Consider the following 230,686-nt stretch of genomic DNA (forward strand, 5'->3'; position numbering starts at 1 on the left):
TGTTAAAGAGTTACTCGACATTGGCTTTACTGAGACAACGCAAAATTTAAAATTCGTCATTTTTGAAACAACACATCCAACGAACTGGCTTACAAAAGGTAAGTATGATGAAGAGTGGAAACAAGTTGTTATCTATAAAGATCAATTAAAGAATGATGAAGAAATCAATCTAACACTTACACATGAGTTCTTTCACTTTGTTCAAAAAGAAAATCCAAAGCTATATCAAGATTTCATCAGCTCTGTTGGTTGGTCTTTAAATGAAAGATACTTTACATATCAGCATAATAACGACCAACATTATCCAGAAATTAATCTTTCTGAAGCCAAACTAAGATTAACAAATACTAATGATTTATTAGTGTATGATAACTTCCCTTCTGCATACTCAACAGTATCACCTGAAGAAATGTTTGCAGAAGCTGCAACAGCTTACCTGTATCAAGAAAATTCAAAAGAAAAAAGTTTTGAAAAGAGATTTACTAACTTTGAAGCATTCACAAAAAGTTATGCTTTCAAAATTTTTAATGATTTATTCTCTATTTTTTAAAATCACTATTTAAAACAAAACGCTCCCATTTATTCTTAATGAACCATTCAGTTACACTTTTAAATGGGGGTAAATACTCTCGTTTTCGTGCAGCATTTAGCTTTCTTAGATCTGGCCTATAATAGGTACCGATGACCTTTCCAGAGCGCTCGATAACTTGAAACTCGTTTGAAACTGGATTGTAGCGATAAATATCATTCTTACTTCTAAATGAGATGATGTTATCATCACTAGAGCGAGCAAACTTCTCTGCATTTTTTAAGTATTGCTTATCACTTACAAAGTTAAATTCATCACCGTGCTTCTTTGCGTGCCCCACAAGAAGGCCTTTGTCTTTAAAGCCACTTGTTTTGAACCCTTTACGATAAATCATCTGTTGAAAAAACATTGGATCGATCTCAACACCTCGATCAAGAAGACTTGTCATCTCCTGTCTAATCTCGCCTTTAATTCCTCTTTGACTCATTATCTTTTGAGACTCGATCGCTCTTGTAACCTTTTCATCTAGGTCCTTGCACTTCTTTCCTGAAGCAGCAATATTGAAACTAGAAGTGATGAGTATTGATATAATTAAAGCGCGCATGCTGCATACTCCACTGTAAGGTTTACGTAATTAGCTGATGAAAGAGAATTTACCTTATCAAGACCCTCTTTATTATTTGTCGTAAGAACTTTATTAATCAATTCCCCGACTTTATCCTTTCCTAACTTTCCAACATTCTTTAACTGATCAAGAAGTTGGAGAAATTTTGCTGATGATGTCACCCTTTTTGATAAGTCCGCTAACGAAGTCATAGCATTAGCAAGACCTAGTGGACCTTTCATAATAACATTAAGAAGAACGTTAGATCCTAAATTCCCCACAAGTGCACAAACTAATTGAACTTGCGACTCAACTGACATAGCACCAAGGGCATCCCCAAGAGCGGCTAATTTCTCATCTATTTGCGTAATGAATTCTTTTGTTGTCTCATAAGTATCGACTGCACTATTCCAAAATTTCTTTGCTGACTTAACTGGAGATTTTATAAAATTCCAAACCCCACTTCCAACATCTTGAACAAGCCCGCCAGTCCTTGCCCATGCAGCACTAAGCGCCTTCTGTACACAGCCACTTGCTTGTGACATCAGATAGTCTTTATTGAACTTATCAATTGGAGCTTGGAGATCATTGATATTAACAATCTCTTCAAGCTGATTTTCACACTCTAATGCGTGGGCCTTTGGAATAATTAGATCTAAGAGAGTGTACTTCTTAAAGCTACCTTTCTTAATCTGTTTTGCAACAAAGCCCTTTACACTTTTTACGATCTTATATTTTTCAACTTTTGAGATATTTTCAAAATAGATAGATACTGGAGTGCTATTAACATTGAAGTTTACAACCTCTCCTCTTTCAAGTTCTATAAATTTATTTAAATGATTAGAATCTGCCTCTAGTCCAAGCTTAATTAAGAACCTTTCACTTCCTTTAGTAAAAACTTGATTGGCCAAGAAGTGCTCTGAGTAGTTTTGATAAAAGCCACTGAAGTCCTGATACTCATATTCAGCAATAAGGGACTTAGCTAACCCTTTAAAATCATTCGAACGATCTTGGTATTTAAAGTCATTTGATGAATATGCACATAGGCCGTAAATAGTTAAAATTAGAATTAAAATTCCCCTCATTCAACTATTTTAACTTAATTTTATCTGTAAAAATTGAGGAAATATATTACCGCCATCTAACTGTCTAAAATTTGTAGCCCCTATGTAAATACAACAAAAACACACTAGTGATTTACCTATCAAGATATAATGGCACAAATATAATTTTGTTTAGGGAGAATTTATGAGAGGACGTAAGTTTTTAAGAATATTGGCATGCCTAGTATTCGTAATTAATGCTCAAGCCGAATGCTTAGTAGAAGATTTCTTAAGAGATGGTCACTGCCCAGGAATGGGAGAAGATAGTGTATTTCAACCTCGCTACGCCGAAGATGGAATTATTAACCGTTACGGTGAATATACTTTCGCTCCTTCTTATCAAACGCTTCCTGTTGGCCTTACAAATGGCGAGCTTGCACTGATTGGAGCAACTGCTGGTACGGCAATTTTACTATTTAATAACGATGAAGAGTTAATGCAATTTGCTCAAGACAATCGTACAGAAGTTTCAGAAGAAATTGCTTTTTGGGGTGAAAAAGCTGGAAGTTACCCTATCCAACTTTCTGCCGCAGGTTACGCTCTGGGTGTTGTTATTCAAAATGATGAGATCAAAAGAATCTCAAAAGTTGCACTTAAGGCAACTGTATTATCGGGACTAATCACAAGAGCTGCTAAGATGACTTTTAGCCGTGTTAGACCAAACAAAACAGAAGATAAGAATGATTTTACTGGATTTAATTGGGATAACGATAACGTTTCATTTCCTTCGGGACATACTACGACAGCTTTTACATTTGCGACAGTAATTGCAGAACACTACAAAGATGAATCAAAATTCATCCCTGTTCTTGCGTATACAGCAGCAGCTATTGGTGGTTGGTCACGTGTTCACGACCGTGCACACTGGGCAAGTGATGTTGCTATTGGTGCTCTTGTAGGTCACATAACAGGTAAACTAATTTATGCAAGTGAGTACAACCCAGAAAGAAACGAAAAGTGGGATATGTCGATTCACCCAGTTGTTGCTCCTGATTACGTTGGTTTTCACTTTGAATTTCGCGGAAGAAAAAAGAAAGATACTTATGCTCAAGACTTCATGAAAAAGTGTAAGGATTTCTATCAAGAGAACCCAGCTGGTGTTGATCCAGTTAGAGAATGTACAAGACTATATTTTAACAGCGTATTTGATAAATAAAAAAAGGCCCTTTTAAAGGGCCTTTCTTTTTTTAGTAATTTAATTCGAAAACAAGTGGAAAGTGATCAGAATATCCAGCCTTAGCTTTCTTAGTTGCTAAGTGATCATAACGATTCGGTGCTGTTTGCACTTTCTTTGTCTCTACTTTAAATCCGCGATCTCTCATCTCTTCAATGTCTTCTTCATAAACACTTTGAGGTTGAGGTTGGCGAATAAAATCTGGTGCATAAATCTTGTAAGATTTTAAATCAACTCTAATAGGATGCTTATCACCTAGCATAACCTTTGGTACAAAGACGCGGTCTAAGTGATTCCACTGAGAATTTTTAGCATAGTAGTAAGTCCCCGGTGGCATTTCTTGCACTTTCTTTGCATTTGATTTTTCTGAGCGAAATACCTTTTCAACATCCACTATCGTTCCATCCTTTAAAAGAACGTCACGCATTGGGTGCTTATTGCCAGCTTCCTTTAGCTCTGGAATCGTATTGAAGTCACCGACAGCAAGAACTGATGCCTTAGCATTTTTCTTCATGATTTCATCAATTCTAGATTTTAAAGTTGTTGCCGCTGTTACTCTTGCCTCATCAGGGTTTCCTAAACTTGGCCAGTGGTTAGCAAAAACATATAAGTCATTATTTCCTAACTTAAATTGTACTTCAAAGATATTACGAGAAGGTCTCTTCTTTAAGTAATCACTCTTTAGAACATGCTCTCTTTTTGAAACATACTTGAAATCTTTTGTTTCATTAAAAAGAACAGCAAGGTCAACTCCACGGTAGTCCGGTGAATTAGATGTATAGAATTTCTTATAACCTAAAACTTTCGCAAGTTGTCCGATTACGTTTTCATTTTCAATTTCTGAAACTACTAATAAATCTGGAAGTTTTTTTCTTTCTTTAAGAACAACGTCTTTAATTTGAGATAGCTTAAGATCAAGTTTCTCTTGAGTCCAATCTGCAGAATAACATTCTTCACGACGGTACTTAGATGAAACCTTCTTACAAGCTTCAACTTTTCCTTTAGTATTCTTTGGAAGGTATGACCAGTCGTTCTTTCCTTCATCTTTTTGCGTATCGAATAAGTTTTCAACGTTATAAGACATCACTTCAATTGTTGCTGCATAAGTCGTTGAAAATAATAAAAATAAAATTAGGGCCTTCATATACTTCCTCTTCTAAAAATTCAAAGACAGAGTCTATAGATTCTCTTTAATCCAGTTAAGTACGTCTTCATGGTGTGACTTAGTTTTCACTTTATCCATTACATATTTCAGACGACCGTCTTTGCCAATAATAAAAGTCGTTCTGATAACACCCATGTATTCTTTACCCATGAATTTCTTAAGTCCCCAAACACCATACTTATCCATCGACTTGTGCTCTGGATCTGATAGAAGGTCAAAATTCAGTTTTTGTTTTTCAATAAATTTCACAAGACGTGCTGGCTCGTCTGGAGACACACCCAAAACAACTGTATCGGCCTTTGCGAACTCTTTCTTATAATCACGAATACCGCAAGCTTGTGTTGTACATCCTGGTGTCATCGCCTTTGGATAGAAATAAAGAACAACGTTCTTCTCACCTTTAAAATCTTTAAGGCTTACTTTTTGCTCATCTTGGTTAAGCATTGTAAATGCTGGCGCCATATTTCCAACTTTTGGAAAACTCATATCAACTCCTTTAATTGTTTTTAATTTACCAATTATCTCTTTTCTTTCTTAAGTCTTTAATTCTTTCTTTATCACTCGTCATCAAGAAGAGGTTAACTCTCCTTTCTGTTTCAAAATTGGTTTGAAATCCAATACTACCTTCAGATTGCACTCGCTCAAGTAACTCTTTAGCTGCCTCATTCTCTGGGTCATTGGCCAAGGTAAAGTTTAGATTGTTAATAATGTAATCATGGCCAGGCCATAAAATAACCTGATCCTCGACTCTTTCATTAAGTGCTAAAATAGTCTTAACGAAGACTTCAAGATTGCCGCCATTTTTACAATTTCCAATGCCTGCATTAAAAATCGTATCCATTGTAATGATCTCAACCTGCTTAGCTGATTCAAAAAATAGAAAGCATAAGTGGTCCATCGTGTGTCCTGGAGTCTCGATGACTTCCATTTCCCCTAATGCGGTTGAAATTCTTTCTCCATCAACGAGTATGCGGTCAATTGTTTCAAAACTATCTTTATGGCCCCAAATCTGAGCGCCATGCTCTTTTACTAATGCCTCAACACCTGCCACGTGATCATAGTGTCCATGCGAGAGTAAAATCACTGCAAGTTGACGATCATTATTGGCCAACCATTCGTTGATTAATTCGGGATAGATAGGATCAACTACAGCAACTTCTGCATTGCCCATTTCGACAATGTAGTTGTAATTGCGTAGAGGTGAATCGGTATAAATTTGGTGAACATTCATAGGCAAATACCTTTTTTTTTGTCATGATATAGAGGTCATAACAAATATAGAAGTTAAAAAAAAGGAAGCATATGGTCAATCTTACGATCGCATCAAAAGTATTTATTTCAGTCCTTTGTATCAAAGGATTAATTGAGGCTTACCTAGATAAGAGAAATATTAAACATATCGGTAAACACTTTAATGCTGTACCGGAAGAATTCGCTGACAAGATCTCACTAGAAGAGCATCAGAAAGCTGCTCGCTACACTATGGAGAAGCTTAATAAGGGACAACTGTTCAACTTCCTGGGCTATATTACTCTTGTTGTTTGGACTCTAGGTGGTGGACTTGACGCACTTAATAAATCAATTCTGACACTTGGATTATCACCGCTATTAACTGGAACGGTTTTCATTTTGGCATTCAGTTTCATTAATTCAATACTTGGCCTACCAGAGGCCCTTTACTCAACTTTCGTTATCGAAGAAAAGTATGGATTTAACAAAACAACTTTTAAAACTTTCGTAATGGATATGATTAAAGGCTCACTGCTAGGACTAATTATCGGAACTCCACTAATCTATGGAATTCTTTGGATCATGGAATCTTTAGGACAGTATTGGTGGGCATATGCATGGGCATTTCTAAGTGTGTTCCAACTATTACTTATGTGGATTTACCCAACTTTTATCGCACCAATTTTCAATAAATTTACAGAACTTGAAGAAGGAGAGGTAAAAGAGCGAATTCTTGATCTTCTAAAGCGTGTCGATTTTGAAAGTAAGGGGCTTTTTGTGATGGATGCTTCACGTAGGAGTGGACATGGAAACGCTTATTTTACAGGCTTTGGAAAGAATAAGCGTATCGTCTTCTTTGATACTCTGATTAATACATTAAGCGCTTCAGAAGTAGAGGCCGTACTTGCTCACGAGCTAGGTCACTTCAAGCGTAAGCATATCCTTAAAATGATGATTAAAGCTTTTGTCTTCAGCTTCATTGGTCTTTTTATCCTAGGTCAGCTGATGCAAACATCATGGTTCTTCGAAATGCATGGAGTACATACAACTCAAACTTACATGGCCCTAACTCTATTTTTACTTGTTAGTGGTATCTATACTTTCTTTATTACTCCAATCTCATCTTGGGCATCGAGAAAGTATGAATTTGAAGCTGATGAATTTGCATCAATTCATTCAAATCCTCAGGAGCTTATTAACGCTCTAGTGAAGATGTATAAGGATAACGCTAGTACATTGACTCCAGATCCAGTTTACAGCTCATTTTACCACTCTCACCCACCAGCACTGACAAGGGTGAAGTTTCTAGAAACATTTATCAAAAAATAATAAATATTCAGGGTAAGTTTGGCACCGCTTAAACTTACCCTCACTCTTAAAAATGTCCTCTCCATTGTAAGAATCCCATCTCAATCTTACATGTTTAAAAAAATTACTACACCGGACCGATTCTCTTTGTCTAAGGCCTAAATCCTTCCTATTCTAAGCATAATTCTATACGTGAGGAAATTATGAAACTTTTACTAGCAATGGCCGTAATCGCATGTCTTGGTATTAACATGAATGTATCTGCAACTGAGATCTTAAAGAGTATTCCAGTTGAAGACCAAGGGCCTGAAAAAGATGAAAAAGATTCTAAAAAAGAGGGTGACTCAAAGAAGACAAAAGAAGATAAGCTACTTCAAATAGCAAGTCGCTAATTCCAGCTTATTTTACGGACCTGGCCTTCTCAAGAATCTTTTCAATATTAGAAAAGTCTTTAACAACTTTCCTCATTTGAAGAAGATACTTCTTAGACTGTGGGCTTTGTTTGTGAATTGCATGAATATACTTATTCAGCTCGCCCTCAAGTAGTCTGGCCTCAGATACAAAAAGGGCGATTAACTTCACCTGTGCCTCAAGCACATCCACTTCAGTTGAACTTTTTGCTAAATTTAAGATTTGTGTATGAGTGATATCGCCTACTGGCTTAGCACTTAGATCAAGATTATTTAAACTACCAGTGCTCTCTTCAGAACTTTCACCTAACTTTGATAAATCAACACTTTTGATCTGATTCGTAATCGAAAACTCTAGAACATTAGATGGATTTTCATCTTTAGAAGAAGCTGAAACCTTTGACACTTCTGCAGAAGTTGCTGGCTTCTCAATATTGTCTTGATCTAATTTCTTGGCAGTTGACAAGATATCCCCCCGAATTAATCTTAATTTATTTATCGGTTAACTCTTAGCTTAACTTTAACCTGTTTTTAGTTAGATTCTATATAAAATTAGCCCTTTAACTCATATCAACAAAGTATTTTTTTTTTAGATTCGAGACAAAATTGAAAGGTATTGAATTCACATTTAGGCTCTACCAAGTCTTGGTAAGTTATAAATTTCAAATGTTTTTCATTGTATTTAAATATTTGGCCTTTAAAAATACTGATTTTTCAAACTTTAATTTGAAAAGTGCCAAAAGTTTGAGGTGTAACGGAACTTATTAAAGTGTCAATTTTCATAAGAAGTAATTTCTTTTTTCGACAAACTTCTTTTAGCTTTTTAACAATTTTGTTAGATTATGCCCTCATTAATTAACGCATTTTTATTCGAGCTTAGAAGGTGAAATAATGAAGAAGCCTATTGCTATCATTGACTGTGCTATCAACAATCCGTCTTACAATTGTATGAATCAAATGATTCAAAATTTTAATATACCGACGACATATCATTGGGTATCTCAATTTGGATGTGACTCACTAGATAAAATTGAAGAGGCCAGTGGCTATATCATTTTCGGCTCAGACTCAAACGTATACCAAAGACTTGATTGGCAAGTCGATCTTGCTAAACGTATGAAAGAAAAATTAGAACAAGATATCCCTGTTATGGGAATTTGCTTTGGCCATCAACTCATTGCCGACATCTTTGGCTCAACAGTTGATATGGTTAAACCTGATAATCAGCTTTTTGAAGGGACCAGAAAAACAAAAATTCTCATGGATAAATTTGGTTTTAATAAGGGTGAAGAATTTAGTCTCTTTATTACCCATCACTACGAAGTGAAAGAGCTTCCAAAAGGTTTTGTTCACCTAGCAACTTCAAATGATTGCTTCCTTGATGGGATCGCTCATGAGACTCTTCCATTCTTTAGCTTCCAAGGCCACCCTGAGGCATCGCAAGATTTTGTCGATAGTCATATTGAGATGACTCTTTCAGATGAAGAGCTAAAGTCAGGTTACGAAGGTGGACGTAAAGTAATCAAAAATTTTATCGACTATATTCAAACTCGTTAGAAAATTAGTTTTTTAACTATTTCCCTAAGATAGTTAAAATAAGGTGTACGATACTTTTCAATTTCTTGATATTGTTCGTGTCGTGCGCCTTCTATCTTTGTAATCGTAAAACTTGTGTCTACTTCCTTTAAGTACCTTTCAAGTTCAGGAACACTAACTAGCTCATCAGCAGTTCCATAAGAAATATATTTCTCCACTTCATCATTAATAGGCTTTGAAAATACCTTCTTACTACAGGAAACCATTTCAAGTAGAAGTTTAGTGTGAAGCTTTTGAAGATTAAACGGATCGTTCTTAAATTCTTCAACAACTTGATTACGGTGAGATAATGTATTTAAGTCAACAAGGCCACCAAGTGGTATCGACATTTTAATCGAGGCCAGCTTGCTAAAGTACTTGCCTTTCACTTTATTAACAAACTTTGCGAAGGGACCACCTACTCCAACAGGAGGAGCGTTTACAATTATAGCTCTAGGTTTTGGGCCATCTTTTAAGTTATTCTGAGTGAAGCCACAAGTGATTAGAGCACCCATCGAATGCCCATAGAGAATATAATCTTCCATTTTATAATTCTCTCTTAAATGCTTAAGGCAATCTTCAAGGTCTAACATATACTGCTCAAATGGATCGATATATGCTTTTTCTCCACCACTTCGGCCATGACCACGAAGATCATATTGAAAAACGTTTACATCAAAGCCAAAAATTTCTTGTAGGTATTTATGTCGACCTAAATGCTCACCTATTCCATGAGTCGCTATTAGCCAGTACTTAGCACCGTGCTCAACGACTTCGGTATACAATTTGACACCGTCACGCATAGGAATCGCTCTTTTAATTGGCTCCATATTTTACCCTTTGATTAATTTTTATTTAGCTTTTATAATTATACTTAAATTTAAGGAAAAGTAATGTTTTGTCCAAAGTGTTTAAGTAACAGTGTACATCTAAAAGAAAAAGGCGTCATTCATATATTAGTTAATGGCCGCCAAAAAGATACTGGCCGCTTTCTATACAACTTAGAAAGACGTAGTGAAATAGCTCAGAATATTTCAAATAAGATTCTTGAGCATTTCAAATGGATGGCAAGCTTTCAAAATACGAAGCCAGTGGAACATGTGAACATCATCACTTCTGATGCTAAATGCGACAATGGTTGTGCGATTCCTCTAACGCAGAAGTTTTCGCTTCTTGACCATTTAGTTTCAACAAAAGAAGTGAGGAATATGGTTCAGCTCCACGCTAAAGAATGTGGCCTAGACGTCGACCTCGACATTTAAAAAGTAACCACCATGCTTTCGCATATTCACACAACCTGTATCTAAAATAAGATACTGACCTTTTATTCCCATTAAAGTCCCCTCAATAACAGGATTCTTATCGAAACCAAGAGACTTAACCTTCTTTGGAAATTCAATTACTGGATATTCAATATGAGTCACCTCTTCTTCAATATCATCAAGACCAAAACTATCAATTAAGTCTGCAAAGTCATCATAGATCTGATCGCGAAGCATTTCTAAATCTTCATCTGCAACTTCATTCATAAGCATTTTGCGCCAATTAGTCTTATCCGAAAATGCCTTTGCAATCTCAACCTCGATCTCTCCAGAAGTTTTTCTATCAGGTACCTCTAAAATAGGTAGAGCATACGATGCTCCTTGATCAATCCAACGAGTAGGAATTTGCGTGTGACGTGTGATCCCTACTTTCACATGAGATGATACAGCAAGATAAACATAGTGAGGAATCATACAATTCTTCTCTCCCCACTCTGGCTCGCGACATGTTCCTTTATGAAAATGGCATAGCTCAGGCTTTACGATACACGTGTCACATTGTGCAAGTGTAATCATTTCTTTATAAGAGTAGCCTTGGGAATATGATTTCTTAATTAACTCACCAGAATAGACAGAGTTTATCTGACCATCAAAACTTAGCTTGATCTTCTTTTCAAGAAGATCATTCATATAAAGAAGCTCATCACCTAAAGGTAAATGATAGTGAGCTAGTCCGTCCTCAAGAGACGTTTTCATTTTGCGAATATTTCCACTTAACATATTTCTACTTTCCTAAAAAATCTTTTAACTTTTGAATAACTGGCATTGGTATTTCATGGCCACCTTGGAATGGGTGGAATTCATATTCATTAACCTTCTCAAGATAACTCTTAAGCTTCTCACTCAGAAAATATGGAAGAATAGGATCAACACTTCCATGCGATTGAAAAATTGGAATATGCTTAATATGCTTTGTATTTTCTGCAATATGCGCTTCATCAAATAAAGTAGATGAAAGTAAGAAGAGACGCTCAATTAAATGAGGTTCTTTATATGCAACGGCAAGACTTAGCATTGAGCCTTGTGAGAATCCCCCTAGGAATACTTCTGTGCTATTCTTTTTAATCTCTTTGATCAAATGAACTAAGCGATCACGCATATCTTCGATTCCATCAGGAACACTCTGAGAGAAGAAATCTTCGATTCGTCCTTCCATCGAAGCTTGTTGAAGTCCCATCATATCGATTGGAAACCAGGCACTTCCCTTCATTCCCATTCCAATATCAACTTTCATCGGTCCATCGACAAAATACCAATTGAATTCATCCTTTGGATCTAGATACTGATATAGAGGAGCTAAATCTTGAAAACTTGCTCCATATCCATGAAGTACTACGATTGACTTATTTGTACTTCCTTCTTGTAGTAAAATATCAAAATCATTAATTCTTGTTACTCTCATTTCTTTGTCTCTACTTTTGATTTACGATTTGGATATACATAGCGACAGATTGGACATTCGAGTCCAAAACATGATCTCGCCTTACAATATTCGCGGCCATAGAAGATAATTTGCAAGTGAAGTTTATTCCAAAGATCTCTTGGAAAGAGTTTCTTACAATCCTCTTCTGTTTGTTCGACATTCTTTCCCTTTGTTAGGCCCCAACGCTGAGCAAGCCTGTGAATATGAGTGTCCACAGGAAAAGCTGGTACATCAAAGGCCTGGGCCATAACGACAGAGGCCGTTTTATGACCGACACCAGGAAGCTTTTCAAGATCTTCAAAACTTGCTGGAACTTCTCCATCATGTTCATTAACAAGAATTCTTGAGAGATCATAAATGGCCTTAGACTTTCTTGGAGAAAGTCCACAAGGTTTAATGATTTCTTTAATTTCTTCTTGTGTTAACTTCATCATGTCGCGTGCGTTATCGGCCTTTGCAAAAAGTGCCGGCGTCACCTGATTAACTCGTTCATCTGTACATTGTGCTGATAATAAGACAGCTATCAGTAAGGTGAACTCATTCGTATGATCTAGAGGCGTTGGAGTCTCTGGATAAAGCTCCTCAAGTGCCTCGACAATATAGTCTGCTCTTTCTTGTTTTAACATCTTCTTTCCTATTAATTTGAACCATAAAAATTTAGCAAATTATCCATGAAAATGCTAAAATAACGCGTAATGAGATACATTTTCATCAAATTAATCCGCTTTTACCAAATAGCAATCTCCCCATTTCTCGGGGCAAATTGTCGCTATACTCCAACATGCTCTCAATATGGCATTGAGGCCTTTTCCAAACTGCCATTTCACATAGCATTTTGGAAAACAACAAAACGTATTGCGAGTTGCCACCCATGGTCAAAAGGCGGATATGATCCTGTAACTCTAGACTGTTGCCATAAGGATAAGCACAAATGAAGTTTTTATTTTTAATATTTTTTTCTCTAGCATCTCTTGCCACAACATCAATCGACAATTTAAAGAAAGAATTTTTAGATAAGGGTGACGAATTAAGTTACTTCTTACAATGGGATAGTGGTAAATCAAGATCCCTCGATTCAAAAAACTCTTTTATCCCCGCTTCGATTTTTAAAATATTTTCGGCTTATTACATCCTCGATAAATTAGGTACAGACTATCGTTTTAAAACATCGATTGCCTCAAGAGGACATATTTCAAACGGGACACTAAAGGGAGACCTTATCCTAAGTACTTCAGGTGACCCCTACTTTCTAACAGCACAAGCCTATGATCTCATTGATGCAGTAAAGGCAGCTGGAATAAAGAAAGTTGAAGGAAAACTCATTGTTGTTAATAATTTTGTCGATCTAAATCGTATAGGAAATGTTGGACTAGATGACCAACCATATAACCAAAGTATTTCAGGCCTTAACATAAATTTTAACCGTTTCAAGTCGATCGGACGTGACGATAAAAATATTTTCCCAAATCACAATGGCCTAGAAATTAAAAAGTCACCTAAGCCACTAGGACCTGGAGAAGTTTTTCGTCATATCAAAAATAATGAAAAGGAATCATGGGTTTATACAAATTCCAAAGATTACTTTCTAGAAGTACCTATAAGAGACTCTCTACAGTTTAATGCTAATTATTTTAATCATCACTTAAAGATTGCGGGCATTGAAACAAAAGGCGTGGCGTTTGAAGAAAGTTTTACTAAGTCTAAAATTTTAAACACTGTCTACTCTGTGCCTTCTCTAGATATGGTAAAATTATCTCTCGAGTACTCAAATAACTTATTTATTGAAACACTAGTCTTAAAAGCGACAAAAAAAGATAATTTGAAAGATGCTGCTCAAAAAATGGTTAGCGACTTAAAGCTACCTGTTAAAGGCGAGCTTACTAATAGTTCTGGACTGAGTGTTAACATAGAAATGTTAGCTCAAGATATTGTCAATTTCATCAATAAGAACGCATATAAGAAATTTGGCAATAACTACTTCATTAACCTACTTTCAATTACTGGTCACAGTGGTTCTCTACATCGCAAGTATTTAACTAATGAAGGGTTTGAAAAGTACCGCTATAAAACAGGAAGCCTCGACTTCGTTTATAATATTTGCGGAAGAAGCTTTGAAGCCGATCCTGTTACTTTTTGTGTTATGATCAATAATCCAAAAAAGAGACAACTTTTAATGGGTCCAAACTCTGCAAAGAATGAGAAGTTAAGACAAGAAGCAAAGGCTTGGAGACGCTCTAAAGAACGCTTCAGTGAGCTTTTAATGTATGAGTTAAACTAAAAATTTGAAAACTGTCGACAACAAGGTCTATCTTTAATTAGCTTTAAGAAATGATAAAATTTTTCGTTTGTGATAATAGAGTCTTGAGTGACTAATGCTCGGTGAGAATACTCTTGATCGTAGTGAGTAGAGATAATGAGTTTATCTTTTAAATTTTTATTATCTTCCAAAAACTGAGTTAGGTAAGACTCTGTTACGACGGCAATATCTCCACGTCCCTTTAAGATACTTAAAATATTTCCTTCATGTGAGTTGGTATAGATTAATTTCGCATCGTATTTCTGATCAATATCAAAATCAAGAAATCCATAGTGATAACCATCATACAGCAGAATGTTCTTCTTTTTTAAATCCTTTAAGTAAGCATGAGTTCTATTCTTATCTTTTTTAGCGATAAATTTTTCGCCACCTTTTAAAAAAGAAGGAGTCATATCATATTTTATGCCACGTTCTTCCCATCCCCACCTAGGGCTTTCAAATAAAATTAAATCAAAGCGCTTCGTTGTAAAGTCTCGATAGCGTCGCCTTGCAGATGTTTCCACAATCTTAAATCGATATTCACTCTGAACTTTATTAAGCTCTTTTATAACTTCATAAACGAGTCCAGACTTCTTTCCATTTTTAGAAATATAAAATGGTGGGAATTGATAAGCACCAACCTGAACTTCCTTGGCAGCAAAGAGAGAAGTAGAGAAAGCAAATATTAAAGCGTACTTAGTGAAGTAATTCACTAGCTTCTCCACTATATCTAGGTAACGATAAGATAAATTTCGTATTTTCAGACTTCGAATCATATCTAAGATAGCCATCATTATTTAACATCATCTCATAAGATAAACTAAGTCCTAATCCTGTTCCCTTATTTACATCTTTAGTCGTGTAAAAAGGCTCCATAATACGGCTTTCGATTCTTGGATCAATCCCTTTTCCACTATCAATGACTTCGATATAAAGATTTTCGAAATCTTGTTTTATAGAAACGATAATTAATCGTTCGTCTAATTCCTCAATCGCATCAATCGAGTTATTAATTAAATTAACAAGAACTTGGCTAATCTGAGTTTTATTAGCATAAATTAAATTATCAATAGAAGATTTATCGTAAGAGAATTCTAAACGAATATCTTTTTCCGCTAAACGTCCTCGACAAATAGATGAAACAATTGATTCTAATTCTTCACACCTAATAATTGTTTTTAAATCCTTTTGACCATCACGAGACATTGTCGACATACTCTTAACAATATCGGTAATTCGATCTGCAGCAAGCTCAACCTTTTCAAGAATGTATTCACACTTCTCGCCGTTAACACATTTCTTTAATCGATTTAGATTTCCAAGAATAACAAATAATGGGTTATTAATCTCGTGAGCGATCCCAGCGGCCATTTGCCCTAGGGCAGCGAGTCTCTCTGATTCGTGACTTCTTTCTCTTTGCTCATATAATTCCTGAGTTCTTGTCGTAACTATCGCCTCAAGCTCTTCATTATATCTCTTTAGCTTTACGTCTCTTAAAATAATTTCGGTTAGAGTTTTATTAAGTGTTTTTGCAAAGAATGATAATTCATTAAGAACAAATTTTTCACGTATTGGGCGGAAGTCACCACTGGCAATACGGCTTGTTCTATTTACAAAGTGTTTTAGAGGATTAAAGAATAAATAATAGTAAGCAATTGATGTCACAATCAAAGATAGAACAAGTCCTGATATAAACCATACCCCAATCATCTTCATGATATTGTGAACATAGATAGCATTTAATTGATTCGAAAATCTAATTTCAACACTTCCTATCTTTTTGCCCTCATATATAACTTCAAAATTTTCAATGACTATTTCAGGGCTTACATATTTTGGGGCCGCTGCTTCAACTAATGAAATCTGACTCAAAAGACTTTCATTCTCATCTCTAACAGTAATAGCAGTAACGGCCTGGTCGCTTGAGTTAACAAAGACATTAGAAATTTTCTGAATATATTCTTTATTTAAGTTCCAGATAGGAAGTTTTAGAGAATTTACAATCTGTCTTGAAATGATTTCTCTATCATTCTCAAAACGAACCCTTTCCTGATTACTATGAATACTGTAAGTAGCTGCGCCCATGACAAAGAAGCTTATTGTTAGTACTACCCCCATAACAATCGGAATAATAAATGAAAAGCGAACAGGAGACTTGTGCATGTCCAATATCTACATGCGTTATTTAGATTTAGCAAGTACTTTGTAAATAGAAATCGTTTTAAGACAATTAGGTTAGACTAATACAGCTAGTAATATTAACTACTTAGAGATAGAAGTTGAAATCATCCAAATCCCTACTGCGATTAATAGGATACTAAAAAAGTACTGGGCCTTCTTCCCGCCTAAAACGTGGGCCAGACGATTGCCCATAAAAAACCAGAGCAGATGAGCACTAGCTCCACCAAAAAAAATCACGGCACTAAAAAGTGTTAGAAAGAGTTTCCCCTCATTTAAAAATGGTGAGTAAACACTAATTGTGAAAACTAGGAATTTGGGATTTAGGGCCTGAAAAATAGCCCCTTCTAGAAATGAAGGACCTTTATTATTTTCTTCCTCATTCTTCACCTCTACTTTCTTCACATTAGTAAGGCTTTTATAGGCCATAAAGAATAAGTATAAAGCTCCAAAAACAGGAAGGTATCTCATGAGCTTCTCATGTTTCATGATGAAGTCTGTTGCACCATATAGACAAAGTAGAAGTCCTGAAATAGTTGAAAGCCATAACCCAAGTATGAAAGGTAGAGTTTTCTTAAAACTATAAGTTCCCCCAAGGCCGGCCAAAGTTATATTTGCAGGGCCAGGTGAATAACAAAGAGGGGCCACGATAAAGAAGAAGCTAGTAATTATTTTTGAAAGCATAAATTAAGTATCCATTGGATCGACATCGATTTTTACAGAGAAAGAATAGTCGATCTTATTTTGAGCGCGAAAAATCTGCAATACTTGATTGAGCTCGCCCCCATTCTTACACATTAAAGACATGCTCCATGTGAACATATTCGCACGCCTTTCAATCATAGCAGGAGTAGGGCCCCATACTTGGCCATCGATTCCCAACTGTTCCATTAACCCACGAAGCTTTTGAATTTCACTTGAGAGATTGGCAATTATTTTGTCGCGATCTCTACCAGAGACATGAATATTTGCCATCTTTGTATAAGGAGGAAATAGACCAAACTCACGCGTTGTTAATTCGAAATCATAAAAACCAGAAAAACTATGTGATTTGATAAAATCGAACATTGTATTATCTGGAAGCATCGTTTGAATTGCAACCTTAGCGTGATTTGAATATCGCCCTGCTCGTCCTAAAATTTGGACAATCATTTGATAAGCTTTTTCCATGGCCCTAAAGTCAGGGAAGTTTAGCATTGAATCAGTTCCTAAAATTAAAACGAGATTAACTTTTTTAAAGTTGTGACCTTTAGAAAGCATTTGTGTTCCGACAAAGATATCAATATCACCTTTATGGAAACGCTCAAGTTTATCTTCTAGCTTATCAAGATTTGTGATCTCATCGCGATCAAAGCGCTCAATCTTCTTAGTAGGATAAAACTCTTGTAAAACTTCTTGCAGTCTTTCTGTACCGAATCCCTTTTGTAGCAGATTCATATTTCCACATTCAGGACAAATTTCTGGTCTTGGAATTTGATAGTCTGAATGAGAGCTTGAAAGAATATTTTTATTTTTAAAATACCTTAGTGGTACACCAGTATTAGGATCTTCGAATTTATAACCACAACCTCGACACTGAAGATAATTTGAAAAACCTAGGCGATTTACAAAAACGAGAACTTGCTCGTCTCTATCTAAAGCTTCACTAATCATATCTAAAGACTTCTTTTCAAATGGCCAAATCGATAAGGCATCCATATCTTTCTTAGCACCATGAGAGCGAGAGTCTAATAATTCAATCTCCGGAAAGCCGCCGGCAACTCTCTTTTCCAATGAAAAGTAATTCTCTGGTTTAAGCTTTGAAAAAGTGAAGTAATTTTCTAATGAAGGCGTCGCACTACCAAGAACGACAGGTGCATTGAATAGCTGTGCTTTCTTAATGGCAACATCGCGCCCATTATAAGGACAACGATCTGTTTGCTTAAATGAGCTATCATGTTCTTCGTCAACGATCACAAGGCCTAGGTTTTCAACAGGCAAGAAAACACTAGAGCGCACTCCCATTAAAAGAACTGGCCGATCAGATTTCTTTAAAAACTTCCAAATAGCATTCTTGTGAGAAGGTGTTACACCCGAGTGATACGGAAGAATTGGACAATCCAAATATTTTTTAAACGTCTCCATAAACTGAGGCGTCAGGTTAATTTCAGGTAGCAAGAAAAGTACACTCTTTCCCTTCTTTAATACATTCTTTATCAAGTGAAGATAAATTAATGTTTTTCCTGATCCTGTAACACCATGAACGAGAAAGCGATCAAATCCATTATCAAGCTTAGCATTGATACTTTCATATATGGGCTTTTGTAGCGGAGATAGTTCATGTTCAAAATCTTGGTTATCACCAAATTGAGTTTCAACTTCGCGAGGACGTTTTAAAATTTTTGGCAAGCAGTCCCAAGCAAGTTGCCCAAGATTGTAGTGATAGTAACGAGACATCCAATCGTAGAGCTTCATCTCACTTTGTGATAATGAAAACTCTGGCGCGAGAACTTCGTTGATTGGCCTAAGCTTATACTTAGTAATCGTTTCTTCTAATTCTTTTTGCGTAATTGTAAATGGTACGACAACACCTTTAGCCTTCCTTCTACCAAGAGGGACTTCCACAAGGCTACCAACAGGTATTTCCTCTCCTAACGTCTTATAAGTAAGAACACTTGGTAGTTTTGGATAATCAACCGCGACTTGGCAATAATGTTGAGCGTTTAGTGTATTAACGTCTTGCATAAGATTTAAAAGTAAAAAGTAAGTGTAAAACCTACACTATCATCATACAATAAGTATATGATTACATGGAATGTTGATCCAGAAATATTTAGAATCGGACCTATTGCCGTTCGTTATTACTCACTAATGTTTATCGTTGGTTTCTTTATTGGTGAGCGCTATTGTCGCCGCTACCTAATCAAAGAAAAAAACTTTACTAAAGACGAAGTAAGCTCATTATTAAACTACATGATTGTAGGTTGTGTCGTTGGTGCACGTCTAGGTCATTGTCTCTTCTATGAGCCAGGTTATTACTTAAGTAATCCCCTTGAGATTCTCTATGTATGGAAAGGTGGACTTGCAAGTCACGGTGGATTCCTTGGTGTTATCGTTTCAATATACGCCTTTAAGAAAAGAGTTAAAGATGTCCCACTGATGTGGCTTCTTGATCTTGTTGCAGCACCGGCCCTTATGACAGGTGGATTTATTAGACTTGGAAACCTAATGAATTCTGAGATCTTTGGTCATCCAACAAATCTTCCATGGGCGTTTAAATTTGTTCGTGCAGATAATATTGCTCGCCACCCTACTCAGCTCTACGAAGCACTTGGCTTCTTTGCAGTTTCAGGACTTGTTTACTACCTCTATTCAAAATTTCACAATAAGTGGCAATCTGGACGCTTTTTAGGAATTATCTTTATTGGTGGTTTTGCATGGCGATTCTTTGTGGAATTCTTTAAAGAAAACCAAGTGGCATTTGAACAAGGTATGGCCCTAAATATGGGACAAATTCTAAGTATCCCACTTATTATCGTTGGTATTATCTTAGTTCTTTATAAACCTGTTACTAAAGGTTAAGCCCAAGTTCTAAACCAGTACCAATTTCTTTATTTTCTGTTGCATGAATGTAGTGAACAAATGGCTTAATACGTACTTTTTCATATAAGGTAAAAAGTGGATAGAATTGGCCATAAACTCCAGAACAAGATTTAAAATTTGCACGGAAGCTACTACATTCGACAGAGCCATACTTATCGGTACTAGAAAACATATAGCCTCCTCGTACACCTAGGCTTATTTGTAAACTCTCATCAGACCAGCTAAGCATTGTCTTTTCAATTCCAATATTAGGAATAAAAACATTGTCATCATCTTTAGATTCTTGAAAGTCCATAACAGAATTTAGCATCAATCCAACACCCCAGCGCCAACTCTTTATCGATCTTGAAAAGTCGTCAATTGCACGAGTGTACGAAATTTCTGCAAGAGTTCCTAAATCAATTGAGAAGTACGACTCATAAGGAATGTAGTAAATAGAATCAAGATAGGCTTTTGAACCTAATTTTGCGACAAATTTTTCGGTAGCGTTGAGTTTATCAGTATAAGACTCAATAGATGTATGTAGTTTGTTTATAACCAAATATGGCGCATCACTTCGATTTATTCTCTTCTCTGTTTTATGAAGCTCATTAAAGAGAAAGTCTTCATCCTTTAGTTTTCTAAGTGTGTATTGAGTTATATTTTCTTTTTCTTTGAATCTAAATTCCTCATATCGATTTTCATATAAACGACTCTTTTTAAATGATTCCGTTCGATGACACAATTTTAGCTCTAGCTCTTGCTCACAGTTTTCAATAACCTTTGCTACAGAGATTTTTAAAATTGTCTTTAAATTCTTATTAAGCCCTTCAAGACAGATATGATTAAAGTCCTTTCTTTCAACAACTTCAACAATACAAGCTTCATCTTGATCAAATTGGATTCTTTTAGGCATCTTAAATTTTCGTCCCGAGTGATTCTTTGCAATATAGTCACTAGTAAACTTTTTAGAATCCGCATAACCAACTAAGAAATCAAAACGTCTAAAATCTTCTTCAAAGAAACCAAAGAAGGCATACATCGGAGAAGAGGCCAGAGGCAGTGATACAGTTGAGCTCATAGAATTAGAAAAACTAGGAGACTCATAAAAAGCAATTGTTTCACGAGAGCGGGCCGTTCCTATAAAGCTATCAAAAATATCAAGAACATACTTTGCGACTTCCTTTCCATTCTCTTGAAACTCACGAGTTTCATAAAGTAAGTGTTCATCGCTTGGGTCAATAATTAAAAGCAAATTATCCTTAGCGACTTTGTGCCTAGATACCTTATTAACGATTGTTAATGGAATATTATTAAACATACCACCATCGATAAATGTTCTTTTTGTAATTGAACTCAATGGACACTTTTTCTTCGATTTAAAGTCCTCGTACTTACAATACTCAATATCAACCGGTTTAAAGGCCAAAGGAAAGGCTCCAGAAGCCTCGATTACCTGTAAGAGTTTTGTTAAGTTATCATTTTGATTCTTAGTGAATGGTAAGTAGATTTGTCTCGTCGAATTTGTGGCAATTGGATAGTTTTCGATGATAGGTGGCTTCCCCTCACCTTGGCCACGGATTCTAAAAATGGCCTCATTTAGCATTTGAGGAAATTTTCTTCCACCTTTGTATACTTCAATAATCTCAGGCTTCTTTTGAGTAAGAGTGATTCCAAAAACAATATCGATATCAGCTCGTAAGCCTTCATTCCAGATTTGGCGTGCATCTTTATACATTGATTGAATCGGCTTTTTAGATAAAAAGTTAGTCATGGACATTTGCTTATTATCCGCTAGTCGATCAATTCCTAAAGGCACCCAAAGTCGCCAAAAGAGTGAGTCCTTTACAATATACTCTCCACCATGAACTCTTCCGGCTTCAAGAAAAGTAATCAAAGCATTCATACTACCAGCAGATGCTCCAGCATAAATTTGTGGCGTACGCTGTACTTGATAATTTAATTTTTCAAATTCAGTTAGATAACTTAAGAATCCGCCCTCATAAGAGCCTAGTGAAACACCACCACTTACAACAAGGGCCGTATTGACTTGTTTTGCGAAAGGTTGAAAACAAAAGAGGAAGCTCAATAGTAGGATAAAACGTTTCATTCTAGTATTGTATTTGCTTCCTCTATTTGTGCCAAGTAAAGCTTAAGCTTACTTGCAATATGATAGATCTAAGTCATTCAAATTTTTGTAAATACTTGGACTAAATGCTTTATCCCAAAGATCTTGGCCGGCCATTTTATCCAGCGCCAGATCTGTTAATTTTAAGTTTTTATTATAAGCAAATGTATTTGCCAGAGCTCCAAATAGAGATCCGCCTTGTCCTTCGACTGCGTTACCATAGCAATTCATATCATCTTTAATATAGTCGTAGATATCGATCATACGCTCTTTACCCATACTATCCGCTGAGTAATACTTAAGTTCTCCACCTTCAATTACAGTGAACTTTTCAATTAGGCGATCGACCATCTCTTGCGAGAGCTCTTTACAAAGCCTCTTCTTCTTACTCTTTGACCCATTCACATGAAGGTCTGCAATCACTTCATTTGTGGCCTTAACAAAGCAGTCTACAAATTGTTTTGAGTTAATTTGGGCCATTGAACTTGATGAAATAAGTACTAAAGCTGTTGAAATTACTAGATTTTTCATGAAAATCTCTCCTCGTGTCAATTGCGTATATAAATAAAATTACCACAAGGAGAGAATATAAAGGTCTTTTAAGAAACAATTACAATAGGTGTTCGGTCATTAGACACGAACAGACCACGTCACTTCATCACCACTTTCTTGGAAATCAATTCCTAAAGCATTTAATTCGTCACGGGCCGCATCTGCTGCATCCCAATCCTTAGCAGCACGTGCATCCGCTCGCTTTGCCAGAAGCTCATTAACTTTATCAAGGGCAATCCCCTTTCTTCTGATTTGAACTTCCTTAATTTCATTTAAGAATATCTCAGGATCCATTGCAAAAAGAGCACTCATCTTTCCATACTTTGCAATCCACTGTGAAAATGCAATTGCAGTAGGTGCAGAGTTTACATCCTTTGCTTTCTTTTCAAGATTTAATGTATTGAAAGTTTTAACTGCTTCATAAACCGCAGACATCATCTCACTTGTATTGAAATCGTCATTACATGCTTTCTCAATCTTTGCATCTAAACGCTTTAGGTCTTCTGCAAGTTTCTTATTAACTTTTGCACTTTCATTAGTTTCAAAAGTAGCTGCATGTTTGGCCACTTGAAGTGCGCGGTAAACACGAATTGCACCACCAAAAGCCTGATCAATTTTTTCATCAGTCACATCAAGCATTGAACGGTAGTGAGTTGAAAGCATAATATATTTTAAAATTTCTGGATGATACTCATCCATGAAAGCGCGAGCAGTGATGATATTGCCAAGGGACTTACTCATCTTCTCTCCACTCATATTGATGAAGTTATTATGCATCCAGTAGTTTACGTATTTACAAGAATTACATCCTACACCTTGAGCTATTTCGTTTTCATGATGTGGGAAAATTAAATCAATTCCACCGCCGTGGATATCAATAGATTTTCCAAGAATCGACTTGATCATCGCCGAACATTCAATGTGCCAACCTGGACGACCCTTCCCCCATGGAGAATCCCAAGACGGCTCACCTGGTTTAGCAGGTTTCCAAAGAACAAAGTCCTTAGGATCTTTTTTGCGCTCATCAACTTCGACTCGCTCTCCCGAATTGAGTTCCTCTAGATTTACACCTGAAAGCTCACCATATGATTCAAGCTTTGTTGTTTCGTAGAAAACTTCTCCGTCCACAACATAGGCCATACCATTATCGATGATACCTTGAACGTATTCTATAATTTCAGGAATATAATCCGTTACTTTTGGATTATGTGTATGAGGACGAAGTCCTAGGCGGCCAAAGTCTTCTTGAAAGTATTTAATATAGCGCTCTGAGATTTCAAGGGAATCAACACCTTCCTCATTTGCTTTATTAATAATCTTATCATCAACGTCAGTGTAATTATAAACGAAGTTCACATCGTAACCGATATGCTCCATCCAATTTCTTGCGAAGTTAAAAAAGATAGGCCCACGAAAGTTTCCAATATGAAGCGGTCCATAAACAGTTGGTCCACAAAGATAAAGCTTAACTTTGCCTTCTTCTAATGGCGTAAAAGTTTCTTTCTTCTTTGTTAAAGTATTGTAAACTACTAGTGACACTATCAACTCCTCTATTTTTTTATGCAGATAGAATAACCGAAAAAGGGAAAACTGTCATGAATATCCGTGAATTCGACCTAATCATCAAAAACGGCACTCTACACTCTTCACAAAAAAGCTGGCAAGAAGATATCGGAATAAAGGACGGTAAGATAGTAAAATTAGCTAAATTTAATGATTCTGATCTAAAAAGCGCTGCCGAAGTTATTGACGCACAGGGACTCGATATTCTTCCAGGACTTATCGATACACAAGTCCACTTCCGCGAGCCAGGTCTAACACATAAAGAAGATATCGCTCATGGCTCAAAGGCCGCCGTTCTTGGCGGAATTTGTACTTTCTTTGAAATGCCAAATACAAAACCTGCAACAACAACTGTTGAGGCAACCCAAGTTAAAGTTGATATTGCAAAAGAAACTTCATATGCAAATTTTGGCTTCTTCATTGGAGCAAGTGGAAAGAATCTCGACGAGCTTGTAAAGTCACAGGATATGGTTGGATGCTCGGGAGTAAAAATCTTTCTAGGTAGCTCAACAGGTGACCTTCTCCTTTATGATACTGACAAACTAGTTGAAATCTTCAAGACTTTAGACTGCCATATTTCAGTTCATAGTGAGAGTGAGGAAAGGCTTCATGCCAATGTTGCCATCCGTGATAATGCAAATGGAGACGTTCACGCTCATTATAAGTGGCGTGATGCTCAGACGGCCCTTGAATCGACAAAGATGATTATCGAAGTTGCAAAGAAAGCAGGACGTAAGGTTCACATCCTTCACTTAACAACAAAAGATGAAATTGAATTTTTAAAGGATCAAAAAGAGCATTGTACAATTGAGGTCACTCCTCAACACTTAACTCTCTTTGCTCCAGATATCTATGACAAGATCGGAACTCTTGCGCAGATGAATCCACCAATTCGCACAAAGGATCACACAGATGGACTTTGGGAAGGACTTAAAAGTGGTGTGATTGATGTTTTTGGAAGTGATCACGCTCCTCACACTCTAGAAGAAAAAGCTCAACCCTACCCAGCTTCTCCTTCGGGAATGCCTGGTGTGCAAACAATGCTTCCAGTAATGCTTACTCACGTTGAAGCTGGACGACTAACTCTAGAAGATATTGTTAAGTATTTAGCAGAGAATCCGGCCAAACTTTTCAAGCTTAACAAAGGCTTTATTCAAGAAGGAATGGATGGTGATCTGACAATCCTTGATATGAACAAGCGCTTTACTATCAGAAACGAAGACCAGGCATCCAAAGTCGGTTGGACACCTTTTGATGGAATGGAAGTAAAAGGATGCCCTACTTATACAATCGTTAGCGGACAAGTTGCTATGGAGCATGGAAAGGCCATTAAAGTTCAGGCCCAGCCGATTGTAAGGACAAAGTAAGCGATAACCAAATCTTAACAATTAAGAACTACTCGATTCATTACGAAGTTTGTCATAATAGGATATTATTTAAAATATAGGAATGTAATGAAGAAGAATATCCTCTTTCTATGTACAGGAAACTCGTGTCGCTCGCAAATGGCCGAAGGCTGGGGTAAGGCCCTAAAAGGCGACAAGTTTAACTTCTACTCTGCTGGCACAAAGAAGCATGGGCTTAATCCTTATGCCGTGGCCGTTATGAAAGAAGTTGGTGTCGATATCTCAAATCACGAATCAAATACAACGGACGAAATTGAAGCAAAGATGGATATTGTCATCACAGTTTGTAGTGACGCCAATGAGAACTGTCCCTACTTTCCTGGAGGTAAGATCATTCATATTGGTTTCGATGATCCTCCTCGTCTCACTAAAGACTTTAGCGATGAAGAAGAAATACTTCAGGTTTATCGCCGAGTAAGAGATGAAATTAAATCGATGATAATAAATTTAGAAGAGAGAATATAAGATGGGATTTTTTGAGCGCTACTTAAGTATTTGGGTAACGATTTGTATCGTCGCAGGAATCGTTTTAGGAAAAGTTCTTGGAACATCGATCACAGTTCTAAGTGAGATGAATATTGCCACAGTTAATATCCCTGTTGCTATTCTTGTTTGGCTTATGATCTTTCCAATGATGGTACAAATTGATTTTAATTCCATTGCTGACGTTGGAAAGAATCCAAAAGGTCTAAGCCTTACGGTTATTATCAACTGGTTAATAAAACCTTTTACCATGGCCTTCTTTGCTTGGATTTTCTTTTCTAAAATCTATGCAGGTTTTTTATCACCAGAGCTCGCACAAGAGTATATTGCAGGAGCAATTCTCTTAGGTGCTGCTCCTTGTACCGCCATGGTCTTTGTTTGGTCTTACTTAACAAAAGGTGATCCGGAGTACACACTTGTTCAAGTGGCCATTAATGACTTAATTCTTTTAGTGGCCTTCATCCCTATCGTTCAATTCCTACTTGGAGTCACAAGTATCGCAATTCCATACGATACACTCATAAGTTCAGTTGTGATCTTCGTGGTGATACCTTTACTTGCAGGCTATATCGCAAATAAAGTCTTAATCAAGAGATTTGGATTGAAGTGGTTTCAAGAGGTCTTTATGGCAAGACTAAAGCCAATTTCAATTGTTGCCCTTCTTACAACTCTTGTTCTTCTCTTTGCTTTTCAAGGCGAGAAGATTTTAGCTAATCCACTTCACATTATCCTGATAGCAATTCCTCTTACAATACAGACTTACTTTATCTTCTTTGTCAGTTGGGGAATTGGCCGCAAGATGTGCTTACCACATAATATTTTATCACCTGGTTCAATGATTGGTGCCAGTAACTTTTTTGAACTTGCCGTGGCCGTTGCCATCGCTCTTTTTGGATTAAATTCTGGAGCGGCCCTAACAACTGTTGTGGGGGTTCTTATTGAAGTTCCGGTTATGCTTAGTCTTGTTAAGATTGCAAATAAATGGCGCTATTAATTCAAGAAAGTAGAGAATTTATTTCTACTTTCACTTCAGTTAAGTCAAGATCATCAATATTAGTCGTATTAACAGTGAGGCTTTTACAATCTAATTCTAACTTTTCAATCTTACCTTTTGAAAGTGAGTCTTTGAATTCATCGAAGTTTAAGTGATCTTGATGCCCTGGATGTCTTTTCCCAGACAAGGCCCTAGTCTTAAAACGTTCAAATAAGACGGAGCCATCACACTCACAATAAATCGCAAGCACCCTTGCATCATACTTTGAGATAAAGTCTTTTAAAATTGGTGTATCGAATTGATTCGAAAAATTACTTTCTACCAACAAGCTTTTATTGGCATTAAGCTGTGCTTTAATAAAAGAATATAAAATTGGGTAACTTGCTTTTCCAAGTTCTTTTGACCAGGCCCTATCCTTCACTCCCAAGCTATTAAATAGGCTTTCTTTGATTATATCTTTTCCAATCAATGGTAATGAGAACTCTTTTGCGAGTTCTTTTGAAATCATCGTCTTTCCTGTTGCAGGTAAGCCAGATACGATAATGAGAAGAGGACTATTCATTTTAATTCTCAACAAGCTTGGCAACTCCTACGAGCTTTCCATCATCGTAGTAATTTGCCATCTTCATTCCACGATCAATAATGAAGTGAAGGAATGTATTATCGACGATACGAATAACAAATGAACCATCGCTACCTTCTAATATATTGCGATTGCCACCGGTACCGCGAGAGTGAGAGTAATTCTTTCCATCTTCATCATACAAAAGAATCTCTGACTGGCCATCTGTTCCCTTTCCTTCACTATCTTTGAAATATTCAATATTGATGACAATACGGTGGGTTTGACCTTTGTACTTGCCTTCTAAAATTTTAATATTTCCTGCATATGAACCATTCATACGTTTGAATCTTTTTTCATCTTCAATGACTTTAGTTCGCGCTAAATAGACAAGGGGCTCTTTAATGGCCGGGATCGGAGAGAATTTTACATTCTTATATATTGAATCAGCGACTTTTGGTTTTACCTCAGCTTTTTCTTTTTCTCTTCTCCAACGTGATTCATTCTGAAACACAGGCTTATTTTTTTTAGGTGCTAATTTTTCTTTTATTGAATTTCGAGCAATAAAGCCCGTTGGATCTTTCATGATCTCATTTACTTCATCTTTATCTACCTTAATTTTTTCAAGACCAAGGGCCGCTAAGAATAAAGTAAAGGCTTGTGCCAAGGCTTCATCCCCGGCCTTATCAATGACAGGAACTTCCTTAATGACTTCAACTTTCTTTTCTTTGATGACTTCGACTTCTTTGATTTGAATTTCAGGATTTTGTCTTTGGGATTTTCCAACAAAAAAACCAACCGTAAGGCTGGCGATGACAGCAATAATTAATGTGTACTTCACTTAATCTTCCTTAATTAAATTAGTTCAGTATGTGGAGTGTTTCCTCAGTTCCATAAGTGCAGTTTTCACAAGTCACCTCTTCATGGATATAGAGGTTGTCGTGATCGGCCAAATGAGTAACAGTGAACTTGGCCCCACATTTAGGGCAACACTCAATCTGTTTTTTGACGTCCTCAATCTCACCAAAGTATCTGATGAAATTTTCGACTCTTAGGGATCTTTCCTTCATATCAAGCTCCTCGTCATATTCCATTTTACCTTATTTAAAAAAAATAAGCTTATTAAATGAGGTTATTTCCCAGAAATCAGTAACTTACGTTCATAAAGAACCTATACAAGTAGTGTATAGCCTTATAATTACTACGGAGTTCGTTTGCCAAAAGTGCTTGAACACGTTAAAACGTGCTATTATTAATGAAACCAAGGGTTGGACCACACCTACCTCTGTATAAGGAACAAAAGGACTCACATGAAAAATATTGAAGCACTTAGAAATAGCCGCGAAGATATCCTTAATTGCCAAATCAAAGATGAAACAGGTTTAAATGACTTTCAAAAGACAGCTAATGAAGTTCATATCGCCATTCCAAAAGTTGGTATTGAAAGATTTCGCATCCCTCTAAATTTTGAACACAGAGATGGAACTGTTAGATCAACAGATGCACAAGCGTCGATGTTCGTATTTCTAGAAGCACATAAGACAGGTGCAAACATGTCTCGCTTCTGTAATATTCTTCAAGCGGAAGGCTTAGAGAAAAATGTTAACAATGAATTCTTTGCGACAGTACTTAGAAGATACCGTACAGATCTTCGCGACTACGATACTGAACCACTAATTCCACAGGCCCACCTAACTCTAGACTTTAACTACCCTGTTAAACAACAGTCACTAAAGTCAGGAAACTGGGGATGGCAATACTATAAAGTATCAATGGAAGGTGTTGAAGGACGTGATGGTATTCCTCTAATCAACCTAACAATGGAATACGAATACTCATCAACTTGTCCATGTTCTCTTTCAATGTCGAAGCAGTACGAAGAACAGTATAGAAATGGAGAGACAACTGAAGGAAGTGGTATTGCTTCTGCTCACTCACAAAGATCTGTAGCGACGATTACTGTAACTTATAAGGCAGAGTCAAAGTTTCACTTAGAAGATTTAGTAGATCTAATGAGAATTGCTCTTCCAACTGAAACTCAGTCTCTTGTTAAGAGACTTGATGAGCAAGCATTTGCTATTCTCAATGGCGATAATCCAATGTTTGTTGAGCACTCAACAAGACGTATCTCGGAAGTTCTAAACTCAGCAGAAGAGATTCTAGACTGGCAAGCAAAGGTTGAGCACTTAGAAAGTCTTCACAGCCACAATGCTGTTGGTTATATCAGAAAAGAAAATCCAAAAATTTAATCATAAAAACAAAGGCCTCTAAATAAGAGGCCTTTATATTTCAAAAAAAAATTAATTTTTTTTTAAACTTTTTAAATTTTAGTATTGACAAGTGAGAGTGAAATCCTTATTCTAACTCCACTTCAAATCGGAGGGCGATTAGCTCAGCTGGGAGAGCGCTACCCTTACAAGGTAGATGTCGGCAGTTCGATCCTGTCATCGCCCACCACTTTTTTTGTGGTACATTCAAAAGAAAAAAATCGGAACTCTACAGAGTTCTTTTTTTTTGCCTTTTTTCTTCCTTAAATATCCAGCCTCGAAAAATAGATAACCTCATTACTATCGACTTAGTATTTTTACAAAAACAAACTCAATACAATCCATTTGTCTTCTTTCGAGCCAATTTGTCATAAAGAATTTGTCACAATTGGACATTGTCGAACGAAATAACATTCAAACAGAGAAAAAATTTACGGCCAATAATAACTATTTTAATTTTTCCTCATCAAAACAACTAAAAAATATAGAAATTGATAAATCAATTTTTGATAACAAACTAACGGAGGAATTTATGAAAAAAATTATCGCACTTGCTGCTGCACTACTAAGCGTTTCATCTTTTGCACTATCTGCAAACGATTCATGGGATACAATCAGAGCTGAGGTAAAAGCTAACCCAAGCCTAGAAATCTCTTCAGGATACTCAGTATTTGTTGGTCGTATCGTAACTGCGTTTGATGTATGTGTTGACGGTGACAACTTTGTTACACTAAGCCAATACCCAATTTACGAAAGAAAGTGGATCGGTGGAAGTAAAGAAGGTGACAGATATAAAGACATCGTAGTTGGTTACGAAACACTAACTTTCCCAATCTCAAGAGAAGTAACAAGAAAAGTATGTCGTGGTAAAGAAGATAGAAACTGTAAAACAGTTACTTCAACTGAAACTCAACAAGTTGTTAGAGATATCACTGTTTCAAAAATCACTCGTGTTGCGGGACGTGACAGAGATGACAAGAAAGTTGAGCTTTTCTCAAAAACTTTCGAAATCCCAGCTTGTCTATAATTTCAAGTATATATAAAGTTTGAGGCCGAGTTTATGCTCGGCCTTTTTTATTTTCTACTGACATCCTCCTTGCATGACAGTTAAAAACCCTACTTCTACTGCCGTTGTCACAAAAAAAATAAATATCCTTTGTGTTTTTTAGACATCTTATTTCATCAAAAATATAACCTCTACATCAAAACAACTTAATTAATTAAAGGCTTCAAACTAAAACTGAATGTCTAATAAACCGGAGGAATTTATGAAAAAAATTATCGCACTTGCTGCTGCACTACTAAGCGTTTCATCTTTTGCACTATCTGCAAACGATTCATGGGATACAATCAAAGCTGAAGTATCTGCTGATTGGGATCTTTCATTCACTGGAACAGCTGTATTCGTTGGACGTCCAGTTAGCGCATTTGACGTATGTCTAGATGGTGACCAATTTGTTACTACTAGAGAATTCCCAATTTACGAAATCGTAAAAGTTGGTAAAGGTCACCCAGAAGCTGATGAAGATGGATATGCATCTGTAATCGTTGGTTACGAAATCCTTTCTTTCCCAACTACTTACACTTCATACAAAGAAGTTTGTAGAAATGATGACAAAAACTGTAAAAGAGTTGCTTATACTGTAAACCAAGATCTTGTTAAGAACGTATCTGTAAAAGAAGTTGTTAGAAGAAACGTTGGTAAAAACGATCGTACGATCGAGAAAACACTATTCTCTAAAGAATATGTAATCCCAGCTTGTAACTAATAAATTCAATAGCTTAAGTATTTCCCTAAGGTACTTAAGCTATACTTTTTATAGTATGAGTAGATAACGGCATCTACTCATGCTATTCAAGCCATCTATGGATAAAATGAACACTCCACAACTATCTCAAGCGCCTCTTGGGCCTATTGAGCAAGTAAGCTTAGACCTAGCTAAAAAGCTAGATGAGTATAAGAGCGTAAAAATTGGAGTTCGTCTTTTATCTGAAAAAACAGGAGTTAGTGAAAGAACACTCTATCGAATCCTGGCCAAAGAGAATAAGCCTACATATCAAACACTTTATAAAATCTATCGAGTCATTCACAACACAAGTAACGAGTCTCTCCTCTTAAATCTTGTTCCAGATGTTATTCGAAAGGAAATTGAAAAGTGTAATCCGAATAAAGTCTCAGAAAAAATACAGTATCACCAAGATATCGAAACTCAAATGAGTTACGATCGTACTTTTGCAGAGATTTATATACTGGCGGCATGTGCACCTATAACAAACGAATTAATTCAATATCGTTACGGAATGAGTGGCATGTTAACAGTGGAAAAGATGCTTGAAATGAAGGCCCTTAGAGTCACAAAGAGTGGTCACTATAGTCTAGGGGAAAACCAAGCTAATTTTAGTGCTAAGACCCTAAAGCGTATGGGTCTATCACTAGTAGAAAAATATAGTAAGGTACAGAATGCAGAATCATATGGTGAAAATATCATCGCATTCTTTGCAGAAGGCTTAAGTGAAGAAGCTTATGATCGATGGCTACAAGTAGATGCAAAGGCATTCGAAGAAAAAGTTGCAATTGCAAATGAAGACAAATCAAAAGGAACAAAGAGGGCCTTTACCTTTATGGTAACGGACACTTTGAATGAAAAATGAAAAATAATATGAAGAACAATATTAAGAAATTTATAGTAATAGTTTCGACTCTTTCGATTTACGCAGGAGTTGGAGGTGTTTCAGGTGGCCCTAAACCAACTAAAGACGACTTCTCAAAGCTTGGACCACAAACTTCGTGGCAAAAAATTATCGATGTCACAAAGAGAAATGATGACGTTAAGCTTGAAGGAACAACTGTTTTTGTATCAAGACCAGTTAGCGCTTTTGAGACATGTATTAATGGAGACGAAATTCAAACAACTAGAAAATTTCCTATCTATAAGACAAAATACGTTGGTAAAAATCAGATGGGAGCCGATAAAGATGGCTTTAAAACTGAACTAGTAGGAAGCAAGTACCTAACATATCCAATTAACTACAAAACACGCGAAAAGGTATGTAATAACCATGGTAAGCGCTGTCGTGAAGTAATGAAAGATGTATCTACTGAGACAATCAAAAACGTTAAAGTAAAGAAAGTAGTTGTCTATAAACCAAATAGTGATCGACCAAGAGAGGTCGAGCAAGACTCTTTTAACAAGGAATACATCATTCCATATTGCCAGTAAAATTCAGATTAAATAAATAAGAGGGCCGCTAATGCGGCCTTTCTTGTTTTATAAGAGATAGCTAAATCTCAACAAATTTGTCCATTTGTCATGATTAAGGCCACTAATTTGGACAATGTCGGACAAAATCCTCATGTGAATTAGAAAAAATTGTCACCTCATATCAATCAAATTAATTTCAATCCATCAAAACAACATAAAAAAGTATTGAAATTGATAAATCAATTTTTTGATAAGAAACAAACGGAGGAATTTATGAAAAAAATTATCGCACTTGCTGCTGCACTACTAAGCGTTTCATCTTTTGCACTATCTGCAAATGATTCATGGGATACAATCAGAGCTGAAGTAAAAGCTAACCCAAGCCTAGAAATCTCTTCAGGATACTCAGTATTTGTTGGTCGTATCGTTACAGCATTTGATGTATGTGTTGACGGTGATAACTTCAATACACTAAGCCAGTACCCAATCTACGAAAGAAAGTGGATCGGTGGAAGCAAAGAAAGTGACAGATACGAAGATATCGTAGTTGGTTACGAGTACCTATCATTCCCAATCTCAAGAGAAGTAACAAGAAAAGTATGTCGTGGTAAAGAAGACAGAAACTGTAAAACAGTTACTTCAACTGAAACTCAACAAGTTGTTAGAGATATCACTGTTTCAAAAATCACTCGTGTTGCGGGACGTGATAGAGATGACAAGAAAGTTGAGCTTTTCTCAAAAACTTTCGAAATCCCAGCTTGTAACTAATTATAAGCCAGGGACTTGGTAAGCGTCTTTCCCTAAGGGACGCTTACTTTATAGAACGATTGGCCGAGGCATTGCTTCGGCCTTTGTAATTTTTACTGCTTAACTGCATAAAATTATGAATAGTGCTAAACTCGCCAAAAAATACTGAGGCATAATGAGAGAAGAGAACTCCAATATAATCAATGAGTTACCAAAGAAGGCATCCCCTACACTTGGTCTCAAAGAGCAAGTAGCTCTAGATTTAGAATCGCATCTAAAGCAATTTAGAAGTGAATCTATTGGTCTTCGTAAACTTTCTGAAAAATCTGGTATTCACCAAAGAACACTTAAGCGTCTTTTGGCCCAAGAAAATAGACCTGGTTATCAAACTCTTGTAAGACTTTATTCATGCTTAGTTGATAGTCCAAATGGTGGCCTTCTCTTAAAGAACCTTCCTGAAAAAGTTGCTAACGAAATTCAAAAGAAATCTCCTACTTCAACAGCAGGAAAACTTGAATATAGTGAAGAAGCTAACAAGGAAATGCTTTACGATAAAGTTTTTGCTGAAATCTATTGTCTGGCCTCAATGTCTCCTATAACTAGCGAATATATTCAATATCGTTATGGTTTAAGTGGAGCTGAAACTGCAGATCGTATGTTAGACCTTGGCGTTCTCAAGCTTACAAAGACAAATATGTTCACTACTGGTGACAAACAAATTGAATTCTCTCCGAAACTTGTAAAAAGACTTGGACTTAATTTAGTTGAAAAATATGTAAAAACTCAAGATGTCGATCTTGCAGAAAAGAACCTTATTGCATTCTATGCAGAAGGACTAAGTCCTGAAGGATATCGTGCATGGTTAAAAATCGATCAAGAAGCTTTTTACAAGAAGATTGAAGTAACAAAAAAAGAAGGCATGTTAGGTGATATAAAAACATTCACTTTCATGGCCACAGACACAATGAGAAAGGAATAAGGTTTTATAATGAAATCAATAATGACTATATTATTTCTGGCCCTTGCAATTAATGCATTCGCAGGAACAGGCGGAATTAGCGCATTTACTGGAAATAATGGTGGCGTTGATGCTGGTACAGGTGGAATTGTTGGCGGAGTTGATGATTTAAAAGAGTTAAAACAATACGACTGGAAAACGATTAGAAAGTACGTTAAGAAAAACTACGATCTAGAGTTATATGGAGATATTGCTTATGTAGGAAGAAATATTTCTGTATTCGATGTTTGTATTAACAATGATCAAATTCAATCGATTTCAAAGTATCCAGTTTATAAAAGAGTTTGGCTTGGTGGAAGTAAAGAGTCTGATCGCTACAAAGATATCGTTGTAGGAAAAGAAATTCTAACTTACCCTCTAGAAGTCGAAAAAGAAGAGAAGATCTGTTACGGGCGTAAGGATAGAAACTGTCGCATGGTAAAGACTGTTCATAGGCAAAATCCTACTCCAGAGATCGCTCTTAAAAAAGAAGTTAGCCGCAACGGAAGACGCGGTGACAGAGAATACAAAGAGATATTCACAAAAAAATATGACATCCCATATTGTCAGTAGTGTGTGTTAAGCCTAGGCCCTTGCGCCTAGGCTTTTTTCCTGAGTAAGAATCTCTACTTTTATTTGCCCATTAGAAATTTTAAAACGAAGTCCTTTCTTAAACTTCCCTTTAACATTATCTCTTAACAATTCTTTTGTTAGCTCCGTATCACAGCGAAGATCACCAAGAGTACTAATTCCAATAGCATTTTCTGAAGTTACATTTATTTTAACTTCATTAATTTTCGAGAAAACAAATGGTAGTGATTCTATATAAGCAGCAACTTTAACAAGAATATTCTCATCACGAATTAAAATCAAAGCATCATCTTCAGCAAATAGATTTGCATCAAATTCAACACGAGTAAGGGCCATCTCTAATTTATTTAAAAGATTTCCTGCTTCAACTTGTCTTTCAACATATGCCAATTCATCAACAGCTGGCTTAATATTCTCTTTTAAATTCTCTAGCTGTTGTTGCTCATTTAATTGTCTAGTTTTTAAGTCTCTCGCCTGACTTCTAAGAATATCAATTGAACTAACAATCGACTTAGACTTCTCCAGTTCTTCATTATAGCTGATCTCAAGTTGGCTGCACTCATTCTTAAGACTTGAAATTTCTAGAGATAAACCTGTTAGTGTATTACGACTTTCTCTATTTGCATCTCGGATCTTAGAGATTTCCTCAGACAATTGATCTTTCTTTAGTAACAGTTCACCTTTAAACTTAGTTGAGTTCTCAATTCCCTCTTCAAGCATCTCTTTTTCAGATATAGCACTACTCAGTTTACTCTCAACTTCACCTAAAAGTGTTTTAGCTACATTTAGCTTATTTTGACGAGTTGAGTGTTCTTTAGTGACAAGCTCTTTTTCAGCTAATTCTTTCTGTAATATGTCTTGTTTTACTTTATGTTCTTCTTCAACAAGCTTAAGTTCATTAACACTTTGCTCGATTTCTGAGTTAAGCTTTACAATATCTGCTTTAGCAATTCGAGTATCATTTTCAAGCTTCTTTGCTTCCTCACTTAGCTGGACTTTGCGTAAGATATTTGATTCTAAATTCTCTTCAATTGTATTAATTTCTTTTTCTAAATCAGACAGTGATACTCTTAAAGAGTAGCAATCATTTTCAACTTTTGTTAATTCCTCATTGCTTACAATTTGCTGATTATTTAAGTCTTTATGTTGTTCCAATAGACTTAATCTAGACTTTTCTAATCTATCTAAAACTATGCCTTGGTCAACAATTGAACTCTCTAACTGCTTAATTGTTTTTTCATCACTTTCAATCATTGCTTCTATCGAAGAGATTTCAGCTTGAAGTTTAGTAGATTTTTCTTGTCTCTGAGATACTTCCAAATTTAATGAAGATAGCTCATCATCAAGCTCTCTCTTTCTTGATAGGGCATTATTGTAAAGATTCGTTTCAGTTTCGATACCTGAATTAAGTTCACTCAACTCAATTTTCATATTCTCTACTAATGATACTTTCTTATTGGCCAATCGCTCATATTTCTTTCGTGAAGATGAGATGGCCTTAAGTCTATCCGTTTTACGAATAACACTGTCCTTAAGGTCTAAAGTTATGGCATCCATCTCTTTTATTTTCAATAGAGCATCGTCGTATGATGTTTGATTAGTTTTTATCTGAAAGTCTAACGCTTTAATCTGACTTTCAAATGTTGATATTTTCGAATCCAATGACTCAATCATTCTTACAGTTTTATTCAATTTATCACATAGACTCTCTGAAATATTATTTAGGCGTTGGTTTTCTTTAGCGAGCTCTTCAATTTCAAGTCCCTTGGCTTCAATTCGATTCTCACCAATTTGAATGCGCCCTTTAAGACTTCCAATTTTTAAAAGTAATTCATTATTAGTATCACTTAATGAATTCTCATCATCAGCAAGTTCTTTAATAAGATTATTTTGGGCTTCACAGTCAGAGTTTAATAACTCATATGCTGCTTGAGACTTTTCAATTTTCACATTTAAAAGTTCAATACTTTTTCTTAAATTATCGGCCTGATCTTGAAGTACTTGCTTTTGGTACTCTACATTTTTTTGCTCTAGACCAAGATCAATTAAAGTTTGTCTTGCTTCAACATCACGTCCATTTAATTCTTGAATCTCAAGACGAATCTCACTTAATTGAGAACTCCCCTCTTCAATTTGTTTTTGAAGCGTGATAATTTTCATCTCACGATTTTCATTATTAAGAATTGCTTTTTGTTTTTTAGTTAAAAGTTCTTCAACACTCGCATCTAAGCGGTCAACTTCGCTCTGATAATTTTGAACACTTTTTTCAAGCGCAAGAGATTGAGTAAGAACAGCATCATGTTCTTTCTTAGTTTTTTTATACTCTCTATCAAGACGATCTATTTCAATTAATGAAATACTTTCTTTTTCTCTAAGCTCATTTATCTGAGCTTCTAATTTCTCAGACTTTGTCGTATTTTCTTCGATCTTATCTTTAAAGTTTTGTGATTCAATTTTAAGAAGTTGAATATCCTGAATTAATTCTTGCTTCTTCTTTTCTCGAGAAGCTATTTCTGATTCGAGGCTAGCAACTATCTCGAGCTCACTCATCTCTTGTGTGCGTAGTGTTTCAGATTCTCTTTCTAGCTTTTTAATACTAGTTTCAACTGCAATAATATCTTGATTTATCTTTGCTTGCTTAGAAGAGATCATTTTAAGATCAAGAATCTGTAATTCTAAATCCTTTTCTAAATTTTGCTTATCTTGTCGAACATCTTTAACTTTAACTGATAATTCTTCTAGTCTTTGAGTTTCCTTATGCTTCTTTTCGACAACCTCTTGAGTTTTTTCAATAAGCTTACTAATTTCAGTATCTAGTTTTATTCTTTCTGATTCTAATTCTGAAATATTCATATCACATTTTTTAATTGTGTTACTATCTTCTTCAATGGACTGTCTTAATTTTGAAATACGCTTATTAGCTTCTTCAATCTCCACCTTCAAGTGAGTACGAGAATCTAGATGATAGGCTTTATCACCGTTAATAACTGATGCCTTATTCTTCAGTGCAAGCTCTTCACCTCTTAAATTACCTAACTCTACTCTAATGCGACCAAGTTCATCTAAGTTTAAGGAATGTGATTTATTAAGATCTGTAATCTTCTTTTTCAACTGAACAATTGAACTTAAAATGAGTTGTTTCTCTTCAACTAGTTCTTTTAAGTTCGATTCCTGGTTATCATTCAATTGTTGAATTTTTACAATTCTCTTTTCTAGGATTTCCTTATCAGCGTGCTCATCAGTTAAAGCACTCTGTAATCTCTTAAGCTCTACTTCAGTTTTTTGAAGCTTTATCTTTTGTAATTCAACTTCTTTTCTTAGAGATTTATTAATCTCTTCATACTCTCCAATTAGCTTCTTCTCTTCACTAACTTGAATATCTAAATTGGCCTGTGTTGTTTTAATATCAACAATAGAGTTTATTTGAGATTGGTTATTTTTAGTTTTACTTTTAAATAGATTCATAAGGTCCTCACTAACCTCTATTTTCTCATTAAAAGCCTTTAAAATAAGCATGTGGCAACTTTTGCGTTGACGCAGACCTAAGTAAAAATATGTTTCGAAGAATCAATAATTTCCCCTCAATCTCTGACAATAATGAACAAGTATACTTCTTGTCTTACCCAATATATGAGTGCATATTGATAGCATGATTTTCTTACTATACTTACTTGTTGGTGCATTTGTTGGAACTCTTTCTGGCCTTTTTGGTATCGGAGGAGGTGTTGTTATTGTCCCTACTCTCTTATTCTTATTTCAAAAACAAGGTTTCTCACCAGATATTAGAATGTATATGGCCCTAGGAACATCGCTTGCGACAATTGTTATCACTGCCGCCTCTTCAACACTTAGACACTATAATATGGGAAATCTACTTACTGATGTAACAAAGAGATTTATTTTACCAATTGTTGTCGGTATCAGTACTGGAGCTTATTTGGTCAATATAGTCGAGGCCCAAACACTTGAGCTCATCTTTATCTGCTACCTTTATCTTGTTTCATTAAAGATGATTTTTTATAAATCTAAAGTGGAAGAGCCAAAAGAAACTTCTAATATGCTTTTTAACTTTACTGGCTTTATTATTGGTCTCAAATCAGCAATCCTTGGAATTGGTGGTGGTACGATAAGTGTTCCATTTCTAACTTGGAGAGGCTACCAAATGAAAAATGCAGTTGCTATCTCGGCTTCAATTGGGGTTCCGATCGCTCTTTTTAGTACTTCATTTTATATTTATAACGGTCTTAGTAAACCTACTCCACAATACTCACTTGGCTATGTTTACTTACCCGCCTTCCTTGGGATCTCAATCGCAAGCTTCTTTTTTACTAAGCTTGGAGCAAGAATATCAAGTGTTGCCAACCAATCAATACTAAAAAAGCTCTTTGCTCTTCTCTTAATCGGAATAGCCCTGAAGAAGACATTGACTTATTTAGGTCACTAAACGTTTAAGCTCTTGTTAATCACTTGTTTTAAACTAATGAAAGATTCTGTTGATTGAATTTCTTTAATCATTTGAATCTTACCGATAAGAAACTCGTGAAAATGATTTATATCCTTAACGATGATCTTCACAATTAGAGCATAATCCCCTGTCGTATAATAAGCTTCAACGATTTCATCCATCTTCTCTAGCTTCTCAATAACCTTGTGAATATCACGTGCATTCACTAGGTGAAGGCCAAGTAAAACAACTACATTATGTCCAAATTTTGTATAATCGACCTTAATTGTACTTCCGACGATTACACCGGCCTCTCTTAGTTTTTCAACTCGTTGATGAATTGTACCGCCGGAAACCCCTATTTTCCTGGCCATTTCAAGAAATGGCATACGGGCATCCTTTTCCATCAATTTGATTATCTTCTTATCAATACTATCAATTTCATAATTATTGGCCATATCTCACCTCTAAAACTATCAATTTATCACCATTTTATAGTATTTATTAAATAACTCATAGTTTTACATGTTCAATATTGAGAATTTATTAAAAAAAGCCGAATATTACTAAAAATATGGAGGTTTTCATGTGCGGATTTAGTGTATTTACGGGAAAAGTTGAAGAAAAAGAATTTGAAGAGAAATTTGATCTAATCTCTCACCGAGGGCCAGATCAAAGAGCAATCCACAAATTAACAGAAGGAACAATGGGCTTTCATCGTCTAGCAATTATGGACTTAAGTGAAGCCGGCTCACAACCTTTTATCTCAAAATCTAAAACACACCTTGTTTGTAATGGAGAAATCTACAATCACCGCACTTTAAGAACTGACTATATTGACCGCTATGACTTTAAGTCTGATTCAGACTGCGAAGTTATAATTCCAATATTTGAGGAGTATGGCATTGAAAAGCTTCTCACATCACTTGATGGGGAGTTTGCATTTGCAATTGAACAAGATGGTAAATTCTATGCTGGCCGTGATCCAATTGGTATCCGTCCCCTCTTCTATGGATATGGCCTTGAAGATGGAAAGATAGCATTTGCTAGTGAAGTAAAAGCACTACAAGGTCTATGTAAGGATATTAAACCTTTTCCTCCAGGACACTACTATGCTGATGGTGAATTTACACCATACTTTGATGTTCGAAAAATTAAGTCTCGTGCAAAAGAAGATTTAGAACTTGTGTATCAAGGTATTCATGATCACTTAGTTGAAGGAGTAAAAAAACGCCTTGATGCAGATGCACCAGTAGGTTTCCTTCTTTCAGGCGGACTTGATTCGTCACTAGTATGTGCCATTGCGGCCAAACTTAGTGATCGACCTATTAAAACATTTGCCGTTGGAATTGACACAAACCCAATTGATTTAAAGTATGCACGAATTGTTGCAGACTACCTTGGCAGTGAACACCACGAAGTCATCTTTACAAAAGAAGAAGCCTTTGAGCATCTTGGAGAACTTGTTCACAAGCTTGAAACATGGGATATCACGACAATTAGAGCATCAATGGGAATGTCTCTAGTTTGTAAATACATCAAAGAAAAAACTGATGTTAAGGTTGTCCTAACAGGAGAAGTTAGTGATGAGCTCTTTGGCTATAAGTATACTGACTTTGCACCAAGCCCATTAGAGTTTCAAAAAGAAGCACAAAAACGAGTTCACGAATTATATATTTACGATGTTTTAAGAGCTGATCGCTCGATTAGTTCTCACTCACTTGAGGCCCGTGTTCCCTTCAGTGATAAGGCCTTTATCGAGTACGTCATGGGAATCGCTCCTGAGCTTAAAATGAACTGGTCAGGAGAGGGTAAATACCTTCTAAGAAAAGCATTTGACCACAGTGGCTACCTTCCTGATGAAATCCTATGGCGTGAAAAAGCGGCCTTCTCAGACGCTGTTGGGCACGATATGGTGGATTGGCTTAAGGCGCTTGCTGAAGAAAAATATAGTGAAGAAGAGCTATCTAAAGCTAGTGAAAAATACCCATATGCAACTCCATTTACAAAAGAGTCTCTTATGTATCGTGACCTCTTTGAAGGGCACTTTCCAGGGCTTTGCGGCCTTATTACAGACTTTTGGATGCCTAATAAGGAATGGGAGAACTGCCAGGTTGATGATCCATCAGCGCGAGTTTTACCTAACTATGGTGCATCTGGAGAATAAAAAAACACCTCAAAAGAGGTGTTTTTTATTTATTAAGTTTTTCTAAGCTAACACAAATTAATCGATCGCCTTTTTTTGCCTCTTGGCATTCTCCACTTATAGATTTTTCTTTTACTTGATAAGTACAGGCTGAGTTCACTGACTTATCAAGGCAAGCTTTTAACCTAGAACGATAACCGAAATTCTTAGGTAAGCTAAAAGCATTACTAGTGGTCACTAGAGAAATAATAATTAAAAGCTTCTTATTCATATCAACTCCTATTCCACCTATTATACGCGATATTTCGCTATTTCTATAACTTCTTGAAATAAAAAAGGCCCCGCATAAGCAGGGCCAAATTTAACAAGTATTAATTTTTTTAATAGGAGGCAAGCAGCTTAGTTAGCTACTTCCATCCCTTTCCCAGAGTCAATAACCTTCAGCCCTACATGCTGCATGAACTTTTCTGGCTCAGATAGATTTAGAGCAAGCTTTAGTACATCCTCAACATGTGAAACAGGGTGAATTGATAGTCCTTGCTTGATTTCCGGTGGAATCTCAAGAAGGTCTTTCTTATTCTTTTCAGGAATAACAACTGTTTTTACTCCTGCTTGCTTAGCAGCTAGCATCTTCTCTTTTAGGCCACCAATTGGAAGAACACGTCCTCTAATTGTCACCTCACCTGTCATTGCAACATCTTGCCTTACAGGAATTCCAGAGATTGCTGAAGTAATCGCTGTAACCATTGTAATCCCCGCAGAAGGACCATCTTTAGGTGTTGCTCCTTCTGGTGCATGAATATGGATATCATGCTTATCAAACCACTCAGAATCAATTCCTAAGCGACCTGAAATTGAACGAACGTAGCTCATTGCTGCCTTCGCTGATTCAGTCATAACCTCACCTAGCTTACCAGTGATTTGGATACCACCTTTACCAGGAACTGCAATAACTTCGATATGTAGAAGACAGCCACCAACTGAAGTATAAGCTAGACCATTTACTAAACCTACTTCTGGTTGTTCTTCAATTACATTATCATCAAATTTAACTGGACCTAGATACTTTTGAACTAGTTTCGAAGTGATTGAGAACTTCTTACCTTTCTCAACATCTTTCGTAACAACGTCTGTAGCAATCTTTCTAGCAATTGTATTGAACTGTCTTTCAAGCCCACGTACACCAGCTTCTTTTGTATAACCACGAACAACTTCCATGATTGTGTTATCAGTAATTGTGTATTCGTAATCTTTAAGTCCGTTATCTTTCCATGCACGTGGTGCAAGGTACTTCTTAGCGATCTGAGTTTTTTCAATTGGAGTATAACCTGCAAGGTTAATGATCTCCATTCTATCTCTAAGTGGCCCAGGGATTTGTCCTAGATCATTTGCAGTCATAACAAACATTACTTTTGATAGATCGTACTCAACTTCAATATAGTGATCACCAAAGTTTTTATTTTGAGCTGGGTCTAGAACTTCTAGCATTGCTGCAGCTGGATCCCCTCTCATATCAGATGTCATTTTATCAATTTCATCTAAAAGAATAACTGGATTTGATGTTCCTGCTTTCTTAAGTGCAGAGATGATTTTACCTGGCATTGCACCTACGTAAGTACGACGGTGTCCGCGAATTTCAGATTCATCTCTTACACCACCAAGTGAAACTCTTTCAAACTTTCTACCTAGTGATTCTGCAAGTGACTGACAAATTGATGTCTTACCAACACCTGGAGGACCTGCTAAACAAAGGATCGTTCCCTTTCCTTCTGCACCAACAAGACTTCTTACTGCAAGATATTCAAGAATTCTTTCTTTAACATCTTTCATTCCAAAGTGATGATCATCAAGAACAGTTCTTGCATGAGTTACATCATTGTTATCTTCTGTATACTCTCCCCATGGTAGAGAAAGCATCCAGTCAATATAGTTTCTCACAACCGCAGATTCTGCTGACATTGGAGACATTGACTTAAGTTTCTTAATCTCTTTTTGTACTTTAGTAACAGCTTCTTCAGGCATTACTTTCTTAGCTAGGCGCTCTTCCATTTCTTGAACTTCAGATTTCTCATCTTTTTGTCCAAGCTCTTTTTGAATAGCGTTCATTTGCTCATTTAGGTAGTACTCTTTCTGAGACTTTTCCATTTGAGACTTAACGCGAGTTCTGATTCTTCTCTCAACGTTAATGATCTCGATCTCTCCTTGCATTTTTTCAAGAAGAAGTTGAAGACGTGCTTCAATATCTACAGCTTCAAGAATTTCCTGCTTTTCAGGAATCTTCATTGAAAGGTGCGCAACGATAATATCAGCTAATCTTGATGGATCAGTGATCGATGAAATGCTCATAAGTAATTCTGGTGGAATTCTCTTATTAAGTTTCACGTACTGTTCAAATACATTTTTGATTGATCTTACTGTTGCTTCAATTTTTACTTGTTCAGGAACAGCTGGAACACACTTAGTTACATCTGCCCAGTAACCTTCAGTTCTTGCTTCAAATTCCTCGATTGTTGCTCTGTACTTCCCTTCAATAAGTACCTTTACAGTATTATCTGGGAGTCTAAGCATTTGAATGATATTTACAACAGTTCCTACGTTATAAACATCTTCACGATCTGGGTTTAGGATACTAGCATCCTTTTGCGTAACTAGAAAAAGCTCGTTACCATTTTTTGATGCTTCCTCAAGGGCGTTGATTGACTTCTCTCTTCCTACAAATAGTGGAACAACCATGTGTGGAAAAATAATCATGTCTCTTAGTGGAAGTAACGGTAGGCTCTTCGACTCAGTTGACTTCTTGTCTGACATAGCACCTCCTGCACTATTAATACTTGTCAAAAAAATTCTGGGAAAAGGAAAGATTGGAAGACTTCATGTCTAATCTCTAACCCTTTTATAAATTGTATCAAGAACCTATAAATATTTTGAAACTTTTTTTGGTCGGAATCTTATGCCCCTCAATAAATTCACAGTGCATAGGCCTATATTTACAACCACTTAAGTTATCCGACAAGAGAAGACCGGTTAGCTAAAATATTCTGACATTTGAAAACTAGTGTAATTTCTACACCGCTTAAACGAACAAGGGCCAGACAAAATGCCTGGCCCTCTTTACTTATTTATTAATTTTTAAATAATTAACTATTAAGCTGATTCGATATCTTTCTTAGCTTCTAAAGTTGAGCTAGCAGTTGATTTCGTGTCTTTTCTTGGACCCTCTTCAACGCGTGGTGATTCCTTACCTGCAATAGATGCAGCAGTAATCACAACTTTATTGGCCTTATCATTTGCTGGAACATCATACATTACTTCAAGCATTGTTTGCTCGATGATGGCACGAAGTCCACGCGCACCAGTTTTTCTCGTAAGAGCTGTTTGAGCAATTGCTTTCAGAGCTTCTTCTTCGAATTCTAGTTCGATTCCATCAAATTCAAATAGTTTTTGATATTGCTTAGTAATCGCATTCTTTGGTTCAGTTAGAATTGAAACAAGTGCTTCTTCATCTAGCTCTTCAAGAAGTGCGTTTACAGGAAGACGTCCAATAAATTCAGGAATAAGACCAAACTTTGTTAAGTCTTCTGCTTCAATACCACCAAGCTTTTGAATTACTGATTCTTCGGCTTCAACAGTTTGTTTTGCAACAAGCCCCATTGGTCTCTTCGTCATACGTTTTTCAATAATCTTATCAAGACCTACGAATGCACCAGCTACAACGAAAAGGATATTTTTCGTATTAACTTGGATGAACTCTTGTTGAGGGTGCTTACGTCCACCTTTAGGTGGAACAGATGCGACAGTCCCTTCAACGAGCTTAAGTAGTGCTTGCTGAACACCTTCACCAGATACGTCTCTAGTGATTGATGGGTTTTCAGACTTACGTGCAATCTTATCGATTTCGTCAATATAAACAATTCCACGCTCTGCTCTTTCTACATCGTAGTCACATGCTTGAAGAAGGTTAAGAATAATATTCTCAACGTCTTCCCCTACGTAACCAGCTTCAGTAAGTGAAGTTGCATCAGCAATAGCAAATGGTACGTTTAGAAACTTTGCTAGTGATTGAGCGATAAGAGTTTTACCAGAACCAGTTGGACCAGCAAGTAGAATATTCGACTTTGCAAGTTCTACTGAGTCGTCTTTTCTTTTCGTATCACCGTGAGCAATTCTCTTATAGTGATTATGAACGGCTACAGAGATAATCTTTTTTGCACGATCTTGTCCAATTACATATTGGTCAAGGTGTAGCTTAATCTCGTGTGGCTTTGGAACATTATCAAGAGCGGCTTTAGAAACAGACTTAACCGTATCTTCGTAAATGATTTCATTACACAATTCAATACACTCATCACAGATATAAACACCAGGTCCTGCAATTAGCTTTTTAACTTCTTTTTGAGATTTCCCACAGAAGTTACAAGAAAGTGAACTATTGTATGATCCATCTTTTTTAGTCATTCATTGTCCTTTAGTTTTAATTCTAAAATAGAATTATATCTTACTTCTTATTTGATTCAATAACACCATCAATAATACCTAGCTCAATTGCATCTTGTGGAGATAGGTAATTGTCGCGGTCAGTTGCTGCAACAATTTTTTCCATCGTCATATCAACTGACGAGTGCTTAATATAGATACCATTTAGTTGGTCTTTTAGTGTTTGGATTTCATTTGCCTGGATCTGAATATCAGAACACTGCCCTTGAGCTCCACCTAGTGGTTGGTGAATCATAATACGAGAGTGTGGAAGTGAGTAACGGTGTCCCTTCTCTCCAGCAGTAAGAAGAAGTGATCCCATTGAAGCAGCAAGCCCTACACAGTAAGTATAAACTGGGCAAGATACGTGTTGCATAATATCGTAAATACCAAGTCCAGCATAAACGCTTCCACCTGGTGAATTGATATAGAAATGGATTGGATCTTCTGGATTACTCTGCTCTAGAAACATCATCTGAGCAATAAGTAGGTTGGCAACTGTATCATTAACTTGTGTACCTAAGAAAACAATTCGATCAAGAAGTAGTCTTGAATAAATGTCGTATTGTCTCTCACCTCTTGCCGTTTGCTCAATAACAATTGGGTTAGGTATATGTGCCTTTGGATCCATCATTTTTTCTCCCTAGATATATATTTGGACTCTTTTCCAATTAATTTGTCTAATGCATTCAGCATTTCGGTGGGTTGGGACTATTTCTTTAGATAAATATTTGCGATTTTCTGATTAAATTCCAGCTTAAGCAACTGAAATTATTTACCCTACTATTTCTATATTTAACAAAAAGATGAACAGATTTTAACATTGCAGGTCTTGAATTTCCCCCACCCCTGCGGTTTAATTTAGCGCAAGAATTTATAAACTATTCAATAGTTATACGCGCAGAAAACAGGAGAATATTATGACTGAAACAGTTTACCCAACATCATTAGTTTCAAAAGCAGCACCAGAATTCAAAGGTAATGCAGTAGTAAATGGTGAAATCAAAGAAATTTCACTTTCAGACTTCAAAGGAAAGTGGAAAGTTCTTTTCTTTTACCCACTAGACTTCACATTTGTATGTCCAACAGAAATCACAGCATTTTCTGACAAGATTCAACTTTTCAAAGACCTTAACACTGAAGTTATCGCTTGTTCTGTTGATTCAGCTTTCTCTCACCTAGCGTGGACTAAGCAATCAAGAAATGAAGGTGGACTTGGTGATATCAACTTCCCAATCCTTGAAGACCTTACAAAAGAAGTAGCTAGATCATACGGTGCACTTATGCCATCTGGTGACGTTGCGTTTAGAGCAACTTATATCATTGATGACAACAACATCGTTCAACACGTTTCAATCAACAACCTATCAGTTGGTAGAAATGTTGAAGAAGTTGCAAGACTTGTAGACGGTTACCAATTTACAGCTAAGCACGGAGAAGTTTGTCCGGCAGGTTGGACTAAAGGTGCTGATACAATGAAGCCAGATCCAAAAGGATCACAAGAATATTTCAACAAGCTATAATTTTAGCTCGAAATATGAAGGCCCTCAAATGAGGGCCTTTTTTAATAATAAAATCCTACTCCGATTCCCAAGCGAGTGATACTCAATTGTCGATAATCATTTTTCAATTCATGACGTTTGGCAAAGATGTTGTACCACATATTCTCACTATACTTCTGACTGTAATTGATCTGATAACGTTGACCGCTTAAGCCTCTTTGCGAATTCACAGATTGAGAAAAGCTCAAATTAAGTACAAAAGGTGTAATTATCTTTTGAGCAAATGTTAGTCCTAAGGTGCCATAATAGATGCGCTTAACCTCAGTATCTAGAGATTCACCATCCAAGAATTTACTTGAGTTATAAAGATTGAAGACTTCGTAATCAACACCACCAAAAAAACCTGTCGAATTGCGATATGTATAAGACTTATGAGCATAAAAACTTGCTCCAAGCTCTGGTTTAAGCTTTAAATTATTTGAAAAGCTACTTCCACTATCACTCTCAATTTCTGAGGCAACAAGATATGAAATACTACCAAGGGCGACAAGAGAGAGCTTCTCAATTGATACAGGAAAATACGAAATCCCTGCTGTTAATGTCATTGGTGAATTCTTTTGTGTTTTTAAAACTCGATTAGATGTTTTTTCTTTAAACATTCCAAGAGAAGCAGAGGTTTGAATAAAGTAGTTATGGTTGTCCCCTTTAGACTTTAAGAAGAAGTCCAAGCTCTTTCCATATACTTGGTTCGTATTTAAACCAATGTAAAAAATAATGAGTGATCTAAAAATTCTCTTTTTCACGGCCCTAATATTACCAGAGAAACATCTTAAATTTGAGAGAGGAAAAATACGCTGATAACTAATGCATATTGAATCAAATTAGGATATTCTTAACGTAATTTTTTTACAGTTATGCTAGGAGATAAAATGGAATTCATTGATCAGATCATGCTCTATATCAACACTCACGTGCACATGGCGCCATTTATAATTTTTGGACTACTCCTCTTAGCAGGCTTTAACATTCCAATTTCTGAAGATGTAATGTTATTTACTTCGGCCATTTTAGCGGCCAAGAACCCAGACTACCTATACCCACTTTTCTTTGGGGTATTTCTTGGAGCATATCTTTCAGATTTAATTTGTTACGGATTTATTGGACGCTACTTAGGCCCGAAAATTTTTAAAATTAAATTCTTTGCCTCAATGGTTACGCCAGAGCGCCTTGATATGGTTAATGCCTTCTTTAAAAAGTATGGTGTATTCACATTAATTTTTGGTCGTTTTGTTCCATTTGGATTTAGAAATGCACTCTTCCTATCAGCGGGTCTAGGACGCATGAATGCTTGGAAATTTGCCCTGTCAGACCTGCTGGCAGCAACAGTATCATGTGTTGTTTACTTCACTGTTTATTATAAATTTGGTGAGACAGCTATTGAGTATATCAAGAAGAGCAATTACGTTATCGGTGCAGTAGCACTTGCTGTAATTCTTGGTGTAATCGTCTCAAAATGGAAGAAAAAGAACGTAAACGCCTAAAATCATTAAAGTCAGAAAAAATTACAAGGCCCGTCAATTACAGTTTACAGCACGGGCCTCTTCCTCCATAATCCCGCTTGTTCACAAAAGTTGTGAAAAAAAATGAACAGTATTTGATTATTGGAGTACCGTTAAATGTTAAATTCAATCACGCAAAATAAAGTTATCAGTTTCAACGCATTTAAAAGCGAAAGAGCTAGCCGTTGTGAAAGTACTGTTCAAAGAGATTATTTCTCTAAGCTAGACTTCTCTGCCCTAATCAATGAGACAAACTCTCTTGTTGCAGAAATCAACAGTGACGACGTTATTAATAACGAATTATTAATTAAAGTAGATCAGCTAACAGCTGAATTTAAAAGCCGCATCCTTGATAATGAATCGCCTATCGACAAATATCTTTTAGCGACAATCAAGGATCTTAAGTATTCGATAAAAGCAAAACTATAGTTTTGTTCTTTATATTCTTCTCTTTTTATTTTTTGTTTTTTTGTTTTAAGGCCCGTCATAAGATGGGCCTTATTTTTTTGCTTCCAGCAGACTTTAGAGGGATTCTAGCGATTGATAATCGTGTAGAACTTTGGCCCTAAGAAGTGGCAACTTCATTTCAGAATCATATCCTAGCAATGATGCCGTCTTTCTAAGATGTACGATATTCCCATTTTTCTTAGAAGAATTCTCAAATTGAGTTAGTAAGTAAATCATATTCTTTGAAAAGGTTGTCACGTATGAGCGTATCAGGGCCATATTTCCTGAAGTTACATGTGAAAACTTAGCACCGATAGATGGTAATAAGATTTTTTCTACTTCCGACAATCCTTCAAATGAACGAACAATATCAACTTCACAACGAATAACTTCAATATCAAAAGCGCTGTGGTCGATACTAATAAGTTTTTGAGAACTTAACTTTGAAAATTCTGGATATTGAATAAGAGATACCATGGTATGAAAGCGTGTACTTGAAGGTACACGCCCCATATCGGTAATTAACATTCCACCTTCGGAAATATTAGAACAGCGGCCCTTTAAAACATAGTCATCACAAAGATAGAGCATCTCTTGATTTACAGGTGCTCTTAAATGTTGACGATTAGCTCTCGACACTCGCTATTCCTCTATTAAAGTAATTTTGAAGCTGTTTCAGAAAGCGCAGAACGCTCACCAACAGTTAACTTCGTATGAGAGATGATCTCTTCTGTTTTCAGTCTTTCGACAACATAGCTTAGACCGTTATTAATCTCATCAAGGTATGGACTATCAATCTGCTGAGGGTCACCTGTTAAGATGATCTTAGTTCCCTCACCTGCACGAGTTACAATTGTTTTAACTTCGTGTGGAGAAAGGTTTTGGGCTTCATCAACAATTAAGTACTGACCAGGAATAGAACGACCACGAATATAAGTTAGTGGTTCGATATGTAGTAGTCCATGATCCATTAGATCAACATATGAAGAACTTGTTCCAGCTCTTCTTTGATCAAATAGGAAGTCCATATTATCAAAGATTGGTTGCATCCAAGGACCTAACTTATCGTTTACATCACCTGGAAGATAACCAAGGTCTTTCCCCATTGGCTGAATTGGACGAGAAACAAGAAGTCTTGAATATTTTTCTTGATTAATTGTCATCTCAAGTCCTGCTGCAATTGCAAGAAGAGTCTTACCTGTACCGGCCTTACCAACAAGTGATACTAACTTGATATCGTCATTTAAAAGAGCATCAAGAGCAAATTGCTGTTCCATATTTTTTGGATAAATTCCCCAAACACCTTCTCTCATTGGAATTAAAGGTACAACTCCAAGTTTACTTTTAGAGAAACGTCCCAGAAGTCTTCTTCTATCATTTCCTTCTTCATGAACAACTAAGTATTCATTTGGAAAAATTTCAAGTTCTTCCCAGTTTTCAAGCTGTAAGAAGCGATTCTTTTCATATTCTTCAAGCTTATCTTTTGGAAGTGGTAGAAAGCGATAACCTGAGTAAATTTCCTCAAGCTTAATATCTTTCATTCCGTAGTCTTCAGCATTGATACCTAAGATATCAGATTTAATTCTTAAGTTGATGTCCTTAGTGATAAGAACAACATCTTCTCCCTGCTCCTTTAAGAAGATAGCTGAGGCAAGAATTAAGTTATCATTAATAGTAAGATCAATTGTGTCGTGTTGATTTTCAATTGTCTTATCAACAGAGATGATCAGGGTTCCACCATTGTCTAACTCAACACCATCCATAAGTGATCCCTTCTTACGAAGATCATCGATGATTCTTGAGAAATAACGAGCGTTACGCCCATTCTCATTCTGATCTTTCTTAAAACGATCTACTTCTTCAACTACAACTAGTGGGATGAAGACGTCGTTAGGACCAAATTTGTTAATAGCGTTAGGATCAAATAATAATACGTTCGTATCGAGTACAAAGGTTTTTCTTGTCAAAATGCCCTCCATGACATTTAGATTGATGCGAGGAAGCCTCTCTTAATTAAATTTTAAGTTATGGTAAAAAGGGATGTCAAAGAAAAAGGGCCGTTCACCTTTGTGCGTCATGAAACTCACACAAAAGCCTAAAAAATATCCATGGATGTATCAAATAAAGAGATAAAAACAAAAAGGCGATCACCTTTTGTTTCTTGATACTCAGAACCTATTTCTACATTATTAAATCCAGCAGTAATCGTAACTGGCCATAGGCGAATCTCAGCTCCATAATTCAGATAGCCTTCGCCAAGTCCTGCAAAGAAACCAAAAAAAGGGATATTGAGCTGGGCCCCAAAGTGAATCATTCGACCAAAGCTCAAACCTTGATTGATTGGCTTAACATCAAGAGCAAGAGAATAATCAAATGCCTTCCAGTCTTGTTTTACAGCAATTCCAGTGTTAACGGCCATATTGATGCGAGGAACTTCCCCATCCCCTTGAGTCTTTTTAAAGTATGTATCACCAATATCAAGAACTGCCATTGATGCGACAAACTCTGTATTTCCCCATCCATTGGCATATTCAATACCAATATCGTGACCTGCACCTGAACCTTTGGAATAGCCAAATGTATTTTTAATATCATCAATTGAGCCTAGGCCATTTTCAATTTTTGTAATGATATTTGTCGAGAAAATATCAAATTTATCTCGCGTCCCTTCTCTTGTTAAATATTTGAAAGAGTATCCTAGCGAAAGACGCTTACCTTTCATAATTTTCTTTTTCTGCTTATTGCGACTGCCACCAATTAGATTGAAAGCAAAACCAGCTATAAATCCACGATCATAAGAGTAATCAACATTAAAGGCCGGATTTACACGGTTCTTCAAAACGATATTGGCACGATTCTTAGTAAAATAAGAAAATGAAAAATGATGGGCCTTAATCGTTGAAAAGTTAGAAGCTTCTAAATAAAGAGGGTAACCCATTAGCTGATCAGCAATACCAGCAGCATCACTTGGAAGATTATTAAAGCGATCCATATCATCGATCGCATTTGGCCCAGCTAGAATAAAATTAACAGGAGATATATCAACATCATAATTTGCACCTAAGCTAGCAGGATTGTAAAAAACAGTAAATGAATCCTGATTAGCAAGCCCCATCCATGCATTTCCCATTAACATGGCACGAGGACTCTGACCTAAAAAGAATTTCTCAAAGGCCAAAACATTGATGCTCAAAAGAGTAATGAATAGGAGCTTTAGCGTCTTTCCCATTACCTACCTTGAATGAAGTGTTTCAAAAAGTGCTGCCATATAGTAAGCAATTTGAAGTTCACTACCTGTAAAATCTGTTACACATTGAGTTTGATTTTTTATTGTCACAAGACTATTTGAAAAGCCTTTAGGTGTAATCACATTGTCGACAAAGTCTTGCCTAACAGTACTAATGTCGGCCAGAAATGTTGTTAAATCAACATCAGTAATATCACCAAGAGTGATATTTTCAAGAACATCTAATAAGTTATTAAAGTCAGTAACCAATGCGCAAGCACGTTCTAGATGTAGGCTTGAATCACCATTAGTTAAATCAATACTACCTGTATCAGCACCATCATCACATGCACCTGTCACGCCACCTGCTTGAATATATGCATCAAGATCGCCATCTCCGAAGTAAGAGTATGCGAAGAGACATTCATTAGTTCCTACTGTCCCCGCTCCTTTCGAACCAAGCGCATCAGAATTTCCAAAGAAGGCCATGCTCATACCGTTTCGAACAAAGAGCATATACATTAGAAAAGAATTTATATCGGCCGCTCCATAACTTCCAAATGTTGCTTTACGAAGCGTAGCAGACGGATCTTTTGTTGCTGGGCCAACTCCTCCAGAATAAGTTAAAACATCGATTGCTTTGCCAAGATAGTAGTAAGAAAGATCATCAATGTCAGTCATGGCCTGGGCCAATGTAAATGTTGACATTGAACTTAGGAGATCTCCACCTGTTGTAATTTTTGTGATTTCATTTAAGAAGAACTCTGTTACAGAAAAGCCTGCTTTACATGCATAAGAAGAAGCAAGTAACTTATAATAAGTTGCATCTCCACTCTGCTCTTTCATCGCAAGCATTTTACTGAGGGCCTTATCACAATCCCCAGTCGATAAATGATCTTCAACAGAAAGATAACTTCTTTCAAGTTCGATATCTTCATCGACACCACAAGAGGTGAAAAGAATTGATGTTAAGAGATAAATACTGAAAACAATTAGTTTATTCACAGCTTAATTATCTCTTAACTTAACCTTTAATTCATAGTGGGAATGAGATACCAATCTTAAATAGCTTATTCCTGAGTTAAATACTCGGCGACACTAACAATTGCGTCTTTAAAATCATCTTTTGGTAGAACAAGAGAAATTCTGGCACAATTTGGAAGACCAAAATCCCCACTCGGGACCATTGCCACACCTTTTTGCTCAAGAACTTGTTCGCAGATCTCAACAGAGTAATCCGACTGATCAGTATCCGATTTTTTAAATCGGCCAATGACAGGAGCGCTTGAGAAATCAAAGAGAAAATAAAAAGCTGACGTTACCTGATACCAGCACTTTTCTAACTTATACTCTCTTAGAACTTCTCTTAATATAAGAGCATTCTCACGTAAGTGTTTTTTAACTGGAGTTAGATACTCATCAACATGATTCATATTATAGCGAAGTAGCGCACGCTGAATTAATGAACAAGAACCTGAAGCTGTATGGCCTTGAATCTTTTTAACAGCATCAATCACATCTTCGTGTGCAATACAGTAGCCAAGTCTTAGGCCAGTTGCTGCAAGACTTTTTGAAATACCGTCGACAATGATTGTACGTGACAATAACTCACGATCATATTGATAATAATATGTAGGTTTTGGGTCGTAATAATTTAATTCGTAATATATTTCATCAGAAATAATAAAAGTATTTTCATATGGCTTCACAATTTCAGCAAATTGCTTCATCCACTTTTCATTATAGAAAATCCCCGATGGATTATTTGGGCTATTTAAAACAATTGCTTTCGTTTTATCACTAATCAATTCTTTTAATTCCTCTAGGTCTGGTTCAAACGCATTAAAAACGGAAGCCTTAACTTCTTTTAAGACACCACCATTAAGAGAGATCATTTGTGGATATGAAATCCAGTATGGAGCAAAAACTATTACTTCATCACCTGGATCAACAATACTTGCAAAAATATTTGCAAGAACATGCTTTCCACCATTACCTACAACGGCCTTGAAATTATGGTCAAACTCATCAAAGCTAATGCCTCGAGAAGTTTCAACATATTCGATAATTTTTTCTAGTAACTCACTATCGCCTGCAACTGGGCTGTATTGAAAACTTTTTAGAAAGTCTAACTCTCCCCTTATCGATTCGACTAACTCTCTTGGTGGTCGATAAGGTAGTTGTCCTGCTGTAAGGTTGTAAACTTTCTTACCTTCTTGTGCCATAGCTACTGCTTTGGCATTAAGCTTTAAAGTAATACTCTCATTAATTTCTTGTGAACGCTTCGAAACATTCATTAGATCTTCCCTTTTTTAGCAATCCAGTTATAAATTGTATCTGGAACGAATTCCTTAATTACTTTTCCATGCTTATGAATTTCTTTAACAAGCGAGCTTGAAACATAGTAGTTATCTCTTTCAGTAATAAAGAAAACTGTTTCAATTTCTGGGTATAGTCTCTTATTCATTGAGGCCATCTGAAACTCTGCTTCGAAATCCCCTGTAGGTCTAAGTCCTCTAATAATTGAGCCAATGTCGTTTGCTTTTGCATAATCGACAATTAGTCCTTCCCACTTATCTGCTTTAATACGAGGCTCATCTTTAAATGTTTCATTTAACATCTCAACTCGCTCTTCAGCTGTGAAAAGAGGTTTCTTATTGCGATTGTGGGCAACAAGTATAATCACCTCATCAAAGACTGTTAGTGACCTCATTAAAATATCCTTGTGGCCATTTGTGAATGGGTCAAACGTTCCTGGGTAAATTGCTCTTTTCATTGAGTACCTAATTCCTATTATAAATTTAAATCAATTTTATACGACACCGGATTACAATGCAATTTTTGCAATATAACTTGTGCCTTGCTTGTAGACTTTAGAGAAAGTAAGAGAATGTTTTTTTAAATCTGCTTCAAGGATTCCCTTTTGACGATCGGATTCAATCCAAATCTCTCCAGAGAATGAAGATTCTTTAAGTAATTTGAGACATTCTAAGTAGACATCCTTTAATTCATATGGCGGGTCGATGAAGATGAAACTCTCATCGTATTCATCTGATGTTGACTCCAAATAACTTATACTTGTTTTTAGATAAGCTTGAGCTTTTTGCTTAATAATTGATAAATCTTCTGTGTCTACTTTTTTAGAAATCTCTATCTTATTCTTTTTTAAGACATTAAGAACTTTTGGATGGTCATCAACAAGTACGACTTTCTTCGCCCCTCTTGAAAGCGCTTCAAACCCCATAGCACCACTACCTGCGAACAAATCCACAAACAGACAATTCGTTAAGTCTTGATGAGCATCAAAGAATTTTCGTCGAAGCATAACACTCGTTGGACGAGTAATTGATTCAGGGGGAACAAAAAGGGCATGCCCTTTAGCATGCCCACCAAGTATATTTATGGCCATTTATAACCTTTTTAGTTTAAACAACATCAAATAATGTTAAGCGACTTTCTTCGCTTCTTCGGCCGAAGGAAGTGGAATATTAAAATTAGCTCCACCTTCAATACATGCCTTAAAGCCTTCTTCAGTTATTGAAACGTCTACACCATTCATTGTCAGAGTAAAGCGTCCATCAACTACACTTAATGTTGCTTGCGACCCAGCGATCGTCAAGTTTACATTAAAATTCATATTACCTGCTGCACTAAAAGTAACGTCACCACTTTCGCTAGTTGTTGGCGCAACATGCGTGAAAGAAGGCGCAGGAGTTTCTTTAGGCGCTTGATTTATCACAAGTATATTTTCATTGTCTTCATCTTTTATCACTGTTGATTGTGCATTCGCTGCCGGCTCTTCTTCCATTTCGAGAGTTGTCGTAGGTGATGCTGCGTCAATTTCTTCAAGATCTTTCATTATGGCATCCATTTCAGCTTCATCAAAGCCTTCAGTAAATGCTTCTTCGAGTGATGGAGATGAATCCCCAGCAACTGCTTCTTCAATATCTTCTTGAGCAACGATTTGTGTTGTCTCTTCTTCGAATACTTCTTCCACTTCTGCAACAACCTCATCAAGAGGATTTGATTCCACAACCATTTCATCAAGAGGATTTGATTCCGCAACCATTTCATCAAGAGGATTTGATTCCGCAACCATTTCATCAAGAGGATTAGCTTGCGCCTCTAGGGCATCTAGCGGGTTTACTTCTACAGCAAACTCTTCTACTGGTGCAGATTCTGCAACGCTTTCTTCGATGACCTCTGCTACTGGCGCGCTATCAAGTTGTCCTGACAGTTCTTTATCCAGACTTGCAAATTCTGCCATGATGTCATCTAGTTCATTCTCAGAAAATCCACTTTCTACACTTTTTGCTGCTGCATCTTGAGGTTTATTTCCACCCATATAAACTCCGTCTATTGATCCAATATCACTTGTGCTTTTCGACACAGATGACAGAAACTTTAAGAAATAAACATTGTTATAAAATCAACAACTTACAAAGCTTAAGTCGAGAATATCTATTTTTAAGCATGACAATATGAGTGGCCATCGTTATATTTTACTACCAATTTAAAAGACGCAACACACGACTTTCCTTACATAGTTTAGAATGTTAACCATCTTAAAGTTTTGAGGACTGTCGATTATTATACGGAACAACAGGCGAAGTGAAAGATTCATCGTTTTCAGCTAAGAATTGGCTGATTAACAATATTCCTGGTCCTAGTACCGAGGCAGATAGCCTTGAGGAGCCTAAGCATGCAGTAAATGCAAGCGGACCTACTCCTGTTCCTTCAATTCAAAGCGGACAATTTCTTGTTAGTGACCACATTATTCCGAAGTGGCGTGGTGAAAGCTTACTAACTAAAGGAAGCATGAAGTTCAAAAAAATTGTATTTGAACTTTTCAATGAAGCAAAAACTCAGGTTAAGTCTTTCAAGCACCGCAACCGCAGTCTTAAGCAATCTTTATTTCAAGAATTTATTGAATATACAACTCACAACGGTATTCACCCTGAGGGAGTTAGCGACTTTAACCAATTTTGGGCACAACTTGATGACAAGAACGGCCCAAGTTACGAATGTATCCAAGACTTTTTAAAAGTTTACTGCCTTCGTTCTATTAGCGTCTATATCTTAAAGGTTCGCTTTCTAACTCAACTGAGCTCTTTCTATTCAAAGACTCTTACTAAGAATGAGATTTTGAATCCAAACTCAACGCTAAGTAAGATCTTTAAAGTATCAAGCTCACGTGAATTATCGAGTCGTGCACTAGGAACTAATGAATACAGCTGGTTTAGACCAAATGAAAATTTTGGTGACAGCATTTTAGAACTTAGCTCTATCCTTAAAGACCTTAATCCTATTGAGTTCTTTAAAGTTCTAAATCATGAAATTCCGAATGAGTTATCAGTAGTTTTATTCCACAACGAAACTGATAAGTATTCTCATGCTTTCAGTAATCGTAACTTTGGACTAATGACTAATAATCTTTTAATCAACTTTCCAAAGTGGATTGAAAATCATGGTGGGTATTTCAATTTTAATACTCAACCACAATGTTTAAGTACCCTATTTACAGGTAACTTTCTAAACTCACTAACGATCTCTCACTGGATTGCTCAAGAGAATAATTCAACAGAGGCTTGGCAAGAAATTATCTGCCCAGAGTTTAGAGGTGATAATTATGTTAACGGACAATACTTAAAGATATTCCAAGAAATTCAATTCATGACTTTCTTAGTATATCTAGCTCCAAGACAGAATAAAGACCCTATCTCTTTAATCGTTTCTCTTTTTAAGCAGAAGTCGAATAAATCGAGAATTACGGCCAGCGGTCAATTTGCCCTGCTTGATGCTACAGAGGTACAGCAAAGTATCTACGATAGGATTCTGGTTAACTTAGTAAATATTCCTAAGAAGAACCCACACCACTACCTCATTACAAATATAATGCAAAATGGGGAGCATCTATCTAATAGTGGTTATATGTATGTCTTCTCTAATCAGAAGCTCTTTGTTCCTTCTCATGCAGCAAAGAACGAAGCACTATTTAAGCAGTACAAACTACTGATGCGCTTTAATCTTGAAGGCCTTAAAGGTAAGGGTGAAATCCCACGCTACTTCTATATCTTCTCGAAGCGTGTGGTAGAAAATAAATTAGATATTTTTGGTAACCCAGATGTTAACTCAACTCTTCTTAAGGAGTCGTGTCTTTCTGTAAATATGAATGGTGATCTGACTCACTTTTCGAAATTTGATTTCTTCGTTGAAGAAATTGATAAGCTATTTGCAAATAAGAAGGCCATTGATGCTCCACTTTTTTCAAATGAAACAAAGTGTGGATTATCATTTGAGTTTCACCAAGATGCTATCCTTAACGGAAAGCTTCTAAGTAACAACAGTGAAAGTGATAAGATCACTCACCCACAATATTTTAGAAACCTAACAAAGAGTTGTATCCCATTTGATCAATTCTTTAGTGTTGAGTCTCTTTCAAATTACCGTGAAGATGACAACTACGACCTACTAGGCTTCAACCTTAACCCTCAAGAGAGATATCCATATCTTCTGATTGTGGACTTCACTAATGAGAACGATATTAAGCTTGAGCTGACGACAATTGATTCACTTAAGGCGAAGATTGAGGAGTATGGTAACGCTTACTTCCAATACTTTGGATTACTACCAAAGATCTCAAATCTAAATATCAATCTATTTAGAGAGTTCTTTAAGACGACAATTGGTAAGCAGATTACTCAGCTTACTTTTAATGGTGGACTGAAGAAAACGAAGGCAAAACTAAATGCCATGTTAATTCCAAAATTCCTTGAGAAGACGGAATTCTTACCTTCACACCATATTGAGTCTCTACAAGATATCACTCTTTCGAAAGAAGATGTCCAGACAACAGATTTTTGCATGTACACGCAAAAACTTGCTTCTAAGATCGATACTATCAACTTACTTGCTAAGCGCTGGCCATGGCATACAAGTTGTATCCTTTCTCACCTAAAAATTATCATTGGTAATTACCGTGATCAGGTAAATAGTGGAAAGGTTCAAATGAAGTATGATTACTCTTCAAGTGCACTCATTGGAAAGATTGTTGGTCTGCCAAAGACACCTATCTATCCAAACAACCAAGATATTTATCTTGAAACACTTATCACTGAAAGAAATGATATTCACCTTCCGCTAACAAGTGCAATCTTTGAAAAGTCTGAACACACAACAAAGCTTAGACTTATTTCAAATGATAGAGAAGTTCTTAACCTACATGGTGAATTACAATTACTTCAATTCATCCAGTTCATTCTGACAAGTGCAGTTGGAACTCCTATTTCAACTATTGTTCAATCTCTTGAAGTACCTGCTGCTAAAGAGCTTAACTCTCTACTTGCTGAGCAAGATCAGGTAGCACATAACGTGAATGAAACGTTTGCACTAATTAATAACACTCTAAACAATATCATTATTGGTCAAATAAATAATTAGTGATATCATAGACTTATGCAATTGAAAGTCGATGAGACTCACTGGAGTATCTACCGCTATTTTAAAAATAAGGCCAACTCTCTTGAAGGAGAGCCATCAGCTTTACTAAAAAAATATCGTCAAGATCAACAGCGCTACGCTCGCCGAGACTTTCAAACTTCAAGCGTCAGTCAACTTTATGATTCAATTGATACCTCTGATATCATCTACCTTGGAGACTTCCATACTTTTGACCAGAGTACGAGAAACCTCGAACGTATCATTCGCATCCTAGCAAAGAGTGATTATCAATTTTCAATTGGTGTCGAATTCATTCATATCAATCATCAATTCTACATTGATTCATATCTTAAAGGGGCCATTACCGAGCTCGAATTTCTAGAATCAATCAACTATAAGAATTCATGGCGCTTCCCTTGGACCTTTTATAAGATCTTCTTTGATCTTGCTAAGGATCACAATATTTCAATAATTGCTCTTAATACTAAGGGAAACCTGGAGCAAAGAGACAAGAAGGCCGCAAAGAAAATTGCGACTTATCATAAAGAAAACCCAGAACAAAAGTTACTTATTTTATTTGGAGAACTTCACATTGTTCCAAATAAACTGCCACAAAAAGTTTTTGATCTGGCAAATAAGGATATTGTTCAAACAATCATTCATCAAAATACTGATGAAGTTTACTGGAATTTAGTTAAAACCAATAAGCTAAGATCTGATCAAATTGTTAAGTACAATATGAGAGAATTTGTTCTGGTAAACTCTCCTCCTTGGTTAAAATATGAATCTCAAATTTACTGGTATGAGCACTTAGCTGATGATCCTGACTTTGACATTCACGAGTATATTATAGAGACAGGTGCACTTAAGTTTTCAGACAATATCTTGGATAACTTTGCTTACTTTTGTCATGAAATTAATAATACCCTTAATCTTGATATACCAATTGGTGAGATTGAAGATTTTAGAATCTTTGATCAGCAAAACCTAAAAAAAGTAAAAACAACAATCAATAAACTAAAGTCAAAGAAGGCCATTAGTTTTTACAATAAGCTCATCGAACATGGTAAGACGTTTAAACTTCCATGTAAGAAAGCTTATTACTGTTCAAGTTATTCAATTAATCGCATCTCGTACCTAGCAGGGATTCATATTCATCAATCAAAGTTAAAGATTCCGGAAAAAGAGATTGTTGGCTTCTTTAATAAGAGAGATCGTACGAATTTATTTGTTTATCTTATTCATAATTATATTAGTGCTTACTTCTGTTCGAAGCTTTTTAACCCCTATCGAAAGTGTAATATGTATAAAGACTTTCAATACATGGCACGTAATAATAAACAACTTAAGAAGACTGATAAGATGGTCTTTAAAGCATGTTTAAAGCTTTGTAATAAACGAGCTAATGTTAATGAAGAACTAAAAGGACTAAATCTCTACCAGCTTCATAAAGCTTCACGTAAAGTATCACACATGCTTGCAGATATTATTTTTGACTACTTCTTCGCTGCTAATCGAGTTGAGTATAAAGATGTATACAGGCTTGTAGCATCAGATGATTACTCAAATGAAAACTATCAAAGCCTGTTGAATGAAATTGGAAATTTAGTAGATATTAAAAAGCTAAAAAAACGCGAATTCTAATTACATTAGTCTTTGCATAATCTCGCGCTTAGTACCTTTTTCAATACGAGTAACTTTCTTAGATGTATCTTCCTTCACCTCTTCAGTCACTTTATTAGCACTTTCTACTTCAGCTACTGGAGCAGCAGTAACAACATCTTTTGTTTTAAAGATTATCTTGTACTTACGTCCAACTGGTTGTAGATCGTCATTGTAAAGGTTTGCAAGCTCTAGACGTCCCGAAATGTCTTTTAAAAGCTCTCTTACGATTTGAACTGAAGTTTCAAGTTCAGTTGAATTCTTACTCTCACCGTACGAAGAAATACTTAGATAGTAGATTGCTCCAAGTGTCTTACCTTGAACTTCAATCGTTCTCTTATCTTCATCAGCATTAATTGAGTTCTTAGCTGCATCTAAGAGAATATTATATTGAATTTGCTCAATCGTTTCTCTCTCACCGATGATTTCTTTTTCATTAGTATCAATTTTAAATTCGATCCCCTGCTCTTTGTACTGATCTTGTACTTTACAAGCAATAAAGCGGTTTACCGAAGAAATCTCACAACTTTGTACCATTGGTACATTAGTTTCATTTTCACTACTTTCATTTGATTCACTCATAGACCAAATTTGATCCGCAACTTGTTTTGCATCTTGATCATCATTAGAAAGAACCATTCCGAAAGTTTTATTTTCATTAGAAGAGATCGTCGCTTTTCTCTTCTCTTTTCTGAAGTTTTGCTTTTGTGCAGAGTAAAGCTTTGAGCAATGCTTCATCTCATTAAGCTCAAGTGCATTAATGATAACGCTTTCAATCTCATCGAAGTTATCTTCTTGATTAAGCATAAGAAGACTTAACGCCTCATCTTCAAGTTCTTTTCTTCTTTGCATAACAATCTTCTTGAAAATTAATTCCCATGCAAAAGTAAATAAGAACACTCCTGCAACAAGAGCAAGAGAGATTTTAATATTTGAAAGTGAACTTGAAATCGTTTCGAAGTGATTTTCAATAAGAATTGAGCCAGCATCTGCAGCATCTTCAAACTGAGAGAACTTTTCGTCGATATTGCTAGAGAAATTCTTGTCAGTTACAGAAAATCCCTTCCCTGTACTTCTAAGACTCTCATGAAACCAGTGAACATTTGAACTTACTGTATTAAATTTTTTAACAATTGCTGAAGAGAATTTTCCATACTCAGTCATTAGGTCAGAGACTTGAGCAAAGCATTCTCCTGTTTGCGCCGTAAAATTACTATCTAAATATGTTGAATTCATATCCCCTGCAACTGCAGCAGTGTAGGTTTGCTGAACTCTTGTACTACAAATTTGAATTCCGTTTTGAATTGTTGAGACCAGTTTATAACTATTCGATACACCACTTAGCATATAAGCAATGACTAAAATTGAGACAGAAGATAGACCTAATATTCCTAATCTCACCTTTGAAAATTTGTATTGAACTGGTTTACTCATCCATAAGTCCTTAAAATTGCGTAATTCATTTACTTTTGCGCCAATTAGCACACTTTAATTCTACCTATTGATTCAACTAGAAGAAAGAGTAGACAAATTTTACCAGTTTAAAGGAGATTCCTTTGTCCCAAACCAAGTAAAATGGTACAATTTTTATAGATAAATCCGGCCGGAGAAAAATGATCAACTATATTACAATCCTATTTTCCCTCGTTTTACATGCATTGGTACTAAGTTTAGTACTCGATGCTGACAATTCGAAGAAACTGGCCCAGGAAGAACCAATTAAGCTCAAGTTCAAACAAATTGAAGTTAGAAAGATTGGACTCGATAAGGCCCAGGATAACCAAAACCTTTTTGGTCAACTTGCCTATGGAAAACCTTCTTATACTGAAAAAGAAATCAAACGCGTTGATCAGGAAGTAAAAAGTCGATCTTCTGCCCTATCAAAGAAAGAAGAAAAAAGAATTGTTGAAACAGTTAAAAAGGAATCCGTTCAAAAGAATCAGATTACCCAAAGAAGGATTTCAAAAGAAAGCTTCAAAGAAGCTAATTGGACTAATGAACTATCACACGTTCAAGAAGCAACTGTAAGTTTTCTACCGCCTAAAGGTATTAGCCCCGACAAACTGAATGAGTTCGAGAAGGTTTTCTATGCTTTCTATAAGCGTGTTGCTGTTCAGTATATCAACTCTGTTCAAATTTCGGTGAGAAATCGAGTAACAGAAAGGCCTTATGTTCAAGAGAGTCTACGCTCAGCTTCAGCTCAAGAATTAAGGGCCGTTGTACGTTACGATGAAGAAGGAAATGCTGAAATTGTAAAAATTCTTAAGTCATCAGAAGATGATGATATCCATAAAATCTTTGAAACAGCTTTAGGGAAAATGAATAAGATTCCTAATATTGTAAAAGATCTAAAAGACGAAGATGGAAAGTACTATGCTATCTTCACTCTATCAGTAAATACACGCCGCTAAGATTATCGTTGCCACGATAATCAATTGTAATTTTCTTGGAATACCAAAAGTAAGAAAGATAAAGAAGTCTTTTACTGAGAGTTTGTACTGACGCTTTTTTAAGACAGGACTCCCCTTTATTTGTTCTTCTTCTAAATCAGGTATCAATTCATCTAACTCTCTAAAAAGCAGCTCCTCAACCTCAGAGTTAGCTTTATAAGAATTAAAATCATTGATCATATCTTGTTTTTTTAAATCGTACTCAAGAAGTTTTTGGCGACAGTCTAGACATTGAGAAAGATGTTGTTCATTTTTCACAAAGTCACGACTTTCTAAATAAGTCATTTGCTTTGAGAAGAAGCACTTTTTAAAATTATTATTAATTAATTGTTCTTCCATCAAAGCTCTCATTTAAATGTATTCTATTATGGGATAATTGATCAATATAAGATAGAACCTCTTGTTGAGATATCTTAAGAGTTTGTGCAATACTCTCAACACTCTCCCCTTTGAACTCAAAAAGATAAACACAGGCCCTTTTCTCAACACTATCGATTTCGCTATTCTTTTTATTTAAGATTTGCTCACTTCGTTGTTTAGCTAGACCAATTAATTTTATTAGAAATTGATGTTCAAAATATTCGTTATCTATCTTGTATAGAACTTGATTACCTTGTTGAACATGGCCAGTGGCCACATCAATAATAAGTTGCATTGCCTGCAATTGATCTTGAATCAAGTAATTTGCCACTTGATAAAATTCATCCACTAATTTTCGAATAAGTTCTTTTTTAACTAACACATAATAATTTTAGCAAGCTTTAGAAAAAATGCTACTGCGATTTTAAACACTTAAGTGAAGATTAAAGTATATTCAATAGATTACCGATAAAATAGTGAGGAAATGTAAGAACGAGGATTACATGAGAAAATTTATATTATTGGGAACTTTAGTACTCATGACATTAACGAGTTGTACTCAACCGACTAATTCTAGAGCTAATTATAATAACTCTAACGGAAATGGTTGGGATAACGGTAACTCAGGAAGCGGCGGAAATGGCGGCTGGGACTGGGGTAACGGTGGAAGTGACGGCGATGATAGTGGCAATAATGAACAAACCGATAGTGGTGATGGTTATGGAGACGGTAACGAAGAAGGAACAGCTGATGGCGATGGCCAGACGACAAACTTCTACACTGTAGGTACTATTGTTCTTCGTGGTAGCTCACGTGTATCTTCTGGATCAAATGTGATGTGGTCTTCGACTTCTCTTGGAAATGGTCAGGCCATGCTCTATACAGACTCTCGATTTAATATTCGTGTACGTCCAAGAACAGCTCCTACACAGGGAACGACAGATGCTTATGGAGAAAAATGTCACTATAATCCACAACAATATAAGAAATTAAGAATTAAGTTATGTATTCGCGCTCAAGGTGAAAGCTGTGAATCAAATATGATTAGAAGTGTAACTTTTGGTGATATCGCAAACGAAGAAGTTTCGAAAGTTAAAGAGTTTTCTAGCTACTCACTTCCAACAACAACAGGCCCAATCATTGTGGATGTTCTTGATGTTCAATGGGACTGGTCTTGTCAGTTCTATTTAAATCAAGGTTATAGTCAAAGTAGCGCTGAAGTGAATGGTTACTGCCCAATGGCCCGAGTATGGGATAATGACTGTGTAGGCTTCGATCTTCAATTTTCAACTGACTATACAAAAGACTTTCCGGCTTCAGCTCCAAGAATGTAATTATCTAAATAATTCAAGTGCGAGGTTTCTTTTCATAGCAGAAGAAACCTCCACCATTAATCCCGGACACGTTACGTTTACTTCCGAAATCTTTCCACCAAGAATATCAAAAGCAATTAAATCAACTCCGTCGGCCATAAGCTTTTCGCAAATATGCTGACATTCTGCTTTTACTTCAGGATCTAATTCGACGGCAGAATACTTTGCTCCTTGAGCAATATTGGCAAGGAACTCGCCTTCTTTTGGGACCTTTAGAATTGTTCCCAGTTCGTTAGCACGATAGAAAATTGTGCGAATTTCACCTTCAATAACAGAAGCATCAAACTCTTGTACAACAACTGGCCCTTTAAACTCATCGCATTTGGCCTTAAAATGCCCTTCAAATCCGTCCAAGCCTATTTTTTGCACACCAATACCCTGATAAAGATCAAGAGGCTTTAAAATCAATTCTTGGACCCCACGAGAAGCAAGAGTTGCAACAAACTTTTTAGCACCAGCAAGAGAAGTTCCTACATAGCTATCAAGGCTAAGCTCTCTTGTATAGGCCGAAAGCTTTTCATTATGTTTCATAATTCCTAATGGATTATTTAAAACCTGAACACCATACATCTCAGTTAAGAAATTAAGCATCCAAAGGTAGCGCTGATAGCGCGAATCATATGGTGGATCAATTCTCATATGAATTGCTGTATTTGAATCAATTGAAACAACTTGTGAATCATCTTCTACTTCGAAATCTTCAACATAGAAACTTTCATTGATCTTTCCACTAATGCGGTAACAGTCAAACTGAATGCCATTAGCATTTTGGACAAAGAAGTCTTTTTCAAAAAGAACATAAACATCCTCGCCTCTTTCTTGCATCGTTAGAGCAATTAAGATTGTCGAATCTTTCTTTGTGACAAGTTTTTCAATTGGATCAATAAAGAATAAGTGTTTCTTGTTTTTCATATCAAGAAAGATAACATTAATTCAGCGATTTGAAATTAAAAAGATAGTCCTCAAAGCTACCTTCCACGTCATCTTCAAGGTACTTTTGATAGCGTTGTTCAATATTTGCAAAGAGTGCTTTTAGATCACCATTAAATCTCTTAGCATATTCGCCAATTTGAGACTGACTTTTCTCATAAGTCATAAAAGCTGCCAAAGATGCTGTGTTCCACTCCATTTTTGCAGGCCAACAATTTGTGACCTCAAGACTAGAACAAAGCATACTTAGTTCTTTGGGCATTGTTATCGTAAGATAATCTTTCTTCTTACTCTCCCAGGCATCTTGTTTAAGAATTTCCTTGAGGTTTTTAGCGTGAATCGTAACGGCCTTCTTGAGCTTTGCATTTAACTCGAGATTCTTGAAATATTTGACCAGTTCTTTATCATTCTTGTAATACTCAATAAGCATTTGCTCACCAAAGTAGTTGGCAAGGTTTTCATTTAGGTCGACTTCATTCTTAGCAAAGAAGATTGTATGAAATAGTTCATGAAAGACTGTTTCAGTTAAGCTGTACTTTCCATATTCAAAAAAAGAAGAAAGTATTGGGTCATTGAAATTTCCAAGTGTCGAATAGGCCAGTACATCTCTTGTATAAGTTTCATAACCGTCTCTTTCAAGCTCCTTTGCAAACTCCATTGCAGATTCCTCTTTGAAAAATCCAAGATAAGGAAAGCATCCATAGAAAGTGAAGCACTCTTTGCGGGCCTTTATCTCATTAGGTCTAGAAGCTATAACGAGATAAGTAACTGCACGAGATTTTAAAAGTGTCGTCTTAGAATAAATATCTGTAGTAGGCCTTTTCCAGTATTCATAGAAATACTTTTTATAGGTTTCGATTTGTTTAATTTTATTCTTATATTCTTCACTAACCTTCGGGTCTTTTAAGACATCCTGATTAGCTCGAGCACTCCAAAGAATATCAACTTGTCCTATGCCCTGCTCAGTTAGATAACTTATTTTGGCACAAGATAAACTCGTGAATAAAATAGAGAGAAGAAAAAGTCTGTTTAGAACAACCATGAGATCCCAGCATTGTAACTTAACTGATCTCTCGCTTGTTCAAATTCAAAAGCACGAAAGACCGTTCTTACTGAGCCCTTTATTGAGAAAGTTCTTGTTAGCATGACCTTTAAAGCAAATGCCCCAAACATTGCATCGTAACTAGACTTCTCTTTTCCGGACTTGATGAGATATTCGGTCGAAGTATCTAAGTCCTTAACTAAAGTTGTTGAATAAAGAGTATACTGCTGGCGACTCCAACCAAGAGAGATTAGCGGTTGAAGAAATGATTTACGACTTGAAAGAGCTTGTCTTATCCCGATACCAAAGCTTTGAGTTTTAATATTGGTGTATTCATTTTCAATTACAAGTCCTGTTGAAAGACCTGAGTTATCATATTTTCCGATAATTTCATTTTCTGACTGAGAAATATTAAGTTCGATACCTGTCTTTGAAAGAAAGTAGAAAGTAACAGAGCCTGCATACATACGAGTCGTTTCGTAAGACTCACGATCGAGACCAAAAATATTCTTCTTGTAATTAAAGTCGAGATCAAGTTCTGTTAAGGCCTGTGAATTAATCGTTAACAAAGCTAAGAACGTCATTTTGCAAAGTAAAAGTAAGCGTAATTTCATAATATCCCCAAAAAATACTCAAGGATATTTTACAACTTAGGAAGTTACTAATGCTTATTTAGGCAAAGAACTCCATTTCACTTCGTAATTACAACTACTTACTTAAGCGACGGCCATGATCTTGAAGTAGTTCACCCTGACAAGAAAGTGCAGTAGTCGACGTACACTTAACATCAACCCAGTGCCACTTAAGGTTTAACTCTTCATTTTCCATAGGACCTTTAAAGTGAATCAGACGATTACAATTCGTTCTTCCCTTCCATTTAGTCTCGCCTTTCATTGTATTTGAGCCTTCGACTAATACGCGGTACTCATTACCAACCATCTTAGCGCGAATCTTTTCTTGAATAGCAAGTTGAAAAGCTTGTACTTCGTGAAGACGTGACTTACGAATCTCTTGAGTTAGGAAATCTTCCATCTTAGCTGCACGAGTTTTACTTCTTTGAGAGTAAACATATGAGTAAATGAAATCAAATTGTGCTCTTTCTAAAAGATCTAAAGTCTCTTTGTGTTCTTCATCAGTTTCATTTACGAAACCACAGATAATATCTGTCGAAAGAACGATATCTGGTTGAGCGGTACGTAGTTTTTCTAAAAGACCTAGGTAATGCTCTTTTGTGTACTCACGATTCATTCTTTGAAGAACTGTATTTGAACCAGATTGAACTGGAAGGTGTAAATGTTTTGATAATTTCTTTGCCGCCCCATGAGCTGCGATTAGATCATCAGATACATCGTAAGGATGTGATGTTGTATATCTTAAAATCTCTAGGCCATTGATTTGATCTAGATCCATAATTAAATCAGACAGACGCTCCCCATTTTCCTTTCCAAACGAGTTTACGTTTTGGCCAAGAAGCATCACCTCTTGAACACCTTGATATTCAACAAGTCTTCTTACATCCTCAACAATCTCGGCCTGCTTTCTTGAGCGTTCGCGTCCACGAGTATAAGGAACAATACAATAAGTACAATATTTATCACAACCCTTGATGATATTAACGAATGCTTGTGGAGTTCCATGATTAATTTTTGTTTCAATTGAAAAGTTACTAGAACGATCCCAAGTATTTACTGAAAATTTATCATCACCTGCATAAGTGCGATAAACCATATCGTTAATTGTATCAATTGTATCTGGACCAAAGGCGAAGTTCAGGTGCTTGAATTTTTTTACAAGATCTTTTCCCTCTGTTTGGGCAACACATCCACCAACTCCAATAACCAGGTCATCACCTTTTTGCTGCTTTAGATGTTTAAGTTCACCTAATTGTGAATAAAATTTATTATTTGCTAGTTCTCTAACTGCACAAGTATTGAAAAGAACCAGACTGGCCTCTTCTAATTCTTCAGTATGAGAGAAATTTAAGTTTTTTAAGTGAGAAAGAATACGTTCAGTATCATGATAATTCATCTGACAACCGTAAGTTTTCATCCAAACCTTACGTGGAGGAAACGATACATCCCCTAGTTGAACAATGCGATCACCTGACTTTTCATCTATAAATGATGAAGCTACGTGATTTTGCTTACTTACGCCTAAACCAGTTGGAGAAATATCTGTTGTCATGAATTTTCCTTCTATCGCCTTTCTTTTCATTTTCCCTGCCCTACCTACGGGCAAAATGAGGAGATGAAATACATATAAGTAGCTGAAATAACGACAAAACCAAGGAAAATACTACAACGTTAAAAGTTGTAACATGTTGAAATCATTGAGTTCTTTTTATCGTAACAGCTGTAAAATCTGGCGATAATATGGTCTTTTTTTAGATGTTTTTAGGTGGAATGTAAATAGATTTGAAAATAAGAAGGCCCGCTATAAGCGGGCCCACTCATTATTGAATTAAGAAAAGTGCTTCTTACTTCTTTTTAGCAACTTTTTTTGTAGCTTTCTTAGCAGCTACTTTTTTAGTCGCTTTTTTTGCAGTTGCTTTCTTAGCTACTTTTTTTGTAGCTTTCTTTGCAACTTTTTTCGTAGCTTTCTTAGCAGTTGCTTTCTTAGCTACTTTTTTTGTAGCTTTTTTAGCTACTTTTTTTGTAGCTTTCTTAGCAGTTTTCTTTGCTGCTTTCTTTGCTACTTTCTTAGTTGCTTTCTTTGCTACTTTTTTAGTAGCTTTCTTTGCAACTTTCTTAGTTGCTTTCTTTGCTACTTTCTTTGTAGCTTTCTTAGCAACTTTTTTCTTAGTAGCTTTTTTAGCTACTTTTTTTGTAGCTTTCTTTGCAGTTTTCTTTGCTGCTTTCTTAGCTACTTTTTTTGTAGCTTTTTTAGCTACTTTTTTCTTAGTTGTCTTTTTAGTAGTTTTCTTAACTGCCATTGACATCCTCCTGGTTTTTTCAATACTTATGTTTATGGTAAACATAATTTTATTTGTGTGCAAATAAAAAATTACTTTTTGATAAGCATAAGCATCTTTTTTATTTCCCTATGTTCTTTTTTAACTTCGGATTAAATTTGAAATTACTTTACATTATTTTTAAAGAAAACGTCGAAACGAGCCGACAGCACGGCTTTTCATAAAAAGATAAAACATTCAAATCTTCCTGATAGACGTTAGTTTCGAGCTTACTCTTATAAAAAAATTAAGCGAAATTTTTTTTCATTTTTTTTTCAAAGAATAAGCAAAAACTGCCCTTTCAGGGCAGTTTCATCATTTAAAAAATGTAAGTTTGATTGTTTTTAGAATGTTAAAAAGATTAGAATTTCAATTTTAAGTCATCATTTTCAACGACGACTTCTATTTTTCCACCTTGAGTTAGACTTCCGAATAAAACCTCAGTAGAAATTGGCTTCTTAAGCTTCTGATCGATGATTCGAGCGATTGGTCTAGCACCCATTTTCTCATCAAAACCATTTTCTGCTAGCCAAATTTTTGCATCTTCACTTAAAACGATCTCAATATTCTTGGCCGCTAACTTAATTTCCAGTTGTGAAACGAATTTTTCAACAATTTTAACAATGTATTCTGTAGAAAGTTTCTCAAAATGGACAATTCCATCCAAACGGTTACGAAATTCTGGGCTAAAAAAGTTCTTAATGGTCTGATCTCTCTTTCCAATATTCTTTGAAGATGTCTTGGCAAGGCCAATAGAGCCACTATCCATCTCCTTTGCACCAGCATTTGTAGTCATAATAATGACTGTATTAGTAAAGTCTGTTGTTCTACCTTGTGAATCTGTTAGTGATCCATGGTCCATAACTTGTAAAAGAATATTATAAATATCGACATGGGCCTTCTCAATTTCATCAAGTAAAAGGACAGAATGTGGGTTTTTCTTAACAGCATCTGTTAATAATCCACCTTGATCATGACCAACATAGCCCGGAGGAGAACCAATTAACTTACTGACAGAATGTTTTTCCATATATTCTGACATATCAAAGCGTTCAAGATGACAACCAAGCTGAATTGAGAGCTGCTTCGCTAGTTCTGTCTTCCCCACTCCAGTCGGCCCTGCAAAAAGGAAACTCGCAATAGGTTTGCCTTCATCACCAAGACCTGACTTAGACATATAGATGGCCTGTGATACTTCATCAACTGCATGATCTTGTCCGAAGATAAGCATCTTAAGATTTTTATTTAGATCCTTTAGCTTATCTTTTTCAGTAGTTTCAACTGTTATTTTTGGAATATTGGCCATTTTAGCGACAACATCCTCAATATCCTTCTTTGTAATTGAAGACTTCTTTTTATTTTCAGGTCTAATTTGGTTTAAAGCACCTGCTTCATCAATGGCATCAATCGATTTATCAGGATTTTTACGATCCATAAGATAGCGCGATGTTAAAGCAACGGCTTCTTTAATGACACTGTCTGAGATTTTAACTCCGTGATAAGACTCGAACTTTGGACGCAATCCTTTTAAGATAGCAATTGTGTCTTCATTTGAAGGCTCATCCACATCAATTTTTTGAAAACGACGATTAAAAGCAGGATCTTTTTCAATAAACTTTCTATGTTCTGCGTAAGTAGTGGAACCAATAATTCTAACAACTCCACGACTTAAGGCCGGCTTTAACAAGTTAGATGCATCCATACTACCACCAGAGGTAGCACCTGCACCCATCACGGTATGCATTTCATCGATAAAAAGTATGGCCTTCTTACCATCTTTATCTAAATTCTCTAGATCTTTGATGACACCTTTTACTCTTTGCTCAAAATCACCTCTAAATTTTGCACCTGCAACCAAGGCGGCCATATCAAGATTAAAGATAGTTGTTCCCTTTAAAATATCTGGAACTTTTTCTTCTACAATCCTCTGGGCCAGTCCTTCAACAATTGCTGTTTTCCCAACACCAGCTTCACCAACTAAAAGAGGATTATTTTTACGACGACGACAAAGAATTTGAACAATTCTTAAAGCTTCTTCTTCTCTACCAACAAGAGGATCTATTCGATTTTCTCTGGCAAGTTCATTCAAATTCACAGTGAACTTAGCTAAGAAAGAGTCGCCTTTCTTATTTCGTGATTGAGGCTCCTCGCCTTCAACATATTCAATGCGAGGAACTTCTTCTTCATCCTCAGGGCCAAGACCGTGTGAGATGGCCTTAACAATATCAAATCTTTCAATACCCTGCTTTTGAAGAGAGTAAAGTGCGAAACTTTCTTTCTCTTGGAACAGAGAAACTAATAAATTAATTCCTAATATCTGACTTTTTCCGCTTGATTGCACATGAATCGCGGCCCTTTGAATCACTCTTTGAAGTGACATTGATATTTCTGGTTGATAGACAATACCATTTTCTCGTGCCAACTCTCTTAACTCATCGTTAACGAATTGTTGTTTAGAAAGTGTTTCAATTTGATCATCTGATAGAATACTAAAATTTGAATCATCGTGGATAAATTCATTTAGCTCACTTTCAATTTCTTCAAGATCACCACCACAATATTCAATTACTTCTCTTACATTTTCATCTGCAAGAAGAGATAAAAGAACATTCTCTAGAGTCAAATATTCATGCTTCAAAGAATTTGCTCTTTGAATTGACTCATTAATGATGGTTTCTAGCTTTTTTGACATCATTTATATTTCTCCTGTGCCTATTCAGGCTCAACAGTACAAAGCAGTGGGTGACCCTCTTTCTTTGCTTCTGACATAACCTTATTCATCTTTGTCTCAGCAACCTCGTATGAGTAGGTTCCACATACTCCTCGACCATTATTGTGGACATCTAACATTATCTTCATGGCCTCTTCTTGACTCCTGTTAAAGACATGCATCAATACCCAAATGACAAACTCCATTGTCGTATAGTCATCATTATGTAGGATGACATGATATTTTGAAGGCTTCTTTACCTTTACTTTATCTTCTAGTGCTACATCACCATCCTCTTGTGTACTAAAGATGGTATTCATTTTTCTAATGTCAATATCGCCAACTTCAAACTTATTCAAATTACTTCCTCGACTTTGCTAAATTTATTTTCTTTTTTTCCATTATCGCCTATCTGTGTTACTCTTTACAAGGTATATACGACTGAAAATCTCTAAAAAAGGTCCATAATGAACTTCTTCGAATTTTTCAAATCTCTGAAGGCCGATCACGAATCAAATTCGATTAATCAGATACATTCCTATTTAAATAAGAAATTTCCTACAATGAACGATGAAAGGAAAGTTATTATATCTTGTATTTGTGGATTACTTGCTCGTATTGCCTACTCTGATTTTCACGTTAGTCAGAGTGAGAAAACGAAAATGCAAAAGATCATTACAGGAATGACTCAATTAAACTCGCAAGAAGCTGAGTTAATAACTGAATACTCAATTGAAAAAATGAAAGAGCTCTCGGGCCTTGATACGAGAAGTTACTGTAAGCCTCTTGTGGATATCATGTCTCAACAAGAGCGCTACCAAGTCCTAAAGGCCCTCTTTGCAATTGCTGCAGCTGACGGTGAAGTTGATAATGTTGAATCAAATGAGATTAGCTATATTGCCAATGCACTCGTTCTAGAAAAGAAATATTTCTTAAGCGCGCAAGCGGATGTGAAAGAGTATTTAAAAACTTTTCAAGTTTAAAACTATTCTCTACACTCTTTAAGTAATTAAAATTTATGACAAGGAAGTTTAATGAAAGAGAGTGTTGATTCTAAGAGAAATCTAGAAAACTCGTTAAAAAAAGCCGCACAATTTATGAATGATGATTTTCAAGGGAATTTCAACTTTTCAAGCCTGCTTGAAAAGAATGAGAAGAAAGCATCAAGTGGCCCTATTTCTAATCTATTACAATCCACAACACAAACGGTAATCGCTTCAGATGTTGAAACTCATGTAGCTAATATAAATAGAGAAGATAAGAAAGATAATCTCTATAAAAAGATCGAAGACCTAGAAAGAAGATTCGAAACAAAAGAAGTAAATGAAAAATTTGAAAGACTTGAGTCGCTTCTTCAATCTATTATCATTAATCAAAAGAATGTTCGTGAGCAAATTGAGATGAAGCCAGCTCAAGAAGCTGATTCTTCAAATCGCCAAAAAGATCAAAAGCCCCTTTATATAGCGGCTTCAATCATTGCGACTTCGCTATTGGTTAGTGCAATGATCTTTAAGTCTGAACCAAAGACACAAGTTATTACCAAAGAGATAGTTAAGCCAGTAGTAGCAGCTGTTGAAAAAAAATATCATACGCCAGTTAAGTATCTTAACCTTAGAGCAATCCCAAGCACAAAAGGTGAAAAACTAGAGGTTGTCGCACCAAATACACGCGTAGAAATCATAAAAACTGATGGTGATTGGGTTCAAATTGAATTCAAAAATTATCTTAAAGGCTCAACTCATAAAGGTTGGGTTTACGATTCAAAAAACTTAAAATCTATTTAATTTCAATAAGATAACAAGGGAATTTCGAGCTTTCGAAATTCCCAACCTTGACAATAATTTCTTTCATCCCATCTTATAGGTACACAAAAATAAATGAGGTACCATGTTTCCAATATTAGTAATGTTATTCACAGTTATTCCAGCAATTGAGATTTACCTACTCTTTTCGATAGGTGGTCAAATTGGTGGAGGAAATACTTTTCTACTCGTTCTGATTACAGGTGTAATTGGAGCAGCACTAGCGAAGTCACAAGGAGCGGCCCTTCTCGCAAAAATTCAAGGAGAACTTTCTCAGGGGCGAGTTCCAGCAAATAGTTTTATCCATGGACTACTTGTTTTTGGAGGTGGACTACTGCTCTTAACTCCGGGTTTTTTAACAGATGTTCTAGGTCTTTCAATGGTACTTCCGTTAACTCGCCATCTTTGGCTGATCTACCTAAAGAAGTTCTTTATGAGTTCAATCGAAAGTGGCAATGTTCAATTCTATTCATTTAAAAATGGTGGTGGTTTCTCGTCATATTCTGGCAACGCCTATAATGCTCAGGCCCGTCATGAGGGGACTAAAAATGGCCCTATTCAAATTGATGAGAACACATTTGAAGTTGATTACGAAAAGAAGTAAGATCTCCTTATGACAACAACCAATGTAACGCTAAGTGATATTCAAGATGCAAGACTTGCAATTGAAAATCGTATTATAAAAACACCACTAACCTACTCGACAACTTTAAGTGAGAAGTTTGATTGCCGGGTTTATTTAAAGCTAGAAAATCTACAGTTAACTGGAGCCTATAAAATCAGAGGGGCCCTTAATCGTCTTTCTAAGCTTACAAAAGAGGAAAAAGATAAGGGAGTCATCGCATCTTCAGCAGGAAATCATGCTCAAGGTGTTGCTCTTGCGGCAAAGCAGCTTGGGATTCAAGCAACAATTGTTATGCCAGAGTCCACTCCTCTTGCAAAAATTCAAGGAACAAAGAAATTTGGTGCTGAGGTTATCTTACACGGAAATTTCTATGATGATGCTTATCAAAAAGCCTTGGAGATTCAAAGAGAATCCGGCCAGGTCTTCATCCACCCTTTCAATGATAAAGATATTATCGCAGGTCAAGGAACTATCGGTTTAGAGATTTTTGATGAACTACCAGATGTTGATCTTGTAGCCATTCCAATTGGTGGAGGTGGCCTTATCTCGGGAATCTCAACCGCCCTTAAAGAAAGTGGTAGCCGAGCAAAAATTGTGGGCGTTGAAGCAGTTGAAATGCCAGCAATGAAAACATCAATTGAACAAGATAAAATTGTTACAATTGATAAGAGAAAAACAATTGCTGATGGTATTGCTGTAACGACAGTTCTTGAAAATACATTTAATACTGTAAAAAAATATGTAGATGAAATTGTAACGGTTAAAGAAACCGAAATTTCACATGCTATTGTTACACTCCTTGAGTATGAGAAGGTTCTTTGCGAAGGTGCTGGTGCAACTTCAGTAGCGGCTCTTTTATATGATCAATTCAAGGATATTAAAGGTAAAACAGTTGTCCTCGTCGTAAGCGGCGGAAATATTGATTTAAATATCTTAGATCGAATTATCGAAAGAGGTCTTATAACTTCTGGACGCTCATGTTCGATTATTGTCAATGTTCCAGATACGCCAGGAACAATTGCTAAAATTTCTAATATTATTGGTTCTAAACAAGCTAATATTCTTGAAATTCACCACAATAGAGCATTTACGACTAGTGTACTTGGAGAAACAGAAGTTGAGTTTTCACTAGAAACCAGAGGGCATCTTCATATAAAAGAAATTGTTGATGAACTAACCTCAATGGGCTTTAGTGCAAAGAGAGTCTAGGAATTCTAATGAATGAATTAAATTTCTTAAAGCTTACTCGAAAAAATGAAAATGGACTTGCGCCAAAATCATTTAATTCTAAATTTAGTGAATTTGAAATTCATGACACGGGTATTATTGAAGTTACACCAAAGTCTATTGAGACAGATGATACTTATATTATTTCATGTGGAATTCACGGAAATGAAACGGCCCCTATCGAATTTACGAATGAGATATTAGAGAAAATATACAATGACGAGCTCGTACTTACTTCCCCTACTCTTATTATCTTTGGTAATCCGAGAGCAATGAATATTGGTGAGCGTTTTAGTGAATATAATCTAAATCGCTGCTTTAACGGAGCCTATAAGAAATTATCTGATAATTATGAAGTAAGAAGAGCCAATGTGATTGAGCAACGTTGCTATCAATTTGTAGCCAAGTATAAACAAAAACAGCTCTTTCACTTTGACTTACATTGCGCCTTAAAGAAGAGTGAAATGGAGCGCTTTGCATTAGTGCCAAAGTCTAAAGATCGTAAACGAGATGAAGAGTTTAATCTGGCCCTGGCCAATATGGAAGTTGAAGCATCTCTATTTTCACATAAAGAGTCGACGGTCTTTAGTTCGTTTACTTTCGAAAAATTCAATGCTTTTAGTGCAACAGTTGAACTTGGAAAAGTGTATCCTTTTGGCAAAAATCCAGCAGGTAAATTTAAAGCAGCACAAGAAACTATTGAAAAGCTCTTAAGTTCAAAAGAACTCGTGCAGAAACCTTTTCCTAAAGCTTTTTCAATCTATGAATCAATCAATAAAGAATATGATGACTTTAGATTCACATTTGATGAAGAAGAGAGCGCAAATTTTACGCCTTTTAAAAAAGGACATCATATTTTTACCCAAAATAACGAAGAGTACAAAGCTCCGGAAGACAATTTACGAATGATTTTTCCAAACTCTAAGGTTATCTTAGGGCAAAGAGCATTATTACTTATAAAAGAATTAGAATAACGAATCAGGAGAGAAAATGAGTGATTTTTTAATCGTCACTTCAAGTGACGGAATGAACCTTAAGATGGCAGATAAGATTCTTGAGCTAGCACAAGAAACGGGGAAGTCATTTGAAATCGTAAAACTAAGTGACTATAAGTTACCTCTATATACAGCTGAAGAAGAAAAGAATGGAATCCCGGCCGACGGTGTAAAGCTTACTGATAAATTTATCGCTGCAAAAGGATTTGTTTTCTTAACTCCGGAGTACAATGGATCAGTTACTCCTTCATTTATTAATGCAATTGCATGGATATCTCGCTCAGGTGGTGAATCTTGGCGTGAGGCATTTGTTGATAAGCCAGCAGTATTAGGAACTCACTCTGGTGGCGGTGGTCAATACGTTATTCAGGCAATGCAAAATCAACTGTCATTTATTGGTCTACATATTGTTGGACGTAAACTTCTAACAAACTACAGTAAACAATTAAATGAAGATGGTGCAAGAGATGCACTAGCTAGCCTAGTAAAGCTTGCTTAAATTTCTGATAAACAAAAAGCTCCGAAAGGAGCTTTTTATTTCTTACATGATTTTAATAAAATTAGTTTCTTTGCAGGCTCTATGACTGACGCACAACCATCACCTTGCTGTGCTCTTTTTGAGACATTAATGTAGAAGCGAATGCTATCTTTCACGACACTCTTCTTCCCTTTTAAATCTTCCACATTAACAGAGTAATTTGCTTCATATGCATGAACATCTTTATCAATAAGCTTCACATCTGAAATCTTTATTGCTTTTTCTGACGTGGCCAAATATTGTAATGATTTTGGCGCATCGTAATCAGGGTCTTTATTGAAACGATAATATTTTTGATACTTTGATTTCAGACAATCATCTTTAGCACCATCTATTAACCTGATACCGCTCATCTCAATCTCTACTAATTGCGCTGCGACCTTTTTAACATCCTTATTAGATGGACAAATATCGTTAGCAAAAGCAAATTGAGCTAATATAAATGTAGCAAATAATAACCTAAACATTTTTTGCCTCTTTTAATTTGTCTTGAAGACACTGATTAATACAGCTCTCACCTTTAAGTTTTGCCGGTTCATCATAGTAGCATGCAGCGTCTTCAGAATTATGTCTTAAAATACTAAAACGTCCAGACATCATCTCATTTGAATATTCTTGTTCAGATAAAATCGCCTTACATGAGGCAACTGCTTGTGCTCTTAAATTAGCAAACATAGTCGAACGATGAGTTGCATGAGTTCTTGCATCAACTCTTGCCGGGCCATAATTCTTTAAGGCCCCACTATGAATATAAGTGAAATTAAAGTCACTGATTGTAATATCATCACATCGACCGAGTTCAGAAAACTTTCTAATGGCCAGAGGGTCTTCCCCAATCGTATCAACCATAATTACGTGGCTCCCCTTCACATTAATGATATCACCTGATCGAATTGAATATGGTAATTTAAACTTAACCGGCTTAATACATGAGTTCTTACTTCTAACAGTATCATGCAAAGAAGTTGTCGTTAGTGAACGATAGTCTCTATCGTTACTAGTAAACTTAAGCCCCTCTGCTGCATATGCTGCTGAGATGAATTCTGAACAATCAATTCCTGATGCCCTAGCACCTTCTCTTGATACCCCTTGGCCTCGAGTGAACAGGTTAATCTCATTACTGCGCAGTCCTTTACGTGAGCCATAACCGTAAACAGGTGGAACCTTAGTTGCATCAATACAACCCTCACCAGGATAGCCTGGGTCTTCATCAAGTTTTCTTAAAACCTCATGAGAACGAACCATTGCTCCTACATCATGAACAACTCTTTGCTTAAAATCTGTTCCATCGCTGAAAGTCGCTTCTTGAGTTGAAACACCACTTAAGCTAGGAGTGCGCGAATCAATAACTGTATCAATTGGCTCACATGACTGATAAATCGTTGCCAAGACTTTACGTGCTCCAATAGATCCTGTTCCAACACTTTTAACAAATGACCACTCTCGCTCATGATCAGTCATTGCACACTGTGTTCCTAGTGCACTGACATTGCCATTGATGTAATCTGTAATATCGTAAGAAGTTGGAAAGTTTGTATAATTATCAGTGAGGCCACGTAGGTCTTCATTAACACCCTGGCCTTCTTCTTCACGCACGACATCGTCTACAACATCAAGGATATCACTTTCACGTGAGACTCTCTTTGCCATTCCCTGTGCCTTTCCACTTAAAAAATCACCACTCGTTAACTGACATGATGTATTTAAGGTAGCTAAAAATATAAAAGTTAAAATTGTATTTTTCTTCATAAGTCTCTCATCTCAAGGACTTATCGGCTTCTCGTCCATTGAACTTTAGACGTAATTTTAAATAGTTATAAGCAAGCATAAATAATTTACATATAATGTAAGGATTTGTAATTTTTTATTGAGGGCCCTTTTCTGTACTTTTTAATGTGTCATTGATTTAATGCGCCACTCACATAATAAGGATAAATAAATGAACTTTTCACTTGCCCTGCTAGCTGCTGTTTTTACTGTTAACTTTTCAACGATGGCCATTGATAAAGTTGTTTACGGTGAAGATAATCGCCTTGATCAATTCGAAGTAACGGATCAAAACAAATTAGATGCTCAAATGTCTACTTTAGCGATGATCCCTAAGTCTAAATTAACAAAAAAGACTGAAAACACTTACCTTGCTGATGATTCAAAAATTGAATTATGTGATGGTGAGAGATTTAATAAGCAAGTTGATGTTGCTGACTGTTCAGGCTTTCTAGTAGAAAAAGATAATAAGCAATATGTTGTAACTGCTGGTCACTGTATGACTTCAAAAGCAGACTGTTATGATAACTTTTGGGTATTCGATTATTCAAAAAAATCTCCAAAAGATGATGCTAGAACAATTCTAGAAAAAAATGTTTATAGCTGTAAGAGAATTGTTGCTCAAAGACTTGGACGCACAAGTGGTGAAGACTTTGCTGTTATCGAACTTAATCGTGAAGTAACTGATCGCAAGCCTCTTGAATATCGTAAAAGAGATGAAATCCAAAAAGGTGAACAAGTATATGTTATCGGTCACCCTTCTGGTCTACCATCAAAAGTTGCTGATGGTGCATTTGTTCGCAAGGCAAATGAATGGTTTAGCTTTTCAACTAACCTAGATACTTTTTCTGGAAACTCTGGTTCAGCAGTATTCAATGAAAAGACAGGTCTTGTTGAAGGAATCCTTGTTCGTGGTGATCAAGATTATAACTATAATCCAAGAAAACAGTGCTACGAAGCAAACAACTGTCACATGAACGGTTGCGGTGGAGAAGACGTTTTCAGAATCACAAGAATTCTATTCTTAAGAGATCCAGTTCAAGACTAATTTTAAAAACTAAATTTACCATCCAAGCAAGAGTTCACTCGTTCTTTTGCTTGGTTGATATCTTCGTTAAAGACTGCCCCAACTTCCACAGTTAAATTCTCTAAAAGCATTTCTAAATACTTTGATTCGGCCGAGCCTTTGTCCGTTATCTGAAGTAATTGTTGGATATTATCAATGAACGTTTCAATATCTTGCTTTTGAATATTTGATTTAAAGAAATTAATTCGATCCTTTTTAGAATCAAACTGCCTAATCTCTCTGTCTTGCGAAAGCTTATCGAGAGTTTCTTCTAATTCTGTTGGACTACTCAATGGTCTAAACGCATCCTTCTTAACAGTTGGAATCATTGTTGTTGAACGACCTTGAGATGATTCAATAATATAAAATTCTGAACCGCTCATATCCTTGATTTCAGTAATTACGCCAACTCCAAAGTTAATCGATACTACCTCTTGTCCTATTTCTAATTTTGGCATAAATCCCCTTTCGTTAGATATGTATTATAGCACAAGTAAGTTAGAATTTCTTGAAGGCAATCTATTCGTTAATAAGCAGCGTCAATTGACGCTCAATCCTTTTTACTTCATTACATTGGTGGTATAAACCTTCTAAAATACTTTATTTAAAGGGGATTTAAGAATGAGTACTAATAGTTTTAAAGAAGCTATATTAGAGGGTATTCCTAAGACTTTACCAAAATATAAGAAATATGAAGAGGATATTAACCACGCTCCAAAACGTAAACAAATTCTATCTCAAGAAGAAGAAAAGCTAGCGTTAAGAAATGCACTTCGCTATTTTCCAAGTGAGCTTCATGCTGAACTACTTCCAGAATTTAAAGAAGAATTAGAAAAATACGGCCGTATCTATATGTATCGATACCGCCCTGATTATAAAATTCACGCACGCTCAATTGAAGAATATCCACATAAGTCAAAACAAGCAGCGGCCATTATGCTGATGCTTTCAAATAACCTTGATTACGCTGTTGCTCAACACCCGCACGAGTTAATTACTTATGGTGGAAACGGCGGCGTTTTTTCAAACTGGGCACAATATCTATTAACGATGCAATACCTTGCAACAATGACTGATGAACAAACGCTTGTTCTCTACTCTGGTCATCCAGCAGGATTATTTCCATCGCACAAAGATGCACCAAGAGTTGTTGTCACAAACGGGATGATGATTCCTAATTACTCTAAGCCAGATGACTGGGAAAAGTTTAATGCATTAGGAGTAACTCAATACGGACAAATGACTGCTGGGTCATTCATGTATATTGGGCCACAAGGAATTGTTCACGGAACAACAATTACTGTACTCAATGCTCTAAGAAAAATTTCCAAAGAAGCTATTACTGAAACGGCCGGAAAAGTTTTTGTTACAGCAGGACTTGGTGGAATGTCGGGAGCACAACCAAAAGCTGCGGTTATTGCAGGTTGTATTGGTGTCGTTGCTGAAGTAAATCCAAAAGCAGTTAAAACAAGACATGAGCAAGGATGGGTTGATGAAGTTTTCACTGACCTAGACGAAATCATTGCTCGCATTAAGAAAGCTCAAGAAAATAAAGAAGCTGTCTCTCTTGCTTACCAGGGTAATATTATTAACCTATGGGAGAAGATTGCAGAAAGTGATCTGCATATTGACATTGGTTCTGACCAAACTTCTCTTCACAATCCATGGGCCGGTGGTTACTACCCAGCGGATCTTTCATTTGAAGAATCAAATGAGATGATGGCAAGTAACCCTGAACAATTTAAGAAAGAGGTTCAAAAAAGTTTAGTGAGACACGTAAACGCTGTTAACAAACTTGCGGATAAAGGAATGTACTTCTTCGATTATGGAAATGCATTCTTACTAGAAGCATCTCGCGCAGGTGCTGATATTATGAAAGAAGGAAGCACTGAAGACTTCAAGTATCCATCATATGTTCAAGATATTATGGGGCCAATGTGCTTTGATTACGGCTTTGGACCATTTAGATGGGTTTGTACATCAAGCACACAAGAAGATCTTGATCTAACTGATGAACTTGCAACACAAGTTCTAGAAAAACTAATGCAAGAGTCTCCAAGTGAAATCACGCAACAGATGCAAGACAATATCACGTGGATTAAAGGTGCAAAAGAGAACGACCTAGTTGTTGGCTCAAAAGCACGTATTCTTTATGCTGATAGTGATGGAAGAATTGAAATCGCTCTTGCTTTCAACAAAGCACTTCGCGAAGGAAAACTAAAAGCACCTGTTGTTCTAGGTCGTGACCACCACGATGTTTCAGGAACAGACTCTCCTTTTAGAGAAACTTCTAATATCTACGACGGCTCACGTTTTACAGCAGATATGGCCGTTCAAAACTTTGTTGGTGACTCTTTTAGAGGAGCTACTTGGATCTCACTACACAACGGCGGCGGCGTTGGATGGGGAGAAGTAATCAATGGTGGTTTTGGAATGGTTCTAGATGGTAGTGAAGATTGCGATCGTCGAATCAAGTCAATGCTCTTTTGGGATGTAAACAATGGGATTAATCGTAGAAGTTGGGCCCGTAATGAAGGAGCGACTTTTGCAATTAAGAGAGCTATGGAAAAAGAGCCTCTTTTAAAAGTTACGCTTCCAAATTTAGTTGATGATTCTTTATTATAAGAAAAAGAAAAGCTCCCACTATGGGAGCTTACTCTTATGCCGCAGTTTTGTAGTTTAAACTAAAGGGGTAGTAAATTTCCTGGGCATCTTTATTAATAATATCCTCGACCAAGGATATAAATTCAAATTCGTCTAGGCCATTTAATGAAGCCGCTGTCCAAATTGGCGATAATTTTTCAGAAAAAAGGTCTGCATTGAAATCTCCGTCTGATGTTGTTTCTAAATAAATCCCTTGCACCTCATTTCTTGTTTCATTTAAAAAAGTTTGTTTAAAATTGTCTTTTTGCATTCGAACGTCCCCCGTAAAGGTAAGTAACAAAGAAAAGTAACGTGTACTTTATTACTACTCGTCCATTTTGCAGCAATTTTGAATTTCTAAGAAATAATTCATGCAATTCAATAAATTCAACGACTTAATTTAACTCAGATGAATAAAAATACATGATATTATCGTGAATTATTGTCAGCTTTCCTTGGCAATAAATAAAAACTAATGAACTCGTCCATCTGTCGAAACTCTTCATTGTGTTCTTTTTAAAAGCGAACTATATTGAGGCCATGAAAGGTATCATTTTATTAAGTATTGCTTGTGCAATCTGGGGTCTTGGCTTTGCCGGAACTCGATTTACACTAACTGACTATTCTCCTGTTTGGTCAAATTCGCTACGCTATATCTTTGCTGGTTCATTTGCCTTCGTGATTTTATTTTTTAGAAATGATTTCAAAAAACTAGCGGGTAATAAAAAAGAAGTTATGGGTGGTCTAATTTGCTCTGCACTTCTTATGATGGCCCTTCAGCTCCAAACTGTTGGTATTGCCATGACAACAATGGCAAAGGCCGGCTTCTTTACTGTTTTCTACGCTATTATTACGCCAATTATCTCCGTTCTCTTTCTTGGTCAAAGAGTTCGTAAAACATTCTGGCTTCTACTATCAACTTCTATGCTTGGAATTATGATGATGAACGGAATGGACTTTAGTAATTTTAATATGGGAGATATTTTTGTTATTGCTTCGGCAGTCTTCTTCTCTCTTCATATTATTGCTACAGATCGCTACGCTAATGATGTTGAAGCTGTTCGCTTCAATTTTCTGCAGTGTATTTTTATGGGACTTATGGGCCTAGTATTTGCTCTGATCTATGAAGGGCCGACTAGCTTATCTGTTCTTTATACAAACTCACCATTTAACTTCCCATCACCACTATGGGGATTCTTAATACTTTCGATCTTTTCTTCTTTGATTGCATTCTCGCTGCAAATAACGGCCCAAAGAAGTATCCCTGCTCACATTGTAGGATTAGTCTTCTTAAGTGAATCAATCTTTGCAGCTTTATTTGGTTATATTTTATTTGGGGAAACGCTAGATCCTACAGCGATTGCTGGATCGGTGGTTATTGTTATATCTGTCGCACTTGTTCCAAAATTTACTAATATTAAAAAAGATGAAAGTGAATCTGAAGAATTATTAGAAAATACCGGGGCATCGTCTGTTGTCAACGATACCCGAGCATAAGTAATAACGACCTTAAGCCGCTAATGGAATATCGTTTGAAAATGGAAAAATAACGTTATCTATTTGAGTTGGGATTACTTCTTCAACGATAGTTGCGAACTCGTCCTCTGTGAGGCCATTGATTTGTGCCTCTGACCAAATGATTTCTAATTTTTCATTAAAGACATTACAATTAAACTCGCCTTTAATTTTCGATTGAGAAACGATTGATTTAATCTCATCTCTTGCATGGGCAATAAACGTCTCTCTAAAGTTTTCAATATTCATTTGTGTTCTCCTCGTCATTTAACCAAGGGGCAACCCTCTCTGGAACCCTTTTGGCTATTTAGCTATTATGCAAAGGTTTCGCTAAACTCTAACGAGAAAAATAATTTGATCTAATTTCAGATAGTTAAAATATGAACAAAGAGGTCAATCGTAGTGATTTTATTGAATTAGGTAATTTAAAAGTGCCATAGTAATATGCCAGCTTCAATAAAAACATAGACTTATAAATTCACGTAAATTTATAGCGAACAACTCGTAAGTCCTTTCTTTTTCAAGTACTTTTGGTGGTACTCTTCGGCAACGACATAATTATTCAACAATTCGAGTTTAGTAACAATTGGATTTTTAAAGCAACCACTTTCTTCAAGCTCTTTAATGGCCTTTGCTCCAGCTTCTTTTTGTGCTTCGTTACTATAAAAAATCACACTACGGTATTGAGATCCAACATCAACGCCCTGACGATTTAGAGTTGTTGGATTGTGATTGTTAAAAAAGATATCTAATAGGTTTTCAAACTTTATTATTGATGGATCATAAGTAATTTTAACTACTTCAGCGTGACCAGTTGTATCAGTACAGACTTCTTCATAAGTCGTTTGGTCGCTTTTTCCACCTGCGTAGCCAACTTCAGTTTCAATGACTCCCGCAAGCTTTCTAAAGGTTTCTTCGACACCCCAAAAACACCCTGCTCCAAAAACTGCGACTTCGATATTGTTCATTGCAAACCTCCGATTTATTTCGTAATTTAACCGACATATGAGCAAGAAAACAAGAAAATTCTTAGAAAAGAAATTTGAAAAAGAACTAGAAATAGCAAAAGAAAAGGCCGTTCACGGACGACATGAGATCATCATTATTTTAGATCATCTAAAGGGTGGCTTTAATATTGGAAAGATACTCAGGTCATGTGAGATCTATAGTGTTCACGAAGTTCACATTGTTGGAACAAAGTTCTTCGATGTAACCATTGCCAAAGGTGCACTCAAAAGAGTAAAGACATTCTTCTATGATAATATTGAAGATTCGATTGAGCGAATTAATGAACTTGGCTACACTCCTCTTACTCTCGATTCAAATGCACAGACATTTTTGAATGAAAGTGAACTTCCTAAGAAGTCTGCCTTTATCTTTGGCCATGAAGAATTTGGTCCACTAAAAGAAATGCCTGGAATTGAAAGACTAAAGATCAAGCAATATGGAATGACAGAATCTTTAAACGTCTCTATTGCTGCAAGTATTGTCATGTACGAATACACTAACCAACACGCTAGCGAGTAAAGTAAAAATGATTGAAACAAATAACCTCACAAAGAAATTTACTAGTTATAAAAAAGAAGAAGGATTTAAAGGAAGTATTAAATCGTTCTTTAATCGTAACCCTATAACAAAATATGCCGTTAATGACTTTAGCTTCAAAGTTGAAAAAGGTGAAATTAAAGGCTTACTTGGTCCTAACGGAGCAGGAAAAACAACACTTATGAAAATGCTTACGGGAATTATTGTTCCCTCAAGCGGAGAAGTTACAATTGCAGGCTACAAACCTTGGCAACGTGACAAAGAGTTCAGAAAGAAGATAGCTCTAGTTATGGGGCAAAAATCTCAACTTTGGTGGGACATTCCGGCCATGGACTCTTTTCAATTACTTCAAAAGTATTATGAAATCCCAGATGACCAATTCAAAAAGAAGCTTGGTTACATGGGTGAGCTTTTAGATGTAACAGAATTATTTCATATTCACGTAAGAAAGCTTTCTCTTGGGGAAAGAATGAAGCTTGAGTTAATGGCATCTCTACTCCATGAACCAGAAGTATTATTCTTAGATGAGCCAACGATTGGACTAGATTTAGTAGCACAAGAGAATATGAGAAATTTCTTAAAAGAATATCACGCAAAAAATGAGCTATCGATTATTCTAACATCACACTACATGGCCGATGTTCAGGCGCTTTGCAAAGACCTCGTTCTAATCTCAAAAGGTCAAAAATCATATGATGGCCCTCTTCAGAATCTTGAAAAGATCCTTGGAGATAAGAAATCAGTATACTTCAGCTTTGATAGGGCCATTGATACAAAAGAAGAGTTCTGGTCAAAGCTTGATTGCGACTTCTTAGATAATGCTTCAAGTGTAGAGTTAAGAGTTGATAAGGAAGAGCTTTCAGAGATTTCTGCGGCAATTCTTTCAAAATATCCAGTTGTTGATTTTCATACGGAAAAACTTCCAATTGAGAAAGTAATGAAGAAGATCATGGAGAATCCGGAGATTCTAAGTAATGTCTAATCTTATAAAATGGTGGCAAACCATTAAGATCTCCATTGTAAAGTACACGGCATACCGCCTAAATTTCTTCCTCCAAATAATTGGACCGGCACTGGTGTTTCTCTTTATCAAATACAACTTGTGGACGGCAATTTTTGAAAGTACAGGAAGTGATACAATTAAGGGCTATACGCTTAAGGCGATGCTTACGTACCACGTCTGGGCCTTTGTGGTTTCACAACTTGCCCAAGGTCATACTGCACTTAATTTGGCCCTTGATATTCGAATGGGAAGGATTTCAACATATCTAATCTACCCTTTTAATTTTTGGGAGTTTCATACCGCTTCATTTATTGGCTTTCAAATTATTCAATTATTTGTAACAGGTTTTGCAATATTCTTGTTTTCGGTAATTGGTATTTTACCAAGTGTCGACTTACCGACACTACTAAATGGTGTTGGAGTTTGTCTTTTTGTAAGCCTCTTTTGGTTCTCGCTACAATACTTAACGGGTGTTATGGCATTTTGGTTAGAAGAAACATGGATATTGAGAGTTATGCTTCAGATGATCACAGTTTTCTTATCAGGTGCAATTATTCCGCTAGAACTATATCCGGACTTCTTTAGAGAAATCCTTATGTATACACCATTTCCCTATCTAACTTACTATCCAATTAAGGTTTTCATGGGAGAGGCCGTAAGCTATGCAACTTTTTTTAGTGTCCTATCTCCATGGCTAATCCTTGTTAGTGTTATCAGTGCATTAACGTGGCGTCGTGGGATTAAACTTTACACAGCGGCGGGGATGTAATGAGTTTTAGTTCGGAAATTAAACACTATCTTTCAGTATATAAGAAATTTATTTCTACAAGTACTGCCGTGGCCATGAGCTTTCGTACGAGCTTTGTTCTTATGGTTATGATGGATCTTATGTTCTTTGGTTCGGCTTACTTCACTGTTGATTTTATTTTTGATCACGTGGATATGGTCATGGGTTGGAATCGAAACCAATTCATGCTCTTTCTCTCATATGTCTTATTAGTTGATGGCTTCCACATGATTATTTTAAGTCAGAATTTTTGGCGCTTTAGCGATGATTTAAAATCAGGTCAGCTAGACTACACAATCTTAAGGCCACTAAGTTCTATCTTTAGTGTCTTCTTTAGGAATGTAAGGCCTTCCTCAATTCCGACTTTAATTCCTGCAATTGTAGTATTTAGTTATTATGCAAATATAAACAATTTCTCTCTTTTTCAGTGGTTATTAGTTCCTCTGCTGTTAATCCTATCTTTGGCCCTACTGGCAGTTGTCGAGTTTGTCATAAGCTGTGCAATGTTTTGGTTGGTAGAGGGTGTAGGTATTAACTTCTTTAGAATGCAGATGCAGCAACTTTCGCGTTGGCCAGATCTGATATATGGTGCCGCAACGAAGAGAGTCTTTTCAACTCTTGTTCCAATTTTACTTGTAGGCTCGGCCCCTATTCATTTCTTACTAGATATGAGTAAGTGGCACTACCTACTTTTAATGGTAGTTGCCACTGGTGTATTTTGGTTTATCTTGTTAAAGCTTTGGGAACGTGGACTTCAAGTCTACGACTCGGCTTCTTCATAGGCCATATTTAAGCAGCTTGTCTTCTTTCACTTTCTTCACCCAAGAAGACAAGCTCGATCTCTCCAATTGAACGATTCACAAAGCTAACTTCATTTAAAAGCTGATCTGCGATATTTGATGCTCCTTTAGCAATTCCAGTATTTGACTTAGAAGAGACATCGATATTTGAAATTGAATTTTGTAACTCAGAAATCCCCTTTGATTGCTCATATGTTGCAGTAGTAATTTCCGTAATTGAGTTAGTAACATTCTCAACACTATCGACAATTTCTTCAAGAATTTGCCCACACTGATTTGCTACCTCAGAGCCAGAAGTCACACTATTTCTAACTTTTTGAACAAGATCAGTAAGCCTCATATTAGACTCTTCAACAATTGAGTTTACTTCATTAACACTTGTGCTAACCATATCTGAGATTTCAATTGAAGCATTTCCACTCATTTGGGCCAATTTACCAACTTCTTCAGCAACTACGGCAAACCCTTTTCCAGCTTCTCCTGCCCTTGCAGCTTCAACTGAAGCATTAAAAGATAAAAGCTTTGTTTGAAAAACGATATCATTAATAATTTGAGTTCTTTCCTCAATGCGATTAATTAACTCAACGATATGAAGCATCTTCTTATTGTTATCCGTAAATTCACCAACCATCACATCAATATCACTATCAATACCATTCATAGAATGAATCATTTTCTTAACAATTTTCTTACCGACTGCTGCCTTACCTAAACTCTCCTGTGCTAAATTATTTGAAACCTTAGCATTATCAGCAGTCATCCTGACCATAGAACTAATCTCTTCTAGAGAGCTTGAAGATTCTTGTAATGATGAATCTTGTCTTTCACTAGATAGCGATAGTTCATTAGATGTCGATGCAATACTCTTTGCACTCTTTGTCAGTGATCGAGATGTATTAGTTAGAGCAGTGATCGTTGCCTTTATTTTTTGCGATATATTAGATGCATAAGCAACACCGATAGAGAAGCCAAGGATAATTCCAATAAAAGAAACGACGACTAATGTAATTTGTAAGCTACGAGCTGTTGAACTAACCACTGATGCGGAAGTGAGAACTTCTTTAGACAGTCGTTCATTGTATTTATCTAAAACTCTTTGGTAATTTTCAGCAGCTTCTGGACAGTGAATTAAGAAAATTTCTTGAAGTTCAGATCTCGCCTTCTCGTTATTAATCTTTGCAAGTTCAACTGCTCTACCACCAACTTTCTTGAAGTCATTCCACTGCACTTGAAGTTCATTAAATATTTTTTGTTCTTCTGCATTAGAAATAAGACGACTTAGTTTATTAGCTGCTAATTCATAATTATCAATCATCTTTAAAGTGTTAGAAATAGCGCTTTCTCTATTTCTTCGATCCAAGTCCTCAAGCCCAAGAGTTCTAACTTGAATTCGCGTTTTCTGATAACTAACGTCCATTTCACTTAGTAATGAATTTCGAGGAATAATATTCTCGCTAAAGAAGCTTGATTGCTCACTCAATTCACTTACACCGAAGTAAGAAACAGTACTTATAACAATACTGACAACTGATAAAAAGAAACATAGTAGAATTAACTTAACTTTAAAATTCTTATTCTTCATTTATCCTCCATAACCACTTGAAGTATCGTACAGAGGCAAGTTTAATTAAAGTTTAGCATTTAAACTAAACCTATACAGAATAAAAATAAATAGAATTGGATATGTTGAATTCTAACTATTTAGACAATAAAAAAAAATTAAAAAAAACAAAAGTAAAATTAGTGGGACTCAATTTTTTCGCACGCGCCTTGATGTTTTATTTGCACTTTTTGGCAATTTGCGTTGCAAGCACTACCGTAAGTCTTTCCATCAACTCCACACACTGGCATCCAAATCATCGGACAGATACATGGTGCTTTCCCCTGTGGATGATGAGGCTTCATCGGAGAAGTAGCGTCGGGCCTTAGTTGTTTTTTATTTGTAGTCTTATTTTCTTTATTATCACATGCACCGTCAGAGATTTCAGTGGCCCCTGATGCTTGTGCCATACAACGATTTGAGTAAGTCTTCCCATTCCCGCAAACAGGACTAAATTCTTTTGTACACTTAAACGCGTAACTATTAATTGTTAGAACAATCGCTAAAAAGAATTTCATATCTACCTACTTTTTTCGAAGTTTACACATATACAAAGGACCTATTTCTCCCTTCGCATCCGGTAGAAATATTGTACCATATTCAGTTTTTTCTCCAAAACCGAAAGTATTTAGTTCTTGAACAAGCTCAACTTGGTCAGCTCTTTTTTTAAGAACCTTAGCTATAACTTCATCATTTTCAAGACTAGATATAGAACATGTTGAATACAGAACTTCACCACCACTTTTAAGGGTCAAAAGGGCCGAACACAGAAGCGAGTATTGAGTGGCCGCAAGATTCTTTGTTCTCTTCTTAGACCACATATTGAGATATTTTTGATCATTTAAAGTATGACGCTCTCCGGAGCATGGTGCATCGAGAAGAACAAAATCGAATTCATCTTTTAGGTTTAGGCCATACTTATTGCCATCAAAGCCGCGAATATCAATGACATCCCTCATCTCTTCTGGCACATACTCTGAAATAACACGGCGTAGGCGCTCTTTTCGATTTCGAGAAAGCTCATTTAAAACAAGATGTCCCTTTCCTTGCATTTCTTCAAAAAGAACTAAACTCTTACCTCCAGGGGCCGCACACATATCAAGAACTTTGGATCCCGGAGTTGGATTTAGATTACGAGCAACGATAACGCTAGCAGCATCCATGATATAGTGGGATTTAATTTGCTGATTTTCACTCACTTCGCCATTAGCATAAACACCTGCAATGATTTCATCGGAATCAATAAAATCACCTTCAAACCAAATATTACGACGATAGGCCTTTTCCTCTTTCTTTGTGAAAGAGTCCTTTAATGAAGGCCATCTCTGGCCCCACATTTGTGAGTAAAAATATTCAAAGCCCTCTGGGCCTTTCGTTGGTGCAGCTTGGTTTTTCATGCGCATCATGTTACTAAATAAGGCCTAAACAGCAAAGTAAAGGATCGTGAAATGGAAAAATTTATTGATCAAATTATCAAAAATTTAAGTGCCAATGGCTTCCCTGAAAAGAAAGTCTCACTTCCAACTGAAAAAATGTATGAAGTTGCAGATAATAAAGGTTTAAGCCTTAATAAAGTTCTCGAAGAATTAAGAGAAAAGAAAATGATCGACAGTGAAATCGGTCCAGAAAAGATCGTCTTTTCAATGCAAAAATTTGAAAATCAACAAGATATGTACGCTAAGGCACAAGAGATGATGTCTCAAATGTCACCAGAAGAGCTACAAAAAATGCAAGATATGATTCAAAACATGTCTCCAGAGCAGCGTGAACAAATGATGGAACAAGCAAAGAAAATGGGGATGATCTAATAGAATCATTTTTTTCTACTCCACTTTCAAGTCTAGAAGACTTCATCACAGAGCATGGATTCACAAAAGTTCATGCTCAAACGATCTATACTCAGATCTATAAGCACGGTGCAAAATCCTTTGAAGAAATTTCTGGATTACCACAAAAGCTTTATTCGTTATTAGAAAAAAAGTACTGCTTTGATTTTCTTGAGATCGCCAAAATTCAAGAATCAGTTGATGATAAAACAGTTAAGCTCTTATTCAAGTTAAGCGATGGGCGCACAGTTGAAACAGTCTGTGTCCCTTTTCAAAAGAAGTATACTCTTTGCCTCTCTTCACAAGTTGGTTGTGCAATGAAGTGTTCATTCTGCTTTACTGGAACTCAAGGACTAACACGCTCTTTAGAAAAGAAAGAAATTATTCTGCAATACATACAAGCATATGCCTATATCAAAGAGAAATTTGAGGGCCACCAAGCAGCTCCTAATATTGTTTTTATGGGTCAAGGAGAGCCTCTTCATAATATTGATAATGTTGCAGATGCCATTGAGATTCTAAAAACCACAGAGGGCATGGGACTAGGTCCAAGGCAAATTACTCTTTCAACGGCCGGCTATCTTCCGGGAATTAAAAGATTTAGTGAATTAGGAAGTGTTAACTTTGCCCTAAGCTTTCACTCTCCATTTAATGAAGAAAGAAATGAGCTTATTCCATTAAATAAAGCCTACCCTATTGCGGACCTCATCAAAGAGCTTAAGTCTATAAAGCTCATGAAGCGACAATTTCTAACTTTTGAATATTTAATTATTCGCGACTTAAATCATACGAGAAAACACGTTGAAGAAATTGGAAGGCTATTAAAAGATATGCCTGTAATTTTCAATCTAATTCCTTTTAATGAATTTCCAGGTGCACCCTATAAGAGGCCAGAGATGGCAGCAGTCGAAGAATTTAAAGCTGGGCTTATGGAGTTGGGGTTTCATGCAATGATTCGCACAACTAAGGGCGATGATATTCTAGCAGCTTGTGGCCAATTAACATCACAAGAAACGCTTAGCTAATTCAATATCAGGAATTGGACAAGTATCCATTTCCTCACCAATTCGATATCGATTTTTAGCAACTAGTTCATATAGCCAATTTCTTATCACCTTGGGAACGATCTTAAATAGATTGAAATACCCATGGCCAAGCACATCCATCACAGCAATGACCGCATCCGACTTAGTAGAAAGCTTACCATTTTGATAAAAAACTACTGTCGACAGATTCTTAACAAAATCTTGTTGAAGATAATTCAAGGCCTTTGGGTCCTGTAAATTACAGAATTTGACCTTTTTCTTGTGGTCAATTCGATAAATAAACTTGACGAGCCTATTACATATTAAGCACTTACCGTCGATGAAGATGATATTCATACTATCCATTCTACACCATCTGCCAAATTGTAAAAATTATATTTGCTGAGTTAGAACTACATTGTTCATATTAAGTATGTTAGATTTTGCCAACTTTTACCCTATTATCGAGAGAGCAATCTATGAAGAAAATTCTACTTCTTGGTGTTAGTGCCATTACCCTTTTAAATCTTACGTCATGTGGGAATCGTTCAAGTATTTATGACGACAAGGGACCAACTATTAACAGTCAAGGCCTAAAAGGTGATGCTGTTGCTTCAGAAGTTTCAAATGCAAACTTTGTTTGTGACAGATTTTCAAAAAATGGATGTATTGATCAAGTCCTACTTATGGGTAAATTAAATCGTGGAAAACTTCAAACATGTGCAGCTTTCTTTGTTGGTGAAAACTTAATTGCGACAGCAAAGAAATGTCTTCCAAGCAAGCAAAAAGATCAGTCGTACTCTGACTGGCTTGACTCAGCTTGTTCGGCAGTTGCTTTCAAAGACCTTAAAGGTTTCACATATACTTGCTCATCAATTGAAAATCAAAAATATTCTGAAATTGCTCTAATCTCAACAAAGCAAAAGTCAAAAGTTGGATTTCTTGAAACAACTAATGAAGGTATTAACTTTGGTGGAAAGAACCAAATCTTTGAACTTACAAGCTTTAAAAAAGGTTTTGAAATTAACTATGCTTTATCAGAAGGTAAATACACGAGAGCAAAGAAAGAGTGTAATGGACTTACAGATTCACTTCTAACAACAATTAACGGATCAAAAGATTCTAAGAACTTTGTCCTTTCAAATTGTGCAATTGATTGGAACTCAACTGGTTCTCCAGTTCTAGTTGATGGAAAAGTTGCTGGTATGCTTCATGGTAAAATCGAAGGTGATGCAGATTTTGGAACAAAAGTGAGTGATAGAGATGGTGTTGCAGTTGCTGAAAACTTTGCATGTCAAACTAAGTTTAACGCTAATACTCCAGCTGCTTGTGATCTTCATAAGCTTGGAGATAAAATTAACAGCCTAAAAAAGACTCTAAAAAATGCCCTTGTTAATAATGGGACAGCTTTTGATGCAAATACTCAAGATATTACAATCTTTAGAAAAGATTCAAATCTAATGGTTCTAGCAACTGAAAAAGCAACGACTTGTGCAACAGAAGGTGAAAAAGGAAGCTTCCAAGCTTGTAAGGTAAACTTACCACTTAAGAACAAATTCCTTTCAACTCTTGATCTTGCAAATGTCGCACTTGATTGTGACAACGCCGTGACAACAAATTGGAAAACAATCAAAATTGATGAGAAGCTAACAAGACAATTTAGCTTTGAAGACTATACTTTGGATGGATACCACGCTGATAGATTTTGGATAGAAATTCCAGCTTGTGAATAAGTAGTAAAAAGAAAAAAATATAAAGGCCGCTCAATCAGCGGCCTTTTTTATTTAAAGTGTATTTTGTAGAAACTCTCTCATTAATTCCCAAGACTCTTTATCTGCTTTTTCATTATAGGCCAATGGAAGATTAAATTTCTTCCCATTCTCAGTGGCCTTAGGATTCGTGAAGGCATGAGTCGCACCTGGTAGGTTCACAAATCTCATAGGAAGCTGCGATCTTCTTATAACCTTCTTAAAATTAGCGATATCGTCTTTTGACACTAACGGATCATCTGCACCATTTATTACAAGTAGCTTTGCCTTTGAGTTCTTTGTGACTTTTTTAATCCCACCTAACGAGCCGTGAAAAGAGACAACTCCCTTCAAGTCTGCCCCTTGGGTAGCATTGAAAAGAACCACAGCACCACCAAAGCAGTAACCGATCGCTCCAATTCGTTCAGCATCGACACTTGGCTGCTCTTTTAAAAGCTCCATGGCCTTATTAAATTTGGCCTTTAGAAGAGTTGGATCTTTAAAAGCTTCAGTAGCAAATTTCATTGCATCCTTAGGATGATTTGCCTGTTTTCCATCTCCATACATATCCAGTGCAATAGCATTGTAGCCAAGCTCAGCAAGTTGATCTGCTCGCTTACGAGCATATTCATTATGTCCCCACCATTCATGAACAACGACTATTCCAGGTCTCTTATCATTCTCATTTCCAGTCAGGGCCATATAGCCCTTAAAAGTCTTATCCCCTACTGTGTAATCAACATTCTCCGTTGTAACAGATGAACAGCTTACAAAGCCCATCATCATAAAAATTGGCAGTAAAATTCTCATTTTTCCTCCTAAAATATTGACTGCCACAACGCAATCAGATAATTATGCATTATGACAAAAACAAGCCTATATAATTTAACTTTAGAAAGTTTCCCATATGATGAAGCAAAAATCATGGGAAAGTGGGTCTATAAAAAGTTAAATTTTAATCCTGACACCTGGGAGAATGCTCCACGTGTAGTTAGAGAAAAGGCAAAAGAATATGACCTATCACTGCTAAAAATTCTTTGGCAGGGACTTTCGAAGGACGGAACACGTAAGTTTCTTCTTGGTTTAGGTGATAAGAACTCAATTGAAGCGGTTCTTATTGAGAGTGAAAACGACAAGCGTCTTAGATCGACTCTGTGTATTTCTTCTCAAGTTGGTTGTGCCATTGGTTGTACATTTTGTCATACGGCCACACAAGGCCTAACAAGACATCTGCAAACATCTGAAATAGTCGGACAATTTTTAACTGTCTCTAAATGGATGCAAGAGAATGTCGATCCAAAATATCAGATTTCTAATATTGTTTTTATGGGTCAAGGTGAACCACTTCATAACTTCGAGAATGTGAAGAAGGCCTGCTATCTATTAACTGATCCACTAGGTATTGCACTAAGTAAACATAAGGTGACAATTTCGACATCTGGGCTTGTACCAAAGATCAAACAATGGGAAGAACTACCAGATGTAAACGTTGCTATCTCACTACATGCTATTAGAAATAATCTACGTAGTGAGCTGATGCCAATTAATAAACGCTACCAAGTTGATGATCTTCTTGAGGCACTAAGATCAATTCCAGTTAAGAACTCTCGTCGTATAATGTATGAGTACCTCTTAATTAAAGATCTTAATGATACGCAAGAAGATATTGATGGGTTGATAGAAAACCTTCCGAAGAAGGAATCAAAGATTAATATTATTCCATTTAATGAATATCCTGAAAGTAAGTTTAAACGCCCAAGTGATGAACATATTGAATGGTTTCAAAGATCACTTCAAGCTGCAGGTCTTACTTGTACAGTTAGAGAAACTAAGGGTGATGATATTCTAGCGGCTTGTGGCCAACTGAAAACACAATACGAAAAACTTAATCTTCCATCGTAATTAGATTAGCGAGTCTTTAACAAGTGCAAGAATATCCTTAACAAGCAAAGAGTTCTTCTTCTCTACTCGATAAACTAACGCAATTTGGTCCTTAACTATCGGTGAGTTATTTACAGGAACGAGGTTCTTATAATTAGAGGCGACACGACTTGGAAGAAGACCAATACCAAACCCTTCATTTGTGAGCTTAGCGATAACTTCTAAGTTATCGCTTTCAACATGACCATCGATTTCAATCGAGTCATTTTTAAGCTTTCTTAGTAAGTCCTGACTTTGTGCTAATTGAGGATTAAAAATTAATTTATTATTTTTTCTTTTTGGTCGGCTCGACTCAAAAAGCTTAACCTCATCGAGACCCATCTCATTAATAATAAGGTCTGGATGTTTAATAGGATTAACGACAATTCCAAAATCAACTTCAAAATCAATAACTTTTCCAGTAATGATGCGTGAAGAATCGTGAATTAAATTGAAATTTAAACGAGGATACTTCTCGTATATCGATGGGAGAATATGAGGGAGAGAATATATTGCAACTGAAGGATGAATACCAACCTTGAACTCTCCAATAATTTCTCCACCTTCTTGATTAAAGATATTCTTAGCATCTTGCCAGTCTTGTAAAAGCTTATTTGCACGATGATGAAATTCTTCACCAAATTTAGTAAGTTCAATTCCGCTTTTAAGTCGAATAAAAACAGGAGCACCAAGTTCCTCTTCTAATCTTTTAATTGAATAACTTAATGCCGGTTGTGTTAACCCAAGTTGTTCTGAAGCTCTAGTGACATTCTTAAGCTTGGAAACAATAAGAAAATTTCTTAAGTCATCTAATTTCAAAGACATTCGATACCTACTTTATTAATTCATTAATTAATTTTTTATAATCCATTCCTGCTAATTTTGCGGCCATGGCAAATTCATCTTTTGTTGCGACATTTGGATTGGGGTTGGCCTCAATTATATAAGGAATACCTTCTGGACATACTCGCAAATCAATTCGTGCATAACCTGTTAGCTCTAATACTTTATAAGTTCTTTTACAAATTTTTATAATCTTATCTTCCAGCTCTTTTGTTATCTTAGCTTTTCCAGTCTCAATACCTTTATCCTGCCTATATTTAAGACTCCATTTAGCTTTTTCAGAGTAAAGCTTAGCAAGTGGATTATCGATATTATTAAAAGCAAGCTCTAAGATGGGAAGAACCTTCAGTCTTTTTGCTCCCATTACTCCAACGAAGAACTCACGACCTTCGATAAATTCTTCAATAATTACATCTTCCTCATATTTATCCATAAGATAAATAATGCGCTCAATTGCCTTTTCAGGAGATTTAACTATAGATGCCGAACTAATTCCAAGAGATGCATCTTGATAGAGGCATTTTACAATTAATGGATACTTTAATTTCTTCGATATTTTCGTAACTTTGGCTTTTGAGCGGCTTGTGAAAACCTGAAACCCAGGTGTCTTAATCCTGTGGTACGAAAGAAGTTTTTTGGCCAACGCCTTATCTCTTGCTATCATGAGCCCGCGTGGATTGGCCCCTGTATATTTAACTTTCAGTAATTCAAGGTAAGAAACAACGTTTTGATCAAAGAGTACTTTTCCATCAAATTCCTCTAAGAGATTAAACACAACGTGTGGCCTAAACTCTTCAATGGCCTCTCTTAATGGCATAAGATCAGAGTAGACACCAACGATATTAACTTCATGACCTATTTCTTTTAGTGTTGAAATAACATTATATTCCGTAATCCACGGTTTAAATTCAAAGTCGTCTTTTTTCTTATCTTCTTTAGATATATCAGCTGGAGGAATGAGATCAGAATGAACAAGAACTAACACTCTTTTCTTTCTTTTATGACTTTTTTCTTTCTGGCTCACATGACTATCCTGTCGCGCCCCTCTCTAAAGTATTTATCAGCATGCGATAACACAATATTTTGTATGATTTGAGGGCCATACTTATTTGGAATCATAAGCTTTTTAGAACTTGAGATACTTTCCAAATCATTTACAACAGATTCTATTTTATATTGATATTCTTTTGTCAGCAAGGATATATCCCTAACGAGCTCTCTCCTTAAACCACCGATTACTTTATCTAGCTCTATTCCTGTCGTTTCATTATGGATAAGGTACTTTTGAATATGATGTATACTACGACGTGCTTGAGAGCTTTTACGTAATTTCTTTCTTTTAAGCTTAAGATACTCTCTTACTGTTAATTCACTTTCTTCAATACTATCAATCTCTTTATAACAAATGACGTTTGGCTTTTTATTACTTAAGGCCTTCATCATATTATCAACATACTTTAATTTTTTAAGAGCAGGCCAATTTTCATAGACTCGTTTCCAATTAGAACGTGGAGTTAGCCATACTGAAAATGTTTCAGCAAAATCTTCTTCTGGATGAGCTTGCGCATAGTTGTCTTCGAGATGGTACACAAACTTCTTTGAGAACTTCTTGGGTTCATAAAAAGAAGGATATGCGATTTCATGATCGCCAAAGATTGATTTTCTCTGTTTGTCGTCTTTTAGAAAATAAGCATTATCCATGACATGGCCACATTCATGTCTCAAAAGCTTCATGAACCAGTCATGAGTCTCCCCCTCACAAGCACCTGTAAATTCTTTTTCTAATTCAATTAGTTTTGGATGCATGAGGGTGAAAGGAACGGCAATACCAGAGATTGAATCTGGACAAAACCACTCGTCACTTAGCCAAACTTTTGGCTTTACGAGTAATTTCTTTGCCGAGAGCTCGCCAGTAAGTTGATCTAAACAAGGAGCAAATTTACTTTTTTCAAAGCAAATATCAAGCTCCCACAACTGAGCGTTGAGAATGTCTTCACGACAAGCGAGGTCCAAATTCAATTTAATCATATTAATCTCTTCAAAGTAGTGGCGATTATAGCCCTAACCAGAAGAAATTAAAGAGATTTTAGCGACCTATGAATTATTTATCAGTTCATAAGTCGTTAATACAAACTTGGCCGTTGCGATTGATTTTTATTTTAAAATCAACGCCTTTAATCTTTGCACGAATATGGGATAAATGCGTGTTAATTGTCTTGTTTGTAACAACAACAGGGCCCCATGTACCAAGAACTAGCTCTTCTAATGTATAGATTCGCTTTTGACTTGAAATTAAGAAATTTAAAACTTTGAATTCTGTCTTAGTTAATGAAACCTCTCCATCATCAACAAAGACTGTCTTTGTGTTGGTGTTGATTCGTAAATTACGAAATCCGATCCACTCATTTTGAAAAACAAATGACATATTTCTTTTCTCCTCCCCCCTCATTTATTTACCTTAAGGGCAAGTGAGATATTACACAAGCTGTAAAATCAACAAGTTACGAATCTTATCGCTACTAATTAAAATAAGTTTGTTTAGGCTAACAATTTTAGCCATTTGACGCTTTATTCTTTAGAGATCGTGCAAACAGATTTGATTATTTCGATTAATTCTTATTCTAAAGTCAACGCCTTTTGTTTTATGACGAAGATGAGTTAAGTGAGTATTGACAGTTTTATTTGCCACTTCCACATCACCCCAAATATATTCAACTAGTTGCTCACGCGGATAGATTCTTTTTCCGCCGCTTAATAAGAAATATAGAATTTTATATTCCGTCTTTGTTAATTCGATTTTGCGATCATCCACAAGAGCAAAACGATTTTGTGGATCGAGAGTTAAATTTCGAAAACTAAGTTGCTTTTCACCCGTAGCCTTGTCATTGTCATAAGCGTGCATATTCATTCTCCTCTAAAACTGTAGTTGAGAGAATTTTATTCCATTGAACAAGTCCATGTTTTTGAGGTAAAAAAAGACACGTAAAGAATATTCAGTTATTAATTTATATTAAATATTATTAATCAAAAGATAAGAGAGTTTGATGGAAAACAAGAAGGCACTTTTTTGGAGTGGAGGGCTTAGCTCACTAAGCTGCTTAAAACTTTTAATAAAAGAAGGTACAAGTAAAAGTGATATTGTTCTCATTACTCTACTTTCAAAAGAAGGTAATGAAGTTGGCCATACTGGTATACCAGAGGAAATTATATCTCTTCAGGCCAGGTATATGGGCATTAAGCTTGTCAGGCTCTACAATGATGAAATAAGTTCTAAGGTCTTAAATAAATTGAGTGAACAGGGTTACAATTTTTATAGTGGCCAAAGAAATGATAAATTTTCAAAAAATCCTATTATTGCAAATCTAAAAATAAATACACCATTACTCGGTATATCTTATACAAAGCTTCTTGAAGATCAAATTAATCGAGCAATTTTAACAAGTGTGGATAGAGAGGATCATCAACGTTTTCTAGGAAAAGAACTTAAAGACATTGAGATAAATTTTGATGAGATGGATATTGATACCTTTGTTATTTTTGATCCACTCATGAGAATTCGTATTCCTTTTTCTAAAAATATTATTATCGAAAAAGATAACCACTTTATTTGTAAAATAAGAAATGTCTAATGCCAAAGTATCATCAGAGACTTTGAAATTTCTTTAACATTACTATCATACTTGCTTGCCCCTTCAGTCATATAATCGTTAGTGATCATATTTGGAGGTCATATGAAGAATAAAAGAAAATTCTTATTTGTAGGTGCGCGAATACTTATGGGTGCCACCCTACTTTTGGGAGGAGTTACTCCAGGACTTGGCTTACTTACAGAATCTCAATACACACCTGAAGCGTTAGCTTTCATTAATTCGCTTCAAGACACCGGATATTTATACTACATGATTAAAACACTTGAGATTGTCTTAGGTACAATGTTCTTGTTAAACTTATTTGTTCCGCTAACAGCTGTTATCGCTGCACCATTAGTAATTAACATTTTATTCTTTGAGCTTTTTCTTTGTAATTCATATTTAATTGCACCGATTATTCTCATCGCTTGCGAACTTATTGTTTACCGCGAACATCGAAAATTATTTAATTGGCTATTTAAATACCAGATTCATACACATACGAATGATCTCGATGCACCAGATATGATAATTCTATCTGACTTAAAAGAGAAAGATCCAAAGGTGTACCAGAACGTTGTTGATTCTCAGTATTATCATAATATTTAAAACAAATATTGAGTTGGCCCGTTATCTGTTTAATTGACAGATAATGGGCTTCTTGTAACTATCTTCCTAAATAATTTATAAAGATAAAGGTGAACTCTGTGAAATTCAGAGACTGTCCCGCAACGGTTAGAGTCCGAGCCCTTCAATTTTATTATGTCTCGGAGGAAGATCATAAAAACACTACTTTATTACGCCACTGCATTCTTACCATTAACATCAATTGCACAGATTACAATTAAGGCCACAAAGCTCGACACAAGTTCAGAAAGAATAACTAGTGCTGTCACTGTAATCACTCGTGAAGAAATTGAAAACACTGATGCCACAACACTTCAACAGCTCTTACAAAGTAAAGCAGCTATCTTTATTGGCCAGACAGGTCAAATTGGATCGGCTTCTAGTCTTCGACTACGTGGACTGCCTAGCGGTTTCTCAAAAGTTCTCATCGACAATATTGAACTAACTGATCCTACTGATATCAATAATTCATATCAGATTAATCATCTTAATCTGGATAATATTGAGAGTATTGAGATTCTAAAAGGTAGTCAGTCAATTCTATACGGATCAAATGCCATTGGTGGTGTTTTAAAGATCAATACAAAGAAAGGTATAAAGAGCTCTAGTGTTAGAGCTGAGTATGGAAGTTATAATACGGCAAAGCTTGCGGCCCAATCGAGTGGTCACATGGAAAGGCTTAGTTACGGTGTTAATTTTTCATATCTTCAATCAGATGGATATTCTTCAGTAAATGAAGATCGATTAACAAATGCTGAAGATGACTCTTATAAGAACCTAAGCTTCTCATTAAACACGAGCTATCTAATAAGTAATCAGATGGAACTAAACTACCAAGGTCAGTTCATTGATTCAGAAATCGAAATTGATGGCTTCAATTTTGTTCCACCATTTAACCCTATTGATGTGGCAGACAATGATCTAAATAAGTACAAGCAGTACAATAACTATCTGGGGCTTCGCTATAATAGCTCAGATGAGAGATTCAGCCTTACTCCAAGCATTAGGTATTCGACAATTAGAAGAGAGGATCCTCAAGGCTTCACTCCACTATTTCGCGGTGAAGAAACTGATGTAAAGCTAGATGCCACTTATGAATTCTCTAAGAGCTTAAATTCATTCTACGGTATCCAATATCTCAAACAAGATGACTTAACACTTGGAAACTATAGTGAGCTCTTCTCTGTTTATACAACTTTCAATTACGCTTACAAGAACTGGTTTTCAGATCTAGGTGTACGCTTTGATAAATTCTCAACTTTTGATTTAAATACTATCGCTAGTATTGGCCTTGGTTATAACTTCACAAGAGAACTTTCTCTAAAGGGTCATTTCTCTGGTGGATATAAACTTCCAACTCTTTATCAGATAGCAAATCAACTAGAAAATTTAGATCCAACAGACAGTATTAATAGCGAACTAACGCTCACTTATAAGAAAATCACATATCAACTTGAACTTACACTATTCAACTATGATTTAAAGAACCAAATTGACTACGATGCAATCAATATGGGTTATCTAAATATTGCAAAATCTGAGATTCAGGGTATTGAATTTAACTTTAATCAAGAGTTTCAAAACTCATTTACACTCGCAACTTCTTTAACAATTCAGAAAGCGACAAATAAGGTTACTAATTTGGATCTTGCTAGAACACCAAAGGCACTTGCAAGTGTAGAGTTAGGATACAGAATAAACGATTCTCAAAGAATTACAAACTGGTGGCAATATGTAGGAAAACGAGAAGACTTTGGAAGTATGCCTTCTTATGTAATCGGAAATCTTAACTATGAATATCAGAACTTTAATTTCAAAATCATTAATATCCTCGACAAGGATTATGAAAATATTCGTTACTACGGAACGATGGCACGTAGTTATTTCCTGGGCTACAAGCTCGACTTCTGATGATATTTCTTTACCATCGCAATAGCGATGGTAAAGAATATTATTGATCCAATATTTAAAAAGTAGAAGAAATTAATCGCATCCTTTGCACCAAAATTGTCAGCAATAACACCAAAAACAAAGTGCATAATAGCAATACTTACTCCGATATAACTCATCGTCTGGGCCAATACCACGTGATTCTTTTTTGGAAAGTTATTTGAAACCCAATCAACGATAACAGGAAAACAAAAAGACATGAACAAGGCCGTCATTGGATAAAAGATATGGTGAAATTGTCCTAAACTAAAACATATCAAGCTTGTTAATAATGAAATGTAGATTAACTTATTCGATGATAATTTAATATTTAAGAAGGCAAAGCCTAGCCTTCCTAACATAAGAAATAAAAAGAAGTAAGACAGATAATTATTAGCGTTAATATCTGAATAATTATGAGCTTCAACAAGATAGAATTTCAATCGAGAAGAGAGCATGATTTCAGATGCAACATAGAAACCAGCAAATAAACCAATCATCAAATTCATTAAAAAAGCATTTGGCATTGAACCATCATTCTCTTTTATTTCGTCATGATGAGTGTCTTCAATAAAGAAAGAATAAATAAATACTAATGCACATGGTATTAATAAGAATTTAAAGAAGTGAATCCAATCAGAATTTAAGAAATAAAATAGGGAAAGAATTTGTGGGGCCAATAAAGAGGCTACACCGTAGACACCGTGAAGTCCTGATAAGTAGCGCCTTTTATGTTCTGAAGGTGCACCATTATCAACCATGAAATTCATGGTGATACCAGTAATACCGAAACCGAATCCGGCCCACGCACCAAAGAAGAGACTCAAGTCAAAATTTAAAAAGTCTCCACCTAGTCCAATTCCAAACGTTCCTATCCCCATCATAACCATGGCCATTCGAGTTGCTCTCACAGGGCCAAAACTCGGAAGCCAAAATGAAGTAGTAAGGTATGCTATGAAAGAAGTTATGGACATCAAAGAGAATATCAATGAACCTTTATCAGGTCTGATTTGAAAATATTGTAAAAGCTCAGGATAAACACTACCGCGTCCATTATCAATAAGGCTTAAGGCCACAAGTGATAAGTATCCTAAAGAGACATAACCAAAATTTTTCAAATCAACTTCCTTCTAAATCAATTAAGCAATTAGTGACTTATCTTTGAATAGAATCCAAAGCTGATGAATTGCTCTAGTTGCAGCAAGGTGCAGTCTTTTTCTTGCAGTATTATTAACTGGATAAACATCCTTATCACAGTCAGGAATAATAACGTAATCAAACTCAAGACCTCTAATTTGCTCAACTGTTGTCACATCTACACCTGGTCTCAACGAAAAGTTCTCATCAAGTACAAGTCTAATACTTCCAACTTCTTCAATCTCTGAGTATAGCTCTCTTGCAATACTTTCTTTCGAACAAATAATAGCAATTGAAGCTTTCGGTTCACGGTTCATTAGTTCTACAAGTGCACTACTGATGAGCATTGAAGCATGCTCAAGGTGCTGCACAGACGTTTCAATGATCGGTCCTCCATCTCTTTTCGATTCAGGAAGCTCTTTTGGAGCCAATGGCCCAAGAACATTATGTGCAAAAGAAACAATTTCTTTTGGAGAACGATATGAAACATTAAGTTCTTCAACTTGCATATCATCCACATCAAGCTCAAGTGTATGACAAACATCGTGCCATGAAGTGAATTCAAAAGTGCTATCAATTTGTTGAACACTATCTCCTGCAATCGTGAAGTTTCCTTCTTGATGTTTAATTTGCCCAAGCATAATTAGTTCTGATTTTGAAAGCTCTTGTGCCTCGTCTAAGAAGATATGGCGATACGATTTAAACTCACGTCCAAAGTAGCGAAGGTGACCAAATTGCTTAACAATTAAGTAATTAAATAGTGGAAGATCATACTTATCAACAAATCCTGAAACATCTTGTCCATGATTTGCATAATCCGAATCTTTATCTAGTCCTTGAATTTGTTTGGCCGTATAAAATTTTAAATCATTTAACATGTGAGTCGTTACCATACGATTTGTCATCTCAGGTAGCCTCTCCATACGCTTTGAATCAGAAAAGATATTAAGTAATTCTTCTCTTACATTTTTAAAGCCATTTAAAATCTTTTTCACTTCAACTTTTAAAACAGAGTCACGTGTATTTTCATAAAGGTTCTTAACACGAACATAAAGTGGACGAGTGCGATCTTTAGTAAAAAACTCAAGGTCTGTCCCTTTAAGCTTCTTTTCAATACTTAATTCTTTTTCTGCTAAGTACTCATCAATAAGCTTTAGTAGCTTTGGATTTCTTTTTATTGTAACGATTGAATCAAGAGGATTATCTTCGATCTTCTTAGGAACCGAGCGCATATTTTGGAAGACAATCTTTTTAATTAGATCATCAAGAGTCGATACACGTACTTTTTCAAGTTGTGATTCAATTAAGAGTTTCTTTGATAATTTCACAAGTCCGTTATTTGGAACGATTACCATAACTTCTTCTTGGCGAATTCCATCTTCACGACAAAGCTTTGCAATTCGATATAAAGCAACTGTCGTCTTACCACTACCAGCACCACCTGTAATAAGAAGAGGTTTTTTTGCACTTTGATTAACGAGGTCGTACTGAGTCTTATCAAGTAGAGAAATAACTTCTGGCCCATCAAATCCAGTGCGTCCACTACCAAGACTCTGGTTAGCACTCCCTTCTCCACCAGCAAGTTTTTGTGTTGATTCACTTAAAGAAATCCATTCTCTATCTCTTAGAACATTTGTGTTTCCTTCTCGATCAATTCGCACAAGTTGCTTGTCTCTAACAGTTAGGATTGATTTTTCTAATATATGCCCTTCAATAATTCGATCATCTAAGTCGAAATCAAAATCATCCCCCTCACCAAATTGATAGAAGATTCTCGCCATCGGTGACTTTTTCCAGTCAATAATTTTAAACTTTAACTCTTTATGTGAAAAAGGCGTATGCCCAATAAGAAAGTCTTTTAACTTTCCATTTTGTTCAATCTTAAAATGACCAAAGAACGGCGACTCTGCATTAGGTAAACTCTGGTGTTGCTCATAACGATCTGCTAGTTGATTAAGAAGGTTCATTTGCTGGATAATTCCAGGAAGGTCATCTTCCTTACAATTAAGAGATTCATCTCTAAGGGCCTTAATATTCGCTGCAATATCGGCTAATGCTGCAGCATTTAAATCTGGAACTCTATTAATTAAATCAACAGTTTGCGCAAGGAAATCATTGATCTTTTGGATATATTCTTGATTTACTAATTCACTCATTCTTTATTTGCCTTTAATCATCTAGCTTGTTAGTGTTGACCTTTAATTTTTTATATTAATAATCAACAATTAGAGGGCCCTATTATGCCAAAAGTTATCGGATTTCACTACACATTAACGAACTCAAAGAACGAAGTTTTAGACAATTCTGCTGAACATGGTCCACTAGTTTTCTTAGAAGGTGTTGGTCAGATCATCCCAGGTCTTGAAAAAGAAATCGTAGCAATGAATGTTGGTGATAAGAAAGTTATCAATGTACCTGCTGCTGACGCATACGGTAATATAAATGATGAACTAGTTATTACTGTGCAACGCTCACAATTCCCAGAGGATGCACAACTTAATATTGGTGACGTATTCCAAGTTAACCAAGACCAAGGACTTCCTCCATTTGCAGTTATTGCAATTGAAGGCGATGAAATTACTTTAGATGGTAACCACCCACTTGCAGGTGAAGACCTAAACTTTGATATTGAAATCACTGAAGTAAGAGAAGCAACAGAAACAGAACTTGCTCATGGACATGCTCATGGACAAGGTGGATGTGGCCACTAATCAATCTTTACCTTTTTTAAGTTAGAATATCGCATAGAACCTTACTAAAATTAATTTATCGATTATTGATTTGAGTGAGGATTCTATGTGGGTTAATAATTTAAGAAGGTCTCTCGCATTTTCTATATGCGCGAGTTCATTTCTTTATTCAAGTACAATCACAGCTAAGAACCTCGGCGATGACTTCAGTCTCTACGGTAAAATATCCATGGCGGCCATTGGTCAAGATGGAGCTCAATCATTAAATAATAACTCTTCTCGATTTGGTTTTAAATATAAGAGAGATGGCCTAATCGAGAAATTCACCACTGGTCTTCGTGCTGAGTTTGGAATCAATACCAGCAATACGAGCCAGAGCATACAAAGCATCCCCAACACCACGGGACGCTTTCAAGTTGACAATACTAGCGACCGGCCCTTTTCTACTAGGCTAGCTTATCTTTGGATTGAAAACGGAGATTTCAATGCCACAATAGGAAAGAACTGGTCTGTCTGGTATGACGTAACAGAAATGACTGATATCTTTATGGTCACTGGTGCCTTTGCCTCCTCTACTTTTACTGCTAATAGTGAAGTCATTGGAACTTCTCGTGGTGTAGATCTTTTGGAATTTCGCTACAAAATTGGTGACCTACATTTTGGGGCCCAAACAAAGTTTACAGGAGATGAAACGGCCGAATACGATTCTGATGGCGATGGAATTGACGATGCAGTCCTCACTCTTGAGCATTCAATTGCAGCCTCTCTAAGAATTGTTAAAAAAAATTACAAAGTTGGAATTGCAGCGATTAATTTAAATTCAAATAATAATGGAGTTGAAATTGCGAAACTTTCAGTTACCGTTGGAGCAAATTATTATTTTAAAAACCTTTTTATCGCCGCAGTCTACGGTGACACAAAAGACCTCGAATTAATTGATGGCAGATTCGTAAGAACTGATAATGTCGAGGCAATTATGGGTTGGCGCTTCAACCCATTTCACCAGATAATGATTGGATACAATTGGCAAACTTCTGATGACGATGGACTGGATGATTATGAAATGTCTAAAATTCTTGGATCATATATGTATACAAATGATCAGTATGAATTAGGTATTGAGTATGTATTTGATGATAGTGTCGATGTCAGTGGAATGCGCCCAAAGAACAATCAGCTCATTTTAGGCGCAACCATGTATTTCTAATAATTTTCAGGTGGAACTTTTTTAAACATAAAGGCCGGTATTACACTTGAAACAAGAGTGTAGATAACAAGACCTGAAATAATCTCTAAAGGAACTTCAAAGCGCTCCTTAGCAATCTGGGCCATTACTAAACCAAAGATAAGTGTCGGTAGTAATGAAACAGTAATCTCTTTACGGTCTGGCCAGAAATCCTGCATAAAGAATTTCATATTTGAGTATGTGTTGAAGATTCTTAGAGGAATGAAAATTCCTAAGAAAGCTAATCCAATATATAGTCCATCCATTGTAAATAGATCTTCAGTAAAGCCTACACCGGCCTTAAAGAAGTAGAATGGAATGAAGAAAGAAAAGAACATCTGTAGGTTCTTTAAAATTTCTTCTGACTTCTCAGATTTTCCAAAGTGCTTAAATTCTGAAGCAATAAATCCAACAAGGAATGCCCCTACTAGATAGTAAGTTCCGATTTTCTTTGTGATAACACCACAAATAAGTGCAGTAAGAATTAAGAAACCAACTTCTGAATCCTTTGCATATGGAGCGATATATTTGAAAAATAATTTGTAAGAAAGGGGTAAAAAGACACTAAGGGCAACTAAAATAAAGGTAGAACTACCAAGGTTAACTAAGCTCTCCGACTGAAGAGTAATAAATAGCAGTAAGATGGCAGAGATCTCCTTAGAAATTGCTTTTGATCTAATCCAGTACTCCTGCCCTTCACTAAATCCATAATTCTTTAGTGAGTTTAAGATGAAGCCTGTTGAAGGAGTCATGATACCAAGTGCAATTAAAGTTGCTGCACGGAAACTAATTGAAAAGAAGAAGTGAATCCCAAAAGCAACTATAAGTGTGATGGAGATAGTCTGGGTAACCCCGGATAGGAGCTCTTTCCAATTCTGCTTCAGTTCTTCAAATTCAACTTCAAAACCAGCGAATAAGAATAAAGAAGTGATCCCCAAGCGAGAAAGCATTAGTAGTAGATCATCATTTTGAAACCATCCAAGCCCAAGACCAGCAGCAATCCCTAAGAAGATTGATGAGATACCAATTGGGATTTGGAATCGAAGTAAAAGTTTTGGAAGAATGAGAAGAATTGTAAACAGTAATAAGTACTGTACTTCCGTATTCTGCAAGTTAATCATTATTGTCTCTCCATGTATTCAACGTATGATCCCGGGAAGATGCGTACTTCCCCCTTATCCACTTCGTAAACATTTTCAGCTAATTCACTAAGAAAGTGTCTATCGTGGGATACAAACATTACCGTTCCCTCATAACGTTTAAGTGCATCCAGTAGAACCTCTCTTGATTTAATATCAAGGTGGTTTGTCGGCTCATCTAGAACTAAGAAATTATTATTTTGCGAAAGTAGTACGGCCATAACAAGACGAGACTTCTCTCCCCCTGAAAGGTACTTAACTTTCTTATCAACGTCTTGGCCTCTAAATAAGAAGGCCGCAAGTAGGTTTCTAACATACCCATCACTTGCCATTGGTAGATCTTTTCTAACTTCATCAAAAACACTTGATTCTGGATTTAGAACTTCCAGTGAGTATTGAGAGAAGTATCCGATCTTGATACTAGGGCCAATCGCTACTGTTCCAGCAGTTGGTTCAGTATGAGCAGTAATACACTTTAAAAGCGTTGACTTACCCGCACCATTTACACCAACTACGGCGATTTTATTTGTTCTTTTAACTGTTGTTGATAGTCCATGAAAGACTTCATGCGCACTTCCGTCAGACAGTGGCCATGATTTTGAAAGATCTTTAATGATAACAACATCATCCCCACCTCTTGGAGGCGTTGGGAATTGAAAGTTAATTGTTTCTTCCTCAGCAGGAACTTCAATACGATCAATTTTTTCAAGCTTCTTCACTCGAGATTGAACTTGAGCAGCATGTGAAGCACGTGCCTTAAATTTTGCAATGAACTCTTCTTCTTTTGCTAGCATATCAGCTTGACGAGAAGCTTGAGCAATTAATTGTTCACGACGAAGGTCTCTTTCTTTCTCGTAGAAGTCGTAATTACCTGTATAAGTCGTAATTCTCTTATGAGCAATTTCCACAATCTTATTACAAACATTATTCATGAAATCACGATCGTGGGTCGTCATAAAGATTCCGCCCTTAAAATTCTTTAGCCAGTCTTCAAGCCAAAGAATCGATTCCATATCGAGGTAGTTGGTAGGCTCATCCATTAGGATAAGTTCAGGATTAATTACAAGAACACGAGCAAGAGCAATACGCATCTTCCATCCACCAGAGAAGTCTTCAATCATCTTATTATGATCAACAGGCATAATCCCTAGTCCTGTTAGAACTTCCTCAGCGCGTGTTTCAAGATCATAGCCACCACGCTTTTCAAACTCTGACTGAACGTCTCCCATTTTCATCAGGACATCATTCATCTCATCGTCACTCATATTGGCACAATCAGCTAACTTGTCTTCAAATTCTTTAAGCTGTTGTGCTAGCTCAGCAACTTTTACGTCTCCAGACATAACGACTTCTTTTGCCGTCTGCCCTGCCATCTCCCCTACTTTTTGAGAGAAATAGGCCCAACGCAATTTATCAGGAAAAGAGATTTGGCCTTCATCAGGTTTCTCCTCACCAATAATCATACGAAATAAAGTTGTTTTCCCAGCTCCGTTTGGACCAACTAGCCCAACCTTTTCGCCAGGATTTATTTGAAAGCTTCCACCGCTATATAAGGTTTCACTACTTTGGATTTTTGAAATATTGGAAACATTTAACATATGCTGTAAATCCCACTCAACTTTTAATATTTATTTAGCTGCTATTTAATCTGAATATACGAATAAGTTCAGTCTAGCATGGCACTTCTAAATATGTCTTTAAGATTCGACACTTTTAACGCATTTAATCGTTTGGAAATCAGCTATTTAGCCTTATAATTTGCCTATGACTTTAGAAAATATATTCGTTGATACACAAGGTGAAATTAAAAAATCAGTTTATGTCACATTAGTACTGATTCTTTTCTATTTAACTAACCATATCTTTTCTTTCATTTTGAAAAAGACTAGTAGCATAAATATTGAAACGAAAAGACGCTATGTTGTTAACACAAATATTTCGTTAACGATTATCTTCGTCTTTATTACTCTTTATATTTATTCAACTGAGTTGAAAAACCTGGCCTTCTCACTTGCCGCCCTAATGGTTGCCATAGTCCTCATCACAAAAGAGCTCTCTCTTAATATTATGGGTGGTATCTATAAGACGTTTTCTGGTGGATTTATTATTGGGGATACTATTGAGATTGATGGCAAGCGCGGAAGTGTTATTGACCGAGATCTATTCACGACAACTCTATTAGAAGTTGGACCAAATAAAACATCACACAACTATACAGGACGCTCTGTTATTATTCCAAACTCAATATTCTTAACAAATCGAGTAACGAATGAATCATTTTTAAAGAGTTTTGTTCTTCATACTTTTAAAGTTGTTCTCTCTCCAGATTGTGATTGGGAAAAAGCGGAGAGAATTCTTCTTGAGAAATCAGAATTCTATTGTTCTGAATATTTTGAGCAGGCCCAAGTTGTTTTAAACAAACTATTCACAAAGTCTCACTTAGAAACACCTATTCTAAAACCACGTGTTCAAATCAATTTTACTAGTAAAGATGAGATCGAACTCAATGTTAGAATAACGGCTCCAGCAAGAACGAAAGGCTCTGTAGAACAGAAGATTCTTAAAGATTTCTTGCGAGAATTTTATAAGTAAGAGACTGGTGCCAAACTGTCTCTAGACAGCGACTTTCAATATAAGATATTTAACCCCTACAATTTCAGTAGGGAGAAATTATGAAAAATATCTTAAGAATATTCTTATTCACACTAATCTCAATTACGTGTATTCAGGCCAATGGAGCTCCTACAGAGCTGGCCCCATTTGATCAAGCTGGTTCATATTTTGATGAAGACCAAGGGCTTATCATCGGAAGTGATGGACTTAGATACTGGCACCAATCTAACAATACAATGAAGAATGAGAATGGTGTTATTTTCAAATTCAGACTTTTCTCGATTAAAGCATCCGATGGTAAAAGATATAGGAAAGCATCAAAAACTCATATCAAAGAAAATTGGGAAGCTAAGCGCTATCCAGTAAAACTTAGTCAACGTATGCTAACAATTAGAGAAGATGCTGGAGTTGATTTTAAAGAGCTAGCTAATGCCATTGAAAATGGAGATAGCATCTATCTTTCTAAGCAAGAAAGAGATTCACTATCGGCTTACTTAAGGGTTAGACAACATGAGCAAGATAGCTGGGATGGTAGCTTTAGAACGAATCGTACAGGTAGAACGACATGTACAACTCATGGAATGAATACAGTTTGCACAACAACTTCATATTAAAAAAAAGCCTTCTTACGAAGGCTTTTTTATTTTTTAATTTAAATCTTTATTTAATTTTTTAAATTCTTCACCAATTCGTATTTCAAGTTTTTTATCTGATTCGTTAAACTCTTTTACGATAGCATCAGTTGTCGTTAGACGATAGGCAAAGACAGCAAGCTTATTCGCTTTATTATTCTTATACTCTTTATCCATACTCTTCATATGCTTTAGACGATCATCTAAGAAGAAGACTGCTTTATACTTCTTGTTAATCCCTGGACGATTAATTAAGTGAGTAAGCATTTGGCCCTTATTAAGTCCTGAAGTCATAAAGATACCATCAGCATAACGTACTTCTCTTCCTTGTAACTTTGTCATAAATGGAAGTCTTGGGGCATTTACTTTATTAAGATTAATTCCATTCTTATTCATTTCTCGAACTGTTGCAGGATAATTAACAGGACCTCTAGAAGTGATAGAAGTTACTCCGTAACCTGTCTCTTGTAGTTTTTCGATCAGTCTTGGAATTTCTTTTTCAACTAGAATCATATCAGAAATAAATGTTGCTTTATAAGAGTACTCAAGCATTTCATTAACTGACTTGGCAATACAATGAACCGGACAACCATTGTTAATTTGTTCCTTCTGCCAGTTATACCACTGATCACTACCAAAGCTTGTTTTGAACCTTAAAAGAGTGTTATCGATATCATAGACAACAAGAACATCACTTGTTTTTAATTTATTCTTCTTAGTATACTCAACAATCTTCTTATAAAAGTCAGAGTGAGAAGCTATCTCCTGATAAGATAGGGCGCTAAAAGCGATTAAAATAGAAATTATATATTTCATCATGTCTCCTTTTCTTGACCAGCAAGCATACCAGTAAAGGAGGCAAAATAAAAGCCTTCCATAACGGAAGGCTTTATATGCAAAATATACAGAAAGTATGTTTATATTGACTGATTAAGACGCCATATCATCATAGTCCATCCACGCATCGTTTGGCTCGAGGATTTCCATGTCTTTGTGAGGCATCTTTTTCTTATTAAGCATTTTTTCTTTCTTTCTTTGTACCTGTTTTTCAATCTTAGCAACAACAAGATCAATGGTCTTATATAGGCTATCAGAGTGAGCTTTCGCATGGTAATCGAACTTCGGTCCAATTACTTCGACTTCGGCATAGTGTTCGCGACCATCCCTAACCTCACAACTCCATTTTAGATGTAGATTTCCATCAAGGTATTTTGCGATTTTTTCTGACTTTTCTTGGATTCTCTCATCAAGTGCTGGCGTATGATCTAGGTGTCTAAAACTTACTGTTACTTTCATAAAATACGTTCTCCTCTATGTGTATAGTATCTTGGCTAAACCTATCGGCAGTTTCTCCAAAATATCGAGCTATTTTACTTTTCTTTTTGACGACGACAAAATCCCAAGCATTTCTCTATACTTAGCGACTGTACGTCTCGCAACCTTCACATCTTCTTGGCTCAAAAGGTCGGCAATCTTTTGATCCGATAAAGGTTTCTTCTCATTTTCATTGTCGATAAGTTCCTTAATTTTTAATTTTAGAACTTCACCTGCAACGTCGATTCCACCTTTGTCTCCACCGATTCCCGCATTGAAAAAATACTTCAATTCAAATAGGCCAATTGGTGTATGCATATACTTATTTGAAGTAGCACGAGACACTGTTGACTCGTGAACTCCCAGCTCATTAGCAACATCTTTTAGAACCATAGGCTTTAAATGTTTTGGCCCCTTCTTAAAAAATTGCTGCTGCTTTTTCACAATTGATTTTGCCACTTGATCAATTGTACGCTGTCTCTTATTTATAGACTTTATTAGCCATAAAGCCGACTTAAGTTTTTCTTCTACGAATTCTTTAGCTTCTTTATTTTTCAGGGATTCTGCTTGATTAAGCATATCCTGATACATTTTAGAAATTCTTAATCTTGGTACACCATCGTCATTAACCTGAACAACGAACTCTCCCCCTACTTCAACAACAAATACATCAGGTGTTACGTAATGAGTGTCTCCACCACCTACAAGACGTCCTGGTTTAGGGTGAAAATTATGAAGCAGTTTTGCAGTTTCAATAATCTGTTCTTCTGATACTCCAGTGTCTGCAGTGATTTTCTTATAATCTCTATTTTTTAGATTTGTTAAATGAAAACGAATTAGCTTCTCTAAAAGCGGTGAACGCTCTTCTGCAATTCTTGCTTGAGCTAGCAGACAGTCAACAAGGTCTTGAGCACCACAGCCAACTGGATCAAGACGTTGAACAATTTCTAAAATATCTAGACAGTGCTCACGCTCTAATTTTGTTTTTTCAATAAGCTCATCAAATGGACATGACAGATAGCCATCATCATTGATATTTCCAATAACCTCAATGGCAAAATCAATTTCGACATCGTTTAAAGCTTCCATACGAAGCTGCCACTCAAGGTGTTCAGCAAGGGACTCTCCCTTTGAAACCATATTCTCATAATTAGGCATATCGTCTGGACTAAGAGAAGGTGCGGCCATATTTGGCTCGTATGTCGTCGAGTTATAACTATCGACATACTTTTGCCAATCCATATCATCGCCACTACTCATCATGGCCTCTTCTTTAAAATCGTCGGCCTTGGCTTCTTTAGTTTGACTCTCTAATTTATCAAGTTTGTAATCACTTTCACCAGGTGAAAACTCTTCCAGCATTGGATTTTCTACCATCTCCTTAGCGATGACATCTGTCATTTCTAAATGGCTTAATGTCAGTAATTTAATCGCCTGCTGAAGCTGCGGCGTCATCACGAGCTGCTGAGTTTGACTGAGATTCTGCGAAAGTTTTGTGGCCATATTGGTTCCTTATTCTTAGTAACCAGACCAGCTTATTTGCTTGGTCTAGCTACATTCTAAATTCTTCACCAAGATAGAACTTCCTTGCTCTTTCATTGTTTACAATTTCATCCGGTGTCCCACTTACAAGTAATTCTCCACTACTCATAATAAACGCGCGATCAACTACTCCTAATGTTTCTCTCACGTTGTGGTCGGTGATTAGTACACCGATATTCCTTCTCTTTAGACTGTTAATAACACTTTGAATGTCATTAACTGCTAACGGGTCAACTCCAGCAAAAGGCTCGTCGAGAAGAACAAACTTAGGCTCAAGTGCCAGAGTTCGTGCAATCTCAACTCTTCTTCTTTCACCACCGGAAAGAGCTGAACCAAGAGATTTTCTAATATGTCCAAGTCCAAAGTCTGCTATCAAGTTATCAAGAAGTGTCTTCTTCTTGGCCCTTGGTAGTTCTCGATTTTCTAGTACCGAGAAGATATTGGCCTCAACTGTTAAATCTCTAAAGATGCTGGCTTCTTGTGGAAGATAACCAACTCCCTTTAATGCCCTAATATGAATTGGTTGCTCTGTTAAGTCTTCGCCAGATAAATCTATTGTTCCTTCATCTGCCTTAACTAGCCCTACCATCATATAAAACGATGTTGTCTTACCAGCACCGTTTGGGCCGAGTAGTCCTACGACTTCTCCTTGCTTAACATCGATTGAAACGCCTTTTACGACTTCTCTGCCGCCGTAGACTTTCTTTAAACCATGAGCTGATAATTGTGCGATTTCTTCAACCATGCTGCTATTACCTTATTTTAAAGTTCGTATTAGCATCATCAACTTCTATGGTCTCGATGTCACGCCTAAGAACAATTGTATTTCCTTTTAAAACGTCTTTCTTTTGATAAACCCGTGGGAGACCAAGCAGAACAATTTTATCCTCTGCCATATATCCCTCAAGTCGCTCACTAAAAGCCTTTCTTTTAAAAGGAACTTGTCCCTTAGGAGAAACAGTTTCCTCAATGACCACATCGTCATATAGTGCATAATACTTGAGTTTTTTATTGTAGTTATCTAGATAGATTTCGCCATTTCGGGCACTTGCAAGTAGTTGAGATTTCTGAAATTTTACATTTCCACTCATGTTGGCATTGCGATTGCTCTTATCAACAATAATTGAGTCTGCAAAAAACTTAACCGAGTCCTCATAGGCCCTCACTCTTTGAACCCTTCCCTCAACATTTCCGTCATAAGTTCCAACTTCTGTCACAAGATTATAACTTAGCTCATCTGCATTTACCGCGACTTCATAAGCCGAATCAAAATCTTTTGAAATCGATTCTGTCTTGCCACGGAAATTCACAACCTGAGAATTATCTGAATAATTCATACTCTCTGACTTAATACTCATATTGCGATTTCTAAGAACGACCTTTCCTCTAAGAGAAAGATATTTTTCCTTCGCGTTCAAGACACCAGTGTAAGCATCGTAATACATTGGCTCTGCTTGATGATCGTTAATAAGAACCCCATTAGGCTCTGTTAGAATAAGAACATCTGTTGTTAAATTTTGAGAAACCTCTGCCGCTTCAAGGTGATAGCGAGCATCTTTATCTGTCTTTTTAAAGTACTTAACATTTTTAAAATACGAATAAATATCTTGGTTCAAAAGATCCGTCATCGACTGTTCTAAGTCCTCGTCTTCGTAACGGCTAAAGAGTCCAAATAATGTTGATGTCATGATGCCAATAAGAAATAACCAGATTGACAAACGTTGTCCAACGCTTAGCAAAAACAACTTCCTTCAGTTTATGTAAATAATCAGCTATTTACGTCCTTCTATTTTACGACAAATAAGTGCGTCATGCCAATTGTAAGTATTGAAGTCTTTTCCATTGGTGGTGTATTTGGTAGACTTAATCGCTCAAGAATACACAACACTTAAGGGAATCAATAACATGACTTTAGAGATTGAAAAAATCGTTGCCGAAGGCGTAAAGCTTACACCAATGATGGCCCAATATCACGAAATCAAAGTGAACTATCGTGACCATATGCTAATGTTTCGCATGGGTGACTTTTACGAAGTCTTCTTTGAAGATGCAATCAATGCATCTAAAATTCTAAATATTGCACTCACTCACAGAGGAAAACTTGGTGAACACAAAATTCCTATGGCAGGAATTCCACACCATGCAGCTGCAACTTATATCGATCGCTTCTCAAGCGAGGGACTTAAAGTCGCAATTTGTGAACAAGTCGAAAACCCAAAAGAAGCAAAGGGGATTGTTAAAAGAGCTGTTACTCAAGTTGTCTCTCCAGGGATGCCTTACGATCTCGATAAAACAGATTCAAAAGAAGACCAATTCATTCTTGCCTGTAATGAAGTAAATGGCCGCTTTGAAATTGTTGCCATTGATTTTACAACTGGATTCTTCAAAGGTTTTATTCTTGATAGCTTTGAAGACTTTATTGAAAAAATTCGCGTCCTTCATCCTAAAGAGTTCATTACATACTTAGGACAGTGGGATAAGTATGAGAGTGTCGCTACTCTTAATGAGCACAATGGAACTCTTGTCACTCACCTTTCAAAAGAATATTTTAATGAAAAGTACTCAAGTGTTTATCTTGAAAAGTTAATTCCAACTTATAAACGTGATCAACTTTTAAATGAAAACCAAAGTGTTCTCGGCCCAATTGGAGCGCTTTCATATTATATTTGTTCGACTCAAAATCATGAAGAGTTCACTCACCTCCACGCTTTCAGTCTATCTGATCGCACGGGTAGCATGAAGGTTACAATCCCTACTCTTACAGGATTAGAGATACTTCCAAAGTCACGTGAAACTTATAAAGACTCACTTCTTGGCTTTATGGATAAGACAAAAACATCAATGGGTTCAAGAAAACTAAAAACTGTTTTCACAAACCCACTAACAGATCGAAAAGAAATCACAAATCGTCTTGATACAATTGAGTTCTTTTTAAAACATGATGATCTTTTACAAGATACTCGCGAGGCTTTAAATAACGTTCGCGATCTTGAAAGAATCCTAGCGAAGGCCGCGACAAACCGTGCAAATGCTGGGGACCTTTTAAATATTTCAAGTGCAGTCGATGTATACGAAGAATTAACAAATTCGCTAAGCGAGCTTCCAACAAATGTCTTTAAAGAAATGAAAACGGAAGACAAAACGAATTTATTCAAGCTTCGTGATGATATTAAAAAGACAATTAACGATGAAATAGGTGCAAATCTCGATAAGGGTAACTTAATCAGAGAAGGCGCAAATGAGACACGTGACCACCTTGCAAAGATTTCTCAAAATACGGCCCAAGCTCTAGTCGAACTAGAAAATCGCTACCGCGAAGAAACAGGAATTCAAAAGCTACGTATTAAATCAAATAATGTTGCTGGCTACTTCATTGAAGTTTCTAAAACTCATTCAGATAAAGTTCCTGCAAATTTTATTCGCAGGCAAACTCTTGTTAACTCTGAGAGGTACGCAACTGAAGAGCTAACTCAATTTGAAAAAGAAGTTGTTGTTGCACGCGAAAAGCTAGAAAAACTTGAAAGAGAAATCTTTAAAGGGCTAATTAAGCAGATCACGGATTTAAGCCATGCAATTCAAATGCTAGCAAATATCCTATCTGCAACAGATACTCTTCAATCACTTTCTTGGATTGCACGAAACGAAGAATTCTCAAGACCAACTATTTCTGAAAAGTCTCGTGACATGGATATTCGCGGAGCATGGCACCCACTAATTAAAGCTGCCATCAAAGATCAATTCATTCCGCACGACCTTAAACTTAATGATGAAACATACTTCGGTCTTATTACTGGTCCCAACATGGCCGGTAAAACAACAGTTATGCGTGAGATTGCGATCATCCAACTTCTAACACAAATTGGATCATTCGTTCCTGCAGATAATGCCAAAGTTAGCATTTGCGACTTCCTATTCAGTCGTCTTGGTGCAAGTGATGACATCCTAAAAGGACAATCGACTTTTATGGTGGAAATGGCCGAAACAGCTGAGATCCTAAGACACGCAACAGATAAGTCACTTATCATTCTTGATGAAGTGGGACGTGGTACTTCAACTTATGATGGCCTTTCAATCGCTTGGGCCCTAGTTGAACACTTCATTGAGAACACAAAAGCACTTTGTCTATTTGCAACTCACTACCATGAGCTAATTGATCTTGCGGATCGCTACCCTGAGGCAAAAAACCTTACAGTAGAAACGCAAAACCATAGAGGAAATGTTAAATTCCTATATCGTCTCGTTGAACAAGCCGCTTCACAATCATTTGGTATCTACGTTGCCAAACTTGCAGGCCTTCCTCCAACTGTACTTAAGCGTTCACAATCAATTCTTAAGAGCATGGAAAAGGAATCAAGCGTATCTCAAGCCTTACTTGATAGTGATCATAGCGAACAATTAGATTTCTTCAGTGTACAAACACCAGCAGAAATACCTGAGTACTTGAAACAAGTTGAGGATCACTTATCAAAAGTCGATATCAACAACTTAACTCCTATTCAGGCCCTAAATAAGCTCAATGAATTAGTTGATCAAATTACTTTAAACTAGAAATAATTTCCAAGGGCGCTTTCTAAAGCGCCCTTTCTTTTAATCTTCAGCGTTCATACCGATAAATACAGTATGAGCACGAATAATAAGCTATCTGAAATTTACGATTACTACAAAAAAAGCAAAGCCGCTAAGAAGATAAGACAAGATCGTCTTAGAAAGAGATTCTACGCTTTTATCCTAGATATTTATCTTGTGGTTTTTGCCAATAAGGCACTAACTTTTATTTGGCTTTCATTTGTAAATAATTTCATTTCAAATATTTCGACTTCGCCAAAGGTTTCATCAATGGCATTTCAGAGTCAGACAACACAGCTATCACTTGCAATCATGTTCTTTAGCTACTTCTTCTTTTCTTACTACTTAGGAAATGGACAGACTTTAGGGAAAGCATTTTTCAAGTTAAAGGTTGTGAAGTCACACGATGTAACTGAGCCATTAAGTGCCCTTGATTGCTTTGGACGCTCAATCGGCTATGTTTTCGCTAACCTACTTTTCTTTTTACCACTTGTGATCAACTTCTTAAGACATGATCAAAAAGGTGTGCAGGACTTCATCTCTCAAACTCATGTGATCAGTACAGAAGAATTCGCTTATGCACTAGCAGAGATCCAAGCAGATACCGAGCCAGTTGAAGAAGTTGAACAAATCAGCCTATTCGGTTAGGGGCGCGGGTACCAATCGAGAATTCGGATACTTAACTAAGAATTATTTCTTAAATTCACAAAAATACAATAACGAACACTCCATAAAGCGATGCTTCGAGGCTAATTCATTAAAAATTTCATGGAAAAGTGAGAATTAGATATGATTCTCTCTTCTATATAATTGAATTCTCGATTGGTACCCGCGCCCCTAAAGTTCGAGATTGGCGAAGATCTCGCTGGCACGGCCCACGACACGTGACTTTAGTTTTTCGTCACAGCTCACAGACTTACTCGGACGACTCCCCTCACACTCTTTTTGATATGGCTTCATAACTGTCTTATTAGCAACCTTAGACTTGTTATAGCCTTCACTACTTCCATTAAAGAGATCACGCTGAGAACTATCACTTGAATCCCACGGTCTTTTCACACAGGCCTTATGCTCACCTTTTTGCGTACGACGAGAACGCTCCTCTTTATGATCGAGTATAATCTCAAGTAAAGATTCATCAGAATTTTCAATACGATTTTTAATCTTATTCTTTGTCGTTTTAACAAAAGTTTTTTCTAAACTAAGGGCCATAATATTCTATTTTATCTGCCCCTATGATTTCGTGCAACAAAGAACTTACTGGTCTCCGTAAAGGCTATTAATACTGGCCTTTAGCTTCTCCATGCTCTTGGTTCTTAAAATTACTTCATCACTATTTAAGAGAACTTCAACTTCTCGATCAACTGTCTTTCCACCTTTTCTCACAATATTATCTAGAACAGAAATGCTACAACCATTTCTCCCCTCAATATAATTGTGTTTTACATTTGAGTTTTCTGTACGCTCAGACATTTGAAGATTTCGCCTGGTCTGTCTTTCAAGAATATATGCAATTGAAGCAGCATCACATAACTTCGCTAACTCAAGACGAGAAACATCTTTGTAGCAATCATCCTGAACAAGTCCAAGGATGATGAGCTCTTCTTTCGCAAAATTATCAAGAAGCCCTTCTCTATGAGCAACTTCGAGGTAATCCCTTGGATACATACCATCAGCACAAACCGTATCAATACTTCCACCTAGGGCCTGGTAATGAAGAAGATTATTCATATTATTAAAAATGGCAGAGCTTTTGAGATCTTCCATGATGGCCTGCTGTTCATAAGAGCCAAATAAATTACTAGAAGTGGCGATTGCTGGATATGTAGAACTTATCGTTTCTTTCATATGATTAGTATTGAGATAAATCCCTTTAGCAAATTCACATGCCAGATTATCTCCTAACCCATTTCGATAAGACTCTGCCACATCAATATGCTTTGATATTAAATCAGAAATCGGAGATGGTTTCCCTCCAAGTGATCTTGAAAGAATCTCTTGTCTAATTAACTCCATAACCTTTGTATCATCAAGTCCCCCAGATTCGAGAGAAAGCTTTAATAATTTATAATAGTCGTCTGAAAGGTTTCCATTGGCATCCATACCTATATAACGAGGATATTGATTTGCTGCCTTTGCAAGTTTGGCCCCTTTGTAATTTTCTTTAAGATAACTAATTAGTCCATCCACATCACCTTCGAAAGTAATATAGGCCTTTGCTAACTCAAGATCTTTATAAGACTCATTATCGACAATATAGCCAGAAGCTTGGGCCGAACGAATAAGACGTTCGATAGCGGGATTTACTTTATAGAAACCAGTATTTGTTTCTACATTATATTCATAGTATGGAGCTGTGGAATTACTTATAATCTCAGTTACCAATTTTTCACGCTCACTACGACTTAACTCATTCTTTGGATCAACACTTGCGAAATAACTTTCTAAGTCCACTGTATCATTAGCTGAATGGGATATATGATACTGTAATTGATTTTTTGCAAATGCAGATGCAATCGCTTTTTTATCTGGCATTTTCAGATTAACACCGTAATTCGTAAAGCTGCCCCCCATGCCCATTCCCATACCAGGATAGCCACCCCCAGAAGAGTTCATATTTTGATTCTGTTCTTGAACCATGACACATTCAACACATGCATCCATCTCGGCAAAGTCTTCGAACTTATCATCAAAGGCAAAGGTTAAAAGAGAACAAATTGATATCGTGGCGATTTTAAGTGCTTTCATACTCGACTATTCGGAGTGAGTAATTTGTACGCTTAAATAATTAATGAACTAAATAAAATTAGGAAAAATCATCCAAGCTAAGACATTATCACAATTAGGGACAAACTAATAAATGCCACAATATTGAGAATAACGCCAAAGCTAATCATACGATTCATAGGGACGAGACCTGTTCCATAGACAATTGCATTTGGTGGTGTGGCAACTGGTAACATAAAGGCCATATTACAACTAAAGGCTACGATAAAAGCCGCAGTAATACTTGAATAATTTGCTTGAGTTGCTGCTGCAATCAGAATTGGAACTAAAACATTGGCCGCAGCAGTATTGCTTACAAGCTCAGTGAGTAATATTGAAATTCCAACAACAAGAACAAGAAGAGCAGCAAAGCTCCAGTTACTAAAAATACTAATCAAGTTATTTGCCACAAAATCGGCAATTCCTGTTTTAAAAAGTGTCGATCCTAGAGAAAGACCAGAGCCAAAGAGTAACAGTGTTCCCCAATCAATCGTCTTAATATCATCTTGATCTAATAATTTTGTACGACTATAAATTGGTGCCATAAAGAGAGTACAAGCAGCAATGATAGCAACCATCCCCGCTGTTAAATATTTTTGAACATATATTGAAACGATATGCCCCTTACCTAATATGAGTGAGCATAAACTTGGAGCAAACCATAAGAAAATTGTAATCGTAAAAATGAGCATTAAGCGTATTTCGTTATTTGTAATTTTATTATTCTTACCTAAGCTCATCATGAGATCATTCTTATCAACTTTCTTAATATCTTCAGTAATTTTTCTCTTTGCATAGAAGAATAAAATTATTGAAAAGAAGATTGTCAGGGGAAAGCCAAACTTACACCAATCCCAAAAAGTTAAAACTTGATTTGTATGCTGCTCAAGTAGTCCCATTGTAATAAGGTTTGGAGGAGAACCAATTGGAGTGGCCATTCCACCAACGGATGCAGCATAGGCAACAATTAATAAAAAATACTGCTTTGTCTTTTCTTCTTTCACTTTAAAAGACTTAAGTAAGCCAAAACCGATTGGCAGCATCATTGCAGTTGTAGCGGAATTTGAAACCCACATCGAAAATAGACAAGTGACACCAATAACGACGGCCAGAGTACGATTGAAGTCACCATCAATGAAGCGAGTATTTAGAATCGTCACCGATAATTTTCGATCAAGGCCAAGCTTCTCCATCGCACGCGCTAAAAGAAATCCTCCCATAAACAGAAAGATAATCTGAGAGCTAAAACTACTGAAGGCTTCTTCAAAAGAAACCACACCAAATAGAACAGTCAGAGCAACTCCCATCATTCCTGAAATAAATAAAGGAGTACTTGAAAGAAGCCATTGAATAACAACATAAGAAAATATTGCTAAGAATGTTTTTGCATTAGTTTCGAGCTGTAAATCTGAAGTATAGACTAAGAAGAAAGCGACGATTCCAAGAAATTGAAAAACCACCGACATTGTCGAGCTATGTTTCCACTCATGTAAGAATTCACGGTACAAGCTTTTAAACATAGATCAATATTCCAAAAAAGAGGCCCTCCTAATAAGAGGGCCTTCTACAATTATTTTAAGAAACCAAAGTGTAGTTCATCAGTCTGCTCTTTTGAAGGAACAGATGGTGCATTCGACATCATATCACTTGCTGTCGTTGTCTTAGGGAACGCGATTACATCACGAATATTATCAGTTCCGGCCTTAACCATTGTGATACGGTCTAGACCTAGAGCAATACCACCATGTGGAGGTGTTCCGTACTTAAGCGCATTTACAAAGAACCCAAATTGATTAGCAACTTCTTCTTCACTCATACCAAGAACTTCAAACATTCTTTCCTGAACTGCACCGTTGTGAATTCTAATTGATCCACCACCAAGCTCGTACCCGTTACAAACGAGGTCGTATGCTTGAGCAGGAAGGTCGCGAAGAGTTTTATTGCTAACATTGATCTCTTCGTTCATAAATTTATCCATTTCACTAATCTTAGGAGAAGTGAATGGGTGGTGTTTTGCATAGAATCTTGATTCATCAGTTTCAAAACATGGGAAGTCATTTACCCATAGGAATGCGTAACCGTCTTTGATAAGACCAAGCTCGCGCCCTAGGTGGCGACGAAGAGCATCTGCACTATCGTGTACAATTCCCTCTTGATCTGCAAAGAATAACCAAGTTCCATTTTTTGCATCTCCATCTAAATCAGAAAGACTTGATAAACTTGCAAGAACCTCTTCAGTAATGAATTTAGAGATACCACCAGAAACTGCACCATCTTCAACTTTAAAGAATGCAACACCTTTTCCACCGTGAGGTTTTACAACATCAACGAATCCATCAAGAATCTTACGAGAAAATGTTCCCATTGAAGCTGGTACGAACATCGTCTTAACCATTCCACCACTTTCAATTGCTGATTTGAAAACACCAAATTCAGTATCTTTAAAAATGTCTGAAACAATATGTTGCTTTAATCCAAAACGTACGTCTGGTTTATCTGAACCGTAGTCTCTCATTGCATCGTTGTAATGCATAACTGGAATTTCAAAATCAGCGCCTAATTCAAAGATATTTCTCATAAGATCAGTTGCGATATTTTTCATATACTCTTCAGTAGCAAATGAAACCTCAATATCGATTTGAGTAAACTCTGGCTGACGGTCAGCTCTTAAGTCCTCGTCACGGAAGCACTTACAGATTTGGAAGTACTTATCAGTTCCACCAATCATAAGAAGTTGTTTAAGTGTCTGTGGCGACTGTGGAAGAGCGTAAACGTGACCAGGATGAACACGAGATGGAACAACGTAGTCACGAGCACCTTCTGGTGTCGACTTATAAAGAATTGGTGTTTCAACTTCGATGAAGTCGTTTACACTCATTGTATTTCTTACGTCTAGAGTAATTTTAGAACGAAGCTTTAGAATATCTTGAAGCTTCTTTGTTCTTAAATCTAGGTAGCGGTACTTAAGCTTGTTATCTTCTGTCGCTTCAGTTGCACCATATGGAAGAAATGGAATATTATTAATATCACACTCTGATAGAACTTCTAGTTCAGTTACGTGAACTTCAACTTCTCCTGTGGCCATATTCTTATTTAGCGCTTCTTCAGGACGTCCTGCAACAGTCCCAATAACCTTGATAACTGATTCAAGATGACATTTTTTAAGAAGATCAGCGTCGCCCTTGAAGTTTGTGAAGTTAAGTTGAGTTACACCAAATTTATCTCGTAAATCGATAAAAGTTAGACCACCTAGGTCGCGGTTCTTATTTACCCAACCGCATAGTGTTACTACATTACCGATGTGCTCGGCCCTTAATTCTCCTAAATTGTGAGTTCTCATCAAACCCTTAATCTGTGACATGCTAATCCTCTTGATATATAGTTTTTTGGTATGAAATTTATAACAAATTCTTCACATATTCTCAGTACATTTTTTGTATTTCTACTATTAACGCTAGGCACACATTCACATGCCCAATTTATTAATCCGAAGTGGGCCGAGAAGATCATGATTACGCCAAAGAATAATGAGATTAAAGTCTCTTGGGCAGTATCAGAAGAGGAAAAGCAACAAGGCCTAAGTGGACTAAAGGCCAACAAGATGAAGAAAAGTGAAGGCCTCGTTTTTGTCTATCAACAAGAGATGCCACTAAAGTTTTGGATGCCTGATACTTACTTTGATCTCGATATTATTTTTTTAGATAAGAACTTTAAAGTTATTGCTATTGAAACACTACCTCATTATCCAAGTCGCAATGAACCGCAAAAGATTCCAACAACTAAGGTTTATCAAGGTCAATTTGTTTTAGAATTGCATGCCGGTATGGCAAAGAAGTACGGAATTACTAAGGGCTCCCAACTTAAATGGAAGAAAGCCCTCGATCAGAAGTTTCAGAAGTCTCTGGGAATAAAATAAGATACTCATCACGAGCGATATAACCTAAGTGATCACGGACAAGTTTCTTTTTATAGCGGTGATTATTTCTGATTAAATCAAGCTCTTTCATTAGGCCATCATTCTCTGCTTTTAATAGAGTCACTTCATGGTAAGCCTGATCAAGCGTCGATTTCTTATCAAAGTATTCAATTACCCCACCCTGAGAAAAAACTAAGCGGCCTAGAAGGAATAAGCAAAATCCCCAACATAACTTCACACCCCAGTGCGTAAGCTCACCTTTCTTTTTAGATTTAGATTTTACTTTTCTCTTAGCGCTTACCGCAGTCTTGGCCTTAGCAATTGCCTTTACTGGTGTTTGGTCAGCATAATTAACAGCTGCAGGAGCTGTTGTCTTCTTTCTAAGAGGTGAAGACATTTCAATATTATCTGCTTGAGTAATTGGTTTTCTTGTTGGAGCTGCACTTGGTGAAGCTGAAACTGATGGTTTTGGTGCTGCACTTGCTTCACGTTGAGCTCGTTGTGCTCTAAGTTTCGCCAATACAGACGATCCGGATTCACTTGATGCTCCTTCATCACGAGATGGAGCAGACATTGGTCTTGGACGAGCACTTGTTGCAGATGCCCTAGGCATTGGAGGCGGCGTTCCCATTGGGGCAGAAGCACGACTCGGTGCACTTGCAGGAGTCCCTCTTTGATCTTGTCTCGAGGCCATCTTTGCACGATTTCTTTCAATCGCTTTTTGCATTGCTGCACTTCTTGAATTTTGCTCTGAACTACTATTAGTCGTCGATGCAGACCCTGACGCAGAAGGTCCACGATTTCTTCCTAGTGAAAACTGCAAACTTACATCCTGTTTTTTGCGAAGTATTCCTCATGAATACTTTTTTTCCCAATATCAATATTTTAATGCGTTTCAAAATTTCACACAAGTAGTTTTCTCACGGAAAACTTATCGTGACAAAGCGCACAAAGGCGATTCGAAGTTTTTTTATTCGTTTACGAAAGAAGATTTTGAGAAGTCGAATAATCAAAATTTGTGTTTAAAGACTCGATTTGAAGCCAAAACTTTCTGATAGTTGCCAACTCAATTAGATATAATTTCAAAGTCTCATCAAGTCCTCTTAGAATCTGAGCATCACTATCAAGCTCTCCTTCTTCAAAAACTAAAGATAATTCTTCAAATATTCGGTGAAAGCGATCTTTCGGCTTTAGAATGAAATGCTTTTCTGAAATACTAAACTCTAAAAGATTCATTTTCTCTTCTAGGGCCTTTTCCAGACGTGTGAAAAGAATACTTGCGATACACACATCGCCAATTGGACCTAGTTTCAGTCTTTGTCCGCTCCCCTCAAGCTTATGGCTTTTAAAGTTAATGCGAATGGCATCGTCACTTCTTTGATACCACCAGCTAAAGCCCGGGTCAGAGATATTGCAAATTAAATCTTCCTCTAAAGGAAAGCGCTTATTAAAAATTTGATCATAAATAACTTGAGCAAGATCTAAGTTAGGAATTTCGTAGTAAAGAGATTCGGCCACTTCACTCTTTTCAATTCGTAGTGACTTAAGTGTCGATACATCGCCAGAGCTAGCTAATTCGAATGTTTCACTAATATTATCTGTAATTACACCACGAATACTAAAAGTCGAACTACTTTTAACGATATTGTATACGAAACCAGAGGTTTGAGGATATTCAACACACGATTCTGATTCAGACTCTAAACTTTGTGAGCCAAAAAGAAATTCATTGCGAAAATCTTCATCAGCTAAAAATTGTTCTTGTGTATTAAGATTAAAAGTCTCTTGTGTAAGAAAATCAAACTCGTTGTGCACTAACCCCTCCATAGGCAATACATATAATTATAATTTAATAACTTTTGATACGTATTGGCAAGAATTTGAAATTACAAAGAAACTAAAAAACTGCGACGAAAATCTTTAAAAATAAAATCACAATCATCGGAGAGATATCAAATGGAATATCCATTTCTGGCAACATACGACGAACAGGGCCACATGTGTAATCAGAGAGCTGCTTTATTCTTACACAAATTGGATGTGATTTATATTGAGGGATATAAGAAATAATCACATCAATAATGAGAATAAAAATATAAATATCAATTAGTGTTCGAATCAAAATACAACCCCTTTGAACTGCTAAATAGGATATATAAGAAGCCTAAAAAGTTCAAGGGATGGTTAGCAAATAAAAGCTTACCTATTTCACGATACTGGCCGGAATGCCCCTTCCAAGCTTGTTGCAGGCGATTTCATATTTATTCTGACAAGATAGCTCAAGATACTTTTGTGCCTTAGCATACTCCCCATCTTCCTGATAAATATCAGATAATAAGAAACAGGCCGGAGCATTATTTTCTTGTTCACAAACATATAAGTAGAAATCGCGTTTGAAAAGAATGTAAAAGATTGCCATGATAAAAAAAACAGAACCCATGAAGGCCCAGTTCTTCTTATAGCTTCTTTTTGGTGCTGTATATTCTTGATCGCTCATTCAAATAAACTCATTTGTGAACCCATGACAATATCGTCAAAGGAGATACCCATAAATTTTAGCACATCAGTTGCAACTGGTGATAACTGTTTATCAATATAATGCTGATAATCGATGTCCTTAGGCGCAAAAACAAGAGGAACAGGGCCATGAAGCGTCATTAAGTAATCGATTTTTCTGATGTTCTTATCAGGTTCTCTCTCCTGCAATAACCTTGCGGCCTTTACATGAGGAGGATTTGTTTTTGTGTATTCGCTGATATCTTTTGATAATCGTTTTGAATAAACCAATTGCCTATCAAAAAAACCATTCTTTAAATCATTAACGTAATTCTTAATATATTCATTTAAAGACTCTGAATTAAAAAACCTCTTATAGATTTCATACTGAAAGCTTTTAGCGGCTTTCGTCCAATCAGAACGAACAAACTCCATTCCAGAAAAATATAATTCACCATTTTCAAAAATTCCGGCATAGCGCTTCTTTGCACCCATTTCAGAACTTCGAGATTCAGGGATAAACAACTTCTTAAAGCATTTCTCATATTCCATTTCAAGATGAGATTCGAGGTCGTAATCTCTTTCGATTAACTCCGTTAAGTGAGTTGTTATTTTACGAGCTAGATCTGTACCGGCCTTATCCTTTTGAGATGATTCTAAGAACTTTAATTTTATGAAAACAGAATCAGTATCACCATAGACAACTTCGTAGCCAAGAGAGCGTGCATAATTCATGGATTCATTAAGAAGCCACTGACCTGTTGATGTTATCGATGTCGCTAGATCCGCGTGATAAAAGCGGCAACCACCAGAGCCCATTACACCATAGAAAGAATTCATGAGAATTTTAACGGCTTGAGATAAGTTCTTATCCTGCCTTGTTTTTGCTATTTCACGCTGTTTTAAAAGAAAGTCAATTTGTTCTGGAAGAATATGCTCTGTCTTAGAGAAAGCAACTCCATTTTTAAGTATTGTTGAATTCACATCCCCTTTTAAGCGCGAAAGTGGATCAATCTTAAAAGTTTTAATAATTGTTGGGTAGAGAGATTTAAAATCTAAGACCACAACATTTTCATGAAGGCCTTTCGTTCCCTCAATAACAAGTCCACCCAGAGATGCACTTTCCTTATCAATATCTAAGGTATTTCCCGCAATAAAACCTTTACGGTGTAGGCGTGGTAAATAAATATGATCAAAAGCACGTGTTGAACTTGATAAACGATCAATTAACATTCCACTTAATTGTACGCGACGATAGAGATGTTCAATAATTTCTAACTTTTTATAAATATCTAAAACAAGAGTACAGTCGAGAATATTATACTTTGCAAGAGCATGCTTTTCTTCTAAGAAACGTCTTGTAATTTCTTCAACTTTATCCATTCCTGTTTCGGTAATATCTTTATTTGCACCAAGAACTTCAGTTGCAACAGTATCAAGTTTAAAATTTTCAAATTGATAAAATGCTGCTCTTAAAGTTGGAGGGCCATCAATAACCTGACGACCAGCTATTGTTGAAAACCAACCGGCTCCCTTTCTTTCTCTAAGACGTACTTGCGAGCCATCACGGCCAAGATTAAATTTAATGCCAAATTGTTGGCACTTGCGCTCTAAAAATTTTAAGTCAAATCCGATAACATGCCATCCGACAATGAAGTCAGGGTCATAATCAGAAAAATCATTAATGAATGCAATCATTAACTCTTTTTCACTTCGATAAAAAGTTGTTAACTCATCATTAGTATATTGGCCGCTTTCATCAACCATATAAACTTTCTTAATATCGCGATCACCTATTTGATGTATCGCAATCGAATACAGATCATTGCCCATACTCGTTTCAATATCTAAGGACATGATATTAAAATTAGGCGTTGGTTTTTGGGCGGACTCATGAATTCCCAAAGCCTTCATTTGAGGATTGTGGAAGACACGCATATTGCCAATCATTTGAACTTGACCTTGAATAAGTACTTCTCCATTTATGAATCTCTCCATAAGGAAGCGCTCATTTGGCCTAACGTCACTTTCATAGGTACGAATCCCATTTTTATGAAAGTGCTCTCTCGTATCCATAAGATCTTTATGACGATTAAAATAGATACCATCTAAAGTTCTGCCATTAAAGGCCTTAAGGTTTAACTTCTTTCTTTCTCCTTGAAAGCTAAGATTTAAATTAGCATCACTTTCAATAAAAAAAAGTGGTCTTTCATTAGAGATAATTACTTTTACGACATCTTCAGATGTTTTAATCCAAAAGATTAAATCCATATGATTTGCCTGATCAACGACCTGATCGTGAATGATAAAACCTTGTGTACTCGTGATATTCGTCATAGACAGAGCGTAGCTTATTTAAAGCAATTTGTTAAAGAGGATTTAGCCTTTTTTAGCATTTTCTTAAGTTTAGACATTGGTAAAAGCCCCGATATGCAGGGCATGACAATAACAATCGTATTCACAGTATTCAATTTAGTTTTTTTAGTGGATTTCTTTTCGGAGAAAGATGACAAGGGCAAGAAGTATCGCTTACTAAGCTATATGTTCTTTGGTGTCTTGGCACTCTTATCCATTCAAGTTTTCCAAAACCCTGTAATGAGCGTGGTATTTACAGCACTATCACTTCTATCCCTAGGATTCGCTCTTTTAAATGAATTCTTAAATCCCCCTAAGAGTTCGAAAGAGAGGGTCTACAATGGCCTAGTGAATATGCTCTTACCAGTTGCGATTTACTTTATTGCCCTAAGATGGTTCCCTTCACAAGGAAATCTCGTGGCAGCAGAAGGAGGACAAGATATTAATCGCAATATCTTCATTATCCAAACTCTTCTTGTTCTGGGCGTAGCTTTCAAGTATTCCCCTACCCTCATCTTTACCAAAAAAGCTACCAAAGAACTTAATGAAGATATCAAAACTATCAAGTTATAGTCCCATCTGGGGCTAGATCATGTGGCCATGATTACCCTATCTATGCTAGTGTGTAGATACTTAAACGGAGATAATTATGGCCACTTTTAAATCAACAAAACACTTCTATGGCTTCCCATGTACACACCGTCAATGGAAAGCAGATTCACATTGTCGATTCGTTCACGGATACTCACGCTCATTCCACTTTGAATTTGAATGTTCACAGCTGACTAAGGAAATGTGGGTAATGGACTTTGGTGATCTTAAAGACGTTAAAGCTTGGCTTGATGATATGTTTGATCACACTTTCCTTGCATCACAAGACGATCCATTTATGGAAGAATTTAAAAAACTTGATGAAGCTGGTGTTGTTCAACTTCGAGTGCTTCCAAATGCAGGAATGGAAGGAACGGCCGAATTTGTTTATGAGAAAATGTCTGAACTAATTAAAAAGAAGACAGACGGTCGCGTTTGGATTTCACGTCTAGAAGTGAAAGAAAACGAGAAAAACTCAGCTATTTATATTCCATAATTCTTGTCGTGGGTTCATTATATTTCGAGTATATTGGGCCCATAACTATCCCTAAGCAAATAATTCCATTTAGAACAAATAAACACTGAATAAATTAAGAAAATTTAAGTCAATTTCGATGAGTTAAAGACTTGAATAGTATTGTATTGAGTAATATAAATTTATCTTAATACTTGACCAAAAAGAAAGCCTAAAGGATGTCACATGAAAATAGCGCCACTAAACTCTTGGATAAAAATTGATGAAAAACCACTTGTTATCGCAGGCCCGTGTTCTGCGGAAAGTGAAGAGCAAGTATATCAAATTGCAAAAGAGCTCGTGGAGAATGGCAAAGTGGACGCCTTTCGTGCAGGAATTTGGAAGCCAAGAACTCGCCCTAATACATTTGAAGGTGTAGGTCTTGTTGGTCTTCCTTGGATGGAACAAGTTAGAAAAGATTTTAATATTCCAATTACAACTGAAGTTGCCAATGCTTCTCACGTCGAATTAGCTCTTAAGCACAATGTTGATATTCTTTGGATTGGGGCACGTACTACTGTTTCACCTTTTGCTGTTCAAGAAATTGCAGAAGCTCTTAAAGGTGTCGATATTCCTGTTATGGTGAAGAACCCAATCAATTTAGACCTTGCTCTTTGGATGGGTGCTATCGAAAGGTTCTCAAATGTAGGTCTTGATAAACTTGCTGCAATTCACAGAGGTTTTTCAAGTGCAGAAAAAACGAAATATAGAAATAAGCCTTACTGGGCAATTCCAATTGAATTAAAAAGACTTATGCCTGAGCTTCCAATTATCTGTGACCCTTCACACATTGCAGGGAATCGCAACCTAATTGGAGAAGTATGTCAGAAGGCCATGGATATGAATATGGATGGTGTGATGGTTGAAACTCATATCACTCCAGAAAAAGCATTAAGTGATGCCGCTCAACAGGTAACTCCAAAAATGCTTCACGATATCATCACTCACCTACAAGTAAGAGATGCTATTGGACACAATGATGGCTTTGAAGACGAACTTAATAAACTTAGAAATAAAATCGATCAAATTGATAATGATATTCTAGAATTTATGCATATGCGTATGAATATCGTTAAGCAAATTGGTGCTCTTAAGAGTGCAAATAACGTAACTCCACTTCAAGTAGGAAGAATGGATACGCTAATGAATGATCGTATTGCTAAGGGTGAAAAGCTATCTCTTGATCGCAGATTTGTTGAAGAGCTATACCACGCAATTCACACTGAATCAGTTAGAGAGCAAACTCGAATGATGAATGATTTTAAGAAAGAATCTTAAAAAGTGATATAATTAAATTATGAAAGTATCTGAAAGAGTGGAAGGAATTGCTCCGTCTGGAAGTATCCAGATATCGGCACAAATTACAAACCTTAGAAATCAAGGAAAGGATATCATCGGTTTAAATATCGGTGAGCCTGATTTCTTACCAAAAGAAAGTATTCTTGAAGCAATCTATGAGGCCCTCAAGAAAGGGAAAACTAAGTATTCTTCAGTAAGTGGTGAGCCAGAGTTAAGGCAAGCTATTGCAAGTTACTTTAACAAACGTTGCAATACTCAGATTGGCCCTCAAAATATTCTCGTAGGTAATGGCTCAAAGCAAATTATTTTCAACTCTTTTCAATCAATTCTAGATGAAGGTGATGAAGTTATCGTCCCTATCCCATATTGGGTAACTATTCCTGAAAGTATCAAGCTAGCTGGAGGAAAGTCTGTTTTTGTTAATTCACAAGAAGATTTTCACCTTGATCTTGATGCAATTAAGAACGCTATTACACCTAAGACAAAAGCAATCTATATCAATACACCAAATAATCCATCAGGAGCTGTGTATACAAGAAAAGAATTAACGGAGCTTGGAGAGCTTGCTATTGCTCATGATTTAATTATCGTAAGTGATGAAGCCTACGAGTCTCTGACTTATGACTGTGAATTCGTCTCACCTCTTATGCTTGGTAAAGAAATCGCAGATCGTTCAATTTCAATTCAAAGCTTTTCAAAATCATTTTGTATGACAGGCTTTCGTGTCGGTTACATGATTGCCAAGGAAGAATTCATTAAGAAAGTTGATAGTTTTCAAGGTCATCTTTGTGGAAATATTCCACCTTTTACTCAATATGGTGCAATCAATGCCATTGAGCATAGTGATGAAATTATTGGCGATATGCTTAAGACCATGCATGAGCGCAAAACTCGTGCTTATGAATTATTTTCTCAACTCTTTAAAGTCTCTAAGCCTCAAGGAGCATTTTATCTATTCTTAGATATAAAACCATTTATTGAAAAAGGTATCGTAAAGGATTCTATTGAGATGGTTCAAAAGCTAATTGAAGAAGCTGGTGTTGCTCTTGTTCCAGGAAAGTTTTTTGGTCAAGATGATTATATTCGCCTAGCTTTTACAGATTCTGTTGAACGTATTGAACAAGCTTATGAAAATATAAAAAAGGTTCTTTGTTAATGAAAGTTGGAATAATTGGTTTCGGACGACTTGGTAAGTTAATTTCAAAATACCTAGAAGAAGATTTTACAGTTGAGGTTTATGACATCAACGAAAGTGTAAAAACGGAAGTTGAGGCCATGGGTTGTCACTTCAAGTCTCTTAAAGAAGTTGCAAGTAATCCAATCGTCATCCCTTTTGTTCCAATGAATAAATTTGAATCAGTCATTAAAGAAATAGCACCAATGTTATCAAAGGATGCACTCGTTGCTGATGTTTGTTCTGTCAAAGAAATGCCTGTTGAGGTGATGAAGAAATACTTACCTGAATCAGTAAGTATCCTTGCAACTCACCCAATGTTTGGACCGGACTCAGCAGGTGAAACATTATTTGGAACAAAGATAGCGGTTTGCCCTGTTCGCATTGAAGATAAGTATTATCAAAAGATCTGTGCCTTTATGCGTTTTCATGGGATTAAAGTTATTGAAACAACTGCCGCAGAACACGACAAACAAATCTCACACTCTCTTCTACTCACTCACATGATTGGTAGAACCCTTATGGATATGGATGCGAAAAAACTTCCTATCGATACTAAAGGTTACCGAAGACTTTTAAAAATTCTCAAGACTGTCGAAAATGATTCATGGGAATTATTCGCGGATATGAATGAGCATAATCAATATGCCAAACAAACCCGTGAGGACTTTATTGAATCATTTAATAAAGTAGTTAAAAGGCTTGAGAATTGAATAAAGGCATGAAGGTAGCATTTCAAGGCACCAAAGGTTCTTACTCAGAAGAAGCACTCTATAAATATTTTGGTAAAGACGTTAAGGCCGTGGGCATTGCCCTAAGTGAAGACGTATGTAGCGCCCTTGAAAATGAGGAAGTCGCTTGTGCCATCTTACCTATCGAAAATAGCATCGTCGGAAACGTCGATATCAATATGGATTTAATTTTTAAACATGACTTCTTTGCCATTGGCGAACTCTACCTAGAAATTAACCATTGCCTTATGGCCAATCAGGGTGTTGATGTAGCGGACATTAAGGCCGTCTACTCTCACCCGATTGCCTTGGCCCAATGCCATGGCTTTTTTAAAGATCAAGGCCTAAAACCTGTTGCTGAATTCGACACTGCAGGTTCTGCCAAAATTATCTCAGAGTCGAAGTCTTTGAATGAAGCCTGTGTTGGATCTCGTCTATGCGCTGACTACTACGGCCTTAATATCATTCAAGAAAAGATTCAAGATGAAGCGGCAAACTACACGCGCTTTCTAATTTTCGTCAAAGAAAAGAATATTCCAACAGGAATTGGGAAAGAAAAAACAAGTATCGCTTTCACAACAAAGCACCACCCAGGAGCTCTTCTTGGTTGCCTACAAGTTTTCGCTGACTACAGCATCAACTTAACAAAACTAGAATCCCGCCCTATTCCACACGAGCCGTTTAAATATATCTTCTACGTGGATTTCATGGGTGCCCTTCACAATGACAAGGTTCAAGAATGCCTTAAAGAGTTAAAGCGCGATGCTAATGATATTAAGATTCTTGGAAGTTATCCTGCGGGTCAGTTCTAAGCCTTAACCTTTCGAATCGCGATAAATGAAATGTCATCGTACTTAAGCCAAGCATCTTCGTTTTGAATTTTACAAAACTCAGCGAGGTTTTCAAATGACTTATCAAAAATCCCCTGTCCAATAAGTTCAGTAAGGGAGTCATGAGGGATATTGTCGAATAAACCATCACTTCCAATGAGAATGGTGTGACCTTTTTTAATATTGGCCCCAGAAGTTGATTCAATCTTAATGACGTCATCACCCATGAGGTTATTAACATAATTTCTTTCAGGGTGAGCAAGGGATTCTTCCTGACCTAGAACTCCGGCCTTAACCATATGGCCAACTCCAGAGTGTGGAGTGGAAGTATAGATTTCATTGCCGTGGGCATTCCAATAAAGAATTTCCGAATCCCCAACGTGGTAAAAGCGAACCATATCATCTTTGATCTGGGCAAAGGCAAGAGTTGATCTTGCTCCGGCCTTAAGGTCAGAGACGTGTTGATTGGCCGTTTCAATAAGTTCAATACAATTACTTCCATCTTTATACTGGGCCACAGCTTCAACGATAGCAACGGCCGCATCTCGGCCACGTGGATGTCCTCCAGCACCGTCAGAAACTCCAACAACAAAAGATTTCTCTTCACCACTAATAAAGAGTGCATCTTCGTTATTGTCATTAGTTTCTTTTAGTTTGTGTTTAGCTATGAAGTAACCAATTCGATAATCACCAAAATCGAAAATTTCATGTTCAAATTCTTGTATATCGGAAACAATTTTCTTAAACGGCATCTGACCAATCCATGGTTTCTAGGTGATAGCGAAGCATACTAATATTCTTAAAACGATTTAAGATCATCCCACGTTTAAGTCCACAAATAATGTACTTAATCGATGGTGATAGCTTTTTATAATGCTTCTGTCCTCCTAGGATATCATAGAAAATTCTGATGATTTTGATAATATCTTCATCGCGATTATCTTTTTTCGAATCGCCCCAGTGGTGAAGATCGATAATCTTTAAATCAAACTCTAATCCAAAGCGACGAATAATAATATTTTCAGTATGAAGGTCACCATGATACTCACCTTCTAAGTGGATTGATTCAACACCGACAACAATCGAATAAAGTAAGTGGATGGCAGAAAAGATTTCCAGACGCTTATTCTTTTGTTTTTGAATAAACTCTCCAAGCATCTCCCCTTCAATAAACTCAGATGTTAGGCAGGCAACTTTTTGACCTTTAAGAGTAATTAATTCATGCGATAGGCAGTCCATAACAATTGGACTATGTTTAAGCTTTTCAAGCTTCAATGAATATCTAGTGCTTACCTTGAATTTCTTATTTCTTTGCGGGAAGTAAATTTTTACGGCCCTTTCAATATTGGTGTGTTTTTCTCTTACGCGGTAAACTTCACCTTCGTAACCAGAACCAAGTTTCTCAATGACAACATAACGCCCGGCAAGGGTGCGCCCAGGAACAATATCAAACTCTTCAATCTCAACTATATCGCCTGTTTTAGTCAAATGGTCCTCCACGGTGTGTATGTAGCATATCGGCTTGAGAGTGCATTTGCTCAAGCATAATCTTCTTAACCTCACGTCTTATTATAATAATTTCTAAAACAAGAAAGACGGCAAAAACGATATAGAAACCGATGGATTTAAAGAAGGCCCAACGTGAAGTTGATTCATAAATAGCAAGGTAGCCCATAAAGATTCCATTAAAGAGTAAGAAGTAAGCCAAGTGGTACTCGATCTTTGTCATGATCTCTTCGGGAATATTTGCTTTCTTTTCCATATCTTCCATCATGGTAAGCATTAAGCTTTTTCCTTGCCTAAGATTAAAGATCAGAAAGCCACTTAGAAAGAGGCCAGTAAAAAATGGCTGAAGCTTAAACCACACACCATCGTGTCCAATTAAAGAGATTGGTCCAAGAACTAGAATGATAATGAAATTTAATTTAGAAATTGAATGAATATGCTTAAAGAAGATCTTTTCAAATATGATTTCTATAATCGCCAGTGAAAGACCACCAATAATGGCAATCTCCACTGTCTGTGTTTCTTCCAGATACCAATAAAGAAGCGCTGGGAGAAACGATATTAGAAATAAGTTATTCTTTTTCATCTCATATCGGATTATGCAGCATTTCTTCTTTTCTGGCAAAACTCCTCAAATTCTTCTTTAATACAACTTGGTTCAAGAATTTCAATTTGATCACGCATTGAATATAGCCAGTCAAATAAGTATAGCGACTTTTCAACTGAGGCCGCCCAAATGATTTCTCCATACTGATTTGTTGTTGAGTATGGATGACCAAGAAAGATTAAATTACTAATTGGAGGTAACTCAAAGCCATAATTTAACTTTAGGACTAAGCGCTGGTCACTTCCATCAATATGTCTTAAGGCATTGATATATTCTTCAATTTCAAATCGTGAATACATGGAAGAGTAGTCGAATTCTTGAAATTCAATATCATCGACTTCGTTCATATCAATAGTGATTAATTTCTTAGTCACAACATCTTCACTAATGACTTTATATAGATTTTGAGAAAGAACGACTCGCCAAGGTCTAACTTTCTTTTTTGATTGATCTAAGAAAGTAAACTCACACACTCTTCCTTCTTTACAAGCGGCCTGGATATCTTTGATCAATTCACGATGTGAAGTATTCTCCAGTAATACATCTCCATAATCTCTACGCCAAGAAAGTGGCATTAATAAGAATTCATCATCCTTAGGGCGCAGATCAATCGACAACCCATAAAAGTGAGACTTCTCATAGAACATATAGAATTCATCTCGATTAATGTGATTTTTTCTTAGGAAAGTAACCAAACTGATTGGCTTTCTAATTTCTTCTAAATTAAACAAAATATTCCAAAAATTTTGATCTTCCATAGACGAAAATGACGTCATTACAGCTCCTTAAATAACCTACTATATTTATCGGATATGGCCATCATTTCCTTTAGTGATTTTTATAAAATTTAGTGCGATAATATTGCTATGGTATTGAAATCACTACTTAGAAATCCAGTACTAGGATTCGGAATATTAATATTTATTATCTTTATCTTTCAGTTAAGAGAAAACGGTGCCTTTCAAAAAAGAGCGGATAGTATGCTTGCAACTTCATGTCGTTCAGTAAAAGTGCGTCTTGATAAGTATATGCACCCTTCTTGGAAAATTGAATGTAATAAAAATAATCTCGAAGTGACAATTCCTGTTGATGAAAAGATCGTACCAGAAGGCACTGACAAAGAAATCCTTCGCCAAGAAATGTATAAGGCGTTGGCCAATTCTTATATTTCAATTTCACGCTATGCTATGGATGAAAGTCTTGAGCGTACGATGATGGTCGTTGTGAAACTTGTTCACCCAAAAATGATTCTCTCTTCTCTTTCAGAAGGGAAATATGTCGTGAAGTTAAAGACTCTTAAGAATAAGAATAACCTAGCTCGCCACATCCATCAGACTATCCAAGTCCAAGAGGTCGCAGAATAAGTCTGCCTTCTCTGCTTTAAAACAAGTCGTGTGTCCATTAACGTCTAAGCAATACTGAAATGCGTGTAAATAAAGACGCTTATCTTGTTCTTTATTATATTCTTCGTTATAAAGCGGATCCCCGATAATTGGAAGGCCAGCATTAGAAAGTTGAACACGTATCTGATGGCGATGTCCTTCGTTGAGTGTAACCCTAACTAACGTAAGATTCTTTCTTTCGTGATAGTAGAGAGAATCTACCTTTAAAGTCGCTTCCACTCCAACATCATTCACAATCATCTTCTCACCTTTAATTCCACTTGAAACGAGACGATCTATTAGATGTAAACTCTCTTCAAGCTTGCCACTTACGACGGCCAAGTAAGTCTTCTCTTTTGCAATTTGAGAAAAAGAATTACGAAGATTCTCATGGATGAGCTCATCTTTAATATAGATAAGCACACCACTCGTTAACTTATCAAGGCGATATAAAAGTCCTTTCTCATAATCAGATCGAGGGTTTCCAAGACTTGGAAGATTAAAGTGATCACGCATGAAATTAAGAACAGTATTTGTTTCACTATACTCCATAGGGTGTCCGTGGATCCCCTGTGGCTTATTTAAAACGATAAAAATATCATCCTCATAAATCACTTCAATAGCAACTCCTGTGTAGATAGGATTGACGTGATAGCGATTTAAAAGGTCTCTTGGCAGATATAGCTCACTCTTAGGAGCAAGATGCGACTGAAGCGCAACCTTTGATATATAAGAGGTCTTGATTGCTTTATTGGAAAAATGGAGCTCCCCTTTAAGGAACTCCTTTAATGTATCTTTTTCAGTGAGATTACAGAAATTATTATTGTGCTTCAACTTTGTGGCCATTATCTTCTAGATCACGTTTTCTAATCATAAATTCAACTTTACGATTTTCATTATCAATCTCCATTTGAGATCGACCAGGAAGATCAGTTAAACGAGTATCACCATAAAATACCGTTGAAATTCTTTCTGGATTGATCCCTCTTCTAATGAGAGATTTTGTGGCCGCAGTGGCACGGGCCGATGATAACTCAAGAGCATCACTCTTACCATCATTAGAAACTTCACCGCGAGCAGCATAACCCATAACAAAGACTTTCCAATTTCGCTTTTTAAGAAGATCAATCATTCGCTGATAAGAAGATACCGCAATCTTTGTTGATTCAATTTCAACAGAGCCGCGTTTAAAATAGATTTTATCTTTTATACGAACAACGATCCCTTCAGATTGTTCATATACTGTCACATTTTCGCTTAAGTTAAATTCCTTAAGGTCGTGGCGCATATTTTTTAAAACTTCTTCAGAGCCACGATTAATTTCGTGTTTATCAAGTAACCCTTCCATTGTAAGAAATTCAATTGGAAATGGTTTGATTGGAGTTTGTGATTCCATCATTGTTGGAAAGTTATCAGGAGACTTCCCCTTTTGAATAACTTCACCCTGCTGAAGAACGTTACCACCAAAGGCATTGCGAATTGAACCAAGGGCCGCTTCATACTTAGCAGTCTCAGTCTTTGCAAAAGAAAGAAGTAGTACGAAGAATGTTAGTAGAAGTGTTACAAGGTCAGAGAATGTAGCCATCCACCCCGGAAGGCCAGGAACACACTCAGGACACTTTGCTTTACCACCATCATCTACTACTGCAGCACTATCATCTGCCATTTCTTACTCCTTGATTACCTTTAGTATTTATTCCTCAAATACTGGTTTTTTTATTGGTTTTAAGCCTATTCTTCACCTTCATCCGAAGCAGATCTTTCACTTGGCGGAAGGAATGAATTAAGTTTTTCAATAATCATACGAGGGTTTTCACCTGCAACAATTCCAAGTGTTCCCGCTACTACGATACTCATGGACATAAGTTCCATTTGTGATCGGTATGAAATTTTATTTTTAACAGGTCCTGCAAAAACGTTGGCAATAATCGCACCATAGAACGTTGTCAGAAGGGCAACGGCCATGGCCGGACCAATCGCCGACGGATCTGAAAGGTTCTGAAGCATCTGTACCAGACCGATTAGGGTCCCGATCATTCCCATAGCAGGGCCATCTGCCGCAACACCATCAAAAACATCTGCCCCAGTCTTGTGACGAGACTCCATTGAATCAATATCCATTTGGAGAATCGAAGCAATAACTTCAGGAGGTCTGTTATCCGCTGCAAGAGTCATCGCCTTCTTCATAAACGGATCATCAATTTCAGCTTTCTCTAAAGCAAAAACTGACTCACGTCTGGCAAGCTCTGCTAGTTCTTTAATTTTGTTAATTTTGTCTTTAGGATCAACTGGCGTGAAGAAGATCGATTTCATTGCAATTGCAACAAGACCTTTTACAACCTCCATTGGCCAACGATAAAGAGTTACTCCGATTAGACCTAGACCAACAACAAGTACTGAAGGGACATCAATGAAAATTGAGATCGCCCCACCTGACATAATGGAACCCATGATTCCACCTACTGCTAATACTAATCCAATGACTGATGCTATATCCATACAACATTCCTATGAAAATTTTCCTATTTCATTCTAAGTATCGGAAATGAGAAGTCTTACCTTAATAAAATTTTAGTAAGCACTTTAAATTGCATAGTTGTGGAAATTTCTACCGATTGAAGATGTTCAGTAAGGAGAATAAAAAAATGCCCCTCTCACTAAACCTAAGCTTAATAAGAAGGGCATTAAGGAGATTATTGAGAAACAAGTCCTATGTTTCCAAAAGATTAACTGACTATTTTACTTTAGAAGTATCGACACCATTCTCTTGAAATGTTGTGTCGAGAAACTTAAGCATTTTTGATCTCAATTCATCCATTGAAACAGTATCATCAAGCATTAACTCTTTCTTAATGAAATCAGTTGGTACACCTGAGATTTCAACTAAATCATTTAATTGCACCATAACGTCCTTGTTGTGAGTATCTTTGTTCTGTGTTGTCTGTGTTGTGTTGTTTGTCATATCCATTGACTTCCCTCTCCTGCGACAAATTTTCAACGATCCATGTTGGAGCAATCCTTTGCTTCACTTTGTCACAAAAAAATCATATCTAGCGTGATATTTGAATGTCAAAACTAACAAAACAGATGTAAGAATTTATTAGATTTTTACATCCTTAAAGAAAACCTTAAGAAAGCTATTAGCTTTGGCTTTTAGTTCGAAGAATTCGCTCTCAGCGTCACTTAGTAGAGTGATTCCTCCTCCTGCCCCGTATAGAGCGAGGTTAGAAGATGATGCAATATCTAAAGAACGGATATTTATAGATGATTTATAAATATTGTCAAAATTTAAAATGGTAGAACCTGTGTAAATTCCTCGGTCTTTATTTTCGATATTTTTTATCAATTCCACGACTCTTTTCTTCGGTGCACCAGTGATACTTCCTCCTGGAAACAGGGAGGTAACTAAAGAGAGGTTGTTGCACTCTTCTAGCTCTACACTTATTTTAGAGTACTGATGAATAAGTCCTGGCACATAAAAAAATTCGCGCATTGATTCAACTTTTGAAAAGTTTTTTCCAATGGCAGACAGATCATGTCTTAAGAGGTCTGTAATTATATTGAGTTCACTTGTATTTTTGACATCGTTAATTAAGAAGTCTTTGCCAAGATGATCGGCCACAGTTCCCTTGATTGGTCTTGTTGTGAGCTTTTTTCTTTCGTGGTCATACTCGTATAAGCATTCTGGAGAATTACTAATAACGAGACGCTCTTCAAATGGAAGACTTAGGATATGTGCAAATTCACCGAGCTTGGGATAAAGCTCTATACTTAAAAATGTATTAATCAGATCATCTGTATTTGAAATTTTTAACTCGATAAGAGAAGTTAGATTTAGCTGGTAACAATTTCCGGCCAATAAATTTTCATATGTCTTATGAAATAGATTTTCATACTCATCTTTAGTAATAATTTTTTCTACTGTAGCTGTCGTTTTCTTATGGGCTTCTGTAGGCCTTATAATGCTTTTCTCTTCAAAGTTTATAAGTGTTGCAAGGCTTAGCTCTTCTTCAAAGTAAGGGGCATCAGACAAAAAGTAATGGCCTAATTCATAATGCAGAGATTGCACATGCCAGCAGTGTCCTAATAAGTCTTTTAAAGCAGCAACAGAGAAGTCCTGTTCAGTTTGACGGAGTCGATCGTAAATTTTCTTATTTGTTATATGAAGGTATTTTGAAGGCCTCTCAAGTTTTAAGAAGCCTTCTTCATGTTTAAAGAGAGCGTAAGTCGATTGACTAGTTTCTGCCATCGTCTTGTGCATAGGCGATATTTTCGAAACTTGTATGCGCACCAACGAATGTTAGCTTTGCAGTTCCAACTTCACCACCACGGTTTTTACCAACGATAACTTCTGCAATCCCCTGATCTTTTGTATCAGGGTTATAATATTCATCACGATATACGAACATAATAATATCCGCATCCTGCTCAATTGATCCAGATTCACGAAGATCCGAAGTCATTGGACGTTTGTTAGGACGTGATTCAACCCCACGGTTAAGCTGTGAAAGTGCGATTACCGGACACTCAAGTTCCTTGGCCATATTCTTTAGGCCCCTTGAAATTTCCGCAATCTGCTGTTCACGAGGAAGCATCTTATTGTGTGAACTCATTAGCTGAAGGTAGTCGATAACCACAAGTCCCAGACCTTCAGATGCTTTGATCTTACGACAAGCAGACTGAATATCGAGAAGGTTTGTCCCAGCATTATCATTAATATAAATTGGCATATCAGCAAGTTGCTGAATCCCCTGCCCAATTTTTCTTAAATCTGTTTCAAGGAACTCTTTTGTACGAATTCTTTTTGAATCGATCTTCGCACGTTGAGTTAGAAGTCTCATTGAAAGTTCCTTGGCCATCATCTCCAGAGAGAAAAGAGCAACTGGAAGTTTTGAGAACTCACAAGCATTCTGTGCAACGTTTAGAGCAAGAGCAGTCTTCCCCATGGCAGGACGGGCAGCTAGAATAATTAACTGACCAGGTTGCATACCAAGTAATAACTTATCAAGGGCACCATAACCAGTCGGTACACCATGAATCTCACCGGCAACGCGCGATGTATCTTCAATTTCTTTAATGTTTTCTTTTAGACACTCATTAAGCTTAATCATACTTCCTTGCTTGGCCTCGTTTGTAAGACCAAAGAAGATTGATTCTACTTCCTGAATGAAGTCTTGTGCATTTCCAGAGAAAGTTGCACCTTTGTCCGCTACCTTTCTAGCTTGGCGAACGAGGTCTCTAAGAGACGCCTTGTCTTTTACAGTCTTTGCATAGTGACGAAGGTTTGCACTTGATACCTGATCTTCTGTAATATCAAGAATGAAGTTCTGACCACCAATTTCATCAAGGCGATTGTGGTCTGAAAGATATGAACAAATTGTTACGTAATCAACAGGGTTATTCGAGTGAACCATATCTTTAATGGCATCGAATACAATTCCATATTTCGGATTATAAAAATCCTTTCCCTCTAATTTTAAATCAGAGATTTCATCAAATGACATACTATCTAAAATTAAGCATGAAAGTAGAGATTTCTCAGAAAGAGTATCGTTTGGAAGTGTTCTTGCGTTGTTCGAGTTGTTTTGCTCAACCATATTCTGCCCCATAATATGATTAGAAAAAAGAAGGGAGGCTTAAAGCCCCCCTCTTTAATATAAGAAAAAAATTAGCTTCTTAGGATTCTATTAGCTTCCATCTTAAGCTTTTCTTCTTCAGACATCTCACCTGAGTTGTCACCAGAAGCAGCAGCTTCAGCAGCTTCTTTAGCAAGAAGTTCTTGAGCAGCTTTCATTGCAGCAAGTTCTTCAGCTTTTTTCTTGTTTTCTTCTTCTTGAGCTGGATCCATTTTTACAGTTACTGTAAAAGTAGCATCTACACCTGCGAAAACTTTAGCTTTAACTTCGTAGCTACCAATCGCACGGATTGGGTTTTCTAGAAGAAGGTGTCTTCTTTCTACATCGTGACCTAGTTTACCTAGCTCAAGAGAAAGTTCGTGAGTAGTAACAGAACCAAATAGTTTACCGTTAGTACCAACTCTTTTGATAAGTTCAATGTTTAGTCCATTGATTGCACCAGCAACTTTTGTTGCAGATGCTTTATCAGCTTCAACTTGCTTAGCAAGTAGTTTCTCAAAGTGCTTAACCTGAGCTGTGTTTGATTCATCAGCTAGAACTGCAGCACCATTTGGAATTAGGAAGTTTCTTGCATAACCAGCTGAAACGTTAACGATCTCACCAACGTTACCAAGAGACTTTACAGTTTCTTTAAGAATAACTTTCATTTTATATCTCCTTATTATTTTTAAAAAATCTTCTAAAGTTGACCCAATAGTCTAATAGGCCAACAATCGCAATAAAACGATGAGCAAAGAAAATAGTCATAATCGCAAGAATTGAGCGAACAAACCCAGTCACCTTAATATATTTTAAGAAGTCTAAGTAAACACCCATTCCTTGAAAGAAATAGAATATTCCTAAGCAAAGTAAGATATTAAGGCCAATAACCTCAACAATCTCACCACCAATATACTCTCCACCTAAGAAGAGAGCTAGCCCAATAACTACGATAAGGGCAAAGTACTCTGGCACTTGAAAGCGCACAAAGTGCTTTAGACCAAATTTGTAGCCATGAAGCATTTTCCATAACTTTGCATTTCTTAAAAGCATGAAAACTGTTAACCATAAAATAAAGAACGTACTTACAAAAATAACAGAGAAGCCCCATTGATAGATTCTCTTAATGATATCTTCTGGGTTTTCAAAAACACTTTGGTAAGTTGCTGCGACTTCACCACCGCGAGCAATTAATTCTTTATAATCTGGTGAATTCTTTAATTGTGACAAACCTTCATTTACTGAAGTTGTAATCGTCGTCGAGATTGTTGAAGGAAAAATCACTTCAATTGTTCCCAAAAGTCCGAAGATCACAAGTAGGAGTATAAATCCTCTCTTTAATAATCCTTTTACAGGATCTTCATTGCGTAAAATCGTAGCGGCACTCAAGTAACCAATGATAACAGCGTAGAATAAAACGTACGCCGAGTTAGCAAGGATTAAAAAAGAGTCGTTCGATTGTGCAGCAATAAAGCAAAGAACGATCATTACACCGAAAGTCACAAGCGTCTTTAAGTTTCCATAGATTAAGAAAGCGAATGCCACTGGAAGTGGTGAAAATACACCTAGTGGATAAGCAACACTTAAGATCAAACTCACTACACATAAGAAAAGTAACTTCCCAATTGTGAAGTTATCTTTTGAGATAAGTGTAAATGTGTTTGGTTTCTTATCGTTCATTATCTTTTTCTAATTCCCTTAAGACTAAGTTCTCAACGCTCTTAGTGAGCGAAGTCACCTCTAACGTGAGATACTAGACCAATATTTCTTGCTCTCTTAATTGCAGATTGTGCCCATCTGTGGTGCTTAGTAGAAACACCTGTAACTCTTGCTGGTTGAATTTTACCAAACTCGTTGATAAGCCAGTTGTAAGTTTTTGGATCTTTCCAGTCTGCAGTGATGCTGTTTGCTTTGAACCAACAGTTCTTTCTCTTAGCAAATCTTCTCTTATCTTTTTCTGCACCTTTTTCTAGTTCATCAGTTTGTGAACCTGGGTGAGCTTTTGAGAATGGAGTTTTGTAAGCTTTAACAACAGCTTCTGCGTCTGCGTTGTTGTCTGCTAGTTTAATGATTAGATACTTGTGAACGTCTTCGTTGATTTTGAAACGTCTTTGAAGTTCTGTGTTTAGGTCTTTGTTACCTGAAACGATGAAATAGATGTAGTTACCTGTTTTAGCACCGTTCTTGGCAGTTTGAGCAAATGTTCTCATTCCCCAATCATCAGTTAAAAGGACTTCACCTTCGTAATTTTTTACAACTTCTGCTACTAGGTTTTTAAGGCTAGTTTGTTGCTCTTCAGTTGCGCCCGCGTGAGCTACTAATGCTAACTCATAAATCATACTTTATCTCCTGGACAATAGTTATTATTGGCCTCCCTACCACAGGGAAGCGAGTAAATTAACGGTCAAATGTGGTGCTAATCTATCAGCAACAGCGCTTTGTGTAAAGCGACTTCGGGTACGCGCCACCTTTACGTGATTACAATACGTTGGACAATAAAAGGAGGGGCAGAGCTATGTAGTTTCGGATACTTAGGTGATAGCTACGGTAATAATATCCCTCTAATGAGCGTAAAATAGCCTAAATATGCGAATTTTTTTCAATTTATTCAAAAGAGAACAACCTAAACTACTGAATTCTCGATAAGGTGGCGCGTACTACTTTAGTCGAGCCATTCAAGGAGGACGTCGATCTTAGCGTTGATATCATCGATTTCAAGAATTCCCTGCTTTAGATCTGGCGAAGTAACCACAAATTCAGTAATGGCCCCGATTAAAACAACAGGATCTTTTGTTGCTTCCATGAGGGCATCGTACTCAACTTGATTTTTAAAAAATGATTTTGCCCAATGACGAAAAACGAGACCAAGCCTTTGCAGTGAAATCATGTGCTCAGGCATCACTGTTAAAAACTCTGTAATCGGGTCGACTTCAATTGTATTAAATGGAAGCTCTTCATTATAGACGTCCATGATGAGACCTTTAAAAAGAGGCTCAAGGACAACAAGCATTGTTCCATCTTTTGATTTTTGAAGAATTTGTACGCGGCCAAGCCCCACCACTCTCTTTACCGCATGATACTTTTCATGGTCAATTCCAATGGTATCAGCTTCTTCATCAGCATCTTGCAAAGTCGCATAGGCCAAAGCGACAGGTGTATTAGTTTTCTCTGCTTCATGAATCATATGAATGTAGCGTGGTTCAAAAATATTGAGGGGCTTTTTTAAGATCGCCTGATATGAAACTTTATGTAATGGGAATAGAAGTGCTCTCATATCAGTAAAACCTTAAAAGCAAGTAAGGGTGCCTTAGGCACCCATGCAGCTAGAATATTTCGTATTGTTCAACGTGATAAGAGTTCTCCGAGCGAATCTGAAGATTAACGCTGAATACCTCTTCCATCGTTTCGATAATATCAAGCTCTTCACCACAAAGAGATGCCGTCACTTCTGGGTGAGCATAAATTGATATCTTCTTTGACTCTGGATTGTTGCGAATTTTCTTTCCAAGTTCACGAACAATCTCATAGCAAATCGTATTTACTGTTTTTACAATTCCATTTCCTTCACAGTATGGACAAGGCTCACACATGATACGTGTAAGAGTGTCACGAGTTCTCTTTCGAGTCATCTCAACAAGCCCTAGTTCGGAAATAGGAAGGACTTTTGTTTTTGAACGATCTTTCTTAAGAGCGTCTACTAGTGAGTTATAAACAGCTTCGCGGTTTTCAACTTTTTCCATATCGATAAAGTCGATAATAATAATCCCACCACAGTTTCTAAGTCTTAGCTGATAAGCGATCTCTTTAACTGCTTCAAGATTAGTGCGAAGAATTGTTTCTTCTAATGTTTTTCGTCCGACAAATTTACCCGTGTTAACGTCAATTGAAACAAGGGCCTCTGTTTGATCGATATTTAGTGAACCACCTGAACGAAGGTAAACCTTATTGCTTAGTCCCCTTTCAATTTCAATATCAACACCAAATTTTTCAAAGATCGGATTTGTTTCATCAAAGAATTTTGCCTTCCCCTTAATTTGTGGAAGATACTTTGTTGCAAATTTTTCAACTTCTTTCACACCGTCTTTATCGTCGATAATAATATTATCAACATCTTCATCTGTAATATCTCTTAAAACTCGTTGAATAAAAGTTAAGTCTTCATAACAAAGCGCAGGTGCTTTTTCTTTTTCAGATTTCTTTTGCACCTCTTTCCAAATTTTTGTCAGCATATCGTAGTCAGACTTAAGAGTTTTATATGAGCTTCCTTCCGCAACAGTACGAGCAATAACACCCTTACCTTCTGGACGAATTGTCTCAAGCATCTCTTTTAGACGATCACGCTCTTCCTCATTTTCAATACGGCGAGAAACACCAGTGTGCTCAATAAAAGGCATATAAACAACATAGCGCCCAGGGATTGTTACATGACGAGTAACACGTGGACCTTTAGTTGAAATAGGCTCTTTTGCAACTTGAACAATGATCTCATCCCCTTCTTTTAAGAATGATTCAATCGTTGCAGACTCTGGACGCATTTTCATATCCATCGATTCTGAAAGAGTTGCTAACTCATCAGGAATCACAAGACCATTTTCTTTCTTCTCTTTCTTAATTTCCTCGGCCTTCTTTGCCATCTCTCTTTGCTCATCAAGAGTCGGAAGATAAGCATCATCAACGTAGAGGAAAGCTGCTTTTGAATAGCCGATGTCAACGAATGCAGACTGCATTCCTGGTAAAACTCTTAATACTTTTCCTCGGTAGATATTCCCAAGGCGTGGATGCGGCGTTGTCGTTGGCTTAGTTCTCTCCATTAGGAAGTCGAGAATTTCACCATTCTCCATCAAAACAGCACGCCACTCGTTAACTGTTTTGTTAATAATTAAATCTTTAGACATATATATTCCTTTTAAACTCAAATCGAAATATGCAATAAAAACACGAGGCAAGTCGGCGAGCATAGCTCAAGCCAAAGACTTTAACCTACTAATAATTGTACGTCTGGGCAAGGTTTTGCGCTAGAAGATATAATATTCCGCGTTACCCTACTCAACTAATCAATCATTAAAATAAATTAGAATTAAATGAAGATACCAGCGATACAGGCCGTCATGAAACATGCAAGTGTCCCTGCAATTAGAGACTTCACACCTAGCTTTGCAAGGTCTTGCTTACGGTTTTCAGCGATCCCACCGATTCCACCAATTTGAATCCCAATTGATGAGAAATTGGCAAAACCACAAAGGGCATACGTTGCAATAGTAATTGAGCGCTCTGATAGGTTACCCATATTCGCCTTAAGGTCTAAGTAGGCCACGAACTCATTTAGTACTAACTTCTTACCAAGAAGCATTCCCACGATTTCCGCATCCTTCCACTCAACACCTAATAACCAAGCAAATGGAGCAAATAATTTACCCATGATTAGCTCAAGAGTAATTCCTTCAAAACCAAACCAACCTGTGATTAGGCCAAGAGCACCGTTGAACATTGCTACAAGAGCAATGATTGCAATCAACATTGCACCAACATTAATGGCAAGCTTTACACCTTCACTTGCACCATTGGCCGCAGCATCGATTAAATTTACACTGTTATCTTTTAAATCTAATTTTAAGTCACCTTGAGTTAGAGACTCTTGTGTCTCTGGCACCATAAGCTTGGCACAAACAAGTGCCGCTGGAGCCGACATAACTGATGCCGAAAGTAAGTGTGCAGCATCAATTCCAAAACCAACATATGAAGCAAGAACCCCACCTGCAACAGTGGCCATTCCACCAGTCATTAGCGCCATAAGTTCCGATTGTGTCATTTTTGAAACCAGTGGCTTTACCACAAGTGGTGCCTCAGTTTGCCCAGCAAAGATATTGGCAGCGGCCGCTAGAGACTCAGCTCCCGATGTCCCCATCACAACTGACATGACTTTAGCAAAAGCCTTAATAACAACCTGCATGATACCTAAGTGATAAAATACACTCATTAATGAAGACATAAAAATAATTGTCGGAAGAACCATGACAAAGAAAATAAAGCCGAATTTTGGAACATTTGAAAGTGGACCAAAGATAAAGCCTGAACCTTCGTTAGTATAATTTAGAATTGCAGTGAAAAAACCACGTGCACCTTCAAAGAAGTTTTGCCCTACATCAGTTTTTAGAATGATGAGACCAAAGAAGATCTGAAGAGCTAAGCCAGAAAGAACAAGTCGCCAATTAATTTTCTTACGGTTATTTGATAATGCAAAAGCAACACCAACCATAACGATCAAACCAAATGCCGAAATAACTCTTTCCATGGAATACCCTATTACTAAATTAAATTAATTCTAAAATTAGCCTTAGAGTATAGGTTTGAGCATAAATGGACAATAAAAAAGAATAATTAGAAGTTAAACGACCAACCAACTTTTGGATTTACAGCATTAAACTCTTTGATATCTTGTGCCGTATTTGACGCATGCCAATTAAGACGACTAGTCGTATCAAAGTCACGGTAACCTGTTTGACGAATTGTCGCCTGCGACTTTGCAGCTTGATTGTAGGCTACAACACCAACACCAACAACAATCCCTACAGCAGCACCAACGAGAATATTTTTAAGGTGATCCTTAGGCTCCTCAACAAAAGATAATGTCGACAGACCAAGAATAGCACCACCAAGGCCAAGACCAGCAACAGTTGTTAAGTCACGTAATCCTTCTTCCTTAAAATTTGTTTGTGCAAATGAAGAGAATGAAAATGTAAGAGCTAAACATATAATGATAATTTTTTTGAACATTTCTAAAACCTTAAAATCCCTGCGCTACGCATTAAGTTTCATCATTGCCACCTCTAATGGCCGTGTCTATAATGACCCTTTTACTATTCTATACGCATAAGTAATTTGATGCAATAAATGCACAGGAATTATTAGGGAATTAAATTTTTAAAAGGAATACTATGTCGGAAAATTTTAGCGCATATCAGATCATCTCAAAAAAAAGAGATGGTAAAAAATTAACAGATGAAGAAATTAAGTGGTTCATAAATGGGATTACAAATGGTGACGTTGCTGACTATCAAATGTCTGCACTACTAATGGCCATTTACTTAAATGGTATGAGCGTAAAAGAAACTGCCGCTCTTACAGATGCCATGCTTTACTCTGGAAAGACGCTAAAGTTCTCAGGAGTGAACGTGATCGACAAACACTCAACTGGTGGTGTTGGAGACAAGGCATCGTTCATTCTTGGCCCAATCGCTACGGCATGCGGAGTTAAGGTTCCAATGATGGCCGGACGTGGTTTAGGCCATACAGGTGGAACAGTTGATAAAGTTGAATCGATTAAAGGATTCAAAACTGAACTAACTCTTGAACAATTCAAAAAGCAACTTAATAAAGAGAAGATCGTTCTTATTGGTCAAACAAAGGATATCGCTCCTGCTGACAAAATCATCTACGGTCTAAGAGATGTAACGGGAACAGTTGAATCAATCCCATTAATTACAGCATCAATCATGAGTAAGAAATTAGCAGAAGGTGCTAATGGTATCGTAATGGATATTAAAGTTGGTGACGGTGCATTCATGGATAATATCAAGGATGCAAAAGCACTAGCAAAAAGTCTTCGTGATACAGCAAAGCGCTTTGATAAGCGTATGATCACAATGATTACAGATATGAATCAACCACTAGGTCAGTATATTGGTAACTCTCTAGAGATCATCGAATCAATTGAGACACTAAAAGGTAACGGTCCAAAAGACTTAACTGATATCAGTGTTAAGCTTGCAGGTGCAATGATCTATATTGCAGGAAAAGCTGATTCACTTAAAGAAGGTGAAAAGAAAGCGCAAGCAGTAATTGATAATGGAAAAGCACTTAAAGTTTTCAAAAACCTTATTAAGGTTCAAGGCGGAGATGAGAAAGTTTGTGACGACTACTCTCGCCTACCTCTAGCAAAAGAGAAGACTGTATTTAGCGCAACTAAGAATGGTTACGTTTCTGCGATTGCTTGTAAGAACATGGGTCTACACTGTGTAAGCCTTGGTGGTGGACGTGCAAAAGCAACTGATAAGATCGACTTTGGAGTTGGTTTTATTCTTAATAAGAAAGTTGGTGACAAGGTTTCTAAAGGTGAAGCACTTGTTGAGATCTACCATAACAAAGATCAGAAGAAACAAGTTGAAGCTATCCTTGCAGACTTAAAGAAAGATATTAAAGTTACAACTGCTAAGCCTAAAGCAAGTAAGTTAATCTTTGAAGTGAAGGAAATCTAGAGGTACGTATGCACGCAATTTTTAAAAGACTAGAAGAGACAAAAAGTTATATCCAAAGCAAATATGACAAGGCACCTGATATTGGAGTTATCCTAGGTTCAGGACTTGGTGAATTTGCTAACCTTTTAGAAAACAAAGTTGAAATCAGCTACGAAGAAATCCCAGGTTTTAAAAAGACAAAAGTTAAGGGCCACAAAGGTCAACTTGTTATGGGTGAGCTAGGTGGAAAAGTTGTAGCTGTTATGCAAGGACGTATTCACCGCTATGAAGGCCACTCTCTTGATGAAGTTGTTTTTCCTGTCCGCGTTTTAAAAACACTTGGTATTAAGAATCTAATCATCACAAATGCTGCTGGTGGAATTAATTTAGATTACAGCTCTGGTTCACTTGTTCTAATTACAGATCACCTAAACTTAACTGGTGAAAACTGTCTTGTGGGAGAAAATATTGAAGAGCTAGGAACTCGTTTTCCAGATATGACTTATGCATGGTCACCTGCTCTTAAAGAAATTGCACATGCTTCGGCAAAGAATATTTCATATGATCTTAAAGAAGGTGTTTACGTTGGTGTAATGGGACCAACTTATGAAACTCCGGCGGAAATTCGTATGTATCGTAATTTTGGTGGAGACCTTGTTGGAATGTCGACAGTACAAGAGTGTATTGCTGCTAACCACATGGGACTTGATGTTCTTGGTATCTCTTGTGTGACAAATATGGCCGCAGGGATTGAGAATACTAAACTAAATCACGATGATATTAAGCACGAGGCCGCTCGTGTAATGAAGAAATTTCTAGAGCTTCTTGAAGAAGTTATCTCAAATATCAAATAAAAAAATCATAATTTCTCCCTACCTCGGTGGGGAGAACTTTGCTATAATCTATTCAATACCTAACCACGAGTGAATACTCGGCTTTCATGGATTATTGATGGAAACACATTCTTCAAAGAAAATGCTAGCAGACATGAGCTTCTGCGTCTTCGATTTAGAAACGACTGGTGGAAACCAGAAAAAAGATAAAATCATTGAAATTGGACTTGTCCAAATCGATAACCTGGAAGTAGGAGCTCAAAAAAGCTTTCTTATCAATCCAGAAAGAAAAATCCCAGACTTCATTCAAAAGCTAACTTCCATCACACAAGATGAAGTTGAGGGCGCACCAATAATTGATGCCGTTATTGATGAAGTTCTAGAGTTTATTGGTGACCGAGTTCTTATCGCTCACAACTCTTCATTTGATATTCCATTTTTAAATTCAGTTTTAGAAAGGCTTGGAAGAAAGCAACTTGAGAATAAGGGTTTGTGTACAAACCTTATGACGAAGTATCTTATTCCAACTCTCATGAACTCGAATCTAAACTATATGTCGCGTATTTTTAATATTTCTCACCAAAAGGCACACCGTGCCCTTGATGATGCTATCGCGACGGCCCAACTCTTCTTAAACTATCTCAATATCTTTATTGAAAAAGATATTAAGAAGATCAATCATCTTTACTACCCAAAAAATCGCTACGAGCTCGATCTTTGTAACTTTAAAAAAGATACAAGTGAGCACGAAGAAATCGTAGCAAAGATGAAAAAGATTTTTGCTCCTTTTGTTATTACAGTAAAAGGACAAAACGGAGTGATCCTCTTCTCTTTCCCATGTACGAACAAAGATAATGAAATTCAATTCATTAGTGAGCGTATTAAAGATCTCGAATGGCAAACAATTTCGATAAAACTTAGTGGACCAATTCTAGAGGCCCTTATTCGCTTTAATCATTCATTTAATAAAATGGATGAAGCCGATCAAGAAGAGGCCATCACAATGCTTCGTCAAAACCTGATTGGCGATGGTACGAAAGAAGAACTAAACGCCGAGTACAAAGAAGAGCTTCAAAAAATCAAGCAAGCTGACTTCGTTCTTATGAATCACCTTGTGCCAGAACAATATACAATCTACCCTCTTGGCGCCCTAGGGATTAGACAAGGTTTAATCTTTCGCTACCCTGGTCACGACAAGAAGCTAATTCAATATATCAACTCAAAGTCTAATCGCAAGAAAGCGCAGAAGCTTAAAGAAATTCACTTCCCTGAAATGCTGCAGGAACTTGTTAATCTTTATATGGCAAAGAACCTACGCCAAGAACGCGAGCTTATGATCTTTAAGGATTCATTTGCCCTAAAGAATAAGGACTTCTTCTTTACTCAACTTGATAAGTTCATTGAAGTGAATCCGAATAAGTATAATTATCCGGAAGCGTTTATTTAATCAGACCAAATTATAAATCACAATATCCTGCCCATGAATTTCAACCCGTGAATTTTCAAGAGCAAGTAAGTGGATGATTAAGCGGTTTAAGATCTTACTCTTTTGTCCTTCGATATTGAGATTCTTTACCGTAAGAATGATGTCATGTTCACTACGATAGAAGTTACAATCGATTGAGTTTGAGCTAGCATCAATTAAGAGTTCGTGATTTTTAAGCGTCATCATCTCACTTAGGATTAAGTAGAGAATGATTGGAAGACTCGCACCACTGATGGCATATTCTTTGAGATCATTTGAAATATTTGTATGAATCGATATTCCCGATTCTATTTTTCGATTACTTAGTAGCGAGATTGCCTGTTGCAGAATGCTAGAGAAAGTACTTTGGCGACTTAGTTGATCGTTAACCTTGGCGAAACCGAGGAAGGTATTAATCAGATTTTTACAACGATTTGCTGACGCCTTCATTTCATTTAGGATTGTTAAATCGTCTTCTTCCCACTCTTCAAGTTCTAACATATTAATGGCCGCAAGAATTCCCGCAAGAGGATTATTGAGTTCGTGGGCAATCGAGCTTGTAATAATACCAAGTTCAGAGTGAGACTTTGTATAATTGAATTCCTGTTTAACAAGACAAATTGTTTTTAAATTAGAAGTTGTACTTGAAAGAATTTTATACTTTTGATCTCCAATATCTAACCATCCTGAATCAATATTCTTAATAAGATTATTTGGTGTGATACCAAGCTTTAGAAAATGATCATTATGATAGTGAACGATACCATCATCACTCAAAATAACAACAGGATATGACAATTTGTTAATTAGGTCTGTAACACCTAACTGCTCACTTGAAAGCTCTTCTTGGTTAACATTAATTAATTGAATAACATTGGCGATCGCTTGTGCGGCCAAAAAAGCTTCTTCCCTATCCCCTTTTACAGTAAGTAGATAATAAGAAGTACTATCTTCAAAACAATAGTCTTCTTTAACAGGGTAAAGATGTGAATCGGCTTTATCGATTACCTTAATATTAAATTCATTTTTGACTTCAGAGATCTTAAAAAGTTCAGCTATAAAATTCTCATCATTATCTTGATATACCTTTTCAAGATAAAGACCTGCGATTTCCATTTCATCTAGATTGGCACTGGCCATACTAGAGTTTAATTTAAAGACTCTTGCAAGCTCTCTTTTGAAATGAAGAAGCTCTTTAAGATTCTCTATTGTTTCAATCTCAATAATGTGGTCTTCTAACTTAACAATTAGAGGGATACTAGATTCAATTGAAAAATCAAATTCATAATCACTAGAGCTAAATCCAGAATAGTTTAGATTGCGCTCCAGCTCTTCATCAATCTCTATATTTGAGTGGTAGTAAAAATTTTGTTTAGGCGAATTAACTTCACTATCTTGAAAGCCAAGAGATGCACTCACTAGTTAACTCCTTTATGAAGAGTCACCTTACCGTCAGCGTAGTGAATATCCACATCGACATTTTCAAGCTTTGCCATGTCCTTGGCAGAGCTAATGACCTTGTCACCAATTTGCGTGTAAGCATATCCACGAGTTAGAACATTTTTAGGATTTAAGGCACCAAGAATTTTTTCAAATTCCATATTCTTATTTTTATAATTCACAATTTTATTTTGGATTGCTTTTACGAGCTGACGACTAAGGCGATCAAGCTCAAAAGTATATTCATAAAGAGATAGGATCTGTTCTTTTCTCTTAATAAGATTTAGCTTCTCAAGCTCATGCTTATAATCTGAAATTTTCGATTTAAGAGCAATGAGGAAACTCTTCGGTGACGTTTCAGAAAGAACATCATAGCGACGACGAAGTTCCATATTCATGGCACCTTTTAAATCCTTACGAATGCGATTCATATCAGAATCTAAGGCCATAAATTTTTGAGTTAAAACTTCTGCAGCAGCTGAAGGCGTCTCCATCCTAAGATCGGCCACATAATCAGAGATGGTAAAGTCCACTTGGTGACCAACGGCACTAATCGTTGGGATTGGGCAATTATAAATATCCCAAGCAAGTGCTTCGTCATTAAACGCCCAGAGGTCTTCCATCGACCCACCACCACGAGTGAGAACGATAACATCTAACATATCTTTAGTACGCCCCTCTTCTTTTGCCTTTAAATGATAAGCAATGAGTTTTTCAAGGGCCTTACGAATTGAGGCAGGAGCATTTACTCCTTGAACCAGGGCCGGTGAAAGAAGAACCTGATGATACTCAGATCTTCTTTGAGATACATTTAAAAAGTCTTGCAGGGCCGCGGCTCCTTTTGCCGTAATTACACCGATGCGTTTTGGCATCGTCGGTATCGGCTGCTTTGAACTCATATCAAAAAGACCTTCTGCTTGAAGTTTCTTTTTTAATAATTCAAATTGTTCCTGAAGATCACCCTTACCCGCCGGCACAATACGCTTAACAATTAACTGAAAAGTTCCACGACTCGGATAAACAGAGACAGAACCAGAGACAATAACCTTATCTCCTGCACGAATATTTTTAATGACTGGATTTCTCATGGCATCCATTTTAAAGAGGGCCATTTGCATGAGGGCACTGCCATCACCAAGAGAGAAATACCAATGTCCTGCACCAGAGGAGCTAAGGTTTGAAACCTCTCCTGTTACACTAATATTTTGATAATTAGACTCGAGATTTTTCTTAATGTGATTTACGAGTTGTGAGACTGATGGGACTTTATTATTCATCCCTTAATGATGTTAAAAAAGGCACAAAGTGGGAAGACAAAGAGCGTCATCCCACTGTGATTTCAACTAGATATTTTGAAATTTATTGACTGCGTTTAAAAATTTAATTGCCTGAAGAACTTGGTAGTCTTTGTCGGCCGAATACTTTCTAGCTACCGATGATTCATCTTTCTTTTGATTGATTTCTTTTGCTCTTTCAATTCTTTTTAAACGTGCTGCTTTTTCACGCTTAAGACGAGCTTCCTTTTCTTCTTCAGTTTCAACAGTGGCCGTTAAGTGATTTCTAAGATCGACTTCTCTTACTCCACCATCATCATACATATGCTCTTCAACAAATTCACCTTCGACTTGTGAAACTTGAACATCAGGCTTAATACCAAGGGCCTGAATTTTTCTTCCTTTTGGTGTCATATACTGGGCAATTGTAAGTTTAATCCCCTGCTCTTCTGAAACTTGAGAAACGGTTTGTACACTTCCTTTTCCAAAAGAATTTGTCCCAACAATTAGAGCACGCTTGTGATCTTGGAGAGCACCTGCCACAATTTCAGAAGCAGAAGCACTTGAGCCGTTAATTAATACAGCAACAGGTATCTCTAGTTCTTTATGGCCACTCTTTTTAACATAACGAATTTCTTTATTCTTTGGATCACGACCTTCAGTCGAAACAACTACTCCATCATTTAAAAAGATTGAAGCAAGATTTACTGCTTCATTTAAAAGTCCACCTGGGTTCGAGCGAAGATCTAAAACAACTCCTCTAAAATTCTTTCCAAGTTTCTTTTTTTCCTTTTTAAGTGCCTTTACTACATATTCAGCTGCATCTTTTTGAAATTGGCTTAAACGAATAACAGCATAGTTATTTACTGCAAATGACTTAACTGGCTTAGTCTTGATCTTTTGGCGCTTTACCTTGAAGTTACGAATATCTTTTTCACCAGCTCTTAGGATTCCTAGGTTAATAACAGTTCCAAGCTCACCTTTCATACGATCAACGGCTTCATCAAGAGTGATACCAATTGTTGACTCATTATTAATTTCAACAATTTTATCTCCTGGCAGAAGGCCCGCTTTTTCAGCAGGAGAATCCTCGATTGGAGTTGTAATGACAAGAACACCATCTTTTTGCGTAACTTCTATTCCAAGTCCACCATACTCGCCACTTGTGTCTTCTTGCATCTTCTTGAATACTTCTTCATCTAAAAATGCAGAGTGAGGGTCTAATGTTTGAAACATTCCCTTTAGTGCTCCATCAATGAGCTTATCAATATCTACCTTTCGGTAATAATTTGTTTCGATGATATGAATAACTTTATTGAAGAGTTCGAGCTTTTCAAAACGCGACCTCTCAGTTTGCTTTGCCTGAGCAGGTGCTACAAATGCCGTAAGCATAAGAGCAACAAATAGCTTTTTCATTATTATTCCTAATTTTAAATATTAATTTTATTATTAATTAGTTGTGCTGTATTTTGTGCTGTATTTTTCTTTCTAATTTCAAAATAAACTTTACTTAGATTCCCCTTCTTAATTGAGAATCTTGTTTTTGCAACAGATGAGCCAAGATCAACAGCTTGTCCCTTTTTTACGCTTGCTGCGAAGTCACCAAGATAGATACTACGAATATCATTTCCATGATCCACCATAATCACATTACCTACGTTGGCCAGTGAACCTACATATTCAACTTTTCCAGCTTTGGTCGCAAAAATTTCTTGTCCACTCTTAACAGTATAAGTAATTCCTTTCTTGCCATTTTCTGTCGAAATAAATTTTTTAACAGGAACAGCAAAATTAGCAACTAACTTAGTCGAAGAGCTACTTGCTTTGTTTTTACTTACTTTTAGTTTTGCTTGAGCTTTCTTTTTAGCAAGTTGTTGTGATTTTCTTAACTTACTATATTCTGATTTTAATTTTTCGTGATTTTCTTTTTCAGTTAAGAATTCTTGAACAGTTGAGCTTTTACGAGTTTCAAGCTCTTGTAAAAGAGTATAAAGCTCTCTTTCTATTTTTACTGTTTCACTCAAACGAGTTCTAAGTTCAAATGTCTTCTTTTTTAGGTCTGTACAATAATCAATTTTTGATTGAATCTCTTTCTTTTCATTCTTTAGAGACTTTAAAAGAAGCTGACTTTTCACAAGGTCTTCGTGCGTCGAGTTTTCCATGTAACTTAAGGCAACATGACGAATCGTCTTTTTTACACGAACTTTATCTGATTCCAGGTCAAATAAAGATTGATTAAGATTTTTTTCTAATTCAAAAATTTGATAATCAAGATCTTGTCTTGATTTCATGGCCTGAAGATAGTCTTCATTCTTTGTCTGTAATTGAGTTTCGATTGATTGAATCGACTTTTTGTAATTGTCGATCTTGCTGCGAGAATCAGTTACCTGCCCTTTAATCGCATTCAAGTTTGGTGCCGCCTCGGCCCTCATTGAAGCTGAAGTAATTAATAGAACTGTGAAAAGAACTAAGCTTTTTGCCATTCAAGTTTCCCGATTGTGTACCACGCAGAAGTTGTTAATAATGCTGCACTTACTATTAATGTAAATACTTCATCCGGAGAGAAGAAGGCAAATGATAGAGCGCAACCAATAAGAGTTGATGCGATAATATTCACTGTGTACATTTTGAAAGCGACATTCTTCTTTCTTTGAAACTTTTCAATAAGGTAAGAAACCTGCTTTAAGTTGCGCTTAATAGTCATAAAAGCAACAACCCAAAAAAGAGCTAGAACAGTGATTAAAACTTGAAGCGGTCTTCTCTTTAGTTCATTCATTACATTTTTCCAAGATTGTGAATTTGAAATTTTCTTTCTCACACTTCCTAGAACAACATTGTCCTTACCTGTTAAACGAACTAAGTATTCTCTAATAAGGTTAGTCGAACTCTCCGAAACTTTCTCATCTAAAATAATTTTTAAACCCTTCATTGAGATAATTGAAGTAATTTCATCTTTTCCAAGTTCTAGAACATCTTTAAGTTGGTTTGTTACGGCCATGCTCTTTGTTGCACTGATCGCTTCAACACCCTTTACTCCAGGTAGTCCCTTAATCTTTCTAGAAATACTTGATGTGTTTAAATCCCCATCAACGAGAGCATTAAAGTAATACTCATTTTGAATTGCAGGAAGCGCATTTGAAATCTTCTTTTTAAAACTGTCATAGTTAGAAACAGAAATAACAAGAGAGATTGTTAAAAGAGAAAAAAGCGCTTGCCCAAAAAGATTATTTTTTGTGAAACGAGCTAATTCTTTTAAATAAAACATGCATGCCCCGAGTGGATTAGACGAGAGTTATCTAGGTGGATAATTCGTCCCGTGAAACGTTGTACTAATTCGCGATTATGAGAGGCCCAAATAATTGTTGTCCCTCTTTTCGCATTATAGATATTTAATAAATCAAAAAGTCTTTTTGTATTATCAAAGTCTAGTGAACTTGATGGCTCATCCGCAATAAATACGTCAGGCTTTGCAAGTAGCGCGCGAATGATGGCAACTTTTTGTCTTAGTCCCCCATTAGCATCCTTGGCCTTAAGTTTTACGCGATTTTTAATTCCTAGAATTTTAATTAGCTCGTTTAAGTCGCTCTCAAATTCTTTGCGAGAACGATACACACTTGGATCAAATGCAAATTGTAAATTATCGATTAGACTCATATTTTCAATCAGTCTTAAATCTTGAAAAACTTGTGTTGTAAAAACTCGATCATCAATTTTAATCGTTCCGCTCGTCGGTGAAACGTTTCCTGCAAGAACATTTAGAAGTGTTGTTTTCCCCGCTCCAGAAGCCCCGGTAACAAAGACAATTTCACCTTTTCTAATTTGCAAATTGATATTGGAAATGGCCTTGATTCCGTCGAAATCAACAGTGACATTCTCCAGCGTAAAATACATATTCGTATTTAAATTCTGGTTTCCAAATAAATTACTTGCTTGATTCGCGTAACTGCTTGAGATCATTGATATGAGTCCTTCATTTAAATATTCAAATCTTCCTAACTTGAATTGGGCAAAAATCCTCTTTGCCACTCTATAATTTTATAACAAAATCAAATTTTAAGCAAAGGTAGATAAAAAGACCGACCATGCGCGTCAAATAAGTAAATCTTTATCTTTCACCTGTTGAAGGAAACAAATTTTATACGTAGAATCAGGTGCAAATCAGTTAAAGCGAGGTCAAAGTGCTTGAAAAAATTAATGGAAAGCAAGTCGATGCCCATCTACTGTCTTCCCTCTTACAAGACAGTAGTGTTGATGGAGATTATGAAATTCGAAATCTTTCATTTTATGACATCATCTATGTTATCGACACAGCTGTTGATATTGGCCCGCGATTTAGAACGAAGCGAATTGATGAGGTCGGGATTAATGTGACCCTGGCCTTTACAGATAAAACACTTTGCAATGAATATCTTGATCAAAACAGTCGAATACGTGCAATCACTGTTGGAATGTTATGTGCAGAAGTTGAATCTAATTTTATTGAGGTCATCGCTCTTAACCCAAATTCATCTGGCCGATTCGAAGAGTTTATCTTTGTTCCACCTTACGACAAGCTAACTTGCCAATACATTCTCTCGCCTCGTGATGAAACAATTTCTCTGTTATCAATTGATAATGAATCTCATCGCTTTATGGGTGTTGAGGCAACTTTCTTTTCAATCACAAATAAGACGATGGTCACTTTTGGGCAAGAACAGAGAGAAGAATATCTAAATAATCTCATTGAGAATTTAAGTTTTATCATTCCTCGTATTCCACAAAGAAAAGGAAGTGCTAATATCATTTGCTTACTTTTAAATTTAGAGAATTCTATTGAAGAAAAAGCCTTTGTAAGGGATTACCCAACTTTTGAAGGGTATACTGAAGTACTTTTTGTGAACTCGAATCTTGAGCTACTAACTGGGAAGCTATCAAAAATCGAATACGATGGGGCAAGTCTTGAAGGTATCTACTTACCCCTAATCGAAAGGGCAAAAAAACTTAAATCACACCTTGTTCTTTAAGTAATTTATACGCACCGTCTGAGCAGAAGCAATTCGGTGTATAGCTCATAGTATTTGAAAGCTTTGAGATTATTGAGTTTTCAACATCAGCAAGTAGCTTAACCTGGCCATCATCCAATCTTATTTTTACTGGATCACGCTCTAGTAATAAGTTTGTTAATGTTGTCTTCTTTGCGAGCTCTCTTGGACTCTTAACAAAGATAATCTTCTTTTTAGGAATATCTGGAATAACCCAATCAGCATCACTTCCATTTTCTTTTACGAAGTTAACGATATCAGTGGCCTTATTACCAGTCTTCTTAAAGAGCTTATCATTGAATCCAATATTATCTTGTTCAAGCAAGCTTTGTGAAAAGTCACTTGTATCGATATTCTTAGCGCCATGTCTTAGAAGAAGGATACGTGCCATATCTTTAATATCTGCATACTTATCAAATTGTCCATCTACAAGAAGCTTATGAATTGTATTCATAAAGTATGAATCATTGAATCCGTAAAAACGCATAGGATCGTTACTGATAATATCGAGAAGATCACTGTAGCGATAAATATGACCTTTTTCTAGCATGTGATAGCAAAGGGCATCTGCAATTGCATCATACTTTGATCCACGTGGAGAGCGAATAACTTGCGAGTACCAAGCAAAGCGTGCACTTAAAAAGTCTTCCACACAGTGAAGTGCATTTTCTTTAATTGCAAGAATATCGTGACCTGCTACCTTCTCTGTTGTGAAGTGATGAAGTAGATATTCCCTATCATAAGTTCCATACTTAAGACCTGTGTAGTGAGCATCTCTTAAAAGATAATCCATGCGGTCACAATCAATTTCAGAGTGAAGAATTTGATTAGCAAGGATTGACGAGTGTGTTCCTTTAACAAGATCTGAAACTTCTTGTGGATCAATTCCATGATCTTTTAGAATTCGTGTTAGGCCACCTTCATAGTCAGTATTCTTGATAATGAATGAGCCTAGGTTTTCGTGATCGTCTTGTAATCCCTTTCCACCTTTCTTATTTGTTGTCTCCCCTATCTTGATATAGGCCATCTCAGTTGTATGAGAAAAACAAAATGTTCCAATATCGTGAAGAAGAGCTGAGACTCGAATGGCCTGATGATACTTGGCCTCTTTTGATTTCTGCTCTTTTACAAAGAGTTCATTATCTTCAACACCACGGCCTACTGACCTTAGAATAAGATGAGCATTATTAAGTACGCCAATACAATGTCCATAGCGAGAATGCTCGGCACCGTGAAAAACGTAGAATGAAAATCCTAATTGTTTAATCCAACGCAGCCTTTGAAAAAATGGGCTGTGGATAATCTCCATCTCAAGTGGAGTTAAGTCGATGAATCCATATAATGGATCATAAACTTTTAGACCTAATTTAGCGTTTGAGACAACTTCCATGTTGATCCTTTAATATAAATGTACTTGGTTCACTCTCGGCTCCTGCCTCCGTGGACATACCGTACATCCTGTACATAAAAAGCCCGTTAATTAACGGGCATCTTATATTTTATAATGAATTTGTTGATAGATACAAGGATTAAGACTTTTTCTTTCTTCCTCTTTTCTTTACAGGAGTTGTAGCGACTTTTAACGCTTCAAAAATTTTCTTCGCTTCACTTCTTAAGTTATTTTCATAGATAAAGCGGTAGAAATTCTCTAAATCTGGTGAATTTCTGAAGTTCTTTGGTAGTCTATTGTCTTCTGTTGACATGGGCTCTCCTTATTAGACTGACATATTAACTTCAAAAGTACGCTTTATCAATTCTCTTTAAGCTTCTTTAAAGCTTGATTAAGCTTCTTTTGCTTCAATCATACCGTAGCTGTGCAGCTTGTTATAAAGAGTCTTAACTGTAATTCCAAGAACCTTAGCTGTTTTAGTCTTGTTACCACCTAGGTGATCTAGAGTTTGACAGATATGTTCTCTCTCAATTTCTCCTAGCGTCATTTCTCTAAAAATTCTAATTTCTTCTTTTTCTTCATTAATTTCAGCTTGCTCAACTTTAATGCTATCTGCAAGGTGATCTCTTTCAACAATCATTCCCGGAGATAGAACATATGCTCTTTCCATGATTGAGTGAAGTTCTCTTACGTTTCCTGGCCAGTTGTAGTCTTCAAGAAGCTTAACAACACCTGGAGACATAGACTTTTGAGCTTCTGGTAACTTTCCTAGGTTTAGGAAGTGGTTAGCTAGAATTTCAATATCTGACTTTCTCTCTCTTAGTGAAGGAATTCTTAAACCAATTGTTGATAGGTTGTAGAATAGGTCTTCTCTAAAAGTTCCTAGTGCAACACTTTCTTTCATGTTTAGAGAAGAAGCTGCAATAATTCTTACGTTTGATCTTAGTTTTTCATGAGTTCCAACTCTTGAGTAAGCAAGGTCGTTGATAAAGCTCATTAGTCTTGCCTGTACTTTAACTGGCATTTTATCAATATTGTTAATGAAGATTGTTCCACCATTCGCTGCTTCTAGAGCACCTTTTTTAATTCTGAAACCTCTTACAGCATCAACTTCTTCTTTTCCGAAGATTTCTGATTCTAGGTACTCATCGTTACCCATTGAACAGTCAACTACGATGAAAGCGTGATTCTTTCTCTCTGAACGACAGTGAATTCTTCTAGCGATCATCTCTTTACCAACACCAGTCTCACCTGCCATGTAAGAGTTAACATCTGATGCAGCTACACGATCAACTGCAACTAGAAGCTCTTGCATAATTTCAGACTTACCGATGATCTCTTTCTCCTGAGTTGTTGAGCGAGATAGAGTAACACCTGGTACAGAGTTCTTTAGTTCAATTTCTTTTTCTTCGATCTTCTGCTTTAGTGATTCGTTAAGGAACTTAGCAGATAGATACATTTTCATATTCTTAAGTGGCTTTTGGATAGAGTTTAGGCTATCGATAACCATGTTAATGTCTTCTTTCTTAAAGTTAACTTCTTCGCTATTTCCTTTGAAAGAAATAGTACCGATGATTACACCATCGATGATCATTGGAACACACAGTTCAGAGTGAGATACTTCTGTTTTTGTCGAAGCAAATAGAGGATCTCTTTGTACGTTGTTTGAGAAGTAAGCACGCTTAGTTTTGATTACGTGTCCTACTGCACCAAGACCTTTTGAAATTCTTTGTGCGTTCTTTACAGCGCGAGCATCTTTAGCAACCATGCGACAGCTTCCGTCTTCGTGTGCAAGGTTTACGATGATTTCATCACAAACGATTTCTGATTTAAAGAATTTTGATAGTTCAGAAAAGAAAACCTGCTCATCTAAAGTTGTAAGAAGTGTAGACAGTAGATTTTCAATTTTTGTTGATTCTTTTTTCATTTCGATTGTCATGTATAAACTCCCGTGTAATTTTTAGTGTGTGTTTTGCGAAGCGTTAATCTAAATTCATGATACAGCGCGTCTGAATTTTTTACAAGACTAAAATACTCGGTTGTTCAAAAAAAATATAGATATACTGTGATTATAATGACTTAAGCCATCTACCACTTGTACACTTTCCGAAATTTGAGGTCAGTGGCCCTAGGATTTTACCCCAAGTGTCCATAATATAGACACTTTGAGTGGCCTTAGACTGTGAAAGAACCCTCAAACTTGTAAAAATAATGAACTGTCCATCTTTTGAATACTCTGGATCCTCATTTGAACCGAAATCTTTTGTTAATCTAACGAGATTTTGGCCATCAGAACCAACCTTAAAGAGGTCAAAACGATTATCTAACCAGCTTGAGAAAACAATTTCTGAAGCACTTGGGTGAAAACGTGGAGTTGCATTGTATTTACCGACATAACTAATACGCTTCACATTCTTCTCTAGTCCACCTGGATCCATTGTATAGATCATTGGCTTCCCAGGTCTTCCCGATAAGAACGTTAGGATTGAACCATCCGCACTTAGTGATGGATCAACGTCAGGAGCATAGCTTTTCGTTAGGCGTGTGATCGCACGAGTATTTAAGTTCATACGGTAAAGCTCAGCATTACCTTGATGTGATAGCGTAAGAATAATTTCATCACCATTATTCGTAAAGATTGCACCAGAGTTAATCCCCTGCCTCTTTGATAGAATACTAGTTTTCTTAGTTGCTACATCATAGAGCATTAGGTTGACGTTCTTCTTTGCTCCTTTAACTGACTCATCAATCAAACTGTAAACGATTTTAGATCCATCGTGTGAAACCGCAGGAGAAAGTACAACACCATTGTGCCATGTTAATCTCTTTGGATTGGCACCATCAAAATCCATCATGAATAGTTCTTTCTTACCATCTGGCATTTTATAATCAGAAACGAAAACAATCTTATCTTTGAAGATAGAAGGCTTGCCTACTATTGCACGATAAATCTCATCTGAAACAGCGTGAATGGCAGCTCGATCATTGGCATCATAAGGAATCGACTTTGATATAAGCTCTTGTTCCGCAGCGATATTCCAAAGCTTATACGATAATGTCGTTTGCGTTGCACTTCTAATAATCTTAAATCGAACTAAGAAGTTCGTTTCTTTCGTTTTATAATTTGTAAATCGTACATTATCAAAAGATGTCTGAGAGATACGACGTGGCAGAACGTTGAAATAATTCTGATAAAACTTAAAGTCATTTCTTACTATATTGATGTAATTCTCTGACTGCTCGACTTCATTAGGTGTAAAAACTCCTTCAGAGAATATTTTTTCAACTAATAAGCTTTCTTTAACAACTTCAGCATCTCCTACAGAGACGACAGTCAGTCCACCATCAGCAATAACGTTAAAACATATAAGTAAAAAAACTAAATACTTCATAAAAACTCCTATATAGGAAAGGCAAGAACGAGTTCACCTGCCACTAGCCTATTAGTAATTTCTTTCTTCGGACGAGGAAATGAGCCTACCGCGCGTACTGATCCCACGGCCTTGCTATCATATTCCGCATTCCCACTCGATTTTATAATTTTATATTCTAATAATTTACCCTGTGAATTGATGAAAACCTGAACGTGACAAGATAATTCAAGATTCGCTAGATACGCTGGAAGTCTCCAGTGCTTTCTAACGGCTTCCATTACAGAGATAACATAATTGTCAAAGTCACCTTGTGCCTGGGCGCTACCAGTTCCTGTATAAGAGGACCCCTCACTTAACTTATTTCCAGCTGCAATAATGTTGCTATAGTCAGTTGTATCTTCAACGACCTTTTGCTTAGGCTTTACTTTTGATTTCGCTTTCGTATCTGTTTTTACGTTACGATTCGCAAATTTTGACAGCATATCTTTTAAAGACTTCTGCTTTGCCGCTTTTTCAAGAACGGCCTTATCGCTTCCACCTGTCTCCTTTGCCTTTTCCTTAATCACTTCAACTTTTTCTTGAGGCGGAGGAACCATTTTTTTTAGCTCTTGATAAGTCATTTTTGGCATGGCCACAACATCAACCTTAATGGCCTTTCCAATTACACGCACCTTATCTAGGTTGGCCCTCTTTGGATCAAAAGGTGTTCCTAATTTGAAGATCGATAGAAGATACAGTCCTAGTATTAGGATTGCATGGGCCCCTAATGAGATAGAAATGTATTTATTAAAACTCTTTTCGATACTACTTATCCTCTAACTCTGTTACCAGAGCAATATCATTTATATTATTTGATTTTAAATAAGACATAAGCTTTGCTACCTTACCGTATTCAAGCTGATAGTCAGCTCTGAGAAAAAGAGTCTGTGATTTAGTCTCCTTTAACTTATTTGAAAGTACTGCAATTAGCTCACTTAATAGGATTTTATCCTTTCCAACATAATACTCTTCTGAATTTGTAAAACTTAAAACAACCTGAGAAGAGTTTAAGCTCATGACATTTACTTCTTTCGTTTTTGGTAAAGTAAGTTCAATCCCATTTAACATCAAGGGCGCTGTAATCATGAAGATAACAAGTAGAACTAACATAACATCAACAAGTGGCGTTACGTTGATCTCTGATACCGGTCCATCTCCATTACCACCAGAATTCATACCCATTGCTTACCCCTAAATTATGATTTTGAAGAAATATATCTTTCAACTTCGTTGATAAATTGATTACCAAAAATATGAAGTTGTTCTTTTAACTTATTTCTTCTTTGTCCAAATTTATTAAAATACCAAGTTGCAGGAATTGCAGCAACGAGACCAACTGCAGTTGCAACAAGTGCTTCTGCAATACCTGGAGCAACTGTTTCAAGAGTTGCACCACCGCTTGCAAGTCCAGAGAATGAATCAATGATCCCCCAAACTGTTCCAAATAACCCAACAAATGGTGTAATCGAGCCAATTGAAGCAAGAGTTGTTAGCCCATTGCTCATTTGCTGATCAACTTCAACTGCCTCGTTTGATAGAGCACGCTCCATTGATTGGTTCGCAATAGACGAATAATGTTCTTTAATAAGTCCATAGTTTTCACCTAAAGCAATTTCTGTTTTTTTAAGTTCTCTATAACCTGAAAGAAATAGTCTCCTTAAAGGACTATCTTCAATTGTTTGAGCATCATGATAAGCCTCCTCTAACGAGTTAACACCACTAAAGAATGTTTTGAACTCACGATTGGCCTTTTCTGTTTTATTAAAGAGTGATCTCTTTTGAAAAATAATAGTCCAAGAAAGCACAGATGCCGCGATTAAAAGAAGTAAGTCTAACTTAACAACAATGCTTGAATCTAAAAGGATTTGGAAAATATCTAAATTATGACCTTCCACTATACTTCTCCTTGCTTTTTTAAAATATATGAATATGCGGATGTAACAATTAATAAACTAATAGCTGGTACTATTAGGTTGCTTAGTTTTGAAAAGAATATCGAATAATATGTACCCCATAATGGGTCATGACCCAAGAAGGCAAAAAGAGGTACAAAGACAATTGATATAAATATCATTCCCTTAAGAACTGAATAATTAAATAAATAAAGATGAGCATAAGCTAAGAAAAATAAGAACATATGCCCAATTTCGAGACTTGTATTTCTTGGGAATAAAACAAAAAGAGATAGATATAAGAAAGATCCCTCAGTTAGAATATGAAATCCCTTACCTACTCTTCTAGACTTTAAAAAGATTTTTGAATTTAAGAACTCAAAGAAGAAAAATACGAAGATTAAGATATTATGAACAACTAATTGCCAAAAACTAAATTGAACATTCTCCATATGCGAAGGTCGACTAAAAAATACAAAGACAATCAAAGTTGCGATCGAAATTAAATAAGTTGGAACATTTACACTATTGTACCAATCGAAAGATAGCTGACTCTTGATATCTTTAAATTTCATATCTGAGAAAAAATAGATTGAAACGAGATATCCAAGAACTCTGGCCGTTACTAAAACTTGCCATGAAAAATCATAAAGCCAATTCTCTACAATTATAAGCTTATGCCCAAGCCTAAAGTGGAAGAACGTAATAATTGAGACAAGAATAAAGTAAATAATCCAGTATATTATTGTCGATGTGGCGTACTTTGCCAGATAAATAGATTTTTCTTTGGCGAATAACTTCATACTAATTCGTCGTTGGGTTTATCCAATTCAATTGCAGCTCAGGCGCTGGATAAATCTTTGAATAATTCTTATAAAGTAAATTCCCTTTTGTTAAAGAATCGATTTTCTCTAATAAGTGATAATAGTTTTTCCAATACTTTGGATTATTTTTTAAAATAATATCCATTTTCTTAGTTGTCTTGAACTGATCTTTGAAAGTAAAACCAGTGTTAAAAACAATATCACTGAATCGAGCCAATACCTTATGAAATTCTTCTTTTGGAAATTGCTTCTTATAAAAATTATTATTCATTAATTTCAATAGTGTTTCATCATCAAATTTTTTAATAAATTGTTGATCCTCTAATCTAAGTAAATCCTCAAATAGTAATAGAGATATTTGTAGTTTCGATAAATCCATTGCCCTAATAAATGGGACACTAATAACAAATAAATAGTGATTAGTTGATAGAGGAAAACCAAAGTGTGTCACATTAGGTGAGTTTAAATATAAAATATCAAACTTAATACCAAAATAGCCTACTTCCTTGAGAAACTTTGCATAATATTCACGAACACCAAAATCCGGCTTATGGAAATCCCATTTAAGAACACCAACATTTTTTACTAACCAATATTGTGTCATGATATGCCAAAAATCTTTTCCAGCAGGTGTATTATAAAAGGCCTTCTTTTGAGCATCGACATCAACTTGCTTTTTCTTTGCTTGCTTGGCCTTCTCTTTTGCAGCTTTTTCAAGCCCGTCTTTTTTTAGAACTTTTTGAATTTTATTAAAATTCACAAATTCATTTTCAACAGGAAGGTTATCTTGTGCATTTACGTTAAATAAAAGGAGAAATGATAAGAAGTATTTCATTACTTACTCTCCCCTTTAATAAGAAGGTCTTGAAGCCTTCCCCAGTAATGTATTTCAGTAACACCGATATCAATTTGATCAAAGAAACGTCGATACATATCTTGCCAGCAGCTACTTGGTTTTGTCTGCGCCAAAACATTAGTACTCATAAAGCCTTTATAATTCGAATACTCTACTTGATAGAACTCTGAGATTGGTGAACTTAATACGTAAAAAGGTTGTCCACACTCAAATGTAGAAAGAACTCGTGAGAACTTTGAAGGGTTTTGATGCAGTTGAGAATAAACTGACTGCACGTAGTAAATCGTCTTCTTCTGCTCACTAGTAGACTGAGCCTTAGTTTGAGCAAAGGCCGGTAGAAGAAGAAAAAATACTACAAATATTCTCATTAAACTTTCCATCTAAATTGAATTGTTTCCCATTCGTGACATTGAGGACAACGCCAGAAAATTTCATCTGAGTTGTATCCACATTCACGACAGTAGTGCTTCGTAAGAGTTTGGTGCATATTTTCCAGAAGATCCTTTGTCTGAGTTACAGCCTCTTCCTTCTTCCCAAGCTCAATTAAAATTTTAATATATTCTGATTTTAAAGCTTGTGAAGTTGCATTTGATTTCTTATCCCACTCACTTAGCAACTCGTATGCTTTATGTAGTTTACTTTGTTGTTTATAAAGTCTGATTTTAGTAAGAATGATAGATTCATTAGAAAGTAATTCTTCATCATTCATTTCTAAAAAGTATTCAATCAGTAAATTCAATCTTTTAAAGTATTTCTCTTTTTCCTCTTCACTTCCCTTAAAACCTTCTTCAAGTGATTCAAATGCAAATGAAGCATACATTGGTTGCTCTTTTAATAGCTCAACAAGATAAAACTTCGCCTCATCTATATTTCCTTCATGAAGAAGAATTCTAAGTTTTAAAATCTTTGCTGAAACAGAAGGAGCAAAACGAAAACCATCTTCTAAATCCTCAATAGCTTTTGATAGTTGCCCATTTTCAAAGAACTTCTTGGCCTTTTGAACTAGAATATGTGAAATCGTTTCTGATTGATTCTCATGCCCTACTTTTGAAAGCATTATGCGGTAATTATAAGCTTGATCCCAGTCCCCAATATCTTCATAGATACGGCAAAGAGATTGGATTACATCATATTCATCGCGGTTAATTTTTAAGACATCTTTATAAGTTTCGATGGCCTTATCAACAAATCCACCCTTATCAAAATCAATTGCTAATTCCTTTAGGGCACGAATACGATGAGATTCGGAAATATTATCTCTGGCAATAAGGGAGCGGTGAATACTGATTGCTTTTTCAATTTCACCATTACTTCTAAATAGACCACCAAGTGCAAAATAAGTATCTATTGTTTCTCTATTAATATCGACTGCACTTAGAAACTCTTTAATCGCAAGGTCGCGATTTCCAGAAATTAAGTACTGAGTTGCATTTAGGAATACTTTTGATTGGGCTTCAAAAATCGAGTTACGATATCTTTTCGATAGTTTTACACCTGTGTCCTTCTCACTAAAATAGTGATAGATCAGAATAAGTGTAAATACGAATGCTACAACTGCTAGGATATGATCTTGTAGCCAATTTAAGTATATATGCATTATGCCTCTATTATTTGTACATTAATGTTGTCGAGCTGTTAGCCTTAACAAAGTTTTTAACGGCCCCTTTAACATCTTCTAAATCTTCTATAATTGAAAAGAAATTAGCTTTCTTTTTAATCTTCATTTCTGAAAGGTTTAAGTCCCCTTCTAGTTCAAGTTTTGCATGAAGTTGGCGAGCACATGGCCAAAGTCCAACAAGATCATCAACAAGTCCAAGCTTCTTAGCTTGTGCACCTGAGAAAACTTGACCTTGAGCAACCTCATCTATTTCTACTGTGATTCTTTCACTACGCTGTGCTGCTACATCGTCTTTAAATTGCTTATGAACATCAAGAGTCATCTCAGTCATAAGAGCTCTTTCTTCCTTTGTCATTGAGCGATTTGGTTGACCAATATCTTTGTAGCGTCCGGCCTTAATTGTTTGTGGGTTAACCATGGCGAATTTATATAATTCAGAAAGGTCAACAAATTGCATGATCACACCAATTGAACCAGTAAGAGTTCCTGGTGATGAACAAATCTTCTCTGTTGCCGCACCAATATAGTAACCACCACTTGCAGCAATCGAAGAGAAAGAAGCATAGATTGGCTTTGGATTCTTTGTTACTTCAGCGTAACTTCCCGCTCCTCTAATTCTTAAAATTTCTTGATAGATTTCTTGAGTAGGTGCAACAGCTCCACCTGGTGAGTTAACTCTTAGGATAATTCCCTTTACCGATTCATCAGCTTCTGCACGATGAAGAAGTTGAATAGTCTTCTTCGCGTCCATGATGACACCTTCTACCTCAATCAGAGCAATCTTATCCTTAGACTTCTTACTCGACGAAGCAAGATCATTATTTCCTTTGAAAATTGTTACCGTATAAGCGGAAAATAAAATTAATACGACAAAGAAAACTGCAACCATTGCCATAAGGCCTATGACCGCACGATCTTTTGATTTTGATTTCGACAAAGCATCCTCCCTGAGCTTATAAATCCTACCCCTCTATCTTCCCAAAAATATTGGATTTCGTAAACTTTTTAACAAGTTACAAACTTGCCGATTAAAGTAAATTTGTCCCTATCCGAAAAGGTATAGGAATCAAACCGCAAATGCGAAGTGAGGGATATATGAAAGGTTTCAGCATTAAGACAATTGCCATAATTACTCTAGTAATTCAGTCTAGCATTGTATTTGCTGAGAAGTATGAAACACCCGCATTTTATCAAGAAGCGCAAAAGCCAATTTCATTCAAAAAGAAAGTAGTTCACCATAAGAGTCAAGAATCTTGGGAAGACTCTTATCAAGTGGAAGATGACTCTAAATCAGAGAAGTCAAAGCGTCTTCCATCTTCAAAGAATACAAAAGTTAAGTATTGGGATTACGAGAATAAGAAGTAATCTTACTTCCAAAGATTTAGATCTTTTTCAAGCTCACTCTTAAGCTGGCCGCAGGCAGCTAAGATATCACTCCCCTTTGTCGTACGAATTGTCGTCGTGATTCCACCATTATCGAGTTGATTTTTAAACCAATTGATACGACTTACACTCGGGCGTTTAAAGTTAGACTCGGGATACTCATTAAAAGGAATCAAATTCACTTTTGATACTTTCTTAGGAAGTAGCTTTAAAAGTGCATCGACATCTTCGGCACGATCATTATATTGATCGATTAAAAGATACTCATATGTAATATAACGATGGGCCTTAAGAGGAATCTCTTTAATGGCCGTTAGAAGTCTATCGAGATCATACGCCTTATTGATTGGCATAAGTTCTGTACGAATTTCATTGTGAGCTGCATGAAGTGAGATTGCGATATTAACAGGTGGAAACTCTTCTAATTTCTTGATAGCCGGTACTAGTCCAGATGTTGAGATCGTCACTCGTCTTTGAGAAAGACCTAATGCCTTTTCATCAACCATAAGCTCTGTTGCGGCCTTTACTTGTTCAAAGTTATGAAGAGGCTCTCCTTGACCCATGAATACAACATTTGAAAGTCTTTCTTCAGGTCCAACGTTTTCTCTTAGGAACTTAGTTACGGCAAGGAATTGTCCAATGATCTCCCCTGCTTCAAGGTGGCGCATAAGTCCCATTGTACCAGTATGACAAAATGTACAACCAATAGCACAACCAACTTGTGATGATACACAAAGTGTCTTGCGATTTGAGCGAGCTGGGATCATAACTGTTTCAACAGTTTTCCCATCTCTCATGGCCACAAGAAACTTTCTCGTTCCATCTTTAGATAGTCCATTCCAAACAATTTTAGGAAGTGTGAAATCAAAGTTTTCCTCTAAGAGCTCTTTAAGATTCTTAGAAATATTTGACCATCCCTCAGGATTATATTCGTGTTTTTCATAGACCCATTGAAGAATTTGATTTGCTACAAAAGCCTTCTGACCATTCTCAACGAGGAATGATTTCAAAGACTTAGGTGAAAGCGAGTAAAAAAGCTGCTTTTGCATATGATTCTCCAATATTAGGTGACATTTATATGGTCAGGGACTAAATATTACAAGCTCCTCTGTAGAATTTTTGCTATTTAGCCTATTCTTTGGTCTATTAAGGTTGAAATACAACAAAATCTGATGACATCAGGACAGATAGGAACTGAGATGAAAAAAATTAGCCTATTAATAACTTCCCTACTTTTACTTCAAGGCCATGCTCTGGCCGGAAATAATATGGCCAACCTGGTTTATAAAGTTCCGGCAAAAAATAAAATACTTTCAACAAAAGGCTCTCTTAACTGTTTCGATTGTAAAATGCCCTCTAAATTTACAGTCACCATTTGGAATATGTATAAAGGTAAAGAAGATTCTTGGTCAGCAGATTATTTAAAATTAGCTAGTGAGAGTGAAATCATCCTTGGGCAGGAGTTCTTACTTCAAGGTGAAATGAAGGACGTCTTATCTAATGCTAATCGCGAAAATATTTTGGCAACTTCATTTTATGATACGAATGGACAAGCAACTGGAGTTTTTACAAGCTCAACAGTAAAGGCCGTAAGTAAACAAGCCTTTCAAAGTAGCGACCGTGAGCCTATAGTTAATACACCAAAACTAGCGCTAATTTCAAAATACCCTGCTGATAATGGACAAATCATTACATTTATAAATATCCATGCTCTTAACTTTGTGGGAATCCAACCTTTCACAATTCAAATTGCAACACTTCTTAGTGCAATTAAAGATAATGCAGGACCAGTTATATTTGCAGGAGATTTCAACACAAATGCTCCGACAAAAACTCTCATAATGAATATGTTATTTAAGAAAGAAGGCTTCAAACAGGCCCGATATACTGGCAGAGATGATCGCATGACTTTTCTAGGACAACCTCTTGATCATATTTGGTATCGAGGGCTAAATCTTATTGAAGCAAGAGTTCTTGGTGAAATCGAAGGCTCCGATCACAAACCTATGCAGGCAGAGTTCGAGCTAATTGATTAAGTATTAGCTTTGACAGTTTAGCTGATAAAAAGAAAAATTCAGCTGCATTTCTTTGCACATTTGTGCTCACTTATAGATAATTAAGATTAAGTATATTCAAACAAAAGGATTTGTTATGAAAAAGCTTATGATAAGCTTAGCCGTTGCTTTATTTGCAACTCCATCATTTGCCCAAGAAAAGCTCGTACACAAAATACCAAGCGAAGATAAAATCATTCAAGTTAAACAAGGACTTTCTTGTCATGATTGCCCATTTCCTAATGAATTCAAACTGACGGTTTGGAATATGTATAAAGGCAAGAAAGATAGTTGGCAAATAGACTTTGAAGAATTAATGAATGAAAGTGATATTCTTCTAGGACAAGAATTTAGCTTTAAAGGAAAAATGAAAGAGCGTCTCTTTAATCCGGAAGATGAAGAGATTATTCTTGCAACTTCATTTATTAGTTGGGGTAAGCACAATACTGGTGTAACTAATATTTCTAAATATCCAACGATTCAGATAACTCCTCTACGAAGTAAAGTGAGAGAACCATTTATTCGCACACCAAAACTATCTCTTGCGAGTCAGTATAAACTTGAAGACGGTAGGAGTATTACTTTTATCAATATTCACGCTATTAATTTTGTAAAAAAGAAGTCTTTAAAAAAACAAATCAATCAAGTCGTTAATTACATTAGAACAACAAACGGTCCAGTCGTCTTTGCCGGTGACTTCAATACCAACTCTAAATCTAAAATAAAAATGATGAGAAATATTCTAAGCAGTGAAGGCTTTCAGGAAGTTAAATATACTGGTGAAGATGATCGTATGAAATGGCTTGGTAATAAACTTGATTATATATGGTATCGCGACCTTGAGCTAATTAGCGCTAAGGTTCGCGGAGATGTAGAAGGCTCAGATCATAAGCCTTTACAAGCAAGTTTCAGAATTCCTATCGAATAAAACTCGATAGGAATCCTTTCTTTGTTCTTTCTGGATTTTCTAAGACATTGCCATGTTCAATGAATGCTTCTAATAGCCCACCTATTTTCTTAGTAACTTCTAATACTTTGTTGAAACACTCTGGGGAAATAAGACAAACCTTGTCTTGCTTTATTCGATCACTTAAATCATAAGCAAATTTCGTAAGCTCCTCTTCATCGAAGAAACCACTTAAGTAGCCATCAGAAGTAATTTCCATACGGGGACCAAGCTCAACTTCATTAAAATCAATTGATGACTTTGCAGTAAATATTGATCGGATAAAGAAAAGACTGTGCTCTTCACTATAGACATAACTTACATATAAAACTTTATCACTTCCACCCATCTCTACTCCGAAATTATCCCAAAATCTAATGAAATACTTCCCTTAGGCATAAAGCTTAGCTCGATCTCATGTGGAGTATTATTAATCTCAACATGATTTTGATCGATCATTTTTTGGAAAACGTATTCCGATGGATATTTAATATTAAGTTTCTGTTTATAACTTGAAGGATTAAAAAAGCTGATGCGCTTTACCTTATCATACTTAAGGTCTGAAGACGCAACCGCCCTCTCCTGCCACTTGTATCTAACTTCACCACTTTGAGAAATATCACATCCAACATAACCTATGCTCTTTGTAACTTTTGACCAAAATGTATTTAACTCATCATCACTACATTCTTGAAAGTCATTTGAATTAAAAATAAGAAGTCTTCCCTCACCCATTGTGACAGTATTGATCTCAGTTAGAAAGCGAATCTTTTCAACACTTAATTCATTTTCTAAGTAGAATGACTCCAGTCTTCTTCTTAAATTCTTTTCAAGGTATGCGATATCAATAAGTACTTTTCCACCGCTCATGAAGAGTTTCAACACTTTACCTAAAAGTTCAGCGTTGATTTCTTTTCCATTGAAGTAGAAAAATTGAAATGGGCTTTCAACAAAATCTTCCCAGTGGAACTCATTTATATCGCTATAGCTATAATTCCAACTAAATTGACTTTTACAAAAATCAATAAAGCCAGAAAATGCAATGATCTCTTTGCTCTTAAAGTCTTTCACATTATGAAAGATATTAACCGCATTTGAAGTTTTAAAAATAAATTCATTATCTGAAAGTATCGTCTTATCGTTATAGAATTCGTCCAAACGAGAAGAATTAATGACTTGTTTCTTTAAATCAGAATAGATCCCATTCTTATTTCGATTTGGAAGAAGAATTGATGAAGGAAGAATTCCATTATCCAAACTCTTAAGGGCATCATCAATAATCTTCGTATCACTTACTTGATCAAGCATTCGGTTTTCAATTGAATTCATCGATCCTTCTAAGAAGGAAAAGTTCTTAACACCTTGCCAGTTCTTGTCTAAAGAATGCTTAACGATATCAATATAGATATGAGAGATTGTTTCATTATATTCAATAATAAACTCATGCTCTTGTTCAGCAGTTATTTTCTCAAGCTTAAGTTCCGCCTTCTTCATTTCCACAAAACGACTAAATCCACTTTGGAATGCGATTGAGCGATCAAAAATATAAGAATGAAAGTGTCCATGAGAATAATGACCACAATTAGCACCCCATAAAGGAGCATTAATTCCACTTTCTTGAAAATATGAGTTTAGCTCAGAACAAAAGCGAGTAAATCCCTTATAAACACGTGGATCATAGAAGCTATAAAAGTTATGAATTGTTCCGTCACTATCAGCACTTGCGCGATTAAGGCCATATTGATCACAGCTAGCTGTTCTTGCTAAAAGATATGGAATTCCACCATTTGGTAAATAAGGTACTGGCGAAACAGGTAAAAGAAAGATAATTTCCTTATCTAGCTCTTTGCAAATATCATAAAGGCGCTTGAAGTCCGTCTCGGGCTTTTGCTTTGCAAAATCAATCTTATCCCCCGTATCAGTATGGAAGCTCCAATTAATCGGTACGATAATCTTGTCCGTTAAAGACGTTTGTTCAATTTTAGATTTCCAAAGAGAAGCTGAAGTTTTCCAGTAGAAAAACCAATTCTCTCCTGGAAATACCGTGTCCTCATCCTTGACTACAGGTGTTGTAAGCATCAATCGACTCCTTAAAAAAAATTGTAGGTCATGTAAAACACTTTGACAATTTCAAGGACTTACAATTTTTATCTTAAGCCTAAATATTGGATATTGTCTAAAAACATCTTTGGGATTATTGCCATAGGATGTAAGACACGGTAAGTTATTTTGATTAAAATAGACAGAGGGGATCATATATATGTGGTATTTCACAGAGGAAGAAAAACAAATCCAAAAAATGTGTCGTGACTTTGCAAGACAAGAACTAGCTCCTGTTGCAGAAAAGCATGATACTGAAGAAAGTTTCAATATGGATGCTTTCAAAAAAATGGGTGAAATCGGAGTTCTTGGAATAACTGCTGATCCTGAATATGGTGGTGCTGGAATGGGTGCACTTGCCGCAACTATCGTTATGGAAGAATTTGGAAAAGCATGTGCTTCTTCAACTCTTTCTTACCTTGCCCACTCTATCCTTTGTGTTAATAATATTGAAAATAACGCGTCTAAAGAACAAAAAGAAAAATACCTTCCAAAACTAATCACTGGTGAGCACATCGGTTGTATGGGTATGTCTGAACCAGAATATGGATCAGATGCTGTTGGTATTCAAACAAAAGCTGAGAAAAAAGATGACCACTACCTTCTAAATGGAACGAAGATGTGGATCACAAATGCACAATATGCAGATATTGCTTACGTATACACAAGAACAGGTAAAGAGAGAAAAAATCTTTCAACATTCATTCTTGAAAAAGACAAAGGTCACTTTGACTTTGGAAGCCCAATTCACAAGATGGGTATGCGTGCATCGCCTACAGGTGAGCTAATCTTTGACAACGCTAAAGTTGGTCTAGAGCAACTTGTTGGCAACGAAGGTGATTCAATTTACCACATGATGAAAAACCTTGAGATTGAAAGAATCACTATTGCAGGTATCTCACTTGGTATCGCACAAGCTTGTGTTGATCAGTGTATTAAATATGCAAACGAAAGATCACAATTTGGAAAAACTATTGGTGAGTACCAAATGATCCAAAAAATGATTGCGGAAATGGCAACTGAAACCGAGATGATGAGAAACTTCCTATACAACGTAGCTTACCGTTACGATCAAGGAGAAAAAGGTCCAGTAGTTGCTGCACAAGTAAAATTAGCTATTCCTAAGATGGCAACTAAAATTGCACTTGATGCGATCCAACTTCACGGTGGATATGGTTATTCAAGAGAGTTCCCGGTAGAGCGTATGATGAGAGATAATAAGCTTAACGAAATCGGAGCGGGAACAAATGAGGTAATGATTATGATTATTGCCAAAAATCTTCTAGCACAAGCAAGAATGTAAATAATAAAAAAGCAGCTCTAAGAGCTGCTTTTTTTATGCTACTTTTAATTCAGTTTGTGTTTCACCTGAACCATATAAATCAAGGGCCCAAGTATGGACGAGATTTTCAATCTCTGTCTTTTCATCTTTCTCTTTAGTAATACGTGTACGAACAAACTTAACAAAATCACGCCAGCTATCATCTCTACCAGCAAGGATTTTACTCTTTCTCATCTCATCGCGTTCAACAGATTCAAATTCAATCTGCATTAGATCACGGGCCTTCGTTCCATCAGGAGCAAAAAGATCAAGATAATACATTCTCTCATTCTCATCCATTGCAAAAAGAAGTGAAACCTTCTTCCCTAGATCATAAGTAGCTAGAGACTCTTTTAAGAACTTTGTCGGTAACTCTCGTACTAGCTCGGAAGGAAAGTTCTTCTGGCTAAGTTGAGTGAACTCTTCAACATTAATATTCTGCTTAAGTGTATTGAAAATACTTCTTTCAACAGCAGAAGAAACATTTGGAAGAATATCATAAAGCTTCTCAACAAATGGTAGCTTTGACTTCGATTCAACATACTGTGAAAGAACTTCTTTAATACGAGCCTGGTTATCCCTAACCTCACTCTCTTGAATAATTACTGAAGACATTAAAATCTGATCAACAGTTTCTGGTTCACAACTAGAAAGAACTTCAGCGATAAAACTCTCACTTAAAGCATTAAGTACAAGTGAAACAATATATGGATCTTTTTCATAGATCTGATTGATCATATCAGCATTAAGCTTTAGTAATAAATCGTAAGTGTTAGGATCTTCAATAACTGAAGGTAGGATTACACTTTGTACGATTTGGTTACTAATAAAGTCATTTGCAATAGAAAGCTCATTTGCAGTAAGAGGCTTATTTAGTAAGTCTCTCCACGTTGCTTTTTCTGGCTCACTTAACATCTTGAAAACATCTGCTAGTGCACTATTATCAATTTGTTGTACAAGTGCTCTAAGAGCAGCATGTCCACTTTTAGAATCTTGAGCTATCCATTTTTTCACAAGAAGGATAGCTTCTTGTGGTGTATTATTAGCAAAAACTTTAAATCTCTCGATACCATTAAGAGAGTGAACACCTGCAAGGCCATCTCCACTACCACCACCGGCAGAGATCATCTCGCCCGCACCTGACTCATCATCAGATTCAGACTTGTCACTTTGCATAGTAAAATTACCACCAGCTTGTGAAGCACTATTTAATTCAAAGAATCTTGAAATTAGACGGTTACCAACAAATCCAATAAGTAACACACCAAGGACGATTGCAATGATATTTGAAACACTACTTAATGCTTTTAAGAAGTCACCTTTTGAAATGACATCTTCTTTTTGAGGAACATTAATAGTGTAAGAAAATTTAAAGTTAGGAGTAATATCATTCACACCAAGTTTAATAGACTTGATAAGACCCTCAATTCTAACTCTTTCGTCCTTAGCAATATCATTTGGAAGACGTACTGAAATATTAATTTCAGAGATATTTTTAAAAATATCTATTGAAGTATTATACTTCCACATCTGTTCGATCATACTAGGCTTTGCCTTAGTAGCGTCTTTTAGCTTTTTAATTTGCTCAACAAGTTTCTCTTTCTCTTTAGAGAAATCTTCTTTCATTTGATTCATTTTATCTTTAGAGCTATCCCCCATCGTTAGAAGGATTTTTCCTGAAGGAGAGAAATCGTTGAAATCATCAATAAGAGGTGCCTCCATACCAAGGCGAGAAAATACAATACTCTCTCCGTAGTCTGTTTCAGGAACATCATTTGTAAACTTGATTTCAGCATCAGATTTTGTTTTCTTCTCTTCATCAGACTTTGCCATTTCAGCATCATCAGACATATCAAGAGTATTTCCATCTTTCCCGTTTACTCCACCATTGCTTCCTTGAGGAGCGGGATTGAGTGGAATACTAAAATTTGGAGTTTCAGGTGTATTCGTTACAATTTCTACATCAACGAAAAAATGTTCATGGCCCAGAATAACTCCGGTACCTCTTTGTAACTTATCGTGAACCTTCATTTCTAGTTCATTCTTTTGCCACTCAAGACTTGGTAAAACATTCATCTTCGGATTTGAAATTGCTGCAGAAGAAAGTAATAGTAATGAGATAAAAGCTAACTTCTTCATTATTTACCTCCTTCATTCTTAGAAACATTAAATTTCTTTTCTAAGTAAATCTTCATTTTATAGGCTTCTCTATTCTTTGGATTAATCCCAAATGCTTTACGATAAAAAGCAAGAGAGTTTTTAAAGTCTTTCTTCATATAAGAAATAGAGCCCTTCATTTCGTGAATAATTGAAAAATGAGGAAATTTTGCTTCTAGCTTTTCTAATTTTGCAAAAGCTAGGTCGAAGTTCTTACCTCTCATAAGTCTTAGTACGTCAAATAAATCACCTACTAGGAAATCGAAGTCTTGTGCTAGTTCGATATCTTTTTCAACTTTTAAATTAGCACTAATATCAATATCTGATTTCGCAAGCATTGGAACTGACAAACTGTAAGGCTCGAAGCCTGGCTTGAATACTTCAATTTGTACTGGACCATTTGCTCCATAATTGGTTTGCATTGTTTCGACATCAGTTTCATAAGGAGTTTTCCCAAGAGAAACTCTTTTTCCATTTTTATCAATAACATAGACATCACAATCACTAGGATCAGACTTAACATTAAACTTAGCAGCAAATACAGATGTAGATAGTAGTAGTAATAATAAGTACTTCATTAAAAAATTATTTATAGATATTGGCTAATACCTACAAATACCCCCATTTTAATTCCAGTTGTTTTAATTCCAGTTGCACGACTAACTGCCGCTTCAGCTTTAATTGTTCTATTCTTCCCCCAGCGCCATCCGCCACCAAGGTTAACTCCCAAATCAAAGAAAATATCTGAGTATTTAGCAGATTCGGTATTGTAAATAACATAACCAGGACCAACAAAAGCACCCCAATAGTACTTACTAGTCGGTGTAATCGTTAGATTCTGTCCATTACTTGTATAAGTGTACTTAGTTCCAATATCACCAAAGTACCAGTTCATTCCAATCGTCGTTGAGTAAACACCTGTTCCTTCCGCCGACATCATTGGAAGAACTCCACTAATGTAGTAACTCTTTTTTAATTCTGACTTAAATTCCCAATTCACTTGAATAGAAATTGCAGAAACAGCAGCTGCAGCAGCATCTGCATTTTCCCCACCAGTTGAACTACCGTCAGTATTCTGTAAAGTACTCTCATTTGGTGTTACCGAATAGTTCATCATTCCCAGTGATATACTTGCAGAATTAAAGAACTTTTCATTTGCAAAGATACTTGTACTCAAGAGAGTAAGTATCAATAGTTTCTTAAATGTCACTCACTGTTCCTTTTGAAACATGCCATCGAACACCATCGATATCGTTTACATTTAATGTGATTTTGAGTTTTGATTGATGATCAGCTCTAAAGTTTTTCACATAAATTGATGTATAAAGATCAGGAAGACGAGATTCCATCACCTTGCAAATATCGTTTAATCTCATCTTTCGACCATGCCAACTTACATTTGCTTGAAAGTCACCGTCTGAGAAATTGAAATTTGTAAAAACACCAGTTAACTGAAGTCCATTCTTCCCACGACTAAACTCAACCGAACATTTTGTATCTTCAGTTTTTAGATTAAGCACCCCATAAAGTAGCTCAACAAAATCTTTTAAAAGCATTTTTGCTTCATTTGTATTTGCATATAGAAGACAATCATCCGCATATTGAAAATCATTTAGTGTTAGATTATTGTTAATCCAGTTTAATCTTTTTCCAAAAACTTCATCTTCAATGAAATTATAAGCATCAAGCTTCTTTGACTCCATTAGAGCTGTTCTTTTAAGTGAGATCTTATTCATTACATCAACAGGAATCTTATAGATCCAACCATAACGATAACCAGTCGACTGATCCATTGAAGTATGGATGATATAGTCATTTAAAATATCATTACAGTTCTTAAAAAGATTACTTGTATCTGCTAATCCCTTCTCTTTGCGAAAAGTTTTTTTGAAGAAATCGTCCCAATTCCCACCTTTTAGATTAACGTTATTAAACATCTTTCTAAATTCAGAATTCACTTTGATAACTTGGTCATTTTCATCAATAACTACTAAAGCAATACCTGGAAGATTTTTAAAAACCTTAGTCTTCTTAGCTGTTTTTTCTAAATCAACCTTATGATTTGTATTATCTGCCACATCAAAGAACTTCATTCATTACCTCGCGATTTCTAAACTGTAGAAAATCTTTTTCATCAATATTCTTATATTTTACTTTTAAAACTAGATTAGTTTTCTTCCCACTTCGTGTAAGTCTAATTGCAACTAGATTAGAGAATCCACGACGGCCAAAGATATCCCTTTGCATATTCGCCACAGTAGTACGAACATTACCAATATTACAAAGTTGTATAGTCATAAAACTTGGCGTTACGTAAAGCTTTACGGCTCCAATATCACCAATAACTCTCTTTAGTAGCTTCATTTCTTCGATTAGTAACTTTTGAACGAGATAAGCATTAATCAGTTCTTTCTCTAAACTATTTTGTAGAATTTTAACTTCCACATTTTTAATCTTAAGAGCCTTTACACATTGATCTCTAAACGACTTACTAAAAATTGAAAAATCTTTAACTTGTTGCCTTTGGTTATCACCAAAATAAATTAGTGTTTCCTCATGCGTTGGTCTCACTTCTGGAGATGCATTAGAGAATAGGCTTTCAATTTTTTCCTTAAAATCCATAATCATTATTCCTAATTATAAACTAGCCTTACGCCAAATATTTGATGAGATGTATCGAATGCCGATGATGCTGCAGATGCAAGATTTACAATTTCAACATACCCACCAAGACCAAATTTCTTATATAAATTAACTGAAAAATCGAGAACATATTTATCACCATCAAGTGGTGCAGAGTCTCCATTTGTACTTAAATCAGAGGATCCAATTAATGCCTTTTTATAAAAACCTTCGATAACAGTTTTTTTGGCGAAATGCTCGCTAATGTACTTAAATCCAAATCCAAACCAAAAGACATTATTGGCAAAACCAGAAACCCCGGCCCCTCTATCTTTAATATTGGCAAAACTAATACGCTCATATTCAGCATCAACTGAAGCAAAGAAAGAATCTCCTATAAGAAGTTTGTTATATGCTCCAAAAACAGACATACGAGGAGATATCCCATAAGGATTTTCACTAAGAATATTTGAAAAAGCACCACCAATAGAAAAGTATTCTTGCCACTCTTCTACTTTGTAATTACTTAGATATGTTAAATTAATACTCGTAAGATTTGTTCTTGTATCTACTGTTTCATTTGTACTTAGAGTGTTAGATGCTAAAGTTGTCTCTTTAAGATATCCAATCGCATAAAAGCTATCTGGTACAAGAGTAAGAGTAGAAGGTTCTACTTTTTCTGGTTTTACATTCATTCTTAAGTCTAGATCTGGTGATTTAAACTCACTAATTTTAACCTTATCTTCTTTTTTCTTTTTCTTTTTCTCTAATTTTTTGTTTTTTAGCTTCTTTACATCGGCACCAACAATAATTTCTTCAACAGCTGCAGACTCTTCAACTGAAAAAATACTAACGGCATTAGCATTTACAACTTGTGAATTTCTTTGTGAGTTAATTGCAGAAACTATATCAGAATTTAATTTCTTCTTTATTTTCTTCTTCTCTGGAGTTTCTTTTGAAGGACGTAAGCTTGAAGACCCATCTCCGTAGAATAGTTCATACAATAGTTTTCTTACTTCTAAGTGAAATCTCTTTCTTGGAACGTTATTCTTTGAAACTTCTGTAACAATCTTTCCATTTTGGATATCTTGAATTTTAAAATTTAAAACATAAGAGTTTTCACGTTCTCTTTTCGTTGAAATATCTAGAGAGAATGTATTTTGATAGATGGCCTCAGCACTATCCCCCATTAAAATTTCAAATGAAGATGTTCCTAGAACGATTTCCATTGCTGACTTACGAATAAGTGAAAGGTCTTGCCTTTCTATTCCCTTTGCCTGAACAACTCGAATCATCATGTAAGGAGTAATCTCTTCATCTTGAACAGTCGTCACTGAAGCTGCCTTAACATCGGCTGTTACAGCGTTTCCATCCGTTGCGAATGAAAGAGATGATAAGAGAAATGTTAGAATATAAATGTAAAACGAGTTCATCACCTATATATTCTAAATTAATAAAATATCAATTAATACAGGGCAAAAATCTCTTAAACCATCTGATTTTATTGAGTTTTTTATGAAGATTTTGTTAAGAATTAAACTAAAAAGAGGGTTTGTATTACCCAACTAATTCATTGTGGATAATACTTCCCTCTTTTCTTAATAATCATCTTGAGAAACACGACATCTAGCTGCACCACTAAAGTCATCATAAGCATAAATAATTGTATCTAGTGGAAAGTCTTCCCCACCAACAATCTTAGACAAACTATTACAAGTACAATTATCACAGCTCTTAATAAACATAATGCTATCAGCTTCATTGTGCATATTTGTTAAATCACAACTAAAGCCAGGAAATAATGGTGCAATATCCTCTGGTGCGTCGGCCAACCAGTGTGGGAATGCAAAGAAAGGATAATCACTATTAGTATCGTCAGCATTAATTAAGTAATAGTCATTTAAGTCAATAAGCTCTTTTGCTCTAGTTCTGTTACCACCCTCTTTTCTAATTGTGCGAGTTGATCCCTCACAATTTTCAATGGCCTCTGATTTTGTAATAAAAGTAGGAGAACCAGATCCTTCAGGAAGAGCAAATTTATCTATAATTAATCTTCTCGAGTAATCATAAATTGCAGTCTCGTTAGGTATGACTACTTCTTTCGTCGTAAATCCATTAGGCATAGAAAGATATTGTTTACCTGATGAAGTTTCTCTAACAGCAACAACTCTTAAATAATAAAATCTATTTTGTAGCAGTCCTGTGATTTCAACATTCGGTGTAACACCTGCAGTTTCAACAAAAGTTAAACCAGTTGAGTTATATAAATCATTTAAACTACTTTCAAACTCACTATAGTAAACGCGATAAGAGATAATTGGTCCCCAGTCATTATTGATTGGTGAAAAATCAACCCATTCTAAATAAACTCTTCCTGTATCATCTGTTTCAACATTAAAGATTTCATTTGTCATTGCATTTGAACGGTTTGGTTCAATAAAACCTTTTACATAAATCGGCAGTGTCGAAACTGATGCCCTCTTACTATCGTAGTATTTTAAAATAGCATAGTTTTGACTTTCATCGACGTATTCACCAAGGTATGTTTCATCGAACGTGAATGTTACTCTCATCGTACAAGTACTAGTCGTATTGACATTGAAACCCCACTCTTCCTCTGGAAGACCTCCCCCTTCATCATCACCAAAGAAACAAGGTCGATTTAACTCAACCTGAATGAAGCCTTGGTTATAGACTGTATGAAAGTCACCTGCAGGAATTGTCGCACTTTGATTACCAACATACTCTCTATACTCTTTCAAGAAACTTGCTTTCTCATCACTTGGATTATTAAGATTAATATTCTTAATCAGTGATCCACTTGGATAAGAAGAAAGAATCGGGTGCGCAGGATTCGCATAAGTTCCAATATCAATAAAGTAAGCATTAGGAATTGTTCCACCTGATCCGTCACTAATATTATTTGTAATTAAATTCCCTGCCGCAACTTTGGCCGGATCAACTGCAGTAAATTGAATTCTAAACGATTCTGCATAGTACTGATCTGTACCAATATCATAAGAGAGAATACCGTAGCGAGTAGTCAAAGGTAACTCAGCAATACTGGCCTTATGCTTAACATCTGCAAAACAAGATGCCCCAGGAGCTAAGGTTGCTCCACAATTTACTGACTCAAGAGAATATCCCACACCTGCACCATTATTATCATGGATGGCCCCAAGAAGAGATGTCTTTAAGTTAAATTTCACATTATTAACTGTCGTAGTTCCTTCGTTTGTGAAAACGAGACGAGTTTTTGCATAAACATTTGAACCTCTAACGGCTTCCACCCCTACGGTTGTTGCAACATCATAGCCATTCATTTCAAGGTTATGAGTTGTTTCAGTGACATCTAGGGTTTCAGTATGTGAATTAGTCAGCTCATCATATTCAACAGTATACTTTTGAGACTTCATAGAAAGTCTTCCTGTATTTGCAGCTACTGCTTCTGCAACAACTAGAATACGTAGAGACTTAATATTATTTGTGTAAGCATAAGTGTCACGATTAGTAAGAGTTTGAGATCCATCTCTATATTGAATTTCTAATTCAGTCTGAAATGTTCCTTGTACAGTAGGAGCAAATCCTAGTTCAATATTTGCCAAAGATGCTTGTCCAACATTCCCAGGCATTGACGTAACAGAGAATTCACTGTCACCATTTAACATTTGAGATAATGAAGAAGCTTGTTTTTCTCCAGCATTATAAAGTTGAAATGGTAATGTTACTATATCTCCAGCATAGAAAGTTCCTGCATAATAAACATAGTCATAAGTTGTATCACGATACGGAGCAATTCTATTAACAGACTTTGTAGGTGCATAAGTAATAGGCTCTACAGCAGTACCTTTTGCAAGATCTCGATACATAGCTGGAATTGTGTAACTTCCAAAGCTTTGTCCCCATTCTCCGGCCAAAGGAGAATGAGAAGGGATGTTTACTTGTTGACGCCATAAAACCGCACTAATCATCGGTTGCGCCCCTTCTGGTACAAGTGCTGCTGATCTTCTTGAGTTTATAGCAACAGGATAATCTTGAGTCATATAGTATCCACCGTGCCCATCTAATTCAGGAGTGTATCCAGTACCGGCATCCGCAATCCCATCTCCATCGAAATACCCAAAATTGAAGAAATCTTGAACCATCATTCCACTACTATATTCTCTTAGCGCATGTGATCCATTTAAAGGCGCAGAAAAGTGACGTTGCCACCTGCGGTCGTTCGTAGTGTAATAGCTATCTTCTCTTTTATCATTTGAAAGCTTTTCCAATTCAATTGTTAAACTACAAACCTCTCCAGGAGCAAGAAGTGAAGGTGCATTTGTCCCTGGTGAAGTTGATACTGGCCCCATCGCGCCACCAAAGTCCATAACGTCATAGCAATCCTTATCAACACCTGCCACAAGTGCAGAGCTTGGGTTATTAACAATTTCACCTCCAAATAAAGGTGTACTTGCATCAGGGGCCCAAAAGAAAGTCCCTGGAAAAACTAGAGGAGTGTTCAAATTAATGTATGTAATACCACCTGTACCAACATTTTCTAATTTTAAATGGAAGTAACGTGTTTCATTAGCTGTAACAGGAGGAGTTGTAATCCCTTCTGTCATTGTAAAATCAGAATAAGAGAGGAATCCTTTTCTAACGAGAAGGCCACGCATCTTCATTTCAATTTCACGATCAGTGCGGGGAGACATATCATCATTATAAGTTGTCCCATCTTTGTATTTGATTCTGAAAATTTTGTAACGATTTGGATAAGCTTCTAGTACATCGTACATTGCTGAGTTTTCTTCATTCTCAGCCGCTGTACTATCTGGGTTTGTTGATACAATTGGATTTAGATCAAATAAGATATCACATTGCCCATTATATGGATTTAGGTAGTCACACCCAGAGTTTTTCACGTTTTGGTAATAGTTATTAATATTATAACTTGTTTCTGTAATAACATTAGCAGTAGGTTGAGCTCCGTCTGTAATACTTACGACCTCACCAGAAGTTGATCCACTATTATTCACTCTGATTCTAAGTCTTTCTTTATAATTTGAATTTGCAATTAGAGAGATTCGACCTAAGTCATAATCAAATAGATCGTTATCAACGGTATCTGTATTAGTATATGTTGTATTCTTATACTCAATTACATTAAAGCTTAATTTAGCCGCAGCTAAGTAGTTAGCATCTTCAACAATATAGTTATTTTCGTCAGCATCTAAGTCATTTTTAATAACGACATTATCTTTCCATGTTGAATCATAGCGAACATTAAAGCGGTAGTTATTAAAATTACCATCAGCTTCAAACTGCACACTAGGATGAAAAGTAACATTAAAGAAACAAGATCCACCTGGATCAGCAATCGTTCTACCAGCAACTTGCTTTAATGCTGTATTTGTAATTCGACCATCTTCACCACGAATATAGTTAAAATCATTTACATCAATAAAACACTTACTTGAATCGAAGAATTTAAAAGGAATTGTTGTCAGTGGAAGATCACTTGCACTACTCGTTAAATCTCCTGAAGGATCGCGACATACGAGATTATCGCCACCAGTACTTTCGTCTCTTAAACAACGTGCAACGAGCGTATTTGCAGCATTTCTTACGTCAATACTTAGAACAATCGCCTCTTTATATCCCTTATTTGATACTTTTAATGTTTGAGTATCGATATTTCCTACAACAAGATCATCAAAACTTAAGTTAGGAAGACCACCGATTTGAATATCACCTTCAATTCGAATTGACTTAGCATCAAAGTAAACGTTAAGGGCATTAACACCACCCTCAGGGTCACGGCCATAGTCAAATCTAATATTTGAATTGTAATCAACATCAACATTGCCATCAGGTGCACCAACACCATAATTCTTTGCCTCAAATTCAACAAGAAGTTCACAAGTTTCATTTTGTAAGAGTACAGTTCCACATGTATTTGAAACAATACTGATCGCATTTGAAGTCGTGTTATCAAGCTTTGTCATTGTGATATTACGGGCCCTTAATTCTCCCGTGTTTACGACAACAAGTCTTTGGGAGAATACTTTTGGCTCTGTTCTTTCAACAACACCGAATGAATAATTAATCGTCTCCTCTTCAAAGACTAATGATGCTGGAGTTCCTGTTAAGAACTTTAACTGAGTTGACTTCGAAAAATTATCGATTAGAGTTTTGTAGTTAAATTGAAGATCTTGCGTGTGAATACCTGAAGTACGAGCTTCATATCTTAGCTTATAATAACAAGTTGCTTTAGAAGCAATAACGAGACCACAATCTCCACCAAAGCCTGGACTTTCTGATTCCCCTGCTTCGTCAGGAAAGAATTTAACACCAGCAGATGAAGTTTGATCAATAAGCAATTGAGCATCACTTAAGTTATAACCAGTATTATTCTTAACTCTTATAAGAATTTCGTCACCAAGTCCGCCAAGTAGGAACTCTCCTCTATCAAGATCTCCCACGACTGAAAATTCAACCGTACCGTCAACACCATCATTTAAAATTTCAGCTGTCTCATCTGCCTTCTCCACCGGAGTACACGAGATAATTGTTATAAAGAATAAGATCAACCAAACGTACTTCTTCATTTATTCTACCTTATTGATAAGACTCATCTTCGATGCGCACAACACACCTTACTGCTGCATACTCACTTCTCATCTGATCATATTCGTTTCTAGCATTAAATCTTGCTGAATAACGACCACTGCTCTTAGTGTTCGATTCTCCAAAATTCAGCATATAGATAGGAGTTGTACGCGAAAGACTCCATCTAACATAGTCAACCGCCGTTCCATCATTATCAAGAGATGACTTTAGCGCTCCACCGTGTGTACTTGAATATGTGGCATATGTATCCATTGCAGGGTCAACAGACTCAATAAAGTCATAGAAATACTCTCTACTTGCAGGAGAAATATAACGATTACGATTAACTGTAATTTCAGACATCCCATCAGAAAAAATCTGACTATCGCCAACTGGAAAATTTGGTATATCCATTGACGATGGATCAAGACTAAAGTCCGTTACAAAAGTTTCAAGAGAAATCGACATATTATCCAAACTTTCTGAACATAAACTTCCTTGACACTCTAGTGGTAAGCCTAGAATTGGATTAAAGTAGCGGCCACGACGTGGGTCTGTTGAGATATCTTGTGCACGATTAATAACATCCTGATCCCACTTAATGGCCAAGGTGTCATTAATTGAAAGCTTAGGAGCAAAGTTATCTTGCCCAAAGTCTAAGAAGAACCCGTCACCATTTCTATAATAACTAACACTTCCTGGATCCAATGAGTTTACAGATTCAGCAACTCCCGTATTTACATTTCCAAAGAGGTCAAAGATAGGTGTAAAAGCACCATTTACAAGGTAGTTACCACCTCTTGCTCCACCTGGTTCAACAAAAGAACAACGCCCAGTATCTGTATCAGACATAACCCAAGAGATTAAAGTATTTAAATAGAAAGCACCATTTGGTGCCTCAACTGAGTTTGAAGCAAGTCCTGCTCCCAGCATTAGCTTTTCACTATCAAAACCACAAAAGATTTGCTCTGATGAAATTTCCGCCTTATTTCCAATAATATCTTGGACACCAAAGCGAGATGTACAAGCTTGAGTCGTAAATTGTGCCCCACCATTATCATAGAAACTTGAGCCAGTAATAAATGGTACACGACGCGGAGTCGTCACTGTTCCCTGATAACTACTTGGCATATTGATCATTAGGCGATCACCTGACCTTTGCTGATTTGTCGCTGCTCCACTGATAACATCTCTATCGTAGACGTTACATGAATTTTGAAAATTCACACCACTTGTTACAGGAGCATCATTTCTTGTTCCTGTCTCAACTTCAGCTACAGCTGCTTCATCAAAGTCTTTAGGATAACGACTTGCCGTAATCCCTTCTCCACGACGCATAAGCCTCTTTTCTCTTACCGGGCCAATTTGCTTAAATTCTTCTGCGTCATCATCATATGTTCCAATCTTTACTTCATATGAATTACAAACACGATTGGCCTGCGTCTGACTAAGCCCCGTTAATGGAGGAAGCTTTGAATCATTAGAAGAGAAAACACGAGATAGTTTTGTATCTCCACGATAGCGTGGTGATGTATCAACATTTGTATAAGCAGGACTAGGAGTTGCATTAATTCCTGAATCAAATAACTTATTATTAGTAAGAATATCATTCATCGACATATCAAGAATGTCGACATCATCTACCCCATGAGCAAGTGTTGAAAGATTATTAACAGCAAGCCATCTCGGCTTAAGCTTATCACCGTCAGTTGAATCCGAAACAGGAATATTAATCATACAACGAGATGGTCCAAGTGTGTTTTTATTTCTCAGGTTATTACCATCAGCAAGGGCGGCACCACCAGCTCCTCTGTAGTAACCATGACTAATACGATCCTCATAAGTCTTTAAAGCATTACGAGAGTAGTAAACTGCCGCAAACTCACTTTGCACATTATAAGAAGCATAACTTCCATTTCCTCCATAAGGATTAAAGAAGTTTGTCGCAATATTGGCCGGATCAGTACAATCAGTAAAATCACCACTAACTCCTGGTGCAACAAAATCTCTACGATCAGCAGTATCCGGATCGCTACATGTAGTACTTGTAATTGCAATTGAAGCTGTATCTTCACCAAAGCAATCACCTACACGAAGTTGACTACGATCTGTATAAGACTCGCCAGTATTTGGGTGATTAACACCAGAAGTGTACCCCGGAGAATTTCCGTTAAAGCAACCCACAAAACCAGAACCTAGATCATTAGAACCTGTAAAATTAGGAATTGTTCCAGAGAAATTACTTCTTTCATATGCGTAATCCCCTCTCGTAAAATTACAACCTAGCTCAAAACGGTCAATTAGCATACTTGGACCAAAATCATAAACTGTTGAACCTTTAATCCATGGAGATGTTAGACCTCTGGCCCCAACCCCATTCCAAGAACAAGTATATTTCTGGCTAATATCTCTTGAATGAACCTTTCCAAGTTCACGACATTGCTGACGGTTTGCCATAAAACGGTGAACAAGTGCCATATTCTCAGGAGGAAGGACAACCTTAATAATATGCTGAGGGTTAGTTGTCTCTCTTTCATACTCGAGCTCAACTCCTCTAAAAACTGGAACGACTTTATAGTAGTAAACACGAGCGTGATTAAAGTCATCACCCGCTTGAATATGCTTTACAGAATAGTCTGTAAACATCACGGCACGATATGTTTCAAGTACCTCATTAGTACGACTTCTTTCCGTGTAATCAACTGGGTGAAGTAAACCTTTATTCGTCAGAGTTTGGTAATCAAAGTCACCACTTGTGATATCTTTCCAAGTGATTTTATTATCATCAGAGCGATAAACACGATATCCAATTTTATGATCTTTCTTTTGTAAACCAGTTTCATAGGCATCTATGAAAGTTTGCATCGAAAGTGTTCCACTTGTAAACGTTACATCCTTCCAAGCGATACGAATGATACCAGAGTTCGAGTATTGATGTAGTGAGTTTGTTGTCACTCCATCTTTAGATCCATAAGCACCACTAAATTGAGTACTACCATTTGCAATACCAAATTGATCTTCAAAACCACTTGTAGGAGCTAGTGTAGCAGGATCTACTTCTACTTCAATTGGTTGTCCACTATCATTTAAAGTTTCTAAAATATAGTCTTTTTTACGATCAGGTCCCGTTGGAGTAACCATTCCATTTGCTTTAGGACCAATGGCAAAAATATCAACCCACTCTTCAAATCTTGGCTTAGGTACTTCAATCTTACACTCACCTAATCCAGTATTGATATCTGCATAAATCGGAGATGCTCCGTCAATATAAGGAAGAACACCAAATTGATAAATCTTACCTGGAACAAGAGATGGAATTGTATATGTATAAGTTGTCGCAACAATATTATCAACTCTAGTATAGGCAGGGTCATTTGCTAGAGCATCTGTATACTTAAATACTTTCCCATCTTTTTCTTTATAGAAAACAGCATACTTGTCATAGATACCACCAGTAGGAGCATCCCAGCTTACTGTAATGTAATCGGCACCAGTGTTACATGCATTAATTACACCAGGAAATTGTTCCACAGTAGGAACCTTAACAATTGGAGTAATACACTTTACGATCGCGTTATCAACATCATTAAGTGAAAAGTTATTTCCTGTAACACTAGGAACGGCCGCAAAACAATATTCTTTATCAGCAACAGTATCCCCGGCCCCAAAAAAGTTTCCTTGAATACGTACACTTGTATATGCACCAAATCCTGCATAGTCTCCTGGGTTATCATCTAATCTGATAAGTCCATCACACGATGCCTTACCACTTGCATTTGCAACATTAAAATTCAAAAGCGTTGGACTAGCATCACCTTCACCCTCATAACAGTAAATATCAAATCCATTAAGAAACCCTGTTTCAATAACAGGTGGATCAAAATTAATTGTAATTTGATTAAGGTTGTTAATATCTTGTGGACTCTGAATCCCTAAAATTCCAGAAAAAGAAGCAAGCTTTGGAATTGCACGGTAGAAAACAGGTTTTCCAATTATTCTTTCACCATCACCACATGTTAGAGTTCGACAAGCGATCGCAAAAGTTAGGTAGTAATCATACTCTTCTAAACTCCCTATCCTTTTTGAAAATTCTTCTGCATTAGCTGTTCTATAATCACCGGCCAAGTTAAGAGGATCAATAATTGAAGCATCAATTTCTTCAGGAATTCTTGCTCTTACAAGATCAACGTCTTCCTCGGCTTCACCAAGTTTATAATTATAAATTCTATAATTTTCAAATGGCCCTACTGCAGGGGCCCAAGTTAAATCAATTGAAGTTAGACCTAGATTCTTGTCTGGTGTTGTTGCTCTTAGAGATAGGGTATCCCAGTCAAAAAGCCCTCCTGAACCTAAAGTAGTAACAGAAATAATTTTATTATTTTCTTCAAAACGATAACCTTGTGTATCTTGATAAATACCGTAACTCTTATGAATAGATCTAACTCTGAAATAATACTGCTTGCCAGGCATTAACCCAGTAACTTGTCTTTCTCTTTCAGTTGTTCCACCTGTTGAAGCCGTTACTTCACCAGGCTTTAGATCTCTTTGAATTGCAGGATGTGTATTATTAAATAAGTCCGAAATTGTTCCATCATCAGCAGCGATGTATGAAACCTCATAAGCGATTGGATCGTTAGGCATAGGATTATAAGTTGACCCTAGAGTCACAGCTGGTACCCATTTTACAAGAACAGTATTTTGGCCAGCAGCACCTACCAATGGCTCAACACTCGAAATACCAGCGAAGTCAGCAGTAAAATTTGAAAATGTTTTAGCACTTAATGTTGCATCGTTCTCACTCTGACTTCCAGTACTTCCGTCTCTTACACCAACAGAAAATGTATATTCAGTGTTTACATTTAAGTTTCTTACAGTGAAACGATACATCCCTTCATCATTAACTGATAAAGAGTCGGCTTTAACTTCAATAGGAATCGTCGCATCGTTAACTTTAATAAGATAAGTTAACTCAGAAGCAGGTCCAGTCGCAGGAAAGAAATAAACTTCAATCTTATCATTTGAAATTGGTATGACTTTTGAAATACCGGCAAATTGAAATGTCTGCCTACCACTTTCAGCGTTTCTTGCTTTTTCAAGATTAGCGTCTTCTACTTTTCCAACACAACCAGCAAGTAATAATAAACTTAGTACAATAGATAGAAATTTCATAAATTACTCAACCACCAGTGTTTGAATACTATTGTTATATTCAGAGTATTTGTCTTCTTGGTACAGATAAGTTAGTGCACCAAAGTAATATGTCCCAGGCGGAATAAAAGGAATTGTTATACCAACAGCATTCTCTTCGGCCTCAAATCTTAAGTAATCATTATTCCCATTTACAGCATCACTAAAACTAAAAGTTCCAGTGGTTGTCTTCATAAAGACAACATATCGGTCGTAGACACCCTCTTCAGGAGGAGTCCATGAAATTGCTGCGGAATTATTTGAACTATCAAAATATAAAGAACTGATTCCAGTAAAGTCTTCATATGTAGGAGTCATTACCTGCGGAACAATACAGCTAACTACTTCTGAGTCACGGTTAGGTGTAACAACGTCACCAACGTAAACGAATGGTAATAAAGCAAAGCAGTACTCTTCAGTCGAGTTAATGTCGATCCCTCTAATTGAAACTTCTGTTCCATTAGTAAAATCGAGAGTTGATGGATTTAGCGATGTAGGGTTATTACCATCTGGAAAGTTAATGAATGTATCAATAAATGGCTCACCAGTACTTCTCCCTTTTACTTCAATTAACATCCCATCAATTACACCACTAGCTAGATCTACAGGTTCAAAGCTTAAGTAGATTTCGTTAAGGGCCCAATGGTATCGTGGATTATTAATTTCAGTAATTCCTGAAAAGCTTACAAGCGGAGGGCTTGTACGATAAACGTTCGGAGAATTATATATAATTGACTTCCCCGGAGAACATAAAGAATCTAAACACATAATAAGATATACTTCATAAGAAGTATAAGGCTCTAGCTCAACAAGCTTTGACTTACTATCCTCGTATGTAACTTGCTTACAAAAGTAAGCCGGATCTGTCGTTTCCTGACCATTACAAATATCATCGCGACTATTCTTATATGTCGACCACGCCTCACCTGTTCCATTTTCTTTATAGTAGATTCGGTAATGATCGATTGCTCCGATCCCTGTTGCCCAACTTAAATCAAGAGAGGTTTTTCCAGTACTATTACTAGGAGTTGTTACTTCAAAAGAATCTAGATCAACTTGTATGTCCCCCACGCTATCACTTAGTGTAGTAGCTGATAGGTAGTTATTATTCTTTTCATAATAATAACTTGGATCAGAACTAAATTTACTAAATCCGTGGTGAATACCTCTAACTCTCACATAATAAGTTGTACCTGGAAGAAGACCATTTACCTGTTGAGAAATCTTTTTTCCATCAACATAGTTTACAATACGAGTTGGTGCTGTAAATGAAGTGTCGTCGAACGCAACTGGTGTTGCTGTATCAGAATTAATTAAAACAACTTCATACTTTGAAACATCCGAATCTTCAGGAATGTATCCACCAGTTCTCTCTGCCGCTGGCCATTCAATTAATAGAGAGTTTTTCGAAGCTCCACCTGAGAGATTTTTAATGCTACCAATACCAGTAAAGTTAGCTGTTTGATTTGAATAAGTTGCTACAGACTTAAAAGCGTCATTAACTGACTGTTGCCCTTTATCGTCTTTAGCCTGAACGTTAAAAACATATTGTTCATTAATATTTAAACCAGTAACTGTGTAACGAAGAAAACCACGATAATCAGGAACAAGAGTACGCCCAGGTACTGTAATTGGAGCAATCGCACCATCGTAGTTAATGATATAAGTAACTTTTAAAGGATCAAGATTTGAAGGTGGAAAATATATTTCAACTTTATCATGTGCAACGGCCATTGCATCCTGAATACCAGTGTAATTAATGACTGTTTCTCCGTCATTAATCCCCTTTGTTAATTCAGAATTTGCATCCTCAACCTTTCCAACACAACTAAAAAGTAAAAAACATCCTAACAGAAAGTAAATTCTATTCATTCGATAACCCATTTTATTTACATTAATTAAAAATAACGCTACGCTTCTCACTCAAAATTGTAGTTTAAAAAGAGAATTATTTTAAGTGCCTAAAATTAAAGGAAAATATTACCGAACGCATATTTAGTTTAGTATTTGTTCAACCTTACCGCTCCCCAACCGATGCCATGACAAACTTAAAGTTAAGAAATCTGAGGCCGCATAATTTCAGGCGGAAAAAAGTGTCGACCTGAGAAGAAATTAACCTAAGTAGTTAAAAATAGTAAAATTTTGGTAATCAATATTTACAAAGGTGAATAAATGAACATTTTTTCTTTAATTGGTTTGGTCCTCTCTGCGGTAATTCTCTTTGCAGGTTTAAGGATGTCATCAAGTGACTTAAAACTTTTCTTCGATGGCCCTTCCCTCTTCATTGTACTTGGAGGAACTTTTGCTGCGACTTCAGTAGCATTTCAACTTAATAAAATTGGAGCTCTCCTTAAGATTTTCATCAAACAATTCCTTGGTGGGAAAATGGTGGACTCTCCAGGTGTTATTAAAGAGATCATGCAAATTTGTGAAGCTTATCGTTCAGGCGAAGCTGCTGAAAACCTTCCTGGTAAAGCATCCGATGAATTTCTAAAAGAAGGACTTGAGTTAATTGCAGATGGATTTCTTCAAAAGGAAAAAATTATTGAGATCCTTGAGCAAAGAGCTGTCAATATGAATCAGCTTAGAAGTGAAGATACTAGAAAGATTAAAACTCTTGGAAAATTTCCACCGGCTTTTGGGATGATGGGGACAACAATTGGGATGATCGTACTTCTTGCAAACCTTGGTGGAGCAGATGCTATGAAGATGATTGGACCGGCCATGGGTGTTTGTCTTATTACAACTCTTTATGGAGTTATCATTGCAAACCTTGGATTTATCCCAATTAGTGAAAACCTTGAAGAGATTCAAAGACAAATGGAAGCTAAAGACAATATCGTTCTTGAAGGTATTAAACATATTCTAGAAAAGTCTAATCCAGTACTAGTTGCAGAAGAGCTTAACTCTTTCCTTGCACCTAATGAAAGATTAGACTGGAAATCTGCGAGTTAATAATGGCAATTAAAAAGAAAGTTCAAAATCAGGGCGGCGGAGATGACGAGAGTGGTTGGCTAGTATCGTATGCAGATATGATGACTCTAATTGCTTGTTTCTTCATTCTGATGATGGCATTTGCAAATTATGATCCTGTCGGTTTCAACAAAAAGGCCAAGGATCTTTCGACTTCTTTTCAAAAGGGAAAGTTTAAAAGCTCGGAAGTTAAGCTTAATGAGCTTACAGAAGAAATTTCAAAGCACCCTGAATTAGAGAAGAATAGTAAGATTTCCATTGTAGATAATGAACTCATCATATCATTTTCAAGTAGTATTCTTTTCCCTGAAGGAAGTACAGAGCTTAATAAGAGTAGTATGCAATCACTTGATACAATGATTGATATTATCAGAACTAAGAATCCTAATTATCGAATTATGATTGAGGGGCACACTGACTCTGATGAGAGAAGTATTGCTCCGGGTATCGAAGGTCCTTGGCAATTAGGAGCAGTAAGAGCAGCTAAAGTTCTTTCTCGTTTTGAGTACTTTGGTTTCCCTCCTAGCACGCTAGCAGCAACGACAAAGGGTGACTCTGAGCCACTTATAACTCCAGAAGAGTTAGAGAAACTAAAAGAAAAAAATAAGAATAAAATTTTCTTTAACCCAAACAGAAGAGTTATTATTAAAGTTGTAGAACCTAAAGATCCAAAATCGAAAATCAAATTTGGATTCGGAATATATTTTAATGACAAAAAATAAACTTAGAGACTTTATAAAATTTATCGTTGTATTTGTCGTATTCTTAGGAGTGACAATTCCAACTTACCTATTCCTTAACCCTTCGGTGGCACAAGAGAGAATAGATAAAATGGATTACGACAAATGCATTCAACAAGATAAAATAACAAAGTATCAATCATGTCTTCGACGTGATCTTACACAAATTGTTTCTGTTGCTAGGCCAATAGATATTAATTCGATTGAAAGCTTCATTCACTCTCTCTATGATCGTGACTTAAAAAATAGTTCAACAAATGAAGATCAAAGTATTGCTGCTCTACTCTATTTAGAAAATATGGCGATTTACTTCAATAGTATGAGAGAGATTGAAATTGCACGTAATAATATCACGTTCCTTGACGTGTTCTTTATTGGTAAAGCAAGAGAAGATCTGTCTAAGCGATATAAGAAGTTTATGGGTACGATTGATAATCTGGATTTTAGGGCCCTTCCTGTTGATATTGCTTACCGTAAGGATATGGCCCTGAAGCTATTAGCTAAGTTTGAAAGTAATTAGAACTCCATATTATTTGAGCTCCATTCATCAGACTCAACAGCTCTTTTCTGATTACTAAGTACTTTTGCATTCACTGGCTGATTTCCTTTAAATTGAACAACATGACGTGTAGCACTTGCTGGTGCTCGCGTCTTAGCATTATCAACTTCTGCCATCATCTTACGACCCATTCGTGTAATCGTTTCAGTACTTGCTCTATTGTGCTCATCTAAACGCTTCTGGTATTCATTTTCAATTTGGGCCAGCTTCGTTTTATATTCTAGTGCAGACATTTTTAAATTTTTAAGACTTTCAATTTCTAAATTAGCTTTTGCTAGATCTGTTTTACTTTTTGCAATAATGGCATTCAAGGAATCCACATGAGCGACTTTACTCTTAAGAGTTTCTTTTGAAATCTCTTGAATCTTCTTGTCTGCCATATATTTCATCGAGTCCATTTGCAGATTAGCAACCTTTTGAGTTAATGAAGCATTCGCTTCTTTTAACTTTGCTACTTCTGAAGACTTTTTATATTGCCCAACACCCATAAGAACTGCACAAACAGCAAGGGCCACGTTCGTCAGATTAAAAGAAGAGCTCCCCTTTTTAGCCTTCTTTGACTTACGAGACGTGCCGGCTTTCTTGGCCTTACCGTTGTTAATTACATTTTTGTGAGTTGGTCTAAATTCTTGTAGTGTTTTCATAATCAAATTATAAAAGTGATATGAGACTTAACGAAGAACTTCATTGGGACATCAATCAAATCAGATACTTAGTGTAGAAAACACTAGTTTTAAGGCGGCTAAATTCTGTGGCATTTATACCTAATAGCCGATGAATCTCGCTGCAAACTGCTTGGCCAGAGGATATAAAATTAAATGCATGATTGTAATTACGGCCATTGAAGCAATGAGAAGCATATAAGGAAACGAATTAGTTAACTCAATCTCTTCCGCATTCCCGTTTGCATTCTCAGAATGAACTAGGTTGAAGTCGTTTCTCATTGTATTCTCCTTGCATGCGCTTAGGAAGGGGCTTTCACCCTTTGTTCTATTGTATCGCACAAATCCATTAAATAAAACCTAGTTAATCACTGCATCATCTAAGATACTGTAATTACGTTTAAGAATTCAAGAAAGCGGCATTAAATTTCATAAAATTTAACCATTTATGATTTATTTGGTACTGTAGGTAGATTTTATAATTAATTGAACAATTCTAAGGGTTTAGATATGAATGAAATGCAAAAAGAGATTGTAGAGGGACTTAAGCGCTTTCGCCTAGAGAAAATCGAGCCACATATGGAGCACGATGATTTCGAAGGAAAGTTTCGCATGGAAATCTTCAATGAACTTGGAGAGCTAGGTTTTACAGGAATGACTGTTTCTGAAGAATACGGTGGACTTGATCTTCCAGTTCAAGACTATAGTTATGCACTTGAAGAAATTGCAAAGTCATCAGTGGCCTATGCTGTGACAATTTCTGTTTCATCAATGGTTCAATCAATTCTAAATACTTTTGGAAATGAAGAACAAAAACAAAAATACCTTCCAGAACTAACTAGTGGTCAGGCCATTGGAGCTTTTGCTCTTTCAGAGTCTGGTGCAGGTTCAGATGCTGCAGGTCTTAAGACGACAGCAAAGAAAGTTGAAGGTGGCTATATTTTAAATGGTTCTAAACTTTGGATCACTTCAGGTGGAATTGCGAAAACATATATTGTAATGGCAAGAACAGGTGGAGAAGGAGCAAAAGGTGTTTCTGCATTTATCGTAGAAGACGGAATGGAAGGATTCTCATACGGTAAAAAAGAAAGAAAAATGGGATGGAATATCTCACCTACTCGTGAACTTCTATTTGAGAACTGTTTTGTTCCTGACGCTAACCTTCTTCAAAAAGAAGGTGAAGGTTTCAAAGTTGCAATGAGTGGGCTTGATAAAGGTCGAATCGCAATTGGTTCAATCTCTGTCGGTTGTGCTCAACGTGCACTAGATGAAGCAATTAAATACTCACTAGAAAGACAACAATTTAAACAAGCAATCTTTGACTTCCAAGGACTACAATTCATGATGGCCGATATGGCCTGTGATGTCGAAGCTGCAAGACTACTTGTTCAAGCTGCTGCAAAATCAATTGATGACGGAGCTTCAAATCAAAAGCTTGCTTCAATGGCAAAGATGCGTGCAAGTGATACAGCAATGAAAGTTACGACTGATGCTGTTCAAATCCTTGGTGGTGTTGGTTATACAAAAGAGTATCCAGTCGAGAGATTTATGAGAGATGCAAAAGTTCTTCAAATTGTTGAAGGAACAAACCAAATTCAAAAAGTGGTTATCTCTCGTCTTCTAAAGAAGGAATACGGAGCCTAATGAAAGTTTCAATTAATTCCTTTATTCAACATAAAGACAAGTCAGAGCAAATTCTAGAGGAAATTGAAAACTTTCAATCAAACCCTCGTTTTGAATTTGTTTCAAAATTAAGTGAAGAATATTATCAACAACAGTGTGTTGATATCTTTTCTAAATTTAATTCTCGACGTGACTTTGTCCAAGTAGGAATTGGTGGAAGTGCACTTGGGCCTGAGATGCTAGTAAGCGCACTTAGAAAAGATATGAAACGTCGTTTTCATTTCTTTAATAATATTGATCCAGACGATACAAAGGAACTACTAGATAGTATCGATTTAAAGAACTCTCTAATCTATGTTGTATCAAAGTCTGGTGGTACTGCTGAAACACTTGCTTCTTTTGCAATTCTTGCAAATGAATTAGTACAGTCAGGAGTCGCCGAAGAAGATTTAAAAAATTATTTTGTATTTGCAAGTGACCCAGATAACTCACAACTAAGAGATCTTGGAGATGAGCTAGGTATTACAACTTTGGCAATCCCATCAAATATTGGTGGGCGTTTTAGTGTTTTAACTCCTGTTGGCTTATTACCTGCTCTCTTTGCTGGAATTGATATTCAAGCTCTTTGCAAAAGCGGTTTCGAATATGGACAGTCACTAAAAGAATCATCAGAACTAAAAGAAGTAACTTCAACATTTCTAAATCATCTTGAACAAGGCTATGACCAAACTGTTATTATGCCTTATTCGAGTAAGATGAGAGACTTTGCATTTTGGTTTGTACAACTATGGGCAGAGAGTCTTGGGAAGAAGAAAGAAGATGGAACAAGAATTGGCATAACTCCAATTCCTTCTTATGGTGCTACTGATCAACATTCACAAATGCAATTATTCATGGAAGGCCCGTTAAATAAAGTAATGATCCTCGTCCATGTAAAAGAGTTCGCAAACAATTTTGAATTAAGAAATTCATTCAATCATCCGAAATTACAAAAACTCGGAAAGTACACACTGAAGAATTTAATCGATTCAGAATTCTACGGAACTCAAAAAGCTTTAACAGAACAAAGAGTTCCACATATTACTTTTGAAATAGAAAAACTAAATGAAGTAAATTTGGCCAAGTTGATTGTATTCTTCGAGTACCTGACAGCTATCACAGGTTATTGCCTAAATATTGATCCGTTTAACCAACCAGGAGTTGAGGCCGGAAAAATATATAGCTTTGAATGGCTTGATAACCTATGAGAAATACACGATTTAGACAGATAGAAATGTTTTCCAATCTTGATTAAAATCGGGGCGCTAGTTAAAATCAACAGGGAAAACAATCTATTATAAAGTACTGAAAGGACGAATATGAGTGATGACGCTACTCTAGTATTGACTGACATTAAAGCTGCCCTAGCATCAGCGAATAAAGAAGCCGAAGATAAACCTGCGGCCCTTCTTGTTGTTGGTGGTGATTTAAACGGCACTCTTTTTGATTTAAAAGCAGAAGAGATTACTGTTGGCCGAAGTGCAAAATGTGATATTCCATTAGAGTTTAATGGTATCTCAAGAGAGCACTTCAAGTTAGTTTCATCTGCGGATGGATATCAGGTAGTTGATCTTGGTTCTAGAAATGGAACTTTTTTAAATAATAGTAAAGTTGAAGCTCCTACTGATCTTCAAAAAGGTGACATCATTAAGATGGGTGCAATGGCACTTAAATACCTTCCAAAAGGTGATCCAGAGAGACTTACTTATGATAAGCTTCAACTAGAAGCAAATACAGATGGACTAACTGGTTGTTACAATAAGTCTTTCTTCAACAAGAAACTTGATCTTGAAGTGAAGAAGTCAAAAGTGACAGGTACTCCACTCTCTCTTATTGTTTTCGATCTAGATCACTTTAAGAAACTTAATGATAACTACGGACACGATGCTGGTGACTACGTACTAAAAGAGCTAGCTGAAGTTATCCGTTCAAACGGAATTAGAGAAACTGATATTTTCGCACGTTATGGTGGAGAAGAGTTTGTTGTTCTACTTCCTAAAACAAATATTAAACAATCATACGAAATCGCTGAGCGCCTAAGAAAGGCGGTAGAAACTCACGATTTCATTTACGACGATAATAAGTTACCGGTAACTGCATCGATTGGCGTTTCTGACTACAGACAGGGAGTTAGTAGTGGAACAGACCTATTTAAAAGGGCCGACTCTGCAGTATACAAATCCAAGGAAGGTGGAAGAAACCAGGTTAATTTCTATCGCGACTAGTTCGTATAATGGAAATATCAGAGAATACACAAAATAGAATTAACCTTCTTCCCGAACACTTAATTGATCAAATCAAGGCCGGTGAGGTTGTTGAACGCCCGGCCAATGTTCTTAAAGAATTACTTGAAAATTCAATTGATGCAAACTCGACTAAAATTCGAGTCACGATTATTAATGCAGGTTTAGATCTTATCGCAATTGAAGATAATGGTGATGGAATGTTCTTTGATGAACTTCCCTACGCCTTTTGCCGTCACGCAACTTCAAAGATCAATAACTTCGAAGATATCTACCGCCTAAATACTTTTGGCTTTCGTGGAGAGGCACTTGCCTCAATCTCATCAGTGGCACGAATATCATGTCACTCAGCTCCTCGTTCAAATCCTGAAGAAGGTGCAAAGTATGTTATTCACGGAGCTAGAACGGTTGAGCATTCAAAGTATTCGACACATAAGTGTGGAACTTCTACTTACGTCAAAGACCTTTTCTTTAATACTCCAGTTCGATTGAAATTTGTGAAGTCAGGACAGAGTGAGAAGAATGCCCTAAAGCGTGTTATTAACTCGTTCTTAATTAACTACCCTCAAGTTGAGTTCTCAATCACATGGGATGACCAAGATCCTGAAATTTATCGTGCTCAAGAACATACAGTGAATCGAGTTGGGGAAATCTTTAAAAAGAAATCACGCAAGAATATTCCAGAGATTATGCAATCTTATGGTGAATACCTTGGTTCAAGTTGTAAATTCTACGTCTCTAAAGATGCCTCAAAGGGATACAGCGGAAAGCAACAGTTTCTCTTTGTAAACAACCGTCTCTTTACTGACAAAAAGATACATCAGATCATCATTAGAAATATGGAAAAGTTTTGGCTTCAAGGCTTAACTGGCGACTACATCATGCAATTCAGAGTGCCTGAGCATGAAATTGATGTAAACGTTCATCCAAATAAAACAATTATTAAATTTTTAAAGAGCAATGAGATATTCTCTCTAACAAGTGCTACAGCGAAAAAGCTCATTTCAGAAAATCAAGATCATATCAATGAGAACCACTCTCTTGAAATGAATGAAGATGAAGCAAATTTCAACTCTCTATCAAGTGCCCTATTCAACCAGGGTGGAGATAATATTATTGCTAATAACTTTGGCGGTGGTTTAAATCTACAAAGATTTCAAAATGAACTTAATCAAGGTACAGACTTTCATGGCCAAAGCTCTCTTTTTGGAGAAAATACAAGTGGCCAACAAAGCGAGTTAACGATATCGGCACTTGGTGAAAATATTTTTCTCTTTAATCACATCGAGAGAGGTCCATACTTTGTTGATGCTCAAGTATATTTAGATGAAGCTTGTGGGCAAATTGATATCGACAATATGACTCCTCTACTAATTTCAGAGCCAATTTCAAAAGATATGACGGATATGGAAAACCTATCGCAATACATGGCAATGGGAATTGAGATTGAACGTCTTGATGCACACACTTGTGTTCTAAGGTCAGTGTCTCACGTATTCGAAGATCTTCCATACGCAAAAATATCTGCAAATATTATTAACGGTAATGATCTGCTTGAAGATTTAGAGCTTCAAGTAAGTGAAGTAAGAAGACTTCTTTCATTTATTTCTTTCTACGATTTAGTAGAAAAGAAAATTGCAAAAAGAATCTCGCCTAAGAAATTAAAAAAATTACTAAAATGACAAAGAAATTAATTCTTCTATTAGGGCCAACTGCATCGGGCAAAACAGGTATTAGCATTGATCTTGCCAAACGTATTGGTATTGAAAAATGTCACGTTATCAACTTCGATAGTGTTCTCTTTTACAATGAATTAAATATTGGAAGTGCAAAGCCAGACGAAGTTGAAATGGACGGTGTCACTCATCATCTCGTTAGCATCTCCCCTATTACGAAAGAATTAAATGCATCTGACTTTGTCGAATTAGCTATAAATAAAATCAATGAGCTTCATTCAAAAGGAATTGTTCCAATTCTAGTTGGAGGTAGCGCCTTCTATCTTCGAAGCCTTATTCGCGGCATGTATGAATCAGAATCAACCGATGAGGTCATTCAGCAAGAAGCCCGTGATCTTTATGAAAAAGAAGGTATGGCCCCAATTGTGGCTTATCTTAAGGTTCATGATCCTGAATCACTTGAGAATCTTCATGAGAACGATCACTATCGTCGTACTCGTGCTTATGAGTACCACCGCATGACGGGGAAGAAGATTTCTGATCAAAAAAAGCAAGCCGATGATCATGGGGCGTATGATTTCTCAACAAATATTCATGGCTGGGACACGCTTAATATTTGCCTTGAGCTTCCAAAAGAAGAGCATTGGGAAATTATACTGAAGCGAACAAAACAGATGCTAGAACAGGGACTGCTTAAAGAGGTTGAAGATATTATGGCCAATGATGATCACTCCCCAGAGCTTAAGGCCCTAAAAACCATTGGCTATAAAGAAACGATTCAATATCTAAATGGTGAGATTACATCTGAAGAAGAACTTATCGAAAAGATTTATTTTGCAACTCGCAGGCTTGCGAAGTCTCAAAAAACTTTCCTAAAGAAAGTGACTCCTTTATCTCGCTTTCACCCATTAAGTCAGCGAAATGACATCTATAACCTTGTCGAAGACTTCATTCTTGAATAAAGTAGTTATAACGATTTTATTAGAGGTTAATTTTGAAAAAGATGAAAATAATTATTATTTCTGACGGAACAGGTTCTACTGCAAAGGCAATCAGTCGCGCGGCCATGACACAATTCCCAGAAAGTGAAGTCTTCTATACAGGATTTAAAAATGTTCGTACCAAAGAACAGATTAAATCAATCTTTGATGAAGCAGCAATTCATCACGACCTCGTTATCTACACAATCGTATCAGCAGAGCTTAGAGAGTATACAAAAGAAATTTCGATGCAAAAGCACGTACGCTCCCTTGATTTAATGGGGCCAGTACTAACGACTTTCTCTAATTACTTTCACCAAGAACCAAAGAGTGAGCCAGGCCTTCTACACGCTGTGAACTCAGAATACTTTGATCGAGTTGCTGCAATGGAGTTCACTCTTAACCATGATGATGGAAGAAACGTTGAAACTCTCCATCTAGCAGATGTTATTCTTGTGGGAATTTCTCGTACATCAAAAACACCTCTTTCAGTGTACCTATCTCAACACGGAATCAAGGTTGTAAATATCCCTATTATCAATGGACAAGATCTTCCAAAAGAACTCTTTGAAATAGACCAAAGAAAAATCTTTGCCCTAACGATTGACCCTGAAGCACTTTATTCAATTCGCAAGAATCGCCTTAATAAACTTGGTGCTACTGAGCACACAGGTGATTATGCGGATACGAATAAGGTTATCGAAGAGTTAGAATGGGCCAATGAAATCTTTGGCAAGAACAAGAGATGGCCGGTATTTGACGTTACTGACCGCGCCCTAGAAGAGACGGCCACAGATATCATGAAATTGCTTCAAATGAGAAAAAATAATATTTTCAAGCAGTTAATGAGTGAGTCTGACGACTAAATTCGACGATAATTAGTTAAATTTCAAATTTATAGCAAATTTACTTAATTAAATACCCAATCGTTCCGATTAACTAAATAACATTATCAATTTAGTAACTACGAGGTTCGTTGTGTCTAAGGTCTTATTTTCTGGAAAAATCAAAGTTAAAGGTGCTGGGGCCGACGTTGTATACAAATTCGATACTCAAGAGCCCACTTTTGATGAAGTAATGATGACGAATTTTACTCATCTAAATTTCTCCGAAAATGAGAAGAGACTTCTAACGGCAAAAAACAGAAAAGACATCTTTAAATTTGAAAACTTGAATACAAAAGAACTTGAAAGATATGCTGGCGACCTACTCTCACTTATTAAAAAAGTAAAAAGCGACAGAATTCAAATTGAAACTTGTAATGCGGGAACTTTTATTTGCTTAGCACTCATCTATTCAGGAAAGATTCCATCTCACCTTGATGTTCACTTCAAGCTACATGGCTCACCACTAAGACTTTTTCCAAGAATCTTAGCAAAACACAAAATTCCTAAACACAATATTTCTATATCTCTATGTAACACAGACAGCTGGGTTCAGGAGTTTCGTTCACTTCAAATGAAGCCAAAATATATTGAACTAAGTCACATTGCCCCTCAAGAAGATCTTGATCTCGTTGGCTAATTTGACTTTTTATTAAGCTAATTGACATTTTGCACCACCTCTTCAATCATTTAAGAAGTGAAAAAAATAATCTTTGCCATTCTTCTTACCCTTTCTAGTTTTGCGGAATACCCGTACTTTAATTTTGATTCTTCAAAACTAAAATTAAATGACTATAGCTATCGTCGCTATGTTCGTCCGCAACTGCGCTCACTTAAGAATGACTTCTATTATATCGTTAAGAGAATTACTTACACATCACAAGACTTTATCAACTTAAGAGAAAATACTCTTAAATTAGTACTGCAATTTGATGGAGCTTATGACGAGTGTAAAAAAAATCAAAAGACTTGTTATCAAGAAATAAAAAAAGTCGTTCCACTTATTCAGGCAACTGAGCGAAACATTAAAAAGCTTCGCGAAGACTTCATCTCTCTTCCAACGCAACAATATGGAAATGTTGACGACTATATTAATCTTATCTCTCTACTTGATAATATTGATAACCTGAATCTTCGTGTTCAATCCTATATACAGCTTCTACATCTAACAGAAGGAACAAATTTCTCAACCTATGTTCCTCATATTGAAAGTTATAAGAATTACGTTGGAAAAATGTATAACTACTCAAATGATGCCTTTATCTACATTATACCTAATGAACTAAAGCCATCCTTTGAACAATTCCTTGATAACTTCCTTTCGCCACTTGAATTAAGAATGATGGCAGAGTTAGATAAGCGCTGGTTTATCGATCGTTTGGGTGATCTCAATATGCAATGGAATGTATTTCACATGGACCTAGAAAAAGGTCAGACAGGATTTCCAAGAGAATATGTTCGTAACGTTAAAGTTATGCACGCTCGTTGGAATAGTATTTTAAAATTAATGTTCTACTAACATCGTGCCATTTAAGACATGCGTCCGCTTTCGGCTTCTGCCTCCGCGGACATACCGTCCATCCTGAACATGCGTCCGCTCTCGGCTCCTGCCTCCGCGGACATACCGTCCATCCTGGACATAAAAAAGGGCTCCCGTCGGGAGCCCTTAAAGTATATAAGAAATTTAAATCAAATTAGATTTTAGAACCTCTACTGTACTTCGTCTGAGTTTTCTTTCTTCTCTTCTCAGCCGCTTGTAGCTTTTCTTTATTTCTAATAGAAGGCTTCTTATACTCTTGTCTCTTTCTGTATTCTCTAATAACACCGAAAGCTTCGCAGTATCTCTTGAATTTCTTAAGAGCTCTTTCCGCACTTAATCTTTCATCGATCTCGATTTTGATTGAGTAATCTTTAGACATAACATTCACCTCCTTCTATTTTTTTTTCTCACTACCTTTAACGACAGCTTTATGAGATTTATTCAGAGCTTTAACGCTCTAAATTTTGTCTAGCTTTAATTGGTATGTTAAATTACACGACGGCCCCACAATGTGTCAATGGCCAACTTACTTTAGGTAATATATGCAACAAGGTTTATTCAGCGCAAAAGATTCATCCGTCACACCACTTGCTCATCAAGTAAGACCAAGTAGCAAGCAGGATTATGAGGGCTTTGATGCCCTAGCTAGACGCTTCCCTTTTCTTAAGGGTGAAAATATACCTTCACTTATTGTCTGGGGTCCTCCAGGGAGTGGAAAAACCACGCTGGCCAAGGTACTAGGTAGTGAAATTCACGCAAATTTCTACGAATTTAGCGCAGTTTTATCTGGCGTAGCAGAACTTAAGAAGCTTATCCAAAAGGCACAAGACGAAGCCCGAGACTTTCAAAGAAAATCTATTATATTTATTGATGAGATCCACCGCTTTAATAAGGCCCAACAAGATGCTCTTCTTCCACATGTGGAACAAGGAAGCTTTATTCTTATTGGAGCAACGACTGAGAATCCTCGTCGTTCAGTTAATCGCGCTCTTCTTTCTCGTATGAAGATTATTGAGCTTAAATCATTCACAACCGACAAAATTCGCTCTCTTATAAAGAGAACGATCACAAAATTAGAAAAAGAATTATCGCAAGAATATCTCGATCTAATTTGTGAATACGCAAACGGTGATGCTCGCATTGCTCTTGGAAGTCTAGAAGTCATCTTCTCCCTTCTTGAGCAAGACGATGAAATTGATTTTGAAACTGTTAAAAATATCATCAAAGAAAATTCACGAAACTTTGATGCTGGTGGTGATCGCCACTATGATGTAATCTCTGCCTTCATTAAAAGTATGCGTGGAAGTGATCCCAATGCGGCCATTCTATGGCTAGCTGTTATGCTTGATGGTGGAGAGGACCCAGTCTTTATCGCCAGACGCTTAGTTATCTTTGCAAGTGAAGATGTGGGTAATGCAGACTTAAATGCACTCACTGTTGCTACAAATGCACTTCATGTTGTTCAAAATATTGGTATGCCTGAAGCACGAATTACACTAGCACAGGCCACGACTTACCTAGCTAGTACCGTTAAGAGTAATGCTGCTTACAATGCAATAAACGAAGCCTTAGCATATGTAGAGAATTCGCAAACAATCCAAGTTCCAGAGCATTTAAAGAACTTTCCAGATAAAGATCATAAAGTTGTTTACCAGTATCCACATAGCTTCGAGGGAGCTTTTGTTAAGCAACAATACGCACCTCAAGGAACGCCAAAGTTCTACCAACCAAAAGCGATTGGCGTAGAAAATAATATAAAGAAACGTTTAGAAGAACTATGGGGAAAGTAGTCTAGTCCCAACGAGAATAAACAACAAACGCATCCGTTTGAAGGTCTTTTGTTACAAAGAAGAATCCCATATTTGATTCAACATAACAGCTCATTGAATAGTCTTGTCCTGGAACAAGTTCGACACAACGGCTTTTTGCACGTCCAGATGGTGTTTTAGAAAAGTTAATTGCGTTATTACTATTACATCCATTTAATTCAAGAGTTGTCCTAATGATAGCAATCGCTTCATCAAGAGGTCTCCCCTCGAAATCAATATCAGCATCTACTTCATCAGTATTAATTTTAAACGCACGACTATCGACATTAAGATCATACGTTAGCTTCTTAATACAATTAAGAGTTGTCTTAGTGTAAGCAAAGACACTTGAAGATATAAGCAATGATGCAATTAAGATGTATTTCATATTAAGTTACCCTAATAATGTTGTTATTTTCTTTGGTGACTTATACAAAACCCGACTAAATAAATCCAGATTTTTCGATAGTATTATTAAACTTTCATTAAAAGCAGCGCGTCTAAATATTGAAATTAGATTACCTGACAGAAATTATTAGAAAAACTTAAGATTCCTATTAGCCATTTTAATAATTATGTCCTATAAAAGCTTCACACACACAAACCACTAAAGGGGATTAGATGAAAATCGCAATCGTTCTATCAACACTACTTTTCGCTCTTACGAGTAATGCTGCAGAATTAAATAACTACTACCCGAAAGAAACTAATGATGTTCTTTCAAGAGGTGGTGCAGAGTTAAAGAGCTACCTATTCGAAGTTCTAAATACAACTCACCAAGAAACAAATTCTCAAGATGTTCTTGGATGTGATTCAAAGAACAAAGGTCGTTGTTACAGCCAAAGAAGCCTAGGTTACAAAGGCGCTAGAAAAGTACTTTTCGGAAAAATCCACTTAAAAGAAGATGATAAAGGTTACTACATTAAAGATGTATATTGCCAAAAGACACTAAGAAGAGTTCAAACTCGTTCTATGGGTCCAGGACAAATCCCTAGCCCAAACGTTCTTAACTGCGAGCACACTTGGCCACAATCAAAATTTACTGGTCGTTTTGACAAAGGTCTTCAAAAATCAGACCTACACCACCTATACCCAACTGATTCAAAAGCTAACTCTGTAAGAGGTAACTATGAATTTGATAATGTAGATGGTTTCCCAGTTGATTATGAAGATTGTACAGCTTCACAAACTCAAGGTAACGGTGCTTTCGAACCACCAGCTGAGCACAAAGGAAATGTTGCAAGAGCACTTTTCTACTTCTCAGTAAGATATGATATTTCAATCTCAAACCACCAAGAGCAAGTTCTTAGAGAGTGGGATAAGCTTGATCCAGTTGACGCTGAAGAAAGAGAAAGAAACGAAATTATCTATTCTGTACAAAACAATAGAAATCCATTTATCGACATCGCTAACCTAGCTGATAAAATCGATAATTTCTAAATATTTGACTAATCCATTTCAGTACTAATATTGGCCTTCTGTTAAGAAGGCCTTTCTATTTCATTTTTTATTTTGCAAAACCTTTCATCTTTGAGATGCTTTTATATACAGCAACAATATCAAGGATTAGATTTTGAAATTAAAACTCTTAGTAGCAGCCTTATTGGCACTAACGACCACTGCCGGCTATTATCCGGAATCATTTAAAGCAGAAGTCGCAAATGACCTTTTACAAGATGAAAACCTAAGAACAGAATTACAAAGAATTATCAGCCAAAATCACAAAAAAAATTCCTACTCTCAAGCTAAGCGCTACCTTTTTAACGAATTACATTTAAAATATGATGAAAGTAACCAACCTTATGTAAAAGGTGTTTACTGCAATAAAGTTTTCAATGGAAGTACTCCTAATATCGGACCAATTGGAGATGGGAAAATCCCTAATCATCAAATTGTTAACTGTGAGCACACATGGCCTCAGTCAAAATTCACAGGCGGATTTAGTTCACAACTTCAAAAAGGTGACCTTCACCATTTATTCCCAACTGACTCTAAGGCCAATAGCGTTCGTAGCTCAAATGACTTTGCTGACCTAAAAGGTGGAAAAGCTGCAACGAGAGATTGTTTTGCTTCTCATTCTGATGGACATTATTTTGAACCACCAACAGAGCATAAGGGCAATGTTGCTCGAGCAATGTTCTACTTTGCAACTCGCTATGGAGCGAAGATTAATAGTAGAATGGAAAAATACCTAAGAAGATGGCACGCAGAAGATCCAGTGGACAGCGATGAAATCGAAAGAAATAACAAGATTGAAGAGATTCAAGGAAATAGAAATCCTTATATCGACTTCCCAGAGCTAGTTTCAGATATCAAAGACTTCTAATATATTTTCAACTTTTTGGCGGCCTTTAATATTGAGGCCGTCAATAAAGACCGTCGTTACCGCAGCATTCGCTAAAGTCACAAGTAATCCTAAAAATACTAAAAACTTAATCATAGGAACCTCCTATTTGGCTTCTTAGTCTATTTTAAACACTTATTTAAAGTTCTCACAAATTCTAATTGATTAAGATTTCATGAAGATAGAATTTTAAAGAAAATAGGAGTATAAAAAACTATGTTTCAATTTATTAGAAAATTACTTACACAAAAGGGATTCAACGCCAAAGCTAAACGTGCCTTCACGAATTACTACCGTTTTGCAAAAGAATCACAATCATATCTAACTTATTGTAAAGAGATGCATGGAATTGAATGCTTCATGCAAAATAACCTATCAAAGAAGCAATTCTCTGCTCTAACTTCTCACTTTAAGCCCCATCAAAAAATTCTTGATATCGGTTGTGGAACAGGACAATTAACGGCTTACTTTGCAAAGAAATACAAACTTAAGGCAAAAGGATTTGATCTCGTCGAAAGTGATCATGATTATAAAGAAGCAAATTATGAAACAACATGGCTCGGAGAGAATGAATTTGATCTTGTTATCTCGCTAGATGGTTTCTATATGCTCAATGACCTCTACCGCACTTTAAACAAGATTATGGATAGCTTAAAACCAAAAGGAAAGTTTGTCCTCACCTATACATCAGAGCGACCATTTCGCAAAACACGACTTGGTAAGGCCATTGCAAATAAGTATAAAGATAAATTTGAAATTCAAGACTTCACTCAAGATGACCTCATTTTTAATAATAAGGCCAAGGAACTTCTTGAGAAACTTGAATCAGATTTTACTGCTGAAGGAAATTCAAATTTATATCGTACTAAGTATAATGAGATTAGCAAGAATGTAGAGTCCCACAAGGCGAATAAAATGTATCGAAGCCTTATTACTATTTCTAAGTAGTTAGTGATTTAGTTTGTTGGCCTATTGTTTTCTTTGTTAATCTTTTGTGAACTTGTTTTACTTCAATCTCGATGAATTCTATAGTTCATAGTTATGAAGAAGCTCCTACTGATATCGTTTGCCCTTATTCTAACCTTTAAAACATTCGCTACCGAAATCTCAGGTATCGAAATCTCAAGCCACGTAAATGAGTTCTCTGTCGTTGACTCAAAGTATGCAAGAGAAATTTTTTTAGGTCTTCCTGTTAAAAATACCTACGCTGACCTCGTCCATGGCCTCGTCTTTCGCTACCACAAATACTTTTTTTGCGTGCGCGAACCAAGTCATAAATTTCACTGTCATCTCTATCTAAATGGAAAAGGAGAAGGAGAATTATCTTCATATAATAGTGATACCGATTTTGGAAAAGGAGCTATCAGTGAATTCTTAGAAACATCGAGGGCAAATGGGAAGGCAAAGATTCGCTTTGAAAATAATACATTAAAGATAAAGTTTGATGGAAACCTGGCCCAAAGATTTTGGCAAAAACTCGACTTAATTGCTGATGACTATCACACAATAGGGGCCAAGAATTACGAAGTGAGGAAAGGTAAACACTTAAATTGCTACTTAGAAAAGAATAAGAAAAAAGATATCTATCAATGCCAATTTAACGTTACAATCAAGACAGATAAACCAGAAATTAAAATCAATAATGATTTGAACTAGGGGCCTGTATGAAACTAATTGGATCAACAACATCACCTTTCGTTAGGAAAGTGATTCTCGTACTCGAAGAACTCGGAATTCCTTATGAACTTGAACAAGTGAGATCACTTACTCCAGATGGTGCAAAAAAAATTGGTGAATATAATGCTGCAAGAAGAATCCCAATTCTAGAAACAGAAGATGGTTCAATCTTTGATTCAACTATCATTTGTGAATACTTACTCGAAAAACAAGGAAAGCAATTAGATGTACATACAAAATTAGCGCTTCGTTTAATCGATGAGCTTTGTGATTCATGTATCATTCTGTTTCAACAAAAACTCTGGGAATGTGATACAAAATGGGAGTCTAAATTCTCTAAAGTTCAGTACGAAAGAGTGCAGAGTATTCTAGACTCACTTGAAAAGAAAGTTGATAAAGGTGGACTTCATCAACTGGAAAAAGACTGGCTACTTTGCGTTCTTGATTGGCTGACATTTCGAGATGTTTTTAACTGGAAGAAAGGTCATCTCGCCTTAGAAAACTTCTATGAAAGTCTTAAAGATAGAGAACGTTACCAAAAATCAGCACCAAGAATATAAAAAAAGGCTACCATCGGTAGCCTTTTCTATTTTGATTTTTTAAATTTACTAAAATAATCCCGCCCAATCAGTTGTCTGAAGAGTGTTGATTACGTGTCTTAGGAATTTCGATCCTACTTCACCATCAATCAGTCTGTGATCGTATGTATGAGTTGCATACATCATCTGACGAATTGCAATTGAGTCATCTTCAGTAACAATTGGACGCTTCTTCATTGTACCAACACAGAAGATACCAAGTTGTGGTTGAAGGATAACAGGTGTTGCAATAAGGATTCCGAAAGATCCATTATTTGTGAAAGTATAAGTTCCACCTGACATATCATCCATAGTAAGCTTCTTCGCTCTTGCCTTTTGAACAAGCTCGTCTAGCTTTCTAGCGATACCTCTAATATTTAGGTTATCTGCACCTTTGATTACAGGAACAACAAGTCCGTTACCAGGAACAGCTACAGCACAACCAAGGTTGATGTCTTTTTTCATGATGATATTGTCACCATCAATTGAAGCATTAACCGTTGGGAACTCTTTAAGCGCTTGCACTAGAGCATAAAGAATAAAGTGAGTATAAGTTAGAGAGAAACCTTCTTCTTTTTGGAATTGTTTCTTGAACGATTCTCTAAATTTAAATAGGTTTGTCATATCAACTTCATCAATCGAGTTAACGTGTGGTGAAGTCATTTTAGAAGCAACCATATTCTTAGCGATTGCTTTTCTCATATTATCCATTGGAATAACTTCAACACGTCCGCTTGTTGCAGCTGGAACAGAAGCTGGTGCAGCTGCCTTAGGTGCAGGTGCCGCTGCTACTGGAGCAGGAGCCGCCGCAGGAGCTGAAGTTGTTGCTGCAGGAGCTGCTCCTCTATTATTTAGGAAATTCATGAAGTCAGCTTTGTTTACACGTCCGCCTGCTCCACTTCCTTTAAGGTGTGCTAATTCATTAACATCAACACCATGCTTAGCTGCTAGAGTTCTTACAAGAGGAGTGTAGAAACGACGTCCTGCTGGAACAGAAGCTGCCACTACTGGAGCTGCTGCAACTGCCGCTGGTGCTGCTGCTGGAGTACTTGCCACTGCCGCAGCCGGAGCTGCCGCTGCACCAAATGCTTTTGAAGTATCAGTTTCAATTGCTGCGATTTTAATACCAACATCAATTGTCTCACCTTCTTCAAAAAGAATTTGTTCAACACGACCTGCATATGGTGATGGAATTTCTGATTCAACTTTATCAGTTGAAATCTCAAGAAGGATTTCATCGATTTCAATCATATCACCTGGCTGCTTGTGCCACTTTGTGATTGTACCGTTAGTAATTGACTCTCCCATTTGTGGCATAACAACGTCTTCAAGAGTATCTGAAGAAGAAGCCGCTGCCGCAGGAGCAGGAGTTGCTGCTGGAGCTGCAGGAGACGGAGCCGCCGCAGCAGGTGCTGCTGAAACAGCTGCATTTGCATCATCATCAATTGCTGCGATTTTTACACCAACATCAATTGTCTCACCTTCTTCAAAAAGAATCTCAACGATCTTTCCAGAGAATGGAGATGGAATTTCCGATTCAACTTTATCAGTCGAGATCTCTAATAGGATTTCATCGATTTCAATTGTGTCACCAACTTGCTTGTGCCACTTTGTAATCGTTCCGTTTGTAATAGACTCACCCATTTGTGGCATTACGATATCATTTTTCATATTCAGTCCTTATATATAATTAAAAATTGATTGATCTACCTTTAGCGTTTAACACAGATTCAGCCAGGAATTCTCCTAAAGTTGGGTGTGGGTGAATCGTTGCGAACATTTCTTCATCAACACCTTCCATTTGTCTGAACAGTACATACTCGTGAATTAGTTCAGTTGCATGAGTACCAACAATGTGTGCACCAAGCATTTCTCCATCTTCACCCATAAGAGTTTTAACAAACCCTTCTGTTTCGTTAGATGCCATGGCCTTACCATTTGCAGTAAATGGAACCTTACCTACTGAGTATTTAATACCTTGTTCTTTAAGAGCTCTTTCTGTGTAACCAACAGATGCAACTTGTGGCTGACAGTAAGTACAACCAGCAACATTCATCTTATCTAGTGGATGTGGGTGAAGACCAGCAATCGCTTCAGCAGCAATAATACCTTCGTGAGAAGCTGCGTGTGCTAAAAGAGGTGGACCAGCAAGGTCACCGATTGCGTAAATATTTGGTACGTTTGTTTGGTAAGTATTATTAACTACAACAAACCCACGATCAGTTTGAACACCAACAGTCTCAAGTCCGATACCATCGATATTTCCTGTCATACCAACAGCGATTAGACCCATGTCAAATTTATGCTCAACAGTCTTACCACCTTTTACTTCAGTGATTGTTACGTCATTACCATTGTTCTTAGCTGAAACTTTTTCAACACCAAGAGACATTTTAATTCCGTATTTCTTATATGCTTTCTCAACTACTTTTGAAGATTCTTCATCTTCGATTGGCAGAAGATTCTTTTGAAGTTCAAAGATATGAACATCAACACCAAATGCATTCCAGAAGTAAGCAAACTCAACACCGATAGCACCAGCTCCGATGATCCCAATTGACTTTGGAAGCTCTTCCATTTTAATTGCTTCCCAAGCACCAATCAGTCTTTTTCCATCGTGCTCAAGTCCAGGAAATGAGCGGTAGTGAGCACCAGTTGCAAGGATGATATTTGTTCCTTCAATTGTTTCAGTGTGACCACGAGATGAAGTAATTTCAACTTGAGTATTTGTACGAAGCTTTCCATAACCTTCAAAAACTTCAATTTTATTTTTCTTCATTAGGTAAGCAACACCACCAGAAATCTTTGCAGAGATTCCCTTTGCACGCTTAACAGCTTGGCCACCGTTTAAACCTTTAAGTTCAACATCAATACCAAGATCTTTCATATCAGCAAGCTCGTGTACACTGTGAGCTGCTTTAAGAACCGCTTTTGTTGGAATACATCCACGGTTAAGACAAACACCGCCTAGTTCTTTACTTTCAACGATCGCAGTCTTTTTTCCAAGTTGGGCAGCACGAATAGCGGCGACATATCCACCTGGCCCAGAACCAATAACAATAACATCAAATTTCTTCATAAAAATATTTCCTCAAACTATTGACCATAAGGCCCATAATCAGTAATAAAAGTTAAGATTTAAGGTTCTTCAACGTACTAAAATTATTTAAAATTGGCATGACACATTGCTACGATTCGTTAATATTTACAAATCGTTGTAATTGCCCTCTATAAGCCAACTTAAAGGGATTATCATTAATTTTACACAGAGCGAAATTAAAAATATCAATAAGTATTTCCCAGAAGGCCTTATAGCACTCGATCTAGAGACCTCAGGACTTTCCCCTTTAGTTGACGAAATCATTGAAATTGCGGCTATTAAAGTCATCGGGAACAAAATAGAAACTTTTGAGTCCCTAGTAAAACCTAAAAATCCAATCCCTGAATTCACAACAAAAATCCATGGTATCACAGATGAGATGGTCAAAGATTCTCCTTCAATTGAAGAGGTCTTACCAAAATTTCTTGAGTTCAGTGGAACTCACACTCTTGTGGCCCATAATGCAAAATTTGATATAGGCTTTATCGTCTTTGCGATGCACCAACTTAAGATGGAATTACATAAAGCTAAGGTTTATTGCTCATGCAAACTTTCTCGAAAATATGTGAAAGGAAGTGAGAACCATAAACTAAGTTCATTGTGTAAACACTTTGATATTCCTCTTGAAAATCATCACCGTGCACTTGATGATACAATTGCCTGTCTTCGTGTTTTTGCTAAAACCCTGGATGAAGTGAAGTCTAATCGCCAACTTAAAGAAGGTGAAATTCTAAATATCCAAGACTTTAGAAAGGCCAATATCGCAGAAGCCCCTGAAACGATTCAAAAACTTCAAGCACATATCGCTAAACAAGAAGTTATTGATATCAAATACAAGGGTGGAACATACAAAGGTAAATTTAGACCAATAAAACCTGTTGCTCTTTTACCAATGCCTGCCGGCGATGTTCTCTACGCTCACTGCCTACTTACAGATATCTACAAATCTTTTGCCATTAAAAAGATCCAAGAAATCCGTGAGCATGTTGAAAATGACTCAAAGTAGTTATATAAAGACGCCATGCTAGCAGGAAAATCAATCTCATATAAAATCCAATTTGTCGTGATCTTCATCATTCACATCGCTCTACTCTATTGGATCTACTGGTTACTTCAAAACACAGGTGTGCTCTCTACAGTAAGTGTAATGCTTCACTTTACAGGAATTGCTCTTTACGGGGCCCTTCTTATTCGTGGATGTGCCTATTGGGCCAAGTGGCATCACCTAAATGACATTAAAAAATACGAAGAACAAAACAAAAAAGATAATAGCGAAGAATGAGAAAAGGACTGCGAAGCACAGATGAAGTCAATGCTCGCTTTGGTCTTAATTTAGAACCATCTCGCTACGAAGTTTTTATCCCCAATCATATAAATGAGCTAATTGAAAAAGAAGGATTTGATGGCATTCATGCCAAACAATTTCTTCCTTCTAATCAAGAACTTCATCAGGATGGATTTGATGACCCAATCGGTGATCAACAAAAATACGTCGCTCCACAACTAATCCATCGCTACGATAATCGCGCCCTTTTTACTCCGACAACTATTTGTCCGGTAATTTGTCGCTATTGTTTCAGAAAGAATGAATTAAGTGGAAAGCATGAAATTTTTAAGGCCGATTTTGAAAAAGTTATAACTTACCTCAAGGCCCATACTGAGATTAATGAAATTATCTTTTCAGGTGGCGATCCTTTTATGCTTTCAGCTGCAAAAATCGATTTCTACCTAAATGAATTTAGCAAATTAGAACATATTAAATTCATTCGTTTTCATACCAGAACTCCCGCTTCCCTTCCAAATTATATTGGTAATGAAGTGATCGAAGTTCTTAACAAGTTCAAGCAAGTATTCAACGATATCAATATTGTTATTCACATAAATCACGCCGATGAGATCACAAGCGATGTGCGTGATTGTATTGCAAAACTTGGAAAATACTTTCCACTACTCTCGCAATCTGTGCTTCTAAAAGACGTGAATGATAAAGTCGAAGACTTAGAAAAGCTTATTTATAAACTTCATGATTTAGGAGTTAGGCCCTACTACCTCCACCATCCTGACCAAGCAAAAGGTGCCATGCACTTCTACCTCACACAAGATGAAGGGCGAGAAATCTATCGTAAGCTTCGCCGCCAAGTCCCAGGGTGGCTTCTACCTCAATATATTCTCGATTCACCTGATGGCTCGGGAAAAAGAAATCTATAAAGAAATTCTTAAAGAGCAAGATTAATCAAGTTTCCAAAATTAAAGTACGCTATCATAGTTTTATGAGTAATGAATATAACGATAGAATAGCTCTTATCTGTAAATATATAGCTGATAATATTAATGAAGATCTTAACCTTGAAAAACTATCAGAAGTATCAGGTTTATCTAAGTATCACTTTCACCGTGTCTTCACGGCAAAACTTAATATTAGTCTATACAGCTTTATTCAATTAACACGATTAAAGAGGGCCTCGTATCAACTTGTCTTCAACAAAGAAATGAAGATTATCGATATCGCATTTGATGCTAATTTCGATAGTCCTGAGGCATTTTCTCGTTCTTTTAAAAAAGTTTTTAATGTTACTCCTTCTCAATTTAGAAGTGCACCTAACTGGGAAAAGTGGCATGAGAAATATCAATTCATAATTCCTACAGGAGATAATCACATGGAAATAAAAATAATAAACTTAGAAGAAATGAAGGTGGCCGTTCTTGAACATAGAGCTTCACCCACAACTCTTAACAACTCAGTTGAAAAGTTTAAAAATTGGCGAATTCAAAGTAAGCAATCACCAATAAACAAAGCACGCACATTTGGTATCGTCTACAACGATCCAAATAATACAAAACCAGAGGATTTTGCCTTTGATATTTGTGGTGAACTATTTGAAGACTTAAAACAAAATAAAGATGGAGTTATCGAAAAAACGATTCCAGCTGGGCGATGTGCTGTTGCACGCCACTTTGGTTCACCTGATAATATTGAGGGTAAGATCTACGAATTATATGGAAAATGGCTTCCGACAAGTGGCGAGGAGCTTCGAGATTTTCCACTTTTCTTTCATTATCATAACTTCTTTCCAGAGGTTCCTGAAAATGAACTGATCACAGATATTTATTTACCTTTAATTTAAACAAAGGTGCAGAATATATTTGTAAAATTAAGTAGTTAATACTTTATTGAAAAAAAATATTCTGTACCTATTGACAACTTTTTCTCTCAGCAATATATTTCATCTCACTCAAATAAGCGCGTGTAACTCAGTTGGTAGAGTGTCACCTTGCCATGGTGGATGTCGCAAGTTCGACTCTTGTCACGCGCTCCATTCTTTAAATAATAAGATACTTTCATTTTTAAACGATACGCTAGCGCTGACGCTTGCTTCGTGAACGATAAGCGAAAATTAATCAAAACCTTTCTTTAAAAATAATTAAATCTTATCTGCTGATAACTCCTCTTATAATCAACTTGAAAGAAAAGCTTATCAGGAGATAAATAATGGCGATTAAAGATATCATTCAAAAAGATGTTGTTATCATAAATTCAAATGCAACCTTAAAAGATGCGGCAAAGCAGATGTATGAAAAGCACGTTGGCGCCATTATTGTTGTGGATAATATAACAGGTAAGAAAAATACTCCCGTTGGAATTTTAACAGACAGAGACATTGCCATATCTTTTGGAAAAGAAGGAAAGATTGAACCTTATTCTAAAGTAAGTGAGATCATGACTCAGAATGTAGTTCTGTGCACACCGAAGGATAGTATTGTCGATACAATAAAAAAGATGCAGGCCAATGGTATTAAACGCATCCCAGTTGTAAACAGTAGAGATCAAATAGTAGGAATCATTTCTTCGGACGATATTATTCAAAGACTTGGTAATGAAATCCATGACCTTTCACAAATTGTTAAATTAGAGATAGAAAAAGAATCCGCTATTCAATGTCCAATTGACGAAACACGACAAGTTAAAATTGCGTAATAGGAAGCGAAGATGTTTAAAAACCGAAAGGAAGCCGGTGCATTATTGGCCGAGGAATTCAAGGATAAGATACGCGAAAAAAATAACGCTGTAGTTATTGCTCTTCCTAGAGGAGGTGTTCCTGTAGCCTACGAAATAGCAATGAGGCACCGTCTTCCTCTTGATGTATTTTGTGTAAAAAAGATTGGTGCACCTAGAAACAGTGAATTATCTATTGGCGCTGTCACCGAAACTGGAGACACATACTATAATAGAGATTTAATAAGTCACTTCGGAGTTAATGAACTTCAATTACGTCGATTAACAAATGAAAAAAGACGAGAGGCCCTGGAGCAGGCGAAAATTTTACGAAGAAGGAGAGAGCCAATTAATTTAGCAGGTCGAGATATTCTTATTGTTGATGACGGGATCGCAACAGGTGCAACAGTTAAGGCCGCAATCAAATTAATCAAACAGCAAACACCAAATAAAATTGAAGTTGTAACACCTGTATGTTCTAGAGAATCTTGGAGTGAGATTATAAATCTGGTAGATGATATTCTTGTACTTGAAACTCCACACAACTTTCTCTCCGTTGGTGAGTGCTATCTAGAGTTTCTACCAGTTTCTAATACAAGAGCAGGAGAACTATTAAAAGAAGCCTATGAAACATATCAAGGAAAAATACTAGCACAAGAACAAGATAGAATGTTCAGAAAATCCAAGGGCTAATCTTTACTTTTTGCTAGAGCGAGACCAAAGAATAAGAATGCTGAACCACTAAGTGTTTCAACAACACGCTTAGTTCTTCCCTTTTCAAACTGTGCCTTAAAGAAAGTAACAAAGTATCCAAATAGAAAGAGCCAAATTAGATTTAAGGCAATATGAACTAACGACAGGCCAATTGATTGAACTAGTGGATTAGAATTAATATCAATAAATTGAGGTAAGAAAGTTAAGTAAAAAATTGCAACTTTTGGATTTAAGATATTCGTTAAAAGACCTCTACGAAACTCACTAGAGACAGAGACCTGTTTTCTTTCATTTTTCGAAACGAGAAAGAGGTTCGTTTTACTACCACTAAACCATGCTTCATATAATGCACGTACACCTAAGTATATGAGATAAGCAGCTCCAATCATTTTCACAAAGTGAAATAGCTCAGCAGATTGTTGCAAGATTGCAGAGAGTCCAAGTGAAGACATCACTGCGTGAATAAAAAGACCTGAACAGATCCCTAAAATAGTGGCCATTATATTCTTACGATTACCACTAATTGAACTTTTCAAAACTAACGCGGTATCTGAACCAGGAGTAATGGTTAAGATAAAACACAAAAATAAGAAAGCACTAAAAGAATTTTCCACGAGAATTCCAATAACAAAGTTCAATCTCTCTTCAAAAAGTATGAAGAGAGACTGATTATAGATAATTTAACTATTCATCATCCGCAAGGTACTCTGTTCCAAGGTGAGCAAAACTTGTCCATGGAAAGATATCTGAAGCTACTTCCTTAACACTAGCATTGATACTTTCAGTATCTTCGATCAGGATTTGAGTATTCTTTAAATCAAAAAATGAGTTTTCAACTTGTTTTGATACAATTCCAAAAACTGATAAGCTCTTCTTTCGTGAAGAAGTTTTCGCGTTTACAGAAGCAAAGTGTGACTTGAAATCACAAATATAGACAGCATTGTTCACAACTGTCGTCATTTGAGAGAAAACTTCGATATTTGGAACAGACTTAAATTCCTCACTAATCATTTCAAGGAAGTTTCCGTTCCCTTCAAAGAATAAGAATGTTGGAGGTTGATTACCTCTTAACTCATCAAGTGTTGCAACGATTTTCTTTTTATCACTAAAGCTTCCAACAAAGAAACGTGCCTTTGTATCTGGATTCTTGATATCAAAACTTTTCTGGAATGAGCGATCAATTTTTGTAACAGCAGGTCCTGCATTTAAGAAAGACATTTTCACCTTATTCTTAATCTCTTCAGCTCTTTCAGTTAAGTTATTTAGAGCTGGTTTTTCAACAAAGTCACATGCTCCATTATTAAGAGTTTCTTGAGCATAACGTGTATCCTCACGGCTAGCACTTGATACGACAATTACATTTGGATGTCCCATACGATAATTCTTTTTCAGATACTCAACTCCATCCATTTCTGGCATATGAATATCAAGAGTCATCGCATCGACTCTATTAGTTTTTAGGAACTCCTGGGCCTCAACACCATTGGCCGCACTTCCAACAACTTCGAAGTCCTCATCTTTTTCAAATATCTTAGTTAGTAGTTTTACAACAGAAGAACTATCATCAACTATTAGCATACGAATAGGTTTAGGTATCGAAGGTAGACTTGAAATTGGTCTAATAGCAGGTCTCGAAAGTGGTGCAACACCATCTTTAACAAGACTAAGATTTCTTTCAGCCTTAGGTGCTTCAGGGTCTAGGCAATATACACTTGGAGCAAGTGTCTGAACCTTTAAACTCGTCCC

At 36.4% G+C, this 230,686-nt stretch carries 229 protein-coding genes, 2 tRNA genes and 1 riboswitch (2 of these 232 running past the window's edge); of the genes, 97 read left to right on the plus strand and 134 right to left on the minus strand.

The window, feature by feature from the left end; genetic code table 11:
- Window positions 1–550, plus strand: the 3' portion of a protein-coding gene (locus tag ACMAYS_RS05440) for a thrombospondin type 3 repeat-containing protein (protein WP_103216533.1). Its footprint begins 404 nt before the window's first position; the window shows 550 of its 954 coding nt (coding positions 405–954); its start codon lies off the left edge, out of view; it ends in the stop codon at window positions 548–550.
- On the opposite strand, the gene ACMAYS_RS05445 is transcribed toward ACMAYS_RS05440, so the two are convergent.
- On the minus strand, window positions 540–1,133 hold the full coding sequence (locus ACMAYS_RS05445) for a hypothetical protein (RefSeq protein ID WP_412462905.1): 594 nt from the start codon (window positions 1,131–1,133) through the stop codon (window positions 540–542). The two genes, ACMAYS_RS05440 and ACMAYS_RS05445, sit on opposite strands and share 11 nt — an antisense overlap.
- The gene (locus ACMAYS_RS05450; protein WP_392991078.1) at window positions 1,121–2,218 is read right to left on the minus strand and encodes a hypothetical protein; all 1,098 of its coding nucleotides are present in this window, start codon (window positions 2,216–2,218) and stop codon (window positions 1,121–1,123) included. Before ACMAYS_RS05450 ends, ACMAYS_RS05445 begins: the two co-directional genes overlap by 13 nt.
- Before the next feature lie 163 nt (window positions 2,219–2,381).
- Here ACMAYS_RS05450 and ACMAYS_RS05455 point away from each other — a divergent pair, with 163 nt between their 5' ends.
- Window positions 2,382–3,392, plus strand: coding sequence for a phosphatase PAP2 family protein (locus tag ACMAYS_RS05455; protein WP_103216530.1), 1,011 nt, complete (start codon window positions 2,382–2,384; stop codon window positions 3,390–3,392).
- 31 nt (window positions 3,393–3,423) lie between these two features.
- On the opposite strand, the gene ACMAYS_RS05460 is transcribed toward ACMAYS_RS05455, so the two are convergent.
- Genes ACMAYS_RS05460 through ACMAYS_RS05470 form a run of 3 tightly spaced genes read right to left on the minus strand, consistent with a single transcriptional unit; the run spans window position 3,424 to window position 5,806 of the window.
- Window positions 3,424–4,554: an endonuclease/exonuclease/phosphatase family protein gene (locus ACMAYS_RS05460; protein ID WP_103216529.1), complete on the minus strand. Its 1,131-nt coding sequence runs from the start codon at window positions 4,552–4,554 to the stop codon at window positions 3,424–3,426.
- Between the two features lie 33 nt (window positions 4,555–4,587).
- Window positions 4,588–5,061 (minus strand): thioredoxin-dependent thiol peroxidase, encoded by a 474-nt coding sequence (gene bcp / locus ACMAYS_RS05465; RefSeq protein ID WP_103216528.1) that lies wholly within the window; start codon window positions 5,059–5,061, stop codon window positions 4,588–4,590.
- A gap of 25 nt (window positions 5,062–5,086) precedes the next feature.
- Window positions 5,087–5,806 carry an MBL fold metallo-hydrolase gene (locus tag ACMAYS_RS05470; protein WP_392991075.1) on the minus strand — a complete coding sequence of 240 codons (720 nt, stop codon included), beginning with the start codon at window positions 5,804–5,806 and terminating at the stop codon, window positions 5,087–5,089.
- 71 nt (window positions 5,807–5,877) lie between these two features.
- Here ACMAYS_RS05470 and ACMAYS_RS05475 point away from each other — a divergent pair, with 71 nt between their 5' ends.
- Entirely contained in the window at window positions 5,878–7,134 is a 1,257-nt protein-coding gene (locus ACMAYS_RS05475; protein ID WP_412462906.1) for a M48 family metallopeptidase, read from the plus strand.
- A gap of 182 nt (window positions 7,135–7,316) precedes the next feature.
- Window positions 7,317–7,505: a hypothetical protein gene (locus ACMAYS_RS05480; protein WP_103216525.1), complete on the plus strand. Its 189-nt coding sequence runs from the start codon at window positions 7,317–7,319 to the stop codon at window positions 7,503–7,505.
- A gap of 7 nt (window positions 7,506–7,512) precedes the next feature.
- Here ACMAYS_RS05480 and ACMAYS_RS05485 read toward each other — a convergent pair whose 3' ends face one another.
- A complete protein-coding gene (locus tag ACMAYS_RS05485) occupies window positions 7,513–7,989 on the minus strand; it encodes a hypothetical protein (RefSeq protein WP_103216524.1) in 477 nt (158 codons plus the stop codon).
- A gap of 425 nt (window positions 7,990–8,414) precedes the next feature.
- Between ACMAYS_RS05485 and ACMAYS_RS05490 the strand changes: the two genes are divergently transcribed.
- Window positions 8,415–9,080 carry a type 1 glutamine amidotransferase gene (locus ACMAYS_RS05490; protein ID WP_103216523.1) on the plus strand — a complete coding sequence of 222 codons (666 nt, stop codon included), beginning with the start codon at window positions 8,415–8,417 and terminating at the stop codon, window positions 9,078–9,080.
- Here the strand turns inward: ACMAYS_RS05490 and ACMAYS_RS05495 are convergent.
- Entirely contained in the window at window positions 9,077–9,928 is an 852-nt protein-coding gene (locus ACMAYS_RS05495; RefSeq protein ID WP_412462907.1) for an alpha/beta fold hydrolase, read from the minus strand. The genes ACMAYS_RS05490 and ACMAYS_RS05495 overlap by 4 nt on opposite strands.
- Before the next feature lie 63 nt (window positions 9,929–9,991).
- Between ACMAYS_RS05495 and ACMAYS_RS05500 the strand changes: the two genes are divergently transcribed.
- Complete coding sequence (locus ACMAYS_RS05500) at window positions 9,992–10,360, plus strand: hypothetical protein (RefSeq protein WP_392991071.1); 369 nt, start codon at window positions 9,992–9,994, stop codon at window positions 10,358–10,360.
- On the opposite strand, the gene ACMAYS_RS05505 is transcribed toward ACMAYS_RS05500, so the two are convergent.
- The 3 genes from ACMAYS_RS05505 to nth are packed head-to-tail and all read right to left on the minus strand — an operon-like array spanning window position 10,337 to window position 12,469.
- Window positions 10,337–11,116: a DUF2797 domain-containing protein gene (locus ACMAYS_RS05505; RefSeq protein WP_103216941.1), complete on the minus strand. Its 780-nt coding sequence runs from the start codon at window positions 11,114–11,116 to the stop codon at window positions 10,337–10,339. The genes ACMAYS_RS05500 and ACMAYS_RS05505 overlap by 24 nt on opposite strands.
- Window positions 11,117–11,144: 28 nt before the next feature.
- Window positions 11,145–11,822, minus strand: a complete 678-nt coding sequence (locus tag ACMAYS_RS05510) for an alpha/beta hydrolase (RefSeq protein WP_103216520.1) — start codon at window positions 11,820–11,822, stop codon at window positions 11,145–11,147.
- Window positions 11,819–12,469, minus strand: a complete 651-nt coding sequence (gene nth / locus ACMAYS_RS05515; protein ID WP_103216519.1) for an endonuclease III — start codon at window positions 12,467–12,469, stop codon at window positions 11,819–11,821. The genes ACMAYS_RS05510 and nth overlap by 4 nt, the downstream gene beginning before the upstream one ends.
- Window positions 12,470–12,538: 69 nt before the next feature.
- Between nth and yidD the strand changes: the two genes are divergently transcribed.
- Both yidD and ACMAYS_RS05525 read left to right on the plus strand, forming a co-directional pair.
- Complete coding sequence (gene yidD, locus ACMAYS_RS05520) at window positions 12,539–12,778, plus strand: membrane protein insertion efficiency factor YidD (protein WP_103216518.1); 240 nt, start codon at window positions 12,539–12,541, stop codon at window positions 12,776–12,778.
- Window positions 12,775–14,121 (plus strand): D-alanyl-D-alanine carboxypeptidase, encoded by a 1,347-nt coding sequence (locus ACMAYS_RS05525; protein ID WP_412462908.1) that lies wholly within the window; start codon window positions 12,775–12,777, stop codon window positions 14,119–14,121. Before yidD ends, ACMAYS_RS05525 begins: the two co-directional genes overlap by 4 nt.
- Here ACMAYS_RS05525 and ACMAYS_RS05530 read toward each other — a convergent pair.
- The 4 genes from ACMAYS_RS05530 to priA form a co-directional block, all read right to left on the minus strand.
- Window positions 14,118–14,852 (minus strand): substrate-binding periplasmic protein, encoded by a 735-nt coding sequence (locus ACMAYS_RS05530; protein ID WP_412462909.1) that lies wholly within the window; start codon window positions 14,850–14,852, stop codon window positions 14,118–14,120. The two genes, ACMAYS_RS05525 and ACMAYS_RS05530, sit on opposite strands and share 4 nt — an antisense overlap.
- On the minus strand, window positions 14,836–16,302 hold the full coding sequence (locus ACMAYS_RS05535) for a sensor histidine kinase (RefSeq protein ID WP_103216515.1): 1,467 nt from the start codon (window positions 16,300–16,302) through the stop codon (window positions 14,836–14,838). The genes ACMAYS_RS05530 and ACMAYS_RS05535 overlap by 17 nt, the downstream gene beginning before the upstream one ends.
- Window positions 16,303–16,401: 99 nt before the next feature.
- Window positions 16,402–17,001 (minus strand): LysE family translocator, encoded by a 600-nt coding sequence (locus ACMAYS_RS05540; RefSeq protein WP_392991067.1) that lies wholly within the window; start codon window positions 16,999–17,001, stop codon window positions 16,402–16,404.
- A gap of 3 nt (window positions 17,002–17,004) precedes the next feature.
- A complete protein-coding gene (gene priA / locus ACMAYS_RS05545; protein ID WP_412462910.1) occupies window positions 17,005–19,041 on the minus strand; it encodes a primosomal protein N' in 2,037 nt (678 codons plus the stop codon).
- A gap of 57 nt (window positions 19,042–19,098) precedes the next feature.
- Here priA and lgt point away from each other — a divergent pair, with 57 nt between their 5' ends.
- Window positions 19,099–19,878, plus strand: a complete 780-nt coding sequence (lgt, locus tag ACMAYS_RS05550) for a prolipoprotein diacylglyceryl transferase (RefSeq protein ID WP_103216512.1) — start codon at window positions 19,099–19,101, stop codon at window positions 19,876–19,878.
- Here the strand turns inward: lgt and ACMAYS_RS05555 are convergent.
- The 3 genes from ACMAYS_RS05555 to cysS all read right to left on the minus strand — a co-directional run bounded on the left by ACMAYS_RS05555 (window position 19,868) and on the right by cysS (window position 24,097).
- Window positions 19,868–21,988: a patatin-like phospholipase family protein gene (locus ACMAYS_RS05555; RefSeq protein WP_412462911.1), complete on the minus strand. Its 2,121-nt coding sequence runs from the start codon at window positions 21,986–21,988 to the stop codon at window positions 19,868–19,870. The two genes, lgt and ACMAYS_RS05555, sit on opposite strands and share 11 nt — an antisense overlap.
- Window positions 21,989–22,036: 48 nt before the next feature.
- Entirely contained in the window at window positions 22,037–22,537 is a 501-nt protein-coding gene (locus ACMAYS_RS05560; RefSeq protein ID WP_103216510.1) for a hypothetical protein, read from the minus strand.
- A 99-nt stretch (window positions 22,538–22,636) separates the two neighbouring features.
- On the minus strand, window positions 22,637–24,097 hold the full coding sequence (gene cysS, locus ACMAYS_RS05565; RefSeq protein ID WP_392991060.1) for a cysteine--tRNA ligase: 1,461 nt from the start codon (window positions 24,095–24,097) through the stop codon (window positions 22,637–22,639).
- 56 nt (window positions 24,098–24,153) lie between these two features.
- On the opposite strand from cysS, the gene ACMAYS_RS05570 reads away from it, so the two are divergent.
- The 3 genes from ACMAYS_RS05570 to arsB all read left to right on the plus strand — a co-directional run bounded on the left by ACMAYS_RS05570 (window position 24,154) and on the right by arsB (window position 27,004).
- On the plus strand, window positions 24,154–25,488 hold the full coding sequence (locus ACMAYS_RS05570) for a dihydroorotase (RefSeq protein ID WP_392991058.1): 1,335 nt from the start codon (window positions 24,154–24,156) through the stop codon (window positions 25,486–25,488).
- A gap of 87 nt (window positions 25,489–25,575) precedes the next feature.
- Window positions 25,576–25,992, plus strand: coding sequence for an arsenate reductase ArsC (locus ACMAYS_RS05575; protein WP_412462912.1), 417 nt, complete (start codon window positions 25,576–25,578; stop codon window positions 25,990–25,992).
- A gap of 1 nt (window position 25,993) precedes the next feature.
- On the plus strand, window positions 25,994–27,004 hold the full coding sequence (arsB, locus tag ACMAYS_RS05580) for an ACR3 family arsenite efflux transporter (RefSeq protein ID WP_412462913.1): 1,011 nt from the start codon (window positions 25,994–25,996) through the stop codon (window positions 27,002–27,004).
- A 1-nt stretch (window position 27,005) separates the two neighbouring features.
- Here arsB and ACMAYS_RS05585 read toward each other — a convergent pair whose 3' ends face one another.
- Genes ACMAYS_RS05585 through ACMAYS_RS05595 form a run of 3 tightly spaced genes read right to left on the minus strand, consistent with a single transcriptional unit; the run spans window position 27,006 to window position 28,660 of the window.
- Window positions 27,006–27,566, minus strand: coding sequence for an AAA family ATPase (locus tag ACMAYS_RS05585; protein ID WP_412462914.1), 561 nt, complete (start codon window positions 27,564–27,566; stop codon window positions 27,006–27,008).
- Between the two features lies 1 nt (window position 27,567).
- Entirely contained in the window at window positions 27,568–28,407 is an 840-nt protein-coding gene (locus ACMAYS_RS05590; protein WP_412462915.1) for a hypothetical protein, read from the minus strand.
- Window positions 28,408–28,426: 19 nt separating this feature from the next.
- Window positions 28,427–28,660, minus strand: coding sequence for a hypothetical protein (locus tag ACMAYS_RS05595; protein ID WP_412462916.1), 234 nt, complete (start codon window positions 28,658–28,660; stop codon window positions 28,427–28,429).
- Between the two features lie 216 nt (window positions 28,661–28,876).
- Between ACMAYS_RS05595 and folE2 the strand changes: the two genes are divergently transcribed.
- The 11 genes from folE2 to ACMAYS_RS05650 all read left to right on the plus strand — a co-directional run bounded on the left by folE2 (window position 28,877) and on the right by ACMAYS_RS05650 (window position 39,815).
- Entirely contained in the window at window positions 28,877–29,815 is a 939-nt protein-coding gene (gene folE2 / locus ACMAYS_RS05600) for a GTP cyclohydrolase FolE2 (protein WP_103216503.1), read from the plus strand.
- 132 nt (window positions 29,816–29,947) lie between these two features.
- Window positions 29,948–30,023: transfer RNA gene (locus tag ACMAYS_RS05605), tRNA-Val, on the plus strand.
- Window positions 30,024–30,365: 342 nt separating this feature from the next.
- Entirely contained in the window at window positions 30,366–30,860 is a 495-nt protein-coding gene (locus ACMAYS_RS05610) for a hypothetical protein (RefSeq protein ID WP_146037747.1), read from the plus strand.
- Window positions 30,861–31,101: 241 nt separating this feature from the next.
- Window positions 31,102–31,602: a hypothetical protein gene (locus ACMAYS_RS05615; protein ID WP_103216501.1), complete on the plus strand. Its 501-nt coding sequence runs from the start codon at window positions 31,102–31,104 to the stop codon at window positions 31,600–31,602.
- Window positions 31,603–31,699: 97 nt separating this feature from the next.
- The gene (locus ACMAYS_RS05620) at window positions 31,700–32,485 is read left to right on the plus strand and encodes a helix-turn-helix domain-containing protein (protein ID WP_146037746.1); all 786 of its coding nucleotides are present in this window, start codon (window positions 31,700–31,702) and stop codon (window positions 32,483–32,485) included.
- Window positions 32,486–32,493: 8 nt separating this feature from the next.
- The gene (locus ACMAYS_RS05625; protein WP_392991044.1) at window positions 32,494–33,054 is read left to right on the plus strand and encodes a hypothetical protein; all 561 of its coding nucleotides are present in this window, start codon (window positions 32,494–32,496) and stop codon (window positions 33,052–33,054) included.
- 255 nt (window positions 33,055–33,309) lie between these two features.
- On the plus strand, window positions 33,310–33,804 hold the full coding sequence (locus tag ACMAYS_RS05630; protein WP_103216498.1) for a hypothetical protein: 495 nt from the start codon (window positions 33,310–33,312) through the stop codon (window positions 33,802–33,804).
- A 154-nt stretch (window positions 33,805–33,958) separates the two neighbouring features.
- Window positions 33,959–34,762 (plus strand): hypothetical protein, encoded by an 804-nt coding sequence (locus ACMAYS_RS05635; RefSeq protein ID WP_103216497.1) that lies wholly within the window; start codon window positions 33,959–33,961, stop codon window positions 34,760–34,762.
- Between the two features lie 9 nt (window positions 34,763–34,771).
- Complete coding sequence (locus ACMAYS_RS05640; RefSeq protein ID WP_412462917.1) at window positions 34,772–35,353, plus strand: hypothetical protein; 582 nt, start codon at window positions 34,772–34,774, stop codon at window positions 35,351–35,353.
- Window positions 35,354–38,103: 2,750 nt separating this feature from the next.
- Window positions 38,104–38,166, plus strand: coding sequence for a CRISPR-associated protein Cas5 (gene cas5, locus ACMAYS_RS05645; RefSeq protein ID WP_393022204.1), 63 nt, complete (start codon window positions 38,104–38,106; stop codon window positions 38,164–38,166).
- A gap of 854 nt (window positions 38,167–39,020) precedes the next feature.
- The gene (locus ACMAYS_RS05650) at window positions 39,021–39,815 is read left to right on the plus strand and encodes a sulfite exporter TauE/SafE family protein (protein WP_392991042.1); all 795 of its coding nucleotides are present in this window, start codon (window positions 39,021–39,023) and stop codon (window positions 39,813–39,815) included.
- Here ACMAYS_RS05650 and ACMAYS_RS05655 read toward each other — a convergent pair.
- Window positions 39,812–40,273 carry an Lrp/AsnC ligand binding domain-containing protein gene (locus ACMAYS_RS05655; protein ID WP_412462918.1) on the minus strand — a complete coding sequence of 154 codons (462 nt, stop codon included), beginning with the start codon at window positions 40,271–40,273 and terminating at the stop codon, window positions 39,812–39,814. The two genes, ACMAYS_RS05650 and ACMAYS_RS05655, sit on opposite strands and share 4 nt — an antisense overlap.
- 128 nt (window positions 40,274–40,401) lie before the next feature.
- On the opposite strand from ACMAYS_RS05655, the gene asnB reads away from it, so the two are divergent.
- A complete protein-coding gene (gene asnB / locus ACMAYS_RS05660) occupies window positions 40,402–41,982 on the plus strand; it encodes an asparagine synthase B (RefSeq protein ID WP_412462919.1) in 1,581 nt (526 codons plus the stop codon).
- A 25-nt stretch (window positions 41,983–42,007) separates the two neighbouring features.
- Here asnB and ACMAYS_RS05665 read toward each other — a convergent pair whose 3' ends face one another.
- The 4 genes from ACMAYS_RS05665 to ACMAYS_RS05680 all read right to left on the minus strand — a co-directional run bounded on the left by ACMAYS_RS05665 (window position 42,008) and on the right by ACMAYS_RS05680 (window position 47,068).
- The gene (locus ACMAYS_RS05665; RefSeq protein ID WP_392991034.1) at window positions 42,008–42,232 is read right to left on the minus strand and encodes a hypothetical protein; all 225 of its coding nucleotides are present in this window, start codon (window positions 42,230–42,232) and stop codon (window positions 42,008–42,010) included.
- Window positions 42,233–42,360: 128 nt separating this feature from the next.
- Entirely contained in the window at window positions 42,361–44,769 is a 2,409-nt protein-coding gene (gene lon, locus ACMAYS_RS05670) for an endopeptidase La (RefSeq protein ID WP_103216490.1), read from the minus strand.
- Window positions 44,770–45,105: 336 nt separating this feature from the next.
- Window positions 45,106–46,416: an ATP-dependent Clp protease ATP-binding subunit ClpX gene (clpX, locus tag ACMAYS_RS05675; protein WP_103216489.1), complete on the minus strand. Its 1,311-nt coding sequence runs from the start codon at window positions 46,414–46,416 to the stop codon at window positions 45,106–45,108.
- Window positions 46,417–46,456: 40 nt separating this feature from the next.
- Complete coding sequence (locus ACMAYS_RS05680; RefSeq protein ID WP_021266245.1) at window positions 46,457–47,068, minus strand: ATP-dependent Clp protease proteolytic subunit; 612 nt, start codon at window positions 47,066–47,068, stop codon at window positions 46,457–46,459.
- A gap of 286 nt (window positions 47,069–47,354) precedes the next feature.
- Here ACMAYS_RS05680 and ACMAYS_RS05685 point away from each other — a divergent pair, with 286 nt between their 5' ends.
- Window positions 47,355–47,957 (plus strand): peroxiredoxin, encoded by a 603-nt coding sequence (locus tag ACMAYS_RS05685; protein ID WP_103216488.1) that lies wholly within the window; start codon window positions 47,355–47,357, stop codon window positions 47,955–47,957.
- A 41-nt stretch (window positions 47,958–47,998) separates the two neighbouring features.
- On the opposite strand, the gene ACMAYS_RS05690 is transcribed toward ACMAYS_RS05685, so the two are convergent.
- Complete coding sequence (locus ACMAYS_RS05690) at window positions 47,999–48,739, minus strand: hypothetical protein (protein ID WP_412462920.1); 741 nt, start codon at window positions 48,737–48,739, stop codon at window positions 47,999–48,001.
- A gap of 126 nt (window positions 48,740–48,865) precedes the next feature.
- Between ACMAYS_RS05690 and ACMAYS_RS05695 the strand changes: the two genes are divergently transcribed.
- Both ACMAYS_RS05695 and ACMAYS_RS05700 read left to right on the plus strand, forming a co-directional pair.
- Window positions 48,866–49,477 carry a DedA family protein gene (locus ACMAYS_RS05695; RefSeq protein ID WP_233189674.1) on the plus strand — a complete coding sequence of 204 codons (612 nt, stop codon included), beginning with the start codon at window positions 48,866–48,868 and terminating at the stop codon, window positions 49,475–49,477.
- 135 nt (window positions 49,478–49,612) lie between these two features.
- Window positions 49,613–49,924, plus strand: coding sequence for a hypothetical protein (locus ACMAYS_RS05700; protein WP_103216486.1), 312 nt, complete (start codon window positions 49,613–49,615; stop codon window positions 49,922–49,924).
- A 93-nt stretch (window positions 49,925–50,017) separates the two neighbouring features.
- Here ACMAYS_RS05700 and ACMAYS_RS05705 read toward each other — a convergent pair whose 3' ends face one another.
- From ACMAYS_RS05705 to ACMAYS_RS05740, 8 genes are all read right to left on the minus strand, one after another.
- Window positions 50,018–50,581: a PilZ domain-containing protein gene (locus tag ACMAYS_RS05705; protein ID WP_103216485.1), complete on the minus strand. Its 564-nt coding sequence runs from the start codon at window positions 50,579–50,581 to the stop codon at window positions 50,018–50,020.
- A gap of 14 nt (window positions 50,582–50,595) precedes the next feature.
- On the minus strand, window positions 50,596–51,921 hold the full coding sequence (locus ACMAYS_RS05710; protein WP_103216484.1) for a PhoH family protein: 1,326 nt from the start codon (window positions 51,919–51,921) through the stop codon (window positions 50,596–50,598).
- Window positions 51,922–52,037: 116 nt separating this feature from the next.
- Complete coding sequence (locus ACMAYS_RS05715) at window positions 52,038–53,171, minus strand: hypothetical protein (RefSeq protein ID WP_392991029.1); 1,134 nt, start codon at window positions 53,169–53,171, stop codon at window positions 52,038–52,040.
- Window positions 53,172–53,174: 3 nt separating this feature from the next.
- Window positions 53,175–54,173 (minus strand): hypothetical protein, encoded by a 999-nt coding sequence (locus tag ACMAYS_RS05720; RefSeq protein ID WP_103216482.1) that lies wholly within the window; start codon window positions 54,171–54,173, stop codon window positions 53,175–53,177.
- Window positions 54,174–54,238: 65 nt separating this feature from the next.
- Window positions 54,239–55,465, minus strand: a complete 1,227-nt coding sequence (locus ACMAYS_RS05725; RefSeq protein ID WP_412462921.1) for a pyridoxal phosphate-dependent aminotransferase — start codon at window positions 55,463–55,465, stop codon at window positions 54,239–54,241.
- On the minus strand, window positions 55,465–55,944 hold the full coding sequence (coaD, locus tag ACMAYS_RS05730; protein WP_103216480.1) for a pantetheine-phosphate adenylyltransferase: 480 nt from the start codon (window positions 55,942–55,944) through the stop codon (window positions 55,465–55,467). The genes ACMAYS_RS05725 and coaD overlap by 1 nt, the downstream gene beginning before the upstream one ends.
- 51 nt (window positions 55,945–55,995) lie before the next feature.
- Complete coding sequence (locus ACMAYS_RS05735; protein WP_103216479.1) at window positions 55,996–56,577, minus strand: RsmD family RNA methyltransferase; 582 nt, start codon at window positions 56,575–56,577, stop codon at window positions 55,996–55,998.
- 36 nt (window positions 56,578–56,613) lie between these two features.
- Window positions 56,614–57,558: a hypothetical protein gene (locus ACMAYS_RS05740; protein ID WP_412462922.1), complete on the minus strand. Its 945-nt coding sequence runs from the start codon at window positions 57,556–57,558 to the stop codon at window positions 56,614–56,616.
- Between the two features lie 221 nt (window positions 57,559–57,779).
- On the opposite strand from ACMAYS_RS05740, the gene ACMAYS_RS05745 reads away from it, so the two are divergent.
- Entirely contained in the window at window positions 57,780–60,608 is a 2,829-nt protein-coding gene (locus tag ACMAYS_RS05745) for a hypothetical protein (RefSeq protein WP_103216477.1), read from the plus strand.
- 15 nt (window positions 60,609–60,623) lie between these two features.
- Complete coding sequence (locus ACMAYS_RS05750) at window positions 60,624–62,252, plus strand: ChaN family lipoprotein (protein ID WP_412462923.1); 1,629 nt, start codon at window positions 60,624–60,626, stop codon at window positions 62,250–62,252.
- On the opposite strand, the gene ACMAYS_RS05755 is transcribed toward ACMAYS_RS05750, so the two are convergent.
- Window positions 62,253–63,704 carry a hypothetical protein gene (locus tag ACMAYS_RS05755; protein WP_392991022.1) on the minus strand — a complete coding sequence of 484 codons (1,452 nt, stop codon included), beginning with the start codon at window positions 63,702–63,704 and terminating at the stop codon, window positions 62,253–62,255.
- A gap of 179 nt (window positions 63,705–63,883) precedes the next feature.
- On the opposite strand from ACMAYS_RS05755, the gene ACMAYS_RS05760 reads away from it, so the two are divergent.
- Window positions 63,884–64,681, plus strand: a complete 798-nt coding sequence (locus ACMAYS_RS05760) for a hypothetical protein (RefSeq protein ID WP_103216474.1) — start codon at window positions 63,884–63,886, stop codon at window positions 64,679–64,681.
- Here ACMAYS_RS05760 and ACMAYS_RS05765 read toward each other — a convergent pair.
- Together ACMAYS_RS05765 and ACMAYS_RS05770 are read right to left on the minus strand one after the other, a co-directional pair.
- Complete coding sequence (locus ACMAYS_RS05765; protein ID WP_412462924.1) at window positions 64,661–65,059, minus strand: hypothetical protein; 399 nt, start codon at window positions 65,057–65,059, stop codon at window positions 64,661–64,663. The genes ACMAYS_RS05760 and ACMAYS_RS05765 overlap by 21 nt on opposite strands.
- Window positions 65,040–65,462: a hypothetical protein gene (locus ACMAYS_RS05770; RefSeq protein WP_392991017.1), complete on the minus strand. Its 423-nt coding sequence runs from the start codon at window positions 65,460–65,462 to the stop codon at window positions 65,040–65,042. Before ACMAYS_RS05770 ends, ACMAYS_RS05765 begins: the two co-directional genes overlap by 20 nt.
- Before the next feature lie 121 nt (window positions 65,463–65,583).
- Here ACMAYS_RS05770 and ACMAYS_RS05775 point away from each other — a divergent pair, with 121 nt between their 5' ends.
- Window positions 65,584–66,414 (plus strand): hypothetical protein, encoded by an 831-nt coding sequence (locus tag ACMAYS_RS05775; protein ID WP_392991015.1) that lies wholly within the window; start codon window positions 65,584–65,586, stop codon window positions 66,412–66,414.
- Here ACMAYS_RS05775 and ACMAYS_RS05780 read toward each other — a convergent pair whose 3' ends face one another.
- The 7 genes from ACMAYS_RS05780 to clpS all read right to left on the minus strand — a co-directional run bounded on the left by ACMAYS_RS05780 (window position 66,415) and on the right by clpS (window position 74,444).
- On the minus strand, window positions 66,415–67,365 hold the full coding sequence (locus tag ACMAYS_RS05780) for an ATP-grasp domain-containing protein (protein WP_412462925.1): 951 nt from the start codon (window positions 67,363–67,365) through the stop codon (window positions 66,415–66,417).
- Window positions 67,366–67,381: 16 nt separating this feature from the next.
- Window positions 67,382–68,425, minus strand: coding sequence for an aminopeptidase (locus ACMAYS_RS05785; RefSeq protein WP_103216469.1), 1,044 nt, complete (start codon window positions 68,423–68,425; stop codon window positions 67,382–67,384).
- Window positions 68,413–69,039, minus strand: a complete 627-nt coding sequence (locus ACMAYS_RS05790) for a hypothetical protein (protein WP_103216468.1) — start codon at window positions 69,037–69,039, stop codon at window positions 68,413–68,415. The genes ACMAYS_RS05785 and ACMAYS_RS05790 overlap by 13 nt, the downstream gene beginning before the upstream one ends.
- A gap of 94 nt (window positions 69,040–69,133) precedes the next feature.
- A complete protein-coding gene (miaB, locus tag ACMAYS_RS05795) occupies window positions 69,134–70,639 on the minus strand; it encodes a tRNA (N6-isopentenyl adenosine(37)-C2)-methylthiotransferase MiaB (RefSeq protein ID WP_412462926.1) in 1,506 nt (501 codons plus the stop codon).
- Window positions 70,640–70,901: 262 nt separating this feature from the next.
- Window positions 70,902–71,357 (minus strand): histidine biosynthesis protein HisIE, encoded by a 456-nt coding sequence (locus tag ACMAYS_RS05800; RefSeq protein ID WP_103216466.1) that lies wholly within the window; start codon window positions 71,355–71,357, stop codon window positions 70,902–70,904.
- 379 nt (window positions 71,358–71,736) lie between these two features.
- Window positions 71,737–74,070 carry an ATP-dependent Clp protease ATP-binding subunit ClpA gene (gene clpA, locus ACMAYS_RS05805; RefSeq protein WP_103216465.1) on the minus strand — a complete coding sequence of 778 codons (2,334 nt, stop codon included), beginning with the start codon at window positions 74,068–74,070 and terminating at the stop codon, window positions 71,737–71,739.
- Between the two features lie 17 nt (window positions 74,071–74,087).
- Window positions 74,088–74,444: an ATP-dependent Clp protease adapter ClpS gene (clpS, locus tag ACMAYS_RS05810; RefSeq protein WP_255407607.1), complete on the minus strand. Its 357-nt coding sequence runs from the start codon at window positions 74,442–74,444 to the stop codon at window positions 74,088–74,090.
- Window positions 74,445–74,648: 204 nt separating this feature from the next.
- Between clpS and ACMAYS_RS05815 the strand changes: the two genes are divergently transcribed.
- The 6 genes from ACMAYS_RS05815 (at window position 74,649) to ACMAYS_RS05840 (ending at window position 79,233) form a co-directional block, all read left to right on the plus strand.
- Window positions 74,649–75,068, plus strand: coding sequence for a TerB family tellurite resistance protein (locus ACMAYS_RS05815; RefSeq protein WP_158246760.1), 420 nt, complete (start codon window positions 74,649–74,651; stop codon window positions 75,066–75,068).
- A gap of 51 nt (window positions 75,069–75,119) precedes the next feature.
- Entirely contained in the window at window positions 75,120–75,869 is a 750-nt protein-coding gene (locus tag ACMAYS_RS05820) for an SH3 domain-containing protein (protein ID WP_392991008.1), read from the plus strand.
- A 103-nt stretch (window positions 75,870–75,972) separates the two neighbouring features.
- The gene (locus ACMAYS_RS05825) at window positions 75,973–76,491 is read left to right on the plus strand and encodes an FxsA family protein (RefSeq protein ID WP_103216462.1); all 519 of its coding nucleotides are present in this window, start codon (window positions 75,973–75,975) and stop codon (window positions 76,489–76,491) included.
- Window positions 76,492–76,500: 9 nt separating this feature from the next.
- The gene (ilvA, locus tag ACMAYS_RS05830) at window positions 76,501–77,721 is read left to right on the plus strand and encodes a threonine ammonia-lyase (RefSeq protein ID WP_412462927.1); all 1,221 of its coding nucleotides are present in this window, start codon (window positions 76,501–76,503) and stop codon (window positions 77,719–77,721) included.
- An 8-nt stretch (window positions 77,722–77,729) separates the two neighbouring features.
- Window positions 77,730–78,713 carry a succinylglutamate desuccinylase gene (locus ACMAYS_RS05835; protein WP_412462928.1) on the plus strand — a complete coding sequence of 328 codons (984 nt, stop codon included), beginning with the start codon at window positions 77,730–77,732 and terminating at the stop codon, window positions 78,711–78,713.
- A gap of 16 nt (window positions 78,714–78,729) precedes the next feature.
- Window positions 78,730–79,233: an NADPH-dependent FMN reductase gene (locus ACMAYS_RS05840; RefSeq protein ID WP_103216459.1), complete on the plus strand. Its 504-nt coding sequence runs from the start codon at window positions 78,730–78,732 to the stop codon at window positions 79,231–79,233.
- A gap of 35 nt (window positions 79,234–79,268) precedes the next feature.
- Here the strand turns inward: ACMAYS_RS05840 and ACMAYS_RS05845 are convergent, their stop codons facing one another.
- Both ACMAYS_RS05845 and ACMAYS_RS05850 read right to left on the minus strand, forming a co-directional pair.
- Window positions 79,269–79,739 (minus strand): hypothetical protein, encoded by a 471-nt coding sequence (locus ACMAYS_RS05845; RefSeq protein WP_103216458.1) that lies wholly within the window; start codon window positions 79,737–79,739, stop codon window positions 79,269–79,271.
- Window positions 79,732–81,021: a hypothetical protein gene (locus ACMAYS_RS05850; RefSeq protein WP_103216457.1), complete on the minus strand. Its 1,290-nt coding sequence runs from the start codon at window positions 81,019–81,021 to the stop codon at window positions 79,732–79,734. Before ACMAYS_RS05850 ends, ACMAYS_RS05845 begins: the two co-directional genes overlap by 8 nt.
- A 190-nt stretch (window positions 81,022–81,211) precedes the next feature.
- Between ACMAYS_RS05850 and ACMAYS_RS05855 the strand changes: the two genes are divergently transcribed.
- A complete protein-coding gene (locus ACMAYS_RS05855; RefSeq protein ID WP_103216456.1) occupies window positions 81,212–82,087 on the plus strand; it encodes a trypsin-like serine peptidase in 876 nt (291 codons plus the stop codon).
- Window positions 82,088–82,089: 2 nt separating this feature from the next.
- Here the strand turns inward: ACMAYS_RS05855 and ACMAYS_RS05860 are convergent, their stop codons facing one another.
- Window positions 82,090–82,563 carry a CarD family transcriptional regulator gene (locus ACMAYS_RS05860; protein ID WP_103216455.1) on the minus strand — a complete coding sequence of 158 codons (474 nt, stop codon included), beginning with the start codon at window positions 82,561–82,563 and terminating at the stop codon, window positions 82,090–82,092.
- Window positions 82,564–82,726: 163 nt separating this feature from the next.
- On the opposite strand from ACMAYS_RS05860, the gene ACMAYS_RS05865 reads away from it, so the two are divergent.
- Entirely contained in the window at window positions 82,727–84,730 is a 2,004-nt protein-coding gene (locus ACMAYS_RS05865; RefSeq protein ID WP_412462929.1) for a urocanate hydratase, read from the plus strand.
- 34 nt (window positions 84,731–84,764) lie between these two features.
- On the opposite strand, the gene ACMAYS_RS05870 is transcribed toward ACMAYS_RS05865, so the two are convergent.
- A complete protein-coding gene (locus tag ACMAYS_RS05870) occupies window positions 84,765–85,019 on the minus strand; it encodes a hypothetical protein (protein ID WP_103216453.1) in 255 nt (84 codons plus the stop codon).
- Window positions 85,020–85,288: 269 nt separating this feature from the next.
- On the opposite strand from ACMAYS_RS05870, the gene ACMAYS_RS05875 reads away from it, so the two are divergent.
- A complete protein-coding gene (locus ACMAYS_RS05875) occupies window positions 85,289–86,245 on the plus strand; it encodes a DMT family transporter (protein WP_392990997.1) in 957 nt (318 codons plus the stop codon).
- 12 nt (window positions 86,246–86,257) lie between these two features.
- On the opposite strand, the gene ACMAYS_RS05880 is transcribed toward ACMAYS_RS05875, so the two are convergent.
- Window positions 86,258–86,512, minus strand: a complete 255-nt coding sequence (locus tag ACMAYS_RS05880) for a hypothetical protein (RefSeq protein ID WP_103216451.1) — start codon at window positions 86,510–86,512, stop codon at window positions 86,258–86,260.
- Window positions 86,513–86,751: 239 nt separating this feature from the next.
- Window positions 86,752–87,231, minus strand: coding sequence for a peptide-methionine (S)-S-oxide reductase MsrA (gene msrA / locus ACMAYS_RS05885; RefSeq protein ID WP_412462930.1), 480 nt, complete (start codon window positions 87,229–87,231; stop codon window positions 86,752–86,754).
- A 37-nt stretch (window positions 87,232–87,268) separates the two neighbouring features.
- Here msrA and ACMAYS_RS05890 point away from each other — a divergent pair, with 37 nt between their 5' ends.
- Genes ACMAYS_RS05890 through ACMAYS_RS05905 form a run of 4 tightly spaced genes read left to right on the plus strand, consistent with a single transcriptional unit; the run spans window position 87,269 to window position 90,380 of the window.
- Window positions 87,269–87,790 (plus strand): TrmH family RNA methyltransferase, encoded by a 522-nt coding sequence (locus ACMAYS_RS05890; RefSeq protein WP_103216449.1) that lies wholly within the window; start codon window positions 87,269–87,271, stop codon window positions 87,788–87,790.
- A gap of 7 nt (window positions 87,791–87,797) precedes the next feature.
- Window positions 87,798–88,790, plus strand: a complete 993-nt coding sequence (locus tag ACMAYS_RS05895) for an ATP-binding cassette domain-containing protein (protein WP_412462931.1) — start codon at window positions 87,798–87,800, stop codon at window positions 88,788–88,790.
- Entirely contained in the window at window positions 88,783–89,580 is a 798-nt protein-coding gene (locus ACMAYS_RS05900) for an ABC transporter permease (protein ID WP_412462932.1), read from the plus strand. The genes ACMAYS_RS05895 and ACMAYS_RS05900 overlap by 8 nt, the downstream gene beginning before the upstream one ends.
- A complete protein-coding gene (locus tag ACMAYS_RS05905) occupies window positions 89,580–90,380 on the plus strand; it encodes an ABC transporter permease (protein ID WP_103216446.1) in 801 nt (266 codons plus the stop codon). Before ACMAYS_RS05900 ends, ACMAYS_RS05905 begins: the two co-directional genes overlap by 1 nt.
- Before the next feature lie 7 nt (window positions 90,381–90,387).
- On the opposite strand, the gene ACMAYS_RS05910 is transcribed toward ACMAYS_RS05905, so the two are convergent.
- From ACMAYS_RS05910 to ACMAYS_RS05920, 3 genes are all read right to left on the minus strand, one after another.
- Window positions 90,388–91,980: a methyl-accepting chemotaxis protein gene (locus ACMAYS_RS05910; RefSeq protein ID WP_412462933.1), complete on the minus strand. Its 1,593-nt coding sequence runs from the start codon at window positions 91,978–91,980 to the stop codon at window positions 90,388–90,390.
- A gap of 158 nt (window positions 91,981–92,138) precedes the next feature.
- Entirely contained in the window at window positions 92,139–92,516 is a 378-nt protein-coding gene (locus ACMAYS_RS05915) for a Kazal-type serine protease inhibitor family protein (protein WP_103216444.1), read from the minus strand.
- Between the two features lie 6 nt (window positions 92,517–92,522).
- The gene (locus ACMAYS_RS05920; protein WP_158246759.1) at window positions 92,523–93,395 is read right to left on the minus strand and encodes an RsmB/NOP family class I SAM-dependent RNA methyltransferase; all 873 of its coding nucleotides are present in this window, start codon (window positions 93,393–93,395) and stop codon (window positions 92,523–92,525) included.
- A 51-nt stretch (window positions 93,396–93,446) separates the two neighbouring features.
- Between ACMAYS_RS05920 and ACMAYS_RS05925 the strand changes: the two genes are divergently transcribed.
- Together ACMAYS_RS05925 and rlmN (ACMAYS_RS05930) are read left to right on the plus strand one after the other, a co-directional pair.
- Window positions 93,447–93,806 carry a hypothetical protein gene (locus ACMAYS_RS05925; RefSeq protein WP_392990989.1) on the plus strand — a complete coding sequence of 120 codons (360 nt, stop codon included), beginning with the start codon at window positions 93,447–93,449 and terminating at the stop codon, window positions 93,804–93,806.
- A 44-nt stretch (window positions 93,807–93,850) separates the two neighbouring features.
- Entirely contained in the window at window positions 93,851–94,849 is a 999-nt protein-coding gene (rlmN, locus tag ACMAYS_RS05930; protein WP_412463092.1) for a 23S rRNA (adenine(2503)-C(2))-methyltransferase RlmN, read from the plus strand.
- Here rlmN (ACMAYS_RS05930) and ACMAYS_RS05935 read toward each other — a convergent pair.
- A complete protein-coding gene (locus tag ACMAYS_RS05935; RefSeq protein WP_103216440.1) occupies window positions 94,829–95,215 on the minus strand; it encodes a thiol-disulfide oxidoreductase DCC family protein in 387 nt (128 codons plus the stop codon). The genes rlmN (ACMAYS_RS05930) and ACMAYS_RS05935 overlap by 21 nt on opposite strands.
- Window positions 95,216–95,328: 113 nt before the next feature.
- Here ACMAYS_RS05935 and ACMAYS_RS05940 point away from each other — a divergent pair, with 113 nt between their 5' ends.
- Window positions 95,329–96,582, plus strand: coding sequence for a hypothetical protein (locus ACMAYS_RS05940; RefSeq protein WP_412462934.1), 1,254 nt, complete (start codon window positions 95,329–95,331; stop codon window positions 96,580–96,582).
- Between the two features lie 51 nt (window positions 96,583–96,633).
- Here the strand turns inward: ACMAYS_RS05940 and ACMAYS_RS05945 are convergent, their stop codons facing one another.
- Window positions 96,634–97,407 (minus strand): dienelactone hydrolase family protein, encoded by a 774-nt coding sequence (locus tag ACMAYS_RS05945; RefSeq protein ID WP_103216438.1) that lies wholly within the window; start codon window positions 97,405–97,407, stop codon window positions 96,634–96,636.
- A gap of 51 nt (window positions 97,408–97,458) precedes the next feature.
- Here ACMAYS_RS05945 and rlmN (ACMAYS_RS05950) point away from each other — a divergent pair, with 51 nt between their 5' ends.
- The gene (gene rlmN, locus ACMAYS_RS05950) at window positions 97,459–98,499 is read left to right on the plus strand and encodes a 23S rRNA (adenine(2503)-C(2))-methyltransferase RlmN (protein ID WP_392990985.1); all 1,041 of its coding nucleotides are present in this window, start codon (window positions 97,459–97,461) and stop codon (window positions 98,497–98,499) included.
- Here the strand turns inward: rlmN (ACMAYS_RS05950) and ACMAYS_RS05955 are convergent, their stop codons facing one another.
- The 5 genes from ACMAYS_RS05955 to ACMAYS_RS05975 all read right to left on the minus strand — a co-directional run bounded on the left by ACMAYS_RS05955 (window position 98,500) and on the right by ACMAYS_RS05975 (window position 102,262).
- The gene (locus ACMAYS_RS05955) at window positions 98,500–99,342 is read right to left on the minus strand and encodes a LysR family transcriptional regulator (protein WP_103216436.1); all 843 of its coding nucleotides are present in this window, start codon (window positions 99,340–99,342) and stop codon (window positions 98,500–98,502) included.
- A 7-nt stretch (window positions 99,343–99,349) separates the two neighbouring features.
- Window positions 99,350–100,384 carry an ATP-grasp domain-containing protein gene (locus tag ACMAYS_RS05960; RefSeq protein WP_412462935.1) on the minus strand — a complete coding sequence of 345 codons (1,035 nt, stop codon included), beginning with the start codon at window positions 100,382–100,384 and terminating at the stop codon, window positions 99,350–99,352.
- A complete protein-coding gene (locus ACMAYS_RS05965) occupies window positions 100,381–101,388 on the minus strand; it encodes a putative zinc-binding metallopeptidase (RefSeq protein WP_412462936.1) in 1,008 nt (335 codons plus the stop codon). The genes ACMAYS_RS05960 and ACMAYS_RS05965 overlap by 4 nt, the downstream gene beginning before the upstream one ends.
- An 85-nt stretch (window positions 101,389–101,473) precedes the next feature.
- The gene (locus ACMAYS_RS05970; RefSeq protein WP_158246757.1) at window positions 101,474–101,785 is read right to left on the minus strand and encodes a winged helix-turn-helix domain-containing protein; all 312 of its coding nucleotides are present in this window, start codon (window positions 101,783–101,785) and stop codon (window positions 101,474–101,476) included.
- A 150-nt stretch (window positions 101,786–101,935) separates the two neighbouring features.
- Window positions 101,936–102,262 (minus strand): winged helix-turn-helix domain-containing protein, encoded by a 327-nt coding sequence (locus ACMAYS_RS05975; RefSeq protein WP_158246756.1) that lies wholly within the window; start codon window positions 102,260–102,262, stop codon window positions 101,936–101,938.
- 142 nt (window positions 102,263–102,404) lie between these two features.
- On the opposite strand from ACMAYS_RS05975, the gene ACMAYS_RS05980 reads away from it, so the two are divergent.
- The 3 genes from ACMAYS_RS05980 (at window position 102,405) to ACMAYS_RS05990 (ending at window position 105,527) form a co-directional block, all read left to right on the plus strand.
- Entirely contained in the window at window positions 102,405–102,989 is a 585-nt protein-coding gene (locus tag ACMAYS_RS05980) for a hypothetical protein (protein WP_392990979.1), read from the plus strand.
- A 102-nt stretch (window positions 102,990–103,091) separates the two neighbouring features.
- A complete protein-coding gene (locus ACMAYS_RS05985) occupies window positions 103,092–103,598 on the plus strand; it encodes a hypothetical protein (RefSeq protein WP_392990977.1) in 507 nt (168 codons plus the stop codon).
- A 71-nt stretch (window positions 103,599–103,669) separates the two neighbouring features.
- Window positions 103,670–103,796: riboswitch (adenosylcobalamin-variant (AdoCbl-variant) riboswitch) on the plus strand.
- Entirely contained in the window at window positions 103,752–105,527 is a 1,776-nt protein-coding gene (locus tag ACMAYS_RS05990) for a TonB-dependent receptor plug domain-containing protein (protein ID WP_412462937.1), read from the plus strand. (Overlaps the previous riboswitch by 45 nt.)
- On the opposite strand, the gene ACMAYS_RS05995 is transcribed toward ACMAYS_RS05990, so the two are convergent.
- Window positions 105,509–106,663 carry an MFS transporter gene (locus tag ACMAYS_RS05995; protein ID WP_392990974.1) on the minus strand — a complete coding sequence of 385 codons (1,155 nt, stop codon included), beginning with the start codon at window positions 106,661–106,663 and terminating at the stop codon, window positions 105,509–105,511. The genes ACMAYS_RS05990 and ACMAYS_RS05995 overlap by 19 nt on opposite strands.
- 21 nt (window positions 106,664–106,684) lie before the next feature.
- The gene (locus tag ACMAYS_RS06000; protein ID WP_103216427.1) at window positions 106,685–108,838 is read right to left on the minus strand and encodes a UvrD-helicase domain-containing protein; all 2,154 of its coding nucleotides are present in this window, start codon (window positions 108,836–108,838) and stop codon (window positions 106,685–106,687) included.
- An 84-nt stretch (window positions 108,839–108,922) separates the two neighbouring features.
- On the opposite strand from ACMAYS_RS06000, the gene ACMAYS_RS06005 reads away from it, so the two are divergent.
- Together ACMAYS_RS06005 and ACMAYS_RS06010 are read left to right on the plus strand one after the other, a co-directional pair.
- Complete coding sequence (locus ACMAYS_RS06005; RefSeq protein ID WP_103216426.1) at window positions 108,923–109,393, plus strand: FKBP-type peptidyl-prolyl cis-trans isomerase; 471 nt, start codon at window positions 108,923–108,925, stop codon at window positions 109,391–109,393.
- A gap of 85 nt (window positions 109,394–109,478) precedes the next feature.
- Window positions 109,479–110,579 carry a porin gene (locus ACMAYS_RS06010; protein ID WP_103216425.1) on the plus strand — a complete coding sequence of 367 codons (1,101 nt, stop codon included), beginning with the start codon at window positions 109,479–109,481 and terminating at the stop codon, window positions 110,577–110,579.
- Here ACMAYS_RS06010 and ACMAYS_RS06015 read toward each other — a convergent pair.
- Together ACMAYS_RS06015 and ACMAYS_RS06020 are read right to left on the minus strand one after the other, a co-directional pair.
- Window positions 110,576–111,718, minus strand: coding sequence for a cation:proton antiporter (locus tag ACMAYS_RS06015; protein WP_103216424.1), 1,143 nt, complete (start codon window positions 111,716–111,718; stop codon window positions 110,576–110,578). The two genes, ACMAYS_RS06010 and ACMAYS_RS06015, sit on opposite strands and share 4 nt — an antisense overlap.
- Complete coding sequence (locus ACMAYS_RS06020) at window positions 111,718–113,334, minus strand: ABC-F family ATP-binding cassette domain-containing protein (RefSeq protein WP_103216423.1); 1,617 nt, start codon at window positions 113,332–113,334, stop codon at window positions 111,718–111,720. The genes ACMAYS_RS06015 and ACMAYS_RS06020 overlap by 1 nt, the downstream gene beginning before the upstream one ends.
- Window positions 113,335–113,500: 166 nt before the next feature.
- Here ACMAYS_RS06020 and ACMAYS_RS06025 point away from each other — a divergent pair, with 166 nt between their 5' ends.
- Both ACMAYS_RS06025 and ACMAYS_RS06030 read left to right on the plus strand, forming a co-directional pair.
- On the plus strand, window positions 113,501–114,328 hold the full coding sequence (locus ACMAYS_RS06025; RefSeq protein ID WP_103216422.1) for a mechanosensitive ion channel domain-containing protein: 828 nt from the start codon (window positions 113,501–113,503) through the stop codon (window positions 114,326–114,328).
- An 80-nt stretch (window positions 114,329–114,408) separates the two neighbouring features.
- Window positions 114,409–114,963: a hypothetical protein gene (locus ACMAYS_RS06030; RefSeq protein WP_392990967.1), complete on the plus strand. Its 555-nt coding sequence runs from the start codon at window positions 114,409–114,411 to the stop codon at window positions 114,961–114,963.
- Between the two features lie 33 nt (window positions 114,964–114,996).
- Here the strand turns inward: ACMAYS_RS06030 and ACMAYS_RS06035 are convergent, their stop codons facing one another.
- The 5 genes from ACMAYS_RS06035 to ACMAYS_RS06055 form a co-directional block, all read right to left on the minus strand.
- Window positions 114,997–115,797, minus strand: a complete 801-nt coding sequence (locus ACMAYS_RS06035; RefSeq protein ID WP_158246755.1) for a DUF2608 domain-containing protein — start codon at window positions 115,795–115,797, stop codon at window positions 114,997–114,999.
- A gap of 114 nt (window positions 115,798–115,911) precedes the next feature.
- On the minus strand, window positions 115,912–116,277 hold the full coding sequence (gene hpf / locus ACMAYS_RS06040) for a ribosome hibernation-promoting factor, HPF/YfiA family (RefSeq protein WP_392990965.1): 366 nt from the start codon (window positions 116,275–116,277) through the stop codon (window positions 115,912–115,914).
- Between the two features lie 69 nt (window positions 116,278–116,346).
- Window positions 116,347–117,798 (minus strand): RNA polymerase factor sigma-54, encoded by a 1,452-nt coding sequence (gene rpoN, locus ACMAYS_RS06045; protein WP_103216418.1) that lies wholly within the window; start codon window positions 117,796–117,798, stop codon window positions 116,347–116,349.
- Between the two features lie 49 nt (window positions 117,799–117,847).
- On the minus strand, window positions 117,848–118,582 hold the full coding sequence (gene lptB / locus ACMAYS_RS06050; protein WP_103216417.1) for an LPS export ABC transporter ATP-binding protein: 735 nt from the start codon (window positions 118,580–118,582) through the stop codon (window positions 117,848–117,850).
- Window positions 118,583–118,589: 7 nt separating this feature from the next.
- Window positions 118,590–119,525 carry an LptA/OstA family protein gene (locus tag ACMAYS_RS06055; RefSeq protein ID WP_392990962.1) on the minus strand — a complete coding sequence of 312 codons (936 nt, stop codon included), beginning with the start codon at window positions 119,523–119,525 and terminating at the stop codon, window positions 118,590–118,592.
- A 166-nt stretch (window positions 119,526–119,691) separates the two neighbouring features.
- Between ACMAYS_RS06055 and mutS the strand changes: the two genes are divergently transcribed.
- Both mutS and ACMAYS_RS06065 read left to right on the plus strand, forming a co-directional pair.
- The gene (gene mutS / locus ACMAYS_RS06060) at window positions 119,692–122,385 is read left to right on the plus strand and encodes a DNA mismatch repair protein MutS (protein ID WP_103216415.1); all 2,694 of its coding nucleotides are present in this window, start codon (window positions 119,692–119,694) and stop codon (window positions 122,383–122,385) included.
- A gap of 72 nt (window positions 122,386–122,457) precedes the next feature.
- The gene (locus tag ACMAYS_RS06065) at window positions 122,458–123,051 is read left to right on the plus strand and encodes an RDD family protein (protein ID WP_103216414.1); all 594 of its coding nucleotides are present in this window, start codon (window positions 122,458–122,460) and stop codon (window positions 123,049–123,051) included.
- A 189-nt stretch (window positions 123,052–123,240) separates the two neighbouring features.
- On the opposite strand, the gene ACMAYS_RS06070 is transcribed toward ACMAYS_RS06065, so the two are convergent.
- The 4 genes from ACMAYS_RS06070 to aspS form a co-directional block, all read right to left on the minus strand.
- Window positions 123,241–123,615 carry a hypothetical protein gene (locus ACMAYS_RS06070; protein WP_103216413.1) on the minus strand — a complete coding sequence of 125 codons (375 nt, stop codon included), beginning with the start codon at window positions 123,613–123,615 and terminating at the stop codon, window positions 123,241–123,243.
- 45 nt (window positions 123,616–123,660) lie between these two features.
- Window positions 123,661–125,151: a hypothetical protein gene (locus tag ACMAYS_RS06075; protein ID WP_412462938.1), complete on the minus strand. Its 1,491-nt coding sequence runs from the start codon at window positions 125,149–125,151 to the stop codon at window positions 123,661–123,663.
- A gap of 77 nt (window positions 125,152–125,228) precedes the next feature.
- Window positions 125,229–126,689 carry an SLC13 family permease gene (locus tag ACMAYS_RS06080; RefSeq protein WP_412462939.1) on the minus strand — a complete coding sequence of 487 codons (1,461 nt, stop codon included), beginning with the start codon at window positions 126,687–126,689 and terminating at the stop codon, window positions 125,229–125,231.
- A gap of 50 nt (window positions 126,690–126,739) precedes the next feature.
- Window positions 126,740–128,530, minus strand: coding sequence for an aspartate--tRNA ligase (gene aspS / locus ACMAYS_RS06085; protein WP_412462940.1), 1,791 nt, complete (start codon window positions 128,528–128,530; stop codon window positions 126,740–126,742).
- 30 nt (window positions 128,531–128,560) lie between these two features.
- Between aspS and ACMAYS_RS06090 the strand changes: the two genes are divergently transcribed.
- Window positions 128,561–129,085, plus strand: a complete 525-nt coding sequence (locus tag ACMAYS_RS06090) for a DUF192 domain-containing protein (protein ID WP_412462941.1) — start codon at window positions 128,561–128,563, stop codon at window positions 129,083–129,085.
- Here ACMAYS_RS06090 and ACMAYS_RS06095 read toward each other — a convergent pair.
- From ACMAYS_RS06095 to ACMAYS_RS06115, 5 genes are all read right to left on the minus strand, one after another.
- Window positions 129,030–129,908: a septum formation initiator family protein gene (locus ACMAYS_RS06095; RefSeq protein WP_412462942.1), complete on the minus strand. Its 879-nt coding sequence runs from the start codon at window positions 129,906–129,908 to the stop codon at window positions 129,030–129,032. The two genes, ACMAYS_RS06090 and ACMAYS_RS06095, sit on opposite strands and share 56 nt — an antisense overlap.
- A gap of 155 nt (window positions 129,909–130,063) precedes the next feature.
- Window positions 130,064–130,900, minus strand: coding sequence for a hypothetical protein (locus ACMAYS_RS06100; RefSeq protein ID WP_103216408.1), 837 nt, complete (start codon window positions 130,898–130,900; stop codon window positions 130,064–130,066).
- A gap of 82 nt (window positions 130,901–130,982) precedes the next feature.
- Window positions 130,983–131,207: a YggT family protein gene (locus ACMAYS_RS06105; RefSeq protein WP_021266446.1), complete on the minus strand. Its 225-nt coding sequence runs from the start codon at window positions 131,205–131,207 to the stop codon at window positions 130,983–130,985.
- Window positions 131,208–131,288: 81 nt separating this feature from the next.
- On the minus strand, window positions 131,289–131,582 hold the full coding sequence (locus ACMAYS_RS06110) for a hypothetical protein (protein ID WP_103216406.1): 294 nt from the start codon (window positions 131,580–131,582) through the stop codon (window positions 131,289–131,291).
- Window positions 131,579–133,918 (minus strand): DNA polymerase II, encoded by a 2,340-nt coding sequence (locus tag ACMAYS_RS06115; RefSeq protein WP_412462943.1) that lies wholly within the window; start codon window positions 133,916–133,918, stop codon window positions 131,579–131,581. The genes ACMAYS_RS06110 and ACMAYS_RS06115 overlap by 4 nt, the downstream gene beginning before the upstream one ends.
- Window positions 133,919–134,020: 102 nt before the next feature.
- Between ACMAYS_RS06115 and ACMAYS_RS06120 the strand changes: the two genes are divergently transcribed.
- The 6 genes from ACMAYS_RS06120 to pheA all read left to right on the plus strand — a co-directional run bounded on the left by ACMAYS_RS06120 (window position 134,021) and on the right by pheA (window position 139,057).
- Complete coding sequence (locus ACMAYS_RS06120) at window positions 134,021–134,509, plus strand: hypothetical protein (protein ID WP_146037740.1); 489 nt, start codon at window positions 134,021–134,023, stop codon at window positions 134,507–134,509.
- A gap of 76 nt (window positions 134,510–134,585) precedes the next feature.
- Window positions 134,586–135,023, plus strand: coding sequence for a 6-carboxytetrahydropterin synthase (locus ACMAYS_RS06125; protein WP_103216403.1), 438 nt, complete (start codon window positions 134,586–134,588; stop codon window positions 135,021–135,023).
- Between the two features lie 204 nt (window positions 135,024–135,227).
- Window positions 135,228–136,319, plus strand: a complete 1,092-nt coding sequence (locus ACMAYS_RS06130; protein WP_103216402.1) for a chorismate mutase — start codon at window positions 135,228–135,230, stop codon at window positions 136,317–136,319.
- A 19-nt stretch (window positions 136,320–136,338) separates the two neighbouring features.
- Window positions 136,339–137,496, plus strand: a complete 1,158-nt coding sequence (locus ACMAYS_RS06135; protein ID WP_412462944.1) for a pyridoxal phosphate-dependent aminotransferase — start codon at window positions 136,339–136,341, stop codon at window positions 137,494–137,496.
- Window positions 137,496–138,227 (plus strand): prephenate dehydrogenase/arogenate dehydrogenase family protein, encoded by a 732-nt coding sequence (locus ACMAYS_RS06140; RefSeq protein WP_412462945.1) that lies wholly within the window; start codon window positions 137,496–137,498, stop codon window positions 138,225–138,227. The genes ACMAYS_RS06135 and ACMAYS_RS06140 overlap by 1 nt, the downstream gene beginning before the upstream one ends.
- Window positions 138,228–138,235: 8 nt before the next feature.
- Window positions 138,236–139,057 carry a prephenate dehydratase gene (pheA, locus tag ACMAYS_RS06145; protein ID WP_146037739.1) on the plus strand — a complete coding sequence of 274 codons (822 nt, stop codon included), beginning with the start codon at window positions 138,236–138,238 and terminating at the stop codon, window positions 139,055–139,057.
- Here the strand turns inward: pheA and ACMAYS_RS06150 are convergent.
- Genes ACMAYS_RS06150 through ACMAYS_RS06165 form a run of 4 tightly spaced genes read right to left on the minus strand, consistent with a single transcriptional unit; the run spans window position 139,054 to window position 141,964 of the window.
- Window positions 139,054–139,827 (minus strand): PP2C family protein-serine/threonine phosphatase, encoded by a 774-nt coding sequence (locus tag ACMAYS_RS06150; RefSeq protein WP_103216398.1) that lies wholly within the window; start codon window positions 139,825–139,827, stop codon window positions 139,054–139,056. The genes pheA and ACMAYS_RS06150 overlap by 4 nt on opposite strands.
- Window positions 139,817–140,563, minus strand: a complete 747-nt coding sequence (locus ACMAYS_RS06155) for a protein kinase domain-containing protein (RefSeq protein ID WP_158246754.1) — start codon at window positions 140,561–140,563, stop codon at window positions 139,817–139,819. The genes ACMAYS_RS06150 and ACMAYS_RS06155 overlap by 11 nt, the downstream gene beginning before the upstream one ends.
- A complete protein-coding gene (locus ACMAYS_RS06160) occupies window positions 140,556–141,167 on the minus strand; it encodes a septation protein IspZ (protein WP_103216396.1) in 612 nt (203 codons plus the stop codon). Before ACMAYS_RS06160 ends, ACMAYS_RS06155 begins: the two co-directional genes overlap by 8 nt.
- 11 nt (window positions 141,168–141,178) lie before the next feature.
- The gene (locus ACMAYS_RS06165; protein WP_103216395.1) at window positions 141,179–141,964 is read right to left on the minus strand and encodes a WYL domain-containing protein; all 786 of its coding nucleotides are present in this window, start codon (window positions 141,962–141,964) and stop codon (window positions 141,179–141,181) included.
- A gap of 90 nt (window positions 141,965–142,054) precedes the next feature.
- Between ACMAYS_RS06165 and ACMAYS_RS06170 the strand changes: the two genes are divergently transcribed.
- Window positions 142,055–142,552 carry a hypothetical protein gene (locus ACMAYS_RS06170; protein WP_146037738.1) on the plus strand — a complete coding sequence of 166 codons (498 nt, stop codon included), beginning with the start codon at window positions 142,055–142,057 and terminating at the stop codon, window positions 142,550–142,552.
- Here the strand turns inward: ACMAYS_RS06170 and ACMAYS_RS06175 are convergent.
- The 13 genes from ACMAYS_RS06175 to ACMAYS_RS06235 all read right to left on the minus strand — a co-directional run bounded on the left by ACMAYS_RS06175 (window position 142,502) and on the right by ACMAYS_RS06235 (window position 154,959).
- A complete protein-coding gene (locus tag ACMAYS_RS06175; RefSeq protein ID WP_412462946.1) occupies window positions 142,502–143,416 on the minus strand; it encodes a pseudouridine synthase in 915 nt (304 codons plus the stop codon). The two genes, ACMAYS_RS06170 and ACMAYS_RS06175, sit on opposite strands and share 51 nt — an antisense overlap.
- Window positions 143,391–144,236, minus strand: coding sequence for a flagellar motor protein MotB (locus tag ACMAYS_RS06180; RefSeq protein ID WP_103216392.1), 846 nt, complete (start codon window positions 144,234–144,236; stop codon window positions 143,391–143,393). The genes ACMAYS_RS06175 and ACMAYS_RS06180 overlap by 26 nt, the downstream gene beginning before the upstream one ends.
- A gap of 65 nt (window positions 144,237–144,301) precedes the next feature.
- Window positions 144,302–145,069, minus strand: a complete 768-nt coding sequence (locus ACMAYS_RS06185) for a motility protein A (protein ID WP_103216391.1) — start codon at window positions 145,067–145,069, stop codon at window positions 144,302–144,304.
- A 235-nt stretch (window positions 145,070–145,304) separates the two neighbouring features.
- Window positions 145,305–145,538, minus strand: a complete 234-nt coding sequence (locus ACMAYS_RS06190) for a hypothetical protein (protein WP_021266251.1) — start codon at window positions 145,536–145,538, stop codon at window positions 145,305–145,307.
- 132 nt (window positions 145,539–145,670) lie between these two features.
- Complete coding sequence (locus ACMAYS_RS06195; protein WP_412462947.1) at window positions 145,671–146,819, minus strand: chorismate-binding protein; 1,149 nt, start codon at window positions 146,817–146,819, stop codon at window positions 145,671–145,673.
- Window positions 146,806–148,167: a replicative DNA helicase gene (gene dnaB, locus ACMAYS_RS06200; RefSeq protein WP_233189671.1), complete on the minus strand. Its 1,362-nt coding sequence runs from the start codon at window positions 148,165–148,167 to the stop codon at window positions 146,806–146,808. Before dnaB ends, ACMAYS_RS06195 begins: the two co-directional genes overlap by 14 nt.
- 71 nt (window positions 148,168–148,238) lie before the next feature.
- Complete coding sequence (rplI, locus tag ACMAYS_RS06205) at window positions 148,239–148,853, minus strand: 50S ribosomal protein L9 (protein WP_103216388.1); 615 nt, start codon at window positions 148,851–148,853, stop codon at window positions 148,239–148,241.
- 1 nt (window position 148,854) lies between these two features.
- Complete coding sequence (locus tag ACMAYS_RS06210) at window positions 148,855–149,865, minus strand: DUF2232 domain-containing protein (protein ID WP_103216387.1); 1,011 nt, start codon at window positions 149,863–149,865, stop codon at window positions 148,855–148,857.
- Window positions 149,866–149,906: 41 nt separating this feature from the next.
- Entirely contained in the window at window positions 149,907–150,524 is a 618-nt protein-coding gene (rpsR, locus tag ACMAYS_RS06215) for a 30S ribosomal protein S18 (protein WP_103216386.1), read from the minus strand.
- Between the two features lie 323 nt (window positions 150,525–150,847).
- Window positions 150,848–151,459 carry an LON peptidase substrate-binding domain-containing protein gene (locus tag ACMAYS_RS06220; RefSeq protein ID WP_103216385.1) on the minus strand — a complete coding sequence of 204 codons (612 nt, stop codon included), beginning with the start codon at window positions 151,457–151,459 and terminating at the stop codon, window positions 150,848–150,850.
- A 49-nt stretch (window positions 151,460–151,508) separates the two neighbouring features.
- Complete coding sequence (locus ACMAYS_RS06225) at window positions 151,509–153,080, minus strand: Rne/Rng family ribonuclease (protein WP_103216384.1); 1,572 nt, start codon at window positions 153,078–153,080, stop codon at window positions 151,509–151,511.
- 182 nt (window positions 153,081–153,262) lie between these two features.
- On the minus strand, window positions 153,263–154,477 hold the full coding sequence (locus ACMAYS_RS06230) for a NupC/NupG family nucleoside CNT transporter (RefSeq protein ID WP_103216383.1): 1,215 nt from the start codon (window positions 154,475–154,477) through the stop codon (window positions 153,263–153,265).
- 86 nt (window positions 154,478–154,563) lie between these two features.
- Complete coding sequence (locus ACMAYS_RS06235) at window positions 154,564–154,959, minus strand: hypothetical protein (RefSeq protein WP_103216382.1); 396 nt, start codon at window positions 154,957–154,959, stop codon at window positions 154,564–154,566.
- A gap of 161 nt (window positions 154,960–155,120) precedes the next feature.
- Here ACMAYS_RS06235 and ACMAYS_RS06240 point away from each other — a divergent pair, with 161 nt between their 5' ends.
- The 3 genes from ACMAYS_RS06240 to ACMAYS_RS06250 all read left to right on the plus strand — a co-directional run bounded on the left by ACMAYS_RS06240 (window position 155,121) and on the right by ACMAYS_RS06250 (window position 158,699).
- Window positions 155,121–156,440 (plus strand): thymidine phosphorylase, encoded by a 1,320-nt coding sequence (locus ACMAYS_RS06240; protein WP_103216381.1) that lies wholly within the window; start codon window positions 155,121–155,123, stop codon window positions 156,438–156,440.
- An 8-nt stretch (window positions 156,441–156,448) separates the two neighbouring features.
- Entirely contained in the window at window positions 156,449–157,273 is an 825-nt protein-coding gene (locus ACMAYS_RS06245) for a purine-nucleoside phosphorylase (RefSeq protein WP_103216380.1), read from the plus strand.
- Window positions 157,274–157,370: 97 nt separating this feature from the next.
- Entirely contained in the window at window positions 157,371–158,699 is a 1,329-nt protein-coding gene (locus ACMAYS_RS06250) for a PolC-type DNA polymerase III (protein ID WP_392990931.1), read from the plus strand.
- Here ACMAYS_RS06250 and ACMAYS_RS06255 read toward each other — a convergent pair whose 3' ends face one another.
- From ACMAYS_RS06255 to ACMAYS_RS06280, 6 genes are all read right to left on the minus strand, one after another.
- The gene (locus tag ACMAYS_RS06255; RefSeq protein ID WP_412462948.1) at window positions 158,700–160,136 is read right to left on the minus strand and encodes a histidine kinase dimerization/phospho-acceptor domain-containing protein; all 1,437 of its coding nucleotides are present in this window, start codon (window positions 160,134–160,136) and stop codon (window positions 158,700–158,702) included.
- The gene (gene xseA, locus ACMAYS_RS06260) at window positions 160,136–161,434 is read right to left on the minus strand and encodes an exodeoxyribonuclease VII large subunit (protein ID WP_392990927.1); all 1,299 of its coding nucleotides are present in this window, start codon (window positions 161,432–161,434) and stop codon (window positions 160,136–160,138) included. Before xseA ends, ACMAYS_RS06255 begins: the two co-directional genes overlap by 1 nt.
- A gap of 66 nt (window positions 161,435–161,500) precedes the next feature.
- Window positions 161,501–162,847 carry a S41 family peptidase gene (locus ACMAYS_RS06265; protein WP_103216376.1) on the minus strand — a complete coding sequence of 449 codons (1,347 nt, stop codon included), beginning with the start codon at window positions 162,845–162,847 and terminating at the stop codon, window positions 161,501–161,503.
- Window positions 162,848–162,861: 14 nt separating this feature from the next.
- Window positions 162,862–163,914, minus strand: coding sequence for a murein hydrolase activator EnvC family protein (locus ACMAYS_RS06270; protein WP_392990925.1), 1,053 nt, complete (start codon window positions 163,912–163,914; stop codon window positions 162,862–162,864).
- On the minus strand, window positions 163,899–164,696 hold the full coding sequence (locus tag ACMAYS_RS06275; RefSeq protein WP_103216374.1) for a hypothetical protein: 798 nt from the start codon (window positions 164,694–164,696) through the stop codon (window positions 163,899–163,901). Before ACMAYS_RS06275 ends, ACMAYS_RS06270 begins: the two co-directional genes overlap by 16 nt.
- A complete protein-coding gene (locus ACMAYS_RS06280) occupies window positions 164,684–165,457 on the minus strand; it encodes a cell division ATP-binding protein FtsE (protein WP_146037737.1) in 774 nt (257 codons plus the stop codon). Before ACMAYS_RS06280 ends, ACMAYS_RS06275 begins: the two co-directional genes overlap by 13 nt.
- Window positions 165,458–165,609: 152 nt before the next feature.
- On the opposite strand from ACMAYS_RS06280, the gene ACMAYS_RS06285 reads away from it, so the two are divergent.
- On the plus strand, window positions 165,610–166,434 hold the full coding sequence (locus ACMAYS_RS06285) for a hypothetical protein (protein WP_103216372.1): 825 nt from the start codon (window positions 165,610–165,612) through the stop codon (window positions 166,432–166,434).
- On the opposite strand, the gene ACMAYS_RS06290 is transcribed toward ACMAYS_RS06285, so the two are convergent.
- From ACMAYS_RS06290 to sppA, 12 genes are all read right to left on the minus strand, one after another.
- Window positions 166,412–167,842 carry an HD domain-containing protein gene (locus ACMAYS_RS06290; protein WP_103216371.1) on the minus strand — a complete coding sequence of 477 codons (1,431 nt, stop codon included), beginning with the start codon at window positions 167,840–167,842 and terminating at the stop codon, window positions 166,412–166,414. The two genes, ACMAYS_RS06285 and ACMAYS_RS06290, sit on opposite strands and share 23 nt — an antisense overlap.
- Window positions 167,843–167,981: 139 nt before the next feature.
- Window positions 167,982–168,155 carry a hypothetical protein gene (locus ACMAYS_RS06295; protein WP_158246753.1) on the minus strand — a complete coding sequence of 58 codons (174 nt, stop codon included), beginning with the start codon at window positions 168,153–168,155 and terminating at the stop codon, window positions 167,982–167,984.
- Window positions 168,156–168,233: 78 nt separating this feature from the next.
- Window positions 168,234–169,781: a sigma-54-dependent Fis family transcriptional regulator gene (locus tag ACMAYS_RS06300; RefSeq protein WP_103216370.1), complete on the minus strand. Its 1,548-nt coding sequence runs from the start codon at window positions 169,779–169,781 to the stop codon at window positions 168,234–168,236.
- Between the two features lie 130 nt (window positions 169,782–169,911).
- Complete coding sequence (locus tag ACMAYS_RS06305; RefSeq protein ID WP_392990921.1) at window positions 169,912–171,234, minus strand: TolB family protein; 1,323 nt, start codon at window positions 171,232–171,234, stop codon at window positions 169,912–169,914.
- 8 nt (window positions 171,235–171,242) lie between these two features.
- Window positions 171,243–171,887 (minus strand): TonB family protein, encoded by a 645-nt coding sequence (locus ACMAYS_RS06310; protein WP_412462949.1) that lies wholly within the window; start codon window positions 171,885–171,887, stop codon window positions 171,243–171,245.
- A 133-nt stretch (window positions 171,888–172,020) separates the two neighbouring features.
- Window positions 172,021–172,437: a biopolymer transporter ExbD gene (locus tag ACMAYS_RS06315; protein ID WP_392990917.1), complete on the minus strand. Its 417-nt coding sequence runs from the start codon at window positions 172,435–172,437 to the stop codon at window positions 172,021–172,023.
- Between the two features lie 14 nt (window positions 172,438–172,451).
- Window positions 172,452–173,150 (minus strand): MotA/TolQ/ExbB proton channel family protein, encoded by a 699-nt coding sequence (locus ACMAYS_RS06320; RefSeq protein ID WP_158246752.1) that lies wholly within the window; start codon window positions 173,148–173,150, stop codon window positions 172,452–172,454.
- Window positions 173,150–173,950 (minus strand): hypothetical protein, encoded by an 801-nt coding sequence (locus ACMAYS_RS06325; RefSeq protein ID WP_103216365.1) that lies wholly within the window; start codon window positions 173,948–173,950, stop codon window positions 173,150–173,152. Before ACMAYS_RS06325 ends, ACMAYS_RS06320 begins: the two co-directional genes overlap by 1 nt.
- Before the next feature lies 1 nt (window position 173,951).
- Window positions 173,952–174,806: a hypothetical protein gene (locus ACMAYS_RS06330; protein ID WP_392990915.1), complete on the minus strand. Its 855-nt coding sequence runs from the start codon at window positions 174,804–174,806 to the stop codon at window positions 173,952–173,954.
- Entirely contained in the window at window positions 174,806–175,195 is a 390-nt protein-coding gene (locus ACMAYS_RS06335) for an SH3 domain-containing protein (protein WP_103216363.1), read from the minus strand. Before ACMAYS_RS06335 ends, ACMAYS_RS06330 begins: the two co-directional genes overlap by 1 nt.
- A complete protein-coding gene (locus ACMAYS_RS06340; RefSeq protein WP_103216362.1) occupies window positions 175,195–176,424 on the minus strand; it encodes a hypothetical protein in 1,230 nt (409 codons plus the stop codon). The genes ACMAYS_RS06335 and ACMAYS_RS06340 overlap by 1 nt, the downstream gene beginning before the upstream one ends.
- Window positions 176,425–176,434: 10 nt before the next feature.
- A complete protein-coding gene (gene sppA / locus ACMAYS_RS06345) occupies window positions 176,435–177,382 on the minus strand; it encodes a signal peptide peptidase SppA (RefSeq protein WP_392990913.1) in 948 nt (315 codons plus the stop codon).
- Window positions 177,383–177,540: 158 nt separating this feature from the next.
- On the opposite strand from sppA, the gene ACMAYS_RS06350 reads away from it, so the two are divergent.
- Window positions 177,541–177,810 carry a hypothetical protein gene (locus ACMAYS_RS06350; protein ID WP_146037736.1) on the plus strand — a complete coding sequence of 90 codons (270 nt, stop codon included), beginning with the start codon at window positions 177,541–177,543 and terminating at the stop codon, window positions 177,808–177,810.
- Between the two features lie 2 nt (window positions 177,811–177,812).
- Here the strand turns inward: ACMAYS_RS06350 and rlmN (ACMAYS_RS06355) are convergent, their stop codons facing one another.
- Window positions 177,813–178,877, minus strand: a complete 1,065-nt coding sequence (gene rlmN, locus ACMAYS_RS06355; RefSeq protein ID WP_103216359.1) for a 23S rRNA (adenine(2503)-C(2))-methyltransferase RlmN — start codon at window positions 178,875–178,877, stop codon at window positions 177,813–177,815.
- 150 nt (window positions 178,878–179,027) lie between these two features.
- Here rlmN (ACMAYS_RS06355) and ACMAYS_RS06360 point away from each other — a divergent pair, with 150 nt between their 5' ends.
- Both ACMAYS_RS06360 and ACMAYS_RS06365 read left to right on the plus strand, forming a co-directional pair.
- A complete protein-coding gene (locus ACMAYS_RS06360) occupies window positions 179,028–179,864 on the plus strand; it encodes an endonuclease/exonuclease/phosphatase family protein (RefSeq protein WP_412462950.1) in 837 nt (278 codons plus the stop codon).
- A gap of 115 nt (window positions 179,865–179,979) precedes the next feature.
- Entirely contained in the window at window positions 179,980–180,810 is an 831-nt protein-coding gene (locus ACMAYS_RS06365) for an endonuclease/exonuclease/phosphatase family protein (protein WP_412462951.1), read from the plus strand.
- Here ACMAYS_RS06365 and ACMAYS_RS06370 read toward each other — a convergent pair.
- Both ACMAYS_RS06370 and ACMAYS_RS06375 read right to left on the minus strand, forming a co-directional pair.
- Window positions 180,800–181,177, minus strand: a complete 378-nt coding sequence (locus ACMAYS_RS06370) for a hypothetical protein (protein ID WP_412462952.1) — start codon at window positions 181,175–181,177, stop codon at window positions 180,800–180,802. The two genes, ACMAYS_RS06365 and ACMAYS_RS06370, sit on opposite strands and share 11 nt — an antisense overlap.
- 2 nt (window positions 181,178–181,179) lie before the next feature.
- Window positions 181,180–182,907 (minus strand): hypothetical protein, encoded by a 1,728-nt coding sequence (locus tag ACMAYS_RS06375; protein ID WP_103216355.1) that lies wholly within the window; start codon window positions 182,905–182,907, stop codon window positions 181,180–181,182.
- Between the two features lie 181 nt (window positions 182,908–183,088).
- Here ACMAYS_RS06375 and ACMAYS_RS06380 point away from each other — a divergent pair, with 181 nt between their 5' ends.
- Window positions 183,089–184,231 (plus strand): acyl-CoA dehydrogenase family protein, encoded by a 1,143-nt coding sequence (locus ACMAYS_RS06380; protein WP_103216354.1) that lies wholly within the window; start codon window positions 183,089–183,091, stop codon window positions 184,229–184,231.
- Window positions 184,232–184,264: 33 nt separating this feature from the next.
- Here the strand turns inward: ACMAYS_RS06380 and ACMAYS_RS06385 are convergent, their stop codons facing one another.
- The 9 genes from ACMAYS_RS06385 to ACMAYS_RS06425 form a co-directional block, all read right to left on the minus strand.
- On the minus strand, window positions 184,265–186,388 hold the full coding sequence (locus ACMAYS_RS06385; RefSeq protein WP_392990906.1) for a hypothetical protein: 2,124 nt from the start codon (window positions 186,386–186,388) through the stop codon (window positions 184,265–184,267).
- Window positions 186,388–186,984: a tetratricopeptide repeat protein gene (locus tag ACMAYS_RS06390; RefSeq protein ID WP_103216352.1), complete on the minus strand. Its 597-nt coding sequence runs from the start codon at window positions 186,982–186,984 to the stop codon at window positions 186,388–186,390. The genes ACMAYS_RS06385 and ACMAYS_RS06390 overlap by 1 nt, the downstream gene beginning before the upstream one ends.
- An 11-nt stretch (window positions 186,985–186,995) precedes the next feature.
- On the minus strand, window positions 186,996–187,616 hold the full coding sequence (locus tag ACMAYS_RS06395) for a hypothetical protein (protein WP_412462953.1): 621 nt from the start codon (window positions 187,614–187,616) through the stop codon (window positions 186,996–186,998).
- A complete protein-coding gene (locus ACMAYS_RS06400) occupies window positions 187,606–188,499 on the minus strand; it encodes a hypothetical protein (RefSeq protein WP_412462954.1) in 894 nt (297 codons plus the stop codon). Before ACMAYS_RS06400 ends, ACMAYS_RS06395 begins: the two co-directional genes overlap by 11 nt.
- Window positions 188,486–189,028: a hypothetical protein gene (locus tag ACMAYS_RS06405; RefSeq protein ID WP_412462955.1), complete on the minus strand. Its 543-nt coding sequence runs from the start codon at window positions 189,026–189,028 to the stop codon at window positions 188,486–188,488. Before ACMAYS_RS06405 ends, ACMAYS_RS06400 begins: the two co-directional genes overlap by 14 nt.
- A gap of 11 nt (window positions 189,029–189,039) precedes the next feature.
- The gene (locus tag ACMAYS_RS06410; protein WP_412462956.1) at window positions 189,040–190,461 is read right to left on the minus strand and encodes a hypothetical protein; all 1,422 of its coding nucleotides are present in this window, start codon (window positions 190,459–190,461) and stop codon (window positions 189,040–189,042) included.
- A 165-nt stretch (window positions 190,462–190,626) separates the two neighbouring features.
- Window positions 190,627–195,618 carry a fibronectin type III domain-containing protein gene (locus ACMAYS_RS06415; protein ID WP_412462957.1) on the minus strand — a complete coding sequence of 1,664 codons (4,992 nt, stop codon included), beginning with the start codon at window positions 195,616–195,618 and terminating at the stop codon, window positions 190,627–190,629.
- Between the two features lie 10 nt (window positions 195,619–195,628).
- Entirely contained in the window at window positions 195,629–200,788 is a 5,160-nt protein-coding gene (locus ACMAYS_RS06420; protein WP_412462958.1) for a fibronectin type III domain-containing protein, read from the minus strand.
- 3 nt (window positions 200,789–200,791) lie between these two features.
- Window positions 200,792–202,678 (minus strand): hypothetical protein, encoded by a 1,887-nt coding sequence (locus tag ACMAYS_RS06425; protein ID WP_392990892.1) that lies wholly within the window; start codon window positions 202,676–202,678, stop codon window positions 200,792–200,794.
- Window positions 202,679–202,978: 300 nt separating this feature from the next.
- Between ACMAYS_RS06425 and ACMAYS_RS06430 the strand changes: the two genes are divergently transcribed.
- From ACMAYS_RS06430 to ACMAYS_RS06440, 3 genes are read left to right on the plus strand one after another with little or no spacing between them, the layout of a single operon-like run.
- Entirely contained in the window at window positions 202,979–203,761 is a 783-nt protein-coding gene (locus tag ACMAYS_RS06430; protein ID WP_103216344.1) for a motility protein A, read from the plus strand.
- A gap of 2 nt (window positions 203,762–203,763) precedes the next feature.
- Complete coding sequence (locus ACMAYS_RS06435; protein ID WP_103216343.1) at window positions 203,764–204,501, plus strand: flagellar motor protein MotB; 738 nt, start codon at window positions 203,764–203,766, stop codon at window positions 204,499–204,501.
- Window positions 204,488–205,039, plus strand: coding sequence for a hypothetical protein (locus ACMAYS_RS06440; protein WP_392990887.1), 552 nt, complete (start codon window positions 204,488–204,490; stop codon window positions 205,037–205,039). Before ACMAYS_RS06435 ends, ACMAYS_RS06440 begins: the two co-directional genes overlap by 14 nt.
- Here the strand turns inward: ACMAYS_RS06440 and ACMAYS_RS06445 are convergent.
- Together ACMAYS_RS06445 and ACMAYS_RS06450 are read right to left on the minus strand one after the other, a co-directional pair.
- On the minus strand, window positions 205,036–205,722 hold the full coding sequence (locus ACMAYS_RS06445) for a hypothetical protein (protein WP_146037734.1): 687 nt from the start codon (window positions 205,720–205,722) through the stop codon (window positions 205,036–205,038). The two genes, ACMAYS_RS06440 and ACMAYS_RS06445, sit on opposite strands and share 4 nt — an antisense overlap.
- A gap of 120 nt (window positions 205,723–205,842) precedes the next feature.
- Window positions 205,843–206,022, minus strand: coding sequence for a hypothetical protein (locus ACMAYS_RS06450; protein ID WP_103216340.1), 180 nt, complete (start codon window positions 206,020–206,022; stop codon window positions 205,843–205,845).
- A gap of 228 nt (window positions 206,023–206,250) precedes the next feature.
- Between ACMAYS_RS06450 and ACMAYS_RS06455 the strand changes: the two genes are divergently transcribed.
- From ACMAYS_RS06455 to ACMAYS_RS06490, 8 genes are all read left to right on the plus strand, one after another.
- Window positions 206,251–207,384 (plus strand): acyl-CoA dehydrogenase family protein, encoded by a 1,134-nt coding sequence (locus tag ACMAYS_RS06455; protein ID WP_103216339.1) that lies wholly within the window; start codon window positions 206,251–206,253, stop codon window positions 207,382–207,384.
- A complete protein-coding gene (locus tag ACMAYS_RS06460) occupies window positions 207,384–208,610 on the plus strand; it encodes a hypothetical protein (protein WP_412462959.1) in 1,227 nt (408 codons plus the stop codon). Before ACMAYS_RS06455 ends, ACMAYS_RS06460 begins: the two co-directional genes overlap by 1 nt.
- Before the next feature lie 111 nt (window positions 208,611–208,721).
- Window positions 208,722–209,627, plus strand: coding sequence for a GGDEF domain-containing protein (locus ACMAYS_RS06465; RefSeq protein WP_103216337.1), 906 nt, complete (start codon window positions 208,722–208,724; stop codon window positions 209,625–209,627).
- 8 nt (window positions 209,628–209,635) lie between these two features.
- The gene (gene mutL, locus ACMAYS_RS06470) at window positions 209,636–211,327 is read left to right on the plus strand and encodes a DNA mismatch repair endonuclease MutL (protein WP_412462960.1); all 1,692 of its coding nucleotides are present in this window, start codon (window positions 209,636–209,638) and stop codon (window positions 211,325–211,327) included.
- Window positions 211,324–212,283 (plus strand): tRNA (adenosine(37)-N6)-dimethylallyltransferase MiaA, encoded by a 960-nt coding sequence (gene miaA / locus ACMAYS_RS06475; RefSeq protein WP_392990878.1) that lies wholly within the window; start codon window positions 211,324–211,326, stop codon window positions 212,281–212,283. Before mutL ends, miaA begins: the two co-directional genes overlap by 4 nt.
- 41 nt (window positions 212,284–212,324) lie before the next feature.
- The gene (locus ACMAYS_RS06480) at window positions 212,325–213,167 is read left to right on the plus strand and encodes a pyruvate, water dikinase regulatory protein (RefSeq protein WP_146037733.1); all 843 of its coding nucleotides are present in this window, start codon (window positions 212,325–212,327) and stop codon (window positions 213,165–213,167) included.
- A 112-nt stretch (window positions 213,168–213,279) separates the two neighbouring features.
- Window positions 213,280–213,825: a hypothetical protein gene (locus tag ACMAYS_RS06485; protein WP_103216333.1), complete on the plus strand. Its 546-nt coding sequence runs from the start codon at window positions 213,280–213,282 to the stop codon at window positions 213,823–213,825.
- A 57-nt stretch (window positions 213,826–213,882) separates the two neighbouring features.
- A complete protein-coding gene (locus tag ACMAYS_RS06490) occupies window positions 213,883–214,704 on the plus strand; it encodes a hypothetical protein (RefSeq protein WP_103216332.1) in 822 nt (273 codons plus the stop codon).
- 175 nt (window positions 214,705–214,879) lie between these two features.
- Here ACMAYS_RS06490 and rpsU read toward each other — a convergent pair whose 3' ends face one another.
- Window positions 214,880–215,104 (minus strand): 30S ribosomal protein S21, encoded by a 225-nt coding sequence (gene rpsU / locus ACMAYS_RS06495; RefSeq protein ID WP_021266202.1) that lies wholly within the window; start codon window positions 215,102–215,104, stop codon window positions 214,880–214,882.
- Between the two features lie 163 nt (window positions 215,105–215,267).
- On the opposite strand from rpsU, the gene ACMAYS_RS06500 reads away from it, so the two are divergent.
- Complete coding sequence (locus tag ACMAYS_RS06500) at window positions 215,268–216,515, plus strand: replication-associated recombination protein A (protein WP_392990875.1); 1,248 nt, start codon at window positions 215,268–215,270, stop codon at window positions 216,513–216,515.
- Between the two features lies 1 nt (window position 216,516).
- Here the strand turns inward: ACMAYS_RS06500 and ACMAYS_RS06505 are convergent, their stop codons facing one another.
- A complete protein-coding gene (locus ACMAYS_RS06505) occupies window positions 216,517–216,921 on the minus strand; it encodes a hypothetical protein (RefSeq protein WP_103216330.1) in 405 nt (134 codons plus the stop codon).
- A gap of 233 nt (window positions 216,922–217,154) precedes the next feature.
- Here ACMAYS_RS06505 and ACMAYS_RS06510 point away from each other — a divergent pair, with 233 nt between their 5' ends.
- Together ACMAYS_RS06510 and ACMAYS_RS06515 are read left to right on the plus strand one after the other, a co-directional pair.
- A complete protein-coding gene (locus tag ACMAYS_RS06510) occupies window positions 217,155–217,973 on the plus strand; it encodes an endonuclease I family protein (protein ID WP_103216329.1) in 819 nt (272 codons plus the stop codon).
- Window positions 217,974–218,106: 133 nt separating this feature from the next.
- Complete coding sequence (locus ACMAYS_RS06515) at window positions 218,107–218,859, plus strand: endonuclease I family protein (RefSeq protein ID WP_158246750.1); 753 nt, start codon at window positions 218,107–218,109, stop codon at window positions 218,857–218,859.
- Here the strand turns inward: ACMAYS_RS06515 and ACMAYS_RS06520 are convergent.
- The gene (locus ACMAYS_RS06520; protein WP_255407605.1) at window positions 218,839–218,973 is read right to left on the minus strand and encodes a hypothetical protein; all 135 of its coding nucleotides are present in this window, start codon (window positions 218,971–218,973) and stop codon (window positions 218,839–218,841) included. The genes ACMAYS_RS06515 and ACMAYS_RS06520 overlap by 21 nt on opposite strands.
- 120 nt (window positions 218,974–219,093) lie before the next feature.
- Between ACMAYS_RS06520 and ACMAYS_RS06525 the strand changes: the two genes are divergently transcribed.
- From ACMAYS_RS06525 to ACMAYS_RS06535, 3 genes are all read left to right on the plus strand, one after another.
- Window positions 219,094–219,825, plus strand: a complete 732-nt coding sequence (locus ACMAYS_RS06525; RefSeq protein WP_412462961.1) for a class I SAM-dependent methyltransferase — start codon at window positions 219,094–219,096, stop codon at window positions 219,823–219,825.
- Window positions 219,826–219,918: 93 nt separating this feature from the next.
- A complete protein-coding gene (locus ACMAYS_RS06530; RefSeq protein WP_392990870.1) occupies window positions 219,919–220,533 on the plus strand; it encodes a hypothetical protein in 615 nt (204 codons plus the stop codon).
- Between the two features lie 8 nt (window positions 220,534–220,541).
- Window positions 220,542–221,114, plus strand: coding sequence for a glutathione S-transferase N-terminal domain-containing protein (locus tag ACMAYS_RS06535; protein ID WP_103216325.1), 573 nt, complete (start codon window positions 220,542–220,544; stop codon window positions 221,112–221,114).
- A gap of 48 nt (window positions 221,115–221,162) precedes the next feature.
- Here the strand turns inward: ACMAYS_RS06535 and sucB are convergent, their stop codons facing one another.
- Together sucB and lpdA are read right to left on the minus strand one after the other, a co-directional pair.
- A complete protein-coding gene (gene sucB, locus ACMAYS_RS06540; protein WP_412462962.1) occupies window positions 221,163–222,803 on the minus strand; it encodes a 2-oxoglutarate dehydrogenase, E2 component, dihydrolipoamide succinyltransferase in 1,641 nt (546 codons plus the stop codon).
- A gap of 19 nt (window positions 222,804–222,822) precedes the next feature.
- On the minus strand, window positions 222,823–224,211 hold the full coding sequence (lpdA, locus tag ACMAYS_RS06545; RefSeq protein ID WP_103216323.1) for a dihydrolipoyl dehydrogenase: 1,389 nt from the start codon (window positions 224,209–224,211) through the stop codon (window positions 222,823–222,825).
- Between the two features lie 142 nt (window positions 224,212–224,353).
- Between lpdA and ACMAYS_RS06550 the strand changes: the two genes are divergently transcribed.
- The 7 genes from ACMAYS_RS06550 to ACMAYS_RS06580 all read left to right on the plus strand — a co-directional run bounded on the left by ACMAYS_RS06550 (window position 224,354) and on the right by ACMAYS_RS06580 (window position 228,919).
- Complete coding sequence (locus tag ACMAYS_RS06550) at window positions 224,354–225,238, plus strand: exonuclease domain-containing protein (RefSeq protein ID WP_103216322.1); 885 nt, start codon at window positions 224,354–224,356, stop codon at window positions 225,236–225,238.
- Between the two features lie 15 nt (window positions 225,239–225,253).
- Window positions 225,254–225,514, plus strand: a complete 261-nt coding sequence (locus ACMAYS_RS06555; protein WP_103216321.1) for a hypothetical protein — start codon at window positions 225,254–225,256, stop codon at window positions 225,512–225,514.
- Complete coding sequence (locus tag ACMAYS_RS06560) at window positions 225,511–226,440, plus strand: KamA family radical SAM protein (protein ID WP_412462963.1); 930 nt, start codon at window positions 225,511–225,513, stop codon at window positions 226,438–226,440. The genes ACMAYS_RS06555 and ACMAYS_RS06560 overlap by 4 nt, the downstream gene beginning before the upstream one ends.
- Window positions 226,441–226,502: 62 nt before the next feature.
- Window positions 226,503–227,357, plus strand: coding sequence for an AraC family transcriptional regulator (locus ACMAYS_RS06565; protein WP_412462964.1), 855 nt, complete (start codon window positions 226,503–226,505; stop codon window positions 227,355–227,357).
- Window positions 227,358–227,473: 116 nt separating this feature from the next.
- Window positions 227,474–227,549 (plus strand) — tRNA-Gly (locus tag ACMAYS_RS06570).
- Window positions 227,550–227,722: 173 nt separating this feature from the next.
- Window positions 227,723–228,208, plus strand: coding sequence for a cyclic nucleotide-binding/CBS domain-containing protein (locus ACMAYS_RS06575; RefSeq protein ID WP_412462965.1), 486 nt, complete (start codon window positions 227,723–227,725; stop codon window positions 228,206–228,208).
- 12 nt (window positions 228,209–228,220) lie between these two features.
- A complete protein-coding gene (locus ACMAYS_RS06580) occupies window positions 228,221–228,919 on the plus strand; it encodes a phosphoribosyltransferase (RefSeq protein ID WP_412462966.1) in 699 nt (232 codons plus the stop codon).
- On the opposite strand, the gene ACMAYS_RS06585 is transcribed toward ACMAYS_RS06580, so the two are convergent.
- Together ACMAYS_RS06585 and ACMAYS_RS06590 are read right to left on the minus strand one after the other, a co-directional pair.
- Entirely contained in the window at window positions 228,916–229,554 is a 639-nt protein-coding gene (locus ACMAYS_RS06585) for a LysE family translocator (RefSeq protein ID WP_233189736.1), read from the minus strand. The two genes, ACMAYS_RS06580 and ACMAYS_RS06585, sit on opposite strands and share 4 nt — an antisense overlap.
- Window positions 229,555–229,624: 70 nt before the next feature.
- Window positions 229,625–230,686: the 3' portion of a CheR family methyltransferase gene (locus ACMAYS_RS06590; RefSeq protein ID WP_392990856.1), read on the minus strand. Its footprint extends 798 nt past the window's final position; only the last 1,062 of its 1,860 coding nucleotides appear in the window; its start codon lies beyond the right edge, outside the window; it ends in the stop codon at window positions 229,625–229,627.

Origin of the sequence: Halobacteriovorax sp. RT-2-6 (assembly GCF_047085025.1) — a bacterium.
GTDB lineage: Bacteria > Bdellovibrionota > Bacteriovoracia > Bacteriovoracales > Bacteriovoracaceae > Halobacteriovorax_A.

Bases quoted from the DNA above. Each gene is read 5' to 3' on its own strand.
- bcp (WP_103216528.1), bottom strand. From the start codon at position 5,061: ATGAGTTTTCCAAAAGTTGGAAATATGGCGCCAGCATTTACAATGCTT.
- dnaB (WP_233189671.1), bottom strand. From the start codon at position 148,167: ATGGTTGAGCAAAACAACTCGAACAACGCAAGAACACTTCCAAACGAT.
- ACMAYS_RS05455 (WP_103216530.1), top strand. From the start codon at position 2,382: ATGAGAGGACGTAAGTTTTTAAGAATATTGGCATGCCTAGTATTCGTA.
- ACMAYS_RS05640 (WP_412462917.1), top strand. From the start codon at position 34,772: ATGAAATCAATAATGACTATATTATTTCTGGCCCTTGCAATTAATGCA.
- msrA (WP_412462930.1), bottom strand. From the start codon at position 87,231: ATGAACAATATCGAAGTCGCAGTTTTTGGAGCAGGGTGTTTTTGGGGT.
- ACMAYS_RS06315 (WP_392990917.1), bottom strand. From the start codon at position 172,437: ATGGGTATGAATTCTGGTGGTAATGGAGATGGACCGGTATCAGAGATC.
- ACMAYS_RS06325 (WP_103216365.1), bottom strand. From the start codon at position 173,950: ATGAAGTTATTCGCCAAAGAAAAATCTATTTATCTGGCAAAGTACGCC.
- ACMAYS_RS06360 (WP_412462950.1), top strand. From the start codon at position 179,028: ATGAAAAAAATTAGCCTATTAATAACTTCCCTACTTTTACTTCAAGGC.
- rplI (WP_103216388.1), bottom strand. From the start codon at position 148,853: ATGAAAGTTATTCTTAAAGAAACTGTAAAGTCTCTTGGTAACGTTGGT.
- miaB (WP_412462926.1), bottom strand. From the start codon at position 70,639: ATGAAAAGAAAGGCGATAGAAGGAAAATTCATGACAACAGATATTTCT.
- ACMAYS_RS06195 (WP_412462947.1), bottom strand. From the start codon at position 146,819: ATGGCAGAAACTAGTCAATCGACTTACGCTCTCTTTAAACATGAAGAA.
- nth (WP_103216519.1), bottom strand. From the start codon at position 12,469: ATGTTAAAACAAGAAAGAGCAGACTATATTGTCGAGGCACTTGAGGAG.
- ACMAYS_RS05870 (WP_103216453.1), bottom strand. From the start codon at position 85,019: ATGCAAAAAGACAATTTTAAACAAACTTTTTTAAATGAAACAAGAAAT.
- ACMAYS_RS05570 (WP_392991058.1), top strand. From the start codon at position 24,154: ATGAATATCCGTGAATTCGACCTAATCATCAAAAACGGCACTCTACAC.
- ACMAYS_RS05505 (WP_103216941.1), bottom strand. From the start codon at position 11,116: ATGAAAACGTCTCTTGAGGACGGACTAGCTCACTATCATTTACCTTTA.
- ACMAYS_RS05865 (WP_412462929.1), top strand. From the start codon at position 82,727: ATGAGTACTAATAGTTTTAAAGAAGCTATATTAGAGGGTATTCCTAAG.
- ACMAYS_RS06015 (WP_103216424.1), bottom strand. From the start codon at position 111,718: ATGATTAACTTGCAGAATACGGAAGTACAGTACTTATTACTGTTTACA.
- ACMAYS_RS06455 (WP_103216339.1), top strand. From the start codon at position 206,251: ATGAATGAAATGCAAAAAGAGATTGTAGAGGGACTTAAGCGCTTTCGC.
- ACMAYS_RS06305 (WP_392990921.1), bottom strand. From the start codon at position 171,234: ATGAAGTATTTAGTTTTTTTACTTATATGTTTTAACGTTATTGCTGAT.
- ACMAYS_RS05620 (WP_146037746.1), top strand. From the start codon at position 31,700: ATGGATAAAATGAACACTCCACAACTATCTCAAGCGCCTCTTGGGCCT.
- ACMAYS_RS06370 (WP_412462952.1), bottom strand. From the start codon at position 181,177: ATGGGTGGAAGTGATAAAGTTTTATATGTAAGTTATGTCTATAGTGAA.
- ACMAYS_RS06445 (WP_146037734.1), bottom strand. From the start codon at position 205,722: ATGAAAACACTACAAGAATTTAGACCAACTCACAAAAATGTAATTAAC.
- ACMAYS_RS05445 (WP_412462905.1), bottom strand. From the start codon at position 1,133: ATGCGCGCTTTAATTATATCAATACTCATCACTTCTAGTTTCAATATT.
- arsB (WP_412462913.1), top strand. From the start codon at position 25,994: ATGGGATTTTTTGAGCGCTACTTAAGTATTTGGGTAACGATTTGTATC.
- ACMAYS_RS06555 (WP_103216321.1), top strand. From the start codon at position 225,254: ATGCTAGCAGGAAAATCAATCTCATATAAAATCCAATTTGTCGTGATC.
- ACMAYS_RS06190 (WP_021266251.1), bottom strand. From the start codon at position 145,538: ATGGATATGACAAACAACACAACACAGACAACACAGAACAAAGATACT.
- ACMAYS_RS05490 (WP_103216523.1), top strand. From the start codon at position 8,415: ATGAAGAAGCCTATTGCTATCATTGACTGTGCTATCAACAATCCGTCT.
- ACMAYS_RS05925 (WP_392990989.1), top strand. From the start codon at position 93,447: ATGGAAAAATTTATTGATCAAATTATCAAAAATTTAAGTGCCAATGGC.
- ilvA (WP_412462927.1), top strand. From the start codon at position 76,501: ATGACAACAACCAATGTAACGCTAAGTGATATTCAAGATGCAAGACTT.
- ACMAYS_RS06005 (WP_103216426.1), top strand. From the start codon at position 108,923: ATGCCAAAAGTTATCGGATTTCACTACACATTAACGAACTCAAAGAAC.
- folE2 (WP_103216503.1), top strand. From the start codon at position 28,877: ATGAAAAATATTGAAGCACTTAGAAATAGCCGCGAAGATATCCTTAAT.
- ACMAYS_RS06270 (WP_392990925.1), bottom strand. From the start codon at position 163,914: ATGGCAAAAAGCTTAGTTCTTTTCACAGTTCTATTAATTACTTCAGCT.
- ACMAYS_RS06055 (WP_392990962.1), bottom strand. From the start codon at position 119,525: ATGACATCAACATTATTTGGACTCTTTAGCCGTTACGAAGACGAGGAC.
- ACMAYS_RS06390 (WP_103216352.1), bottom strand. From the start codon at position 186,984: ATGAAGTACTTATTATTACTACTACTATCTACATCTGTATTTGCTGCT.
- ACMAYS_RS06440 (WP_392990887.1), top strand. From the start codon at position 204,488: ATGACAAAAAATAAACTTAGAGACTTTATAAAATTTATCGTTGTATTT.
- ACMAYS_RS06115 (WP_412462943.1), bottom strand. From the start codon at position 133,918: ATGACGAATATCACGAGTACACAAGGTTTTATCATTCACGATCAGGTC.
- ACMAYS_RS06335 (WP_103216363.1), bottom strand. From the start codon at position 175,195: ATGAGAATATTTGTAGTATTTTTTCTTCTTCTACCGGCCTTTGCTCAA.
- miaA (WP_392990878.1), top strand. From the start codon at position 211,324: ATGACAAAGAAATTAATTCTTCTATTAGGGCCAACTGCATCGGGCAAA.
- ACMAYS_RS06385 (WP_392990906.1), bottom strand. From the start codon at position 186,388: ATGAAGAAGTTAGCTTTTATCTCATTACTATTACTTTCTTCTGCAGCA.
- clpA (WP_103216465.1), bottom strand. From the start codon at position 74,070: ATGATGTCAAAAAAGCTAGAAACCATCATTAATGAGTCAATTCAAAGA.
- ACMAYS_RS06330 (WP_392990915.1), bottom strand. From the start codon at position 174,806: ATGAAATACTTCTTATCATTTCTCCTTTTATTTAACGTAAATGCACAA.
- ACMAYS_RS06450 (WP_103216340.1), bottom strand. From the start codon at position 206,022: ATGAGAAACGACTTCAACCTAGTTCATTCTGAGAATGCAAACGGGAAT.
- ACMAYS_RS06420 (WP_412462958.1), bottom strand. From the start codon at position 200,788: ATGAAATTTCTATCTATTGTACTAAGTTTATTATTACTTGCTGGTTGT.
- ACMAYS_RS05985 (WP_392990977.1), top strand. From the start codon at position 103,092: ATGAAGAATAAAAGAAAATTCTTATTTGTAGGTGCGCGAATACTTATG.
- ACMAYS_RS05915 (WP_103216444.1), bottom strand. From the start codon at position 92,516: ATGAAATTCTTTTTAGCGATTGTTCTAACAATTAATAGTTACGCGTTT.
- ACMAYS_RS06400 (WP_412462954.1), bottom strand. From the start codon at position 188,499: ATGAAGTTCTTTGATGTGGCAGATAATACAAATCATAAGGTTGATTTA.
- ACMAYS_RS05775 (WP_392991015.1), top strand. From the start codon at position 65,584: ATGAGAAAATTTATATTATTGGGAACTTTAGTACTCATGACATTAACG.
- ACMAYS_RS06125 (WP_103216403.1), top strand. From the start codon at position 134,586: ATGGCCACTTTTAAATCAACAAAACACTTCTATGGCTTCCCATGTACA.
- ACMAYS_RS06090 (WP_412462941.1), top strand. From the start codon at position 128,561: ATGAAATTTATAACAAATTCTTCACATATTCTCAGTACATTTTTTGTA.
- ACMAYS_RS05475 (WP_412462906.1), top strand. From the start codon at position 5,878: ATGGTCAATCTTACGATCGCATCAAAAGTATTTATTTCAGTCCTTTGT.
- ACMAYS_RS06500 (WP_392990875.1), top strand. From the start codon at position 215,268: ATGCAACAAGGTTTATTCAGCGCAAAAGATTCATCCGTCACACCACTT.
- xseA (WP_392990927.1), bottom strand. From the start codon at position 161,434: ATGAATAATAAAGTCCCATCAGTCTCACAACTCGTAAATCACATTAAG.
- ACMAYS_RS06510 (WP_103216329.1), top strand. From the start codon at position 217,155: ATGAAAATCGCAATCGTTCTATCAACACTACTTTTCGCTCTTACGAGT.
- ACMAYS_RS06075 (WP_412462938.1), bottom strand. From the start codon at position 125,151: ATGAAAGCACTTAAAATCGCCACGATATCAATTTGTTCTCTTTTAACC.
- pheA (WP_146037739.1), top strand. From the start codon at position 138,236: ATGAAGGTAGCATTTCAAGGCACCAAAGGTTCTTACTCAGAAGAAGCA.
- ACMAYS_RS05755 (WP_392991022.1), bottom strand. From the start codon at position 63,704: ATGAGTAAACCAGTTCAATACAAATTTTCAAAGGTGAGATTAGGAATA.
- ACMAYS_RS06110 (WP_103216406.1), bottom strand. From the start codon at position 131,582: ATGAGCGATCAAGAATATACAGCACCAAAAAGAAGCTATAAGAAGAAC.
- ACMAYS_RS05615 (WP_103216501.1), top strand. From the start codon at position 31,102: ATGAAAAAAATTATCGCACTTGCTGCTGCACTACTAAGCGTTTCATCT.
- ACMAYS_RS06415 (WP_412462957.1), bottom strand. From the start codon at position 195,618: ATGAAGAAGTACGTTTGGTTGATCTTATTCTTTATAACAATTATCTCG.
- ACMAYS_RS05800 (WP_103216466.1), bottom strand. From the start codon at position 71,357: ATGGCAGTTAAGAAAACTACTAAAAAGACAACTAAGAAAAAAGTAGCT.
- ACMAYS_RS05480 (WP_103216525.1), top strand. From the start codon at position 7,317: ATGAAACTTTTACTAGCAATGGCCGTAATCGCATGTCTTGGTATTAAC.
- lgt (WP_103216512.1), top strand. From the start codon at position 19,099: ATGATTACATGGAATGTTGATCCAGAAATATTTAGAATCGGACCTATT.
- ACMAYS_RS06135 (WP_412462944.1), top strand. From the start codon at position 136,339: ATGAAAGTATCTGAAAGAGTGGAAGGAATTGCTCCGTCTGGAAGTATC.
- ACMAYS_RS05555 (WP_412462911.1), bottom strand. From the start codon at position 21,988: ATGAAACGTTTTATCCTACTATTGAGCTTCCTCTTTTGTTTTCAACCT.
- ACMAYS_RS05540 (WP_392991067.1), bottom strand. From the start codon at position 17,001: ATGCTTTCAAAAATAATTACTAGCTTCTTCTTTATCGTGGCCCCTCTT.
- ACMAYS_RS05575 (WP_412462912.1), top strand. From the start codon at position 25,576: ATGAAGAAGAATATCCTCTTTCTATGTACAGGAAACTCGTGTCGCTCG.
- ACMAYS_RS06130 (WP_103216402.1), top strand. From the start codon at position 135,228: ATGAAAATAGCGCCACTAAACTCTTGGATAAAAATTGATGAAAAACCA.
- ACMAYS_RS06165 (WP_103216395.1), bottom strand. From the start codon at position 141,964: ATGACGTCATTTTCGTCTATGGAAGATCAAAATTTTTGGAATATTTTG.
- ACMAYS_RS06180 (WP_103216392.1), bottom strand. From the start codon at position 144,236: ATGGCAGATGATAGTGCTGCAGTAGTAGATGATGGTGGTAAAGCAAAG.
- ACMAYS_RS05855 (WP_103216456.1), top strand. From the start codon at position 81,212: ATGAACTTTTCACTTGCCCTGCTAGCTGCTGTTTTTACTGTTAACTTT.
- ACMAYS_RS06365 (WP_412462951.1), top strand. From the start codon at position 179,980: ATGAAAAAGCTTATGATAAGCTTAGCCGTTGCTTTATTTGCAACTCCA.
- ACMAYS_RS05990 (WP_412462937.1), top strand. From the start codon at position 103,752: ATGTCTCGGAGGAAGATCATAAAAACACTACTTTATTACGCCACTGCA.
- ACMAYS_RS05975 (WP_158246756.1), bottom strand. From the start codon at position 102,262: ATGCACGCTTATGACAATGACAAGGCTACGGGTGAAAAGCAACTTAGT.
- ACMAYS_RS05625 (WP_392991044.1), top strand. From the start codon at position 32,494: ATGAAGAACAATATTAAGAAATTTATAGTAATAGTTTCGACTCTTTCG.
- ACMAYS_RS06025 (WP_103216422.1), top strand. From the start codon at position 113,501: ATGACTTTAGAAAATATATTCGTTGATACACAAGGTGAAATTAAAAAA.
- aspS (WP_412462940.1), bottom strand. From the start codon at position 128,530: ATGTCACAGATTAAGGGTTTGATGAGAACTCACAATTTAGGAGAATTA.
- ACMAYS_RS06185 (WP_103216391.1), bottom strand. From the start codon at position 145,069: ATGGATATAGCATCAGTCATTGGATTAGTATTAGCAGTAGGTGGAATC.
- ACMAYS_RS05820 (WP_392991008.1), top strand. From the start codon at position 75,120: ATGAAAGAGAGTGTTGATTCTAAGAGAAATCTAGAAAACTCGTTAAAA.
- ACMAYS_RS06410 (WP_412462956.1), bottom strand. From the start codon at position 190,461: ATGAACTCGTTTTACATTTATATTCTAACATTTCTCTTATCATCTCTT.
- ACMAYS_RS05715 (WP_392991029.1), bottom strand. From the start codon at position 53,171: ATGGGAAAGACGCTAAAGCTCCTATTCATTACTCTTTTGAGCATCAAT.
- clpX (WP_103216489.1), bottom strand. From the start codon at position 46,416: ATGACTAAAAAAGATGGATCATACAATAGTTCACTTTCTTGTAACTTC.
- ACMAYS_RS05695 (WP_233189674.1), top strand. From the start codon at position 48,866: ATGGAATTCATTGATCAGATCATGCTCTATATCAACACTCACGTGCAC.
- ACMAYS_RS05525 (WP_412462908.1), top strand. From the start codon at position 12,775: ATGAAGTTTTTATTTTTAATATTTTTTTCTCTAGCATCTCTTGCCACA.
- ACMAYS_RS06480 (WP_146037733.1), top strand. From the start codon at position 212,325: ATGAAAATAATTATTATTTCTGACGGAACAGGTTCTACTGCAAAGGCA.
- ACMAYS_RS06295 (WP_158246753.1), bottom strand. From the start codon at position 168,155: ATGTCAACAGAAGACAATAGACTACCAAAGAACTTCAGAAATTCACCA.
- ACMAYS_RS05685 (WP_103216488.1), top strand. From the start codon at position 47,355: ATGACTGAAACAGTTTACCCAACATCATTAGTTTCAAAAGCAGCACCA.
- ACMAYS_RS05610 (WP_146037747.1), top strand. From the start codon at position 30,366: ATGAAAAAAATTATCGCACTTGCTGCTGCACTACTAAGCGTTTCATCT.
- ACMAYS_RS05470 (WP_392991075.1), bottom strand. From the start codon at position 5,806: ATGAATGTTCACCAAATTTATACCGATTCACCTCTACGCAATTACAAC.
- ACMAYS_RS06525 (WP_412462961.1), top strand. From the start codon at position 219,094: ATGTTTCAATTTATTAGAAAATTACTTACACAAAAGGGATTCAACGCC.
- hpf (WP_392990965.1), bottom strand. From the start codon at position 116,277: ATGAAAGTAACAGTAAGTTTTAGACACCTAGATCATACGCCAGCACTT.
- ACMAYS_RS05560 (WP_103216510.1), bottom strand. From the start codon at position 22,537: ATGAAAAATCTAGTAATTTCAACAGCTTTAGTACTTATTTCATCAAGT.
- rlmN (WP_392990985.1), top strand. From the start codon at position 97,459: ATGACAAAAACAAGCCTATATAATTTAACTTTAGAAAGTTTCCCATAT.
- ACMAYS_RS06350 (WP_146037736.1), top strand. From the start codon at position 177,541: ATGAAAGGTTTCAGCATTAAGACAATTGCCATAATTACTCTAGTAATT.
- ACMAYS_RS05750 (WP_412462923.1), top strand. From the start codon at position 60,624: ATGCAATTGAAAGTCGATGAGACTCACTGGAGTATCTACCGCTATTTT.
- ACMAYS_RS06435 (WP_103216343.1), top strand. From the start codon at position 203,764: ATGGCAATTAAAAAGAAAGTTCAAAATCAGGGCGGCGGAGATGACGAG.
- priA (WP_412462910.1), bottom strand. From the start codon at position 19,041: ATGCAAGACGTTAATACACTAAACGCTCAACATTATTGCCAAGTCGCG.
- ACMAYS_RS05780 (WP_412462925.1), bottom strand. From the start codon at position 67,365: ATGAAAAACAAGAAACACTTATTCTTTATTGATCCAATTGAAAAACTT.
- ACMAYS_RS06580 (WP_412462966.1), top strand. From the start codon at position 228,221: ATGTTTAAAAACCGAAAGGAAGCCGGTGCATTATTGGCCGAGGAATTC.
- ACMAYS_RS06010 (WP_103216425.1), top strand. From the start codon at position 109,479: ATGTGGGTTAATAATTTAAGAAGGTCTCTCGCATTTTCTATATGCGCG.
- ACMAYS_RS05940 (WP_412462934.1), top strand. From the start codon at position 95,329: ATGAAGAAAATTCTACTTCTTGGTGTTAGTGCCATTACCCTTTTAAAT.
- ACMAYS_RS05500 (WP_392991071.1), top strand. From the start codon at position 9,992: ATGTTTTGTCCAAAGTGTTTAAGTAACAGTGTACATCTAAAAGAAAAA.
- lptB (WP_103216417.1), bottom strand. From the start codon at position 118,582: ATGGTTGAAGAAATCGCACAATTATCAGCTCATGGTTTAAAGAAAGTC.
- ACMAYS_RS05460 (WP_103216529.1), bottom strand. From the start codon at position 4,554: ATGAAGGCCCTAATTTTATTTTTATTATTTTCAACGACTTATGCAGCA.
- ACMAYS_RS05700 (WP_103216486.1), top strand. From the start codon at position 49,613: ATGTTAAATTCAATCACGCAAAATAAAGTTATCAGTTTCAACGCATTT.
- ACMAYS_RS05980 (WP_392990979.1), top strand. From the start codon at position 102,405: ATGGAAAACAAGAAGGCACTTTTTTGGAGTGGAGGGCTTAGCTCACTA.
- yidD (WP_103216518.1), top strand. From the start codon at position 12,539: ATGAGATACATTTTCATCAAATTAATCCGCTTTTACCAAATAGCAATC.
- ACMAYS_RS06030 (WP_392990967.1), top strand. From the start codon at position 114,409: ATGAAAAATATCTTAAGAATATTCTTATTCACACTAATCTCAATTACG.
- ACMAYS_RS05875 (WP_392990997.1), top strand. From the start codon at position 85,289: ATGAAAGGTATCATTTTATTAAGTATTGCTTGTGCAATCTGGGGTCTT.
- ACMAYS_RS05735 (WP_103216479.1), bottom strand. From the start codon at position 56,577: ATGGCCATAAATATACTTGGTGGGCATGCTAAAGGGCATGCCCTTTTT.
- ACMAYS_RS06080 (WP_412462939.1), bottom strand. From the start codon at position 126,689: ATGTTTAAAAGCTTGTACCGTGAATTCTTACATGAGTGGAAACATAGC.
- ACMAYS_RS05495 (WP_412462907.1), bottom strand. From the start codon at position 9,928: ATGGAGCCAATTAAAAGAGCGATTCCTATGCGTGACGGTGTCAAATTG.
- asnB (WP_412462919.1), top strand. From the start codon at position 40,402: ATGTGCGGATTTAGTGTATTTACGGGAAAAGTTGAAGAAAAAGAATTT.
- ACMAYS_RS05900 (WP_412462932.1), top strand. From the start codon at position 88,783: ATGTCTAATCTTATAAAATGGTGGCAAACCATTAAGATCTCCATTGTA.
- ACMAYS_RS05965 (WP_412462936.1), bottom strand. From the start codon at position 101,388: ATGATTAAATTGAATTTGGACCTCGCTTGTCGTGAAGACATTCTCAAC.
- ACMAYS_RS06520 (WP_255407605.1), bottom strand. From the start codon at position 218,973: ATGATTAAGTTTTTAGTATTTTTAGGATTACTTGTGACTTTAGCGAAT.
- ACMAYS_RS06290 (WP_103216371.1), bottom strand. From the start codon at position 167,842: ATGGAAGTTGTCTCAAACGCTAAATTAGGTCTAAAAGTTTATGATCCA.
- ACMAYS_RS05850 (WP_103216457.1), bottom strand. From the start codon at position 81,021: ATGAAGAAAAATACAATTTTAACTTTTATATTTTTAGCTACCTTAAAT.
- ACMAYS_RS05955 (WP_103216436.1), bottom strand. From the start codon at position 99,342: ATGTCTTTGAAATTAGATGACTTAAGAAATTTTCTTATTGTTTCCAAG.
- ACMAYS_RS05860 (WP_103216455.1), bottom strand. From the start codon at position 82,563: ATGCCAAAATTAGAAATAGGACAAGAGGTAGTATCGATTAACTTTGGA.
- ACMAYS_RS06225 (WP_103216384.1), bottom strand. From the start codon at position 153,080: ATGTCTAAAGATTTAATTATTAACAAAACAGTTAACGAGTGGCGTGCT.
- ACMAYS_RS06240 (WP_103216381.1), top strand. From the start codon at position 155,121: ATGTCGGAAAATTTTAGCGCATATCAGATCATCTCAAAAAAAAGAGAT.
- ACMAYS_RS06565 (WP_412462964.1), top strand. From the start codon at position 226,503: ATGAGTAATGAATATAACGATAGAATAGCTCTTATCTGTAAATATATA.
- ACMAYS_RS06375 (WP_103216355.1), bottom strand. From the start codon at position 182,907: ATGCTTACAACACCTGTAGTCAAGGATGAGGACACGGTATTTCCAGGA.
- ACMAYS_RS05760 (WP_103216474.1), top strand. From the start codon at position 63,884: ATGATCAACTATATTACAATCCTATTTTCCCTCGTTTTACATGCATTG.
- ACMAYS_RS06460 (WP_412462959.1), top strand. From the start codon at position 207,384: ATGAAAGTTTCAATTAATTCCTTTATTCAACATAAAGACAAGTCAGAG.
- ACMAYS_RS05655 (WP_412462918.1), bottom strand. From the start codon at position 40,273: ATGGCCAATAATTATGAAATTGATAGTATTGATAAGAAGATAATCAAA.
- ACMAYS_RS06535 (WP_103216325.1), top strand. From the start codon at position 220,542: ATGAAACTAATTGGATCAACAACATCACCTTTCGTTAGGAAAGTGATT.
- ACMAYS_RS05650 (WP_392991042.1), top strand. From the start codon at position 39,021: ATGATTTTCTTACTATACTTACTTGTTGGTGCATTTGTTGGAACTCTT.
- ACMAYS_RS06020 (WP_103216423.1), bottom strand. From the start codon at position 113,334: ATGTTAAATGTTTCCAATATTTCAAAAATCCAAAGTAGTGAAACCTTA.
- ACMAYS_RS05785 (WP_103216469.1), bottom strand. From the start codon at position 68,425: ATGGTTGTTCTAAACAGACTTTTTCTTCTCTCTATTTTATTCACGAGT.
- ACMAYS_RS06275 (WP_103216374.1), bottom strand. From the start codon at position 164,696: ATGTTTTATTTAAAAGAATTAGCTCGTTTCACAAAAAATAATCTTTTT.
- ACMAYS_RS06300 (WP_103216370.1), bottom strand. From the start codon at position 169,781: ATGACAATCGAAATGAAAAAAGAATCAACAAAAATTGAAAATCTACTG.
- ACMAYS_RS06160 (WP_103216396.1), bottom strand. From the start codon at position 141,167: ATGAAAAAGAATAACTTATTTCTAATATCGTTTCTCCCAGCGCTTCTT.
- ACMAYS_RS05840 (WP_103216459.1), top strand. From the start codon at position 78,730: ATGAGTGATTTTTTAATCGTCACTTCAAGTGACGGAATGAACCTTAAG.
- ACMAYS_RS06560 (WP_412462963.1), top strand. From the start codon at position 225,511: ATGAGAAAAGGACTGCGAAGCACAGATGAAGTCAATGCTCGCTTTGGT.
- ACMAYS_RS06430 (WP_103216344.1), top strand. From the start codon at position 202,979: ATGAACATTTTTTCTTTAATTGGTTTGGTCCTCTCTGCGGTAATTCTC.
- ACMAYS_RS06210 (WP_103216387.1), bottom strand. From the start codon at position 149,865: ATGAACGATAAGAAACCAAACACATTTACACTTATCTCAAAAGATAAC.
- ACMAYS_RS05890 (WP_103216449.1), top strand. From the start codon at position 87,269: ATGAGCAAGAAAACAAGAAAATTCTTAGAAAAGAAATTTGAAAAAGAA.
- ACMAYS_RS06245 (WP_103216380.1), top strand. From the start codon at position 156,449: ATGCACGCAATTTTTAAAAGACTAGAAGAGACAAAAAGTTATATCCAA.
- ACMAYS_RS06505 (WP_103216330.1), bottom strand. From the start codon at position 216,921: ATGAAATACATCTTAATTGCATCATTGCTTATATCTTCAAGTGTCTTT.
- ACMAYS_RS05815 (WP_158246760.1), top strand. From the start codon at position 74,649: ATGAACGATGAAAGGAAAGTTATTATATCTTGTATTTGTGGATTACTT.
- ACMAYS_RS05725 (WP_412462921.1), bottom strand. From the start codon at position 55,465: ATGAATGTTTCGAAGCGTTCACAAGAAATTAATGAGAGTATTACTTTA.
- ACMAYS_RS05710 (WP_103216484.1), bottom strand. From the start codon at position 51,921: ATGGAGGGCATTTTGACAAGAAAAACCTTTGTACTCGATACGAACGTA.
- ACMAYS_RS06575 (WP_412462965.1), top strand. From the start codon at position 227,723: ATGGCGATTAAAGATATCATTCAAAAAGATGTTGTTATCATAAATTCA.
- ACMAYS_RS06380 (WP_103216354.1), top strand. From the start codon at position 183,089: ATGTGGTATTTCACAGAGGAAGAAAAACAAATCCAAAAAATGTGTCGT.
- ACMAYS_RS06065 (WP_103216414.1), top strand. From the start codon at position 122,458: ATGAGCACGAATAATAAGCTATCTGAAATTTACGATTACTACAAAAAA.
- ACMAYS_RS05510 (WP_103216520.1), bottom strand. From the start codon at position 11,822: ATGAGAGTAACAAGAATTAATGATTTTGATATTTTACTACAAGAAGGA.
- rpsU (WP_021266202.1), bottom strand. From the start codon at position 215,104: ATGTCTAAAGATTACTCAATCAAAATCGAGATCGATGAAAGATTAAGT.
- rlmN (WP_103216359.1), bottom strand. From the start codon at position 178,877: ATGCAAAAGCAGCTTTTTTACTCGCTTTCACCTAAGTCTTTGAAATCA.
- mutL (WP_412462960.1), top strand. From the start codon at position 209,636: ATGGAAATATCAGAGAATACACAAAATAGAATTAACCTTCTTCCCGAA.
- lpdA (WP_103216323.1), bottom strand. From the start codon at position 224,211: ATGAAGAAATTTGATGTTATTGTTATTGGTTCTGGGCCAGGTGGATAT.
- ACMAYS_RS05680 (WP_021266245.1), bottom strand. From the start codon at position 47,068: ATGATGGATCCAAAGGCACATATACCTAACCCAATTGTTATTGAGCAA.
- ACMAYS_RS06220 (WP_103216385.1), bottom strand. From the start codon at position 151,459: ATGAGAGCACTTCTATTCCCATTACATAAAGTTTCATATCAGGCGATC.
- ACMAYS_RS05970 (WP_158246757.1), bottom strand. From the start codon at position 101,785: ATGTCATTTGTTTTTCAAAATGAGTGGATCGGATTTCGTAATTTACGA.
- ACMAYS_RS06000 (WP_103216427.1), bottom strand. From the start codon at position 108,838: ATGAGTGAATTAGTAAATCAAGAATATATCCAAAAGATCAATGATTTC.
- ACMAYS_RS06465 (WP_103216337.1), top strand. From the start codon at position 208,722: ATGAGTGATGACGCTACTCTAGTATTGACTGACATTAAAGCTGCCCTA.
- ACMAYS_RS05790 (WP_103216468.1), bottom strand. From the start codon at position 69,039: ATGAAATTACGCTTACTTTTACTTTGCAAAATGACGTTCTTAGCTTTG.
- ACMAYS_RS06250 (WP_392990931.1), top strand. From the start codon at position 157,371: ATGGAAACACATTCTTCAAAGAAAATGCTAGCAGACATGAGCTTCTGC.
- ACMAYS_RS05845 (WP_103216458.1), bottom strand. From the start codon at position 79,739: ATGTTTAGGTTATTATTTGCTACATTTATATTAGCTCAATTTGCTTTT.
- ACMAYS_RS06405 (WP_412462955.1), bottom strand. From the start codon at position 189,028: ATGGATTTTAAGGAAAAAATTGAAAGCCTATTCTCTAATGCATCTCCA.
- ACMAYS_RS05535 (WP_103216515.1), bottom strand. From the start codon at position 16,302: ATGCACAAGTCTCCTGTTCGCTTTTCATTTATTATTCCGATTGTTATG.
- ACMAYS_RS05880 (WP_103216451.1), bottom strand. From the start codon at position 86,512: ATGAATATTGAAAACTTTAGAGAGACGTTTATTGCCCATGCAAGAGAT.
- ACMAYS_RS06140 (WP_412462945.1), top strand. From the start codon at position 137,496: ATGAAAGTTGGAATAATTGGTTTCGGACGACTTGGTAAGTTAATTTCA.
- ACMAYS_RS06340 (WP_103216362.1), bottom strand. From the start codon at position 176,424: ATGCATATATACTTAAATTGGCTACAAGATCATATCCTAGCAGTTGTA.
- ACMAYS_RS05630 (WP_103216498.1), top strand. From the start codon at position 33,310: ATGAAAAAAATTATCGCACTTGCTGCTGCACTACTAAGCGTTTCATCT.
- ACMAYS_RS06070 (WP_103216413.1), bottom strand. From the start codon at position 123,615: ATGGCCCTTAGTTTAGAAAAAACTTTTGTTAAAACGACAAAGAATAAG.
- ACMAYS_RS05825 (WP_103216462.1), top strand. From the start codon at position 75,973: ATGTTTCCAATATTAGTAATGTTATTCACAGTTATTCCAGCAATTGAG.
- ACMAYS_RS06120 (WP_146037740.1), top strand. From the start codon at position 134,021: ATGACAATAACAATCGTATTCACAGTATTCAATTTAGTTTTTTTAGTG.
- ACMAYS_RS06230 (WP_103216383.1), bottom strand. From the start codon at position 154,477: ATGGAAAGAGTTATTTCGGCATTTGGTTTGATCGTTATGGTTGGTGTT.
- ACMAYS_RS05765 (WP_412462924.1), bottom strand. From the start codon at position 65,059: ATGGAAGAACAATTAATTAATAATAATTTTAAAAAGTGCTTCTTCTCA.
- ACMAYS_RS06530 (WP_392990870.1), top strand. From the start codon at position 219,919: ATGAAGAAGCTCCTACTGATATCGTTTGCCCTTATTCTAACCTTTAAA.
- ACMAYS_RS06035 (WP_158246755.1), bottom strand. From the start codon at position 115,797: ATGAAATATATAATTTCTATTTTAATCGCTTTTAGCGCCCTATCTTAT.
- ACMAYS_RS05920 (WP_158246759.1), bottom strand. From the start codon at position 93,395: ATGAAAAACCAAGCTGCACCAACGAAAGGCCCAGAGGGCTTTGAATAT.
- ACMAYS_RS06265 (WP_103216376.1), bottom strand. From the start codon at position 162,847: ATGAAAAAGCTATTTGTTGCTCTTATGCTTACGGCATTTGTAGCACCT.
- ACMAYS_RS05895 (WP_412462931.1), top strand. From the start codon at position 87,798: ATGATTGAAACAAATAACCTCACAAAGAAATTTACTAGTTATAAAAAA.
- ACMAYS_RS05450 (WP_392991078.1), bottom strand. From the start codon at position 2,218: ATGAGGGGAATTTTAATTCTAATTTTAACTATTTACGGCCTATGTGCA.
- ACMAYS_RS05585 (WP_412462914.1), bottom strand. From the start codon at position 27,566: ATGAATAGTCCTCTTCTCATTATCGTATCTGGCTTACCTGCAACAGGA.
- ACMAYS_RS06425 (WP_392990892.1), bottom strand. From the start codon at position 202,678: ATGAATAGAATTTACTTTCTGTTAGGATGTTTTTTACTTTTTAGTTGT.
- ACMAYS_RS06175 (WP_412462946.1), bottom strand. From the start codon at position 143,416: ATGGCCACAAAGTTGAAGCACAATAATAATTTCTGTAATCTCACTGAA.
- ACMAYS_RS05935 (WP_103216440.1), bottom strand. From the start codon at position 95,215: ATGGATAGTATGAATATCATCTTCATCGACGGTAAGTGCTTAATATGT.
- ACMAYS_RS06170 (WP_146037738.1), top strand. From the start codon at position 142,055: ATGGTATTGAAATCACTACTTAGAAATCCAGTACTAGGATTCGGAATA.
- rpoN (WP_103216418.1), bottom strand. From the start codon at position 117,798: ATGGCCACAAAACTTTCGCAGAATCTCAGTCAAACTCAGCAGCTCGTG.
- ACMAYS_RS06235 (WP_103216382.1), bottom strand. From the start codon at position 154,959: ATGTTCAAAAAAATTATCATTATATGTTTAGCTCTTACATTTTCATTC.
- ACMAYS_RS05635 (WP_103216497.1), top strand. From the start codon at position 33,959: ATGAGAGAAGAGAACTCCAATATAATCAATGAGTTACCAAAGAAGGCA.
- ACMAYS_RS05595 (WP_412462916.1), bottom strand. From the start codon at position 28,660: ATGGAATATGACGAGGAGCTTGATATGAAGGAAAGATCCCTAAGAGTC.
- sucB (WP_412462962.1), bottom strand. From the start codon at position 222,803: ATGAAAAATGATATCGTAATGCCACAAATGGGTGAGTCTATTACAAAC.
- ACMAYS_RS05945 (WP_103216438.1), bottom strand. From the start codon at position 97,407: ATGAGAATTTTACTGCCAATTTTTATGATGATGGGCTTTGTAAGCTGT.
- ACMAYS_RS05905 (WP_103216446.1), top strand. From the start codon at position 89,580: ATGAGTTTTAGTTCGGAAATTAAACACTATCTTTCAGTATATAAGAAA.
- ACMAYS_RS06150 (WP_103216398.1), bottom strand. From the start codon at position 139,827: ATGCCGTTTAAGAAAATTGTTTCCGATATACAAGAATTTGAACATGAA.
- rpsR (WP_103216386.1), bottom strand. From the start codon at position 150,524: ATGATTTATGAGTTAGCATTAGTAGCTCACGCGGGCGCAACTGAAGAG.
- ACMAYS_RS05665 (WP_392991034.1), bottom strand. From the start codon at position 42,232: ATGAATAAGAAGCTTTTAATTATTATTTCTCTAGTGACCACTAGTAAT.
- coaD (WP_103216480.1), bottom strand. From the start codon at position 55,944: ATGAAAAGAGCAATTTACCCAGGAACGTTTGACCCATTCACAAATGGC.
- lon (WP_103216490.1), bottom strand. From the start codon at position 44,769: ATGTCAGACAAGAAGTCAACTGAGTCGAAGAGCCTACCGTTACTTCCA.
- ACMAYS_RS05835 (WP_412462928.1), top strand. From the start codon at position 77,730: ATGAATGAATTAAATTTCTTAAAGCTTACTCGAAAAAATGAAAATGGA.
- ACMAYS_RS05910 (WP_412462933.1), bottom strand. From the start codon at position 91,980: ATGAAGAATAAGAATTTTAAAGTTAAGTTAATTCTACTATGTTTCTTT.